At 42.3% G+C, this 230686-nt stretch carries 185 protein-coding genes, 5 tRNA genes, 3 rRNA genes, 1 pseudogene and 1 riboswitch (2 of these 195 cut by a window edge); of the genes and pseudogenes, 86 read left to right on the forward strand and 108 right to left on the reverse strand.

Features of this window, described 5'->3' with window-relative positions:
- The 3 genes from AHMF7616_RS17425 to AHMF7616_RS17430 form a co-directional block, all read left to right on the forward strand.
- On the forward strand, positions 1 to 412 hold the end of the coding sequence (locus tag AHMF7616_RS17425; RefSeq protein ID WP_115374042.1) for an oxidoreductase. 443 nt of this gene lie to the left of the window's left edge; only the last 412 of its 855 coding nucleotides appear in the window; the start codon falls outside the window, past its left edge; the stop codon is at positions 410 to 412.
- A 348-nt stretch (positions 413 to 760) separates the two neighbouring features.
- On the forward strand, positions 761 to 934 hold the full coding sequence (locus AHMF7616_RS26475) for a chryseobasin-related MNIO class RiPP peptide (protein WP_158546198.1): 174 nt from the start codon (positions 761 to 763) through the stop codon (positions 932 to 934).
- 35 nt (positions 935 to 969) lie between these two features.
- Positions 970 to 2097, forward strand: coding sequence for a multinuclear nonheme iron-dependent oxidase (locus AHMF7616_RS17430; protein WP_199474262.1), 1128 nt, complete (start codon positions 970 to 972; stop codon positions 2095 to 2097).
- Positions 2098 to 2223: 126 nt separating this feature from the next.
- On the opposite strand, the gene AHMF7616_RS17435 is transcribed toward AHMF7616_RS17430, so the two are convergent.
- On the reverse strand, positions 2224 to 2826 hold the full coding sequence (locus AHMF7616_RS17435) for a DNA-3-methyladenine glycosylase (RefSeq protein ID WP_115374044.1): 603 nt from the start codon (positions 2824 to 2826) through the stop codon (positions 2224 to 2226).
- A 132-nt stretch (positions 2827 to 2958) separates the two neighbouring features.
- Here AHMF7616_RS17435 and AHMF7616_RS17440 point away from each other — a divergent pair, with 132 nt between their 5' ends.
- The 3 genes from AHMF7616_RS17440 (at position 2959) to AHMF7616_RS17455 (ending at position 7582) form a co-directional block, all read left to right on the forward strand.
- Positions 2959 to 3492 (forward strand): DUF4136 domain-containing protein, encoded by a 534-nt coding sequence (locus tag AHMF7616_RS17440; RefSeq protein WP_158546199.1) that lies wholly within the window; start codon positions 2959 to 2961, stop codon positions 3490 to 3492.
- Positions 3493 to 4190: 698 nt separating this feature from the next.
- A riboswitch (cobalamin riboswitch) is annotated at positions 4191 to 4393 on the forward strand.
- A 54-nt stretch (positions 4394 to 4447) separates the two neighbouring features.
- Positions 4448 to 6412 (forward strand): TonB-dependent receptor plug domain-containing protein, encoded by a 1965-nt coding sequence (locus AHMF7616_RS17450; RefSeq protein ID WP_115374047.1) that lies wholly within the window; start codon positions 4448 to 4450, stop codon positions 6410 to 6412.
- An 81-nt stretch (positions 6413 to 6493) separates the two neighbouring features.
- The gene (locus AHMF7616_RS17455) at positions 6494 to 7582 is read left to right on the forward strand and encodes a YncE family protein (protein WP_115374048.1); all 1089 of its coding nucleotides are present in this window, start codon (positions 6494 to 6496) and stop codon (positions 7580 to 7582) included.
- 89 nt (positions 7583 to 7671) lie between these two features.
- Here the strand turns inward: AHMF7616_RS17455 and AHMF7616_RS17460 are convergent, their stop codons facing one another.
- Positions 7672 to 7950, reverse strand: coding sequence for a hypothetical protein (locus tag AHMF7616_RS17460; RefSeq protein WP_115374049.1), 279 nt, complete (start codon positions 7948 to 7950; stop codon positions 7672 to 7674).
- A 208-nt stretch (positions 7951 to 8158) separates the two neighbouring features.
- Here AHMF7616_RS17460 and AHMF7616_RS17465 point away from each other — a divergent pair, with 208 nt between their 5' ends.
- The 4 genes from AHMF7616_RS17465 (at position 8159) to AHMF7616_RS17480 (ending at position 12703) form a co-directional block, all read left to right on the forward strand.
- Complete coding sequence (locus AHMF7616_RS17465) at positions 8159 to 8434, forward strand: DUF2798 domain-containing protein (RefSeq protein ID WP_115374050.1); 276 nt, start codon at positions 8159 to 8161, stop codon at positions 8432 to 8434.
- Between the two features lie 107 nt (positions 8435 to 8541).
- The gene (locus tag AHMF7616_RS17470; RefSeq protein WP_199474264.1) at positions 8542 to 9051 is read left to right on the forward strand and encodes an AraC family transcriptional regulator; all 510 of its coding nucleotides are present in this window, start codon (positions 8542 to 8544) and stop codon (positions 9049 to 9051) included.
- 970 nt (positions 9052 to 10021) lie between these two features.
- On the forward strand, positions 10022 to 11560 hold the full coding sequence (locus AHMF7616_RS17475) for a hypothetical protein (protein ID WP_115374051.1): 1539 nt from the start codon (positions 10022 to 10024) through the stop codon (positions 11558 to 11560).
- A gap of 222 nt (positions 11561 to 11782) precedes the next feature.
- Entirely contained in the window at positions 11783 to 12703 is a 921-nt protein-coding gene (locus AHMF7616_RS17480) for a cation diffusion facilitator family transporter (protein WP_115374052.1), read from the forward strand.
- Between the two features lie 347 nt (positions 12704 to 13050).
- Here the strand turns inward: AHMF7616_RS17480 and AHMF7616_RS17485 are convergent, their stop codons facing one another.
- Entirely contained in the window at positions 13051 to 13773 is a 723-nt protein-coding gene (locus tag AHMF7616_RS17485; protein ID WP_115374053.1) for a class I SAM-dependent methyltransferase, read from the reverse strand.
- A 127-nt stretch (positions 13774 to 13900) separates the two neighbouring features.
- Between AHMF7616_RS17485 and AHMF7616_RS17490 the strand changes: the two genes are divergently transcribed.
- From AHMF7616_RS17490 to AHMF7616_RS26200, 3 genes are all read left to right on the forward strand, one after another.
- Positions 13901 to 14812, forward strand: a complete 912-nt coding sequence (locus AHMF7616_RS17490; RefSeq protein WP_115374054.1) for a LysR family transcriptional regulator — start codon at positions 13901 to 13903, stop codon at positions 14810 to 14812.
- An 87-nt stretch (positions 14813 to 14899) separates the two neighbouring features.
- Positions 14900 to 17137 (forward strand): B12-binding domain-containing radical SAM protein, encoded by a 2238-nt coding sequence (locus AHMF7616_RS17495; RefSeq protein WP_115374055.1) that lies wholly within the window; start codon positions 14900 to 14902, stop codon positions 17135 to 17137.
- Between the two features lie 84 nt (positions 17138 to 17221).
- Positions 17222 to 17506: a hypothetical protein gene (locus AHMF7616_RS26200; RefSeq protein WP_147275717.1), complete on the forward strand. Its 285-nt coding sequence runs from the start codon at positions 17222 to 17224 to the stop codon at positions 17504 to 17506.
- A 317-nt stretch (positions 17507 to 17823) separates the two neighbouring features.
- Here the strand turns inward: AHMF7616_RS26200 and AHMF7616_RS17500 are convergent, their stop codons facing one another.
- The 22 genes from AHMF7616_RS17500 to AHMF7616_RS17595 form a co-directional block, all read right to left on the reverse strand.
- Entirely contained in the window at positions 17824 to 18345 is a 522-nt protein-coding gene (locus tag AHMF7616_RS17500; protein ID WP_115374056.1) for a GNAT family N-acetyltransferase, read from the reverse strand.
- A 25-nt stretch (positions 18346 to 18370) separates the two neighbouring features.
- A complete protein-coding gene (locus tag AHMF7616_RS17505) occupies positions 18371 to 18745 on the reverse strand; it encodes a magnesium citrate secondary transporter (RefSeq protein WP_115374057.1) in 375 nt (124 codons plus the stop codon).
- The gene (locus AHMF7616_RS17510) at positions 18745 to 19050 is read right to left on the reverse strand and encodes a hypothetical protein (protein WP_115374058.1); all 306 of its coding nucleotides are present in this window, start codon (positions 19048 to 19050) and stop codon (positions 18745 to 18747) included. Before AHMF7616_RS17510 ends, AHMF7616_RS17505 begins: the two co-directional genes overlap by 1 nt.
- A gap of 123 nt (positions 19051 to 19173) precedes the next feature.
- Positions 19174 to 19743, reverse strand: a complete 570-nt coding sequence (locus AHMF7616_RS17515) for an NADPH-dependent FMN reductase (protein ID WP_115374059.1) — start codon at positions 19741 to 19743, stop codon at positions 19174 to 19176.
- A gap of 23 nt (positions 19744 to 19766) precedes the next feature.
- Positions 19767 to 20189, reverse strand: a complete 423-nt coding sequence (locus AHMF7616_RS17520; RefSeq protein ID WP_115374060.1) for a GNAT family N-acetyltransferase — start codon at positions 20187 to 20189, stop codon at positions 19767 to 19769.
- Between the two features lie 88 nt (positions 20190 to 20277).
- Positions 20278 to 22302: an excinuclease ABC subunit UvrB gene (uvrB, locus tag AHMF7616_RS17525; RefSeq protein ID WP_115374061.1), complete on the reverse strand. Its 2025-nt coding sequence runs from the start codon at positions 22300 to 22302 to the stop codon at positions 20278 to 20280.
- A 301-nt stretch (positions 22303 to 22603) separates the two neighbouring features.
- Complete coding sequence (locus AHMF7616_RS27560) at positions 22604 to 22729, reverse strand: hypothetical protein (RefSeq protein WP_262511728.1); 126 nt, start codon at positions 22727 to 22729, stop codon at positions 22604 to 22606.
- A 66-nt stretch (positions 22730 to 22795) separates the two neighbouring features.
- Complete coding sequence (locus AHMF7616_RS26755; RefSeq protein ID WP_199474266.1) at positions 22796 to 22996, reverse strand: hypothetical protein; 201 nt, start codon at positions 22994 to 22996, stop codon at positions 22796 to 22798.
- Positions 22997 to 23046: 50 nt separating this feature from the next.
- Positions 23047 to 23682, reverse strand: coding sequence for a hypothetical protein (locus AHMF7616_RS26760; RefSeq protein WP_199474268.1), 636 nt, complete (start codon positions 23680 to 23682; stop codon positions 23047 to 23049).
- A gap of 340 nt (positions 23683 to 24022) precedes the next feature.
- Positions 24023 to 24382, reverse strand: coding sequence for a hypothetical protein (locus AHMF7616_RS17535; protein ID WP_115374062.1), 360 nt, complete (start codon positions 24380 to 24382; stop codon positions 24023 to 24025).
- Positions 24379 to 24882 carry a hypothetical protein gene (locus AHMF7616_RS17540; protein ID WP_115374063.1) on the reverse strand — a complete coding sequence of 168 codons (504 nt, stop codon included), beginning with the start codon at positions 24880 to 24882 and terminating at the stop codon, positions 24379 to 24381. The genes AHMF7616_RS17535 and AHMF7616_RS17540 overlap by 4 nt, the downstream gene beginning before the upstream one ends.
- A 262-nt stretch (positions 24883 to 25144) precedes the next feature.
- Positions 25145 to 26176, reverse strand: coding sequence for a hypothetical protein (locus tag AHMF7616_RS17545; protein ID WP_115374064.1), 1032 nt, complete (start codon positions 26174 to 26176; stop codon positions 25145 to 25147).
- Positions 26177 to 26373: 197 nt separating this feature from the next.
- Positions 26374 to 26802: a hypothetical protein gene (locus AHMF7616_RS17550; RefSeq protein ID WP_115374065.1), complete on the reverse strand. Its 429-nt coding sequence runs from the start codon at positions 26800 to 26802 to the stop codon at positions 26374 to 26376.
- Positions 26783 to 27358 (reverse strand): RNA polymerase sigma factor, encoded by a 576-nt coding sequence (locus AHMF7616_RS17555; protein WP_115374066.1) that lies wholly within the window; start codon positions 27356 to 27358, stop codon positions 26783 to 26785. The genes AHMF7616_RS17550 and AHMF7616_RS17555 overlap by 20 nt, the downstream gene beginning before the upstream one ends.
- 253 nt (positions 27359 to 27611) lie before the next feature.
- Complete coding sequence (locus AHMF7616_RS17560) at positions 27612 to 28346, reverse strand: shikimate dehydrogenase family protein (RefSeq protein WP_115374067.1); 735 nt, start codon at positions 28344 to 28346, stop codon at positions 27612 to 27614.
- Positions 28347 to 28508: 162 nt separating this feature from the next.
- Entirely contained in the window at positions 28509 to 29186 is a 678-nt protein-coding gene (locus AHMF7616_RS17565; RefSeq protein WP_115374068.1) for a DedA family protein, read from the reverse strand.
- A 96-nt stretch (positions 29187 to 29282) separates the two neighbouring features.
- Entirely contained in the window at positions 29283 to 30059 is a 777-nt protein-coding gene (locus AHMF7616_RS17570) for a phosphosulfolactate synthase (protein ID WP_115374069.1), read from the reverse strand.
- A 188-nt stretch (positions 30060 to 30247) separates the two neighbouring features.
- Complete coding sequence (locus tag AHMF7616_RS17575) at positions 30248 to 31645, reverse strand: tetratricopeptide repeat protein (RefSeq protein WP_115374070.1); 1398 nt, start codon at positions 31643 to 31645, stop codon at positions 30248 to 30250.
- Positions 31646 to 31727: 82 nt separating this feature from the next.
- Positions 31728 to 32708 (reverse strand): NAD-dependent epimerase/dehydratase family protein, encoded by a 981-nt coding sequence (locus tag AHMF7616_RS17580; protein WP_115374071.1) that lies wholly within the window; start codon positions 32706 to 32708, stop codon positions 31728 to 31730.
- 27 nt (positions 32709 to 32735) lie between these two features.
- Complete coding sequence (locus AHMF7616_RS17585) at positions 32736 to 33491, reverse strand: tyrosine-protein phosphatase (protein WP_115374072.1); 756 nt, start codon at positions 33489 to 33491, stop codon at positions 32736 to 32738.
- A 3-nt stretch (positions 33492 to 33494) separates the two neighbouring features.
- The gene (locus AHMF7616_RS17590; RefSeq protein ID WP_115374073.1) at positions 33495 to 35930 is read right to left on the reverse strand and encodes a polysaccharide biosynthesis tyrosine autokinase; all 2436 of its coding nucleotides are present in this window, start codon (positions 35928 to 35930) and stop codon (positions 33495 to 33497) included.
- 38 nt (positions 35931 to 35968) lie between these two features.
- Entirely contained in the window at positions 35969 to 36736 is a 768-nt protein-coding gene (locus tag AHMF7616_RS17595) for a polysaccharide biosynthesis/export family protein (protein ID WP_233507629.1), read from the reverse strand.
- Positions 36737 to 37098: 362 nt separating this feature from the next.
- Here AHMF7616_RS17595 and AHMF7616_RS17600 point away from each other — a divergent pair, with 362 nt between their 5' ends.
- The 4 genes from AHMF7616_RS17600 to hpf all read left to right on the forward strand — a co-directional run bounded on the left by AHMF7616_RS17600 (position 37099) and on the right by hpf (position 40039).
- The gene (locus AHMF7616_RS17600) at positions 37099 to 38238 is read left to right on the forward strand and encodes an acyl-CoA dehydrogenase family protein (protein ID WP_115374075.1); all 1140 of its coding nucleotides are present in this window, start codon (positions 37099 to 37101) and stop codon (positions 38236 to 38238) included.
- Between the two features lie 333 nt (positions 38239 to 38571).
- Positions 38572 to 38766, forward strand: coding sequence for a 30S ribosomal protein S21 (gene rpsU, locus AHMF7616_RS17605; protein ID WP_115374076.1), 195 nt, complete (start codon positions 38572 to 38574; stop codon positions 38764 to 38766).
- A gap of 70 nt (positions 38767 to 38836) precedes the next feature.
- Positions 38837 to 39715: a tyrosine-type recombinase/integrase gene (locus AHMF7616_RS17610; RefSeq protein ID WP_115374077.1), complete on the forward strand. Its 879-nt coding sequence runs from the start codon at positions 38837 to 38839 to the stop codon at positions 39713 to 39715.
- A gap of 24 nt (positions 39716 to 39739) precedes the next feature.
- On the forward strand, positions 39740 to 40039 hold the full coding sequence (gene hpf / locus AHMF7616_RS17615) for a ribosome hibernation-promoting factor, HPF/YfiA family (protein WP_115374078.1): 300 nt from the start codon (positions 39740 to 39742) through the stop codon (positions 40037 to 40039).
- Positions 40040 to 40157: 118 nt separating this feature from the next.
- On the opposite strand, the gene metK is transcribed toward hpf, so the two are convergent.
- Both metK and AHMF7616_RS17625 read right to left on the reverse strand, forming a co-directional pair.
- Positions 40158 to 41426 carry a methionine adenosyltransferase gene (gene metK / locus AHMF7616_RS17620; protein WP_115374079.1) on the reverse strand — a complete coding sequence of 423 codons (1269 nt, stop codon included), beginning with the start codon at positions 41424 to 41426 and terminating at the stop codon, positions 40158 to 40160.
- 97 nt (positions 41427 to 41523) lie between these two features.
- Positions 41524 to 42216, reverse strand: coding sequence for a hypothetical protein (locus AHMF7616_RS17625; protein WP_115374080.1), 693 nt, complete (start codon positions 42214 to 42216; stop codon positions 41524 to 41526).
- A 180-nt stretch (positions 42217 to 42396) separates the two neighbouring features.
- Between AHMF7616_RS17625 and AHMF7616_RS17630 the strand changes: the two genes are divergently transcribed.
- On the forward strand, positions 42397 to 43206 hold the full coding sequence (locus AHMF7616_RS17630; protein ID WP_115374081.1) for a phosphatase PAP2 family protein: 810 nt from the start codon (positions 42397 to 42399) through the stop codon (positions 43204 to 43206).
- A 19-nt stretch (positions 43207 to 43225) separates the two neighbouring features.
- Here AHMF7616_RS17630 and AHMF7616_RS17635 read toward each other — a convergent pair whose 3' ends face one another.
- From AHMF7616_RS17635 to AHMF7616_RS17655, 5 genes are all read right to left on the reverse strand, one after another.
- Positions 43226 to 43678 (reverse strand): GNAT family N-acetyltransferase, encoded by a 453-nt coding sequence (locus AHMF7616_RS17635; RefSeq protein WP_115374082.1) that lies wholly within the window; start codon positions 43676 to 43678, stop codon positions 43226 to 43228.
- Positions 43679 to 43787: 109 nt separating this feature from the next.
- A complete protein-coding gene (locus AHMF7616_RS17640; protein WP_233507630.1) occupies positions 43788 to 46169 on the reverse strand; it encodes a prolyl oligopeptidase family serine peptidase in 2382 nt (793 codons plus the stop codon).
- Positions 46170 to 46236: 67 nt separating this feature from the next.
- Entirely contained in the window at positions 46237 to 46566 is a 330-nt protein-coding gene (locus tag AHMF7616_RS17645; RefSeq protein ID WP_115374083.1) for a hypothetical protein, read from the reverse strand.
- Positions 46567 to 46702: 136 nt separating this feature from the next.
- Positions 46703 to 49138, reverse strand: a complete 2436-nt coding sequence (locus tag AHMF7616_RS17650) for a penicillin acylase family protein (RefSeq protein WP_115375675.1) — start codon at positions 49136 to 49138, stop codon at positions 46703 to 46705.
- Between the two features lie 200 nt (positions 49139 to 49338).
- Complete coding sequence (locus tag AHMF7616_RS17655; RefSeq protein WP_158546200.1) at positions 49339 to 50490, reverse strand: DUF2652 domain-containing protein; 1152 nt, start codon at positions 50488 to 50490, stop codon at positions 49339 to 49341.
- A 277-nt stretch (positions 50491 to 50767) separates the two neighbouring features.
- Between AHMF7616_RS17655 and AHMF7616_RS17660 the strand changes: the two genes are divergently transcribed.
- Together AHMF7616_RS17660 and AHMF7616_RS17665 are read left to right on the forward strand one after the other, a co-directional pair.
- Positions 50768 to 50842: transfer RNA gene (locus AHMF7616_RS17660), tRNA-Arg, on the forward strand.
- Between the two features lie 682 nt (positions 50843 to 51524).
- The gene (locus AHMF7616_RS17665) at positions 51525 to 51776 is read left to right on the forward strand and encodes a hypothetical protein (RefSeq protein ID WP_115374085.1); all 252 of its coding nucleotides are present in this window, start codon (positions 51525 to 51527) and stop codon (positions 51774 to 51776) included.
- A 393-nt stretch (positions 51777 to 52169) separates the two neighbouring features.
- Here AHMF7616_RS17665 and AHMF7616_RS17670 read toward each other — a convergent pair whose 3' ends face one another.
- The 4 genes from AHMF7616_RS17670 to AHMF7616_RS17685 all read right to left on the reverse strand — a co-directional run bounded on the left by AHMF7616_RS17670 (position 52170) and on the right by AHMF7616_RS17685 (position 57354).
- Positions 52170 to 52532, reverse strand: a complete 363-nt coding sequence (locus tag AHMF7616_RS17670) for a response regulator (RefSeq protein WP_115374086.1) — start codon at positions 52530 to 52532, stop codon at positions 52170 to 52172.
- Positions 52533 to 53126: 594 nt separating this feature from the next.
- The gene (locus AHMF7616_RS17675; RefSeq protein WP_115374087.1) at positions 53127 to 54716 is read right to left on the reverse strand and encodes a serine hydrolase domain-containing protein; all 1590 of its coding nucleotides are present in this window, start codon (positions 54714 to 54716) and stop codon (positions 53127 to 53129) included.
- Between the two features lie 27 nt (positions 54717 to 54743).
- On the reverse strand, positions 54744 to 56294 hold the full coding sequence (locus AHMF7616_RS17680; RefSeq protein ID WP_115374088.1) for a carboxylesterase/lipase family protein: 1551 nt from the start codon (positions 56292 to 56294) through the stop codon (positions 54744 to 54746).
- A 337-nt stretch (positions 56295 to 56631) separates the two neighbouring features.
- Complete coding sequence (locus AHMF7616_RS17685) at positions 56632 to 57354, reverse strand: NUDIX hydrolase (protein WP_115374089.1); 723 nt, start codon at positions 57352 to 57354, stop codon at positions 56632 to 56634.
- Between the two features lie 196 nt (positions 57355 to 57550).
- Between AHMF7616_RS17685 and AHMF7616_RS17690 the strand changes: the two genes are divergently transcribed.
- The 6 genes from AHMF7616_RS17690 (at position 57551) to AHMF7616_RS17720 (ending at position 63778) form a co-directional block, all read left to right on the forward strand.
- The gene (locus AHMF7616_RS17690; RefSeq protein WP_115374090.1) at positions 57551 to 59197 is read left to right on the forward strand and encodes a carboxylesterase/lipase family protein; all 1647 of its coding nucleotides are present in this window, start codon (positions 57551 to 57553) and stop codon (positions 59195 to 59197) included.
- 145 nt (positions 59198 to 59342) lie between these two features.
- On the forward strand, positions 59343 to 60224 hold the full coding sequence (locus tag AHMF7616_RS17695) for an alpha/beta hydrolase (protein ID WP_115374091.1): 882 nt from the start codon (positions 59343 to 59345) through the stop codon (positions 60222 to 60224).
- A 220-nt stretch (positions 60225 to 60444) separates the two neighbouring features.
- Positions 60445 to 61311: a CE1 family esterase gene (locus AHMF7616_RS17700; protein WP_115374092.1), complete on the forward strand. Its 867-nt coding sequence runs from the start codon at positions 60445 to 60447 to the stop codon at positions 61309 to 61311.
- A 395-nt stretch (positions 61312 to 61706) separates the two neighbouring features.
- Positions 61707 to 62120 (forward strand): hypothetical protein, encoded by a 414-nt coding sequence (locus tag AHMF7616_RS17710; protein WP_115374094.1) that lies wholly within the window; start codon positions 61707 to 61709, stop codon positions 62118 to 62120.
- Positions 62121 to 62324: 204 nt separating this feature from the next.
- Complete coding sequence (locus tag AHMF7616_RS17715) at positions 62325 to 63128, forward strand: alpha/beta fold hydrolase (protein WP_115374095.1); 804 nt, start codon at positions 62325 to 62327, stop codon at positions 63126 to 63128.
- An 8-nt stretch (positions 63129 to 63136) separates the two neighbouring features.
- Positions 63137 to 63778 carry a PAS domain-containing protein gene (locus AHMF7616_RS17720; protein ID WP_115374096.1) on the forward strand — a complete coding sequence of 214 codons (642 nt, stop codon included), beginning with the start codon at positions 63137 to 63139 and terminating at the stop codon, positions 63776 to 63778.
- Between the two features lie 151 nt (positions 63779 to 63929).
- On the opposite strand, the gene AHMF7616_RS26765 is transcribed toward AHMF7616_RS17720, so the two are convergent.
- Positions 63930 to 64286, reverse strand: coding sequence for a GAF domain-containing protein (locus AHMF7616_RS26765; RefSeq protein ID WP_199474269.1), 357 nt, complete (start codon positions 64284 to 64286; stop codon positions 63930 to 63932).
- 47 nt (positions 64287 to 64333) lie between these two features.
- Entirely contained in the window at positions 64334 to 64489 is a 156-nt protein-coding gene (locus AHMF7616_RS26770) for a hypothetical protein (RefSeq protein WP_199474270.1), read from the reverse strand.
- 414 nt (positions 64490 to 64903) lie between these two features.
- On the opposite strand from AHMF7616_RS26770, the gene AHMF7616_RS17730 reads away from it, so the two are divergent.
- A complete protein-coding gene (locus AHMF7616_RS17730; RefSeq protein WP_115374097.1) occupies positions 64904 to 66028 on the forward strand; it encodes an alpha/beta hydrolase in 1125 nt (374 codons plus the stop codon).
- Positions 66029 to 66107: 79 nt separating this feature from the next.
- Here the strand turns inward: AHMF7616_RS17730 and AHMF7616_RS17735 are convergent, their stop codons facing one another.
- From AHMF7616_RS17735 to AHMF7616_RS17745, 3 genes are read right to left on the reverse strand one after another with little or no spacing between them, the layout of a single operon-like run.
- A complete protein-coding gene (locus tag AHMF7616_RS17735; RefSeq protein WP_115374098.1) occupies positions 66108 to 66467 on the reverse strand; it encodes a response regulator in 360 nt (119 codons plus the stop codon).
- 7 nt (positions 66468 to 66474) lie between these two features.
- Positions 66475 to 67311 carry a hypothetical protein gene (locus AHMF7616_RS17740; protein ID WP_147275718.1) on the reverse strand — a complete coding sequence of 279 codons (837 nt, stop codon included), beginning with the start codon at positions 67309 to 67311 and terminating at the stop codon, positions 66475 to 66477.
- Positions 67312 to 67339: 28 nt separating this feature from the next.
- Positions 67340 to 67930: a carboxymuconolactone decarboxylase family protein gene (locus AHMF7616_RS17745; RefSeq protein WP_115374100.1), complete on the reverse strand. Its 591-nt coding sequence runs from the start codon at positions 67928 to 67930 to the stop codon at positions 67340 to 67342.
- A 192-nt stretch (positions 67931 to 68122) separates the two neighbouring features.
- On the opposite strand from AHMF7616_RS17745, the gene AHMF7616_RS17750 reads away from it, so the two are divergent.
- Complete coding sequence (locus AHMF7616_RS17750) at positions 68123 to 68686, forward strand: rolling circle replication-associated protein (protein WP_115374101.1); 564 nt, start codon at positions 68123 to 68125, stop codon at positions 68684 to 68686.
- A gap of 708 nt (positions 68687 to 69394) precedes the next feature.
- Here the strand turns inward: AHMF7616_RS17750 and AHMF7616_RS17755 are convergent.
- The 4 genes from AHMF7616_RS17755 to AHMF7616_RS17770 form a co-directional block, all read right to left on the reverse strand.
- Positions 69395 to 70177, reverse strand: a complete 783-nt coding sequence (locus AHMF7616_RS17755) for a hypothetical protein (protein ID WP_115374102.1) — start codon at positions 70175 to 70177, stop codon at positions 69395 to 69397.
- A complete protein-coding gene (locus AHMF7616_RS17760; RefSeq protein WP_115374103.1) occupies positions 70170 to 71231 on the reverse strand; it encodes an AAA family ATPase in 1062 nt (353 codons plus the stop codon). Before AHMF7616_RS17760 ends, AHMF7616_RS17755 begins: the two co-directional genes overlap by 8 nt.
- A 585-nt stretch (positions 71232 to 71816) precedes the next feature.
- The gene (locus AHMF7616_RS17765; protein ID WP_115374104.1) at positions 71817 to 72644 is read right to left on the reverse strand and encodes a restriction endonuclease; all 828 of its coding nucleotides are present in this window, start codon (positions 72642 to 72644) and stop codon (positions 71817 to 71819) included.
- A 22-nt stretch (positions 72645 to 72666) separates the two neighbouring features.
- A complete protein-coding gene (locus AHMF7616_RS17770) occupies positions 72667 to 73026 on the reverse strand; it encodes a hypothetical protein (RefSeq protein WP_115374105.1) in 360 nt (119 codons plus the stop codon).
- 254 nt (positions 73027 to 73280) lie between these two features.
- On the opposite strand from AHMF7616_RS17770, the gene AHMF7616_RS17775 reads away from it, so the two are divergent.
- Genes AHMF7616_RS17775 through AHMF7616_RS17785 form a run of 3 tightly spaced genes read left to right on the forward strand, consistent with a single transcriptional unit; the run spans position 73281 to position 76133 of the window.
- Complete coding sequence (locus AHMF7616_RS17775; RefSeq protein ID WP_147275719.1) at positions 73281 to 73556, forward strand: hypothetical protein; 276 nt, start codon at positions 73281 to 73283, stop codon at positions 73554 to 73556.
- A gap of 1 nt (position 73557) precedes the next feature.
- Positions 73558 to 73803, forward strand: a complete 246-nt coding sequence (locus AHMF7616_RS17780; protein ID WP_115374107.1) for a hypothetical protein — start codon at positions 73558 to 73560, stop codon at positions 73801 to 73803.
- Positions 73804 to 73853: 50 nt separating this feature from the next.
- On the forward strand, positions 73854 to 76133 hold the full coding sequence (locus tag AHMF7616_RS17785) for a DUF5906 domain-containing protein (RefSeq protein ID WP_115374108.1): 2280 nt from the start codon (positions 73854 to 73856) through the stop codon (positions 76131 to 76133).
- 569 nt (positions 76134 to 76702) lie between these two features.
- Here the strand turns inward: AHMF7616_RS17785 and AHMF7616_RS26205 are convergent.
- The 11 genes from AHMF7616_RS26205 to AHMF7616_RS17835 form a co-directional block, all read right to left on the reverse strand.
- The gene (locus AHMF7616_RS26205) at positions 76703 to 76906 is read right to left on the reverse strand and encodes a hypothetical protein (protein WP_147275720.1); all 204 of its coding nucleotides are present in this window, start codon (positions 76904 to 76906) and stop codon (positions 76703 to 76705) included.
- A 30-nt stretch (positions 76907 to 76936) separates the two neighbouring features.
- The gene (locus AHMF7616_RS17790) at positions 76937 to 79195 is read right to left on the reverse strand and encodes a molybdopterin cofactor-binding domain-containing protein (RefSeq protein WP_115374109.1); all 2259 of its coding nucleotides are present in this window, start codon (positions 79193 to 79195) and stop codon (positions 76937 to 76939) included.
- A 10-nt stretch (positions 79196 to 79205) separates the two neighbouring features.
- Positions 79206 to 79673 (reverse strand): (2Fe-2S)-binding protein, encoded by a 468-nt coding sequence (locus AHMF7616_RS17795; protein WP_115374110.1) that lies wholly within the window; start codon positions 79671 to 79673, stop codon positions 79206 to 79208.
- 66 nt (positions 79674 to 79739) lie between these two features.
- Positions 79740 to 80237 (reverse strand): cupin domain-containing protein, encoded by a 498-nt coding sequence (locus tag AHMF7616_RS17800; protein WP_115374111.1) that lies wholly within the window; start codon positions 80235 to 80237, stop codon positions 79740 to 79742.
- 11 nt (positions 80238 to 80248) lie between these two features.
- Positions 80249 to 80968 (reverse strand): carboxymuconolactone decarboxylase family protein, encoded by a 720-nt coding sequence (locus AHMF7616_RS17805; protein ID WP_233507631.1) that lies wholly within the window; start codon positions 80966 to 80968, stop codon positions 80249 to 80251.
- A 191-nt stretch (positions 80969 to 81159) separates the two neighbouring features.
- Complete coding sequence (locus tag AHMF7616_RS17810; protein ID WP_317047612.1) at positions 81160 to 81786, reverse strand: flavodoxin family protein; 627 nt, start codon at positions 81784 to 81786, stop codon at positions 81160 to 81162.
- Positions 81787 to 81863: 77 nt separating this feature from the next.
- Positions 81864 to 82367 (reverse strand): nuclear transport factor 2 family protein, encoded by a 504-nt coding sequence (locus tag AHMF7616_RS17815; RefSeq protein ID WP_233507632.1) that lies wholly within the window; start codon positions 82365 to 82367, stop codon positions 81864 to 81866.
- Positions 82368 to 82506: 139 nt separating this feature from the next.
- The gene (locus tag AHMF7616_RS17820; RefSeq protein WP_115374114.1) at positions 82507 to 82959 is read right to left on the reverse strand and encodes a nuclear transport factor 2 family protein; all 453 of its coding nucleotides are present in this window, start codon (positions 82957 to 82959) and stop codon (positions 82507 to 82509) included.
- A gap of 181 nt (positions 82960 to 83140) precedes the next feature.
- Positions 83141 to 84304 (reverse strand): aldo/keto reductase, encoded by a 1164-nt coding sequence (locus AHMF7616_RS17825; protein ID WP_115374115.1) that lies wholly within the window; start codon positions 84302 to 84304, stop codon positions 83141 to 83143.
- Positions 84305 to 84369: 65 nt separating this feature from the next.
- Positions 84370 to 85353 carry an aldo/keto reductase gene (locus AHMF7616_RS17830; protein ID WP_115374116.1) on the reverse strand — a complete coding sequence of 328 codons (984 nt, stop codon included), beginning with the start codon at positions 85351 to 85353 and terminating at the stop codon, positions 84370 to 84372.
- A 19-nt stretch (positions 85354 to 85372) separates the two neighbouring features.
- Entirely contained in the window at positions 85373 to 86224 is an 852-nt protein-coding gene (locus AHMF7616_RS17835; RefSeq protein ID WP_115374117.1) for an aldo/keto reductase, read from the reverse strand.
- Positions 86225 to 86381: 157 nt separating this feature from the next.
- On the opposite strand from AHMF7616_RS17835, the gene AHMF7616_RS17840 reads away from it, so the two are divergent.
- On the forward strand, positions 86382 to 87278 hold the full coding sequence (locus AHMF7616_RS17840) for a helix-turn-helix domain-containing protein (RefSeq protein WP_115374118.1): 897 nt from the start codon (positions 86382 to 86384) through the stop codon (positions 87276 to 87278).
- Between the two features lie 908 nt (positions 87279 to 88186).
- Positions 88187 to 90502 (forward strand): hypothetical protein, encoded by a 2316-nt coding sequence (locus tag AHMF7616_RS17850; protein ID WP_115374120.1) that lies wholly within the window; start codon positions 88187 to 88189, stop codon positions 90500 to 90502.
- A gap of 461 nt (positions 90503 to 90963) precedes the next feature.
- Here AHMF7616_RS17850 and AHMF7616_RS17855 read toward each other — a convergent pair whose 3' ends face one another.
- The 3 genes from AHMF7616_RS17855 to AHMF7616_RS17865 form a co-directional block, all read right to left on the reverse strand.
- Positions 90964 to 91662: a hypothetical protein gene (locus tag AHMF7616_RS17855; protein WP_115374121.1), complete on the reverse strand. Its 699-nt coding sequence runs from the start codon at positions 91660 to 91662 to the stop codon at positions 90964 to 90966.
- A gap of 205 nt (positions 91663 to 91867) precedes the next feature.
- Complete coding sequence (locus tag AHMF7616_RS17860) at positions 91868 to 92647, reverse strand: hypothetical protein (RefSeq protein WP_147275721.1); 780 nt, start codon at positions 92645 to 92647, stop codon at positions 91868 to 91870.
- Positions 92648 to 92822: 175 nt separating this feature from the next.
- Entirely contained in the window at positions 92823 to 93068 is a 246-nt protein-coding gene (locus tag AHMF7616_RS17865) for a helix-turn-helix domain-containing protein (RefSeq protein WP_115374123.1), read from the reverse strand.
- A 500-nt stretch (positions 93069 to 93568) separates the two neighbouring features.
- On the opposite strand from AHMF7616_RS17865, the gene AHMF7616_RS17870 reads away from it, so the two are divergent.
- From AHMF7616_RS17870 to AHMF7616_RS17975, 22 genes are all read left to right on the forward strand, one after another.
- Positions 93569 to 94033 (forward strand): hypothetical protein, encoded by a 465-nt coding sequence (locus AHMF7616_RS17870; RefSeq protein WP_115374124.1) that lies wholly within the window; start codon positions 93569 to 93571, stop codon positions 94031 to 94033.
- Positions 94034 to 94225 (forward strand): hypothetical protein, encoded by a 192-nt coding sequence (locus AHMF7616_RS17875; protein ID WP_115374125.1) that lies wholly within the window; start codon positions 94034 to 94036, stop codon positions 94223 to 94225.
- Positions 94218 to 94850, forward strand: coding sequence for a transglycosylase SLT domain-containing protein (locus AHMF7616_RS17880; RefSeq protein WP_158546202.1), 633 nt, complete (start codon positions 94218 to 94220; stop codon positions 94848 to 94850). Before AHMF7616_RS17875 ends, AHMF7616_RS17880 begins: the two co-directional genes overlap by 8 nt.
- Positions 94851 to 94861: 11 nt before the next feature.
- Entirely contained in the window at positions 94862 to 96688 is a 1827-nt protein-coding gene (locus tag AHMF7616_RS17885) for a hypothetical protein (protein WP_115374127.1), read from the forward strand.
- 13 nt (positions 96689 to 96701) lie between these two features.
- Positions 96702 to 97013 (forward strand): hypothetical protein, encoded by a 312-nt coding sequence (locus tag AHMF7616_RS17890; protein WP_115374128.1) that lies wholly within the window; start codon positions 96702 to 96704, stop codon positions 97011 to 97013.
- Between the two features lie 59 nt (positions 97014 to 97072).
- Positions 97073 to 97531 carry a hypothetical protein gene (locus tag AHMF7616_RS17895; protein WP_115374129.1) on the forward strand — a complete coding sequence of 153 codons (459 nt, stop codon included), beginning with the start codon at positions 97073 to 97075 and terminating at the stop codon, positions 97529 to 97531.
- A gap of 71 nt (positions 97532 to 97602) precedes the next feature.
- Positions 97603 to 98199: a hypothetical protein gene (locus AHMF7616_RS17900; RefSeq protein ID WP_115374130.1), complete on the forward strand. Its 597-nt coding sequence runs from the start codon at positions 97603 to 97605 to the stop codon at positions 98197 to 98199.
- A gap of 135 nt (positions 98200 to 98334) precedes the next feature.
- Complete coding sequence (locus AHMF7616_RS17905) at positions 98335 to 98709, forward strand: hypothetical protein (RefSeq protein ID WP_115374131.1); 375 nt, start codon at positions 98335 to 98337, stop codon at positions 98707 to 98709.
- Positions 98693 to 98989 carry a hypothetical protein gene (locus tag AHMF7616_RS17910; RefSeq protein ID WP_115374132.1) on the forward strand — a complete coding sequence of 99 codons (297 nt, stop codon included), beginning with the start codon at positions 98693 to 98695 and terminating at the stop codon, positions 98987 to 98989. Before AHMF7616_RS17905 ends, AHMF7616_RS17910 begins: the two co-directional genes overlap by 17 nt.
- A gap of 1 nt (position 98990) precedes the next feature.
- Positions 98991 to 99860, forward strand: coding sequence for a hypothetical protein (locus tag AHMF7616_RS17915; RefSeq protein WP_115374133.1), 870 nt, complete (start codon positions 98991 to 98993; stop codon positions 99858 to 99860).
- 8 nt (positions 99861 to 99868) lie between these two features.
- Positions 99869 to 101884, forward strand: a complete 2016-nt coding sequence (locus AHMF7616_RS17920; protein ID WP_115374134.1) for a hypothetical protein — start codon at positions 99869 to 99871, stop codon at positions 101882 to 101884.
- A 6-nt stretch (positions 101885 to 101890) separates the two neighbouring features.
- Positions 101891 to 102202, forward strand: coding sequence for a hypothetical protein (locus tag AHMF7616_RS17925; protein WP_115374135.1), 312 nt, complete (start codon positions 101891 to 101893; stop codon positions 102200 to 102202).
- Positions 102203 to 102569: 367 nt separating this feature from the next.
- Positions 102570 to 103511, forward strand: coding sequence for a hypothetical protein (locus AHMF7616_RS17930; RefSeq protein ID WP_115374136.1), 942 nt, complete (start codon positions 102570 to 102572; stop codon positions 103509 to 103511).
- A gap of 3 nt (positions 103512 to 103514) precedes the next feature.
- Entirely contained in the window at positions 103515 to 103700 is a 186-nt protein-coding gene (locus AHMF7616_RS17935) for a hypothetical protein (RefSeq protein WP_115374137.1), read from the forward strand.
- 28 nt (positions 103701 to 103728) lie between these two features.
- Positions 103729 to 104448 (forward strand): hypothetical protein, encoded by a 720-nt coding sequence (locus AHMF7616_RS17940; protein WP_115374138.1) that lies wholly within the window; start codon positions 103729 to 103731, stop codon positions 104446 to 104448.
- Between the two features lie 117 nt (positions 104449 to 104565).
- Positions 104566 to 105210 (forward strand): hypothetical protein, encoded by a 645-nt coding sequence (locus AHMF7616_RS17945; protein WP_115374139.1) that lies wholly within the window; start codon positions 104566 to 104568, stop codon positions 105208 to 105210.
- Between the two features lie 8 nt (positions 105211 to 105218).
- Entirely contained in the window at positions 105219 to 105797 is a 579-nt protein-coding gene (locus tag AHMF7616_RS17950) for a glycosyl hydrolase 108 family protein (RefSeq protein WP_115374140.1), read from the forward strand.
- Positions 105798 to 105872: 75 nt separating this feature from the next.
- Complete coding sequence (locus AHMF7616_RS17955; RefSeq protein ID WP_115374141.1) at positions 105873 to 106556, forward strand: hypothetical protein; 684 nt, start codon at positions 105873 to 105875, stop codon at positions 106554 to 106556.
- Positions 106557 to 106658: 102 nt separating this feature from the next.
- Positions 106659 to 111389, forward strand: coding sequence for a strawberry notch-like NTP hydrolase domain-containing protein (locus tag AHMF7616_RS17960; RefSeq protein WP_115374142.1), 4731 nt, complete (start codon positions 106659 to 106661; stop codon positions 111387 to 111389).
- A gap of 103 nt (positions 111390 to 111492) precedes the next feature.
- Positions 111493 to 112482, forward strand: a complete 990-nt coding sequence (locus AHMF7616_RS17965; protein ID WP_115374143.1) for a hypothetical protein — start codon at positions 111493 to 111495, stop codon at positions 112480 to 112482.
- Complete coding sequence (locus AHMF7616_RS17970; protein WP_115374144.1) at positions 112434 to 113204, forward strand: hypothetical protein; 771 nt, start codon at positions 112434 to 112436, stop codon at positions 113202 to 113204. The genes AHMF7616_RS17965 and AHMF7616_RS17970 overlap by 49 nt, the downstream gene beginning before the upstream one ends.
- Before the next feature lie 9 nt (positions 113205 to 113213).
- Positions 113214 to 113555, forward strand: coding sequence for a hypothetical protein (locus AHMF7616_RS17975; RefSeq protein ID WP_115374145.1), 342 nt, complete (start codon positions 113214 to 113216; stop codon positions 113553 to 113555).
- 391 nt (positions 113556 to 113946) lie between these two features.
- Here AHMF7616_RS17975 and AHMF7616_RS17980 read toward each other — a convergent pair whose 3' ends face one another.
- The 5 genes from AHMF7616_RS17980 to AHMF7616_RS17995 all read right to left on the reverse strand — a co-directional run bounded on the left by AHMF7616_RS17980 (position 113947) and on the right by AHMF7616_RS17995 (position 116421).
- A complete protein-coding gene (locus AHMF7616_RS17980) occupies positions 113947 to 114525 on the reverse strand; it encodes a Fic/DOC family protein (protein WP_115374146.1) in 579 nt (192 codons plus the stop codon).
- Between the two features lie 236 nt (positions 114526 to 114761).
- Positions 114762 to 115010: a hypothetical protein gene (locus AHMF7616_RS26775; protein WP_199474271.1), complete on the reverse strand. Its 249-nt coding sequence runs from the start codon at positions 115008 to 115010 to the stop codon at positions 114762 to 114764.
- 92 nt (positions 115011 to 115102) lie between these two features.
- Entirely contained in the window at positions 115103 to 115576 is a 474-nt protein-coding gene (locus tag AHMF7616_RS26780; RefSeq protein ID WP_199474272.1) for a TIR domain-containing protein, read from the reverse strand.
- An 87-nt stretch (positions 115577 to 115663) separates the two neighbouring features.
- A complete protein-coding gene (locus AHMF7616_RS17990) occupies positions 115664 to 116161 on the reverse strand; it encodes a PIN domain-containing protein (RefSeq protein ID WP_115374147.1) in 498 nt (165 codons plus the stop codon).
- Positions 116158 to 116421, reverse strand: coding sequence for a hypothetical protein (locus AHMF7616_RS17995; protein ID WP_115374148.1), 264 nt, complete (start codon positions 116419 to 116421; stop codon positions 116158 to 116160). The genes AHMF7616_RS17990 and AHMF7616_RS17995 overlap by 4 nt, the downstream gene beginning before the upstream one ends.
- Before the next feature lie 484 nt (positions 116422 to 116905).
- On the opposite strand from AHMF7616_RS17995, the gene AHMF7616_RS18000 reads away from it, so the two are divergent.
- Positions 116906 to 117178, forward strand: a complete 273-nt coding sequence (locus AHMF7616_RS18000; RefSeq protein ID WP_115374149.1) for a hypothetical protein — start codon at positions 116906 to 116908, stop codon at positions 117176 to 117178.
- 27 nt (positions 117179 to 117205) lie between these two features.
- Here AHMF7616_RS18000 and AHMF7616_RS18005 read toward each other — a convergent pair whose 3' ends face one another.
- Entirely contained in the window at positions 117206 to 118423 is a 1218-nt protein-coding gene (locus tag AHMF7616_RS18005; protein WP_115374150.1) for a site-specific integrase, read from the reverse strand.
- A gap of 115 nt (positions 118424 to 118538) precedes the next feature.
- Positions 118539 to 118625 (reverse strand) — tRNA-Leu (locus AHMF7616_RS18010).
- A gap of 273 nt (positions 118626 to 118898) precedes the next feature.
- Between AHMF7616_RS18010 and AHMF7616_RS18015 the strand changes: the two genes are divergently transcribed.
- Positions 118899 to 119891 (forward strand): radical SAM protein, encoded by a 993-nt coding sequence (locus tag AHMF7616_RS18015; protein WP_115374151.1) that lies wholly within the window; start codon positions 118899 to 118901, stop codon positions 119889 to 119891.
- A gap of 124 nt (positions 119892 to 120015) precedes the next feature.
- Positions 120016 to 120480, forward strand: a complete 465-nt coding sequence (locus AHMF7616_RS18020) for a hypothetical protein (RefSeq protein WP_115374152.1) — start codon at positions 120016 to 120018, stop codon at positions 120478 to 120480.
- 55 nt (positions 120481 to 120535) lie between these two features.
- Here the strand turns inward: AHMF7616_RS18020 and AHMF7616_RS18025 are convergent, their stop codons facing one another.
- The gene (locus AHMF7616_RS18025) at positions 120536 to 122263 is read right to left on the reverse strand and encodes a RagB/SusD family nutrient uptake outer membrane protein (protein ID WP_115374153.1); all 1728 of its coding nucleotides are present in this window, start codon (positions 122261 to 122263) and stop codon (positions 120536 to 120538) included.
- A 45-nt stretch (positions 122264 to 122308) separates the two neighbouring features.
- Positions 122309 to 125644 carry a SusC/RagA family TonB-linked outer membrane protein gene (locus AHMF7616_RS18030; protein ID WP_115374154.1) on the reverse strand — a complete coding sequence of 1112 codons (3336 nt, stop codon included), beginning with the start codon at positions 125642 to 125644 and terminating at the stop codon, positions 122309 to 122311.
- A gap of 327 nt (positions 125645 to 125971) precedes the next feature.
- Here AHMF7616_RS18030 and AHMF7616_RS18035 point away from each other — a divergent pair, with 327 nt between their 5' ends.
- Positions 125972 to 126496, forward strand: a complete 525-nt coding sequence (locus AHMF7616_RS18035) for a gamma carbonic anhydrase family protein (RefSeq protein ID WP_115374155.1) — start codon at positions 125972 to 125974, stop codon at positions 126494 to 126496.
- 77 nt (positions 126497 to 126573) lie between these two features.
- On the opposite strand, the gene AHMF7616_RS18040 is transcribed toward AHMF7616_RS18035, so the two are convergent.
- Entirely contained in the window at positions 126574 to 131121 is a 4548-nt protein-coding gene (locus AHMF7616_RS18040; RefSeq protein WP_115374156.1) for a T9SS type A sorting domain-containing protein, read from the reverse strand.
- Positions 131122 to 131470: 349 nt separating this feature from the next.
- On the opposite strand from AHMF7616_RS18040, the gene AHMF7616_RS18045 reads away from it, so the two are divergent.
- The 4 genes from AHMF7616_RS18045 (at position 131471) to AHMF7616_RS18060 (ending at position 136412) form a co-directional block, all read left to right on the forward strand.
- Positions 131471 to 131902: a DUF2721 domain-containing protein gene (locus AHMF7616_RS18045; protein WP_115374157.1), complete on the forward strand. Its 432-nt coding sequence runs from the start codon at positions 131471 to 131473 to the stop codon at positions 131900 to 131902.
- A gap of 224 nt (positions 131903 to 132126) precedes the next feature.
- Positions 132127 to 133461: a peptidoglycan DD-metalloendopeptidase family protein gene (locus AHMF7616_RS18050; RefSeq protein ID WP_158546204.1), complete on the forward strand. Its 1335-nt coding sequence runs from the start codon at positions 132127 to 132129 to the stop codon at positions 133459 to 133461.
- A 79-nt stretch (positions 133462 to 133540) separates the two neighbouring features.
- Positions 133541 to 134752 (forward strand): S-adenosylmethionine:tRNA ribosyltransferase-isomerase, encoded by a 1212-nt coding sequence (locus AHMF7616_RS18055; protein ID WP_115374159.1) that lies wholly within the window; start codon positions 133541 to 133543, stop codon positions 134750 to 134752.
- 457 nt (positions 134753 to 135209) lie between these two features.
- The gene (locus AHMF7616_RS18060) at positions 135210 to 136412 is read left to right on the forward strand and encodes a YaiO family outer membrane beta-barrel protein (protein ID WP_158546205.1); all 1203 of its coding nucleotides are present in this window, start codon (positions 135210 to 135212) and stop codon (positions 136410 to 136412) included.
- A 599-nt stretch (positions 136413 to 137011) separates the two neighbouring features.
- Here the strand turns inward: AHMF7616_RS18060 and AHMF7616_RS18065 are convergent.
- The 6 genes from AHMF7616_RS18065 to AHMF7616_RS18090 form a co-directional block, all read right to left on the reverse strand.
- A complete protein-coding gene (locus AHMF7616_RS18065) occupies positions 137012 to 137434 on the reverse strand; it encodes a hypothetical protein (protein ID WP_147275722.1) in 423 nt (140 codons plus the stop codon).
- Positions 137435 to 137499: 65 nt separating this feature from the next.
- Positions 137500 to 140511: a sulfatase-like hydrolase/transferase gene (locus AHMF7616_RS18070; protein WP_115374162.1), complete on the reverse strand. Its 3012-nt coding sequence runs from the start codon at positions 140509 to 140511 to the stop codon at positions 137500 to 137502.
- A gap of 44 nt (positions 140512 to 140555) precedes the next feature.
- Entirely contained in the window at positions 140556 to 141581 is a 1026-nt protein-coding gene (locus tag AHMF7616_RS18075; protein ID WP_115374163.1) for a HEAT repeat domain-containing protein, read from the reverse strand.
- A 50-nt stretch (positions 141582 to 141631) separates the two neighbouring features.
- Positions 141632 to 141994 carry a response regulator transcription factor gene (locus AHMF7616_RS18080; RefSeq protein WP_115374164.1) on the reverse strand — a complete coding sequence of 121 codons (363 nt, stop codon included), beginning with the start codon at positions 141992 to 141994 and terminating at the stop codon, positions 141632 to 141634.
- 9 nt (positions 141995 to 142003) lie between these two features.
- Positions 142004 to 146665 (reverse strand): PAS domain S-box protein, encoded by a 4662-nt coding sequence (locus tag AHMF7616_RS18085; RefSeq protein ID WP_115374165.1) that lies wholly within the window; start codon positions 146663 to 146665, stop codon positions 142004 to 142006.
- Positions 146666 to 147359: 694 nt separating this feature from the next.
- Entirely contained in the window at positions 147360 to 147983 is a 624-nt protein-coding gene (locus AHMF7616_RS18090; RefSeq protein ID WP_115374166.1) for a hypothetical protein, read from the reverse strand.
- 709 nt (positions 147984 to 148692) lie between these two features.
- Here AHMF7616_RS18090 and AHMF7616_RS18095 point away from each other — a divergent pair.
- Genes AHMF7616_RS18095 through AHMF7616_RS18105 form a run of 3 tightly spaced genes read left to right on the forward strand, consistent with a single transcriptional unit; the run spans position 148693 to position 151819 of the window.
- Positions 148693 to 149529, forward strand: a complete 837-nt coding sequence (locus tag AHMF7616_RS18095) for a prephenate dehydratase (protein WP_115374167.1) — start codon at positions 148693 to 148695, stop codon at positions 149527 to 149529.
- Positions 149526 to 150701, forward strand: coding sequence for a pyridoxal phosphate-dependent aminotransferase (locus AHMF7616_RS18100; protein WP_199474273.1), 1176 nt, complete (start codon positions 149526 to 149528; stop codon positions 150699 to 150701). The genes AHMF7616_RS18095 and AHMF7616_RS18100 overlap by 4 nt, the downstream gene beginning before the upstream one ends.
- Positions 150698 to 151819 carry a chorismate mutase gene (locus AHMF7616_RS18105; protein ID WP_115374168.1) on the forward strand — a complete coding sequence of 374 codons (1122 nt, stop codon included), beginning with the start codon at positions 150698 to 150700 and terminating at the stop codon, positions 151817 to 151819. The genes AHMF7616_RS18100 and AHMF7616_RS18105 overlap by 4 nt, the downstream gene beginning before the upstream one ends.
- A gap of 92 nt (positions 151820 to 151911) precedes the next feature.
- On the opposite strand, the gene AHMF7616_RS18110 is transcribed toward AHMF7616_RS18105, so the two are convergent.
- Entirely contained in the window at positions 151912 to 153294 is a 1383-nt protein-coding gene (locus AHMF7616_RS18110; RefSeq protein WP_115374169.1) for a M20/M25/M40 family metallo-hydrolase, read from the reverse strand.
- 257 nt (positions 153295 to 153551) lie between these two features.
- On the opposite strand from AHMF7616_RS18110, the gene AHMF7616_RS18115 reads away from it, so the two are divergent.
- The 3 genes from AHMF7616_RS18115 (at position 153552) to AHMF7616_RS18125 (ending at position 158043) form a co-directional block, all read left to right on the forward strand.
- Complete coding sequence (locus AHMF7616_RS18115; RefSeq protein ID WP_115374170.1) at positions 153552 to 153929, forward strand: BlaI/MecI/CopY family transcriptional regulator; 378 nt, start codon at positions 153552 to 153554, stop codon at positions 153927 to 153929.
- Positions 153922 to 155646 carry a M56 family metallopeptidase gene (locus tag AHMF7616_RS18120; RefSeq protein WP_115374171.1) on the forward strand — a complete coding sequence of 575 codons (1725 nt, stop codon included), beginning with the start codon at positions 153922 to 153924 and terminating at the stop codon, positions 155644 to 155646. Before AHMF7616_RS18115 ends, AHMF7616_RS18120 begins: the two co-directional genes overlap by 8 nt.
- 78 nt (positions 155647 to 155724) lie before the next feature.
- Positions 155725 to 158043: a M56 family metallopeptidase gene (locus tag AHMF7616_RS18125; RefSeq protein WP_115374172.1), complete on the forward strand. Its 2319-nt coding sequence runs from the start codon at positions 155725 to 155727 to the stop codon at positions 158041 to 158043.
- An 81-nt stretch (positions 158044 to 158124) separates the two neighbouring features.
- Here AHMF7616_RS18125 and surE read toward each other — a convergent pair whose 3' ends face one another.
- A complete protein-coding gene (surE, locus tag AHMF7616_RS18130; RefSeq protein WP_115374173.1) occupies positions 158125 to 158937 on the reverse strand; it encodes a 5'/3'-nucleotidase SurE in 813 nt (270 codons plus the stop codon).
- A gap of 204 nt (positions 158938 to 159141) precedes the next feature.
- Between surE and AHMF7616_RS18135 the strand changes: the two genes are divergently transcribed.
- Complete coding sequence (locus tag AHMF7616_RS18135; RefSeq protein WP_115374174.1) at positions 159142 to 159831, forward strand: hypothetical protein; 690 nt, start codon at positions 159142 to 159144, stop codon at positions 159829 to 159831.
- A gap of 62 nt (positions 159832 to 159893) precedes the next feature.
- Here AHMF7616_RS18135 and AHMF7616_RS18140 read toward each other — a convergent pair whose 3' ends face one another.
- Both AHMF7616_RS18140 and AHMF7616_RS18145 read right to left on the reverse strand, forming a co-directional pair.
- A complete protein-coding gene (locus AHMF7616_RS18140; protein ID WP_115374175.1) occupies positions 159894 to 161831 on the reverse strand; it encodes a hypothetical protein in 1938 nt (645 codons plus the stop codon).
- Between the two features lie 278 nt (positions 161832 to 162109).
- On the reverse strand, positions 162110 to 164323 hold the full coding sequence (locus AHMF7616_RS18145; RefSeq protein WP_115374176.1) for a protein-disulfide reductase DsbD family protein: 2214 nt from the start codon (positions 164321 to 164323) through the stop codon (positions 162110 to 162112).
- A 465-nt stretch (positions 164324 to 164788) separates the two neighbouring features.
- On the opposite strand from AHMF7616_RS18145, the gene AHMF7616_RS18150 reads away from it, so the two are divergent.
- Positions 164789 to 165439 carry a DUF2238 domain-containing protein gene (locus AHMF7616_RS18150; RefSeq protein WP_115374177.1) on the forward strand — a complete coding sequence of 217 codons (651 nt, stop codon included), beginning with the start codon at positions 164789 to 164791 and terminating at the stop codon, positions 165437 to 165439.
- 450 nt (positions 165440 to 165889) lie between these two features.
- On the opposite strand, the gene AHMF7616_RS18155 is transcribed toward AHMF7616_RS18150, so the two are convergent.
- From AHMF7616_RS18155 to AHMF7616_RS18165, 3 genes and pseudogenes are all read right to left on the reverse strand, one after another.
- Positions 165890 to 166636 (reverse strand): YiaD family glycine zipper/OmpA-like lipoprotein, encoded by a 747-nt coding sequence (locus tag AHMF7616_RS18155; RefSeq protein WP_115374178.1) that lies wholly within the window; start codon positions 166634 to 166636, stop codon positions 165890 to 165892.
- Positions 166637 to 166845: 209 nt separating this feature from the next.
- A pseudogene (gene accD / locus AHMF7616_RS18160) lies at positions 166846 to 167762 on the reverse strand (acetyl-CoA carboxylase, carboxyltransferase subunit beta).
- Positions 167741 to 168037 carry a hypothetical protein gene (locus tag AHMF7616_RS18165; RefSeq protein WP_115374179.1) on the reverse strand — a complete coding sequence of 99 codons (297 nt, stop codon included), beginning with the start codon at positions 168035 to 168037 and terminating at the stop codon, positions 167741 to 167743. Before AHMF7616_RS18165 ends, accD begins: the two are co-directional and overlap by 22 nt.
- Positions 168038 to 168185: 148 nt before the next feature.
- Between AHMF7616_RS18165 and AHMF7616_RS18170 the strand changes: the two genes are divergently transcribed.
- Entirely contained in the window at positions 168186 to 169181 is a 996-nt protein-coding gene (locus tag AHMF7616_RS18170; protein ID WP_115374180.1) for an OmpA family protein, read from the forward strand.
- A 133-nt stretch (positions 169182 to 169314) separates the two neighbouring features.
- Here AHMF7616_RS18170 and AHMF7616_RS18175 read toward each other — a convergent pair whose 3' ends face one another.
- Entirely contained in the window at positions 169315 to 170454 is a 1140-nt protein-coding gene (locus AHMF7616_RS18175; protein ID WP_115375678.1) for a trans-sulfuration enzyme family protein, read from the reverse strand.
- A 406-nt stretch (positions 170455 to 170860) separates the two neighbouring features.
- On the opposite strand from AHMF7616_RS18175, the gene AHMF7616_RS18180 reads away from it, so the two are divergent.
- On the forward strand, positions 170861 to 171394 hold the full coding sequence (locus AHMF7616_RS18180; RefSeq protein WP_233507777.1) for a TVP38/TMEM64 family protein: 534 nt from the start codon (positions 170861 to 170863) through the stop codon (positions 171392 to 171394).
- Positions 171395 to 171462: 68 nt separating this feature from the next.
- A tRNA-Arg gene (locus AHMF7616_RS18185) sits at positions 171463 to 171536 on the forward strand.
- A gap of 1116 nt (positions 171537 to 172652) precedes the next feature.
- On the opposite strand, the gene rrf is transcribed toward AHMF7616_RS18185, so the two are convergent.
- The 5 genes from rrf to AHMF7616_RS18210 all read right to left on the reverse strand — a co-directional run bounded on the left by rrf (position 172653) and on the right by AHMF7616_RS18210 (position 177919).
- Positions 172653 to 172764, reverse strand: a 5S ribosomal RNA gene (gene rrf, locus AHMF7616_RS18190).
- Positions 172765 to 172921: 157 nt separating this feature from the next.
- Positions 172922 to 175812 (reverse strand): 23S ribosomal RNA (locus AHMF7616_RS18195).
- Positions 175813 to 176027: 215 nt separating this feature from the next.
- Positions 176028 to 176101: transfer RNA gene (locus AHMF7616_RS18200), tRNA-Ala, on the reverse strand.
- Positions 176102 to 176114: 13 nt separating this feature from the next.
- Positions 176115 to 176188, reverse strand: a tRNA-Ile gene (locus tag AHMF7616_RS18205).
- Between the two features lie 210 nt (positions 176189 to 176398).
- A 16S ribosomal RNA gene (locus AHMF7616_RS18210) occupies positions 176399 to 177919 on the reverse strand.
- The 16S, 23S and 5S rRNA genes sit together here with 2 tRNA genes alongside, the layout of an rRNA operon.
- A 1504-nt stretch (positions 177920 to 179423) precedes the next feature.
- Between AHMF7616_RS18210 and AHMF7616_RS18220 the strand changes: the two genes are divergently transcribed.
- The 4 genes from AHMF7616_RS18220 (at position 179424) to AHMF7616_RS18235 (ending at position 186232) form a co-directional block, all read left to right on the forward strand.
- Positions 179424 to 179753, forward strand: coding sequence for a hypothetical protein (locus AHMF7616_RS18220; RefSeq protein WP_115374183.1), 330 nt, complete (start codon positions 179424 to 179426; stop codon positions 179751 to 179753).
- 75 nt (positions 179754 to 179828) lie between these two features.
- Positions 179829 to 182576 (forward strand): TonB-dependent receptor, encoded by a 2748-nt coding sequence (locus AHMF7616_RS18225; protein ID WP_233507633.1) that lies wholly within the window; start codon positions 179829 to 179831, stop codon positions 182574 to 182576.
- Positions 182577 to 183755 carry a DUF4249 domain-containing protein gene (locus AHMF7616_RS18230; RefSeq protein ID WP_115374185.1) on the forward strand — a complete coding sequence of 393 codons (1179 nt, stop codon included), beginning with the start codon at positions 182577 to 182579 and terminating at the stop codon, positions 183753 to 183755.
- 35 nt (positions 183756 to 183790) lie between these two features.
- On the forward strand, positions 183791 to 186232 hold the full coding sequence (locus AHMF7616_RS18235) for an MG2 domain-containing protein (RefSeq protein ID WP_115374186.1): 2442 nt from the start codon (positions 183791 to 183793) through the stop codon (positions 186230 to 186232).
- A gap of 63 nt (positions 186233 to 186295) precedes the next feature.
- Here the strand turns inward: AHMF7616_RS18235 and AHMF7616_RS18240 are convergent, their stop codons facing one another.
- The gene (locus AHMF7616_RS18240; protein ID WP_115374187.1) at positions 186296 to 187645 is read right to left on the reverse strand and encodes a PQQ-dependent sugar dehydrogenase; all 1350 of its coding nucleotides are present in this window, start codon (positions 187643 to 187645) and stop codon (positions 186296 to 186298) included.
- Between the two features lie 435 nt (positions 187646 to 188080).
- Here AHMF7616_RS18240 and AHMF7616_RS18245 point away from each other — a divergent pair, with 435 nt between their 5' ends.
- Positions 188081 to 189640 carry a glycerol-3-phosphate dehydrogenase/oxidase gene (locus AHMF7616_RS18245; RefSeq protein ID WP_115374188.1) on the forward strand — a complete coding sequence of 520 codons (1560 nt, stop codon included), beginning with the start codon at positions 188081 to 188083 and terminating at the stop codon, positions 189638 to 189640.
- A 226-nt stretch (positions 189641 to 189866) separates the two neighbouring features.
- Here AHMF7616_RS18245 and AHMF7616_RS18250 read toward each other — a convergent pair whose 3' ends face one another.
- The 3 genes from AHMF7616_RS18250 to AHMF7616_RS18260 form a co-directional block, all read right to left on the reverse strand.
- Positions 189867 to 191435, reverse strand: a complete 1569-nt coding sequence (locus AHMF7616_RS18250) for a T9SS type A sorting domain-containing protein (RefSeq protein ID WP_147275723.1) — start codon at positions 191433 to 191435, stop codon at positions 189867 to 189869.
- Positions 191363 to 192745: a hypothetical protein gene (locus AHMF7616_RS18255; protein WP_147275724.1), complete on the reverse strand. Its 1383-nt coding sequence runs from the start codon at positions 192743 to 192745 to the stop codon at positions 191363 to 191365. The genes AHMF7616_RS18250 and AHMF7616_RS18255 overlap by 73 nt, the downstream gene beginning before the upstream one ends.
- A 520-nt stretch (positions 192746 to 193265) precedes the next feature.
- Positions 193266 to 194534: a dicarboxylate/amino acid:cation symporter gene (locus tag AHMF7616_RS18260; RefSeq protein ID WP_115374191.1), complete on the reverse strand. Its 1269-nt coding sequence runs from the start codon at positions 194532 to 194534 to the stop codon at positions 193266 to 193268.
- A gap of 614 nt (positions 194535 to 195148) precedes the next feature.
- On the opposite strand from AHMF7616_RS18260, the gene AHMF7616_RS18265 reads away from it, so the two are divergent.
- Positions 195149 to 195937, forward strand: a complete 789-nt coding sequence (locus AHMF7616_RS18265) for an IS5 family transposase (RefSeq protein WP_115373737.1) — start codon at positions 195149 to 195151, stop codon at positions 195935 to 195937.
- A 57-nt stretch (positions 195938 to 195994) separates the two neighbouring features.
- On the opposite strand, the gene AHMF7616_RS18270 is transcribed toward AHMF7616_RS18265, so the two are convergent.
- From AHMF7616_RS18270 to AHMF7616_RS18290, 5 genes are all read right to left on the reverse strand, one after another.
- The gene (locus AHMF7616_RS18270) at positions 195995 to 197353 is read right to left on the reverse strand and encodes a vanadium-dependent haloperoxidase (protein ID WP_115374192.1); all 1359 of its coding nucleotides are present in this window, start codon (positions 197351 to 197353) and stop codon (positions 195995 to 195997) included.
- A 182-nt stretch (positions 197354 to 197535) separates the two neighbouring features.
- Positions 197536 to 200985 (reverse strand): VCBS repeat-containing protein, encoded by a 3450-nt coding sequence (locus tag AHMF7616_RS18275; protein WP_115374193.1) that lies wholly within the window; start codon positions 200983 to 200985, stop codon positions 197536 to 197538.
- Positions 200954 to 204286 carry a VCBS repeat-containing protein gene (locus AHMF7616_RS18280; protein WP_115375679.1) on the reverse strand — a complete coding sequence of 1111 codons (3333 nt, stop codon included), beginning with the start codon at positions 204284 to 204286 and terminating at the stop codon, positions 200954 to 200956. Before AHMF7616_RS18280 ends, AHMF7616_RS18275 begins: the two co-directional genes overlap by 32 nt.
- 175 nt (positions 204287 to 204461) lie before the next feature.
- Entirely contained in the window at positions 204462 to 205946 is a 1485-nt protein-coding gene (locus AHMF7616_RS18285; RefSeq protein WP_115374194.1) for a RagB/SusD family nutrient uptake outer membrane protein, read from the reverse strand.
- A 79-nt stretch (positions 205947 to 206025) separates the two neighbouring features.
- Positions 206026 to 209109: a SusC/RagA family TonB-linked outer membrane protein gene (locus tag AHMF7616_RS18290; protein ID WP_115374195.1), complete on the reverse strand. Its 3084-nt coding sequence runs from the start codon at positions 209107 to 209109 to the stop codon at positions 206026 to 206028.
- A gap of 603 nt (positions 209110 to 209712) precedes the next feature.
- Between AHMF7616_RS18290 and AHMF7616_RS18295 the strand changes: the two genes are divergently transcribed.
- From AHMF7616_RS18295 to AHMF7616_RS18305, 3 genes are all read left to right on the forward strand, one after another.
- Positions 209713 to 212016, forward strand: coding sequence for a TonB-dependent receptor (locus AHMF7616_RS18295; RefSeq protein ID WP_115375680.1), 2304 nt, complete (start codon positions 209713 to 209715; stop codon positions 212014 to 212016).
- 4 nt (positions 212017 to 212020) lie between these two features.
- Positions 212021 to 213046: a DUF4249 domain-containing protein gene (locus tag AHMF7616_RS18300; protein WP_115374196.1), complete on the forward strand. Its 1026-nt coding sequence runs from the start codon at positions 212021 to 212023 to the stop codon at positions 213044 to 213046.
- Positions 213047 to 213119: 73 nt separating this feature from the next.
- The gene (locus AHMF7616_RS18305; protein ID WP_115374197.1) at positions 213120 to 214424 is read left to right on the forward strand and encodes a Kelch repeat-containing protein; all 1305 of its coding nucleotides are present in this window, start codon (positions 213120 to 213122) and stop codon (positions 214422 to 214424) included.
- An 80-nt stretch (positions 214425 to 214504) separates the two neighbouring features.
- Here AHMF7616_RS18305 and AHMF7616_RS18310 read toward each other — a convergent pair whose 3' ends face one another.
- From AHMF7616_RS18310 to AHMF7616_RS18335, 6 genes are all read right to left on the reverse strand, one after another.
- A complete protein-coding gene (locus tag AHMF7616_RS18310) occupies positions 214505 to 215821 on the reverse strand; it encodes an MFS transporter (RefSeq protein ID WP_115374198.1) in 1317 nt (438 codons plus the stop codon).
- A 35-nt stretch (positions 215822 to 215856) separates the two neighbouring features.
- The gene (locus AHMF7616_RS18315; RefSeq protein ID WP_115374199.1) at positions 215857 to 216525 is read right to left on the reverse strand and encodes a bifunctional 4-hydroxy-2-oxoglutarate aldolase/2-dehydro-3-deoxy-phosphogluconate aldolase; all 669 of its coding nucleotides are present in this window, start codon (positions 216523 to 216525) and stop codon (positions 215857 to 215859) included.
- A gap of 170 nt (positions 216526 to 216695) precedes the next feature.
- Positions 216696 to 217727, reverse strand: coding sequence for a sugar kinase (locus AHMF7616_RS18320; RefSeq protein WP_262511729.1), 1032 nt, complete (start codon positions 217725 to 217727; stop codon positions 216696 to 216698).
- Between the two features lie 231 nt (positions 217728 to 217958).
- Positions 217959 to 218720, reverse strand: a complete 762-nt coding sequence (locus AHMF7616_RS18325; RefSeq protein WP_115374200.1) for an SDR family NAD(P)-dependent oxidoreductase — start codon at positions 218718 to 218720, stop codon at positions 217959 to 217961.
- Between the two features lie 245 nt (positions 218721 to 218965).
- Positions 218966 to 219391, reverse strand: a complete 426-nt coding sequence (locus tag AHMF7616_RS18330; RefSeq protein ID WP_115374201.1) for a hypothetical protein — start codon at positions 219389 to 219391, stop codon at positions 218966 to 218968.
- A gap of 252 nt (positions 219392 to 219643) precedes the next feature.
- Positions 219644 to 220363 (reverse strand): SIMPL domain-containing protein, encoded by a 720-nt coding sequence (locus AHMF7616_RS18335; protein ID WP_115374202.1) that lies wholly within the window; start codon positions 220361 to 220363, stop codon positions 219644 to 219646.
- Positions 220364 to 220627: 264 nt separating this feature from the next.
- Between AHMF7616_RS18335 and AHMF7616_RS18340 the strand changes: the two genes are divergently transcribed.
- A complete protein-coding gene (locus AHMF7616_RS18340; protein WP_115374203.1) occupies positions 220628 to 221614 on the forward strand; it encodes a hypothetical protein in 987 nt (328 codons plus the stop codon).
- 33 nt (positions 221615 to 221647) lie between these two features.
- On the opposite strand, the gene AHMF7616_RS18345 is transcribed toward AHMF7616_RS18340, so the two are convergent.
- Complete coding sequence (locus tag AHMF7616_RS18345) at positions 221648 to 222022, reverse strand: hypothetical protein (protein ID WP_115374204.1); 375 nt, start codon at positions 222020 to 222022, stop codon at positions 221648 to 221650.
- Positions 222023 to 222263: 241 nt separating this feature from the next.
- Here AHMF7616_RS18345 and AHMF7616_RS18350 point away from each other — a divergent pair, with 241 nt between their 5' ends.
- Positions 222264 to 222524, forward strand: coding sequence for a hypothetical protein (locus AHMF7616_RS18350; RefSeq protein ID WP_115374205.1), 261 nt, complete (start codon positions 222264 to 222266; stop codon positions 222522 to 222524).
- A 170-nt stretch (positions 222525 to 222694) separates the two neighbouring features.
- On the opposite strand, the gene AHMF7616_RS18355 is transcribed toward AHMF7616_RS18350, so the two are convergent.
- The 3 genes from AHMF7616_RS18355 to AHMF7616_RS18365 form a co-directional block, all read right to left on the reverse strand.
- On the reverse strand, positions 222695 to 222955 hold the full coding sequence (locus tag AHMF7616_RS18355) for a hypothetical protein (RefSeq protein ID WP_115374206.1): 261 nt from the start codon (positions 222953 to 222955) through the stop codon (positions 222695 to 222697).
- Between the two features lie 125 nt (positions 222956 to 223080).
- Positions 223081 to 226674 (reverse strand): BamA/TamA family outer membrane protein, encoded by a 3594-nt coding sequence (locus tag AHMF7616_RS18360; RefSeq protein ID WP_115374207.1) that lies wholly within the window; start codon positions 226672 to 226674, stop codon positions 223081 to 223083.
- Between the two features lie 637 nt (positions 226675 to 227311).
- Positions 227312 to 227587, reverse strand: a complete 276-nt coding sequence (locus AHMF7616_RS18365; RefSeq protein WP_115374208.1) for a hypothetical protein — start codon at positions 227585 to 227587, stop codon at positions 227312 to 227314.
- Positions 227588 to 227801: 214 nt separating this feature from the next.
- On the opposite strand from AHMF7616_RS18365, the gene AHMF7616_RS18370 reads away from it, so the two are divergent.
- Entirely contained in the window at positions 227802 to 229004 is a 1203-nt protein-coding gene (locus AHMF7616_RS18370) for a hypothetical protein (RefSeq protein WP_115374209.1), read from the forward strand.
- Positions 229005 to 229098: 94 nt separating this feature from the next.
- Here AHMF7616_RS18370 and AHMF7616_RS18375 read toward each other — a convergent pair whose 3' ends face one another.
- Positions 229099 to 230686, reverse strand: partial view of a S41 family peptidase gene (locus tag AHMF7616_RS18375; RefSeq protein WP_115374210.1) — the 3' portion only. The gene runs 98 nt beyond the window's last position; 1588 of the gene's 1686 nt are visible here — the last part of the coding sequence; its start codon lies beyond the right edge, outside the window; the stop codon is at positions 229099 to 229101.

The raw sequence follows: 230686 nt of genomic DNA on the forward strand, positions 1-230686 counted from the left end.
GTTTGGCGTTTACTGCGCTACCAAGTTTGCCGTGGTTGGTTTCACCGAATCGCTGGCCATGGAGGTAAAAGATTTTAACATAAAAGTTACCGCCGTAATGCCGGGTTATATCCGGACTAACTTTTTAACGGCCGGTTCGGTAGTAACCGCCAAAAACCAATTAGCCGAATACCAGAGTACCCGCGAGTCGCAAGCTTTGCACCAGGAACAAATTAACGGCAACCAGCCCGGCGACCCCGAGAAAGCTGTTGCGGCTATTATCCAAGCCGCGCAGGAAGAAAATCCGCCGTTGCATTTGCTGCTGGGCAGCGACGCCCTGCAACTAGCCACCGATAAGTTAAACGCTTTGCAAACCGAATTCGCGCAATGGGCCACCGTGAGCCAATCCGTAGATTTCGCCGTAGAAGCTTAATTTAACGATTACCTATCCGATTTTAAGTTTTGCTGCGGTTGTAGTTAATGGCAAATTCTTTTATATCCCCGATGGAGGCTCGAAGCAAAAGATTGGAGCCTTCATTTTTCTACGTCATTCTAGGAGGAACCTATTTAACTACGTAGCGAAATAGGTTCCTCCTGAATGACGCTCACAACTTATTCTCTTGCTGAGAATCACTACTTCCATTCTGGCCAACAAAATTTCATATAGCTTGCAACCAGAACACACCATTCTGGGTCAATTATTTACAAGGCGAGCAGGCCTAAAATATTGGTCTTGCAATCTTCATTGAAACCGGAAGTAGAAATTTTAAAAATTTAAAAAATGAATCTGCCAAAAGCTTTACTCAGCGCAATTTTATTAGGCATTACCGTGCACACCACTACGAGTTGCACCGACAAAAACGAACTACCCGGACCCAAAACGGAAAAAGAAAAAACTAGTAAAACTCCCGAAAAAAACGATCCCGGCAATTGCCCGGGTTGCGGTATGGGTTAAGGATTAATTTTATCTAAATTAAAGAACCCATAACGGTGCCGGAAAAAGTTTTAGCCGCGGTAGCTTGTAACTTAGATGTAGACATTCTGGCGGCGGCCTTGCCCTTGTTTGCGGCCGGCCAGGTCGAAGCCATTGAATGGTCGTTTGATACGCTTTTCCGCACGCCCCAGATGCCCGACTGGTTTGCGGAGTTATTACAAACATATAGTCAGCAAAACCGGCTAATTGGCCACGGCGTGTATTTTTCGCTTTTTTCGGGGCAATGGAGTGTGAACCAGCAAAACTGGCTGCAACACCTGCGCGAGCTTTCCAAACTATATACTTTCGACCATATTACCGAACATTTTGGCTTTATGACCGGCCAGAATTTTCACCATGGCGCTCCCCTGCCCATTCCGTATTCCGAAACTACTTTGGCTATTGGCCAGGACCGGTTGGCCCGCATTCAGGATGCCTGCCAATGCCCGGTGGGTCTGGAGAACCTGGCTTTTTCTTATTCCCTCGACGAAGTAAAACAACACGGTCAGTTTCTGGAACAGCTCATTACGCCGGTTAACGGCTTTCTTATCCTGGATCTACACAATCTGTATTGCCAGCTGCACAACTTTCAGGCTTCTTACAACGAGATTATTAATCTGTATCCGCTGGATAGAGTTCGGGAAATTCATGTTTCGGGCGGCAGTTGGGAAAGCTCAGCCGTAGAACCCGACCGCAAAATCAGAAGAGACACCCACGACGAAGCTGTACCCGAAGAAGTTTTGGAGTTGCTGGCCCAAATTATAGAAAAATGCCCGAACTTAAAATACGTGGTGCTGGAACAATTAGGCAACGCCCTGAAAAGCGAAAAAAGCAAGCAGTTGTTTTATGCCGACTTTTTAAAAATGGAAGCTATTCTCCGGCAAAAAAACCAAAAATCCCGAACAAACGCGGGTAAAACTTTTCTCCCGGCTCCTTTTAAATTACCCGAGCAGCCCATAGAAGATCAAACTTTAGCCGCGCAACAAATCTATTTATCCGAGATATTAGAAAATGCCGCATCGGCTGAAGAAGCCATTCATCTGCTGCAAACCTCTCCTCTGGCCCACTCCGACTGGCAGATTGAGACCTGGGAACCTTATATGATCGAAACGGCGCACAACATTGCCCGCAAATGGAAGAAGTAATCTTTTTTTAAATTTCTTTATTCCAATCTTCTTCCGGGATTGAAATTATCACCTAATAAGTGAATACCGATAGCGATTTCATTTCCAGCAGTAGAAATTTTAAAAAATTCAACGTCATTCAGGATTTTACTTGGCTTTACTGGTCCAGCGGCTGTTTTTCAGCCGGAAACGCCAGGGCAGCAAAGCATCTTCGCCGGCATAATCCACCCCTACCCGCGGACTGGAGATAATTTGGTTTTCCGGTATTAATTCGCCCAGGTCTTCCAGCCAGATCAAGTCGCCGGTTAAATCGGTGCCGTAGTGTTTTTTAGAAATTCCGAGCGCCAGGGTAACCAGGCCGGGACCGGCAGTGAGTTTGGGCGTAACCTGGGTGTGGTTGCGGCGCAATAGCATTTCCGGAATACCTTCCGTGGGTTCAATGGCTCGGATTAACACCGCATCGGCTTTTTCGGCCACGTTGGTAATAATGTTAAATAGGCAATAAATGCCGTAAATTAAATACACGTACGCCATCCCGCCTTCCTGAAACATAATTTCGGTACGCGTAGTCCGGCGACCGCTGTGCGAGTGGCAGGCTAAATCATTTTCGCCGCAATACGCCTCAGTTTCTACAATTCGGCCGCCGGTTAATACGCCATCCATCCGGGTAAAAATATACTTCCCGATTAACTCGCGGCTAATTTGCACCACATCCGGGCGCGTGTAAAACGGTTTTGCTAGTTTGGTCATGGGGTAATTGGGTGAGCTTTCAGCTTTTTTAAATTTTTCCGTTTTGGATTCTGTATTTATTCCGCAAACTCCTTTTCGCAATTTCGTATGAAAACCAGATACGAACAGTTTCTTATTCTGAATTATAAAACGATGAAAAATATATTTTTAATTTTCTTTAGCCTGATAGGTTTGTTTGGTTGCAGCGCGGCCCGGGTCACGAACGTGGATGCGGCCGACAACTTTGCTTTAACTAATTACAAAACGTTTAACTTCTACGAAATTACCAACAACGGCGAACCCGTAGATGCGCAGTACAACAACCGTATTGCAATTTTAAAAAACGCCATTCAGCAACAATTAACGGCTAAAGGCTTAACCTTAACTTCCACTAACCCGGATTTACTTGTGAACCTAGGCATTGTTACCACCGAGAAAGTCCAAACCCGCCAAACCGATTTCCGGACGGATGCGCCCAAGTACATCGGGCAGCGCCGTTATTCCTGGAAAAGTCAGCAAGTAGAAGTAGGCCGTTACCGCCAGGGCACCGCCTCCGTGCACCTCGTGGACCCCACCAAAGACGAACTGGTTTGGCAAGGGGCCATTGAAGGCGTTATTCCAAAAAAAGATGCGGCTTTGGAAAAAGAAGTAAATGCTGGGGTAAGCAAGTTATTTAGTAAATTGTAGTTGGTAGTAAGATGAAAGCTTAAACTTTCGTCTTACTATTTGCATAAAGGTTCTATAGGGTTAATCCGCAATGATGCTTTGTTCTTAAATTCTAATTCTTAATTTTTGTTCGCATAGCTTTTGCTTTATTTCCTTGTTGATTTTCGTTCGCATAGCTGGCTGAGTAGCTTTGGTTTCTGATTAAAGTTGTTTCATTGCTCGCTTCTTGTTCTTTTTGTCTTGATACAAAAAGAACCAAAAAAATCAAGACGCTAAAAACTCGCTGAACGCTCGAACAGTTTAGCGTCATCTCTTGCACATGGTTAAGGCTAATTGTTGCATAGTTAACTGGCAAAATTTTAGAAAAATTTAAAATCTCAATCTTGATTTTACCCTCTCAGGTTATGCGGCGAGTTCGCGTAAGCGGTCTCTCCGCATTTTTGGACAGCCAATCTCTGATTGGCGTAACGCTAAATGCTGGTAAATGCCAATCAGCGATTGGCTGTCCGGGAGTGCTTAGAGCGCTGCGCTAACTCTATGCACAACAATTGGAAATCTGAACAAGTTGTCATTCAGGAGGAACCTATTTGGCTACGCAGCAACAATGCAATAGAGTAGTAATCGCTTATTTCGGTTTTCAATTTCAAACACCAAATTCATTTTGCCCGTTAAGCCAGTTGAAGCATTACGCGCCGCAGTAGTTAATCTTAAACTTTTGCCTATCTTTGTGCCGGATTGGTGGCCTGCCTGCAACCGCAAGCAAGCCTTAAAAGGGAATCAGGTGTAATACCTGGGCTGTTCCCGCAACTGTAATCTTCTTTAAAAAGGTTGTTTACTCCTTTTGCCACTGTTCTGTAAGCAGAATGGGAAGGCCAAACAACTTGAAGAAAGCCAGGAGACCTGCCAATCGGAAATATTGTTACATGCTTTCGGGTAAAAAGCTAAGGACCAGACAAATGAATAATTATTCTACTTTATGGCTGCGCCTTTCTCCCCCGACGGATTTTATTCGGAGGGATTACAGATGCGCGTAGTACTTTTTTTAAATTTTTTCTTAGCCAGCTTGTTTATACCGGCGGTGCAGGCGCAGGTTGCTCCGGATACGTTAACCGGCGAAGATCTGGCCGAAGTGCAGATTATTGGACAGCACCATCCGCGCTATACTTTGGGCTCCCGCGAAACCCACCTGGATTCGGCGTATTTACAGATAAACAACGCCAACTCGCTGGCCGAGGTGTTGCAAAGCCGCACGCCGGTTTACTTAAAAACTTACGGCAACGGCATGCTGTCTACTATTTCGTTTCGGGGTACCTCGGCCAGCCAAACGGCGGTTTTGTGGAACGGCTTTAACATTAACTTACCCACCCTGGGGCAAACCGATTTCTCGCTGATTCCGCTAACGGCCGTGCAAGGCGTACAATTGCAGCACGGATCGGGCGGAGCTAATTTTGGCACCAGCGCCATTGGCGGCGCCGTTATTTTATCATCCCGTACTAATTGGCAACCTGGCTGGCAACTACAAGCCCAACAAGATGCAGGAAGCTTTGACTCGTACTTTAGCCAGTTGGCCGGCAAGTACAGCACTAAAAAAGTAAGCCTAGAAACCAGCTTTTTCCGCCGCGAGGCCCAGAATAACTTTAAATTTAAAAATACTACCCAATTTGGCGCGCCGGTTCAACGCCAGGAAAATGCCGCGCTGCACCAATCCGGTTTTACCACCAATCTGAGCTGGCGGATAAATGCCCGCAATACCTTGGCTATCCGGAACTGGTACACTGATAACGATAATCAATCGCAGTCCAACATGGTGGCCGCTAATACGCACGCCCAACTGGCCAACCGCAACTGGCGGCTTATGAGCGAATGGAACCACCACAGTAATGTAGGTTTAACGGCTATCCGGGCGGCTTACTTTGCCGATTACATGCTTTACCGCGACGATAATACCAACTCCGAAACCCAGGTAAATACCTACCAAATTCAAGGCGAGCAAAACTTTATTCTGGCGAAAAAAATAAACGTAGATGCGGGGGGCGAATTACAATATTTTACCGCCGACGTAGATGGCTACGGTAAAAAAGTAAACGAAACCCGTGCTTCCGGTTTTCTATTGTTTCGCTACGATCCTTTAAATTTTCTGCACCTGAATTTAAATCTGCGGCAGGCTTTTGTGACCGGATTTAATCCGCCGCTGGCGCCAACTACCGGTTTTACCCTAGATGTATTTTCCCGCAATCATTATACCTTGGGCTGGAAAGGATCGGTTTCGCGGGGCTACCGGGTGCCGACTTTAAACGACCGGTACTGGCCCACCGGCAATGCCGCTTTAAAACCCGAAAACAGCTACAACTACGAAACCGGCCTCACCTACAAATATACCCGAGGCATATTCACCGCCGAATCCGAAGTAACTGCTTACCGCATGCCAGTCGAAAACTGGATTCAGTGGTTACCTTCGGCCAGTACGGGAGTGTGGTCGCCGCAAAATTTAAAAAAAGTACTGGCTACCGGGGCCGAGGTATCGGGCAAAGCTTCGTGGCTGCTCTCCACGGGCAAAATAAGTACGGGCTTTAACTACAGTTACACGTCATCCAAGCAACAGGAATCGTACACGAGTTCAACGGAACCTACCGGCAAGCAGCTGATTTACGTGCCTTACCATACGGCCACCGCTTACGCCGATTTAACTTACAAATTGTGGTTGCTGACGGCTAATTACCAGCTTACCGGCCAGCGGTTTACTACCGCCGAAAACACCCGCACGTTGCCGGCTTACGGCTTATTTACGCTTTACGGCGGTAAAACCATCCGGTACCACAAAGCCCGGTTCCAAATTATGGGCCGCGTCAATAACCTGACAAATAAAGTGTATCAGAATTTAGAATACTACGCCATGCCGGGCCGCCATTATAACCTGAGCCTGCGGTTCTTTTTGCATTAAAGCTAACCCCCATTAAAATTTAAATTTTACGCTTACACCAATCAAATTACACCTTACTAATTTTATTTAACCCAATTAACTATGAACAAAAATTTAGTAAACCGGTCGTTTCTTCTGGGTATTTACCTAACGGGCAGTATTTTCTTGAGCAGTTGCCAGGACGATGACTCGGGCAGCACGGTTACGCCTCTTAAAGGTGCCTACGAATCGGGCGTTTTGGTAGTAAACGAAGGCAATTTTCAAAAAGGAAACGGCGAAATCAGCTTTATCAATAAGCAAAGTAAAACCGTAGTAGACGATGTGTTTCTGACTGAAAATAACCGGCCTTTGGGCGATGTGGTACAATCCATAACGGTAAACAACGACAAGGCTTACGTGGTGGTAAACAACAGCAACAAAATAGAAATTGCTGATGCCAATACGTTTAAATCGCTGGGCGTAATTAATAATCTGCAATTACCCCGCTACATGGTAGTGGCTAACAACAAAGGTTACGTAACCGAGTGGGTTAGCTTTAGCGGCAACGGCCGGGTTGCGGTGATTGATTTAGCTACCAATGCTGTTACCAAAACCATAGCGGTAGGCGTTTTACCGGAAAAGCTACTAGCCTTAAATAACAAAGTTTACGTGGTTAACTCCGGCGAAAACACCGTTTCGGTAATCAACCCTACTTCGGATGCCGTGGAAACCACCATAACCGTAGATGGATCGCCGAACAGCCTGGTGGCGGATGCGAACAAAAAGTTGTGGGTATTGTGCGGCGGCGAAAAAAATTACAACTCGGATTATACCATCGACGAAAACACCAGCACTCCCGGCAGTTTCGTGCGGCTTAACCCGGCTACCAACACCAAAGAAGCTACCTTAACTTTTACTTCCAAAACTTTATCGCCGGGCGATTTAGTAGCCAATGGCGCGGGAAACAAATTATATTACCAATACGGTGGCAAAGTTTACCAACAAGATATTACCGCTACTGCATTATTAACTACTCCTTTCATAAACCGCAACTTTTACGGCATTGGCGTAGACCCCACCGATAATTTAATCTACGGCGGCGATGCCGGCGGTTTTGCCGCGGCGGGCAAAGTAGTACGCTTTAACCCTACTGGAGCAGCGGTAGATTCTTTTACCGTAAGTATTGGCCCGAGCGAGTTCTTATTTAAGTAAAAATTTAAAAAAAGTAAAAAAGAAACCCGGCTGATTATGTACCAGCCGGGTTTCTTTTTTACTTTTTTGGTAAAATCAAGAATACTTTCCTACTGATCTACCTTACCGTCGTTATCCGCATCGCGCGCTCCACTGTCTGGGTCAACTTTCTGGTAGGTTTTATTTTTGTCCATATCCAGGCTATCTGGTCTGCCCGATACCTCTGTTTCCGTGTTATTCATATTTTCCGGATCTTTATCTTTGGCCCCGCTATCTTCTACATTGGTGTCTCCGTCTTTGGTGCCGGTGCTACAGGCCGAAAAACTAAGCGCAGTTCCTAGTATCAGTACCAAACCGAATTGTTTTAGGGTTTGCCGTATTTTTTTCATGGTCTTTTTTTAGTTAAGCTGAACGTTAAATCTGGTGCGAAGCCCGGTTTACAGGCACACCGGGTTTATTCGGTTATGTACGGCAGCCCGGTTGAATAGTTGAAGCGGTATTTTCCCAGGCAAGTTATAAACCCGGACAAGCGCAATCTGAGCGGAATCTGTTAATTTTGGGAACGGTCTTTTTGTGGCAACCGTAAAATTTAACTCGATGAAGAAGCAAAACGTACCCAAAGTTGCAGCCAAAAAACCAGCGCGTAAAAGCCGGCCGCTTATAGATAAAGCTAACTTGCGGCGGCAAGTGCTTATTATTTTCATCATTAGCTTCTTTATTGCCACCGCTTTAATTTTGTACGTTTTCGGTTTTCCGCCCGGATTTTTTAAACGTTTATTCAGCGCTACTTTTGTCTTTTTTCTGTTGATTAGCATTACCGTTCTGGGAATTATTCCGCTGGTAAACTATGTTTTTAATCGCTGGCTGCGCTAACCGGTATAAACAATTACTTGAATTTCGGGTTTTAATAGTTGTTAAGAATGGCATTTAACCTGGTTGCCTCTTAATATCGTATATTATTAGAGCATAGCTCTTAAACCTTGGAAACAACTACTCTATATATTAAAAACATGGTTTGTCCGCGCTGCATCAGCACGGTAACCCGTGTTTTACAGGAACAAGGCTTACAGGTAAATGAGGTACAATTAGGTTACGCTGAAGTGGCGGGTCACCCGGATTTAGCCCAAATTGATGCCGCCTTACAGCCCGAAGGTTTTACTTTATTACAAGACCGGGACCGGCAATTAGTCGAAAAAATTAAAAATACCTTAATCGATTATTTACAGCATTTCGAAACAGCCTACCAACCCGTTACTACCTCGGTGTATTTAGCCGAAAAACTCGATACTGATTATTCTTACTTGAGCAAAGTGTTCTCGCGCCTGGAACCTTTTACCATCGAGAAGTATTTTATTTTATTGAAAATTGAGCGGGTAAAAGAGTTGTTGTCTTATGGCCAATTAACTTTAAGCGAAATTGCGCACCAATTGCAATACAGCAGCGTGCAGCACTTATCCAATCAGTTTAAAAAATTACCGGCCACTCGGTAAGTGAGTATAAAAACGCCATTCAACCAATGCGTACCCCTTTGGATGCTATTGGTTAGATTAGCGATTCAGAAAAAAACCTTTTCTAGCTTTTGGTTAGTGTTATTTAGTAGCAAACGGGAAACTAGTAGCAAACGGGAAACAAGCTACCATCGTCTTACTGGTAATTAAATCTCCTCTGGCTGATTTTTGGAGCCTTTGCAAGTCTCCAAGCACTGGTGCTACCTAGGTTGATCAGTAACCCGTTTGCCTCGTAGCCGGCGGGCCCCGTTTGGCTCTTCCGCACTCGCTAGCCTCTCTTTCCTCGACTCCGTCTGCGGAATTTTGCTGCGCAAAACCGAAACCCTAGCAGGTGCTCCACAGCCAAACTGATGTCAGTTGCTCTTAGCTACCGTAATTACCTTTTTTAGAGTATTAAAACCTGAGTGTTCTAACCAATTTTTTAAAAATTTCTTAGGAAAAGGAACCAGGAGATTCAATTTTAACGCTTCTGCTATTAGATTACATAGTAAATATTATTTCTACATTCTCCTGTTTAAACTATTTAAGTCAGAATAGCCGGAGCTCAGAGAAGATGACATCAGTTTGGCTCAGGAGGGCCTTCTAAGGTTGTGGTGCGCAGCATTGTGAGGCACGAACAAAACAAGCTTAGACCCGCCCGGAAGAGCCAAACGGGGCCCGCCGGCCAGGAGGCAAACTCAGCCTGTGCCAACACGATGGAACCTGTGAATGGGGACGGGAACCGGCTCCAAAGAACTGCGCCTAATTAATGAAAGCTAACTAGCACCTGAGCCTGGAGACTTGAAAAGGCTTCAAAGAACAACCGTAAATGATAAAGCTCCATTCTATTCGCTCACATACTACATTCTTAAAAATGTAGTTGAACCCGGATTTTATACATTGTTGCCTGAATTGTGTTAAACTCTTAAGGCCTGGTAGCGTTAATTTTACAACAGAATTAATGCTTAATCTTATGCTTCAGAATACCCTAATAACTGCTCTTATTTTGTTGACTCTGAGTAGCTTTTCGGTGCAGGCCCAGCACGAACATCACCAGCACCAACCTGCCACGAACCAAACTAAACCAGCTGAAACCACGAAGCCCACGGCACCGGCCGAGAAGAAAACGGCTCCAGAAGCTACTCCGGCCAACCACGAGCATTACCAGGCCCAGCCAGCTGCTCCGGTCACGGATACCACGCACCAACACCATCAGGGTACGATGCCCAACCATCAGGCTGGCACCGATACCACCAAAGTAGACCATAGCCACCACAGCAGCATGATGCCGGGCGGCAAGCACGATATGCCCGCCATGACCCACGCGTTCTCGCGCAGCTTGCCCATGAACCGGAACGGCTCCGGTACTGCCTGGAACCCCGACGAAACGCCCATGTATATGTACATGAAACACGCCGGCAACTGGAACATGATGTTTCACGGAAGTTTGTATTTGCGCTACACCAGCCAGGACCTGTTTAACACGGGCAACCGGGGCAGTAGTAAACTGGATGCGCCTAACTGGTTTATGGCCATGATTCAGCGGCCGGTAGGCAAACGTGGGTTGTTTAATTTCAACGCCATGCTTTCCCTGGACCCCATTACCGAAGGCAAACAAGGCTACCCTCTGTTATTTCAGTCCGGCGAAACGTATAAAGGCCAGCGGCTCGTGGACCGGCAGCACCCCCACGATCTTTTCTCGGAATTATCCGTTGCTTACACCCACCAAATTAATCCGGATGTAGATGTTACCGCTTACTTTGGTTTACCCGGCGAACCGGCTTTGGGTCCGGTGGCGTTTATGCACCGTATTTCCAGCTTTAACAACCCCGACGCGGTATTGGGCCACCACTGGCAGGATGCCACCCACATTACTTTTGGCGTAGCTACCTTGGGGGTACGATACAAAAACTGGAAACTGGAAGGCTCCAGCTTTACCGGCCGCGAACCCAACGAAAACCGTTACGGCATTGATAAACCGTTGTTTGATTCGCATTCGTACCGTTTAAGTTACAACCCCACCCGCAGTTTAGCGTTGCAAGTATCTAGGGGTTTTATTCATTCGCCGGAAGCTTTGGAACCCGAAACCAACGTAGACCGTACCACGGCATCGGTGCTGCACAGCAAAATGCTGGGCGATAACAAGCACATCACGTCGGCGCTGGTTTGGGGCTTAAACGATGCCGGCCACGACCACCGGGAACATTCTGTTCTGGCTGAGAGCAACTTGCAACTGAACAAAACCGGCATTTACGGCCGCTACGAATGGATTCAGAAAACACCCGAAGAACTAAGTTTACCGCAGTTTGAACACGACGAAATTTTTAACGTGCACGCCTTCACCTTAGGCGTAAGCCGCATAGTAGCCCAGCAATGGAACACCGATCTAAGCCTGGGTTTGCAAGGCAGCGTGTACGCGCCGGGTGCTGAGTTAAAGCCTATTTACGGCAAGGTACCCGTATCCGGCGAAGTTTACCTGCGGATAAATCCTTCGCTGATGCGCATGCATTAGAAAACCAGCGGGCGGGTATACGCAGTTTTTTAGATCATAAGTTTACCTGCCCTACGCAGATTTTTTTTAAATTTTACCGTAATTTAACCCTTATTATCCGCCTTTTGCGTTATTAAATTAAAGCTTAAAAGGCTTCGCGAAAGTTAGTTTAACTTATCATTTACTTTAATTAGTAATTTACATAGCTAACAACGAACAACTAATAACCAACAACTACTTAACATGCACTCCCACGATCATTCTCACGGCGCCCATCACCACCACGAGGTGCCTACCAATTTAACGCGGGCTTTTGTTATTGGTATTGCTTTAAACGTAGTATTTGTTATGTTGGAAGCAGTTACCGGTTTCTGGTTGCACTCGTTGGCTTTGCTCACCGATGCCGGCCATAATTTAAGCGATGTGGCCAGTCTGGTTTTAGCTTTACTGGCTACCCGGTTAGCCACCAAAAAAGCCACCGACGATTATACCTACGGTTTTAAAAAATCAACTACACTAGTATCGCTGTTTAATGCGGTGTTGTTGCTGGTAGCCGTGGGCGCCATTGGCTGGGAAGCTTTTCAACGTTTGGGGCAACCGCAGGAAGTAGGCGGTCAGTACATTGCGTACGTGTCGGGAATTGGCATTTTGGTGAACGCCGGTACGGCTTTACTTTTCTTGCGCGATAAAGACAAAGATTTAAACGTCAAAGGCGCGTACCTGCACATGGCCGCCGACGCGCTGGTATCGTTGGGGGTAGTAATTGCGGGTATTGCCATTTACTTTACCAACTGGTTCTGGATAGATTCCGTGATTAGTCTGGTTATTATTGCGGTAATATTGTGGAGTACCTGGAGCTTACTCACCGAATCTTTAAAACTTTCCCTGGATGGTGTACCCAGTGGCGTAAACTTACCGGCGATCCGGCAATTGCTAATTAATTTTCCGGGCGTAAAAAATGTGCACGATTTACACATCTGGGCCATGAGTACTACCGAAAATGCGCTCACGGCTCACCTGGTAGTACAGGAAAACACCTCCGATACTTTACTGGCGCACATCCGCGAAGAGCTGGCCCATCATCACCAGATTAACCACGCCACCATCCAGATCGAAAAAGTAAACCAACCCGTTTGCGAACAAACCTGCGAACACGCTCATTAGAGTAATTTTTTAAATTTTTATGAATTAGCCGAAGCTTCCAGGCGCTTTAACGGGAATCTATATTCTTCAGAAACTATCGTACCCGCAAGTTTCACAATAATTAAAAAATGGAGATTCGAGATAGGCAATGCTTGATACAAACAGCCAATAAGAGTACTTGCTAGCAGGATGATTTTAAATGGTTTTTTATCATTTAATGTCGGCATTCAGAAGTAACCTATTTCGCTACGTAGCCAAATAGGTTACTTCTGAATGACGAAAAAGAGGCAGAATAGCACTGTTTTTAATTTTATTATCTCGAAAGCCCATTAAACATAAGGTAAAGTTCGACTCTCGGTTAATTTTATTTACTTAATACCTCCAAAAGCAGCGAAACAGTTGTTTTTATGAAGCACCTCGGTATGTCTAAAACCTACTTTTTTTAATAATTCAAGCTGATAGGTTAAAGAACGGGGTGAATCTTCTTTCTCGATATAGGCCAAAACTTTTTCCTTATAGGCCGCACCGCCTAATTGTTCCAGGTAATCGGCGTATTTATCCCACATCAGTTTGTTTATGGGCGTGGCATCGTGCGTAATCAAATCCGAAATCCAGAAGGTACCGCCCGGTTTTAAAGTACGGTATAATTTCGTAAAAACTGCTTCCCATTCTTCGTCGGTGCGTAGGTGGTGCAGCACGGCCCCGGCCAAAATGGTGCAGTAATAGTTTTCCGGTAAATCTAATTCGCGTACATCGGCTTGCTTTATTTCTACGGTACCGGTAGTAGCATCTGTAACTCTTTCCCGGGCTTTCTGGAGCATGGGTTGGCTTAAATCCACCAGGGTGCAGTGCATATCCGGTATTTTGGTTAACAACTTTAAGGTATAATTGCCGGCACCGCAGCCAATATCCAGTAACCGCGAGGCTTTAGGCGTGGCGTACTTTACGGCATCGGTAATTAATTCTAAACTAATTGGGGCATCCACGGTTGATTGCTGACCCGTGTCCAGGTTAGAAAACCGGTCTACGTCCTGATCAAACCGTTGTCTTATTTCCGCCACGCTCGATTTACCATTTGTATTTTGTTCCATTGTTCCTCAGGTTATTGGTTATTTATACGGCATCCACTATCCCTTTTTTGGCAAATCTAAAGCAACCAACGATATTTGTAAAGGATCAATTTTATCAATAATCCATACTTTATAAGTATCGAGCAGCATGGAGTTACGCCATTTACTTTATTTTAAAACGGTAGCCGAAGAATTACATTTCCGGAAAGCCGCCAACAAATTGTTTATCTCGCAGCCACCGCTGAGCCGCCAAATAAAAGAACTGGAAGATGAATTAGGGGCGATTTTATTTACGCGCAGCAACAAACAGGTTAGCTTAACTCCGGCCGGTAAGTTTTTTAAAAAAGAAATAGACACGCTCTTCTCGCACCTCGCAGAAAGCAAAAATGTGGTAAAGCAAATGCACGGGGCTATTCCTACACCGCTCCGGATCGGTTATATTAGCTCTACTTACCAACAACATCTGGTACCTATTTTAAAAGAGTTGCCGGCTTTTTTTCCTTTCGCCAAAACCCGCTTGTACGAAGTACCTACGGTAAAGCAAGTTCGGGCGCTGGAAGAAGGCAAGCTGGATGTAGGCATCATGCGGGCACCCGTACAATCTGAAAAATTAAAAATTATAACTTTGTTTCCGGATCCTTTTGTGGTAGTACTGCCGGCGCAGGAACAAAATTTTTCCGGGACGGAATCTTTAGCTGAATTTTTAAAAAATCAGCCGTTTATCTTCTTTAACCAGAATTACGCGCCCGATTACTACCGGAAGTTAGTAGAAATTTGCCAGCGGTTGGGTTTTGTGCCGGAGGTAGCACACGAACCTAATAACATCCATTCTATTCTGCGGTTGGTGGAAAGCGGGATGGGCGTTTCGATTGTGCCGGCATCGGTGCAGGAACAATACCCTTACTTAAAGCTTTCGTATTACGGGTTGCCGGGAATACCCATAACCACGGAAGTAGTTTTGGCTTACAAGCCTTCGGCTTCTAATGCGGTGGTAGACTGGTTTATTCAAAAATTTACGGCAAAGTTTAACACTGAGAATCCAGTTGGGCAGCCCAATTAATTTTTAGATAAGAACCCGCTCTTTTCCGTTATAAATTGCCCATGAAAGCAGTAATTTTGCCTCAGGTAAACTTCTGCGGGTTCGCGAATGTTCTTAACCTGCACTAAGCCCGAAACCTTGTTACCTGCACCTAAAATCTTACTTATTACGCCGCCGCTCACGCAATTAAATACGCCTTACCCGGCCACCGCGTACATAAAAGGTTTTTTGCAACAATACCACTACCCCGTAGCGCAAGCCGATTTTGGCATTGAACTGGTTTTAAAACTTTTTTCCCGGGCCGGACTTACGCGGGTGTTTCACGCCATTGAGCAGCAGAATCTGCCGCTTTCGGATAACTGCAAACGGATGCTGCGCTTAAAGCGGTTTTATCTGGCTACCATTGAGCCTACCATTCGCTTTCTACAGAATACCGATACCACGCTGGCCCAGCAAATCTGTTACAACGGCTTTTTACCCGAAGCGTCGCGGTTTGACCAAATCGGTGATTTAGAATTTGCTTTTGGCGCCATGGGCATTAACGATAAAGCCCGCCACCTGGCCACCCTGTACCTCGAAGATCTCGGCGATTTAATAAAAGAAACTATTTGCCCGTATTTTGGCTTCAGCCGCTACGCCGAAAAACTAGCTTTATCGGCTACTTCTTTTGATCCGTTGCAAACGGCCTTGGACGAAAAACCAAACCTGGTAGATGAGCTGTTACTGGAGATTTTAGCCGAACGTCTGGCGCAGGTAAAACCCGATATTGTTGGCTTTTCGGTGCCTTTTCCGGGTAATTTATACGGCGCGTTGCGTTGCGCCCAGTTCATCAAACAACACTTCCCGGCGGTAAAAACCATAATGGGTGGCGGTTACCCCAACACGGAGTTGCGCAGTTTAAAAGAACCTCGTTTTTTTAATTTTATTGATTTTGTAACCCTCGACGATGGCGAAGGTCCGTGGTTAAAGCTGCTGGAATACTTACAGAATAATCGGCCTAAAGAATTATTGCAACGCACTTTTCTACGGGAAGCGGGTGAGGTGAAATACCTAAACGGCTGTCAGGATGCCAACATCCCGCATACCGAAGTAGGCACCCCGGATTACGCGGGTTTGCCCCTGGATAAATACTTGTCGGTAATTGAGGTAATGAACCCCATGCACCGGCTGTGGAGCGATGGCCGTTGGAATAAATTAACGGTGGCGCACGGCTGCTACTGGAAGCGTTGCTCGTTCTGCGACGTTACCCTGGATTACATTGCCCGCTACGAAACCGCCCCGGCCACTTTGTTAGTGGATCGCATCGAAGCCATTGTGGCACAAACCGGCCAAACGGGTTTTCATTTTGTAGACGAAGCCGCTCCTCCTTTGGCCCTCCGGGATTTAGCCATTGAGCTAATCCGGCGCGGCGTAAAAATAACCTGGTGGGGAAACATCCGCTTCGAGAAAACTTTCACGCCTGATATTTGCCGTTTACTCGCCGCTTCGGGTTGCATTGCGGTTTCGGGTGGTTTGGAAGTAGCTTCAGATCGGTTGCTGGCGAAGATGGAGAAGGGCGTAACCATTGCGCAGGTAGCCCGGGTTACTGATGGCTTTACCCAGGCTGGCATTATGGTGCACGCTTACCTCATGTACGGCTTCCCGACGCAAACCGCTCAGGAAACCATTGACTCCTTAGAGGTAGTACGGCAATTATTTTTAAATAATGTGATTCAATCGGGTTTCTGGCACCGCTTTTCCATGACGGCGCACAGCCCGGTGGGTAAAAACCCCGAAAAGTACGGGGTACGTCAGATTGGTCCGCCGGCCGGTAACTTTGCCCACAACGATTTGTGGCACGACGACCCGCAAGGCTGCGACCACGAGTTATTTGGCACCGGCTTAGCCAAAGCCATTTACAATTACATGCACGGCATTGGCCTGGAGGAACCGCTTTCTTTCTGGTTCGATTTTAAAGTACCCCGGCCCACTATTAGCCCGGTTTTGATCGAACAAGCGATTGTGGCCCCTATTAAGCCCGACAGTGAAAAACAAAACTTGCGCGTGCTTTGGCTGGGTAATATGCCGGAGCTAGAAGTAATTACTTTCGTTAAAAAAGGAAAGAACACGGAAAAAGCAGTACTCACTTTTTACGAGAAAGCCGAAGATTTTCAGATCAAGACTACTCCAGTTATTGGGCAATGGTTAGTGGAAATGCTTACGCAGGTAAGTTGCGATGCGGCGCAAACTACCCGGTTAAAAGATTTGGCGCAACAGTTTCCTAGCCAAGCTGGTTTTACTTTTTCTGAATTCTTGATATCGCCTACGTGGTTGTTGCTTCGGGAGAAAGGCTTATTGCTGGTTTAAAGCACTAGCTAATAGGACGCAGAACATTCAAATACTTTCTCATTCATCTGGCGCCAGTGTTTAGCTTAGCGTCACTGGGGACTTTTGGACAAGAGCCAGTCTCCGGACTGGCGCATTTGCTTTTGTAATTCCTTCTTTGGAGCCGGTTCCCGTCGCCAGGCGTTGGTGCTATCAAGTTTGATACAGCTGAGTTTGCCTCGTGGCCGACGGGCCTCGTTTGGCTCTTTCGGGCGGTCTAAGCTCTCTTTCCTCGACTCCGTCTGCGGAATTTTGCTGCGCAAAACCGAAACCTTAGAAGGCCCTCAACAGCCAAACTGGTGTCAGTTGCGCTTAGCTACTGATGATCTAGCCTTACCCGTTATCAATTGAATCGGTTTGTTTCAATCTTCTTAGTAAAACTATGGCGCGGATTTACTTGCGTGACTTTCCTCATTTTGCTCAAGCCTAGAGCAATGGATTTTTTTAATTTTTGCTGATTTTACGATCAGATAATCAGAAAAAATTAATATTAGAAGATGCTGAACGGGATTTGCAATGCCGTTTGTCGGAGCGCTCGGATTGGTAATAGGACAAAATTAACATTTCATTTAAAGCCATACCAATTCTGAATTTAGAATTAGTACCTCAGACGATTTTCTCCTTAGTAGATTTCAACTACAATCAGCTAAGCTTTACAATACCTTTTCTTATAATGATTTTACCATTATATAATCCAGTTGTACATCATCGCCTACGGCAAAATCGTCGGTACCAGCCTGGTAAAAGCCCCATTTTTCGTAAAAAGAGATTGCTCTGGGGTTATGTTCCCAAACGGTGAGCCATATGGCATCGCAACCTAATAATTTCGCTTTTTCGACGCTGAAATGCATAAGTTGGTCGCCGAGCCCCAAACCTAAATACTGGCGCAACAAATAAAGCCGGTTAATTTTTAACGGATTTGCAAAAGGCAGTTGGGCATCCGGAGCGGGGAATTCTAATTTCAAATAACCCACTGGTTCGTCGGCCAGTTCGGCAATATAAAATTCAAAATCGGGCTCCACTAATTCAGCCGCAATTGCCTCCGGGGTAAAATGCTTGTTTAGAAAAGCCGCCATGTTTTCGGGAGTGTTGTCTGCCCCAAATGCTTCTTCAAAAGATTGCCAGCTTAGCCGGGCCAGTAATTCGGCGTCTTGGCTGGTAACGCGACGGAGGGTTACTGTTTTTTTCAAAAAAATACTATAGTTTAACCGGTGTTTATTGCGGCAAAGATAAGGAAGCCGGCCGATTTACAAAACGGTAGAAAAACCAGGCGCCTAATACATAAGCCAGAATATCCCAGAAATCGCGGGTATATTTTCCGGAAAAAGTGGGCAGAACGCCTTCAAACCACACGCTTACGTAAACCACCGCAAAAATTACCTGTATTTTAGAAAGTACGTACTGCGGATTGCGGTAAACCCATTGCCGCTGCACAGCTACCGCTAACGTTAAAATTACGGGCATCGCCAGCAAATCGTCGAGGTAATGATGCACGAAAGGCAGGGTGAAAATTTTAAAAAATTCCAGGATATAAGTTACCCAAAACAGGCTCGCCGAGAACAAAAAAAATGGATTACGTAAGATGCGCATCAGCCAGCGAGCATGGTTAAAAACCACAGAATAAACGACAAGATGGCAATAAAAGAAATTTGCACAGCTTGCACCCCGCGTTTACCCATTTTCACCAAAAAAGAATCGGTTGGATAAATCTTAATCAACTCCATGTTGATCTGGTAGGGCTTTTTCTCGTTGGCTTCGGCTTCGGATTTAGCCTGCGCCAGAAAAGCTTTTTCATCGAGCAAATGCCCGCAAAACTCACAGGTGTCATTAACTTGCTGATTCCAATGCGACCACTTTCCGCAATTTTTGCATTTTTTAGTCGACTGTAACGCCATTCTTGTGAGAGATATATTTTTTACTTGTTAAAATAAAGTTAATTATTAAAACAGAGCTAATTTTTAAAATTTAATTATTTCTACCGACTTTTAAAGGTAAAATCTACCTGAGTTGGTGGTTCATCAAACCTGGTATTTGGTAGGAACCTCGTCAGTTGCGCGCATGGTACGCAAGAATGATTCCATAAGGACTTCGATTTGACTGATGGTGGCTTGATCCTGAATAGTGCCAGTAGCGCTAACTTTTCCTTTCACGCCTTTTATCAAAAGCCTGGATTCTTCGGGTAGCCGGGCTTCGATTGTAGTCATGATTAATGCCAGCGATTCCAAGGCTTTTTCGCCGGAAGCTGCGGCCACAATAATAGCGGTTGGTTTGTTCGAGAAATTCGTGGTGGACACATTCCACTCCAAAGCGTTTTTTAAACTACCGGGCAAGCTAAACACGTACTCCGGCGTACAGATTAGTATCCCATCGGCTTTTTGAATTTTTTCTCTGAAATTTACTACAACCACGGGCGGCTCCTCCTGATCTAGCTCCGGATTGAAATGCGGCAAGGTATCAATGCCGTCGAATAGCTCTACATTAATCTCGTTTTTAAAATAATCGGCGATAAACCGGATAATGGCTTCGTTCGAAGATTTTTTTTTAGTACTACCGGAAATAGCCAGTATATGCTTTTTGCTCTCGGCCATAAGTTTAAATTATTTACGGATGGTTAATGTAAAGCGGCATCTCCGTCTAACATCCACGCCTGCGGACGGTGGGTAAAGCCAAGGTGCGGGTAATATTGTTCGGCCGCGGGAGCCGCCAGTAAAACAACTTTGGCGTGTGGTCCCCCGGCTAATTGCGTTTGCCGGATTAACTCTTTGCCAATGCCTTGCTTCTGAAAATCGCGGTGCACCGCTAAGTCCGATAAATACGTAACAAAAGCAAAATCAGAAAACGCCCGCGAAATACCAACTAGCTGCGTATGGGCCCAAGCTGTAATCACCAGATTAGCGTGCTGCAACATCGCCTGCATCCGGGTCTGGTCTTGAATAGGCCGGCGCTCCCCGAGCGTAGACGCTTCGTATAAAGCAGTTACTTCATTTAAATCAAGATCGTTTCCGGTTCTATAGACAATTAGCGGCCTGGGCATGACGCAAAAAATTAAAAAATTTAAAAAAACGATGAGACAACAGCTAAAAGAAGAAAGCAGCCTTCTGGTTTTCAGAAGGCTGTGTCCTTTAATCGCGTTTACTCTTTAGTAATTTGCGCAGCTCAGCCAGTTCGTCGCGGAATTTGGCGGCTTGCAAAAAGTCGAGTTCCTTGGCGGCGCCTTCCATTTGCTTTTCTGTTTTCTTGATCAGCTTTTCGAGTTCCTCGCGCTTCATGTACTGTATAACCGGTTCCGCCGCGATCGATACTTCCGTTGGTCCGGCGTACACTTTTGGCATAGCCCGCGAATCGGCAACCGTGGTTTGTTCAAATATTTCTTCTTTGGATTTCCGTACCGTAGTTGGGGTAATACCGTGCGCCTCGTTATAAGCCATCTGCACGGCTCGCCGACGGTTGGTTTCGTCGATGGTACGCTGCATGGAACCCGTCATCCGATCGGCGTACATTATTACTTTGCCTTTGCTGTTCCGGGCCGCCCGGCCGGTGGTTTGTATCAGGGAGCGTTGATCGCGCAGGAAACCTTCTTTATCGGCATCCAGCACCGCTACCAACGATACTTCCGGTAAATCCAAACCTTCGCGCAGCAGATTAACGCCAATTAACACGTCGATGTGGCCCAGGCGCAGTTCCCGTAAAATCTCCACCCGGTCCAGGGATTTAATTTCCGAGTGAATGTACTTTACTTTGATGTTGAGTTTCTCCATGTACTTGGAAAGCTCTTCGGCCATGCGTTTGGTAAGCGTAGTCACGAGTATCCGGTCGCCCATTTTAATGCGCTCGTCAATTTCGTCGAGTAAATCATCTACCTGGTTCAGGCTAGGCCGTATTTCAATTTCCGGATCTAATAAACCGGTTGGCCGGATAATTTGCTCCACCACTACCCCACCCGATTTTTGCAATTCGTAATCGCCGGGCGTGGCGCTCACAAATATGGTTTGGCGCATCATCGACTCAAACTCGTTAAAAGTCAGCGGCCGGTTATCCATGGCAGATGGCAACCGGAAACCCCATTCTACCAGGGCCGTTTTCCGGGAACGGTCGCCGCCCCACATGGCCCGTACCTGCGGCGTAGTGGCGTGGCTTTCGTCAATCACCATCAAATAATCTTCCGGAAAATAATCCAGCAAACAGAAAGGCCGGGCGCCGGGAGTGCGCCGGTCGAAATAACGCGAATAGTTCTCAATGCCGGAGCAATAGCCCAGTTCCCGAATCATTTCCAGGTCGAATTCGGTGCGTTCTTTTATGCGTTTGGCTTCTTCGTCGCGGCTGTCTTTTAAAAAATACTCGTGTTGCGCCACTAAATCAAACTGGATTTCGCGGATAGCTTGCTGCATCACATCCTGGCCAGTCACGAATAAGTTAGCCGGATACAAAGCGACTTGTTCTTCTTCGGCTATTTTTTTACCCGAAGCCGGGTCAATGCGCTGAATCGACTCAATCTCGTCGCCGAAAAAGTAGATGCGGTAAGCAAAGTCAGCATAGGCCGGGAAGATATCTACCGTATCGCCTTTCACCCGGAACGTGCCGCGGGTAAATTCTACCTCGGTACGGCTATACAAAATTTGCACAAACTGGTACAACAGCTGGTTGCGGCTAAATTTACGCCCCGGTTGCAGGTAAATCACGTTTTTCCCAAATTCTTCGGGGTTACCAATACCGTAAATACACGACACCGAAGCCACCACAATAATATCGCGCCGGCCGGATAATAACGAAGAGGTGCAATGCAAACGTAGCTTTTCAATTTCTTCGTTAATCGCTAAGTCTTTCTCTATAAAGGTGTTGGAAGAAGCAATGTACGCTTCGGGCTGGTAATAATCGTAGTACGAGATAAAATACTCGACAGCATTCTGCGGAAAAAACTGCTTGAACTCTCCGTAAAGCTGGGCCGCCAGCGTTTTGTTATGGCACAATACCAAAGCGGGCCGTTGCACCTGTTGGATAACGTTGGCTACGGTAAAGGTTTTACCGGTACCCGTAGCTCCCAAAAGCACTTGCGCGGGCTCGCCGTTTTGCACACCCTCTACTAACTGGGCAATGGCTTTGGGCTGGTCGCCGGTAGGTTTAAATTCTGAAGTTAATTTAAAATCCATGCAGATTTTTTAAAATTCGTTAATAGATTATAACAATTTACAACCTCGCAGAGTTGCCAAGCTTCCAGAATATTTTAGGAGAAAAGACGCATTTGGCCGTGCTAAAATAACTGTTTTAGATAACGAATTTATTCTTCTGTTCTGATCTTTTTGGTTTGCTCATAAACCAGATTATGTGGTTCTGTTCTCCTTATTTGGTACGTTATCATTAAAAGATGCCCGGGTAAAAGTAAACGAAGTAAAAAAGCCATTCGGGTAGAATGGCTTTATATTTTTAAATCCTTTAAAATTTAAGATTTGTTTACAGCCTTACCGAAAAGCCAACGTTTACGGTATAATCCGAGAAAGCCGCATCGCCTTGCACGAAGGTTTGCCGGATCACGGAATTTTCTTTGTCGGTTACGCTTTGCGTACGATTACGCACCAAAGCCACGGGTACTGTCGCAAATAAATTTACTTTTTTAAATTGATACGTTAAACCCGGTTCCGCGGACTAAATATAACCGGGTCGCCGGAAATCGCCACTGCCGCCAATCAGGTCGTACACTGGTATACCTTCTAAGCGCATTCCTGCCGATACAACCAGGCTGCGGCGCGAATAATTGATCCCGGCCCGGCCCATGTACTGGTCGGGCACACTCATAATTGCTTCGTTGGCTAAGGTAGCGCTTACTAACTCACGGTAGGTGCGCACGCCGTTTTGTTCCCGGGGGTTAGCCAGATAGTAAAAGTTACCATAAACCCCTAAACCGGGAGTAACCGAATAAAAGCATTTAACTCAGCCGAAATACCGGTGCCGCCATCGCCTAATTGAATAGACTGATCGACGGTGCGCAACTCTTTAGTACCATTGGGCCCTACGTTCTGCCAGTAATCTTTGTAATCGTAATCGCCGGTAGGCAGTTTTAAACCCAACCCTACCTGAATGTTACCTTTGTGGTGTTTGGCCGGGTTAAATAGCCAACGGTAAGCCGCCACCCGTACATCGCCAATACCCGACGAATGCATCATGCCGCGTTCGGCCCGGCCGTGTTCGTACAACGAAGACCGGGAATTATACAGCAACGGCACATCAACCATAAACGACCAGTACTGATTTAAGTGGCGGGTTAAGGAAATGTCCAGGGCGAATTGATGATTAATTACTTCGGTGCCTAACTGCAAACGTTCTTTTTGCTCTTCCCGGCCCCGAAAATGGCGGAAAGATTTAAAATAGCGGCTATTGGTAGCCAGTACCCAACTTCCCGGAACAGCCGCGCTATCGGGGTGGGCCGTCATGGTGCACAAGCCCCCGGTACTCCGGATAGCTACGCAGCCTTGGGCCTTTACTTGCAAATAGGAAAATACAACCAAACAGGTTAAGAGTAAAGTTTTTTTCATAAACAGGTTATTTCGTGAAGCTCAAATATAACAGGGTTCTGGCAATCAAATAACTGGTAATAAACTTATTAGCTCATATTTCGAAAAACAGAATCCATACACCTTATTTTTTATAAAATATTCAGGAAAGAAGGAGCTTTCTTAAAAATAAAAAACCCACTCCCGAATAAGAGTAGGCTTAGTAGATATATAGTATAGTGTAAGAGATATATAGTATAGTGTAAGATATTTTTATTTACCTGATTTTAGGCCGAAGCAGTTAAGGGTTAGTTGCCCAAAGAAGGCTGTACCAGGTAAATGTTATTTCGTGTTTTAACGGTAAATTTTAAAAATTACTGCTTTAGTAAGTAATTTCTATCTCGCGTATGGCTCTGGGGTACGATGATTGGCAACTCACTTCGGTATCTTTGTAATTTTTAAATGTGATGGTTTTACCTTCCTGTTGGTCGCTGGTTTTTAAATTATTTATTAAAAGCACATTGTTAAATTGTCCCCGGTTAACACCATCAGCGTCGAATACTGCTTGCGTGGTTCCTTTAGGTTCTTCGCTGTTAATAGCCACGTAGTAGGCATTCGGCCAACATCCGCCCCGGCAGATAACCTGACCACTAAATAGGGCGGGAGATTCCTTTTCGGTGCAATTGGTAAGCAGGCTAACCAACCCAATTACTAGCGTTATTTTTGTTAATGCTCTGCTCATTTTTCTAACTTACCTTGGTTTTGCAGCGCCGCGAGTAAGGTAGCGTTATTACGCGAATCAGTAGTAGGTTGGCTGGTATTGGCGTAATCGTACCGCACCCTAATTATATTGTTGTAAGCAAGCGGATCAATTACGATTATATCTAAACAAGCCAGGCTTAAATAACCAGGCATTAAAAAACCGGCATAAACTACTGCATTGTCCACTTTCAGGTAAAAAGGAGTTTGATTCTTTATATTTTTTAGCCGGTTAACCGCCGCGGCCGTTAAAACAAAGTAATGTTCGGCCGCGTGGTACGACAGAATTTCGTCGTTCGCAATAATTACTTCTTTCTCTTGGGCCGTAGCTACGTCCAGTTCACAACCGGTACCAAGAGTATTTTGATTTTTTAAGGTGTAAAAAGCAACGTGCGGAGTATCGGCTTTTTTACCTGTTTCGGTATCGCAGGAAAAGGCAACACCAAGCCCAATCATCAGCCAAAATAAATACACCTGCTTCATACCAAGCACCTAAAAATTTTAAAAATCTAACTACATAACACCGCAAAAATGAGTAGGAAACTAATAATCAGCCAACCCAAGGCAGGCAGGTAAAAATCAAACCATTCGGAATAAAACCTATTTTGTTTAGATGGCAGTTGCATAACATAATTATATATGAGGTCCGGATTGTTAGGCTTGATTTCAGCTAGTTACAATAAAAGTTATTACCGTTCAGAATCAGGAATATTAAATAAAGAACTGTTTCATTAATGCCTGGCACTCATTTTTTACCAATCACATAGCTCGAGCTAATGCCAAACCCTACATAATAAGGTTTCTGCTGGTTTAAGCCAGGAATCTGATCAGTACTTAAAGTTAATGTCGAGAAGCTCCGGGCCACATCCAGGCTGCCTTGTACTTGCCATACTTCCGATATTTTTAATCCGCGACCCACAGAGCCTAATGCCGTTCCATACCATTTCCGGAAAGGCGAAGACCGCCCAAGCGGATATTCCACCGCGGGTACTTTAGGCGAATCAGATAAAATACTGGTTTGCAAGAGCACATTTAAAGCACCGCCCGCCTGTACAAAATTAAACCACTTGCCCCGCCCCTGTTGGTAGCGCAACCGCACAGGCACTCCTATTTGCCGGTACCGATAGTACATATTAAATGGCGTTACCTGCTCTACAGTTACCTGGGCATTATTCAGGTCCGTATCGGTTAATTTGGCCAAAAAGATGGTAACCGGAATAGTTACGTTGGTAGTTATGCCGTTGGAGGTATTATCCAGAAAAGCATTTTCTGCTTTAATATTAGCAATGGCATTTAATGCCGCCGGCCGCTTGTAAATAATGTAAGAAGTAGTAGTCTGGGCCTTATTTTCGGCAAAAGTTAACCCGGCCTCAATACTCCATTTATCATTAATGCGGTAATTTGCGCCCACCGCAGCCCGGTACGAAAAAGACGATCGCGTATTTTCGTTAAACTCTTTGCTAGCGGCTTCTATACTATTACTGCCGGTGTTCTTACTAACCGCCGAAAGAGCATAATTGGTCGAAGGATTACCAAAGAAATTAGTACCAGCACTCGCAAATTTAATATTCTGATCAAAATACTGGGAACCCGTACCGCCACCTATAGCCCAACGTGAGCCCACTGTTTTCTTTTTAGTTTCTTCGGGAAACAGAGCTGCGGCAATAACGGCGGCACTGTCTTTTTTAAATTCCGGTTGATTCTTAGCCATCATTACCCCGGACGAATCGGTTGCTAAACTAGATTCAGGAATTAACTGGGCTGGCGCAAGTGCCATAGTATTACTTTTAATATCGGGCGCCTTTTCTTGGCCAATGGTAACACTTTCAGCTGGCTTATCCGCTATAGCCAGCTTTTCGTTCGCCGATTTTAAAGATTTATTGGATGTTTGCGGTTGCTTAAAAGCTAATTGCGTTGCGTTTGTTTTTACGGATGCCGCCGCCTTATTCTTACGACTTTTACTGAAGGAAAGTATTAATGGATCTGCCTCCTGTTTTGCAGCAATAAGAGGTTCGTTGGTTTGTTCTTTTTTAAATTTTCGGTTATCGGAGATTGCTCCCGGATATCTTTATCATCGGTTTTAACAATTGCCGGGGTGGTGGCGTTATTTTTACGCTGCACAAGCTCACCGGAAGATGCACCGCGCAGATTTAACCGGTGCCCCGTCTGCGTATCGTACCAAAAATAACCAAGGGCTACCAGCAATAAAGTAATACTGGCCGCTGCCACGCTCCGGTACCAAACCAAGCGTTTCTTGTAATAACCGGCTTGTTTTACTTCCAGTTCCTGTTCAATGTGGTGCCAGTTACTAGCCCGGGGGCGAACCTCGGCTGGCTCAAAACCATCCCGGAAAACCTCTTCCAGCTTACGGGGCCGGTTCGTGTTATCTGATGATTTTTTCATTATACTTTCTTTCTTTGGATTCAATCATTTCTTTTAAAATTGCCCGAGCGCGCGAATACTGCGATTTGGAAGTACCTTCCGAAATATCTAATTGCGCGGCAATTTCTTTGTGCGTATAGCCTTCAATGGCATACAGGTTAAATACTAACTGGTACCGGGGCGCCAGTTGCTGTATCATGGCCAAAAGTTCTTCAAAGCCATAGTTTGAAAAAATAAATTCTTCTTCCGGATGCTTCTCTACCTGTTCTACTTCTGCCACCGAGCTTACATGCATTTTTTGCCGGTGGTGTTTTAAAGCGGTATTCACCATTATTTTCCGGATCCAGAATTCTATGGGGCAGTCGCGCTTAAAATTCTGTATGTTATTAAATACTTTCACAAATCCTTCCTGCAACACATCTTCTGCCTCAAAGCTGGTTTTAGAATAGCGCAGGCATACGGCCATCATCCGAGCGGCATACTTATCGTATAACCGCCGCTGCATGTCTCGTTTGCCAGCAATACACCCGGCAATCAATTCATCGTCTTCGGATAATTGGCGCGTAAAAATTTTCAATCGAGAAGGATCCTTAAAGCTGCAACACCCACATGACCCGGCCCGGCGGCCTTTGGTTGCAAGCGTCGAAAATATTTTTAACTAATTGAGTTAAGTTAGACAAAAATTAACGGAAACAAATATATAAAAACCGGCATCAAAGATTTTAGCTTGATCCCGTGAACGAAAATTTTAAAATTCAGAAAAGTTTACTTGGGCTTGGCCAATAGCGCTAAGCTATTTTTTAATTTTTTGACGCTTATAATTAAAGCGATTAACTGTTCCAGATTTGCCAGGCTACTTCGGCCTGTAAAACCAGCATTTCGTAGCCATTTTTAATTTTGGCGCCCGCGGCTTTGCCGTTTTTTAAAAAAATAGTTTCTGCCGGATTATAAACTAAATCGTACAGGTAATGCTGGTCCGTTAATGCTTCGTAAAGAATGGGGGGAGCGGTATCGATCTGCGGATAGGTACCCAAAGGAGTGGTATTAATAATAAGCAAATATTGCTGCAACTCCTCTGCTGTGAGCTGCTCATAACTTAATTGCCCGACGGTCGGGTTTCTGGAAACTTGTTTGTAATTTATGTTTAAATGCTGTAGCGCAGCGGTCACTGCTTTGGCGGCTCCCCCGGTACCTAATACCAAGGCTTGCGATTGGGTTGTAGAAGGAAAGAAATTCTGCAAAGACTGCATAAAGCCTTGGTAATCGGAGTTAAAGCCTTTGAGTTTACCGTTAGCCAACTTAATAACGTTTACTGCTCCAATACCAGCTGCTACCGTTTCTAAATCGTCTAAAAAAGGAATTATTGCTTGTTTGTACGGAATGGTTACGTTAATGCCCTGCAATAATGGCCGACTACGAATAAGCTCCGGAAACAGATTAATGTTACTCAATTCAAACAGCTCGTACCGGCAATCAGTTATAGCATTTGCCCGAAACTTTTCGGTAAAATATTTCTGCGAAAAAGAATGGCTTAATGGGAAGCCGATAAGTCCGTATTCTTTCATTTACATGTTACCTGCTAATCTTTACCGCAGAATTGTTTTGATATAATAATTCGTGTTCCTGATAGCTTGGGGTTATTCCTACTTACAGGGTAAATCAATGTTAAAAAAAAGATTGCCCCTCCCACGTAGTCCCTGAAATTTAAAAAACTGGCACCTCTACCGTTAAGCGGCCTTTTTAGAAGTAAATCGTTGTTTTATAAATTCGTACAATGGCGGCAAAATAGAAACAGCAATTATAGCAAAAACTACCAACGTAAAATTCTTTTTAACGGCCGGTATGTTGCCAAATAAATAACCAGCCAGTAAAAAACCAGTAACCCACAGAAATCCGCCCACAATGTTATAGGCCATAAACCGGCTGTACTTCATGGTACCTACTCCGGCTATAAAAGGAGCAAACGTGCGAATTATGGGAATAAAACGGGCTATGATTATGGTTTTAGCCCCGTGCTTTTCGTAAAAATTCTGCGTTTTAAGCAAATGTTCGCGTTTTAATAATTTATAATCGCGCCGAAATACTTTCGGGCCAAAATAATCGCCGATATGGAAGTTTAACGTATCTCCGAGAAAGGCCGCAATAAACAGCAAAATGGTTAGGTAAAAAATATTAAATGGACCTTCTATTGTTTGACCGTTATTCAGCAACTGGGGAGCGGCAAAAGCGCCCGCCGCAAACAACAACGAATCGCCGGGCAAGAAAGGCATTACCACCAGGCCGGTTTCTACAAAAATAATCAGAAAGAGAATTAAGTATGCCCAAACTCCGTAGTCCCGGATAATCTCCGACAAATGAACATCCAGGTGCAAAAAGAAGTCGATAAAGTTGTGCAACAGCTCCATAAGTACAAAGTAAGGCTACTTTAATTTAAGAGAATCTATTTTTAGATAAACTGATATAAAAAAGAGTCGCCGGTGGGGCAACTCTCTGGTACGCAATTATTTTTTAATTTTTTCCAGATTTAAGAAATCCATAAAAGTATCGCCCCGGATTCCCAGGCGAATGGTTTCTAAAGGAATAACTTCGTTCGGAGCAATATTACCTAAATTTACGTTAGCGCCGAGCAATTTAATAAACCAAACCTGTTGCTCTTTTTGCGGAGCTTCCCAGATAATTTTTTCGAAAGGAATTTTTGTGAGAATTTCTTCTACTAAACCACTGCGTACCTCCCCCGTAGACCGGAACAGACCCACTGTACCTCCTTCACGGGCTTCCCCGATTACTTTCCAGGAACCAGCATCTAATTCGGCCTGCATCAAACTAATCCACTTATAAGGCGGGATAATCTTTTGGTCATCTTTTGAGCCTACCTCCGATAAAACGGTAACCTGGGTGGCTAATTGGCGGATATATTCACATTTCTGGTCGTGGTTCAGTTCAATTGAGCCATCCGAAACCTCCGCAATATTCATCCCAAAATCATCCAGTAAGCGGCGGTACTCATCAAATTGATTACGGATGATGAAAGCTTCAAAAAGCGTACCTCCAAAGTAAACCGGCAAACCAGCAGCCCGGTAAACCTCGAGCTTACGTTTTAAATTAGGAACTACGTAGGAAGTAGCCCAGCCTAATTTTACCAAATCAACGTATTCGCCGGCTACTTCAATAAAATCTTCTACTTCCCGGATGCTTAAGCCTTTATCCATGGCCATGGTACATCCTTTTTCGCGGGGTTTAGCATCCCTCTCGGGTAAATCACTAAGATGATAGTTCATTAAAATTGAATTGTTGGATGGTTGAATGGCTAAATTGCTGAATGGTTACATGGTTGAATTGTTTTCTGTCATAGCAGTTTTTAGTTAAACAAAGATGTATTTGCAAAACTGCTGTTTCCTCTTTCTTGTAAAAAACGCCTCTACCCATTCAACAATCTAGCAATTATTCACGTCAACAATCTAGCAATTTACTTGCGGTACTGATCAATTAACCTGGCCAGTGCCCGTTGGGACTCCAGCTCCGGAAAGTATTCAAACAACAAGTAATGCTTATCGAAGTCCAAAATTAATGCATTTTCTAAATAATTATACGCTTCTTTATATTTTCCTGCGGAAAGCAGGTAGGCACATAAGCGATAATGGAGTTCGGCCGCATCGGGTTGTAGTTCCAGAGCATTGTGGATCAAGTCAATAGCTCCTTCAAAGTTACCCTGGTCGTATAAAATAATCGACCAGTTTAACCAAATATCTTTGTTGGTAGGCGCCAAAATGCTGGCTTTCTCGTAACTCTCCAGGCTAGACACAATATTTCCTACATTAAATTCCGCTGCGGCTAAAGCTATCCAGTAGTCGGCGCTATCGGGATAAATAGTGGCGGCTTTCCTAAAAAAATGCAAGGCCTCAAACCACTTTTCCTGGGCATTTAAAATAATACCAATCCCAAACCAGGCTTCATCCATTTCGGGGTTTAAGTCAATAGCTTTCTGATAATACCGCCGGGATAAGTCCCACTGGCGCAACTTCTCGTAACACTCCCCGATGTTGCACACAATTTCCGAAGATTGCGGATCCAAAACTGCCGCTGCCGAAAAAGCTTCAATGGCTTTGGTAAATTCTCCTAAACTCACATAGGTATTACCCAAATGATTAAAAGCGTCGGTAAAATCTGGTTTAATAATGGTGGCGTATTCAAAAGCAGCTAAAGCTTTATCGTAATCGGCTAATTTGTATTGCAATAAGCCCATGTTAAACCAGGCCGTATGCGAATACGGGTCACGGTCGATAAACTCTTGCAGAAATGGCAGGCAACCTTCCAGACTACCGGTAATATCCAGGCAGTATAAAATTTCCTGAATAGCCATTTCGTTCTCCGGATTTACTTCCAAACATTTCTTGTAATACTTGGCAGCAGACTTAAATTTCCCCCAGGTCTGGTAAGTTAAACCAATATTAAAAAATACGTCATCCCGATCGGGATGCGCTTCCACTACTTGCTTAAAATAGTCAATAGCCGCCTGGTATTCTCCTTTTTGGGTATGAATAACGCCCCGGGTTACCAGCACATCGGCATTATCCGGGTCCAGCAGCGCCACCTGGTCGATCATATCAATAGCTTCGGCAAAATTACCCGCCATAGCCAGCAACTGGGATTTATCAATTAACAACTCCGTAGAAAACGGATATTGGTTTAAGGCTGCTTCGCAAGCTTGCAAAGCCTTTTTATAATTATAGCTTGAGGTATAATGATCAATAATAAATTCAAAATCAGATAAATCAAAAAACACAGTTTCGTTTCGGGAAACCATGGCTTCAAATTTCTTTATTATACCCAACTCTTCGTTTCTTTCTTCCGGATTTTCGTTCATTTAATAGTATAGGTTTACCTGCATTTAAATGCAGCTTATACGACAATTTGCAGCACTAAATAGTTTACGTTTAATTCACATATTATACGGGCAACTGATATTTTTGCCGTAGTTCCCGGCAGCACCAATTTAAGGTTTCTTCGAGGGTTTTAAAGGTAAAAGGCAGTTGTTTTTTTATTTTATCACTGGTATACAGGTAATTTCTTTTGGTTATGCGAGCCGTGTCTTTGGTAATTAGCGGACGCTTGCCCGTAAAAAAAGACCGGAAACTTTCTAGCCGCCAGATTATTTCGGTTAAAACCCCTGGCACCTGGATGCCCGGTGGCTTCCTATTCAAAAACTGAGCTACTTTTTTAAAAAAATCTTGATACAACACCTGGCCCGCGTTCAAAATAAAACGTTCGCCGCGTACCTCCGAAAAAGTTAAAGCCAGCATGCTGGCTACCACATCCCGTACATCTACAAAATTAATATATCCGTCGGTATAAAAGGCATTTTGGTTAAATACGTATTTAAATAATTGCGTGCTGCTACGCGTCCAATCAGCTGGTCCTAGAACCACGGAGGGGTTAACTATAACTGCCGCCAGGCCTTCGGCAATGCCGCGCCATACTTCTAATTCTGCAAAGTATTTAGAATTGGCATACACGGATACCGCGGTGCTGGCATCCCATTTAGCCGTTTCGTCTAAGATGCGGGCACCTTTCTGCTGGCCAATGGCAGCAATAGAACTTACATGACATAATTTTACGCCTTGCCGGGTTAAACAGGTATTTACCACGTTAGCCGTACCTTCTACGTTTATTTGCTTGAGTAAATCGGCATCTTGCGGAGCATACGACACTAAGCCAGCGCAATGAAATACATAATCGTTATCCTGAATAGCTTGTTGTAAAACGCTTACATCCAAAATATCCCCGATGATGTATTGCAGGTTTAAAGGCAGTAGCTGATCAGGAGGCGGCTGGGAACGTACCAAAGCTTTTACCTGGTAGCCTTGTTCTAGTAATTGTTGCAACAGGTAAGAACCAATTAAACCGCTGCTACCCGTAACAAACACCATAGAATAAAGCTAATTAAACCAGAAAAATCATAAAGAATAATTACGCAAAGGTAACTCCTGCAGCTTTTTGAACACCGAAGACAAAGGCAATTTTTGCAGAAATCGAAGCTGTTTTTCGCTGTGCGCATCTGTTCCTACAAAATCGATCAATTTATGGTCCAATAATTTTTTCGCGATTCGTTTGGCTTCTGGTCCATAATAGCCGGTTAAAGAATTTAAATTTATTTGAAATAAAACCTCTTTTTCGTGCCACTCTACCAAATGCTCCCAACGATTATACAAGTAAGAATAGCGTTCCGGATGTGCCAGCACGGGCTTATAGCCATTGCTTTTGATTTGAAAAATAATATCCTGAAACCGCATGGGCTCGTTGATGTACGAAGTTTCGATTAGCACATAATTGGCTCCAAAGCAAAGCAACGGTTGTTTTGCTTCCAACTTTTCCACAAACCACTCGTCCAGGTAATATTCAGCGGCACATTCGAGTGTTATGGCTATTTGTTCTTGCTGCACGGCAATTTGCAATTCTGCCAGTTTGGCTTTAATATCCGTATCGGTGTTTTTGTAAAAATCGCCCATTACGTGGGGCGTTAAAATAAGCTTGTGATAACCCAACTGCTGCATTTTCCGAATCATTGCCATCGCCTGTTCTAAAGACTCGGCTCCGTCGTCTAAACCCGGAAGTACGTGGGCATGCATGTCAGAACCGATAAATTTTAAAAAATTTACAGGTTCTGCGGCAGGAGTATTACCTGGAAATAACCTCTTAAAAAAAGAAGCCATCGTTTAGGTAAATCTTTTCTTGAAGCGGGTAACAAAGCTTTCCGGTTGGTCTTCTTCGTAGTACGAGTTAGAGTAGCCATAGCCATACCCGTAACTATACCCATACCCATATCCGTAAGCCACCATACTATCCGCGTCATTTAAGATGGTGCACATTTTATTAAAATTATTAATGCGCATAATCTTGTTCATGTTTTTCAAGAAGGTTTTTTTCGAAAATCCGGCCCGCACAATATAAATCGGAATATCGGCTTTCCGCATTACCAAAATCCCATCCGTTACTAAGCCCACTGGCGGCGTATCCACAATAATTACGTCGTAGGAATGATACAACTCTTCCACCATATCATCAAAACTGGAATTTAAAATCAGCTCAGCCGGATTAGGAGGAGTTGGTCCCGCGGATATAAAATCCAGATTGGGCATACTGGTGCGCCGGATACATTCGGCTACACTGTGCCGATCAATCAGAATAGTACTGATCCCTTTCGTATTTTCGGCATCAAAAGCCTGGTGAATCTTAGGCTTTCGTAAGTCTAAATCCAGGATAATTACCCGCTGATTCGATTGCGAAATAATGGCGCCCAAGTTAACCGCCACAAACGTTTTACCCTCGCCGCTCACGGTAGAAGTAATTGAAATCAAGCGTTTGTTTTTGGAAGAAGAAATAAATTCTAAATTGGTGCGCACCGACCGGATGGACTCGCTGATCGCCGATTTAGGGTTTTTGTCGACGATTAATTTAGAAATAGGCAGTTTTTCTTTTTTATACCGCGGAATAACGCCTAAAACTGCCGCGAAAGAACTTCGTTCCAGTTCTGGCAAACTGGTAATAGTATTATGCAACAAGTAACGGCCCGCTATTAAACCTAAACCTAAAAACAAACCACCGGCCAAGCCAATGCCGTATACTAATAATCTATTCGGATAAATAGGAGCAGCTGGCCGGGAAGCTGGTGCCAGAATTTGAAAATCGGGTACAGTGCCCGCTCGCGCAATACCAAATTCTACCTTCTTATCCATTAACATCAGGTAAAACTTTTCGTGCAAGTCAAAAAGCCGTTGTAACCGGGCGCGTTGCGTTTCCTTACCGGGCATTTGCAGCAATTCCTGCTGAATATTCCGGATGTTTGTATCAATTAAATTTACTTCCTTTTGCAAAAGCAGCTTGTTTTGCGCTAACAGCTTCCGCACGGCTTTTTCCGAAAAATCAATTTCTTCTTCGAGCAACTGGTAAGCTTTGGTAGTAGTTTTATAAGACTGCATCATTAAGCTACGGTCCAGTTGCAGGTTACTTAGCTGAGAAATCCGGTTAGAAAGCTGTTCGTCATCTAATTCTTTCAGCGAAGGAATCATCTGGTCCAAAGAAGTATTCCGGCCTATTAACTGGTCAATTTCGTTTAGCAAAGATAATTCCATGCGCAGATCAACGCGTTGCTTATTCAGATCTTCCAGCTTCGTCATCTGTTTGTTTACATCGGCCCGAACATCATAGGTTTTATTTTGCTTCACAAAATTCTCCATCTGAATCTCGGAGTTCCCCAGATTTTCGTTGGTTTCTTTTAACTGCTCATCCAAGAAAGAAAGGGTTTGGCGGGTGGCCATATCTTTTAAAGCAATTTTCTGCTCCAGGTACACCGAATCAATAGAATTTACAATTTCATGCGCTTTAAATGGATTATGGTCGGTGAAAGAAATATCAACAGTGCTGGCATCTAAATTAACGATATTAACCGCCACATTAGAGGTAAGGTATTGCCGGATAGCCCCGGTGCTGTTGATGGTGAAGTAATACTTTTGCGCCAGAATGTCGGAATTTAAAGGCGCCGTTAATTTTAAAGTAAAAGTAAAACCCGGCTTTTGTACGGGCTCACCAATAGTATGCTCTTCGGTTACTTCCTGATCACCTTGTACATATGATAGGTTATAACGAGTAGCGTCTAATATAGAAACTCCAAACTTAATATTATAGTAAGCCTCATTGGACATTTCGTAGCTGATATGAAACGGAGAAGATCGGTATAATTCTTCGTTCAAAATATTACCTATCGCGTAGTAGCTAATATCTAAAGGTAATTTTTGCTGGAGGCGCTCGTACGTTAAATTTGATTTGATAATTTCGATCTCACCAGACAGGTTCGACAGGTTTTGCTGATTTTCAATGGTACCATCTAAACCTAAACGACCAGCTTCGGATTGTTCATCAATTTTTAAAGTAGAGGAAGATTTGTATAAAGGTTTGGTATAACGGAGAAACAAAAAAGACCCGATTAAACCCAGAACAATTAACAGTGCTACCCAAATCAAGCTTTTCCGCACCAAGCTGAGCAGCATGATAAAATCAATATCACTGCCACGGCTTTCCTCTTCTACTTCAATGGTAGAAGCATAATTACTGTTATCCAGTTCCTCCAGCACAATGCTTTCTTTATTCGCCATTCAACTTTGTGTTATTATTAAGTTAAACACAACTTAATTTATAAGTTTTTAATTAACAAATAGGTAGAGACAACTCCTACAAACGTATTGATAACGGGAGTTACATCGCGTAATAATTCAAAGAAAAGCCGCTGATTAGGCTCAATGTAAACAACATCATTAGGCTCTACGTATAAGCTGGCCCTTTTCATCCCATCGATGGTACTTAAATCCACTAATTGCACAATTGGATCATGGTCCAGATAGTCCCGGATAATCCGAATATTGTGCGCTTTTCCTTCCCGAGTTACCCCACCGGACTGAGCCAGCACTTCAAATAAATTCATATTATCATTCGACATTTGAATAACGTTCCCCCCGTTTGCCCCCAAAACAAAAATCCGGTTATTCGTAACATGCGTAGATACAAATGGTTCTACGTAATAAGTAGCGTACAACGTTTGCAGCAAGGAGTCGGTTTGCAGTAAGGTAAGACCAGATACTTTTACATAATCTACCATGGGCAACTTTACCAGACCATTGTGTTGCACTAGAAACTCCGTATTATTATAATACCCTTGGCCACCTTGTGCCGAGCCTCCCCGCTGCGTACGCGAAGAACCCCGATTAGCCCCGCCACCTTGATTACCTATACCACCGGGAGCGCCAAAAGGTAATTCTCCATTCGGATCAAAAATACGCTCTCCTTTATTGGTGTACACCCGTACATCTATATAATCGTTCGGTTGAATGATATAGTTCCGTTCCACCGTAGCTAAAGATTGCTTCAGCTTGTCTACGTTTATGTCGCCGGTAGTTTTAAACATAATATTTTGGTTATAACTGCTGCGGCAGGAAAAAAAAGAGAAAGCAAGAATAAAACTGAAAAACAGATTTAAACGAAGCCGGGAGAGAATATGCATTTATTAATTTATTGATAATGAAAGCAATGCTTTTTCGTTATTTCTAACGGCTAAGCGGTTTTTTTATTTAAAGTAAAGCACAAAGAAAGTTAAATTCTACGTGCTTTCAAAAGATAAAGTACGTGGCTAGGTCTTACGATCATTTCCTGCTAAAAGCAACAGGATCACGTTTGATTTCCCAATTAGCTTTTTAACTAAATAAGTAATCCGCTATTATCGCTCCAGTGCGTTTAATACAAACCTAATTTTGAAGCAATAACAATACGATGCAAACAACATTAACAGAAAACCAACAATTTATTACCGAGATGATCCGGGAATTCGGCACCAAAAACATAAAGCCTTTTATGATGGAATGGGACGAAAAGCAGGAGTTTCCCATAGAAATATTTAAAAAATTAGGAGATCTAGGGTTGATGGGCGTGTTGGTTCCGGAACAATACGGGGGCGCTGGTTTTGGTTACAAAGAGTACGTAACCGCTATCGTGGAGCTTTCAAAAATAGACGGTTCAATCGGGTTATCTATGGCCGCACACAATTCTTTATGTACCGGCCATATCTTACAATTTGGGAGCGAAGAACAAAAACAAAAATGGTTACCTAAACTGGCTAGCGCTGAATATATTGGAGCCTGGGGCTTAACCGAACCAAACACCGGTTCGGACGCGGGCAATATGCGAACTGTTGCCGAACCGGACGGAGATTATTATGTACTCAACGGAGCTAAAAATTTTATTACTCATGGTAAATCCAGTAACATAGCCGTAGTTATTGCCCGCACGGGTGCAGTAGGTGATTCGCATGGCATGACCGCTTTTGTAATTGAAAAACCGCACCAAGGTTTTACCCATGGCCGCAAAGAAAACAAGCTAGGCATGCGGGCCTCCGAAACTACCGAGCTTATTTTAACGGATTGCCGCGTACACCGCGACAATATTCTGGGCGAAGTAGGCGATGGTTTTGTGCAATCGATGAAAATACTCGATGGTGGCCGTATTTCTATTGCCGCCCTTAGTTTAGGAATGGCGCAAGGAGCCTACGAGGTTGCATTTAATTATGCGCAGGAACGGCAGCAATTCAATCAATCCTTAATCAACTTCCAGGCTATCGCTTTTAAATTAGCCGATATAGCTACCGAAATTGCGGCGGCTTCTTTGCTCACTTACCGGGCCGCCGATTTAAAAGACCAGGGTGAAAACGTAACGAAAGAATCGGCCATGGCCAAGTATTACGCCTCAGAAGTATGCGTGCGGGCCGCCAACGAAGCGGTGCAAATATTAGGAGGCTACGGCTTTACCAAAGATTATCCGGCCGAAAAATATTACCGCGATGCTAAATTATGCACCATTGGCGAAGGCACTTCCGAGATTCAAAAGCTAGTTATTTCGCGGGAAGTTTTGCGGTAAGGATTCAGGAATTCAATTTCTAATTATATCGAAATTCGTCGGTTCCGGAATTTAGAAATGCTAAATCTGTCATCCTTACTTTTATAATAGTATTTCTAACTTTTTAGTTTTAACTGATTAATTAACTATAAAAAAAGTAACTATAAAAGAAGAAAACATATCTTAATCAATACTTTGAAGAAGAGGCATTTGCTTGTTTTGGTTGATTTTTTAAATTTTATTACGGTTTAGAGTAATCAAGTAAAACCTTTTACTTAAAAATAAAACCTTTTACTTGATTTTAAGTAATGTTGTATCTAAATTTGCAATCCCTAAAAATCAGTAAAACAGAACATGATCATTGTAAACGTAAAAGATAACGAATCAGTAGACAGAGCTCTTAAAAGATTTAAGAAAAAATTCGAAAAAACCGGTGTGTTAAAAGAATTACGCGCCCGGACTTATTTTGAAAAACCTTCGGTTAGCAAGAAGAAACAAAAAGAAAGAGCCGTATACAAGCAACAGCTTTTTGTAAACGAAAACTACTAATTATTCGTATCCGATATATTTATTCCATAAATTAGTACTACTCTTAGCCTGGCTAATCTAGTACTGATTTATGGAATTATTTTTTAAATATTTACAGTACGAGAAGCGGTATAGCCCCCATACCATGCTTTCGTATAAAACCGATTTAGGCCAGTTCGCCGAATACCTGCAAACCACCTACCAGATTACCGACGCCGCTGAGGCCGACTTTCATATTATCCGCTCCTGGCTGGTAAGCCTCGTCCAAAAAGATCTGGATTCCCGCACCATTAACCGCAAAATTGCTTGTCTGCGATCTTATTATAAATTTTTGCTCCGCGAAGAGCGCATTACTAAAAATCCCACTTTACGGATTAAGCCGCCTAAAGCATCCAAAAAGTTACCGGCTTTTGTCGCCGAAAATGCTTTTAATGCATTGCTGGATTCTTTTGAATTTGAGGATTCGTTTGCCGGCTACCGCGATAAATTAATTTTAGAATTTTTGTATGGCACTGGTATGCGCCTCTCCGAATTAATTGGCGTTTCCCACGCCGATGTAAATTTGCCCGGCGGTACGGTGAAGGTACTGGGCAAAGGCAATAAAGAACGTTTAATTCCTCTAAACGACTCCTTGGTTAGTTGCTTGAATACCTACCTGGAAAAGAAAAAAAGTGAGTTCCCGGATAACCCTACCAATCGGCTGCTCGTTACTAATAAACTGGTGCCGCTTTATCCAAAATTTGTGTATAGAACCGTAAAAAAGCATATTGGCATGATTACCACTTCCGGCCATACCAATCCGCACGTGCTGCGCCATTCGTTTGCCACCCATTTGTTAAACAAGGGAGCTGATTTGAATGCCATTAAAGATTTACTGGGTCATGCTAGTTTGGCGGCTACACAGGTGTATACACATAATTCGATCGAAAAACTAAAATCAATTTTCGATAAAGCGCATCCGAAAGCATAAGTTTCACTTTAACTATTATCGACTATGAAATTACAAATTAATGCTGTTAATTTTGATGCTAGAACCGAACTACAAGACTTTGTTCAACAGAAAATCAATAAATTGGACACGTTTTACGACCGCATCGTGGAAGGCGAGGTTTTTTTAAAATTAGATAATAATAACCAGATAACGAATAAGATTGTAGAGATAAAATTGTTTGTTCCGGGCAGTACTTTATTTACTAAAGAAGAAGCTGACTCTTTTGAAACAGCTACCGATAAAGCACTTGATTCGATGACTCGGCAATTGAAGAAGTATAAAGATAAGATTACAGCGCATTAATTAAAGTTTTATATAAAACAAAGCAGGCCGGTAGATTTACCGGCCTGCTTTGTTTATGGGTATTACTAGTTAAAAAATTAAAAATTTAAAAAAATCTTTTTACTAAGTATTTAATTTTCTACAAACCGAAAGCAGCTTTAATCTGGTCTACGTGGTCGAGTTTTTCCCAGGTAAAAGTTTCGAACTCCCGGATTTCTTTTTGGCCATTTACCTGCACTTCTACTGTTTTAGTGCCCGAAGGCCGGCCCATGTGTCCGTAAGCCGCGGTTTCAGCAAAGATCGGATTTTGTAAACCAAACCGTTTTACAATGCCATAAGGCCGCATATCAAATACCTGGCTTACTTTTTCCGAGATTTCCCCATCGCTCATTACGTTACCTTGGCCGTCTTTTACTTTGGTAGAACCATAGGTGGTAACGTACAAGCCAACCGGCTCAGCTACCCCAATCGCATAAGCTACCTGCACCAGCACCTGATCGGCCACGCCGGCAGCTACCAGGTTCTTAGCAATATGGCGGGTAGCGTAAGCCGCCGAGCGGTCTACTTTAGAAGAATCTTTACCTGAGAAAGCTCCCCCACCGTGCGCGCCTTTGCCGCCGTAGGTATCCACAATAATTTTACGACCCGTTAAGCCGGTATCGCCGTGCGGACCTCCAATCACAAATTTGCCGGTGGGGTTAATGTGGTAGGTAATGTCTTCCCCGAACAAATCGGCAGTGCGGGTCGGTAGTAACGTTTTTACGCGGGGTATTAAAATATTTAAAACATCGGCTTTAATCGTGTCCAGCATTTCCGCTTCCTCGGCAAAGTCATCGTGCTGCGTAGAAATTACAATGGTATCGATTTTTTCCGGTACGTGATTATCACTGTACTTAATGGTTACCTGCGATTTAGCATCGGGTCGCAAATACGTCATTTCGTTGCCTTCTTTCCGGATGGCCGCTAATTCTTTCAGGAGTAAATGCGATAACTCCAGCGCTAAGGGCATGTAAGTGTCGGTTTCGTTGGTAGCATAACCAAACATCATTCCCTGGTCACCGGCACCCTGGTCTTCGGGGTTGGCCCGCTCCACGCCTTGGTTGATATCGCCGGATTGCTCGTGAATGGCCGATATTACCCCGCAAGCCTCTGAATCAAATTTATATTCGGATTTGGTATAGCCAATTTTCTTAATAACATCGCGGGCCACTTTTTGTACATCTACGTACGCCTGGGTTTTTACCTCGCCGCTTAATACTACTAAGCCAGTTGTTACCAGCGTTTCGCAAGCTACCTTCGATTGCGGATCCTGTTTCAAGAATTCGTCGAGGAGCGCATCGGAGATCTGATCGGCTACCTTATCCGGATGTCCTTCCGATACTGATTCCGAAGTAAATAAATAAGCCATACTTATTACAGTTAATTTTCTTGGTTAAAACAAGTTTTACCGTTTGGCAAAACCGGTGCAAAGCTAAATAAATTTAGTGGAATGGAAAATATTATTGCTACTGTGAGTCCGGACTGTTTCTTCCATCGTAAATGTTTTTGTTTTTCGGGTATTGCACAATCAGGAAAAACAAGCAACAGCCGCCGAACTCCAGCAATTCGGCCCGTTTACCCAGTGGGCAAAGGGAGATTAACACGAAAACGAGTAAAAAAGCAATTACCTGGTAACTACGCGGTATGGGAACCCCGGCTTGGTTGATAAAAGTATAAACGAACGCAGAGCGCTGATAAACATAAGGTAAAACCAGTAAATAGAGTGCCGCAACCAAAATCAGTAGCCGGGAAAAAACCAGCAGGTTAATACTGTGGCCCCCAACTATTAAATTATGGAAATTGGTTTCGCGTTGCGCATTGTTTTTTTTAAAAAAATCAGAGCTTTCCAGCCCGAGGAGGCGTTGCCCCCAGCTTAACTCTTCGCCAGCGGCAAAAAAAGAAAAAGCCGCTATTCCCAACAAGGTTACCCCAAATAACCACTTGCGCTTATTATATAAATTAAAAAATCTTTTCACAGAAATAACCATAGCAGCTAATAAAGGCAATACGGTCATCCATTCAATAAAGCCATCTTCTACGGCGTAAGTAAATTCAAACCAATAAGGATCGGTACGGGAGAGCACAATGCCAAAAAGAATAAGGCCTAATACCAGGTACAAAACAAAAATTTCTACTTTGGTTAGTGCAGTATCGTTCATTTAAAAGGTTTTGTTGGCGCAAAGATACTTACCCGGCCTAGTTTTTCATGCTATCTTTTGAATTGTTTTAAAGCCAAATTCTTCTAGACTTAAAAATGGCAAATAGATAACTAAATAAATTTAGATTGCGTTAAGCGATTGAAAAGGCCTTTACAGCCTGTGACGGAAGGATATTTCAGCATGAAAAATCAGTTTTTACTAATAATAGCATTTTTTCAAATTTCATTTACCAGTTTTGGCCAAACCGAATCGCCTTATAAAACCAAGTTTAAAGTAGATGGCCCCATTACGTTGGGCGGGGTAGCGGCTAGCGGTCTGGGTTTATATTTAATCAGTAATAAAAGCGGCTTGAGCCCGGAAGAAGTAAGTGGCTTAGGTAAAAACAGTGTAAACAAATTCGACCGTTTTTCGGCGGGCAATTACGATGAAGACGCCAAAAAGCTAAGTAATATTCCTTTGTATAGTTCTTTTGTATTACCACTTGCCTTACTCCTGGATAAAAAAGTAGTTGGCTCTGCGCCTCAGGTATTTTTACTTTACGGCGAAACTATGGCGATTACAGGTACTTTATATGCTATGACCGCGGGAATAGTTTACCGGAAAAGGCCGCTGGTTTACGGCGATAAAGCCCCCTTTGCTAAAAGAACCACCAAAAACGCGAACAATTCCTTCTTTGCCGGTCATACGGCGGCTACAGCTAGTGCTACCTTTTTTGCCGCTAAGGTATTTAACGATTTTAATCCGGATTCGCCCTGGCGGCCAGTAGTTTGGGGAGCCGCTGCCGCTATTCCGGCTTCGGTAGGCTATTTACGTTTGAAAGCCGGCAAGCATTTTTTAAGCGACAACCTGATTGGTTATGCCGTTGGTTCTACCGTCGGAATACTGGTACCGCACTTGCATAAAAAAAGCAACACTTCCGGATTCTCGGTAGTACCGAACTATGACCAGATCGAAGGCAATGGCTTTGCCGTAACTTATTCGTTTAAATAATTTTAAAAAATCTTATTTATTACGGCGCCGCGTTGCCGTACGGATGGGTATTTTTAATTTCCATGGCCCGGGTAGGGTCGGCAATTTGGCTAAAACCGAAGGGAGCGTACAGCGTATGGGCATCTTTAGTATACAAAGCAAACCGGCGTAAACCTTGCAGTTCCGGATGCGCCACAATAACGCTAATCAGCCATCTCGATAAACCTTGACCCCGGTAAGCAGCCAATATAAATACATCGCAGAGCAAAGCAAAGGTAGCATAATCGGTTACTACTCGGGCAAAACCAACTTGTTCGTGCTGGTGATACAAGCCAAAATTAAAAGAATGCCGGATAGATTTTTCGACGAGTGCTCGCGAAATTTGTTGTGCCCAGTAGGATTCCTGAGTTAAATACCGGTGAATTACTTCTATATCCAGCTTTCCGGGATCAGTAGAAATAGTAAAGTTACTCAGCAGGTATTCGTCGTACATGTGTTGTTGAACGTAGATGGATTAATAAAGCAAGTAGATGCGGGGATTAACTGGTTGTTTTTTAAAATTTTTAATTTTTGGGCGGCCCAAAAGTAAAAGGAGAGCATCTTTATTTCAAGTTGGCTTCAAATAATTTAAAAATACGCTTGTATTCGTCGGTCCAGCTGCTGGGCTCGGTAAAGGCATGATTTTCTACGGGGTAAACGGCTAGTTCCCAGTTTTCTTTTTTGAGTTCGATGAGCCGTTGCGTTAACCGGATAATATCCTGAAAATGCACGTTAGTATCTACTAAACCGTGGCACATTAATAAGGCGCCTTTTAAACCGGCGGCATGGTAAATAGGCGAACTTTTAACATAAGCCGTGGAATCGGTAAAAGGTTCGTTTAAAATAGCCGATGTGTACTCGTGATTGTAATGGGCCCAATCAGTAACGGAGCGCAAAGCCGCTCCGGCCGCAAAAACATCGGGTTGCGTAAATAAAGCCATTAACGTAATAAAGCCCCCGTAGGAACCGCCGTAAATACCGATCTTTCTGGGGTTAACCTGGTAATGCTGCACTAAATAAGCGGCTCCATCTACCTGATCGGTAAGGTCTTTGCCGCCCATAAACTGATAAATGCCCGTGCGCACATCACGGCCATAACCGGCGCTGCCCCGGTAATCCAGGTCCATTACGGTATATCCCTGATCGACCAGAAAATTGTGAAACATGTATTCGCGGTAGTAGTAGCTCCACCATTTATGCGCATTTTGTAAATAGCCGGCCCCGTGCACAAAAACAACCGCCGGGCCGTTCGCGATAGCATTGGTAGGGCGATAAATCCGGGCAAATACCTCGGCGCCATCGCGGGCCTTAAAACTAATTACTTCCGGATCGCGCCATTGATACGCTTTAAATTCGTTGGTGAGCGAGTTCGTAACCTGCCGGGGCTTCGCACCAGTCCGGTTAGGCATCACAAATAATTCCCAAGGTTTATTGGTGTAAGAATAGCGAATAGCCAAGGTTTTTTCGTCCGGCGAAAGCGTTACTTCGTGGTTACCAGCACCAGTAGTAAGTTGTTCGGGTTCGCCGCTGCGCACCGCTAAGCGGTAAAAATGCATTTCCCCCGGATGAACTTTATTTGCCTGGAAATACCAATTTTTTTTGTCGCGGGTGAGCCGCACCGCTGAAACTTCGTACTTGCCCTTGGTTATTTGCTTTTTTTGGTTGGTGCGGGTATTTACCGTATACACATGCGAATATCCCGTTTCTTCTGACTGAAACCAAAGTGTTTCGTTATCTCCTAGCCATCCTAAATCGCCGGCTTCGTAGTCAATGCCCGGGCCGTTTAGCCAGGCTTCGTCGTGCTGGCGGTCTAATACTTTCAACGCGCGGGTACCGGGATTAAACTGCACCAGCCACCGGTCTTTGTTGTCAAAAGAACGTAGTACAAGCACAGCATTTTTCCCGTTATCCGACCAAAACGGTCCGAAAAAAGCAACTGGGCGCGGCGTAGTTATTTTCTTTTTGTCTTTTAAAAATGCGGGCTGGTCGGTAATGCCTTTAATATCTTTAAAAGAGATCTGGTAAGTAGTATCTTTTCCGATGTCGTACAAACCCATTTCGGAAGCGGCTAAAGGAGCACCTACCTTGGTGCGGGAAGAAATGTCTTCGGTAAAACCGGAAGCGGTAACGTAATCCGGTACAATGGTTTTTTTAACATTTGCCGGGCGCGTAACCAAGCTGTAGCTTACAAATTTTCCATCCGGGCTCAGAATTGCATTTTCTACGGTTTTTTCGCCGGTATAAATTGCTTTAGCCTGCTTTTTTTTAAATTTTTTATTTTCCGACTGCTCTATTTTCTCTTCTTCGGTGCGTTTTTTAATAATATCAAACAAAGCTAACTGTTGTTGCTGCAGCCACTTTTCCTGATCGTTTTTAGTTTCTGTTTTCTTAGCGCCCGGTAAAAAATTGGTTAGTTGCGTTAACTGGCCCGAACTCAAGTGCAGCGAAAACAAATTAGAATTTTGAGTAAAAACTACCTGCTGTTCATCGCCGCTAAAAACCGGATTTGCTTCGGGCTCCAAAGTTTTGGTTAACTGACGGCTGGTATTAGTTTTATTATCGTATAAATAAATATCGCCTTCTTTCTCGTACACTTTTAACGTGTAAGTCCGGTTGTAGCGGCCATTCGGTGTAGGTAAAAAATCGGCTTCCGGGCGATTTACTTTGGTTGTATTTTCACCAGTCGCCGTTACTTTGTAAAGCGAGTCAGCCCGCGCTTTTTCGGGATTCCACTTAAAATAAATAAAACGGCTATCTTCGGACCACGCAATTTCGCTGGGCGAGGTACCGGTAAACCCGGTGCCCTGCATTATTTTTTCGATGGTTAAACTAGACTTTACCTTTTGGGCCAAACTAGTCCCGGGCACCATTTCAATTACCAGAACGAATAAAAAAGCAGCCTTATTTTTAAAAAAATTTATGAAAGAAGAGGCAGAACAAAGCATAGATCAGAATTAAATAAACAGCAACCACCTAAAAGTTATTTTACCAGCCACTGCCAGGAAAAAGTAATTAAAATAACCGGCGGCAACAATATCCGGCCCAAGCCGAAAAGCCCCCTACTACTCCACCAATTAATGCTGTAATAAGTAGCAACAACGTTGGGTTTGGCAAACTAAATAGTTGCCCTACTTTGTTCGTTAAAATACCTGCGGTCCGGAAATGAATAAAAGCACTTAACAATAACCAACCTAAGCCAATCCCCAGGAATCCGGTTCCGAATGCCGCCCAACCGTTACGACCTCTCCAGGCAGCTAACCCAAAACTAACGGGTGCCACAATCCACCAGGGCAAAAAGAATTGTAAAGCAAAAGCAATGATTAGAGTGAGGAGTAATAACATTTTTTAAATTTTTTATTTGAGAACTGCTTTACTTGGAACTGGTTCCGGTCTCCGGGATAGAGTGCTTCCGGATTGGCTACTTTCAAGTTTACCTCGGGACCAACAAGTTCCGGTGGGCTTTAAGCTTACAAAAACTTTATTTTTTAACTAATTGCATTACCAGCATCTTTTCAGCCGCTGGCTCCGTAGCATTTTTCAGAAACTTTAATTTAAATAATTTTCCCTGCCGCCAGGTTTCAATCAGGTTGTCGTAGTAAAAACTACCCGGATTCCCTGATTGTCCTCCCGGATAAACACCATAACCTTGTACTTCGGGACCCAAAGCAACCACCATGCGCCACGAAGGCCCGTGATGAGCGCCTGTAGCGTTAACAATACCGGCACCGCCGCCAACCAGTATATCATTCCTGCCGAAACCGGGTAGCTTAGCTAAGTGCTGAATATCCGTGCTTTTTACCTGGGCCCACTGCCATTTATTTCCAACCGGACCATAGCGTTGTTGCAAAGAATCTACTGCGGCCTGAAAAGTAATTGTTGCCAGTTGATTTAGTGTTTCTTTCGCCGGTGTAGTACGATTATCAAACCAGTAGGCTTGTGGCTCCTTTAAAATCAGTTCCATGGTACGGTCGCGACTGGGATAACGTAATTGCACCGTCGGGCTGTTGCCAAAATCATCTTCCCAGATGGCCCGGTCCAGAGTTGGCCACCATTCCTGAAAAATACTGGGCGCTGTTTCGGTAGCGTTGTTAAAAAAATGCCAATCAGATAATATTTGAAAAGCCTGCTGCTGCGCTTTATTTAATTTTTCTGGTTGTACCGCCGCCAACAGCGCCGGCAAAATAGTTTGTGCGTGCAGGTTTAGGTTATCGTTTTGCAATAGGCGCATGCTGTCTACGGTTATTTTTTGCATGTGGGCGAGGCGCTGGTTAATCCGGATGCCCCGTTGCGCCGGAGCAAACTGCCAGTTAAGGTAATAAGGATACTCCTTAGGATCAGCGGAGAATTGGTTGGCCGAACTCACAAAACCCCGGGGTGGATTTACAACGTGGGGATTATGTGCCCGCGGAATCCAACCTTGCCAGTCATAGGCCGGATCAGTGCCATCCAGAATAAATTTACCTTGGTCAGGCCATTTCAGCGGGAATTTACCATTAGGCCATATCGCAATGGTATTGGTTATATCGGCGTAAATAAAATTTTGCGCGGGTGCCGTGTAATGGGTTAATGCTTGTTGGTAATCGGTGTAGTTTTTGGCGCGGTTTAGCAAATAAAACGTAAGAATTTCGTTCGATGGCTCATGGGCTACCCAGCGCATGGCATGTTTTACTGGGGTTTGTTTGTTAAAAACCTGTTCTGCTTGGTCGTATACAATCGGCCCGTGGTGGGTATACAATACGGTATCGAACACCGAAGCCGCCCCTTTTATTTTAATTTCTTCGCTTACTTTCCGGATGGGCTTCCATTGGTTCGCGTGCCAATATTGCTGCTGCAACTTATTTTTAAATTTTAGCTCGTACCAGTCCATTACGTCGGCATCAACGTTAGTTACGCCCCAGCTTACTTGTTCGTTAAAGCCAATTATTACATTGGGCGCTCCTGGCAGCGAAACTCCGTATACATTCATCTCGGGAGTTACCAATTGTATTTGGTACCAGATAGAAGGTAAACTTAAATTAAGATGGGGATCGTTGGCGAGCAGCGGATAACCCGTAGCTGATTTTGATGCGGCAACCGCCCAGTTATTACTACCTAGCTCCGGGTTAGGTTCCCGTTGTACCTGATTTTCTGCTTGGCTGGCCATAAAGAGCGTTGGTTTGGGTGGAATAGGCAGAGGTTTAAAATCCAACGGCGTTCCGGGAGGTACAATAGGATCTTCGCGGAAAGGGTAATCCGGAAATAAATTCTTAGTTACGCTTGGCCCATATTTACGCAAAATATTAGTCAGGCGCAGATCGTCGCTCCCACCCGCCAGATCGTACGCCATTATTTTCAGCAGCAACGCGCATTTTAAGGGAGTCCAAGGTTCGGGCGCATAATTGAGCAACTTATATTCTAACGGAAAATTTTTCGGTTTTAACTGCTGAATGTAAGCATTTATACCCGCGGTAAAAGCTTCCAGCATCTGGCGCGACCGCGGATCAGCGAGCATGGCTTTTAACGCTTGTTGCGCCCCGTACACCATTCCCATCCGCCGCTGAAACCGGTCCATTTCCAGAGTTCTGGCACCAATAATTTCAGACAGCCGTCCAGCCGCCGCGTGGGTCTGAAATTCCATTTGCCACAGCCGGTCTTTAGCCGTTACATATCCTTGGGCAAAGTACACATCGTAATTGTTCTGCGCAAAAATATGAGGCACGCGGTTATCGTCGTACAAAACTTTTACGTCGGCTTGCACCCTTGTAACCGGAACCTTTGTAATCAGAGGTCCTTCCTTAGCTTCGGCGTTTTGCCAAAATCCCGTAAACGGACTCAGAAATTTACCAATGGGTGGCACCATACCAAACGAGGTATTTAAGGCAATAACCAAAGCCAGGCTTACTCCTACACTTACAAGGGCCAAAAATATTTTCATGGCAAACAGTTGCATTTAAAATATAGCCGGAAGATAAGCGGATTCTGAAAAATTCAAAAAATTGTTTACAGAAGTAATCTAGAAACTAGTTTTTCAATTAAAATCAGCAACTTTTAGCAAAAGAATACTGCCTGCCTGGTAGGCGTTTGGCTATTGGCAAACAACATTTTTTTAAATTTTAAGCGTGCTTACCGCCTTAATTAATGCGGATTTTGGGCGTACATTTTTTCGCACAAATTTTTCAGGTTAAGGAGCGATTTACCTAAAAACAATATCATACGCCGGCGCATGTAAAAGTAAAAAAATCGGTTTTTTAGTACCCGGCTGTAATGAAATTTAATCGACAGATAGGTATGTTGCGCATCTACCACCGTTAAATAAAAAAACAACAACGCATTGGGAAACACCCGAAAGTTGTAGATCTTCTCGACGTACTCAATATAGTCTTCGCCAATAAAGCTTTGCACCGTCTGAATATCAATTTGTCCCCGGTTTAAGTTACATTTATAGGCCATGCCCATGCGGTTCGCTTTGGTGGTATCGTAATACACGTTCGTCATGCCCTCTACCCAACTAGGCTTTAACCGGAAATTACTGATAATCCGCAGGACAAAACGTGCCGGCGCTTTTATGGTAACGCTGTGCGCGTAAATATTCGGGTATTTTTTCCGGTCGTCTAAACTGCGGTGGTTTGTAACTAAAAGCCGCAAAGGAGTAAGATAAGCGTATTTGTACCGAATTTCGCCAAGGTGCTCGTACTGCGTAGATCCACTGCGTAACTGGGTCCAGTTACTAAAACTTTGTTTGATGGCTTCTTCGGTTTGCGTTTTTAAAAAACCTTCGGAAAGCAATACGTATTCATCACTTTCAATATTGTTTTTTAATAACCGATGCGCAATAATTACGTCTTTGCCCATGAGTTTTACATGTTCGCGAATTAAAGTAACGCTTAGCTGCCCGTAGTGCACCACTACTTTTAGCGTTAAGTTACTACTCGACAACGATGCTCCCAACGCAGAACCCCGGTCGCGCTCTACAATGCGCAGGTAATTTTGAAAATCCAGGAATATCTGCTTGCATTGGTTAATTACTTCCTGAATGCTGGGGGGCGGTCCGGGGCGATAAAACAAAACAGCATCGCCTTGAATTTCGCTCAACTTCATGTCCAGGATATTCGCCTCAATAATAATCTCAAGTAAATCAGCAATTAAAGTGCGGCTCTGCTGGATGCCTGCTTCGTTCACAAATTTAGTAAAACCACTAATATCCGGAATAAAAATCAGGGCAGGTTGGGTGTCATCATCGGCATAAACCTCCGACACAGAGGCCGTCGTGCTTCTTTTATCTAACAAACCCATTTCGTATAGTATCCTATCAGCTATTTATAATTTGATTATTTGCCGGGTTTGCCGTAAGCGTGCTGGCAAGAGAGCTAAAACAAAGCTTTTATCAATTTAAAAGTGGCAGCATTCGGTTTGCCCATCTTAGAATAAAATGACTTTCTTTTTACTTTCGTCTATTACACGGAGGCAAGGTCGTAAGGGTTTCTTTAGAGTAGCACTTTATGCCTTTATTTCGAGTTGGTATAAAGCCAGATTTAAACTAAATTTGCCAAAAGCTCTTACTACTGGTCTCATAGTTCAACGGATAGAATAGAAGTTTCCTAAACTTTTGATGTGGGTTCGATTCCCGCTGAGACCACCAAACAACGGTTAACATTTTTTAAATTAAAATTTTAAGATAAATTTAAAATTTCCAGCGTTTTCCTGAGTATAATTTTTTTCTTGTTTAAAGTAGAGACACCTTAGTTTTGGGTGCCTCTACTTTTATTATTACTTATTTACTTCAATTGTTAGCCGTAGCTTATATTTCACTTTTCTTAGATTTTTGCTAAGCGTAATTACTCACCGCTTTTTAAGTTTGTTGAATAAATAATTTTTAGTCCGGCTTTCATTCTTATACTCGGCGCACGGATTAAAATAAAATTCATCGGGATGAGCTTGGTCTGCCAAAATACGTAACCTTTTATACTATTATAGGTTAATTTCAATCCATAGCCATATAAGTTTATATATAAAGTGCTACTTACCAAGATTAGACGCTAAAAAGTCTAAATTTTAACTACTTTTCAGCTTCACTAGATCGTGATTCTAAAGCCTATTTTGCTAAAATTTTTGATAAATATACGTTAATGTAATCACTCATTTTTCTGGCATAATATTTATAATTATATATATAAACGTAAAAACAGAAAAATATAAATTATGCTCCTTCATTTATTTCCCGTAGCCATTATTCTGGTGTTTCTGGCAGGCAATCAAAAGAAACAAGAACAAGAATCTCTTTTTATTTAATTAAATTATCTTACCTAACTACAAGTATTCTCATGAATTTATATCATTTTTTACATCAGAACCACAAGCAACGTGCAGCTTATACTCGCGCCAAAGGAGAACTTTTAATTGTTCGGGAGAGCGGTGCTTACAACATTTGTTTGTACTCCGTAGAGAATTTTTTCGCCGAAGTATGGCACCGGATTGCAGATAACGAAATAGAATTGGTAAGAGGCTTTCGCAGCACCCATTTATTGGCGCCTTACCTAGAAATGATAGACTTAGACGAGTTGGTTAGTATTTAATGTAATCTGGTGGCCGCGGCCCATCATTACATTAGATTTATTGAGCTTAAGAATAAGGCTTCGATTTTTACAGTGCCATTACCTGTCACATTTCATGGGCAGATGCACCAGGCAAAGCTCTGATTTTGATCAGAATCAGAGGAATAGATCAACCCCAGGTTTAACAGATTTGCCGTCAAGTAGATTATTTAACCTAAATAGGGTTACAAGAACCCATTCTCCGCAAATTTTATCATTTTCCAAGAAGGCGATTTTCTGACATTTAAAACTTTACGAATACTGGATTTTTACTCTAAAATCCAGTTAATCATCTTTTTACCAGGTTCGGACAGTCAGGCAGTTTACCATAATTGCAAACAATGGATAGTAGTAAACAGAATTCTAAACTGTTTTTTAACTGGCAGCTTTTAAGATAGCCGCTACTTTTTCTTGAGCTAAGGGTTTATTTAAAAAACTTACCACATTAGTGTAAGCACTGGATCGCTGCCGGTCGAGTTCACTCGTGGAAGAAGTTAGAATGTACACTTTATTCGACATGTTGCGCTCCATCATGCCTTCCAGAAATTGCCAACCATCTAAATTTGGCATATTCAAATCCAGAAAAATAAGGGTGGGATTAATCTCGCTCAGTGTTCCTAAAGCCTTTTGGGAGTCAATGTAATCACATACTTGTAAACTCTCATCCAGATTACTTATTACTTTCTTCATGATAAAATTGGCAATCATACTATCATCCACCAGCATTACTGTTTTCATTCTTATTATACGTTTTAAGCGCAATTGTAATTTTAATCGTTTCCTGCTGCCTAATAAAATCCGAAAATTTAAAATTCTATTATCAACACAAACAATTTCAGAGCATACTTGCAGCTATTCTTTAAATCATGCCTAAATTTGGCGAAAGCTTTTTTAAAATTCACAGCATCCTCTTACTAATAAATAGATTGTGCTTATTAGTACTATTCCATTATCAGATAAATTCAAATTCATTAAAGCAAAGCTTTTAAAAATTATAATTTCTTTTACCTGGAGCGGTTTGTAAAAAGGTCCTCAACTTACTAATTTATTGCAATATGAACAGAGTGGCACACTCTAAAAAAAAAGCTCTATCTAATTTAAAGTAAGCACTACGATATCGGTTCATACTTCTTCACATTTTACTACTTGTTGCTGTATTTACTCAAGCTACAGTAAAGACCGACCCAACTTAAATTGGCTATTTTTAAGATAGACTATTTAGAAGAATAATACTATTTAAGCAAAAAGGAAGAAAATTGTAAAAATAAAGCAATAACTGAATATTGTTAAAATAAAAACCAGCGGTAATTACCGCTGGTTAAGGATGGTTTGCTAGGCTAAACGCCCTTCTAGGGTGGGTCTGGGTTTGGCCCGTTCCGGTGCTTTAGCCGCTACACTATCTTTATACTCCAGCCGAACGGTCCCATTTTCAAAAAAACAAGTAACGGTTTCGGAATGAGGAGTTTCGTTAAAAACCCAGGTCATTTCAAAAGTATCCGGATTTTTCCAGGTACCAAAAGCCGCAATTTTCTCTTTTGGTTTTGGCTCTTTCGCTTCCATCCGCACAAAGCGAGGTGGCTCACCCGGCATCCGCGACTCGCCAAAAACCCACGTATTTAAACCGCAGGTTATCTGGTGCGTTTCCTGGGCATCCTGTAATTTAAAAGTGCAGGCATTGTTAGTAAATGAAAAAGAAACACTTTGGGCTTTTAAATCATTATCTGCCAATTTAAATGTTTTGCCGGAGATGCTCTTGGCTACAGGTGAGGTGCTGTTTACTTGAGCTGGTAAAAGCGTCAGGGATGCCAGTTTTTGCTTTAAAGCTTTTTGAGAAGCAGCGTTAGCGGACAAGGCAGCTGGTTTCATGGCCGGGAGTATATGCTCCCAAACCTGATTCAGAATAGCCTGCATGTTGCTGGTTTCACTGGTAATAGCAATAACGGCATCTTGCTCCGGTAAAACCAAGCAGTACTGCCCCATCGCTCCATCGCCGCGGTACGATTGATGGCGGCTTCGCCAGAATTGGTAGCCGTAGCCCTGGTTCCATTCGTGGGCTGGAGTAGTAGCAGTGGCATTAGGTACCTGGTAGGCAGTAGCTTCTGCTACCCAAGTGGCCGGTAAAATTTGCTTGCCATTATACATGCCTTTCTGCAAATACAATTGTCCGAATTTAGCAATATCTTCCGTTCTGATACGCAGGCCAAAACCGCCGGTAGCAATTCCTTGCGGATCCGTTTCCCAATCCGCACCAATAATTCCTAAAGGTTGCAGCAAACGGGGCGTAAGATAATCCAGCAGGTTTTGTCCGGTTACTTTTTGCACAATAGCTGATAGCATGTAAGTAGCACCGGTATTATACAGAAAATGCGTTCCTGGCTCGTGCTCTACGGGCAAAGCTAAAAAAGTACGTACCCAACTACCCGCTTTCTCCTGAATCAATGGACCGATAGTGTCTTTATCGTGCCCCGAGGTCATGGTGAGTAAATCTTTAATGCGCATAGCCGCCAGATTGGTACTAACGATAGGTGGTAATTCCTGCGGGAAAAATGAAATTACTTTATCGGTTATTTTTAATTTTCCTTCGGCTACGGCCAAACCAATGCCTGTAGAAGTAAAGCTTTTACTTAAAGAAAACAGCGTATGCTTCAGATCGGGGGCATAGGGCGCCCACCAACCTTCGGCAGCTACTTTGCCGTGCCTCACTACCATTAAGCTATGCAGCCCTAATTTGTCTTTTTCTACGGCTTCTATAAAAGCAAGCAAGTTTTGGGAAGCAATACCTTGCCGTTCAGGAGAGCTGCGAGGCAAACCTCCACTCGCCAGCGGTTCGGCCCAAAGCGGTTTGGGTGATATTGAAAACAAGCTTATGCCGGCCAAGCTAACTCCGGTTGATTTTAAAAAATTTCTGCGGTTGATCGTCATTTCAGAATAGTAAATTATTAAAGCCAGCTATTTACTAGCGGTTTGCTGATACAAGAAATCCAGGGCCGCGGCATCGGGCATTGTTTTCGCCGTTGGCTTCAAGTCCAAGATCATAATTTTTTTATCAGAAACCTGGTAAGCGGGCCAAACTGGAAGTTCTGGTCCATTTGGGTTACCAGTGCGCGCAAAGTTTGCCCAATAATCCGACATGATTTTGGCTAGTTCGTAATCGGCAGATGTCCAAGGTCGGTCTACAAATTTTAAATTATTGTAGGCATAAGGCACTTCGCCGGTGTGAAAAGCACCGTATTTTAAGTATTCGCCGGTTGCCGGCACTTTGCGGGTAAACCGGTACACGTATATTTTTTGCTTATTAGCTTGGCTTTGCACATTTGCCCAGGTATAATTTTGAACACCAAATATCATGTCCCGCGCAAGCTTTAACTGGGACATTTCAGCTTCGGCATCGTTAGTAGCGGGGTAAAATTTTAAAAAAGTACTTGCTTGGGGCCCATATTGCTCTTCTACTGTTTTCAGGAAATCAGTTGCTTTTTTAATTGGGCCTATGGTTAATCCTTCTTCTTCGTTCCAGCCGGTAAGCAAAGCTACCGGATTAGCTTTACCGGCCGCAAAAATATGAGCCACACTTTCGGGTAATACATAACCATCCACAATCGGCCGCACTCCTTTTACTTTTTCTAATAAAGTGGTAGCAGGTAATTTTCTTAAATCCGCCAGCGAGGTTGCGCTTAAATTCTGAGCTATTTGTATTCCATCGGCTTCGGCTTGCTGCAAGGTAACGCTGCCGCGCGTAAAATTAGCACCGCTTTGCGCAATAGCTTTATTAAAAAGGTTTTTTGCTAAAGGGGAAGCTACCAGATAATTTACGCTCATGGAACCCGCCGATTGACCAGCAATGGTAACTTTGTTAGGGTCGCCGCCAAAAGCCGCAATGTTTTGTTTTACCCATTGCAGAGCCGCAATCTGATCCATTAAGCCATAATTGCCGGAAGCGTTTTTGCCTGACTCTTTGGTTAACTCTGGATGCGCTAAAAAGCCGAAAGGCCCTACTCGGTAATTGATGCTCACAAACACCACTCCTTTATGCGCCATGGCTTCGCCATCGTAAATGGGCACACCACTGCCCCCACTGTTAAAACCACCGCCGTAAATCCAAACCAGCACGGGCTTTTTTTCAGTGGCGGTTTTAACTCCGGTCCACACATTCAGGTATAAACAATCTTCACTGATCGGCTCTTCGGGTATTAAAAATTCGGTACTCCACATGCTAAACGGAGCCGGGGCGGCTTGCATGGGACTTGGGCCAAAATTAATGCATTTACGTACTCCCGACCATGATTTTACTGGCTGCGGCGCTTTCCATCTTAAATTGCCCACGGGCGGGGCGGCAAACGGAATGCCCTTGTAAATAGCTACCTGACCGTCGTTGCTTGTAGTACCCGAAATCTGGCCCGATTGAATTTTAATAACGTCTAAACTGGCGGGTACCGAATAAAAAGAAAATAACCCAATCGCCAGCACTAAAAAGAGCAGACAGATTTTTGCAACTTTTATCATGGTTGGAATTTAGAAAAATATGTGGATATATGGTGACCAGCATTTTAAATTTTTCTTTTTAACAGTAACCTGTGTGGCTTTTGACCAAGCCGATGGGTGCTTTGCTTTATGTATTATTCTTAGTAGTTAACCAAACTTCTCGTAAAATAAACGGGGCACTTTTTATTTAACTTTCCGCTTTGCTATTGCAATCGGCTTTATTTGCTGTAAAGAATGTAAACTCATGATACTGCTTTACAAGTAGGTTGCTAAAATTTGAAAAATTTAAAAAAATAAATTTTAGCACTGGTTAAAACCCTATTTAGTGGAGCACTCGCCTGCGTAAAGTATTTTACGATTAGTTTTGTTTAAACCGATAGAGATAAGGCGCTTTATGCGCGCCGCCGGTATATTTTTTTTCGATACGTTCCAGAATTTGCAGGCTCAATATCTTACGTTGAAAACTGGATCGATTCAGCTTTTCGCCCAGAATGGTTTCGTAAAGCAGTTGTAAATCGCCAATCGTAAAAGTGTCCGGCAAAAGATTAAATCCAATTAGTTTCCGATCTAAATTCACCCGGAGCGTTTCCAGCGCCTTCTGTATAATTTCGTGGTGGTCCAGCATCAAGGGGGGCAGATTGGTTAAATCATACCAATTGCAGCGGTCCGCCAGCGGATCTGGTTTAGGCACGACTTGTGTAAAATCCACGAGCGCGTAATAGCCAATAGATACAAAACGGCCCAAGAGCCAGTGGTCTTTTTTAAATTTTAAATTTCTGCCTTTTAAGATGGCTTTGAGCGGTGTTGGGTTATGCCGCTTGTGATTTCCAAAAACGTAAAACTGCTCCAGGTAGATGTTTTTTAAACCGGTTCTTTGTTCCAGGGAGCGGCGGGCGGCCCGGTTCACATCTTCTTCTTTTTTAATAAAACCAGCTGGCAAAGCAAATAAATCCGTGTTTTCGTACTCGAGCAATAAAACTTTTAGCTGGTTATCGTGAAACCCAAATATAACCATATCAATCGCCAATCCCGGCAGGTATTTCGTTCCGTCCAATTGGTTTTCAAGAGTTTTCTTGCGCATGCGCTTTCGGCTTTATCAATCTTATTTGTAAATGAAATAAAGGTAATAAAATTTTTAATGTCGCAAACTGTAACAATATTTTATCTTTATTATTTTGAAAATAAATTTATTATTGTTTTATATTGCAACAATAGAATACAAATTTAGGAATTACACTTGTACGCGGCATTTTACCCTTCATTTTTAAAAAATTAACATGAAAACATTATTTACTTTTTTGCTCTCCGCTGTTTTATTTCTGCCAGTTGTTTCTGCGCAGTCTATTAAAAAATCTATAAACAATACCAACCAGGTTACTACGGCTAACGGTGTTGTGGAAGGAGTTACCGAAAAGTCGGGTATTCGGGCTTTTAAAGGATTGCCGTTTGCGGCGCCACCTGTAGGTGATTTGCGCTGGCGCGAACCGCAGCCAGTAAAAAACTGGCAAGGGGTACAACCGGCCAAACAGTTCGGCCCGAGGGCCATGCAGTTGGCGGTGTTCGGTGATATGGGCTTCCGCTCTAGTGGCATGAACGAAGATTGCTTGTATCTAAACGTCTGGACCCCGGCAAAAAGCAATAAAGAAAAGTTACCGGTACTGGTTTATTTTTACGGCGGCGGCTTTGTGGCCGGTGATGGTTCAGAGGCCCGCTACGACGGTGAAAGCATGGCCAAACTGGGCATGGTAGCCATAACGGTTAATTACCGGTTAGGTGTTTTCGGGTTTTTGTCCCACCCCGAGCTATCCAAGGAATCGCCGCACAAAGCCTCGGGCAATTACGGCTACCAGGACCAAGCCGCGGCTTTGCGTTGGGTAAAACAAAATATTGCGGCTTTTGGCGGCGATCCTTCTAAAGTTACCATTGCCGGAGAATCGGCGGGTTCTATTTCGGTGAGCGCGCAAATGGCTTCGCCGGTATCTAAAAATTTGTTTGCGCAGGCTATCGGCGAAAGCGGCGCTTTAGTAAATTCCAGTTTAGATCCTGTACCTTTAACTGAAGCAGAACAAATAGGGGTAAACTTTGCTACCGAAGTGGGTGCTAAATCCTTGTCCGATTTACGGCAAATGCCCGCCCAAAAGTTATTAGATGCTGCCGGTAAACGGGGCATCCCGGGTTTCCCGGCCACGCTGGATCATTACTTTTTCCCGAAATCACCGGCCGCTATTTTTGCTGCCGGCGAACAAGCCAAAGTACCATTGCTGGCCGGCTGGAACTCCGAAGAAATGACGTATATGTTCTTGCTGGGTAAAGAGCAACCAACCTTAGAAAATTACAAGAAAGCCGTACAGAAAACCTTTGGCGAGCAAGCCGAAGCTGTTTTGCAAGTGTATAAACCTACTGCCGAAGCAGAAGTAGTGCCGGTAGCCACTGCTTTAGCCAGCGATCGCTTTATTGCATACAGTACCTGGAAATGGCTGGATTTGCACCGCCAAACCAGCGGACAGCCCGTGTACCAGTATTTGTTTTCCCGTCCGCGGCCGCCCATGGTAGCCGCTATGGGCAACGCTTCGGCGGGCTTAGCCGGCGGCGTAGTAAAAGAAAACAACCCAAATGCGGTTAAAATGCCGCAAACCCGTGGAGCGGTACACGCCGCCGAAATTGAATACGCCCTGGGCAACTTGCCTTATAACGAAGTTTACGCCTGGACACCCGAAGATTACAAAGTTTCGGAAACGATGCAGCGTTATTTTGCCAATTTTATTAAAACCGGTAACCCTAACGCTACTGGTTTGCCCAACTGGCCCGCCACTACTAAAACTAATCCGGTACAAGTAATGCACCTGGATGTAACTACCGTTGCTAAACCCGAACAGCACCAGGAGCGCTACCAACTCCTGGACCAACTGCAATCTAAAAAATAAGCTTAGATCAAGAGCCAAAATTTAAAATCTTAGTTCTTTCCCATTACATAACCTTTTCAGTGCCCTATTAAACATTAAGCCGGCAAACTCATTACGTTTGCCGGTTTTACTTTATCTGTCATTATTTTTAAATTTTTCATATTCCATGAGATTAATTTTTAAATTTCTGTCGCTTACGCTACTAGTTTGGTTACCAGCTACCTTATCGTTCGCGGCCAAAGTAGATTCGCTGGACATACCCAGTGCGGCCATGCACAAAACCTATAAAGCAGGAGTGGTGTTACCCCAAACCTACGCTAAAAGCAAAGCAGCCTACCCGGTTTTATATTTGTTACACGGGGGCAGTGGCCATTACAGCGATTGGCTTCAGAAAACGCCTGACAAGCAGTTGCTGCACAAACTCGCCGACCAATATAACCTAATTATTGTTACCCCGGAAGGAGAGACGCTGGGCGGCTACCTCGATAGCCCTGTGCAACCCGATAATAAATTTGAAACGTACATTACCCAAGAGGTAATTACCAAAATTGATAACACGTACCGCACCACCCGCGACCGGAAAGGCCGGGTAATAACCGGATTAAGCATGGGTGGACACGGAGCCCTTTATCTGGCTACGCGCCACCCGGATTTATATTACGCAGCCGGCAGCATGAGTGGAGCCTTAGATTTAAACTTTAACAACTGGAAAATAGCCCCGGAGTTTGCCAAAGAAATAACCCCGCGTTTTGCCCGGATATTAGGCCCAATAGGAACCACGCCTGATTTGTACGCCGCCAATTCGGTGGTATACATGGCCGATAAAATGAAGACCAACGAGGTAAAGCTTATCTTTGATTGCGGCGTAGATGATTTTTTAATTGAACCCAACCGCGAGTTACACCGCCGCCTGGTGTACAACAAAGTTCCGCACAATTATACCGAGTACCCCGGCGGGCATACCTGGGATTACTGGGAAAATTCTTTGCCTTACCACCTGCTGTTTTTTCATAAAATTTTAAAAGCAAACGGCGTTACCGTGATGTAAAACCCAGGTAATCAGAAGAACTTCGGTTACCCTACCGCTTCTGTACTAGCAATTTAGGCTTGCCCAAGGTTGCAGGTACTATCTTTTTAATTAAAATCTGGTTTATAGAAAGCAGCAATCAAATCGCTTGCGCCTAATAAGGCGCAATAAAATTTAAAAAATTGCTTCGGCAGTATGTTTTATTCTTGCTATTTTGGGCCAATAAGTCTCATACTAGAAAATGAAAAATTACATCTGCTTTGTTTTGTTATTTGTTAGTTTCTTAGAAGTTAAAAGCCAGGTTATTACTGATTCTATTATAGTAGAGAATCATTACCGCGTTTTTCATTTTAATAAACCAAAACAAGCCCTTAAAAACTATGACCTGGTATTTGTGCTACACGGCTCCGGCGGCAATGGTAAAGACATGATGCAACCGGCCAGGAGCCTGGAGAAATTAGCCGACAAAGAACATTTTTTATTGGTTTACCCCGATGGTTATAAAAAATACTGGAACGAATGCCGAAAACAGGCCACGAGTGCAGCCAACCAGGAAGACGTAAATGAACAAGCTTTTTTTCAGGGAATGCTCGATTACTTCGGCCAGAAATACCAGGTAAACAACCAACAATTTTTTGCCATGGGTTTATCCGGAGGCGGGCACATGGCGTATAAATTGGCCTTAACCATGCCCAAAAAATGCAAAGCCATTAGTGCCGTAGTAGCTAATTTGCCCGACTTACCTAACCTGGATTGTGTAGAAGCTAAGATTCCGGTTGCCGTAATGATTATAAATGGTACTAACGATGCTACCAACCCCTACGGTGGGGGCAAAATGGTGGTAAATGGCAATTCATTCGGTACGGTACGGTCTACGGATGACTCTTTCCGGTACTGGTCGCAATTAGCTGGCTACAACGGCAAACCCACCGAAGAAGCTTTACCGGACCCCGATAAAAATAACCAGCAAACCATTACCCGCTATACGTTTAAACAACCCGGCAAACCCGAAGTAACGCTCTTAAAAGTAACTGGCGGCGAACACGCCTTCCCGAAAGATACCGATGGATTTATAGAAGCCTGGAGCTTTTTTAAGCGGCAGAAATAAATAACAAGCTATAGCTGTGGAAAAAACTTCGGGTTGTACTTGGGTTATAAACTGCTTTGCCTTTTTGTAGTCCGCACTGCTTCTTTAAACCCTCACAGGTCAGTCATTTTTTAAATTTTTATCCTGGTCATTATTCTATTAGCCATATACAGTTTATAACTTCTTAGTAATCAATAATTAACATCTACTTTTCTAAACTTACCTGTTCGGGCTTCCGGGATATCAGTATAGCTAACTGGCTGTTGCCTGGCTGATTGCATGCTGTTAAAATCTTAATAAAATTTGTGTAACCTCGTTTCAATTTGGGAGTAAACCAACCTAAATCAAAGAGCAGGCTTTTGTGAGATTCCTTGATTTTTATCAAACCAGGATCTATCATCATTTTAAGTGGCGGAATGGCGGATAAAACAGAACTAAAAAAAGCTAATGGCGATGTATTTTTAATAGCAGAACGAATGCCGGACAATTCCTATGTTCTGGCTCAGTGGATTGGTTTACAAAACATAGAAACTGTTATGCAGGGCGGCAACTATTACATAGAGCTGCTGCAAAAGCAACCGTGCCCAAAACTCCTGAACAGCCATGCCGAACTAATTGGCCCCTGGAATGTGGCCAACGACTGGATTGTACAGGCCTGGACGCCCCGCGTGCGGGCTTTGGGTTTACGCTACATGGCGCAAGTGCTGGCGCCAGGGGTTTACGGACAAATGTCGTTTCACCAGTTGCACCAGCGTATTAGTAATGTTTGGGAAATTAAAATGTTCGACGATGAACCGTCTGCCCAGGATTGGTTGCTTTCTGTGCCTTAAGTTATTTACGCGATTGTCAGGAAAAATCCTTCAGTAAGAAATATGAATTTTTAAATTTTTTCAGTTTTATGGCCCATCTTTTTCCTGCAACAAGTTAAATCTTACTTTTACTTTGATTACTCCGGCTTTCTATTTTGTAAATTACCCAGAATAGCCAACGAATAAGTAGCACAGGCCGTAAATTGTCTTTAACTTAATGTTAGAATGATAGACGTAAGCAAACGAAACAACGTTCGCGTAATTGGCGAGGGAAATCAATCTATAATATTGGCGCATGGGTTTGGTTGCAGTCAAAATGTATGGCGCCATTTTGTAACTGCCTATAAAGATAAGTTTAAGCTTATTCTTTTTGATTTTGTAGGTGCCGGCCAATCCGATCTGAGCGCGTATGACTCTAAACGATACAGTACTTTAGATGGGTACGCCAAAGATGTTCTGGAAATTATAGAAGCCTTACACCTTAAAAACACAATTTTTATCGGACACTCGGTAAGTTGCATGGTTGGCGTAAAAGCGGCTATTCTGCAACCTACTTATTTTAGTAAACTAATTTTTGTCTCTCCATCACCTTACTACATTAATGATCAAGATTATAAAGGCGGGTTAGAAAAAGAAGATTTAATTAACCTGTTAGCCTTAATGGATAGCAATTATCTAGGCTGGTCGAGTTTTATAGCGCCACAGGTGATGGGTAACCCCAACCAGCCAGAACTCGGAGAAGAACTAACCGCTAACTTTTGCGCTACCGATCCGGATATTGCCAAAGAATTTGCCCGGGTAACTTTTTTGTCGGATAACCGGGCCGACCTGGAAAAACTACCAATCCAGAGCCTTACCCTGCAATGCCAAGACGATATTCTGGCTCCTTTAGAAGTAGGTTATTTCATAGAACAAAAAGCAAAAGATAATACCTTAAAAATTTTAAAAGCTACCGGTCATTGTCCGCATTTAAGTGCCCCCGAAGAAACCATTGCGGTTATTAATGCTTATTTACACCTCCCAGAATAAGAATATCTATGGATCAAGAAATTACCGGATATTTTATAAATTTTGAACATTTCTACAATACGGCGCCCTGCGGCTTATTAGCTTTTGAAATAAAAGGCCCTATTATTTACGGCAACCAAACTTTATTAAATTGGCTGGGCCTTACCGCCGAAGAAATTGTAAACAAAAAGTTTGCGGATCTTTTAGACAGAGCGGGGGTAATGTATTACGAACTTTTCGTGCAGCCTATCCTGAAAATGCACCGGGAAGCTAAAGAAATTAAGTTAACTATTAAAACTGCCACTGGTGCTTTTGCCTGTTTTTTTAACGGAGTAGTTACCACAGACAATACAGCCGGCCGGGAAATTATTAATGCCTTAATTTTTAAATTAGAAGACCGCCAGAAGTATGAAACCGAGCTACTGCTAAAAAGAACGCAGGCCGAAGAAGAAAAACAATCAAAATCAAAAGCATTGCAGGAGTTATCCTTTCACCAGGCGCATTTAACCCGGGCTCCTTTAGCCAACATTATGGGGCTGCTTACTATTTTGGAACAGATAGATCATAGCAACGAGGAAGTAAAGCAGATTGTAGCCATGCTGCAAGAAAGTGCTTCGGAACTGGATCGGCAAGTAAGAACCATTGTGGATAAAGCCGATTTGAATATTTAACTACAACCTGCAAAACAACAGTATTACTCTTACAAAGGGCTGGAGTATCAGATATTTTTGAATTTTTGTGGTTACCTGTGTTCCGTAGCATGGATAAAGGAACAGGATCTGTGGCATATCTATTAGTTTGCTTACTCGTAGCCCTTGCCTGTTAATCAAACGAAATTTGGTTGCTGTATTTGGGTGTAATCTTAGGAGTTTTATGATTTTCTTTCCATAGCTCCAGCTCTTTCATCACTAACTCGGCCAAGTGAGTCAGCATATCGGCATCAACAGCATTAAAATTTCGGGGCGCTTTATCTACCAGGCACACCGAACCCAGATTGTAGCCATCCGGAGTAGTTAAAGGAGCCGCCGCATAAAATCGAAGTCCAAAATCACCAGCCACTAAAGGATTAGCTAAAAGGCAAGGTTCTTTTGTAGCATCCGGAAATATCGTAAGATCATAGTTGAGGATCGACAGCGAACACAAACTCACCCCTCGCTCCACTTCGGTTACATCCGTCATGCCTTCATTGGCTTTAAACCAAATCCGTTCTGCATCTACAAAAGAAATTAAGCAATAGGCACTTTAAAAATATGAATTGCCAACGAAGTAATGTGCTTAAAAGAACCCTCAGAATGGGTATCTAAAATGCGGTATTCGTGGAGCTTTTTAACTCTTGCCTGCTCGTTAGCCGGAATAATCGGAATGCCAAAGGTGTTATTCATACGCTTCTACCAACAGGTTATTAATTTAAACTAAGTATAAAATGAAGATTATTCCGTATTTATACTGAATACCTCCTATTAGGTTAGAGAAAAATAGGAAAAATTAAAAAAACTTCTCCCAGGACAGCACCCCGGAACATTAATATAAGATTTCAAGATTTGGAAATATAGACGCAAGCCGTAAAGCCTTGTATTTAAGTTTTATTTTAGCTGATACCCCTACTCCTACTCCAGGCTTTCCCCGTAATTTTAAAAAATTAATTTTATCAAGCTTGGGGTTCCTGTTTCAATTAACCCTGCTTGCAGACTTGCTCCTTGATTAATACTACTAATCATAATTTATCTTTAATCTGTAACCGGAAAAGAGTACCTTCACTTACTGCACGCTAAACATTTTAACTCAGAAATAACAACATGAAACGAGCTCTCCTTAACCTATCGTCGCTGCTGGTTTTTCTCTTTTTTATTATTTTTCTCTCCCCTAGCTTTGCGCAAAATAATACGACAGCTTCCAATGTTCTAACGGTTGCGATTGCGGGTACCCAACAGCTAAAATTAACATCCAAGATAATTTTGGGGCAGGAATATAGTGTACAAGTAAATCTGCCCGGTCATTATAGCGATACCAGCAAAAAGTTTCCTGTTATTTATTTATTGGATAGCCAATGGGATTTCCCCTTGGTTAGTGGCATCTACGGGGGACAATATTATGATGGCTTTATGCCGGAGGCAATTATTGTGGGGATTACTTGGGGTGGAGAAAACCCGAATTATGGGCAGCTAAGAGCTCGCGACTTTACTCCTACTAACTTAGGCCAGGGAGCCCAGTTCGGTAATGCCGCCAATTTTCTAACCTTTATACAACAGGAACTTACTCCTTTTATCGAAGCTAATTACCGGGTTTCTAAAAATAACCGTACTTTAATGGGTAGTTCTTTAGGTGGGTTATTTACGTTGTATGCTCTTTTTAAAGCTCCTGATTTTTTCCAGAATTACGTTTTAACCAGCCCCGCCACTCCCTGGGATCAAGATGTGATTTACAAAATAGAACAAGAGTATTGGGATAAAAACAAGACCTTACCCGTGCGGCTTTATATGGCAACTGGAGATGCGGAAGATGTAGCCATTTTTAATAAATGGGTAAATACCGTAAAAGGAAGAAAGTATACGGGTTTAAATCTGCAAACCAAAGTTTTAGAAAATATTGGTCATTCTGGTACCAAGCCCATTGGGTACACCCAAGGCTTACAATGGGTTTTTAAAAAAACACCCGTTTCTTTAACGGCTACTCAGCTAAAGCCTTATGTAGGTACTTATCTTCTGGATAAAGAAGTCTTAAAAATAGTTATTGAAAACAATGCTTTGGTAGGTATAGATGCTCAGAACCATAAAACTGTTCTGGCTGCCGAGACGGAGAAAGATTTCTTTGTGCCAGGCCGGTTCTTATTTCTCCATTTTCAAAAAGATCAAGCCAACCAAGTAGCCGGCTTTCAATTAGAACAATTTGAAGGAGTAACTTTTGCCAAAAAGAAAGAGTGATATCTTTCCTAAAAGTTTGCTGTCTATCAGTTTTACTTCAATTACTGATAACCTTATTACTTGTCTGCCGCAGTTGGCGTTAGGCAACATGTAAAATAGCGGCTACTTCGGCTTCGGCTAGAGGTTTATTTAAAAAACGCACCACGTTCGGGTAGTTGGCAGATCGTTGCCGGTCTAACTCACTTGTGGAGGAGGTTAAGATATAAACCTTATAATTCATATTCTTTGCAACCATGCATTCCAGAAACTGCCATCCATCCAGCACCGGCATGTTTAAATCCAGAAAGATAACTGTTGGATTAACTTCCTCGAGGGTAAGTAAGGCTTGATGGGCATCTGTATAATCCAAAACGGGCAGATGCTCATCTACATTGCTGATTACCTTCTTCATAACAAAGTTGTTAATCAGATTATCATCTACCAACATCACTTTTTTCATATGGTTCTTATGCTTTTAGGTTAATTAAATCTTCGGTCGCTTTGGTTACTACCTCTTGCAAGGCATTATCTAAATCCATCGATGACCGTTTTAACATGGGTATAATTTCACTTTTGAGCTGTTCGGCCTCGTAGTAATCAAAAATAGAAATAAGACCTAACATTCTACTCAGGGGTTCCCGCACCTGGTGGGCATTAAGCACTGATATTTCCAGTAATTTTGCGTTCTTAGCGGCAATTTCCTGGGTCCGGAGTTGGATAATATCTTGCTGCTGCTCCATAATAGAGTTAATGGTCTTATTTCTATCCTGAATGATGTGAAAAGCATCTTCTAACTCTTGAAATAAACAAATTTCTAATAATTTTGTCTCAAGCGCTTCGGTCACCATTTTAAGGATAACTACTTCTTTGGGCGTAAAACTGCGGCTTTTGCCACTTAATACCGTAACGGTAATCTGCCGATCGGATGCATAATTAAACAACCAGCCCCATAGCTTCGGCTCTTCCGCTTCGGGCAAGGCGTAAGCAACTGGCAAACCAAATTCGCCAGGCTCTGTCCAATAAACAGGAAGCTTTTTTTCCAACAATACTTCTTCCACTAAGAAATACTCCGGGGCCGCCTGTATTTTAATATTTGTATTAATCCCCGATACCATCAAGTGAATGTATTGACTGTTGCGTTTAAAACTTACCCGAAAAAAATAACAATTAAATAAGTATTTCAGGTTAATCTTAAAACAAGTAGCTATTTCTTCAAAGGAGCGGCAGCGGATTAAACTATTCGAGAACTTAGAAAAAGCCTCGTAAGTTACCCGCATTACCTGGCTCTCTACTGCTATCGACAAGGGATTAAATTAAGATACGTAACGAGAATTAAAATTCGGCTTCCGTTAATTCATTATCAATCTTGATTCCCGAAATAGTAGCCAGCGTATTCAGCATATTTACCAAGTCGGCCTGGGCCATTAACTCCTGTACTTCTTCTTCGGTAAAACCTTCTTCCAAGAGTTTCTCAAAATCATAGTTCGTTAACTCCTCTGAATTTAAAGCAGCTTTCGTAACCAACTGTATAGCAGACTTATAGCTATTGGGCAGGGCGGGCGAATCCAAGTTCTCGGTTACTCTAAAATCTGGATCGTCACTTATCATTTTACTCATGCTATCGGCAAATAAGCCATGTGCATGCGCACAATACTCACAACCACGTTCCTTCGATACGTTGTAGATAATAAGCTGCTTTAACACGTTAGGTACCTGACCTTCGATGAGCGTGGCCCGCAATTTAGCCCAGTTGCCCCGCAGTAGGGTAGCATTACTGCCCTGGCATTTAAACCAGTTGAGCACAAAAGGTAACTGAAGAACCTGCATGGTTTCTTCGTAAATGGCCTTTACCTCCGAATCTGCTTCCTGGTAAGACACTAACTTAAATCGGGTACTGGGTAAGGCTGTAGTTGTAGTTGACATAGACTTGTTTTTTTTACTTTTCAAAGATAATTAAAGGTTTATGCTCCTAAATCAAAGTAAATACCAAGTCTTAAATTCTAAATAAATAATAGTTAAAGTACTATATGTTTATAAAATTTGTACTAAACCAGTATTCGCCCCGATAGAAACAGGAACAATTTTACCAAATAATATGCCCGCACGTTCATAGATGTGGCAACAGATGAGCTTGCGGTAAAGATACTTAGCAAGTTTTTCGATAATAATAAGAAGCGAAGCAAGAACTTTATCTACCTCTGGGTTGCCGAAAGGCAAGCCGAGCACAAGGTATTTCCGGAGAACATTCACTTTCACATGCTTACTAATAAGTACTGGGACATTAAAAAAAGTTGGGCTTACTGGTTAGAACTGCAAGCCAAACATGGCATTAAGCCAAGAGAAGAGAACTTTAAACCGTCTTCTGCTTTTGATGTGAAGCAGATAAACACTAAAAACCCGAAAAGTATTGGAGCTTACTTAACCAAGTACGTGACCAAGAACAAAGCGGAGTTCAGGTGCCAAGTTTGGAATTGCTCGAAGCATATTTCAATCCTCTATACTGATTTCTATACTGGTTATGAGTTTTTGGAGAAATTGCAACGACTTAAGAAGGAGGAAATAAAAGAAGTGCCTTTAGAATATTGTACCCTGTATCTAATACCTCTAGATAAGATTACTATGCGGTTTTACGACCGCTTGCAAGTTAAAAATAAACAAACCCTTGAAACCCTAAACTAGATAATATGCCACTTTCACGTAAACGTAAAAAAAGTAGAACTTCATTAGTAAAATTAAAAATTAAGCAAAGAAAAATTATAATATCAATAGTTGAACCTGATTTCATGAATGAAGAAAATTGTCGAACTTGCGGTACCTTAAGAGAAAAACTCACATTTCTAGAGTTACCTCTAGAACAGAAGCTACACTGGATACAAAATGATTATTTTAGCTTAATTCCATTCCATTTTTATTGCCCTAATTGCAAGGAAGCTTCCGCTTTAATTTAAAAAAGAGTGTAAACTCTTAATAGATATTGTTACAATAGATTTTAAGAGATTTTGTGAACTGCACCTTATTCTGCTGGATAAACCACTATGCGGTTTTATGAGCGTTTAGAAACAAAAAATAATCTAACGCTATAATAATAAATAATTACCAAAATATCTTTAATAAACATAATAAGCAATATAAATACTTTGTACTGCTAAAATGAAAGTTTTACTTTCTGTATCACTTCTGAATCCGATAATGCCAAAATGTAAAAAATCCAAGAGATTTTCATTCACTTCTTTTTACTAATTTTATCGGTTGGTAACACTGTAAAAATTCAACTAACATTGATCATTTTATTAATTATTATAAATGCATAGATATTACAACAGTGTTGATAAGAGAATAACCTGAGAATAAAAGAACCAGATAACATCAGTTTTAAATTAATAAAAATTACGAATTAAAATAGCTTTGAATGATATTCCTTCTCTTTATTAAAATAGAATCTTCACTATTCTCACTTATAACCATTCTATAAATTAGATCAAAAAGTTGGTCTACGCTATATTTAATTCCTTCCTTGCCTCTTTCCTGAAAAATTTTAATATAGGCTTGAAACAAAAATTTACCTCTCAATTTGACTTGATAATTAGTTAAAATATCTTGGAAAATTGCTTCATCAGGTTCTTGAAAGTTTATTTTATTTAAAAACTCAGCACTAAATTCAATGCTCTTTTTTGGTATTATAGCGGTATTAAGTAAAGAAACATTTGAAAAGCTACAATCATAGCTTTGTTCATTGATGGCTTTCTCAACTTCACGGGAATACCATAAGCAAACGTTTTTTATAATTAATGCTAATTTCAGCTTTTCATCATCAGTTAAAAGCTTTATTAAAATATGCTCACCATCTTGGTAAAGCTCATTCTCTATTGAATAACCTTCAGTAGTTATTAAATCCTCATCAGCAAAATCGGGTCTACCAAAAAATAGCCATAAATCTGAGTCGCAAATGAAGAGAAGTTTAGAACTGATTTCATTTTTTCTTTTATAAATTTCCAATAACTTAGTTCTACCACCACATGACAGAAAATCTAGGTCTATTATATCAAGTTCTTTTTCTATGTTTCTATAAATTTGTAAATCATCAATTCCCTCAATTAAAACAGTATTTAAGCCACTTCTTTTTAAAACTTCAATTAATATATCTGGGGTAAGTGGATTTATTCTAGGCATTTTCAGCTATTCTTTTATCATTAATAATGATTTCTTTATCAGGATATTTTGAATATATGAATGGAGAATGTGTAGCAATAATAAATTGATTCCCTTTATTTTGTTTTAATAAAGTTGGGAATAATAATCTTTGCCAATCAGTATGAAGGCTAAGTTCGGGCTCATCAATAAATATAATGGATTTATCATAAAAGAAGTTATAACATAAAAAGCTTAGCATTTGCTTTTCACCAGATGAAAGCTTTTCAGAATAAATAGCTTCTTTCGCATCTCCTAACTTAATATTCCCTGTTATAGAAATTGATTTATTTTTAAAAATCTTATCTACAAAGCTTGACAATACTGAAATAGGTTTTAATATATCATTCTTTTTAGAATCATTATTCCTAACAACAGCTTTTATTGATTCTAAGGATTCTTTTTCTTTATTGGTACTTTTGGAAACAATATCTAAAATTACTTTTGATTGCTCATCCTCAAGCTTTCTTACTTTTTCTGAAATTTCAGAATATTTACTTGTCAACAGAAAGTCAATGTCATGAGAAGAAATAGAAGTAATAAAATTATGCTTAGTTTTATTAAGTTCAGTAGAGATAACATCTAGTGCTTCTCTAAGATTGAAAGTACTAAACCTGGAACGTTTCCCTTCAGAATTAAGAATAGAATAACCACCTTCAATCCTTCTAAACGTTGGAAAATATAATGAACCCCACATTGGTACTAATCCATCTATTGATTCAAGTTGCTTTAATGAGATTTCATGGGGAAAAGGAGGAACTTCAGATTTAGTATTAATTTTTAAAAACTTTGTATTTTCTTTCTCAGTAAAAATTAGTTCTAAGAAATCTCCATCCATAAAATCAAGACGAGCATAATCAAAGTCCATTTCATCGAAAATGTATTTCCAGTTCCCACTCGTCATGTACCACATTAATTTCAATAAAGTTGTTTTCCCACTTCCATTTTTTCCCGAAATTATATTAAGATCTGAGTGAAACAAAAAATCTTGAGTGATCCTATTATTAAGTTTGATTACACTTAGTTTAGTTATCATATCTAAATTATTAGCTTAAATTATTTCTTAAATTTTATCTTTAATGTTGAGCTTATATTGAACCTGTTTGAGCTTTTTAAAAGTAATTAATTTGTGTATAAAATGGATAAGATATCCAATGTTCTGCAATCTTTATTTATTATTTTGCAATTAATAGATAGCTTTAAGCTAAAGATATTGTGTTTAATTTAAATTTTAAATTAAACATAAAGATTCTTAACTGGTTCATTTTAATCAATGGTTATAAAAAAATATATCCTTTCTAATTTAAAGGTCATTTTTGATGATTAATTAAATCCTCAAGGAGCCCTCTTGATTATATAACAACTTAAATATATTATTAATAAAATAATTGTTTTTACGTGCAGACCTCTGGTTGAGAATATGATGATTTTTTAATAGCAAAGTATTTATAGCCAATATTAATAAACCGTCCCCTATAATGTCCCCTTACAATGAAAAAGCCTTGTAAACAACTAATTTACAAGGCTTTATAATAATTAAAAGTACCCAGAGCCGGGTTCCTCAAGTCTATTATCCATCAAGTAGTTATGCTTTTTTTGGTAAACAATTGGTAAATAATTGCTAGATTAATCCTAATTTATATTGTTGCACCCAATCTAAGACATCAACACGGTCATTCAAGTGTAAAAGATAAGGATGCTTATTTTGTCTATTATGAACACCAGAAGTAAAATAGGAAGTTGTAACTATGATACCAGCATTAGCCTGCTCTTCCTTAATAACATCCATAAAGCTCCGCACGATGTCGATTTCTACTGGGTTCTTTGCAGCATAGCGTTTACATTCAACTAAAAATTTTATTGGGTACCCACCAATTTCTTGAATAGCTAAGATATCGTATCCACCATCCCTAGTTTGCTTAGTAAGTTCGACTTTGAAATTCCGCTTGTTTAAAAGTTCCGCAATAACTTCTTCAAAATGTCTAGGCTCAATCTTGTATAAAATGTCATTATTGTGGTAAATGTCGGAGATGATTGATTTAACTCTTTCTGATTCTTTAAATACTATCTGCTCAGATTCGTATTCTAAATCACCAACTAAATCAAACTCTAAAAATTTAAGTTTAGAATATTCAGGCGAGTTAAAGAACTTATTTAAGCCACCAATTCCTGGAATATTAATTTCGGGCGGTAATTTAAGTACTAACTTGCTAAATGGCTGATAGACTTGTGATATAGCAGCTGCCATGGTTCCAGCTTTAGAAATGGACTCAGTAAATTCCGCAGATTTTCTAAAGGCTTCTTTAATTTGATCGTTAAATATTTTGGTATCTTCCATTGCTTTCGTAAAAGCAGCCTGGCTGGCATGTAATTCAGACCATGGACTTTTTACTCCAAGCATTTGACTTTGGATAAGAGCAACCTTTTGAATCCAATCGTAGGGTTCCATTCTATATCTTCTAGTTTATACGTTACCCTTTAGCAAAATTCATAGTAGTTAAAAGCTCATTGTGCTTCTCCAACAAGGCAATGTATTTTTTCTGAAGATTTAAGAGAGCTTTAGTACATTCAGAAAGGCTTTGTAATTCGGTAACTGATTCTTCCGGCAATTCAGAAAGAGTTTCTTGAGAAGTTTTTAGTTCTGGTATATCTTGACTAAAATCATAGTGAATAATCTTGCCCACCCTTTTAATAAAATCAAGATCTAAGTTAGGTGTCTGAAACCTAACATATAGGGTATTACGAGTAATCGCCAAAGCTTCAGCAACTTTCACGATTTTCATATCGCTGTTTCTTACCTTTTGTTCAACTACTTCACCCCGATGTATCATAGCATTACAAAAATGCTAGATAAACTATCAAAAAAATTAACCAAAATTTTACATAATTCTTGCTTTATTGCGTACACTTTAACTTATTTGCTTAATTACTTAACATTTTTGTTAAATGTAATTAAATAATTCAGTCAATAAAAAGATTATTTGTTAAAAAAGTTAAAGAAAATCTGCGCAAAATGACACAATTAAGTAATAACTCTAATCTTGGTAAAAAGCCTACCAAAAAGCGTATTCGAAAAATTTATGTAATGCAGAAGCAAAACCAGCTTAAAAGCATACTAATGGAACTAGGTTTTGAAGATTATAAACCTACTGCTTCTCTTTTAAAAAAATTAGGAATAACCCGACTACGGTTCTTTCAAATTTTTGAAAATACGGGCAAAAATGAGATAACTGTTACGGAGAAGGAGAACATCGAAAATTGGTTAGCCGAGATTTTGAATAAACCAGTTAGTCAAATCAACTTTATGGTACCTGGTCCCCAAGAACTCCTAGACTTACAATTAACGTCTAAACGGTTTTAGCATGGAATTTACCGCAATTAGTTACCGTCTTAGCCGCATGGTTAAAGCTGTCGAGACTACTATTATAGCTCAGTTGGATATACTTCAGCAGGAGTTCGATAATAACACCATCGATCAATCCACTTATGACTTCTGCCGAATTTTATTAGAAGCTGATTTAAAAGAGCTTCAAGTCAAAGCCAACATAAGTATTAAAATAGGTCATAAAACCGATGTAGTTCCTCCTTTTAAATTCAACTCCAATTAGATTCTAAGAGCTAACGATAATGGTATACTTATTAAAAATAGGGCAATGATATGATAGCAGAACAAAAACCTTATTACCTCCAGCGAACCGAAGAATTAGGCATTACTGCTTCTGAAAATCAGCTTAGTGTTCACATACCTGGGGAAGAGAAACCACAAATGCTACAGTTGTTAAGCGGAGACGGCAAAGAAGATAATTTACTCATCTTATACCTGGATTTACAAATGAAAGAAGGTTCGTTTGTAGCCCTGACTCATGAGATTGAAGTAACTGGAAGCTTCTCTGATACACCGAAAAAGTTGATTGTTCCCTATCGGAATACCCGGTTAAAAAAGCCAATTGGAAGTAATAAGTACAGACTACCGGCAAATGCACCAGCATTTCCTTTTCTACCACCACCGCTTATTCAAGCTTATAGCTCCGGATTAAACATACCCTTACTTATTCTAGTGGAAGGATCCCTAAAAGCATTAAAAGGAAGTATGCACGGAGCTTATGCAGTAGGCATCAATGGCATTTGGGGACTCCGGGGAAAAGGATCCAGTGAGCTACACCCGATCATTAAGAAAATCATAGAAGTTTGTAAAGTTCAACATGTGTTGTACCTGCATGATGCGGACTTCCGAAGAGTTAATTATAGCTACCTTAAAGATTTAGGAGAACGACCGAAAAACTTTGCAGATACAGTGCTGGCCTACCAAAGGTCTATTCAAAAATATAAAAGCCAAACCGTTAATTTTTTTTACGGCCATCCCTTAGAAAATGGTCCCAAGGGATTGGATGATGTTTTTATTACTTACCCAGGTCGCGAAACGGAAATTTTAGGTGATTTACTACAGTTTCAGGAGGCCAAGCGTTTTTTTAAAATCCATAAGGTACCCGCCGATTTTAAGACTCACGCTGATATAAAGAAATATTTCTACATCGATAATCCGCAAAACTTCTACGATCACCACTCCGACCTTATCGGGGAGGATCCATATATTTTTTTAGGTGATTTCTACCAGTACAATCCAGAAGAAGATTCCGTGGAGATGACTTTACCGAAGGAAGTAAATGATTTTGTGCTAGTAGGTAATCGCTACTTCAAAAACATTTATGAACTAAATAGCAAAGGCCACCCAGAGCGGGTCAGGTCCATTAGGAACACGGAAATTATACTGGATGATTTCAGGCGAATGAATAAGGATGATAAACAAGCAAAAGCATTAATGTTGAAAATTCCTAAATACGATGGTTATGTGAATGAACCTGACTTTTTAAATTTTAAACAGGAAACCATCATCAAAGAAAGGTTTCGAATGCTTAATCTAGCTTACCGCCTGGAACATGATCCAGAACCAGGAGACTGGCCCCACATTAGACGATTTTTAAAACATATTTTCCATAATGGAGGTGATTGCAAATACGAAGTTGGATTGGATATGATCCAGATGTATTATACCAAGCCTTGTCAAATACAACGAATTCTAGCCCTAGTTTCTACCTCTAACGAAACAGGAAAAACTAAATTCCTAGAGCTAATGCGAGCCATCTTTGGTCAAAATATGAGCATTATTGGCTCTGCCGATTTTGAAAGTCAATTCAATCCTTACATTGTAAAATCACTAGTAGGCGTTGATGAAAGCAAGATTGATGATCCCCGGATTATTGAAATGATAAAATCGATGGTCACAAATCCCTATGCCAATCTAAATGACAAAGGAGTAGCAGCGGTTCAAGTAGTTAATCGAGTAAAACTGATTATGACTACCAACCACGTTGAAGATTTTGCAAGCATTCACCAGGCCGAGAACAAGTGGTTTATTCTGGATGTAGGTACGGTTCAAAATAAAGACAAAGAGTTAATGGAAAAAATGCAGGCGGAAATCCCTGCTTTTCTTCATTTTCTGTTAAATCGGGAACTGAAATATTATTCAAATGAAAGTCGATTTGCTATTCCCGATTATATTGTAGAGACAAAAGCATTACAACGCATTAAGGAAAACTCTAAGCCAGAAGTATTACTCCGAATTTTAGATTATTTAAAAGAGCGTTTTGCTGACTTTGACGAGGACGAAATTAGGATTGATGCCAAACGATTGCACGAATTAATTTTTGGAGAGAAGAACTTCCGGTACACCGCACATGATATAGGTAAAACTATTAAGCAGAACTTAAATTTGGATCCTATTTCTGTATCGAAGCATTTCCGATTTCCCAAACAAGAGATTAAGGGAGAAGAAGTTCTAGATGAAAATACTGGAGAGATAGTACCTCCAGAAATTGTTACAACTTGGGAATATAAAAATGGGCGTTATTATGTATTTCCACGTTCTCAATTTAGCTAATTATAAATTTTCACAGTGGTAAAGTGCAATTGTCTTGCACTTTTTTTTTCACCTAATTTTATTAATGAACTAAAAAGGAAAAAATAGGTGAGATTGTGAGAAGTAGTACATAAATATTATAAATGTCAGCATTTTACCTCCTCACTAAATTGTTTTTTTAGAGTGAGAAAAAGTGAGAAATGTGAGAAAAAACTTCACTCATTGTTCTAATGAAAGTAAACTTTCTCACACTCTCACTAATTAATTCTTTAAAAGAAACTTATAATTAACTTTATCTCCCTAAAAAACAAGACTTTAAGCAATTTCTAACTTTCTCACTCTCAAACTATAATTATTGTTCCAAAATCGGACAATATTGACCCTAATTGGAAGCACTTAAAACAATAAAGAAAATGCATTTATAATAAAAATATAAAAACAGGAGGTGCTTCTTTATCCTAAATACTTTAATGATAAAGAAGCACCTCCTAAGCATCAAATTGCTTTATAGTATTTCTACTTTAGTTTCATATACTAACCACAAATAAGATGACCTAACTTGAAAACTTAATTTACAATATATACATGTATCATTTCTGACTATTCAGACTATCACTTGCACTTGTGGAGGTGTCACTCATCATTACTCCAATGGGATTTGCAGTATCGGAAGTTACCGGAGGAGTAGTGCTATTTGCTTCAGTTGTGCTGTCGGAATTAGCAGAGCTTTCGGTTCCTTTTCCGCAGGCGTTGCAAAAACAAACAATACTAAGGGCTAATAATGCTTTTTTCATATTGATCTATCTTTTTAATAATAGTTTCCCTTATACAAGTTGCTTATTGCCTTGTAGAAAGGGTTGAGTATATTCCCGTTGTCCCGTTGCCTTGTACAAAGCATTTGCCAGTGCTGCAAAGATGGGTGGAAACAACGGTTCACCCAGGCCAGTTGGATCTGCTTCACTTTTTACAAAATGAACTTCAATGGCTTTTGGCGCTTCGCTGTGCCGGATCATGCGATATTTGTCAAAATTACTTTTCTGAGGCACTCCTTCTTGAAAGGTCATTTCGCCATACAATGCATTGCCAATGCCATCAATTATTCCTCCTTCACTCATGTTAGTAGCTGCATCCGGATTCACTACTACTCCGCAGTCAACGGCCGCATATACTTTTTCCACAACAGGTTTGTTTTCCTGCATGGTCAAATCAATCACTTGGGCTACATAGGTATTATGACAAAAGTAAGCCGAAATGCCCCGGTGAACATCTTTACTGGCTTGCTTCCAATTAGATTTATCCCGGACCAATTTTAATACTCCAGCATAACGTTCCGCATCATAATCGTTTTGCTTGCCTACGGGCTTTTTCTTAGCACGGTCCAAAAGTTCCAAGCGAAATTCAATTGGATCCTTTTCCGCTAACTCGGCAACCTCGTCTAAAAAAGACTGCTCTACGGCACCCAGGAAATTAGATCGGGGAGCCCGAAAGGCTCCAATTGTAATGTTGGAATCCAGCATCCACTCCTCGGCTAAATAATGATCCACGGCACCCGCCGGAAAGCGATTTTGGGCAAATCCTAAGGGACTTTCGGGAATCCCTCCCGCTTTTACTTGATAGGCAATCAGGTTGTTTTTATCATCTAACGCCGCTTTATACGTGGCTGTATACATAGGCCGATAAATCCCGTAGGTCATATCATCCTCACGGGTGTAAACCAGCTTCACAGGAGCCTGCAACTTTTGAGAAATAACCGCGGCTTCTACTAAATGGTGGCCATAAGCTCTTTGGCCAAAGCCACCACCCATACGAGCCAATTTTATGTGAATCTTTTCTTTAGGTAATCCCAGGCGGGCTGCAAGGGTTTGTGATATTAACTCGGGTGCTTGGATAGGAGCTACTATTTCAGCTTTATCTTTCGTAACGTGGGCGAAACAATTTACCGGTTCCATGGCATTGTGCGCCAGGAAAGGAGCCGTATACGTGCGTTCAATCACTTTTTTAGCCGTTTTAAAGACACCTGCCGGATCCCCATCTTTACGCAGCTCTTTACCCGGCTTTTTCATCATTTCCGCCATCTTCACTTGATGCTTTTCGGTACTCTCCAGACCGGCTGGAATTTTAACCATTTGTTTGTTACCGCCAAACCCAGCTATAGTTACGGTAGAGTCACTTATTTTTTCCCACTCTACTTTCAGAGCTTTCTTGGCATTCATTACTTCCCAAGTAGAATTTCCCACCACTACCACCAGCTCCGTAAAACTGGTCGTATCAAAACCGTTTCTTTCGTAATCATCGGCTAATGTTTTAATGACAAATACATCCTTAATCCCGGGCATAGATTTTACGGCTTTATCCTCCACCGATTTTACTTTTAATCCGAATGCTGGTGGATGGGCCATCATGGCAATCAGCATTCCTTCTTGTTTATAATCCAAAGTGAATAAAGGTTTGCCGGTTACAATATTCATTCCTTCAACGTTCCGCTTCGAATTACCAATGATTTTAAAATCACCGACTTTTTTTAAAGGCACTTCTTCGGGAACCTTTAGTTTAGCCGCTTGAGAAGCAAATTCTCCATAACCTCCTTCTTTGCCACTCCCCTTGTGGTGTAATACGCCATCCTTAGTGGTAATTTCACTAGCCGGTACTTTCCAGGTTTGAGCTGCGGCATTTATGAGCAGGTGTCGGGCAGTAGCTCCGGCGGTGCGCAAAGGCTTCCAGGCCATCTGCATGGCCAGACTCCCCCCAGTAAACTGGCGATCATAGCGTTCTGGGAAAAAATCGGCTTGCTCAACGGTTACGTTTTTCCAATCGACATCCAACTCTTCGGCCAGCATCATGGGCATGGATGTCTTCACATTGGATCCAAATTCCGGGTTAGGTGAAAATAAAGTAACCAGCCCGTTGTCGCCGATCTTTATGTAGCTATTTAGTTCAAACCAAGCTTTCGGTAGTTTTGACACCTCCTCCGTAGTAGGCTTGCAGCCGGCCAGCCAACTAAAACTGAGCATCATGCCGCCTCCGGCTAGAGCCGAAGCTTTTAAGAAATCCCGCCGGTTGATCGTTTTTTTTGCAGTTTCCATAGTTACAGTTTTAGGCAGTTTTGGTTGATTTAGCAGCCGTTTTGATAGCGGTCTTAATACGCAGATAAGTGGCACAACGGCAGATATTACCGTTCATCGTCGTTTCAATTTCTTCATCCGTAGGATTTGGATTGCTTTTCAACAACGCTGATGCATTCATTATTTGCCCAGCCTGACAATAGCCGCACTGTGCTACATCATGTTCCAACCAGGCTTGTTGTACCGGATGGTCTCCTTTTTCCGAAAGTCCCTCTATGGTGGTTATGGTTTGTTCGCCTACCGCTGATACCGGCAATTGACAGGAACGCATGGCTACCTCGCCGAGATGGATGGTGCAGGCCCCACATTGGGCAATGCCACAACCGTACTTGGTTCCGACTAGGTTTAGGTGATCCCGCAACACCCACAACATAGGCGTGGCTGGGTCAACGTTCACCTGCAGAACTTTTCCGTTAATTTTTAAGCTATATGTTGCCATAACTTTGTATGTTAAAGGTTACAATAATATACCTGGAAATAAATTACCATCCTATACTTTAGCCTTTTACGGCTTTACTATGCTATTATATTCAGCATCCGTAACTGGCTCTAACCATATCACGGCTCCATTTTGGGTGTTGGTTACGGCTATTTGAATAAACTCTTGATTGGGACTCGCCCCGTGCCAATGCTTTACATTTGGCGGGCATTTGACTACTTCTCCTTTCCGTAGAATCCTTTTCGGACTCCCTTTTTCTTGATAATACCCTACTCCACCGGTGGCTAGCAATATCTGTCCGCCCGGATGAGAATGCCACTTGGTCCGGGCCCCCGGTTCAAAAGTTACATTGCCTACCGATATCGGATTAAGACTGTCACTCGCCACCAAGGGCTGCAACCAAGCATTACCTTTAAAATTATCATTGGTAATCTTTTCTCCTGTGGGAAAAACCAGGTTCTGGTTAATAGACGAACTATTTTTCTTGTTCTGTGCCTTCACTGGCAAAGTGAATGAGCAAAAAAGCACCCACGAGAGAATAAACAAGTTGGCAAAGTATATCATGGTAATACCTTTTATTTCTTTCTTGAATTTATTACAATCGCCAGAACCTGTTTAGCTACTTCTGCCTCCTTTTTTCCACCATGGGCGTCAATCAGGGAAATGATTTGCATGAGCCCAGCTTCCGTGATACCAATGTTTAAGGCAATGCCCATATGGCTTTGCATCATCGGCTCGACTCCCCCCAAGTTGATAAGGGCCGATATAGTAGCAATTTCTCTATCGGCATAGCTAATAATATCCCGGGTAAAAAGGTCGGCAAACAAATGCTCCTTCAAAAATATCTCTATTTCTGGGCTGAAGGCTGCATAGCCGGTTTTGGGGCTTGTCTCTGGTCTACCAGTTAGGCTTTCTAATACTTTCTTTCCCCGCTCGTATTTGCTTCCACTATCCGATACAGGGGTAGCTCCTTTGCCTACCTTATCGATTATACCTTTCGTTTTTCTTGCATCTACTACTGCCATCAAGGTTTTTATTCCCTGAAGACTTCTGGGAAAGCCACAATAGGCATACAAGTGAACAAGTACTTCTTTTGCTTCATTAATAGTAAGGCCTGCATCCAGTGCTTTGTGCAAAGTCTGATTTAATTGGGGCAGATCTCCTTTAGCCGTAAAGGTTGCAATTGGTACGATATGTTGCTGCTTGGCATCCAGACCTTGGTTTCTACCTCCGTTAATTTGTGCTTGCATGGTGTTAGAAACAAGTAAAAAGGTAAGAAAGTAAATAATAAACATCAGGTGGTGAATTCGTGCACTTAACATAAAGTAAAATTAAAAGCCTAACTCAATAACTTACCCTCTCAGGCACATCATGTAGTATATGATCATCCGGAAGGATTTATGGACTTAACAAGAAGGTAAAGAACAAAGCCGTAGTAAAAAGCTTTTTTAAGATTCACAAGAATCAAAACTTCTTACTACAGTATTCATTTTTGGATTAATTGGAGTTTTTCTAACCACTTCTTTACTTCCTCTTGCACCTGTTTTTCTTTTTCTCCCTCCATCACGAACAAAACACCATCTCTTTCTATTCCGCCCTTAGTCGTAAAGCCTTCTAGTATTTTACTATTGGGAGCCATTGCTTTTACCGTTTCGAAAGTGCTGCCAATGCCGTAGCCAGCGTTGGAATTAAAAGGCACAATGGTTTTACCACTTAGATTATACTGGTTTAAAAAGCTTTTCATGGGTGGCGGTAACTGCATGCCCCAAGTCGGGAAGCCTAAAAACACCACATTATAATTTTCTATGCTGTCAATTTTTGTTTTCAAAGGCGGTAAAAAACCGGTTGCGTTTTCATTAGCCACCTGATCCACAATTTGTCTATAATTTTGAGGATAAGGATTATCTAACTCCAATGCCACCAAGGCTCCACCGATATTTTGGTGAATCATTTCCGCAATAGCCTTAGTATTATTGGTCCGGGATAAATACACAATTAAGACTTTATCTGGAGTTACAGAAGAGGCAGTTTGCACATTGATGCCAAAATCTTCCGTTTGGGAAGGAGAACAAGCAGAAAATAAAAAAAAGAACCCCAACAGTAATTGCATCATACAAGTCATTATTTTATTCTCTTTAATTGTTGCCACAATTTTTATATTAGCATTCAAATAGTTTGGGGAAAAGTGGTCTAATCACCCATTAATCGGGTAAAAGAAAGGGAGCCTAAGGACCATTTATTGCCTTCCTTTACATACACTTCCGTAACCATAAATGGGTTGGTAACTTCATTGCCACCAACTACGGCTAACAACCTGATTTTGCTTAACAGAATGGCCGTATTGCCAATAAACTTTACGGATGTATCTTGAATTTCGGCATGCTTGTAATGAATCCCTCCACTTCTAATTATGTTGACTTCCTGCTCCTTCCCCCAGCTTCCTCCCATATGGACAAACATAGCGTTCTCATGGAAGAGAGCGGCTAAAGTATCTGCTTTCTTATCAGCCATCCATTGCCATTTCTTCTTAGAAAGGCTAATAATTTCTTGTTCTGAATTCAGACTATTGGTTTTAGATGCACTTGCTTTTTTTTGTGCGAAGCCTTCTGAGGTACTCACTAACAGGAAACACAATCCAAGAATGGATACTTTCATCCAAGTATTTACCAATTTACTATGGAACATAACTTTCATTTTATTGAGGTTTGAAATTTTTGTTTTATATATTTTTTTTGCTATCACCCCAAACTTCCTTGTTGTATTGTCGCTACTGAGTTACTTCTTTCTGTGTAAGGGCCGTTAACTTCAGAACCAACCCAGCCTGGTTATACTACTAATGTTTAATTTGATGGGTGTCCCGAACACTGCTAAAGGTCAAGGCTAACAATTTCCAATCATTCCCTAGTTTTTTATAGACTTCGGTTACGGTAAATTCTGTAACGGCATCACTGCCCCGGACCACCGCCGTGAGCGTAATGCGGTTCCAAAGAATAGCCGTATCGTCAACAATTTCTACCGCCACATCATGGACATCGGCTTTCTTGTACCAAATGCTTCCGGATTTAATAATATCGAGTTCCTCCTGCTTTTTCCAGGTTCCACTCATATGCACAAATTTTGATTTATCGTGGAAGAGAGCGGCCAGCTTGTCCACGTTCTTGTCGGCCATCCATTGCCATTTCTCTTTAGATAGATCTTTAATTTTCTGTTCTGTGGCAGAATTTTGGGCAAAGGACCATTGCGCACTTAGGATGATTAAAAATAAGCTGATGATTGATTTTTTCATTTTTAAGATTATTTACTAGTAATATAATTTGTTTATTGTCAGATATTTAAAGACTCATTCCGGACACTGAGCTTATTTTTAGAACAAGAGCGGTGTAAACTGTAATAGATAGTTTCGCCAGTTGCTCCAAGTCTGCCCTCCATGGGATAGCAATTTGGGATCTTTCACCCCTCCTTACTAACTACTTGGCCGGAGCTTCCACCCCTGAAAACTGGAGCACCATCTGCGGCAGGCGCTCGCCTTTAAATTCAATCTGCGATAGCTCCGTATTAAATTGCTTTATTTCATCAGAGGTAAACCGTACCGCATCGGCACCATTATTCTCCAACATGTGGGCCATCTGGGTGGTACCTGGGATAGGCACAATCCATGGCTTTTGCGCTAGCAGCCAGGCCAATGCTATTTGCGCAGGAGTGGCTTCTTTCTGGGTTCCCCACTTTTTAATCAAATCTACCAACACCAGGTTGCTAGGTAAGTTCTCTGGTGAGAAGCGGGACTCTGCCCCGCGAATATCACCGGGAGCAAAACGGGTATTGGCGTCGATGGCTCCGGTTAAGAAACCTACTCCCAGCGGACTCCATGGCACGAAGCCAATGCCAAGTTCCTCACAAAGCGGAATAACTGCTTCTTCTGGTCCGCGCCAGATAAGGGAATATTCATTCTGAATAGCCGTAACCGGGTGAATGGCATGGGCGCGTCTTACGGTTTGCAGTCCGGGTTCAGAAAGCCCATAATGCAATACTTTTCCGGCAGTAATAAGGTCTTTAATAGCACCCACCACATCTTCAATCGGTACGGCCGGATCTACCCGGTGCTGATACAACAAATCAACCCGATCAGTGCGTAAACGTTTCAACATGCCCTCTACTACTACCTTGATGTGGTCGGGACGACTATTCAAACCCGGGAGGCGTTGCCCGGTATTTTGATCTATATTCCAGCCAAACTTGGTTTCAATAACAACTTTATTACGAATAGGTACTAACGCTTCACCCAAGATGCGTTCTACCTCAAAAGGACCATATGCCTCCGCCGCATCGAATAGGGTAACGCCATGATCGTAAGCAGTCCGAATGATGTGGTGCATTTCAGGTCGGGAAGGAACCTCAGTGGTATACTTACGGCTCATATTCTGCACCCCCAGGCCGATATTAGAAACTTCTAAATTACCCAGTTTTCGGCGGGTGGTTACTATTTCCTTCGATGAACTGTTAGCACTGGTTGCACTCGCAGCTGTTTTACAAGCGGTAGGTAACATGGCTCCACCGGCGAGAACTAACCCGGTTTTGAAAAAGTCTCGACGGTTAAAAATAGTACCTGTTTTTTTATTGGTTATAGTTTCCATAGTTGCTATTGTCTTACTAATTGACAAGGTACTTTGAAGGAGTTATTGCTTCTGTTTTGGCAAGATTACCGATTAACCATTTTCTGAGACTGCTCGGAATACCGACCTCCTTGCACGTTAATCTTGCCAACTGCCTCATTAATGTCTTGAAGATCCTCCGGAAGAAGCGTAATTTCCGCTGATCCTATATTTTCTTCCAATCGGTGTAATTTGGTAGTGCCCGGAATTGGCACAATCCACGGCTTTTGCGCTAGTAGCCAGGCCAACGCTATCTGGGCGGGAGTGGCATTTTTATCTTTGGCTAGGTTACCCAGTAAATCAACTAATGCTTGGTTGGCTTTCCGGTTCTCTTCCGAGAAGCGCGGAACCGTATTGCGGAAATCAGTCTTATCAAACGTGGTGTTCTCATCTATTTTACCGGTTAGAAAACCTTTGCCTAATGGGCTGAAAGGCACAAAACCAATTTCTAATTCTTCCAGGGTGGGTAGAATTTCTTCTTCCGGATCTCGCCACCAAAGGGAGTATTCACTTTGCAAGGCTGTTACCGGCTGCACCGCATGCGCCCGGCGAATGGCTCCGACACCAGCTTCCGAAAGACCAAAGTGCTTTACCTTGCCCTCCCAAATTAATTGCTTCACGGTTCCGGCCACCTCTTCCATGGGAACATTCGGGTCTACCCGATGCTGATAAAATAAGTCAATAACATCGGTTCGCAAACGCTTTAGTGATGCTTCCGCAACGGCCCGGATGGTTTCCGGACGGCTATCCAACCCCAAAGGTGGCTGCCCTTCTTTAAACCCAAACTTGGTGGCTATTACGACTTCTTTCCGGAACGGCTTTAATGCTTCACCCAGGAGCTCTTCGTTGGAATAAGGTCCGTAGGCTTCGGCAGTATCAAAGAAAGTAATGCCTTTCTCGTAAGCAGCCCGAAGGAGATGGATACCCTCTTGTTTATCAGTGGCCGGACCATAGCCAAAGCTAAGCCCCATGCAGCCTAATCCTAATGCGGAAACTTCCAGGCCGCTTTTGCCTAATATTCTTTTTTGCATAATCGTTTTTTGGTGTGATTTAGACTTCCAGTTTTCTTTCTCCGAGCCATTTTACCATGGCCGGATCCCGGTGGTCAAAGAAGCTACTCGTCTTGGAATCCAAGGCTTTAATGGCTTCCATATCTTCTTCACTTAGTTGAAAATCGAAAATGCTGAAGTTTTCTTCCATTCTTTCCTTGCGAACGGATTTAGGAATAGCCACTACCCCTCTTTGAGTGAGCCAGCGAAGAACTACCTGGGCAATAGATTTGTCGTACTTTTCGCCAATAGAAAGCAGCAGCTCATTGTGGAAGATGTTGTTTTTACCTTCGGCAAACGGTCCCCAAGACTCGATCTGTACATCGTTCTCTTGTAAGAAGTTTTGGGGTTCGATTTGCTGGTGAAAAGGATGGGTTTCGATCTGGTTGACGGCCGGAATAACTTCATTGTGAACAATCAAGTCTATTAGCCGATCCGGATGAAAGTTACTAACGCCAATCGCTCTCACTTTTCCTTCCTGGTACAAGTCCTGCATGGCCCGCCATTCGCCATATACATCGCCGAAGGGCTGATGGATTAAATACAAGTCCAGATAATCTAGTTGCAGCTTCTTGAGGGAAGATTCGAAGGCCTTTTTGGTATCCGCATAGCCATTAGATTGTATCCAGAGTTTAGTAGTAATAAATAAATCTTCTCGCGGTACACTGCTGCCCTTGATTGCTTTACCTACAGCCTCTTCATTCATATAGGAAGCGGCTGTATCTATCAAGCGATAACCTGTGCTAATAGCATCCAGTACGCTTCGCTCACATTCCGCCAAATCCGGTACTTGAAATACCCCAAACCCTAGAATGGGCATTTCTACTCCATTATTTAATTTAACCTTTTGCATTGTTTACTTTTTATTACAATGCAAAGGTCTAGGTAATTAGCTACCTAAATGTTATACAGATTACGGTTTTATCTACCAATATTACTGATTTAGTAAAGTGCTGTAAGGAAGCGTTAAATAAAGCATTACTTTTGAAATACAGACAAATATTGGTGCTATGGATACTCTAAGAAGATTTGAAACGATCAGTGATTACAATGTCTTCAACAATAATGAAACCCTTCACCCACTGGTGAGTGTGGTTGACTTGTCGAAAGCAAGCCCTCGATCAGGTTCTCGAATGTATTTTGGATTTTACACGATTTTCTTAAAAGAGGTAAAATGCGGTGATTTGGTTTACGGCAGGCATACTTATGACTATCAAGAAGGCACCTTAGTTTTCCTTGCCCCCGGCCAAGTGGCAGGCATGAATAGTAATGGAGAAATCTATCAGCCAAAAGGTTATGCGCTGGTCTTCCATCCGGATTTAATACCAGGCACTTCCCTTGGAAAGCATATTCAAGATTATAGCTTCTTCGGTTATCAATTCCATGAAGCTCTTCATTTATCTGAACGGGAAAGGAAAATTGTTCTAGATTGTTTTTCAAAAATTGAGTATGAACTAGAGCATGCCGTAGACAAACATAGTAAAAGATTGATTGTATCTAACATCGAACTTTTTCTTAATTATTGTATCCGTTTTTACGACCGTCAATTTATTACCCGGGATAATGTCCATAAAGGTGTACTGGAAAAATTCGAAGATTTATTAAAAGAGTATTTTCAATCAGATAAGCCGCAAAGTATTGGTTTACCTTCAGTCGCTTATTGTGCTAGTGAATTAAATCTATCCAATAATTATTTTGGCGATTTAGTAAAAAAAGAAACAGGTAAATCCGCACAAGAATACATTCAGAGCAAGATAATAGAGATAGCAAAAGAAAAGATTTTTGACCAAAGCAAATCTGTTAATTTAATTGCCCATGAATTAGGCTTCAAATATCCTCAACATTTTACCCGTTTGTTTAAACAGCGTGTTGGGCACTCTCCAAATGAGTACCGATCCCTTAATTAATAAGCATTAGTTTAAAGCTGATTTACTTTAATATCAGTATTTATACTCTACCTTAAATTTTTTAATTGCCATAAATTTATTCTTTGATTAGAATTCTTCATGGAGGATATTCTGACTTACTTGAATGAATTAGACCTAGACAGCTTGTCGCGGCAAGAACTAGAGGAATACTGCCAACTAATTGCTGGGCTAAGCCGGCACAATCCTACCCTTATAGAAAAATCAAGTTTGTTGCTGCTAAGAGTTCAGTTTGAAAGGAGAATTATAGAAATAGACAAATTTCAAGTTCAACTGCTGGAATCCTTTTGGTATATTCCCCGGTATAGATAAACTTAAAAGTTGTCGAATATTAATCCTGAAATACATTGACCACTTGTCTCAAAAAACGGTCGTTTTGTGAGACAAAACTAAGCCTCCAAAAAGAGGCTTTTTTGTGCTAAAAACCATCTCAAATGACCATCTCACTAATCAAAAGTAAAAACTTATTTTTGAGACGGCATTTTTGAGATTGTTAGAATTTTACTCTTGGGAATGGACGAAGGCTAGTTCATAAAGACCGGTTCATAATTAGATATACTCAATAATTTTAGACTGGCTTTTTGACCTTTTAAACCTTTGTTAAATTTATTATCATTAAATAACTAGTTACTTAGTAAACAACAGCCAGCGGATTAATGAAAAACTCAGTGATTTACAGCGCCGTCTAATATGTATTCTGGAGAAAACCATGCATCTGTGGCTAGATTCTTCCTCTGATTCAGTTAGATCAAGGATGGGAAATGTCATATTCTGCAATTTAAATCCAATTTTATGGTAATAAATACTGAAAAATCAGTATTGCATGTTGTACCGGAGCCAGATACCTTAGTTCCATTCTTCAATTGCCTGTATCTTTAATCCCCTTAAACATGGCATCTATTTTTTTACTTCCGCCAACAGTAACCGGCCCTGTTACAACATTAAGTTTAAATGTGTTAGTGGTAGGATGTGTGGCAGGAGCTACTGTTCAGCTTTACCGCAATGGTAATAAACTTGGAAATGATGAATTGGCCGATTATACGGGAAATGCCACTATTACGGTAAGTAGTTTAAATCTCAAAGCGGGAGAAAAAATAACGGCAAAACAGAGCCAGATAAATGGAGTAGGGGTTCTTGAAGAGAGTGATCCAAGTCCGGATATGTATGCCCAAATAGTAATGGCCATTCCTACCAATTTACCACCGCTTCTTTTTCTGAGCAATATTCACTCCTGTGTAGACTACATTATCGTTGGAGGAGCTATTCCAGGGGCAACTGTTTATATAAATGATGAAAATGGGAATATTGGATTTGAACTAGCGATTGGTACCGAGGTATCTGTTTCCATTCAGTCTAAAAATCCTCTAAAGATAGATGGCATCCTGAAAGCGTATCAGGAGGTAAGCAGCGGAAAGTCTCCGAAAACCCCGAGCTTACCCGTTGCTGCTATTCCTATTAAAGAAAGGGTTCTGGAGGCTCCTTTTGTGATGCCGCCTTTGTATGAATGTGACACCGCAGTTAGTGTTACAGGGATTATGGATGGAGCATCTGTTAATCTTAAATCTAATGTGTCGGGCGGGGGTCTATACCCATTTATAGGAAACGCGGCGCTGCTAGGTACTTTACCTTTAAAGTTTAATGAAAACCTTACGGCCATCCAGTTCTTTCGCCGGTGTGGTATTGAAAGTGGAGAATCTACCCAGGTGCCGGTCTTAAAACTTACTCACCTACCAACACCCCGCGCTCTGCATCCTTTATGCCACGGGGCGACTTCTTTTACCGCAACTGATTTAGTGGCTGGCGCTAAAATTTCTGTGTACATTGGTATCAACACAGGAGGGGGAAGTACAAGCAGTTCTCTGATTGGGCAGGCTACGGCGAATGGAACTACCCAAACCTTTCCATTGCCAACTACTACTTTTCCAACGGGTCAACCGGCAGATTTTATTCAGATTTCGCAGGAACGGTGCTCTGTAGGTTCGTTATTTCTTCATAATACTTTATTCAGTTCCATTCCGGGTCTAGCTCCTCCACCAATTTTAGCTGAAATGTTCGAATGTTCGCGCATGGTTGAAATTAGCAATCTTACACCAGGAACTACTCTTTTACTTACCTCAAACAATGCTGATTGGCCCACTCTGGCGGCACCCATGTATGTAACCAGCTCTAGGATGCAGGTAAAGCTGTATAGGACTTTAAAAGCATTTGAAGAAGTTACCGCCGAATTAAAGGGGTGCAATACCGGAGCAATCAGTAAAGTTACACGTACCGTGGAGGCACTAACTATACTCGCTGCGCCAGAGGTAATGGTTACCCGATTATGGCAAGATTTTGTTCGTGTAAAGTGCGTACCAGGGGCTCAAGTCCACGTGTACATTAATGAAAAATGGCGAGGCCGAGCCGAGGCGGTTACAAGTGTCGTAAAAGTTCCGGTTGGTAAACTGGGTAGAGAAGATAAAATAACGGCTTTACAAACAATCTGTACCCGAATATCTGACATGAGTTTCCCCCCCATGCAGGTTAGTTTAGGACAACTGGTAGCACAACACCAACCATCCGAAGTTATTAAAAACGCTAATCCCCAAAATGTATCAGTGCAGGTTTTTGATGCAGATTTTAAGTTTAACTTACCTGCAACCATTCAAATGCCAGGAGCTACTTTTCCAGCAAATACTGTTTTTCCTTGGTTATTCCCAATAGGACAAAGTAGCCCTGCAACTAGCGTGCACTTAACAGATTATGAAAGCGTCTCCCTCACCTGGAATTTAAAAGATCCTCCCCCTCCCCCTCCCCCGGATGCTCCTGCCAAACTTACCCTATCCGTAACTTCCGGGATTGGAGTTACCTTTAAAAAAGTGGATTGGACTCTATTTATCAGGCAGTCTCTGGGCGGAGCCTTAACCCCTTTTCCTGGTGGAACAGGAAACGGTACAAGTGCCGCTATTTCTCTACCTACCCCTTCTCCTCCCCCTATATTTTATTACGTTAGTTGCGAATGCAACTTTGAAATAGATAAAGTCGCTTATAAAGCTGACGTTATAATCCATCCATATTCTGATGATCCTGCCAAAGCAATTATCGAGTGGAGAGGTAATCCCTTACAAGCTAACTTTCAACTACAATCAGATTTTATTTATTCCAGTGATAATAATGGCAACATCACAGGTAAAATCTTTTATTATCTTCGATTAATCAATGTTGTTTAAACTTCTTAATTTTTAACCACATTATATTTAATACAAAACTATTTAGTAAAATTTTGCTTTGCTGATTTTACGAATAAATTGTACGGTAAAGGCTAAGAAGTGAAAAGCAAGCCAATGTTGGGCTTCGGTTTCAAAAGGAATGAGTAAAGCTCTAAAACTAACTAGCCGAGCATTAGTTTGTTCAATGACATTCCTTCTTTTGAAAAGCTCTTGATCAAAGTATATATACTAGAGGAAATTTGATGATTCTAGCTGCGATAAAGACTTCTTTGAAGATCGGGCAAAAACATGTAATAATAGTCTTAGACCACTAATTACTGGTAGGTTCAGAAAGCTATAGCTTTTTGAACCTAGAATTAGCTGAAAAACATTCTATAATAAATAAGCCTGCTCATAGATTTTAAATTCTATGAGCAGGCTTATTTAGATGGTTCTGTGAGTAAATTATAAAATTGTATTACTTATGAATTGTTATAAGTAATATGTGTGGATTTTCTATCCGCTAAATCGTGAAACTTTATTACTAAATCTGAAAGCCCATTGCCAATTTCTTGTAATCGACTATATACAGGGAATGAAATTACTTTAAACTTCATTTGAGCTATATTAGCAGCTTTTAAGTTTCCTTCATTAATGGCAGTTTCCATAGATGTGCAAACTTCATCAAGGCTTTCAAATACTTCTTTATGAACAAACTCAACTAATACCGCATCTGCCGCACTTAATTCCTCAAAGGCTAGGGCTGCCAACTCTAATTTATCTTCAGAAAATAATTCCTTTAATTTATTTCTTCCAATTCTTTCATTATAAATTCTTTCAATTTGTCGGCAATCAAATTTAAGTGTCTGATAGCCCTTCCCTGTTTTAAGTTCACGGTATTCTCCAACAAGATTTGAGAACTTGTTTTTATATTTAGAATCTGATAAATCAAAGTCCCTGAATTTATTTATCCACTTGACCACGTTTTTATTTGCTTCAAGAATTTTATTGCAAACTTCTTGTAAGTCATCAGCACAGCCTTTAAAATCTGGTATAATAACATCGAAAAGTTTGCACAAGAGTGATATTAAGGTTTCAGTTGCCTTCAAACCTGGTTCAATTTCTTTAAACATAGAATTATCCTCTTTGCTATTGTTGTTGGCTAAACTTGGTGAGTTCATCTGACTAGAGTTTATTACATTTTTATATGTAGCACGTATTTAAGCTAAATGTATAAAAAAACAAAGCTTAAATTACATTTTAATATAAAAATGTGATAAAAGGCTTCGAATATCTACTGGTAATTAAAAACACATAAAACCTTCCAACAAAGTTTACACTTAACTGTAAATTGACCAATAGCTTAACTTTAGGGTGTATACAATGTTATTTCAAGCTTTTTCTATATGTATTAAAGTCTTCAATTAAATCAAAAGGTAATGTGTAAACTTTAAAATTAATTACATTATCCGATTCAGCATAATCAGAAAAAACAGTTATATCATTTTCAGAAGTCTTGAATTCACCCGCAAAAGTTTCGATATTTGAAATTGCTTCCTCTAATTCCTCTTGTTGAATTTTGTATATAAATTTTTGTATATCAATAATTGAAATAGATAAGTCCTTAATTAATGGTCGTATATCTATATCCTCCTGAAGCTCCAAGAGTTCTTTATAAACACTACCAAAAAGATCCTTTTCATTCAACATCGTTTCGATATTTATTAATATAGCAAAATCGCCAATCATCTTCTCAGGATTTTTGTTATTGGGTTCAGCCTGGAAATGAAGTCCGTCTATTGGAAAACCTAAGTGAAGTGAATAATTTCTCAGTTTACTTAGAAAGCGGTAGGCGAAAGATGCGTCATAATGCTGTTTTGTCAAATCAATAAAGTCATTTACAATTTTTGAATTTTTTCCATATTTCCTCTTTAAAAAGGTTTGTGCATTATCTAAGAAAAATTTAAATGATGAAAGCAAATTAAGAACTATTCTATTAGCTTCCATAATCAGAACATTATCTGTGATTATTTTAATATCTATATTTGTAACCGGAACATTGGATAGCTCTCGTAAAAATTCTGAATATTCATTTATATTCAATTGTAAGTATTTAAATACTACAAACTGAGTATGGCTATCTTTAATTACTTTTCCATCTGCCATTAAAAGGTTGTAAATGTTCTGAGAAATGTCTTTAATTGTCTCAAATCTATTATCCTTAACACTCGATAGTCTAATCAAAATTTGAATATTATTAGAGTTTTTATTTATTTAAATTGGGCCAACTATTAGTTTAAATCACAAATAAGATCGTTTAACCCCAATAACCTATTTACTATTAGGCTAAGACTGGAATGCCAAAATTATCATAGATCAGGCGCAGATCCAATACAGTTAAAAGCGAATTATCTTTTTTGTTTATTTGGCAACGTTGCAACCATCTTTTTAAAGTGCAAGGATGCACGTTATACTCAGCGGCTACTTCTTTGCGAGTTTTAGGGCGGGAAAGGAGTTTTACTAAGGCCGTGGATTGAAATTCAAGCGGGGCAGGATAAGCTTGGTTGAAGGTAGAAGTGTAGTTCACTGGAAGTAGAAGTTTGTTATAAGGAGTGGTTTAATTTTGTAAAGTTAATAGCAAAAGAACTTCCAATCTTTTATAACATTTTCAAGGTTGTACTTTTTTTAAGCAATTATGTGTATTTATGCGCAAAGTGCAACATTTGGAAGCACTTTCGAGCAAATGTAAGCAACGTCCTTTTTGATGGTGGTAATATTGTATTGTCAACGATGAGCAATCCAAAATACCGCAACCAAAGAGTACATGTTACTAGAGTTCAATTCTACCGCACCAAGTAATCTACCTTCCTACCCTACTGCCTTAGTAGCATCCGTCTACACCCTCTGTACATTTCTCTTTGGTTCCGTTTTTTCTATTTACGAAGTTGGCTTGGAGCATTTAGGCTCTATCACAGTTTTCCATTCTATAGAAGTTACTTGGTACGCTGCTCTTGGCGGTACCGCTTCGGTTATCGCTAAACTTCTCGGTGAAACTGCCTTCAACTTTTTCAAATTAAAGTTTACAACATGGCTAAGAACGCAGGCCTAGTTTATGGCTCTCTGGCCGTATTAGGCTACATCCTTTATCAAGGCATCAACGATGCCAAACAAACAGTTAAGAATTTACGCTTCTACGTTAAAAAAATAGCCTTCCCGCGCATCACCAGTGGTTTAATAGTTTTCCCCTTAACCTTAAGCCTGGACAATCATTCTCCTTCTTCCGTACCCGTACAAAACCTGATGGTAACCATTCATAAATTAGAAGGAACTGGCGAAACCTTCATTTCTAGCTCACAACCTGATTTAAGCGCCATTAACATCCGAGCCCATGCGACGACAAATCTGGATATAGAAATGAAGGCCGAGCCTTTGGTAGCAGCTAAAGAAATTTACGCTCTGCTCACCAAAAAAGGTCAAAATACCTACCGGATACTAGTAGAAACGACGATTAGTGGCATCACCATTCCTTACTCCATAACGCAGCGCTTTTAAATGGCTAAGCATCGCAAAAAACATTTTAAGAGTAAAAAGGGACTGCCCTTATTACTGCTAGCGGCTGGAATTGGCTATATGGTTTACCGATCAGAAGATAAATTAACCTTAGCTGCCAAATTAACGCGCAACATTCAATTTGAAACGGTCTATGCCGGGAATTCTAACCACGATTATTCTACCTATGCTTAAGACCTCTTATTATACGCCTACGGCCAGTAGCGCGAATAAAGAGAAGCTGGATAGCATTGAAAGAGAGTTCGGCCAAACCATCCGGATGGTGGCCGATTTAACGAAAGTACCTTATGAGCTGATTCTAACAACTATTTTCTTAGAATCGGCCGGTAATAAAAATACTGTTTCAGGCGGTGGTGCCCTAGGACTGATGCAAATAACACTACCCACTGCCCTAGATGCCCTAGTGAGGGAAAATGTAAAGAAAAGATTAGGAGCTGGTGAAATAGAATTGCTACGTAACGTCCTGGGCACCCGCCTGAATAACATTCTCGCGGTAAAAGGCATTGGTGGTTTACCCGCTGGACCTGGTTTTATTAAATCAGATTTACTAAACCATGTCGAAGTAAACATTTTAATGGGTGCCATCTACCTCGGACAGCTTTTAGATGAGCAAAAAGAAGGCTCTACCTACCGCTTAGATAAAGTTATCGCCCGCTACAACATGGGTTATTATGCTTTTAATAAGGGCAAATCTTTAGTGGGAACGGCAGCTCAGTTGGTAGCTAAATTACCTAAAGAACCAAGTGCCTACATTCAGAAATTGGTTGGTGTGAATGGAGTATTACTACATTATGCTTAAGTACAGAACAAATGCAAGCCCAAAAACTACGCCCGCTCTTGTCAGGTTCCTCGTACAACAAGTACTTTCAGGTAGCGAAGCTCCAGAACACCAACCCCATTATTAACCAAAGCGGCGATGTTTTCGATACCATTCTGGAAATCGAAAACATCGTCCAATCTACCTTGGCAGACACGGCTGCTATTGCCCGTACTCTGGCTAAAACAAAATTAGAAGACACTTTAGAAAACGTCTGGAATTTTGTTTATCAGCACATTCAGTACAAACTCGATGAAACGGGAGTGGAACAATTAAGAAGGCCGCTAAGAACCTGGAAAGACCGTAAAAATGGGGTAGACTGCGATTGTTACTCTATTTTTATTTGCTCCATTCTTTCCAATCTCCGGATTAATCACACGCTTCGGATGGCCAAATACAACGGCAAAGATTATTTCCAACACATCTACGTGATCGTTCCCCAGCCTAACGGCGGCTATTATACCCTGGACTGTGTGGTAGATGCATTTGATTACGAAGTTCCCTTTTCTCAAAAACACGATAAAAAAATGATGCCCATTCAATATCTGAACGGACTGGATCCCGTAAATACCACGAGCCAGGTTAAACCGAAACTTCCCGCTAAGCCAGGGTTCGGCATGGAGTTTATCGGCATCGGTACGGTAGCTGGTTTAGGCACTTTAAGTACGCCCGAACTCGTCTATCATGACTTTTTAGCGAGCGTGAAGTTACACCTACAAAATACGCTGGCTTTAATTAAAAGCAACCCGGCTATGATGGGTGATAAGGGCTTATTTCAATCGCGGGTAGCGTACGTACTAGCGCGGTGGGATCAACCCGAGCTACGCGATAAAGCCTTAGACGAGCTGGCGCGACTGGAAGAAATGGGCCTGGCGGGTATTGGTTTAGGTGGTCTTTGGAGCTCTATTAAAAAAGGAGCGAGTGCCGTCGGAAATGCGGTCAAGAACACCGTACAGGCCGTAGGAACCGGCGTAAAAAATGCTGCCGAATGGACAGCCAATAAAGTTACCGATGCGGCTAAAGCTACGGCTACCGGGGTTAAGAATGCCACGGAATTTGTGGCTGACAAAACCGTAGATGCCGCCAAAGCTACTGCAACCGGGGTGAAAAATGCGGTTAACTGGACGGGGGTAACGATTGCTACCGGAGCCAGTGCCACTTGGACCGGCATCAAGAATGCAGCGGAATGGACGGCGGATAAAGCCGGTGATGCGGCCAAAGCGGTAGCGGAGGTAGCCAAAGATGTGGGGCAGGCCATTATAAGGTACAACCCGCTATCGATTGTTATTCGCAACGGCTTACTACTAGCCTTTAAAGTAAACCTGTTCCGGATGGCCGAAAGACTGGGATACGGGTACTGGACCGAAGAGCAAGCAAAAGCCAAAGGGTTGGATATGGGCGAATTTGCCCAGGTAAAAGATCGCTTAAAAAAAGTACAATCCATCTTTAATGGCCTGCAAGGGGAGGAAGATTCGCTGAAAAAGAACATTCTGCTGGGCTGGGAACACGGCACTAAAAAGCACGATTTACCGCAATTAGGTGAACCGGTAACGGCTACGGCCACCGCGGCCGCCATGCCGATCATCACAACCATTATCGCGTTTTTATCCAGCGTGAATTGGGATAAGTTGTTTGCCTTGCTGCAAAAGAAACCTAACTACAGTGCCGATGATCAGAACGCTGGCATCGATACCAACTATCCCACGGAAGCGGAAATTTTAGCCAATCCGGAAAAGTACGGATTACCGCCCAATTCTAATGCCAACAGCCTGTTACCTATTCTGGGTATAGGCTTAGTGGCTTACCTGATTTTCAAATAATTCCATAAACACGATGTCTTCCTGCACTACGGAAATGGACGCTGTCATGTGTTCCGCCGTTCAAAAAGCTTACTCGGCGGCCGAACAAGCGGCTACTTCTCCCGAACCCATTCCCGGCTACTCCAACATAGCTCCTACGGCAACTGCCACCAATAATCCCCCTCTGCCAACCGGTAAAAAAGATAACTTATTACTTTATGCGGCGGGTGGTTTAGCTCTTTTACTATTGTTAAAAGGTAATAGCAAAGAGAAAAAATCGCCTAGTTCTCTTTCGGGGGTTCCTAAGTCCGGCAAACGCCGCAAAATCGCTTCGCTTAAATTCTAATTTTCCTTTCCCCTTCATTTTCCAAACAACTCTTAATTCTTACAATTCTTTAACCTCCTATGAAGTTTAATCAAAAAAACGCGAAAAGCGGTGCCATGCGTACCCTCATCGCTTCTGGTGGTGCGGTGGCGGCCAACCTGGCTATCAAAACGATCCAAGAAAAAGCACCGGAATCCATTGCCAAATATGCCGCGCCGATTGTGGGCGCGTTATGCGTGGCGGCTCCTGCTTTGGGCTTAGTAAAATCCTCAGGTACCGTAGATGCCTTACTATTAGGCGCTGGGGTAACGAGTGCCATTCATTCCATCAATAAACTGACGAAAGACGAGTCCGGTGCAGCGGCTACCGTCGGTATCAAAGGCATGCTGGCCAAGTATGTACCCAACTTATCCGGGGTCGAAGATTACAACATGCCGGCTTACAGCGAACAGAGTTTATCGCGCTCTTTAATGGGTGGTGGGGAATACCTGGCCCTGCCGGCGGCTCCTATTACCGATGTTTCTAAACTTTTAATGTAGTTCGAAACAAACCCTCTATTACCTCATCTTAAAAAAATCAAAATAACCTCTCTTATTTTTTAATCATCATTATGTCCTCATTAACCCGTTCCCAAGCATTTTTAGTAGCCATGGCTGGCCTGTTGCCCTTCCAAACCAAATCCGACATTGAAGCCGGTAACGCCCAATTCACCGATGCAGATCAATATCTGCGTATCGCGGTAACCGGTGGTGCCGGTATTGTGGAGCTGATTGACAGCACTACCGAGAAAAAAGTTGGTACCACTAACTGGGATAAAAACAAATTACCGTCGGGAGTTAACATCGCCCTTGAGCGGATCCGGGCCGGTTGGGCTTCTTCCGATTTCAGCTATGGCGAAACAAACCCAGCTGCCGTGGTTTACACCAACAAAATAGGAAACATCCCGGCTGCTCTTTTAAACGCGGACTTAGTCATTACCCAAGAAGATAAGCCCGTCGTGGAATTACCGATGCAACGTTTGTTTTCGGCGGCTGATTCTAACAAACCCGTTGGTTTAGAAGATGCTTACGTACTGGAATCGCTGCGCTTAATCAAAGAAGATTCGGCGGTAGGTATCCAAATCAAGTTTCCGAAAGGCTTAACCTTGTCGGGTGCAAATTACTTCTTTGAATTGCACCTGATTGGTACCAAGACCGGCAAACGCTAGTTCTAAACGACCCCTTACTTAATACTTTTTTCATCTGGTAGAAAACCGGCTAGCCTTTTATAACCAGGTGTAAGCCGGTTTTCTCGCTTAATAGTCTCCTTAATTTTCTTCTCTCTTCTTCTCACCTTCTCCATCGTGAAAAAAAAATATCAAACCTTTACTTTTCTGCTTGCTCCCGGTACTACTCCCGGCATATACGAACAATCTATTGAGCTGGACCGCGCTTTTCACGCGGTTACAGGAGTAACCGTTTACGAAACTTCCAATGGCGGCGTAAGTGCTTATAAAATCGGTTTACAAGATGATGCCGGCCACGTTCTGCATACTCTGACCCATAAAAAAGACTGGCTGCCTGGGGAAAATGTATCGCTAAATGAACGCTACAAAGACCTGGAATATGCCATCCGGGGCAACAAATTAGAAGTGCAGCTGAGAACCGCTGCGGTTTTAACGTTGGCACTAGAACTGGATATTGTTTTTCGATTAGAAAAAAATGCCGATCAAGATTAAAGCAAGTACCTATGCGGGCTCTTTTGAAGCAGAAATAGGTACTGCTTGCTTGGCTTTCTCCGTCGAAAACCACGGGAACACCGAAGCCGAAATATGCTTTGACGGGGATAGCCCAGTAACCGTTCCCCTTCCTCCCAACACTACCCGGGAGTTCAACAACATCAACGGCGCCTTCTACCACGGTAAAATAGTCGGTGCTTTCTCGCCTTTACCGGCTGGCTCCAGCGAAGCCCCGATCAACAAAGTAGTTATTCTCAAATCAAATTATTTCTGTTCCTAATATGAGTGCCGGTGGTATCAAACAATTTAAGACGGGCAATTCGGCCGAGGTTCGGGTTCCTGCGGGTGATTTTCCGTTCGACGGCAATCGCACGATCTCGCGGCAAATTCCAGGCTTAGCAGGGGTTAATTTAGGCACGACGACGGTAAAAGCTTTTTTAGAAAAACTAGCCTTTATTTCGTTGCCTCCTACCATTAGTATAACTGGCTCTTACCGGATAAACGGGGGAACTAATTGGGTTAACTTTGGTACTTTAGAACGAGGTACTTTGGTCAACGAAGTGATGCTGCGGGTCGCCGGTACGGTTGCTCCAAACTCGCCCGCTATCCAAGATATTTTTGTAGGTGGTGGTGCTTACCCAGACAATTTTTACTTTACGGGTGGTCGTACGCCGGTAGGTGAATCGTATTTCAGCCCAGATATTCCGCTCACTACGGCGCGCGTATTTACCGCCCGAGCCGTGGATAAAGCGAATGTTGCTTCGAATCAGGCCGCTGCCTCGTGGAACTACGGGGTTCCTAACTATTATGGCCCAGGTTCCCCAGTCGGAGCACAGATTGATGAAACATTTATTAGAAGCTTAAACAGAACTCCCATAAATCAAAGCTTAGCGAGCGTAACCGCGACTCCCGGACCGGGTGAATACATCTACTATGCCGCTCCCGTGAGCTCGGGCATCAAGGTATTTGAATTTCTATCCGCTGACCAAACCAATCCGGAAGCGGCTCTACGAGTAAAAGTGCGCACGAACGCCGAAATCATGAATGGCACTCCTCTGGAGGAGGCTACCGAGCACTATGTGGTGCGCTCCCTCTCAACTGGTTTAGGTGGCGGCTCACCCTACACTTTTCAAATTGGTAATCCTGGTTAAACATGAGAATGGAATACAATATTACTGCCGGTACCGCCTTCCCAGCTCCTATCGGCAAACGAGCGGAACTAAAAACTTTAGGCGACATTTCGGACTTCACCGGGGCTCCGCAACGGGTAAAAACCTTAGCTGAACGGGATGCACTACCTTATGAGCTGCGCAAATGGAACATTACTACCTGTTTTGTAGAGGATAACTCAATTGCTGGTGATGGTAGTGGTGAAGGGGAATGGTTCCGCTTAACCAGAGTAATAGCTGGCGATATCATGCATCCGTTAAATTGGCGATCCGAAAGTGAATCGTCCGAGAGTATTCTTACCAGCTTGCCCTATTTTCAAGTGGATAGTACTGTTGAAGTAGATGCTGCTTACGTCAAAGGTCAAACGGTTAAACATGTCGTCGAAGAAGGTGGTCCCATTCGCTTGTTTGAAGCTCTTTTGGCTTTTCCCGGCACGAATAACCCGGCTCCCACGGGCTTAGAAACAAATACCAACTGGAAAGAAGTAAGCCCTTCGGCCTTAACAGGTACGGCACCTGTTACCATTCCTTACAATCAAGAAGGTGGTTCTGGTCCCTTTCGTCATAAGCAAGGCGATGTCATTCGCCAATGGGATGGTTCGGGTACTAATAACAGCCGGTTATACGTACGTACTGGCAAAGCTTACCCCCTAGGAGAAAAAATCAGTCCGGTTAAAGATTTCTACGAAGAGTATTGGGAAGCTTTGGGCGAATATGGCGTAACCCCCCAAAAAACGCTCTATTGGTTTACTGACGCGTCAAAAGCTGGCACTTTTTTGCCTCCTGGCTCCCCGGTTTACACTCCCGGCCAAGTCATGCCGATAGTAACCACGGCTCCGCAAGAATTTCCAGGCCGGGCAGTGCTCAACATCGAAAGATGCGATCATTCTAAACCCGCCCAAATGCCGTGTATTGGGTTGGTAGAAAGAGGCATTGATCCGGGCAAAGTGGGCCGTGTAATTAGCCAAGGCATCCTGACAACTGGCTTAGGATCCTGGCCGGTGGGCACTAAGCTTTACGTAGGTGTAAATGGTGGTTTAACCGATTTGAAGCCGGTTTCTCCAAACGTGGTACAACAAGTAGCCATTGTGCTCGGAAAGGCAGCTACTTCGTGCATGATTCTGGTAGACGTAAAAGCGCCGGAAATAGTAGCATCTGGGGCAGCAGCTCCGGTTGCTACACCGATTGAACCCTCGCCTTTTATAATTGATTATGGCTCGACCATTATTGCCGATATCAAACAAACGGGAACGGCGGCAATGCAAGCACTGGGTACTACGGCGCAGGCGCTCGGCACGGCTTCGCTCTTTACCAGCTATCAAGATTATTTTGGCCGCTATACCCGCTATGTATCGGCGGCTTCGGCTTGGTCGCTGGCCGGTAATGCATCGAACGGCGTTATCATTCCCAATTTTACGCGGGTAAAAGGAGCCATTAGCTTTGCTATGAGCGATCAACTCTCCGTTCTAGGGAGCCGCTTATTTGTGGGTATAACCAATGGCACCCATCCTATTTTGAACGGGGCTAATTATGCCAATGCGGTGATGGGCATTGCTTATGATAATTTCGGCAATGGCGATGGGGGCTTTATGATCTGGATGCAGTTTTATACCGGAGCGCTGGGCTCTGGAGTACCGGACTGGAAAGTTTACATTCCGCTGCTCGATCAGGATGGGGTTCATATAGTACCGGAACCGTATACCTCTTACGAAATGACGATTGATTACCACGGGGAAAAACCTGATGGCGAGCGGGCTTTAGAGCTCCATTTTACCGCTACCAAAAATTTATATCCTTATGCTAGTCCGGATTATGCCCAGTTCAGTATCCGGAAAGCGGTTTACAAAATTGATAATTACATCACCCGGTCCACTTACAGCGCCGGTAGGCATTTAGGGTATATTCAGGCTTACAACGCGACGGGGGCAGCCGTGGCCAAAGATATTCTGATTCGCCGATTAGTTAGTGCCCATTCCCATACGCACCGTAATCTTGCTAATTTATAACCCACCATGGAAGCAGTTATTCATTATCACTCCTCTAATTTTCGATTAACCGGCGCGAACAACGCCACGGAAGTAGAAACCGTGTTTTTGCAAGGTTTACCTTTAATTACCAAAGAATACCGCGAGGCGGCTAATCAGATTGTCCGAATGGATTATTTCCTAGATGAAGCTTTGACCGAGTTAGCGGTAAGGGAAGAACGTATTCTGTGTTTAGAAGAAGGCCGCGTTTGCTGTCGTAAAACCAAGTTTAGTTATTTCGATACTGCTGGCGCACTGGCTTGGGAAAAAAGTACGACGAAGCACTTCGAATACGTGTAATTAAAGCCAGGCGCAACAGGAACAATTTTGTTACACCGGGCTTTTTTTTGTTGCTCGCCTGTTGCCTTTTTGTTGCTTTTCTGTTGCTGCGAATTCAAAAATGTTGCTTTTCTGTTGCTACAATGCCTATTTTGTTGCTTTTCTGTTGCAACAAAACAAGTTTTCTATTGCAATATTAACCTAATGGTACTTTTTTTGATTAAAAGGGATCTAAACATATAAATACTTACCAACCCTTAAGTATTTTTGTGAATGATTGCCAGTTACGGTATTCTTTCCTGGAAAACCTACTAGCAAATTATTATTTCCGTTTGCCTATCTCTAAACCGGTGCTGCTTCTTTCTAGCATCAAATATTTCTCCTTGAAATGGATTCTTTAATTAAGTTTATCAAATCTCCTTTTCCGCACTTTGTAGATGTTGTTTTTACAAATCCTACTACTCAAAAAGTAACCAAAGTACTTAAAAAAGCCCCTCTTAATGATGATCTACTAGCAATAGTTGAAAAGCTGCAAACCCAGTATCCCCATCCCTTAGAATTATCCATTTACAAAGCCAACGGCACCTCTTTTAAACGCATTTCCGAGCCAGATTTCCATTCTGATTCTACCGATTCTGCCCAGCCTGATTTCTCTAATCCTACCATGAACCATTATTACCCAAACGACTCAGAAGAAGATTCTTTTCTAGGTACCATCTCCGGCGCTCATTTTGCCCAAAATCAACCCACTAGAAACCAACCACGACAACCACGGCAATCAGCTAATCCCGGTGCATCTACTTTGGCAAACTACATCATTACCGAAAAAAATGATCGTTTGCGCGAAAAAGACGAACTGATCAAAGATCAAAAAGACGAAATAAAAATCTTAAAAGCTGATTTACAAAAAGCCAAAGATGCCGCCTGGGAAAAGGAAAAAGAATTAAAATTTTTAAAGAAAGAGCACGAATTAGATAACTACAAATCGGAAATTGAGAGCTCAAAAGGCTTAAATGGCTTAGTAGACCGCGTAACAGAAAACCCCCAGCTCTTAATGGGTATGATGAATATGGTGGCCATGTTCTCGGGTAAACCCATGCCGCAATTAGGGATGGCCCTGCCGAACCAAGCTACTGCGGCGGAACCCCAACAAAATTACTTTACTGATTCCAACAACCTCTCCGCCAACCAGCAGCAAATTATTGCTGAAATCACGAAATACCTCGAATCTGCTCCGGAAGAAATAGCGGCCAAGTTCTTTGCCGTGTTCTTGAAATTGGCTAAAAACCCGCAAAACCTTGATTTAACCATTCAATTATTAAATAACTAAACCATGCCTGAATTTAAATTAAACGCCTTCTCGGTAACCGCTAAAAACGCAGCCGAAGCCAACAAGAAAATGAATGCCGTAACGACAATTCTCAAGCATCTGACGGTGGAAAGCCTAACGATCCTGGCTGCTAAAGCCGGTAAACCGAACGTAAATGCGCTAATTGCGCAATTTTCCCACCTAATCTAGTTTTCTCATTTCTCACATTCTCTAAAGCATGAGAAAACCGACGCAAACTGGCCTGGTTCGTACCCAGCAAGGCTTATCCGGTACGGGTACAGGCCTGATTATTGGTACCGGACTTTCTAAAGTTACCGGCTTTTTACCGACTCTTTTTAATGCGGGCTTCTTTGTGGCAGTCGCCGGGGCGGCTTACCTGTTACTAAAAAAATTCTTAGTAGGCGTTAAAAAGAACGCCGTCATTGCAGATATGGGGCAGTCTACCATACATGGTTTGGCGGCAGCCTACGCTACCCAATTTTTTAATGCCATGATTCGCTCTGCCGGCTGGATTTCGGACTGGTTTGGGGATGGTACCAATACCGATGTTATTTACGCCACAGCTAGTGAAATGCACCGCCATAAGGTGAGCTTTGCCGATGTTAATAAGGCCTACAAAGGTTTATACCAACGGGATTTATTGGAGCATTTACAATCTGAACTAGATTCAGAAGAAATGATCAAATTCAACACCTTACTTACCACGGGCCTAGGGGGCATTCCGGTAATTGACCACGTCATTATCAGCGCCAAGCCTACCATGGTGCTTAATGGGGAATTAAAGACCATACAGTCCGTTTCAGCTGGCGTAAAACTGGGTGCTCATCTGGAAACCATGATTTTACCGAACGGTACCCACTACCAGGGATTCCAGTATAACGGCCAAATTCGGTACGTAGACAGTCTGGCTACTCGCCTTTCTCCTATCAGAAGTTAATACCAAAAATCCTAACACCAATTCTGGCGTAGCCCTAGCTTTTCACTTTGCAGATCCACTAACGCCACATCTAGTGATGCTGCAGATTCACAAAACCCTTCTTTTTAAAATTTCCTGATGGCAAAAAAAACTACTGCTAAAAAAAGCTTTTCCAATAAGCAATTACTGATGGGTGCCTTAGGAGCAGGTACACTCCTGGCTTTCCTGACCAATTCAGCCGGGGCGGCTCCCAAACTTAAAAATGATACGGCTCCAGTGCCAACTCCCAATCCGGTACCAGCCCCTAATCCTACTCCGAAGCCAAATCCAACACCCGCTCCTAAACCAGATCCTTATACTGGCATTAGCCAAGTGGTAAAGCCCGGACAAACTACACCCGTTCCCAGTAATCCTTTAATTACCAAAAACACGGTATTCCCGGCTTCCCAATCCTTAGTGTATGCCTTTGTTGATTCCCTGAACGGCGAAAGTATTTACCGGGGCATCCAAGCGACCTATAATGTTTTTACCGGTAACGGGGTAAGTAAAATTCTGGGCTTAAGTAATGGCCAGTACGTGGGTATTCTGACCGGTAGAAACGGACAAGGAATGAGCGAAATATTCCATAGCATCGGCAATTTACAGGTTAATTTTTGGATAGCTACTTCGGAAATTAAAACCATGTACGGCACCCAGGCTCAAGCCTTATTAAAGTCCTCTCCAGCTATTCCGCTTAGTGCTGCCCAACAGGCTACTATTAAAGACTTCTTCCTTAAATCCTAACTCTTACCATGGCTAATTACCAAATATCCTACGCTTTAATGCGTAAAAAAGAAGGATACTATTCTAACGTAAGCTCCGACTTAGGCGGAGAAACGTACGCTGGTATCTCCCGCAAATGGAATCCTACTTTCGCTGGCTGGAAAATTATCGATGCCACCAAACCCCTGAAGCGCCATCAAAAAGTTAATAGTGCCGAACTGGAAGTATTAATTGCGAACTTCTATACCCGGTATTGGAAAAATATTGCAGGCTCAGAAATTAAAAGCCAAGCTATTGCGGACATCTTTTTCGATTTCAATGTACTATCCGGTTCAGCGGTGTTAGTGATGCAACGCACCTTAAATCAAAAGTTTGGCAAAAAGTTGTTAGAAGATAACCAAATCGGGCCGAACACCATTTTGGCGATTAACCAAGTATCACCTACGCTCTTACACCAAGCTTATAAACAAGGTCGGGAATTATTCCACCGCCAAAAAGTAGCAGAAAATCCGAGTCAAGCCGTCAACCTACCTGGTTGGCTGAACCGGATAAACGAGTTTCCCGATCTGATTCAAAAAAAAAAGAGTTCCTCTATCTCCTTGCGCTAGGTTCTACCGCGACTTACTTCCTTTCGAAAGCTTTAACCGCTCCCAAATCCGTCTAAAATCTCTTACCAACCCCACATGTTAAGTATCAAAAATTTCAAAAATGGCCTAATTACAACTTTGCTAGGTATTGTTTGTTGGGCTAGTGCCATCTGCTCCGTTTTCTGGCAAGACAATATTACCTGGACCGATGCCTTAGTGCCATTTATCTTGGGTATTGCTTTAATTCTAATGCCCGATAAAGTATCCGGCATCTTGCGCAAAATCCTAGGAAAATACACCGCTGTTATCCTGCTGGTGCTGCTGGGGGCCTGTAAAACCAGTAAACCTACTACTCCGGCACCACCCACTGCTATCAGCACCAAAGTAAGCGTTACCGCTACCGTGCCGAAAGATTCGGCCGTTTTGGTAATTCCCGTAGACCGGCTTAGAGTGGATTCTGTAACTACCTTTCAATCGGCCGGCCAGCAACGCGTTACCGGAACGGTTCAATTAAGAGCGGATAAAAGCTTAGAAATTAAATGTAAATGCGATTCGGCTCAAGCTACCAATCAAGCAACATTTACTCCCATTATACCCGAACCCATTACCCTACCCTGTGCCCGGGAACATGCGGGCGATCAAAATTGGATAACTAGAAACGTTCTACCGGCTTTTAAGCAAGCTATCCTAATCATACTCGCTACCCTGCTGCTTTTGTCGGGCTACAAGTACTGGCTTACCTGGTACAACCACCACGACAACGATAAATACAGCTTCTAAAAAAACACACTGTTCACCTAAAAAAGGCACGGCTTATATAAATCAAAAAGGGGCAACAGGCAGCATAAACCGCATTGTTGCCCTTTTTTATTCGGAATTATAATGAAGCATTTAGATTACGACCAAATGAAAAATGCTCCCCAAATGGTAAAATGGGTAGTAAATGAATTAGCGTTGAAACACAATCACCACAAAGTAAGCCTGGAAAAACAAGCGGCTACCTTCGGCATTACCGACCAAAATTTAGTGAAGGAATTAACGGAATTAGCCATCTGCACCCAAGCCAAAAAGCTGCTCCGGAACCACGGTTCGTATTGGGACAAGCTCGGCAAATTCAACAAGATGGTGGAGCTCTACGAGCTGCAGGCCAATTTATCGCATAGAACCAGCCAAAGCGTAATGCTGCAACAGTATTCTACACCGGTGCCCCTGGCTTATTTAGCCGGGGCTTTTTGTGGGATTGACAAACTCGGTTACGGAATTAAGTTACTGGAACCTTCCGCGGGTAACGGCTTGCTCACCATTGCCTCCGGGCATGACCAGGACACAACGGTGAATGAAATTGATGAAGTAAGAAGTGCCAATTTAGCCTATCAGAAATTTGGCCAACAACTCAAGCAAGATGCCAGCCAACCTTTTATAGATCTAGAAAAAAAATCGTTCGATGCTGTTATTACCAATCCTCCTTTTGGCCGCGCTGGTACGGTCCGTTGGGCGGATACGGATATTAAGCTTTTAGAACACCAAATGGTACTCAATGCCCTGGAATATCTAAAAGACCACGGCAAAGCGGCTTGCATCATTGGCGGCCATACCGAGTACGATGAGCACGGTAGAATCCAAGCCGGGATGAACCGCAGCTTTTTTAACTATTTATGCCACCGTTACCACGTGCTGGATGTCATCAATATCAACTCCAAAAAGCTTTACGCTAAGCAAGGAACCGGCTTTAACGTGCGGTTAATCTTGATCGATGGCCGCAAGAAAACACCGGAAGGGGTAGCTCCCCTGCGCCAGGACAAAGATGTGGTAGTGCATACCTGGGAGCAGCTTTACAGCCGAGTTGCGCAATATTTTGACCAAACCCAAGTAAAACAACCGGGCCGCATTTTACCGGATGCAGTAATCCATTCCACCCGCCAAAATTATGATTTTATGAAAAAGCAAAACCTAGAAGCCGAAGCCTTGCTTTTAGAATTAGAACTATTACAATTCGATGGTTTAGGGATGCCCTACATCCCGACCAGTAAAGGCACCGGTCTGAAAACCGAAGTACCCGACAGTATGGCCACCGAAACCTTCCACGCGCTGGCCCAGGTGAAAGAAGCCGTTGGGGGAGACTTGGACGTTTTTGTACAAGACCGCTTAGGCTACAAAACTCGCCAAGAGTTATACACCGCCCTAAGTGCCGAACAAATTGATGCCGTGGCCTTGGGTATCTACAACATCGAAGCCAAAGAGCAGGCGATCATTGTGGGCGATCAAACCGGTATCGGAAAAGGCCGGGTAGCGGCTTCTATTATTCGCTACGGGGTAGTACAAGGCTTAAAACCCGTTTTTATTACCGAAAAGCCAAACTTGTTTTCTGACCTGTATCGTGATTTAGTAGCCATTGGCGCCAGTAGTTTCAAACCTTTTATTGTCAATGGCAGGGAAGATAAAACCAGTATTAAAGATGCTGACGGTACCGTGATTCACGCGGCCTTACCGGAAGCCGAGCAAAAAGCCGTATTTAGAAGCCGGGAATTACCGGCGGCTTATGACTTTATTTGTACGACCTATAGTCAGTTAAACTCTGCCGAAAAGCGGCCGGATAAGCCGTACTTCATTAAAGCCATGGCGCAAGGCTCCATCGTGGTAATGGATGAATCGCACAACAGCTCGGGCGAATCCAATACCGGAATTTTCTTGCAAGAGGTCGTGGGCCAAGCCAAAGGTGTCGTTTTCTTAAGCGCTACGTTCGCCAAAAGACCGGATAATATGCCAGTTTACGCCCGTAAAACGGCGATGAGTGAAACCAATCTTACGAGTGAGAGTTTGGTAGAAGCCATAACCAGGGGTGGGGTGGCGTTACAGGAAGTTTTGGCTTCTCAACTAGTTGCCGAAGGGCAAATGATCCGGCGAGAGCGTTCTTACGAAGGGGTAGAAGTAAACTACATTACATTGCACGATAAAGAGCAAGAGCACAGAGCCATTGCCGATAACATCACGGCTATCGTACGAGATATTATTCGTTTCCAAACCGAGTTTGTTAGTCCCGAAATTGAATCCATGGATAAAGCCATGGCCAAGAGTGGCAAAGAAGCCGGTATGACCAAAGGTACCGAGCAAGGTGGGGTTAATAACTCGCCTTACTTTTCTAAAGTGTTCCAGGTAATCAATCAACTGCTCTTTAGTATTAAAGCCGTGGATGTGGCCGAACGGGCCATTGCTCGCCTCAAAGAAGGCAAGAAGCCCATTATTGCTTTTGCTTCCACGATGGGAAGTTTTGTGGAGCAAATGGAAGATGCGAGCGGCATGCCCGTAAGCAATGGCTCTAAAATCCAGGCGGACTTCTCGGAAGTGTTGCGGAGAGGTTTAGAAGGCGTCATGAAGTACACCGTTACCGAACCCAACGGGGAAAAGAAAAAGGAAAAATTTGCCGTAGCGGATTTAAGCCAGGATGCCCAGTACCGGTACCGCGAAATCATGGCTAAAATTGATGCGTGTGTCGCCGGTATTTCTATTTCTCCCATTGATATTATTGCTAACCGCCTGAAAAAAGCCGGGTACTCCGTAGCCGAAATTACCGGTCGTAAAATGGAAGTGCAGATCAATGAGCGCACCATGGAAGGAGTAGTCGTTACCCGTAAAAAAGAAAACGTCTCGGATGCTTTCCGGAAATTTAACGACAACGAGATTGATGTTCTCATGATCAATCAATCGGGTTCTACGGGAGCTAGTGCGCACGCCATACCGACCAAAAAAGTATCGAAAGACCAGGTGAAACAACGGGTAATGCTGATTTTACAAGCCGAATTGGACATTAATACCGAAGTTCAGAAACGCGGTAGAATTAACCGAACCGGGCAAATTTTGCACCCGATCTACGATTACGTTATCTCGGCTATCCCGGCCGAAAAAAGGTTAATGATGATGCTACAGAAAAAGCTCAAGAGCTTGGATGCTAATACCGCCAGTAACCAGAAACAAAGTGAAGCGGTGTTGAACGTAGCCGATGATTTTTTGAATAAGTACGGCGATAAAGTAGCTGAAGATTATTTAGTGGATAATCCGACTATTAACATGATGCTCAACAATCCGGAAGGGGGAGAAGGGTTAGCGCACATGGTTTCTGGCCGGGTAGCAGTACTTTCTACCAAAATGCAGCAGGATTTCTACGACGAAATTGGCCAGCGTTACCTGGACTTAGTAGAGTACCTGAAGCAAACCGGGGAGTATGATTTAGAAATGGAAGCCATGCCCCTGGATGCCGAAACGGTGGTTAGTCAAGTGGCTATTATGGGAAAAGGAGGTGACTCGGCGTTTGGGGAAGATACGATCCTAGAAAAATGCCTAGTAAACAGCTTGAAAAAACCTTTTACCCGCAATGAACTGGATAACCTGATTATGGAGCAATTAGGAGAGTTTAATTCGGCAGAAGCCTTGAAATCGAGCTTAGAAAAAGAATACCGGAGCTTTAAAGGGGCCCAGGTGCTAAAGGAAGAAACCGAAATAATGGAATCGGCACTAAAGCTTTCGGATAAAGTGGCGCAGGATAAACGCTGGAAAAAGCTCAAACAACAAAATGAAACAGAAGCCATCCAGGCTATTGCGGCCAAGCAAGAAGAAATCATGCAGGAGGCGCAAACGCGGATTTATAAAGTTCGGGAAAAGGCCAATAATGATCTGGATTACATTGTGGGTGCCCTGCGTTTCTTTTACGTGGGTCGGGGTCTGGAATTAGCCGGTAAAGGCTTCAGCAAAGAAACGCGCACGTTTGGGGTATGTCTTGGCTTCTCAATTGACCGAAAAAAAACCAATCCGTGGACCCGGAGCAACATTAAGTTGCGTATTGCCATTGCTTCCAGCATGAAATACATGGCAATTCCCTTGAGCATGAATACCGAGATTTTAGCGATCCGGGGTGCCAGCTACAATAAACTGGATTACTTATACCAGGAATGGAGCGACATATCCCGCGCGGCTTCGAGTGACCGGACGACGCGCTACATTGTGACCGGTAATATTTTACAAGGTATTGCTTCCTTTCCGGGCAAATTGGTGAATTATACCTTGAAAGGCGGGGGAACCAAAAAAGGGATTTTAATGCCCGATGGCTGGAGTAATTTAAAAGAAACCGCTCAGGTGCCAATTGGCTCCGTGTTAAAGCAGATTGTCAGCTTAACTAGTGGCAACATGTTGCACACCAATCTGGAGCTTTCCTTGCTAAAACAATGGGGTTCTTACCGGATAATAGTGCCGGCCAGTAAAGCGAAAGGCGGTATGTTCTACCTGGATCCGGATATGCTGGATTTAGTAGAAGAAAACGAGTTTAACAAAGTGGGTGATCGCATGCGCGCCAATGTAGCGGAAGAAAACATTGAAAAACTGGTTACCCTGCTCGATAAGAAATTTAAGGCCTCCGTAGAGATAAAAGCTTCTCAGACTAGTAAAATCGACCGCGCTATTCGATCAGAATCCAAGGTTTTAACGCCTTTAAAAGCCGAAACCAAAACGGCTAAAATCTTTGTGACCGATAATGGCAACGTTGCTGTTACCTCCGACTATAATTTAGCGGAAATAGAAGCCGAAGCCTTGATTCTGGAATTAGAATTGCTTGCGTTCAATTGATAATCCAGCCCAGCCGGTGCTCTTAAAATAAGATCAGCTGCTTCTCCTCATTTTTAAAACTTCCAACCATCCTATCTATTTAAAACTTCTTTTTTTACTTCCAATGTCTCATTATACTACTATTATTAATCCCGACAATTACAGAGAAAAAATTAAAGGCCTTGACCTAGCTACCATGCCGGACATTTTGCGCAAAAGTCATGATTTCGTAGAAAAAAATACCTTGCAGTTTACCCAATGGGGGGCCATGACTACGAGCGATACGATTAACCGTATGTTTTCAACCTACTTCGTTAAATTGAACGAGTGGTTAGAATCCGAAAAAGCCAAACAGACCCCTAAAACCAAAGTTAAAAAGGAAACGGCTCAAAAAGCTGTTAAGCCGAAAAAGGTAAAAGCAGAAAAGCCCAGTAAAGCAGATAAGAGCACGTTTACCGCCCATTTTCAGACGGCTGAACAACTTCTAAAAGCCTTTGTTAACCTGGATGGCAAAGCGGCTACTATCCGCAAAATACAGTTATTACATTCCCGGTTCCAAAAAGCAATCATTGAGAAAAAAGTAAAAAGCATCAATCCGAATGCCACTATTTTTAAGCAAGCGGCTTCTAAATTAGCCAAGCTGTACCAGAAAATGACGGAAGGTAACATTTCAACCATTGAAAAATTAGAGATTACCGGCATTGAAAAATTCAGCGACATTAAAGCGGAGTTCCAAAATTTGAAGATTGCGCCCGCCGTAACTTTATTAAAGCGTTTTGTGGGAATGGAAGGTACTAAACCTACGATTGCTAAAGTACAGAGCCTAATTAAAGGCATGGAATCGGCCCTTAAAGCCGGTAAAATTAAAAAGGAAGGGGTATACCATAGCCAAATCGATCAAGCTCTTGCCCATTTGAAAGAGTGGTTAGCGGCCAAGCAAGACAGCTACATTCAAATTGAAGAAGCGCAATTAGCCGGTTTAGCTGGTTTGGGTTGCACTTGCCAGAACAAACCTTTAGCTGGTACTCCGGCTATTAAAAAAAAAACGCTGCGCCCGAAAGTAGCTTGGAAACGCCGCAAAGCTTTATCCAAAAGGAAGTATTTAAAAATATAGAAGAGGAAATCGAATTTGAACTAATAGAATCTTTTTTACTGGGTACTCCCCAACCAACATTAGTAGAAGTTCCTGCGAGTAAGCCATTACCGAGCGAGCTACTAAATATTTTTACCCCCATTAACCAGCCGCCTAAAAGCGCAAACCAGAGCTTTATTTTACCGGGGGGTTTAGGTAAGTTTTTAGGCCGCATTGAAGACTTTGAGTATGCCGTGGTGCTTCGGGGTGATAAAGGAGCCGGTAAAACTTCCTTGCTTTACCAAATCAAAAATTTGTTTGCTACCGTGGGTAAATCCGTGGCCAGTTTCACGCTGGAAATAGGGAAAGAATCTAACGTCGTAGAGCGGTTAACTAATAAATATATTGCGCCTAAAAACCGCGATAAAATTTTAATTTCCTCCATTGCACCCGATGGCCTGGAAACGATCCGGAAAGCCGCCCAGCATTTTGATGTGATCGCCATTGATAGCTGGAGTAAGCTCAATGCCAAGCAAGAGGAATTTGATAAACTACGCAAAGAATGCCCGAAAACCATGTTTATTGTGATTTTCCAGAGTACCACGGGTGGAACGGCTCGCGGTGGCAGTATGGCAGAATACGATGCTGGAACCGTCATCCAGGTAGATGCCCCGGGCATTGCTAAATGCGAAAAAAACCGGTACGCCCTGGAGCAGTATCTGGATGCGACCTATGAAGTACACAAACAAAATTTAATAGCTTAAAAAAAAATTATGAAAGACAATAAATTATTGCTTATTGCCGGTGCTGCCGGCGCTTTTCTGATCTACCAGAACCAACAAAAGAAAAAACAAGCAGAAGCTGCTGCGCAGAGAGCTTACATTTTAGCGCAAACGGGCAGTAGGGGTACCACTCCAGGCCAGCCGAACGTAGTCGATAAAGTTACATCGGGTGCCACTACTATTATAGATACTATCAGCAAAGGCAAAGAGCTTTTTAGCAGTATATTTAAAAAACCTACGTTACCACCAGTTAGTAATCCAGCACCAAGTTGGAAAACAGAAGGTAAAGTAGATTACTCTGGATTATCTGGCATAACAAACAAATTGGTTTAAGCTTAATTTTCTTTGTAGCAATAGATTGGTTTTGCCTGCAGCATTCGAATTTCACAATTCAGATCTACAATTTAATGTATTAAAAATATAAAATAATGAAACAAATTGTGTGTATCTTATAGTATAGAAGACTATATTTGTATGTAAATTCATATATGTGCTGAACGAAAAACATTGATTATTATGTTTTTATAATAGCAAACATGTTTAAATAAGGTAATTGTCATAAGAATCGTGAAACTCAGAGAAAAATATCGCCAATTGCAAGATGAGCAATTTGTACGGTCAATGGTAACTAGGTCGGTATATGGCTCTATGCAATTAGAAAATCAAGGTGTACCCATGGATAAAATCCAACAAATGTACACTCAGGTAAATCAAGAAAGAAATGCTATTGCAGTAAGATAAGCTGCGATCTAATAATATCTTTTAAGGCAGATAAATCATGTTTATCTGCCTTTCTTATTGCTTCTAAGTAAAGCGATCTTGCCTCTCCTTTATTTCTTTGATACAACTCAATATTTTGGTATCCTTTGCTAAAAGCAATCAAGTCCGTTAATAAGCGGGAACTACGACCGTTTCCATTGGTAAACGGATGGATAAAAACTAAACGATGGTGCGCATAAGCTAGGCATTCCACCACATCTTCATCCGTTTTGGTATTATTATACTGGTAATTAAGTTGATCCATAAAATAATACATCAGATTGGGTATCTGGTTCGGAGGTGGGGGAAGATAATTACCTACTGTAGGAGTTGAAGTGCGCCATTTGCCCGCCCAGTCATACAAATGGCCGAAAGCAGTACGATGGATTTCCTGCAATAACTGAACAGAAAAATGTATAGGTGTTTCTAAATCTAAAATAAACTGCTCCGCTCGAATTACACCTATTGCTTCTTCTTCATTTATTAGTTGCTTATCAGTAATATTTAAAAAATTATCGTCAGGAGCATCGGTATACTCACCCATACAAAATTCAGTTGGCTCAAACACCTATTATATTTACAAGTAGCTCATTAATGGTAAACATGGCCTTCTTCTTTCGTCACAAGCATAACCATAGAATTTTCTAATACTTGCAGTATATTGACGTTTATGTAATTAACGAACATGAGTTACATTAGTCCAAAATATAGTATTACAAGGCGTTTATGGTATATTAATATGTAAAGCACAAGCTGTTGCGGTATAATCAAAGTACAAAATCAACCTCTAATCTCCTTGATTTTTTCTAATATAAAATCTTTCGTATAAGTATTTTCAAATTTTGCTACTATATCTTCTGGACTCATATTAATATCATTTATTGATGCCTTTAAACTGAATATTCGATGTGACGATTTTCTTGATCCATCTACTCTTTTAATCCGGCTTAAGGCCTCATCATCAATATATGTATAAACAGCCTTTGGAGGCTCACTAGAAATTTGTTGTTCTAATTCAATATGTCTCAATCTCTTATCAACGTTTCGAATAGAATTGAGAACTTCATAAAGTATATCCTTTTCTGGACGAGTTTCATTTACTGTTTCTTCTGGAGTCTCATCTAAAATTTTTTAAATTCCTCATCAAATTGTGGCAAATAAGTATTTAAAACATTTTTTAGTATTGTCTCTTTAAGCCTCTTTTCCTCTAAAGAATTATTAATAGAATAAATTAATTTATATAAGTTCTCTTTGGTAGGTAAAGTATGATTAAACTGTGCTAATGGATCCTTAATATCTTCGGGATTTAAATCAATTAAAAAAGTAAAAACCCTTGAAGATGATAGTCCTTTGGCCAGTGCTCCTGCCTCAAATAATATCCAAGGCTTTTCTTTATTACTTTTTGTAAGACAGATTATACCATGCGTTGTATTAGCAAGCTGATTAGATATTTCAGAAAACCATAAAGCCCCTCTATCTATGTCCTGGCTAGAAACCCAAGGGTCAACAGCTTGAATAACACATTGAATCCAAGTATCTAGCAATTCAGCAACTCGACGGCTTCTTTCGCCAGACCAACTTATAAAAACTTTCATTTATTAAATTTATATAATGTTAATCTAATTAATCTTAACTCTTTACTGCTGCATTGGTACCGAAATTAAAGTAGAAACTTTACATTTTTATTTTTTAAATATGTATTCCGTTCTGATATGATTAAAATTTATTACAGCATTGCCTCTTGAGGATAGATATCCAAATAGGGGAAAATCATCTGTAAGAATCAAATACCCTTCCGCTGCCAAGGAGTGAATTACACTATCTGTTAAACCAAACTTCATAAATACATTATCCATAACATTAACACTAGGTAAAAATATCTCATGTGATATTTGGACTAATTGAATTAAATTATAAAATAAAATTCCATCAGATTGTTTATCAAGAGTTTCAGTTAAATTTACAACTTCAGTTAATATATTTGGTGTTGTAATTATCTTAAAATTTTGCAAAAAAGTATTTAACTGCTTAAAATCTTCTTCTGTATATTTTTGAGTTCTTTTAAATTCACTAATCTTATTTTTATTATAACTACCAACTAAAAGTAATAACCATAAATTTGCATCAATAACAATCCCTTTATTTTTGTAAATAGAAATTAATGAATTTATAAAGCTCATTTTATATCCCTGATTTTCATCGCAAGCACTTCCCCAGATTCAGAGTCAATCTTGAATTGCTTATATTTTCTTAAAACTGTGGGAGTATTAAGCTGAAATACATTTCTTATAGCAGACTCTTCATTGTAGCTCAGAGTAATAAACCAATATAACTTATCGTCTGTGATTTCTACCTCTTCCAATTGAATAAAATCAGTATTTGGAAAAAAACCTTTCATATACTCTGCTGCAATGTTTGCAGCTTCATTTACACTAATCATATTTTAATAATCTTAACCGTTTCTAAATATAAGCATTTCTACAATTAAGCTAACTACCTTAATAAATAGCTTAAATAAATTTACTACATGAGTAAATTTATTTCCGGTTGCAATCGCAAACTTTTCAAAATAGCCATATCTTTGTAACGCGAACAAACACAGTGGATCAGATGCCACTTTAAAACTATCTGAAGTTTTTAGGGTGGTTTTTTTATTTATAGGAAAGTTATTTCTATAACTATAAATACGTTGCCCGTTATATGAGTGGAGTTCCCGAAAGGTCTCCAAATGAATCCACTGGGTTTGTTCGCAGCTCTACGTAACGGGCAATTGTGTTTAATAAAGATTACAGGTTTATGCGAACAAACCCAAAAACAACTACCAAAATCCTAGCACCGGTGTGCCATGGAATTATTAAGCCCGGCCAGAAGTTAATATCGGTCGATTTATTATTCATCACCTATAAAGAAAAGGAGGGCCGGTTATGTTAGCCAGTCGATTACCCAATGAACCCTTGCTGATATTAAGTCCCATCAGCCAGAATTACGTTAATATTTTACCATTTTTTAAGCTTCTGGATAAAGAGAATGTTCGTTCTCCGGTAGACTATGCGGAAAATGTAGAGGCGGTTATTCGCTTTGTTTCGCTTAATTACGATGCGCAAGCAGCTAGCTCCGTCGAACTTAAAAACGCCCTAAGCTTTTTGTTCGATATGAAAGATATGTTCATTAATAGCTGCGAAATAAAAAGCATTTAATTAAATATTTCCAATTACCAGCTATCCTTAGGTGATAGCTGGTAATTGTTCCTTTAAGCGGTTTTGGTAAACCAGGTTCACACCATCCAGTTTCATCTGTTCCGAAATTTTCACATATCGCATCGTGGTTTCTATTTTCTCGTGGTCCATCAGCTTTTGGAGTACTTCTACCCTACCCCCTAACCGGATAAACTCCGTAGCGTAAGTTTCCCGGCCTACGTGCCAATGCAGCTCAGTTTCTATTTCCAACAGCTCACCTATATCCTTTAAGGCTCGATTACCCACTTGGTCCGCATAAAAGAAAAATCCTTTAATATTGTTCTCCGCTTCGGAATCTTCTAAGTAATGCAATGCATATCGGGTTAGGGGTAAAATAAGCTCCCGTTCGTTTTTGTAGTAAGTCTTTTGTGGCTGAAATCGAATTGTATTATTTTTAATTTTTGCCTTTTTCAAATTACTTAAGTCTCCGAGCCGTAAGCTGGTATGACAACTAAAGAGAAATTTCTGTAATATTCTCCGGTGCTTGGTACCGGGAGAGCATTCTTTATAATATTCTTCCAATAAACGCAGTTCTTCCGGATGTAGTGGCATCCAGGTACCTGCTACTGATTTGTTCTGGTAATCTTCATACGGATCTTCGAAGTTAATCCGGTCTTTGCGGGCTAATGTAAGATAGGTGATTACGTCACGCTGGTGGCCCCAAATAGTATTGGTAGAAACTCGTTTCCCATTTCGAGGTTTTATCGTTTTCCGGAGAAACAATTCAAAATCAGTAGCAAATTCATAGGAAAAAGAAGTAAAAGAAATGGTCTTTCGAAATTCTTTTAGTTTGTTCAGGGTGTTATTGTGATTTTTTATTGTCCCTGGTTTAATTAATTTTTTCTTTTTCCGAGTAGCTAGCTTATTCTCAAAATATTTTATAAAATCTTCTTTCGAGAAATCACTGAAATATTCCAGCAGAAAACTTTCCATGGTAATATGTGCCTTCCGAAGTCGGTGCGACACTTCTACTTCGTTGACTTTGGCTAATCTTTGCTTGATGATTAGGTTATAATCTGCGGCCTTCTCGTCTCCTTTAAATCTCTCTTGGCACAAACCTTTTTTTGCATCGAAAAACTGGGGCGGCCAGCTGATGTCTAAGGGAATGGATTTCGGCTTTCGGTTAATAATTAACTGCAACCGAATCGGAGCTGTCCCATCTTTGTGTACCTCCTTTCTGATCTTAATCCTAGCGGAAAATCCCATCTAAAAATCTCTGGTAAACAATTGGTAAACATTTAAAGCAGAAATGCTCAAAATGACCCCTCTCCATTTACTGGAAAGGGCCATTTTGAGCATTTTGAGCGGGTTTTTCACCCTATGGTACCCAGAGCCGGGGTCGAACCGGCACAACCGTGAAGTTATTGGTGTTTGAGACCAACGCGTCTACCAATTCCGCCATCTGGGCAATTTGTAGGTCCTTTTCGCAAGAAACGCTAGGGCGTTGTTTTACGATGGGGTTGCAAACTTAGATAATCTTTCGGGAATGCGCAAGAGATATTTTTTCTTAAAAATAATAATTTTTCATCGTTCCCGGGTTCTCCTGCTCAAGCCAACTAGTTCCAAATTAAGGTACCTATCAGCAAACTTTCTAACCTGCTAACCTTACAACTTTCCAACTTTCCAACTTTTCAACCCAATTTAACCTGTAACTTGCAACCTGTAACCTGCAACCAACATCATGCGCCTTGTTCGACATCCGGTTTTGTGTAATTACTACGTAACGTACCGTTGCAATGCGCGGTGTTCGTTCTGTGATATCTGGGAAAAGCCGTCGCCGTACATTCAGCTACGTGATGTAGAAAAGAACTTGCGCGACTTGCGGGAACTGGGGGTACAGGTAATTGATTTTACGGGCGGCGAACCGTTGCTGCACCAGCAAATCGATCAATTTTTAAAATTGGCGCACGACATGGGTTTTATCACCACGCTTACCACCAACTGTTTGCTGTACCCAAAATGGGCCGAGCGCTTACGGGGCAAACTAGATATGCTGCATTTTTCGCTGGATGCCGCCGTGCAGGAACGCCACGACCAGGGCCGCGGTGTGGCTTGCTTCGATTTCGTGCTGGAGTCGATTAAAATTGCTAAAAGCCTGGGCGAGCGACCCGATATTTTGTTTACCGTTTTCAGCGAGAACCTGGACCAGGCAGAGGCTGTGTACCACCAAATTGCCTTACCGAATAATTTAATGCTCCTGCTTAACCCGGCTTTTACCTACAATGCTGTGGAAACCGGTCCGCCTTTAACCTTACCGGAACTAGAATACCTCTCCGCCTTTGGTAAACGGCGCAATGTGTACCTGAACGAAGGCTTTATGCAATTGCGCCGCGATGGCGGCAATCATGCGGCTGCTCCGGTTTGCAAAGCCGCCAGCACTACGTTGGTTATTTCGCCGGAAAACGAGTTGGTGTTACCGTGTTACCATTTAGGCGAAAAGAAGTTCCGGATAGAAGAAAATTTAAAAAAACTGTATCAGTCCGAAGAGGTGCGCCAATTAATTTCTTTGGAAGGCCGCTTACCTGCTTGCGAAGGCTGCACCATTAATTGTTACATGCAGCCTAGTTTTGCCGTGGAGCTAAATTCGTATTTCTGGAAAGCTTTGCCCAGCACGCTTAAATACAACTGGCAAAAAGGCACCTGGAAGCGATTATTGCGGCAAGCAATGGTCTGAATCGCGGATTTAACGGATTACACGGATTTCGTGGATTAGTCTTTGATAATTTTAAGATAACTAGATTTTATATTTCGATTTATTCCTGCATTATTGATCTACATAAAAACTTAATCAATCCGACATGTACTCCACTTTGTTAACTTTGCACTCCTGGGTGCGGTGGTTGGTTTTAGTTAGTTTGCTTTTAGCACTTTTTTACGCTTACCGGGGCTGGTTCACGAATAAGCCTTTTACTAAATCCGATAATACTATCCGGAACCTAGCTACTAGCTTTGCGCATATTCAAATACTACTGGGGCTTTGTTTGTATTATATTAGCCCCATCACTACTTATTTCCTACACAACTTTAAAGAGGCCGTACACCAACGGGAAATCCGGTTTTTCGGTATGGAGCATAGCTCCGTAATGTTTATAGCCTTGGTTGTTATTACCATTGGTTCCAGCAAAGCCAAACGCCATTCCCAGGACAAGCAAAAATTTAAAATTATGGCCCTTTGGTTTACTATTGGCTTACTCTTAATTCTTTCTTCTATTCCCTGGGCTTTTTCGCCGTTGGTAAGCCGTCCGTATTTTAGAGCGTTTTAATAAATAAAAAAGGCTCGTTGTAGTAACGAGCCTTTTGAATGAAATATTTAGAATTTTAATATCCCGGGTTTTGCGTTAAGGTATTCTGGCCGTTTACCTTGCTGTTAAATATTTCCTGCAACGGTATCGGGAAGTACTCGTGTTTGCCCGTCACAAACTGTACGCCAGCCAGGTAAGACCGTTTTTTAGATTCGGTGGCGTAGTAGTTGTTCAGGGTTTCGGCGGCAATGCCCCAGCGTACCAAATCAAAGCGGCGGTGGCCTTCCATGCCAAACTCTAAACGTTCTTCAAACTGTACCGCTTTGCGGGCAATCGCCGGGTCGGTCCAGGGGGTGGTGTACTCATTAATCACGTAATTAGCAGCCGGAGCACCGGCGGCCGTTTTCACGAAACCATCGGGGTTAGCGGCTCTTCTTCTGATCTGGTTCACGTAGCCGCGAGCTGCTTCTAAATTACCTAGTTCGGTTTCAATTTCGGCCAGCCAAAGCAGCACGTGCGAGTACCGGATCAGGCGGTAGTTGTTGGCATTTAAGCGGGGATTGCCGGCAAAAGTATTGGTACCCACATCAGAGCGGTACATCACGTGTTTTTTAGGCGAGTATGGTCCCCCGTATGCCTGGTCGCGGACGTAGGTTTTGCCCGGATGCACGCCCCAATCCAGGAACGGAATACCCCGGCGACCTACCGTCCAGTCGAGGCGGGGATCAACGCTGCCCGCGTAAGGTGTAAAGGGCTGCGTCGCTTCAATGCCCTGGTCGCTGGTTACGTCTTCCGCGTTAAAAGAATCGAACAGGGGCAAACCATCGGTCCCGGTTTTAAAAGCATTTACTAAGTTCTGGGAAGGCTGGAAGAAACCGCAGCAAGTTGTTACGCCACCACCCCCGTACGGATAATTTAAAGTAGAACCAATATTACCGTTTTCACCGCCTGAGGCACCATCGTTTACGGAATACTGAACTTCAAAAATAGACTCGGCGTTGTTGTTCGTTACGGCTTTAAAGTTATCGTGGTAGCGATCCACTAACCGATACTGGTTGCTGGCCACAATGGCTTCGAGTAAGGTTTTCGCTTCGGCGTATTTTTTCTGAAATAAATACGCTTTGGCCATAGTGGCCCCGGCGGCCCATTTAGTAGCCCGCCCCACCTGGGTTTGCTTCGGTGGTAAATTTTCGTACGCAAAGGTTAAATCCGCTAATATCTTCGGCCAAATGTCTTCGGTATTGGTTCTTTTGGTACTTTCCAGGTCGTTCGGGTTGTAAATTGTTTCGTCGATGTACGGCACCATGTTAAACATTTTTTTCAGTTCAAAATGGTAATGTCCCCGTAAAAACCGGGACTCGGCGGTAATTTGCACACGTTCGGCATCGGTTACATCGGTAACTTTGGCTAAGGTTTGCAACACGTCGTTGGTACGGGCAATGCCATCGTACATGCCCCGCCACTTACCCCGGAAGTAGATATTATCGGAAGAAATATTGCCTTGCTCAATTAAGGAAATGGGCGGTTGGTCGCCGGCAATGGTTCCTTTATAGGCATCATCCGAAGCCACACTGCCATACACCCAGTTATCGGCCCCTACCTGGTACGAGCGGTATGCTCCTTCGGGAGTGGCCCAGCCATCCAGCAAAGAATAAGCGCCCACCAGCAGGGAGTTTACTCCCCGGCTGGTTGTTAGCGCATCCACGGTTAAAGCCGCTTTTGGTTTTACGTCCAGAAAAGAATCGGAGCAGGAGCTTAATACACTGAGTAAAATGCTACTGCCTAAAATTATACTTTTTTTCATTTTTTAAAATTTTGGTGATTTATATAAATACAAAATCAGATCTTCTTAAAAACTTACATTTAAACCTACCAGGTATTGCTTCGCAATCGGATAGTTACCGCCGTCTACGCCAATCTGGCGGTCGTTACCGGAGGTATAAGTACGCAGGTTTACTTCGGGGTCCATGCCGGAATATTTGGTAGCAGTAAACACGTTTTGCCCTTGCACATACACCCGCACCGAACCTAAGCCAATTTTAGAAATAAGAAGAGCCGGCAGCGTATAGGTAAGCTGAATATTCTTCATCCGGAAGTAAGAACCATCTTCGAGGTAGTAAGTAGAGGGCAGAATACTTACCTGGTCGCTGGAGGTTAGTTGCGGCAAAATAGCATCCGTTTTACCGGGCCGCCAGGAGTCGTATAACATGCGTTTGCTGCGGTTGCCGCCAAAGGTGGGGAAATCGGTAAAGTATTTTACCATGTTAAATATTTCGTTGCCTTGCACGCCCTGACCAAAAATGCTTAAACCAAAGTTTTTATAGTTTACATTCAGGTTGATGCCGTAAGTAAAATCGGGATGCGGGCTGCCAATAATGGATAAATCTTTAGAATCAACTACGCCATCGCCGTTGACGTCGCGGTAATGGAAACGACCTGCTTTATTTTGATTTACACCCAAATTGTTTTTAGGAGCGGCAGCAGCTTCGTCATCGCTCTGGAAAATACCATCGATGGTATAGCCGAAGAAAGAAGAAATAGGGTGCCCTTGCTGGGTTACCACAATGTTTTGAATACGCTCGTCGTTCAGGCCGAAGTATTGCGTATTGGGGTCGCCGGTAGTGGTTATTACCTCGTTGCGGTAAGTGCTTAAGTTACCGCCAATGCTGTAGGTTAATTTACCATCGGCCGCCTGCCCATTATACGTTATGGCTGCATCTACGCCGCGATTGCGCATAGAACCGATATTCTGGAAAGGAGTAACCGCTACGCCAGAAGTAAGCGGAGCCTGCACCGGGAAGAGCATGTCGGAGGTGGTACGGGTATACCAATCAAAAGAAGCATCAATTTTATCGTTCAATAAAGAAAGGTCTAGGCCCACGTTAGTAGCGGTGGTAGTTTCCCATTTAGCATTGGCATTCCCAAATTGCGTTAACTCATAACCCGGAATGGCCGAGGTGCGGGTACCCCCTAAATCGTAGAAAGAAGTAATGGGGTTAGTGGAGTATTGCGTAATAGAATTGTAATTACCAATTTCCTGATTTCCGGTTTGCCCCCAGCCCACGCGCAGCTTGGCACGACTGAGCCAATTGCTCCAACTTTCGGCAAAGTTTTCTTCGGAAAACACCCAACCCGCGCTGGCGGCCGGAAAGTAAGCCGTCCGGAATTGCGGCGAAAAACGGGAAGAACGGTCGCGGCGAATAGTACCTTCGAGTAAGTATTTATCGGCGAAAGCGTAATTGGCTTTGGCAAACTCCGAAGCTAAAGCCCAGTTGTAGCCGCCCCCGTTATTGGTTTGCACCCCGGTACCACCGCTTAAATAACGGTTATCCAGATCATCGGAGGCAAAGTTGGTGCGCGACGCATCAAAAAATTCGTAATAATCTTTAATGGCTTCCGTACCAATTAAAAAATTTAACCGGTGATTATCACCCAGAGTAGCGTTATACGCCAAGGTATTAAACCAGGTCCAAGTCCACTCGTAATTGTTGGTAGTTTGTAAACTGTTGGACCCTCTGGCTTCCGCCGATTCGTAATCCCGGAAAGTATAGTTGCGGTAATTGTACAGGTTATAATCTATCCCAAAACTGGTCTTGGCGGTTAAATTTTTTAAAATATCTACCTCGGCGTAGGCATTGCCGAATAAACGGATTTCTCGTTGATTATTATCCTTATTGCGGTACAGCATACTTACCGGATTATTGGAGTTATCCAGGTCGGTACCGCGGGTTCCGGCAAAGTTACCGGCTACGTCGTAAACCGGAATGAGCGGCTGAATGCGATACGCAAAGGAAGTAGGGTTATTTTCGAAGCCGTTAGAACCCGGCTGAACCACCCGGTTACCAACGGCTACCTGAAAGTTCTCGCCTACCCGAATCCGTTTGTTCACGTTAAACTCGGTATTGGCCCGCAAAGAATAACGTTTGAAACCGGTATAAATCATGATTCCTTCCTGGTTAAAGTAATTGACCGACATGGCATAGCGGCCGCTTTCGTTGCCACCGGAAACACCTAACTGGTGGTTCTGGATGGGAGCCGGATCAAATATTTCGTCCATCCAATCGGTGCCGGTTTTATTGGCTTTGGTAATCAACCATTTGGTTCGGTTAAAATTAGGATCGTCGATGTTGTTGCTGTAGTTTACGTATTTGCCAGTGGCATCCTGGGCTACCCGCGGATCGCCTTCCATAGCACCCGCCGGAAAAATATAATCCGGAATTACCGGATCTACGCCGTTGCCGAATTGCGCGTGCGCCGGATTACCGTTGGCACCTACGGCACCCGCATTCCGGCGCGACTCCCAAACTAACCGGGCGTATTCCTGGGTATTGAGCAAATCCAGAAACTTGCCGGGGCGTTGGGTTCCCACGTAAGTATCGTAAGTAAACACCGGTTTGCCAGCCTTGCCTTTTTTAGTGGTTACAATCACTACCCCGTTACCCGCCCGCGAACCATAGATCGAAGCCGCCGAAGCGTCTTTCAGAATCTGCATCGATTCAATATCGTTCAGGTTTAGGGTATTTAAATTACCCTTGGTTGGCACCCCGTCGATGACATACAGCGGCGAGTTATCGTTGATGGTACCAAAACCGCGGATGCGCACCATAACGCCCCCACCCGGGCTGTTTTCGTTACCAACGGTTACCCCGGCTACTTTGCCTTGCATGGCTTGCCCCAGGTTAGTAGAGGGCGTGGCTAATAATTGCTTGGCATCGATAGTAGCTACCGCACCGGTAATGTCTTTTTTAGATTGGGCCGTGTAACCCGTAACTACTACTTCCTGCAAAGCTTTGGTATCGTCGGCTAAGGTAACGTTAACCGCACCCGGCCCGGAAAAAGATTTTTCCTGGGTAGCAAACCCAATAAACGAAAACACCAAAGTACCCGCACTTTCCGGCACCGTGAGCGAATAATTACCACTCGGGTCGGTGGTAGATCCGGTAGTGGTTCCTTTTAAAAGTACGGTAACCCCCGGTAAAGGCTCACCAGCCGCCGAAGAAACCCGGCCGGTAATGGTCCAGGTAACAAACCGGGAGGAAGTAGCAGCTTTGGTAGGTGCAAAACGAGGAGTTAAATTAAAGCTGGAAGCAGCACCCGCCAGGTTGCTGGTACTTCCAATAAAGGCACCAACCAGAAATAAACTACAAATCTGTCGTTGCCAATCAGGGGTAAAAGCTTTTTTCATAATGGATGATTAAGGTTAAGAAAGGTAGCTAAAGCTAATATTATTTTAAATACTAGTTGATTACCAGAAGATTAAATTTAAATAAATAGTAAAATGATTATAATACGTTGTCTTTTTTAGAATTTTTGTAGCGATTGAAGCAATTTTTTAAATATTTGTTTACTCTTCGGTTTTCTTTGGTGCAGCAAGTGCGTAAACTTGGTGAGGAATTTTAAATAAATGATTTTCAGAGCAAACCGGATTACTCGCTCCGAATTACTGTTAAACTAAAAACAACTTGTTATATTGGTTTTGCATTTACTTATACAGCTACTAAAAAAATAAGCCGTGCCGCTCTTACTGCCCGTTGAAGATAAATTTCCAGCTTTTGGCGAGAACTGTTTTATTGCCGAAAACGCCACTGTGGTAGGCGATGTAATACTGGGTAAGGATTGTACCATTTGGTTTAACGCCGTCATCCGGGGCGATGTGAACAGTATCCGGATTGGCGACAAAACTAATATTCAGGATGGGGCTATTATTCATTGTACTTACCAGCGGGCCGCTACGGTTATTGGCAGCAACGTATCGGTGGGACACAATGCTATCGTGCACGGCTGCACCATTCAGGATAATGTCTTGGTAGGAATGGGGGCAATTGTAATGGATAACGCCGTGGTACAGGAGCATTGCATTATTGCCGCCGGCGCCATTGTGCTGGAAAATACCGTTTGCGAAGCCGGATTTATTTACGCCGGCATTCCGGCCCGGAAAGTAAAACCAGTAAGCGACGAACAGAAAACTGGCATGGCTCGTACGGCTAACAATTATGTAATGTACGCGGGTTGGTTTCAGCCAAAGCCTAAAAATTAAAAATTTAAAAAAAGCCAGCTCCTGAATGATTTGAAGCTGGCTTTTTTAAATTTTTAATTTTGTATCATCAATAAAAACTACCGGGTCAGCAATACTCTCTGGTGGTTCACGTGTTCTTTCCCTTGCAGGCGTAAGATATAGATGCCCGCCGCCGATTTACTTGCCTGCCATTTACACGCATATTGTTGCGCGGCCTTTGCTTCTCCTTGGAACAAAGTGGTTATTTCGTGTCCCTGACCGTTGTATACTTTTAAACTGACCATTTGGGTTTGGGGTACGCTAAAGTTAATAGTAAGCTCCTGGACAAAAGGATTCGGGTAAGTGGCCAAGGCAAAGTGTCGGCTGGGCTTTGTTGCTTCTGTGTTCACAGCAGGCAGTACGGGTGCGAGTAACGGTGTCAGTGCTTCGGGAGCTACTTTCAGGAGCCAGTAATCATTTTCCCCCTGGCTGGTTTGGGTTTTATCGCCACTTATGCCCGAGTTAGATCGCCCACCTAGTAAATAACCGCCATCATCCGTTTGCCAAACGTTACGTAATTCTTCTGCATTGTTTCCGCCAAACCGTTTATCCCATAGCTTGGTACCCGTAGCATTGATTTTAACTAACCAATAATCGCTACTGCCCTGACTGGCCTGGCTTTTATCACCGCTTTGGCCGGAGAAAGAAGTTCCGCCCAGCAAGTAACCACCATCATTATCCTGAGTAAGGGCACGCAAAGTTTCTTCGCCAGAGCCTCCATAGGTTTTATCCCATTGCTTAGCCCCGCTTCCGTTTACTTGCACCAACCAGTAATCCTGACCGCCTTGGCTCAACTGGCTTTTTTCGCCAGTTTTACCCGAAGCACTGATCCCCGCCAGCAAAATAGTATCTTTATCTGGATTTAGTAAGGAAAATAATTGATCGGGGCCGCTACCACCGTAACGTTTGTCCCACAACTTTTGGCCTTCGCTGGTAGTTTTCACCAACCAGTAATCCGAACTGCCTTGGCTACCCTGGCTTTTATCGCCCCCAGCCGAAGAAAAAGAAGTGCCGCCCAAAAGTAAATCCCCGTTTTCCAATACGGCTACATCTTCCAGGTAATCGTGCGCGGCTCCCCCCAAGCGCTGGTCCCAGGATTTAAAACCATTGAAATGATTAATCTTTACCAACCAGTAATCTTGTCCGCCGCGGCTATGCTGCGTTTTACCATTACCCGCAGGTGAATTGCTGTAACCGGCTAACAGGTACCGGCCGTCGGGCAAAATTTTAATTTTTCGTAAATCTTCCGAACCACTGCCGCCGTAACTTTGGTCCCATTGTTTCTCACCGCTGCTACTTATCTTTATTACCCACATATCTTTACCGCCTTTATTAGCCGCTGTTTTGTCGCCGCCAATCCCCGAATCTGAGTTACCGCCTAACAAGAAACTGCCATCGGGAGTGGCTATTAGCGTGTTCAGGTAATCGCGCCCGGTGCCCCCGTAGCGTTTATCCCAGAGTTTGTTACCGGCTGCATCAGTTTTTACTACCCAATAATCGCTTTTGCCCTGGCTATTCTGACTTTTGTCGCCGGTCTGTTGCGAGTAAGAATATCCCCCTAATAAGTAGCCCCCATCGGCAGTTGGCAGCATAGCTGTAAAATTATCTGCATTATTGCCCCCAAAGCGCCGGTTCCAGGTTGCCAGGTTAGCAGGCGGAAAGGCAGTTATTTCGGTTTGTACCAGCCAGAAATCAGAATTGCCTTTACTAGGTTCGCTTTTTTCGTAACCAACCCCCGAGTTAGAGGAACCTCCCAACAAATATCCGCCGGCAGCGATTGGCACAATGGCCGCTAGTTCATCAGCGTTTTGGCCGCCAAATACTTTATCAGCGATTTTTGCTCCACTTTCATCTATTTCCAAAAGCCAATAATCAGAGCTACCGCGATTGGCTTCGCTCCGGCTGCCGCCACGATCTGAATAGCTATACCCGGCTAGTAAAAAATTACCCGTGGGGGTAGGTAAAATATCTACCAGAAAGGAACGGTTGGTTTCGCAGGCGGCACAAGGAAAGATAGAGCTTCCGCTGTAAACTTTCTCCCAGATTTTATCACCGGTTGCATTTATTTTTATTATCCAATACGCCAAGGTTTCGGAGCCGGAATAACCACCCACTAAATAGCTTCCGTCTGGGATACTGGTTATAGCGGTTAAGTGGTCTACCCAATCCCGGTCGTATGCTTTATCCCAGAGTATTTCGCCTTGAGGGTTTACCTTCACTATCCAGTAATCGGTTAAATGATATTCATCGGTGTCGCGGTACCCGCCTAACAAGTAATTGCCATCGGGAGTAGCCATTATAGTAGTTAACTTATCTTCGTAGGCGTTTCCTAAAGTTTTGTCCCAGATTTTTTTACCTTGGTTATTGATCTTTACCACCCAAAAATCAGCGTAATTAAATCTGGCATTAGGCGGCCCCTGGTTGCTGTCACTTTTATCGCCGCTTTTATTTGATTTAGAGGAACCGCCCAGTAAATACCCGCCATCGGGGGTAGCTACTATTACCGAAAGATTATCATCTAAATCACCACCAAATGTTTGGTCCCACATTTTTGTGCCGACCGCATTTATTTTAATAATCCAGTAATCTGCCTTTCCCCGGCTGCCTTCGCTTTTATCGTGTTCCTTCCCCGAAGTGGAAGAGCCACCCAACAAGTAACCACCATCGGGAGTTGCCAGTATTACCGATAGCGTTTCTTTACCTGTACCGCCAAAAGATTTATCCCAAATCTTATTTTTATCGGCCCCTACCTTCACCAGCCAGTAATCCGAAGAATCCCTAAGAGCCATACTTTTATCGCCGGACTTACCCGAATAAGAAGTACCCGCCAACAGGTAACCGCCATCCGGGAGAGTTACTATATCTGCCAGCCAGTCTGTGCTATCGCCGCCAATGGTTTTATCCGGCAATGTAACAAATCGGTGTACCCGAAAACTCGTGGTATTTTCTACGGGGCTGTAGGTAGCATTCCCGGCCTGGAAAGCCCGAACGACAACCGTACCATAGCCCGTAAAACGGAGTTGATTATTTTTAAGAATGGCCGGCCCCGCAAGAAGTTTAAAACTAACCGGCAAACTCGAACTAGCTTTGGCCGCAAGAGTATAGGGCCCCGTGCTTAATCCTTGGTCTGGCGGTGCAAAAGTAATCGTTTGTATTTTCTGGTTTGGAATCCGGAGCTTTACCACCCAGAAATCTTCGGCGCCTTTGCCTTCCTGACTTTTTTCCCAACCAATAGCTCCCGTAGCTGCGTAACCGGCCAGCAGGCAGTTTCCATCAGGAGTCAAGAGAATATCCTGCAAAGAGTTGTTGCCAAAACTGCTTACACTTTTATCCCACAGCTTGCTGCCTTTGCTATTTAGTTTTAATACCCAAAAGCTTAATACTTCCGGCCTAATCTCTGTTCTATCAGCGTTTCTGTCGGAATTAGTATTGCCGCCCACTAAAAATCCCCCGTCGGGGGTAGGCTGCAAAGACGTAAGCCGGTCCTGTTTATTTCCCCCAAAGGTTTGGTCCCAAACCTTATCGCCATTAGCCTTAATTTTAATAACCCAATAATCCCCTCTGGCTTCGTCTTCGGTAGCGTCGCGGCTTACCTGACTTTTATCGGAACTTACATCGGACTCTGAAGTACCACCCAGCAGGTAGCCGCCATCCGAAGTAAGCGTTAACGCCGAGAGCCAATCACTTTTATAACCATCGAAGGTTTTGTCCCATTGTTTTACACCTGCCGCAGAAATTTTTATGACCCAATAATCTGCGCAGGGTTCACTATCAAACCCCCAGGTACAATCGCTACGGCGGGGTTCGCTTTTATCGCCGCTTTTATCAGAAGAGGTAGAACCGCCTAGTAAATAGCCTCCATCCGGAGTAGCTACTAAAGCCGACAAATTATCGGAATGATTTCCGCCTAACGTTTTATCCCAAAGTATTTTGCCATTAGCATTTAATTTTACGACCCAAAAATCAAAGGTAGACGATTCTCCTTTATTTGCTTGCGATTTATCACCGCCAACCCCGGAATTAGAGTACCCACCCAAAATATAGCCGCCATCACTTGTTTGCTGTATTACCGTTAGCCAATCAATTTCCGCACCGCCAATGGTTTTATCCCAAGCTTTGCTACCATCCGCGTTTAATTTCACAATCCAGTAATCAATGCTTCCTTTTGTTTCCTGGGTTTTATCCCCGGATTTATTCGAAAAAGAATATCCCCCTAGGATATAACCGCCGTCTTGTGTTTGCTGGAGATCTTGTAAGCCATCAAAGTTTTCGCCGCCAAAAGTTTTGTCCCACGCTTTGGTGCCATTGGTATTTAACTTTATTACCCAATAATCCCCGTCAGTTCGGGTTCCCTGGGTTTTATCGCCTGAAATTAAAGAGTAAGAAGTACCCCCCAGAATAAAACCACCATCGGTTGTCTGCTTTGCTGCGGCTAAGTTTTCGTTACCGTTACCCCCATAAGTTTTGTCCCAGATTTTAATTTGGGCCAGCACGTCACCCGGAATTAAGCAGATACACAATAGCCACATGAAAGCAGCTAAAGGCCAATAACCGCTAATCCGAAGCGCATATTTGGCGGCACCCCAAAAAAGTCCACGTGTTTTCATCGTGATTTTTAAAAAAGTAAGTGATTGTAAAAAAAGAAAAGAAAGAGGAAAAGCAGGTCTTTAAACCAAAAGGTTAAAGCACTTCTGCACCGAGAGCACGAGACGAACTAACAACAGAAAATGAGAAGGCTGGCTATGTGGAATAAACCAATATAATGTAATTTTCACTTAAATGCTACTTTCCACCGGGTGCCCTTCTTTGGCTTTCGTAAACAGAACCCAGCAGATCAGGCAGTATTTATTTAATCGGGCTATTAATTGCGGGTAAAATAAGGGCGCAACAATACCCGGTAGTATCATATACATTAGCCCCTGATTTTGTTACCTTTAGCATTTATTTTATCAGGTTATGGAAATTACCCTCACTACTCCCGCCTTGTTATTTCCGGCTATATCCATGTTACTGCTGGCTTATACCAACCGGTTTATTGCTTTGGCCTCGCTCATCCGGAATTTAAAAGACCAATATACGCGCACCCAGAACAGCCTTTTAATGGGTCAGATCAGCAATTTACGCGAGCGCTTGTTTTTAATCCGGAACATGCAGGCCTTGGGCATTGCCAGTATGTTTTTGTGCGTATTGTGCATGTTTGTATTGTTTGCCGAAAATCAGACAACCGGTAAGTACTTGTTTGCCGTTAGCTTAGCATTGTTGCTGGCTTCGCTGGGGTTATCATTCCGCGAAATTCAAATCTCGGTAAATGCTTTAACTCTTGAACTAAGTGATTTGGAAAACTTAAAGGCTGAGCAACCTACATACCGCACTGCTAACCAGAAATAATATGAAGTACCCGCTAGTTGCTTTTTTTTAAATTTTTAAAATTCTCCGGCAAATAATCTGGGCCAAATGGGTTTACTATTGCCCTATAAGTCTGCTTTAGGAGTTGCTGAACCAGTAAACCTTTAAAATCCGGTATTTAGCCCCAATTTACCGTTACTTTTTTCGTTCTTTTCTGTTATAAGAAAAACACTTTTTAGTACCCGATGAAGAACGCAAACTTTAATTTGAAAATACTTAATATTCTCAGCTCTATTGTACTGGCTGTATTTATAATATCGTGCAGCGGCAAACCCACTATTAAAGCCTTACTCGGCAAGCAAACGCCTTACGAAAAATACGTACAATCGCTGCGTATGGCTAAATTACACCAATCGGGTTTAGGCCAGGATTGGTTATTGGCGGGCAATAAAGTTTTACAAGATTCGCTTTTGCTGCCTATTCCTTTTGAAGAAACCGGTTATTTCCAGGCCGAAAAACCAGCGGCCTTCAGTTACAATTTTAAAGCCCGCGAAGGTGAATCTATCCGGATTGCGGCCCATTCTAAAGCCCGGGAAGAAGTAAAGTTGTTTTTAGATTTGTTTGAGGTAGAAGATGGCCGGCCACGTAAAGTAAAACACCTGAAGTCGGCCGATACGATTGCTTTACAGATTAATTACCGGGTGAAAGAAGATTTAACTTACCTGGTACGCCTGCAACCGGAACTCTTGCGCAGCGGCAGTTATACCATCTCGATTGTTAGCCAGCCCTCGTTGGGATTTCCGGTGCAAGGTAAAGGAAACAGTGCTATTCAGAGCGTATGGGGCGATGTGCGCGATAATGGCGCACGCCGGCACGAAGGAATTGATATTTTTGCGCCCCGCGGCACCCCGGCTATAGCCGCTACTAAGGGCATGGTTACCCGAGTAGACGAAACGCCTATCGGGGGCAAAGTAGTCTGGCTGAATGATGATCTCACTAACCAACACTTGTATTACGCCCACCTGGATACGCAACTGGTACAATCGGGGCAACAGGTTGTTCCGGGGCAGGTATTGGGTTTAGTAGGCAACACCGGCAATGCCCGCACCACGGTACCCCATTTACATTTCGGTATTTACCGGTCCGGCCGCGGAGCCGTAGATCCGTACCCTTTTGTGTATACGCCGACACAAAAAATTTCACCTTTGCAGATTAGTGCCGCCCAGTTAGGGCAATGGGCCCGAATCAGCAAAAAAGATGTAAACGTACGCTTATCGCCGGATAAAAACGGTTCTCTTTTAACTTCCTTAAACAAACATACTGCTGTGCAAATTATCGGTGGTACCTCCACTTGGTACCGTGTGCTTTTACCCACCGGTCAGAGCGGCTACATTTTGGGTGCTAACGTCGAGTCGCTGCAAAAACCATTGAATAATTTAAAAATTACAGCTGCAACCGAAATCCTTACCGAACCCCTGCCGGATGGCACGCCCATAAACCAGGTAAAAGCCAGCAGTACGGTTACTGTTTTAGCGAATTACAACAATTATTTACTGGTAAAAACAGCAGATGGTACCTTAGGCTGGCTCTTAGCCGTTTAAATAAGTTTAATTTAGATTCCTGAAGCGGTTTGTTTAATTTTGCGCCGTAATCTTATGCGCCTTACCTGCTCTTTCTTAAATGCCACTACACCCGAAAAATATAACTATCCAGGATTTCCGGTACCAGTTACCGGAATCACTGGTTGCTCAGTTTCCGTTAGCTAACCGCGATGCCTCTAAGCTGCTGTTTTACCAACGGGGAAGTATTTCGGATCATGGTTTTCGGGAAATACCGGACTTACTATCACCCGAAGCCTTATTAATTTTTAACGATACCAAAGTAGTACAAGCCCGGCTTTTATTTACCAAACCAACCGGCGGTATCATTGAAATATTTTGCCTGGAGCCGGTTTTCCCGTACACCGAAATGCAACAAGCCATGCAGCAAACAACAACTTGTAGCTGGCAATGCCTGGTTGGAAATGCGAAACGCTGGAAGTCGGGTTTGTTGCAAATGCCGCTACCAACAGGTTTTTTACAAGCAGAACTGCAAGAACGCGCAGCCGATGGATTTATCATCAAGTTTAGCTGGCAACCAGCTGCTTTAACTTTTGCTGAAGTACTGGAAACAGCCGGGAAATTACCCTTACCGCCTTACCTAAACCGCGACGCCGAAGAAGCTGACAAAATCCGTTATCAAACTATATATGCTGCCACGGAAGGTGCCGTAGCAGCCCCTACCGCCGGATTACATTTCACCGAAAATATACTCACCAAACTAACGCAACGGAATATTAAGCAAGCAAAGGTTACCCTGCACGTGGGAGCAGGCACGTTTAAGCCAGTAAAAGCCTCAGCAATGGCAGACCACCAGATGCACGCCGAAGAAATTTATGTATCCTCTGCAACCATCCGAAGCTTGCAGGAACAATTTCCAAAATCTATTATTCCGGTAGGTACTACTTCGTTACGCACCCTGGAAACTTTGTATTGGCTGGGCATCTTAATTGCCCGGAATCCCGAATTAAAATCTTTACACGTTCCGCAATGGTTGCCCTACGAAGCAGATGCAGCCTTACCTAGACCTGCTGAAACCTTACAGGTTTTACTGGATTACTTACAGGCAAACCAACTAGATTATTTACGCGCCACAACGCAACTCTTAATTGCCCCTGGATATCCGTTTCGTATTTGTTCTGGTCTGGTAACAAACTTTCACCAGCCGGAAAGCACCCTGCTGTTATTAGTATCAGCGCTGATAGGTGAAGATTGGCGTAGAGTGTATGAGCATGCTCTGGAAAACCAATACCGTTTTCTAAGTTATGGCGATAGCTCCTTATTATTACCATAACGCAAGCCAATCATTTCTAATTAATGCTACAACCTCTACTTTCAAAAGCACACGCGTTTTGCTGCTTTGCCACTCATGTGCCTTAACTTTACTTAAATAATGGCAAGTATTATAAACAGCAAAGGCTAAGGGTCAAAACAGCACATGCAAGATCTTGTAAAAAGTAAAAAATTAAAAAAACCCTGTTCATCTTCATCTTCTTTCAAATTATAATTAATTTAATTTTTACATTACACTTTGTTAATACATATTTCCAAATTAATAGCTTTTATCTGAACAAAATACTTCTTAAAAGATTAACTATAAATTGTACAATTAAAAGTTAAGCTAATTTATTATCTTTGAAGGTCAGGAATATATTTCAGTAAAAATGCCTATTCTACCTTTTTCTGTTCATTCTTATTCTGCTCTTATTCTAGGGCGTAAGGCTATTCAGCTATTTTTTATAAGCTTACTTTTGCTGAAAGCTGCATCTACCCAAGCACAGTCTTTTACTTCAGACGAATATTTTCAAAAAGCGCGTCAAACAGCCTTTGAACAGAAAAAATACGCTGAGGCTATTCAGCTTTGTCAGCAAGCTTTAAAACAAAGCCCCGATTACCTCGATATTCGTATTTTTTTAGGCAGACTGTATTACTGGAACAACCAAAAGGATTCGTCTTTATCAGAGTTACAAGCCGCTTTTCAGAAAAAACCAGATTATGAAGATGCCGCACAAGCTTTGGCCGATATTACTTACTTTGAAGAAGATTATACCAAGGCTTTAAACTATAGCCAAATAGGTTTACAATACCATCCTTCTTCCTCCGGGTTAGCTATTCGTAAAGCAAAATGTTTGGCAGCACTACTTCGTCACCAAGAAGCGTATACTTATACAGATAGTTTATTACGAGCAGATCCTGACAATGATCAACTCCGGTCGCTAACCAGTCAGTTAAGAGAATACAGCAATCATAATAAAGTAGGCGTAGGTTACGACTATACGTATTTCGATAAGCAATTTACGAATCCCTGGCATTTGATTAACCTTGATTATAGCCGACAAACCAAAGCCGGATCTTTCGGGGGACGGGTAAATTACACCAACCGGTTTGCACAAAGCGGTTTACAATTTGAAGCAGAAGGTTATCCCCGTATTTCCAAAGTTTTTTATGCGTATGCCAATGTAGGTTATTCCGCCGATATGCCTTTATTCCCAAAATGGCGGGCTGGATTTTCTTTATACGCCAATTTACCCAAAGCCTTTGAAGCAGAAAGCGGATTTCGGTATCTTAACTTCGATAACAATACCTGGATTTACACCATTTCGTTAGGAAAATATTACAAGAACTTTTGGTTTAATGCGCGTACGTATTTATCGCCGGGCAATAACAGCATTTCTCAATCTTATACACTTACTACCCGCTATTACCTCAAAGGAGCCGACGATTATTTTTCCTTTTTTCTTGGTCGGGGTATCTCGCCTGACGATCGTCTCCAGGCTACCCGGTTGAACAGCAATTATCGCTTACAAACCGCTCGGATCGGTGGGGGCTATCGGTTCTCTTTAAACAAACAGCATATTTTCTACCTCACTGTTACCTACGAGAATGTGGAGTATTTGCCCGAAACCAAAGGAAATCAATTAAATTTTTCGGTGGGCTACCTCCTGCGGTTTTAATTTACTTATTCCACCGGGGTATTTTTAAAATTCTGTATAACACACCAAAAAATAGGTTTTACCCTATACACAGGCTAACTAGCATTTTTCATTGAAGAGTTAAGGTACAGCATAAATTAATCTTTACCTCTTACCTAAAATAACAAGCGCTGAGTAAGCTTTGGTAATATCAATAGCCAGTAGAAATACTTGGTAAAAGAATAAACGTTTCCAGCTTTTTCTCCGCAATTTCCTTCTTCAACGGGGAACGTTGGCGCTACTTAGCTAAATAGTTTCTTGCTGAAGGTTGTAGTGGAGGTGCCATCTTTATCGCTCGTTATTATAGCAACTACTTGCCTTCCCAAACGGCTATGGATTATTCACAATTCACTAGGTCAACACAAGTTTTACTTACCTTATTTTAAATTGTAACATCAACAAGCCCATTTCCATTTTAATCTACTTTCTATTGGCACATCTGAACAGCACATAGGCTGAACATTTTTCTAAGCCATTTAGCTCAAGTGTTTGGATCAGCTTTAAAAAATTATTGGCTAATCAAATGGAATAATTGTCTCTTTGATTAGCCAATATAGCTCATTATTTAAAAAAATCAGCAATCACTGTTGCGGGGAATAGTGCATAAATAGGGAATCCGGAATAAGCTTTCCTTTACTTGAAATTAAATTATTCTTTTGTTTGAACCGGGCAAATTTAGCTTGTAATTGGCTTTTCACAACCGGATCTGTTATGCGTTCTTCGCTTAAATCCGGAGCAATTTTAAAAATATCTTGTCCGTTTAAATGATATTCCCCGCTTACGTAATCTAACAAGTCCGTTTTAGTTTGCTTTAAGGCAGTTGAATGAATATTTCGAAAAGTTCTAACGGTATCAATACCTGTTCCTAACCAGCTTACCTGCGATGGTACTCTAAAATTATACTGCGCTTTTAAGTACGCCAGCAAACTAGGCGTTACATCACTATGGGAGGAAATGGACTTAAAGCGAGCACTTTTCTTTAATAAAGGAGAATAGATGATCAACGGAACGTGATAACGATCTATTTTGGTTGCTAACGGTATTTCGGGTACCCGATGATCGCCGGTAATTAAAAGATAGTGTTTTCAAAACCTGGCAAAGAACTACTATTCTTTATAAATGAACGTAAGGCATCATCAGCATACATAATAGAAGCAAACTGAGGCGCATAAGCTTGTCTTTCCTGCTTTTGCGTTTCAGATAAACCAAGGCTTTGCAACCGTTTTTTAAATAATTGTAAATAATGCGCCTGATTATTTACCTGAAATGGACTATGAGAAGCTACTGTTAATAATACCTGTAAGGTTGGTTTACCAGCTTGGTTTAGAAAACGGTTATTAGTTACATTATATTGATATAATTCTTTATCACCGTACCCCCAGGTAAAGCCATTTTCAGATGGTAACTTAGGATAATTTTTGGGGAATGATTTAATATCATATAGATTATCAACTTTTTGAGCCTTTAAAAATCCGGACATATTGTCAAAATCAGCGTTGCCTCCGTAATAAAACGAAGTATTATATCCATTTGCCTTTAATATGCTGAATAAAGAAAGGTGTTCCGGCATAGGTTGCATCTCGTTAAATCCGCCTTTCCCAAATGGCAGCGATCCCAATAAAGAGGGTAGTACCGCAAAAGTGCGACCACCATTACTTAAAAAATTTTCCCAGTATAGGCTATGGTGAGATAAAGAATCCAGGAATGGCGTAAAACTACCTAAATAAGCATTTTCCTGGGTAAAAGCCCGGCCCAGACCTTCTACCATAATTATTACAACATGGGGAGGAGTAGTAGTTGATTTAAAAAATGGAGATAATACATCTGGGGTTCCGTTAACACGCAAAAACGGGTATTGCTTTTCCTGAACGTACTTTATTTCATTATCCGGATTACTAGCAGTTTCCGAGCTTTCAGTTGCAGCCGGAAAAAGATAATCGTAGTTAGTAGTTACAAAATAAGCCAGTTTATTTTGAGAAAGGTTTTGGGCATACTCTTGGTTAATCCACGGCTTATTGCTAAATACCAGACCTGCCCCTAACCAACAAATGATAATTAACATTACGGCTAAATAAATCCACCGGGCTGTGTGCCGTAGCACCGGGCTGAACCAATAAAAAGTAGCAAAAAAAGCAAAGCCAATTCCAATTAAGGCTATACCATTTTTTATATTTACTTCTCCAGACGCTCCCACCGTTTGTTGCAAATCCTGCCAGGAGTAGCTTTGAATATCGGCTCCCAAAGGCACCAAAGCTGTCTGAAAATAATGCATTAACCCAAATGAAATCAAAGTAGTTAAAGCCATTATGGCGATGGTAGTAATGCGGGCTAATCGGGTACTTATCAGGGCAGATAAACAATAGATGGGCGCCAACAGCAGACTAAATACCAGAAAAAAAGACAAATCATTTAAAATCGCTACACTAAAAACAACTGCCGGACTCTCTGGAAAGGAATGAATTAAGCCAGTTTGAAGAAAATCTAAACCTCTTAACCCTAACCAAAATAAAAGCAAACAGGCAGATAGGGAAATATAATCCGTCAGGATAGTCCAGCCGTTATAAGTTGTACGAGGTTGCACTTCAGCATTTGCCGCTGCTCCTTGAAATCCTTGCCGCGTCATTTCCCCCCAGCTCGTATCTTTACGCACTAAATCCATAATTCCCCGGATAGATGACCAGACCACAAAAGGATGGAAAAGAAACGGCTCCAGCAAAGCGGTAAAAATTAGTTTACCTACTTCTCCTCTTTTCTTATATTGATTAAAGGTAGCCACCTCCATCAGAATGGCAAAAACAGAAAACAGCCAACCAAAAATGAGAATAAAGGCTGTTAAGGCTAAAAAGTAAGGCCAGTTAATCAATCCCATTATTGCTAAAGCAATAAAAAAAACCATGCCTCCAAATTCAATTACCGGAGCTAATAATTCAAAAAAGAACCAATACGGATAACTTAAAAGACCTAAGATGCCGTAACGGGGATTTAAAAAAAGTTTTTGATGTATTCTTAAAGTTTCAATAGTCCCCCGCATCCAACGGTTGCGCTGGCGACCTAATATCTTATAAGAAGCTGGGGCCTCTGTCCAGCATAAAGGATCCGGAACAAAGGCTACTTTATAGGGTATTTGCCGATCAGCCATATAACGGCGCATCCGGACTACCAACTCCATATCTTCCCCAACTGTTTTAGGATTATAACCTCCGGCTTCAATCGCTATTTTGCGGTCGAAAGCGCCAAAAGCACCGGAAATCAGCAACAAACCGTTAAGGCGACTCCAGGCCATCCGTCCCAGCAAAAAGGCGCGAATGTATTCCAAAGCCTGGAATCGAGGTAATAATTGTTTAGGTAAGTTTACCTCTACTAACTTACCATTCTCAAATACACAAGAATTGGCAATACGTACTACTCCGCCAGCAGCAATCACCTTTTTATCGGATTCTTCCATAAAAGGCTTTAAAAGCTTTAACAAAGCATCTTGCTCCAGAATACAATCTACATCAATACAAACCAAATATTGGTGGCTCGCCAGATTGATACCTGCATTCAGTGCATCAGCTTTACCCCCGTTTTCCTTATCAATAACTACTAATTTGCCATATACGGGATTAGTACTTTTATAAACGGCCCTTACGCGCTTGGTTGGTAGTTGCTCGTTATATACTACTAAGTTGTTGTGCGTACTATTAGTGCTTTTATAAATAGCATTTACTTGCTTACTCGGCAGTTGTTCGTTATAAGAAACAGTAGCTTGTTCCAGTTGATAAGCGGCAATAAGCTTTTGCATGGAATCATCTTTACTACCATCGTTAATAATAATTAACTCTAATTGATTGTAATAAATATTTAGAAGAGAACGAACATTTTCAACAATGTTAGCACCTTCGTTGTAAGCAGGAGCTAGTATACTTACCGAGGGAGCATAAGGCGATGAAGCCAGCAGGGTATAATCGGTTAATCGGCTTTTTCGAAAATAAGTAAGAGCCTCCGCAATAGCAAATATGCCTAAAGCAATGTAGCAACAAAGTAAAGCTATAGCATATACCAAAATCCCATACTCAAACAAATTGTACAAAAGCGCCATTTATCTTGATCTATTTTTAAATTTTTGCCCCAAAAATGCTCAAGCTAATTCAACAATTGTAAAAGGGCCTTATTGGCTAATAGCCGGATGTCTGGATCTGTAGTCTCTTGTAATTGTTGAAAAAAGGTTAACTCATTATCTGTTCCAGTTTTTACGATTTCGGATAGAATTGCCATTTGCAAATTTTTGTTAGTTTCTTGAGCAAAAAGCTGCAGCAAAGTAGTTGCAGCCAAGGTTGATGGTATTTCGCCCAAGCAGGCAATGGCTTGCCGGCGAATTATTTCTTCCGGCCGGCTCAAACATGCAATTACTTCGTTTAAAAAATTACCAGCATGTTGTGCCCCTATCAGCTTCAAGGCAAATTGTACCACACTCGCGTTAGGTGATTGCAACCAACGGCAAACATCTTCTTCTGAATGGATAGGGTGGTTTGCTAATAACTCTAATAATTTGATTTGGTGCCACTCCGTTAATGGATAAAGCAGATTTTCAAAGAAACTGAGCCCTTGATATTGGTGCAGGAACACCAAAGCAATCTGGGCCTCCATGCGTACTATCGGATGCTGGTGATTAATGAAAGAAAAAATTTCCTGCTCCGTATCTAATTGATTCATAATAGCTAGGTCCTGAATACCTTTCGCTATTGTGTTCCATTGACGATTGCGTAAGCGAGCTACAGAAATCTTATTTAAACCTAATTGACGGTATAACATCTCTATATTTTTCTCAGGCTGACCGCTGACCCCTTTCTTCAGCAGCTTTAACTCATGCAATAATTCTTCCTTTGCCAGATCTTGCTTTAGTAATATTTGAATACTTTCTGGAACCAGAAAACTCTGATGAGTCTCATCTGGTTCTTCGAGAATAATACCAACAAGCCAGTCCTTCATTTGAGCTTGGATATTTTTCCGCCGGATAGCTATTCTATTTTTTTGAATCAAAATGCCCACCATACAAATAATAAGAATTAAGATAACACCGGTAAATATGCCAACAGCCACATAAAATATGGTTGGACTAATAAGAGTTACGGAATTAAGAAGCAACAGGGTAAAGGTTGATAATGCCACCTGGAAAGTTTTAAACTTTAGTAAAAGTAATGTACCTGTTCTTTAAAGAATTAAATAGTTGATAATGCAAAACGACGGACCCGCAAGGCTAATTCATTTGGACTAAATGGTTTAGTGATGTAATCATCAGCGCCTAAGGTAAAAGCCTCTACTACCACATTTTCCTGACCCATTGCCGACAAAACAATTACCGGAACAGGCTTTTCCTGTTTTTTAACAAAACTTAAAACCTCCAACCCCGAGGCAAAAGGCATCATAATATCAGTGATAACTAGATCAGGGCTATGTTTTTGTAACAAAGTCAAGGCTTCTTGGCCATTATTAGCAATAAGAACTTCATGACCGTCTTTCTTAAGCCGGAACTGCATGGTAGCTAATGTGATTGATTCGTCTTCTGCGACTAAAATTTTCATAAGATTAATTTATATATTGGCTAAAATGGTAATAAGTTGTTTTTCTACTTCTTGCTGAATCGCTGGTAATAATTTAGGGTAAAGGGAAAGGCACCTATCCAGTAAAGGCTCTATCCCATCCATATTTTGTTGCCCATGAACCTTCTTCTCCATCTCAACAATTAACTCGTACATTTCCTCCATGTAAACGGAGGCTAGACTGCCTTTAGCCTTATGTGCTTTTTCTAAGAAATCCTTACAATTTCCAGAAGGCAATATGCTTTTAAGTTCTTGCAAATAAGAAGGCATCTTCTCAACGAAGAGATCAAAAACCATTCTGATGTATTCCGGATCTTCCAGTTCTAATAAGCGGCTGATATCAAATCCTGAAACCATTACTGTAGCAGTACTGGGCGAGATTACGGTAGTAGAGCTAACTGCAATTGCCGGACCATTCGTTTCTACCTGATAATGCTTTGGTGTTTGCTGCTGCGAAATTGACAAGAATTGCTCTAACGCTCGAGCCAGATCCACCATATCAAAAGGTTTGGCCATATAGTCGGAGGCTCCGATCTCTAAGCATCGTTCCTTTTCATTGCGCAACACACTAGCTGTTAGCACCACAATCGGTATTTCTAATTGGAGCTTCTGCCGAATATAAGTAATAGCCTCAAACCCATTCATAACGGGCATGCGCAAATCCATAAAGATGATATCAAACTGCTCTCCGGATTCTAAAATCTGGATGGCCTCTCCGCCGTGCTGGGCAATAAGTAAATCTATGTGAAACTGCTTTAGGCTAGAAGCTAATACGGCCTGATTAATATCATTATCTTCTACTATTAAGGCGCGTTTGCCATTATAGCTCTTTTTAAGCGGGCTCGGCTCATTGCGGCGATAGAGGTTTACTACTGCATCCGAATCTTTGGCAATAGCATAAGGAAGGCAGAAGGAAAAACTGGTCCCTTTGCCTTTTGTACTCTCTACTGAAATGGTTCCGCCTTGCATTTCAATGAGCCTTCTGGTAATAGCTAATCCCAGTCCAGTACCGCCGTATTTACTAGCAATGTCAGTGGAACCTTGGGCAAAGTTGTCAAAAATATAATGCAGACTGTTAGCATCAATACCTACTCCGGAATCAGTAACTACAAACTCAATTACTACCTGATCTGGTGTTTTACTTTGGAGCGAAGCTTCCAGTCGTACAAAACCTTTCTCCGTAAACTTGATAGCATTGCTTAGCAAATTACTAAGAATCTGATTCAGACGGTGGGGATCTCCAACTAGCAGTTCCGGAATAAAATGATCAGCAGAAGCCACTAACCGTAGCCCTTTTTCCTGGGCTCTTTCTTTAAAAAACGGGATTGTACCAGCAATGGACTCGTTAAAATCAAAGGCTAACTCTTCCAAAGTGAGAATACCAGCCTTTAATTTAGATAGGTCTAGAATATTATTAATTAAGCTAAGCAGCGTATTAGAAGATTGTTTAATAATTTGCAGGCGGCCTTTTTGGTCGGGTTGCAGCGAAGAGGATACCAACAATAAATTTGCCATCCCGATGATACCGTTCATAGGGGTACGTAACTCATGGCTCATGTTAGCCAAGAATTGCTCTTGTAAGCGCTCAGCATGTTCCGCGTTTTCCCGGGCTTGAATTAATTGCTGCTGGTGTTTTACCTGTTCGGTAATATCTTTAGCAAGGGTGCAAATACCAAATAAGCGTTTATGCCGATCATATAACGGAAATTTAACAATCTCCATTTCCAGAACTTGGCCATCCGACAGCACTATTTGTTGGTTCCATTCCATAGATTTTATAGCCGGCGGACCCTCGTTTTCGTTTATTGAAAACTCCGCCAGAGCCGCCTGATCATCGGAAATAGCTTTTAATTGATTACCTCTTTCATTTTCTTGATCTAGATTGAACAGTGTTAAAAAAGCTTTATTGGCGAAAATGTATTTACCTTCAATATCTTTAATAAGAATAGATTGTGGAGAATAATCAAGAATAGCCTTAAAGCGATATTGAAATTCTTCTTTCTCCGCATTAGCAATATCCATTGCCTTTTCAATCTTTCTTCTTTCTGTAATATCTTTAGCTGAACAGCAAAGACCGGTAATATTTCCTTCATTATCCCTTACCGGAAAATAAGTTGAATGGTAAACATCTTCTTTTAAAGATAAAGACCGCTCATCCTCCCATTTTTCTCCGGCTAATACTTTTTGATATACGGAGAGCAGTTTATCTTGAAGCTCTGATTCAAACAAGGCCGGAAAATTATCCCCAATTTTACAGTCTACTCCATAGCCTTGCTTTATTACACTCCTGCATTGCTCATTCAGCAATACTAACCGGCAGTTTACATCCAACAGGTAAATAGCTTCCTGAGAACTTGTTAGAATAGACTTTATATTTTTCTCTGATTCTTGCAACCGCATCTCAGCGTGCTTTCTTTCCGTAATATCCTGAGAAGTACCGTACAACCGGATTATTAATCCATTCGCATCTGTTTGACTATTACCAAGTAAGTGTAAATTCCGGTGTTCTCCTTTAAGCGTAGTAATGCGACACTCCACATCAAAAGGTTCTCCGTTAGTTAATGCCTCTTTAATCGTCTGCTCAATAAGACCTCGGTCAGCTTCATCCACAAAATCAAGGAAAGAAGCAGATGGCGCCTGGAAATACGCTGCATCTATATCAAATATTCGATAGAGTTGCTCCGAACAGGATAACTTTCTAGTATCCACATCCAGGTTCCAAGAGCCGATTTTAGCTATTCGCTGCGCTTCTGTTAATGCGGCTTCACTCTGCCGGATCTGCTCCGAAGTTATTTTACTTTCGGTTATATCTATTAAAATATTAATACCTCCAGTTACCTGGCCAGTAACATCATGACTCAGAACAGTATGTGGCATAATGTGGCGTCGGCTACCATCAGGGCACTCCATAATAATCTCCAGATTGTCTGCGGCAACTTTATTGCTAAGGGCTAAAGCCATTGGACAGTTTTCACGAGCCAGAATTTGCCCGTTAGCATTGTACAAGTTATGGGAGCCGCACCAGAACTCCTGATCCACATCAGGCTCTCTGCCCCATAATTCTACTGCCGCTTTGTTAAAAAGCTTAATGCAGCCATTTACATCGCAGGTATAAACCGCTGCAGGTAAATCCTGAATTAGTTGGCGAAAATTCCATTCACTTTCTTCTATTCTTTTCCTTGTCAATACCTGCTCACTTACATCTACACCAAAAAAGTAGATCTCTTCTACAATGCCATCGCTGTTACAATACGGTTGAAAAAGCATGTCCAGGTAAATAGTATTAAGCTGGCCATTACTATCGCGGCCTAGTTGTAAAACTTGCTCTGTTTCACGATAGCTTTCACCAGTTTTATAGACTAGATCTAACTTTTCCTGAAAGGCTTGGTGAGCTAAATCCGGGAATGCTTCTGCTACGGTCTTGCCAAGCACTTGCCGCCCACCAATCAGACGATCGAATAACAGATTAGTTAATACATACCGATGGTCAGCACCTTTGAAAACGCAAATACTAACCGGAGCCTGCATAAACAAATTATTAAACCGCCGTTGCTCGTTCGAGATAGCCTTCTCCAATAAACTATTTGCTTTTTGCACTGCCAGAGCATCCTTTACTCGCTCAGTTACATCCCCGAAATGAGAAACAATGGCTCGGATACTTGGCTGTTGAAGCAAATTAGTGGTATTACTTTCTACCCAAACCAAATGACCACTTTTATGCTGAAGTTGGATTAACTTCTGAATTGGTTGGCCAGGAGAGCTTAACACTTCCTGATTATATTGAGTTACCTGTTCTAAGCCTTTCGCCGGATAGCTTAAAAGAGTAAACCCTGGTTGTGCTGCCTCTTCCTTAGTAAAGCCAAAAATTCTTTCAGCCGTTGAACTCCAGTAAACAATATTCAAATGTTCATCCCGTAATACAATCGCTTCACTGCTATTTTCAATTAAAGCCATAAAGCGATCCTGGCTCTGCTGCAGTTGTTCGCGGGCAATTTTCTTGTCAGCAAGGTTGGTCCAGCCTCTTTTAAGGACATAGATTAATAATAAAACAAAAAGAGCAAGACCTAACAGAAGAATTAGATTAATCTGAAAAGCAATTTCTTCACTTTCTTTCTTTTGTTTTTTCAGAACAGAAAGCTCATGTGCGTGCATAGCATTCACTATTTCCCGGATTTTATCCATTTGGATTTTACCCTTATTAGTGGCAACCAAGCGCAAAGCGGCATCTAAACCTTTTTCCTGTCGAACTTTTATAGTTAAACGAGATAAGGCGATTTTTTTGTTAAGATGTTGCAATAAAAGCTTTCGATAATTTTCCTGAACAGAATCAAATCGAACCAGCTCTTTCAAGTGAGAAAAAACTTTTTCTAAACTATCCTCAGCCATTTTAAAAGGCTCTTTGTAAGCGGCATTGTTTGTAATTACAAATCCACGGGCGCCCGTTTCATAATCTTTTGCCAAAGAAACAACTCTTTCTATCTGGTATATTCTTTCCTGAGAATGTATCACTCTCTGAGCATGTTCATTTTTCCAGCCCAGATTATAATAAATACTATAAACCAGTATAGAAAACACTAGCAAGATTATAGAGAATACAATAAGTAGCCTTTTAAATTCTTGGCTACTTTTGATAACGTGGTAAAAATTAATCATGCTGTATTATTAAAACACAATTCACGTAAAAATTTAAAAAATTATTATTTATCATTAAGTTTTTCACGACTTCATCAAAACTAACTAAAAGCAACTTCTTGCCGCACAAAATATAATTTATAATTATTCGGTATTTAAAAGTAAACAGTTAAATTCTAAAAACAATACCCTTATTAGAAAAATTATATTTATTGTTAAATTTTAAACAACATTTTTGCATTTAATAACAATAAAAGCAACATATACTTATACATAATTCAATTACTATTGAAAAAAAATGGTAATCTTAAATTTAGCACAATATAACTTTATTAATTTTAAATTTTCGTTTATAGCCTTAACCATTATAGCTGATTGAAATTATAAGATTGCCTACTTAATTTGAGCATAAACAAATAACTACTATTTTAATCAGGAATTTTACTGGATTAGTTACAAACTACTAAGCTCTCTTAGGTATATTCAACTATTGTGCTTTTCCAACTTAAATAAAGTACCAGATTACAGTTGAGTAAAAATCAACCTCTAAAAGAGCGAGTACTTAAGCAATTATTAAAATCCAGGCCTTATATACAGTTAATAGAATCATCTATTGCTCCAGTATAACAGAGTTAGTGCTTATATCAATTAACAAACAAGCAGTTGATAGTACATTATCAACTGCTTGTTTGTTAACTATTTATATATTATTTTTTCATCTTTTACTACGTTGCTCCCATTTTCCAGCCGTAGCAGCCAAGTAATTATTAAGGTTAAAATCGATTTGAAGTTCCAGTTTTCCGTTATTTTCTACGAGATAGCTAAAAGTAGAATGATCACTGCTAAATGCTAAAGTCCAAACGCATGGAGTAGACAAGTTCATTAAATTTTTTGTATAAGTGTCAGCAGGGAAGAACTGCATGTAAGCTGTTCCATTACCTTTAGTATGGCCACCGTACAAATTTATCCTGTTGGCTTGACCGTCTTCTTGTTTGTTTTCGTGTTTTAGAAAAAAACCGGCAGGAGTCCGCTCCAGAATTAAAGTGCGATATACTTTTTCACCAATGTAAATCGGAATTCGCATCTCGCTCTTTGTACAATTAATAACTTCTAAAGACACTAGCTGTCCAGCAAAAAGCGTGGACTTTGTTTCGGGGTATAAGGGTTGGCCTATTACTCTTGCGCCTTGCAGGCTTTCCAACGCTTGGTAAAAGGTGTCGTTTGCCGGATTATAATTCTTTGTTGCTACTGGTGTACGTATACAACTCGTTGCAGCAAAAAGCATCAACGCTAACAATATTATCCCCTTCAATAATTTATAATCAAGCTTCTGAAACATTACCCAGTAATATTAAAGGAACAAACGATTAAATGTTGCAGTAAAGGAAAGATGCATAAGTAGAAAACGTAAATTTTTCATCATGTTATTTCGATTTTAAAACCTAAAATTTTACTAATTAATCTAGCTGTGCTTGTTGTTTTAAAATATAAATGCGTTCCACGCAAGAATGCTTTAACAATCTTTAAACAAATATATCACCAGATCGCTCTACTACAAAATAGCAATTTTATTAGATCGCTTAATAATTCTGTTTTATATATTGCAAACAAAATAATACAATAATAACCTTTGTTAAACAACAATTTATCTAGATAATCTTGGTACATCGTTCTTGAAGCTAAAAGGCTAAAACTAGAAGCTAAAAGGCTAAAATGTATTTGTAAAAAGAGAACTAGAATAAAGAGAATTGAAACAAGATGTTTAATGAATAGCTAATACTTGCTTAAGATTATTTGATGAGCACTTAAACACCAGAATGAGTTTTATGGAATAAAATATTAATAATTTTTTAAAAAATTTTGCTTCTTAAAAATTCGTTCTTTAATATTGGGGCACCAAGTTGATGATAATGAAACGAATAACAAACGCTTTCTTTTTTTACTATTACTTTTTTAGTACCTCTCCGGGGTCTTAAGAGAATAGTATTGCGTTTGAAATAACAAGATATAAAACTCCAAAGCCCCGAAGATCGGGGCTTTTTTTTTACATGATGAATAACACTATTAAAATAGCCATTCAGGGTGGCCCAGCTTCTTTTCACGATGTAGTGGCCCAGCAGTACTTTGCCGGGCAATCCATTGAGATTGTACCTTGCATGACTTTTCAGCGGGTTTGCGCCGCGGTAAAAAACCGCGAATCCGATTACGGAGTAATGGCCATAGAAAATGCCTTAGCGGGCAGTATTTTAAATAATTACTCGCTCTTGCAAGACTATCCGGTTTCCATTATCGGCGAAGCGTATCTTCCTATTGAGCAAAATTTATTAGCCTTACCGGGTCAATCTTTAGCAGATATAAAACTGGTGCGTTCGCACCCGATGGCCTTATTGCAGTGCACTAATTTCCTGGAAGAAAATCCGCACATTCAAGCGTTAGAATCGGCGGATACGGCGGAAAGCGCCCGGGAGATCCGGGAAAATAATTTGGTTGGGGTTGGTGCTATTGCCAGCCGCATGGCCGCGCAGCGCTACGAACTGGAAATTGTAGAAGAACGCGTTGAGAATTACAAAGAAAATTACACCCGTTTTATGATAATATCGCGGAAGCCGCTTGCCGACAAAAGCCAGGCAAACAAGGCTTCCGTTATTTTCACGCTGCACCACCGCGCCGGCGAATTAGCTAAAATATTAGATGTTTTCCGGGATGTAGCCATTAATTTATCTTTGATTCAGTCCATTCCTATCCTGAGCCGGCCAACAGAATTTGCTATTTTACTGGATCTGGAATGGGAAGATTATAGTACTTTTGAAGAAGCCATAGGTTTAGTTACGCCTTTGATTGTGGAAATGAAAATATTAGGCATTTACCAAAGAGGAAAAAGATGATCATTGCCAAAGCAGACCGGCTGAACCAAGTTCAGGAATATTACTTCGCTCGCAAGCTGGCCGAAGTACGAGCTTTAATGGCGCAAGGCAAAAAAATAATTAATCTGGGCATTGGTGATCCGGACTTACCCGCGTCGAAAAATACCGTGCAAGCGCTTAATGCTTCCGCAGAACTGCCAACGAGTCACGGGTACCAACCTTACCGGTCTATACCAGCATTACGGGTGGCCATGGCCGATTGGTATGCACAAACTTACGACGTAACGTTAAACCCGGAAACGGAAGTGCTACCTTTATTAGGCTCTAAAGAAGGGGTATTCCATATTTCGTTAGCTTTTTTAAATCCGGGCGACAAAGTGTTAGTCCCGAATCCGGGTTACCCGGCTTATGCCGCAGTAACAAAGTTAGTAGGTGCCGAACCCGTTTATTTTGATTTAACCGCCGAAAATAACTGGTTACCCAATTTAGATGTTTTAAGCCAACAAGATTTGAGCGGGGTAAAGCTGATGTGGCTAAACTACCCGAACATGCCTACCGGCGCTTTAGCCAGCGAAGCTGATTTTTTAAAAATTACTGATTTTGCCCGGACCCACAACATCTTAATTGTGCACGATAATCCTTATAGTTTGGTGCTTAATACCAAACCGCCGGTAAGTATATTGCATGTGCCGGGCGCCCTGGATTGTTGCCTGGAACTTAACTCCTTAAGCAAATCGTTTAATATGGCCGGTTGGCGGGTTGGCATGGTACTGGGGCAGAAGGATTATATTGATGCCATTATCGCGGTAAAAAGTAATTTAGACTCCGGCATGTTTTTACCAGTACAACAAGCGGCCATTGCGGCTTTAAAAAATCCGGAAAGCTGGCACGCCGAACGAAACGCGGTTTATCGCCGCCGCCGGGAGTTAATTTACCAGTTACTGGATTTACTCGGTTGTAAATACGCTACCGAAGCGACGGGCATGTTTGTCTGGGCGCGGGTACCCGACGACATAGCCGATGTGGAAGATTTTTTAAATTCGATTCTCTACGAAGCCTATGTGTTTCTAACACCCGGTAAAATATTTGGATCTAACGGCGAACGGTACGTACGCGTATCAGTTTGCGCTACTGAAGAAAATATAAATCAAGCAATTCAAAATATTCATCAATTTTTAACTGTTACAAAATGAGCCCAAAACCTCAAATCGATGTCCTGACCGAATCTGCTTTAATTAATGCAGACGGCTCTCCCCTTATTATTGCCGGCCCATGCAGCGCCGAGTCGGAAGAACAAGTTATGGCAACTGCCCACGGCATTAAAGCAATTCCGGGCGTAAATATCTACCGGGCTGGTATCTGGAAGCCCCGTACCCGGCCAAATTCTTTTGAAGGTGTAGGTGTACCCGGCTTGAAATGGTTAAAAAAAGTAAAAGCGGAAACCGGTCTGCGGGTAGCTACTGAAGTGGCTAACGCCATGCACGTGTACGAATCGTTAAAAGCGGGTATTGATGTCATGTGGATTGGTGCCCGGACTACGGTAAACCCTTTCACGGTACAGGAAATTGCCGATGCGTTGCGCGGCACCGATATTCCGGTATTAGTAAAAAACCCGGTTAATCCGGATTTACAATTATGGATTGGGGCGATTGAGCGGTTAAACCAGGCTGGTTTACGCCAGATTGGAGCTATTCACCGGGGTTTCTCTACTTTCGATAATGCGCCTTACCGTAATTTACCAAAATGGAACAGCGCTATTGAATTCAAACGTTTGTTACCCGAAATTCCGTTAATCTGCGACCCGAGTCACATTGCCGGTAACCGTGAATTATTACTGCCAGTTGCGCAAAAAGCCATGGACTTAGCTATGGACGGTTTAATGATTGAAACGCATATCGATCCATCGGTAGCTTTGAGCGATGCCGCCCAGCAAGTAACTCCGGAAAATCTAGGTAAAATGTTAGCCAGCATTCGTTTCCGGAAGCCAGAAGGCGAAGAACTAGCCGAAGAAGATCACCATTTACTTGATGAGATGCGGAAGCAAATTGATGAACTGGACGATGAAATGGTAGAGGTATTTGCCCGCCGGGCCCGTTTATCGCGCAAAATTGGCGAGTACAAAAAAGCCCACAACATGACCATTTACCAGGTAAAACGTTGGGACCAGATTATCGCGGATCGTTTAGAGCACGCCCGTAAAAATGGTTTAGATGAAACATTCATGAAATCGGTTCTGCAAAGCATTCACCAGTATTCTATTAACATCCAAAACGATGTTTTGAATAAACAAGAACAAGCAGCTAAAGCATAACTTTTTTAAATTTTTAATTAAAACGGCAGCCTGATAAAGCTGCCGTTTTTGTTTTTTAAATTTTTGCTAATTGAGAGCTCGTTCATTTACAGCTATAAGCCATACTTATCTAGCAAATAAATCAGAGCGGCCATAGAAGCTCCGCCCAATTCCAGCTCCCGTTTGTTTACTTTATCAAAAGTATCGTTAGAAGCATGGTGGTATTGAAAATAACGCTGCGAATCGGGAGTAAAGCCAATGAGGGCCGCGTTTTTGTCTACCTCTGCTAAAGGCTCAATATCGGTGCCGGCGTGGCCCAGGCCAATATCGTGCAGGCCATAAGGGGATAATAATGGCTTCCATTTCGAAATGGCATTAATTTTAGACGGCTCGGCCACAATGCCGAAACCACGGGGCGTAAACCCACCGGCATCTGACTCTATGGCGGCTACATGCTTTTCCTGGTTGGCTTTGGCTAACTCCGCGTATTTCCGTCCGCCCCGTACGCCGTTTTCTTCATTCATAAACATAACAGCTCTAATGGTCCGTTTTGGCCGGTAGTTTAGGTTTTTGAATATTCGCAATACTTCAATGGACTGCGTACAGCCGGTACCATCGTCGTGGGCACCATCGGCTAAATCCCAGGAATCTAAATGGCCACCTACCGCGATTATTTCATTGGGCTTTTCGCTACCCCGTAACTCCCCTATTACATTGTAAGATTTTACTTCGGGTAACGTTTCGCAGTGCATTTCATACGAAAAATTTAAATTTGGATCGGCTTGCAGCATTTGGCTGAGCTTATCGGCACCGTTCGTACTAATCGCCGCTGCCGGAATTTTCGGCACCGTTTCATCGTAGCGCAGCGAACCGGTATGTGGCAAATCATCCTGAAATAAGTTTAAAGACCGGACTACTACGCCAACGGCTCCCAGTTTAGCTGCTTCCGAAGGTCCTTGCCGGCGTTGGTCTCCGGCGCCACTGTAAGCCTCAAAGGTGGAAACCCGACGAGGATCCATGGGTCGGTTAAAGAACACAATTTTCCCTTGCACTTTACTGCGGCCCAGTGCTTTTAATTCATCCAAAGTTTTTACTTCTATTATAGGAGCAGTTAAAGCCGTTTTGCCGGTTCCAACCGATCCGCCTAAAGCGCAAATAGGCACCTCTACTTTTGATTTACTACTTTGAATGCTGGCTTTTTCTTTGGCACCACGTACCCAGTGGGGCACCATTACCTCTTGCAGATAAACTTTATCAAACTTGTAGCTTTCCATTAATTGTTTCGACCATTGCACGGCCTTTTCCGCTTCGGGGGACCCGCTCAGCCGACCGCCGATTTTATTGCTCAGGTAATCCAGATTTTTATAACTCTGTCCGTTGGTTAAAGCTTCGTCGAATATTTGGCGGATATACAAGGAATCGGGAGAAGTTTGGGCAAAACATTTTCTGGAGATTATAAAAGCACTAAAAATTAAAAAAGTACGCAGGAGCAGCATAATATATGGGGATTCGTTAGTCTAAGGCTCAAATAACAAGATTTAACTTAATTTTTAAACCTTCCGACCAGAATATTATTTTATGCTGGCCTGGCTCTGGCTTAACTCCTATCAATGAAACCCACTTCTAAAATAAATTGAAAAAAAATAAATTAAACTATTAATTTAGTTGTATAACTAAAAATTTAGTTATACGTTTAGGTAAGTAAACGACTACTAGTAAAAATACTCTTTAACCAACCCGCAACTACTAACGCATGAAAGAATTAACAAAAGCCGAAGAACAGGTGATGCAGATTATCTGGGACTCCAAAAAAGGATTTGTAAAAGATTTCCTGGAAAAGTTACCGGAGCCTAAGCCGGCTTATAACACCGTTTCTACCATTGTGCGCCTGCTGGAGAAAAAAGGCTTTGTAGGCTATACTGCTTACGGAAAAACGCATGAGTACTACCCTTTGGTGTCGAAAGAGCAGTACAGCAGCTATAATTTAAAAAATCTGGTGAGTGGCTACTTTGGCGGCTCCTTCGAAAAATTAGTTTCGTTTTTCGCTAAAGAAAAAAATATGGATATCCGGGAATTAGAAGAAATGCTGAAACACGTACGCCAAGATCTAAACGACCCGCAAGATGAATAAGATACTGCTATATCTGGTAGAGTCAGGCGCTTGCCTGCTCGTGTTTTACTTGTTGTATAGCCTGGTTTTAAAACGGGAAAATAGTTTTCAATACAACCGGTTTTATTTGCTTCTCACGCCTCTGCTATCGTTTATTATTCCGCTGTTGGAGTTACCTTTTTTACAACAGCCCGAACCACTCACCATTTTTGTAACGCAACAACTGGCACCTATTACTATTTCGGTTAATCCGGAAGCTACTGCCGAAGTCAACTTATTTAACTGGCGAACCGGTTTGCTCTTTTTGTACAGCGCAGGAGCGGCTTTCTTTCTCTTCCGGCTTTTACGGCAACTTTACCAATTACATTTATTTTACCGGAAAACGCGAGCCAACCATTTTTATTGGCAAAACATACGCGTTCATAAAACCGATGGTGCCCAACCAACTTTTTCTTTCTGGAACTGCATTTACCTGGATAATAGCCAAGCTTTAAGTGAAGCTGAAACAGAACGGGTTTTGTTGCACGAAGCCGTCCACATTCAACAAAAACACAGCCTGGATATTCTTTACCTGGAGAGCATCCGAGTAATCTTTTGGTTTAACCTGCTACTTTATTTATACCAGCAAGCTATAACCAGTAACCACGAGTTTATTGCGGATGCAGCGGTTTTGCGCACCACTACTCCAGAAACATACGCCCGCTTACTAGCCCGGCAAATGCTGCACCGGCTGAAATTTTCTTTTGGTAATTATTTTAATAAATCACTCACCTTAAAACGAATGAAAATGTTACAGCAAACCGACCGTCGTCCTAATAATTTAAAAAAGTTAGCCGTGCTTCCTATTCTTGGAGTTCTAATCTTTGCGCTTTCTTGTGCTGATACCGAAACTCCCCTAAAAAAACCGACCGAAAACTTAAATCAAAGCCAAGCTGAGTCTCAAATTAATCGTGACGATGAAGTATTCACTTTTGTAGAACAAAATCCAGTATTCCCGGGTGGATTAGAAAAAATGTACGCCTTTATTGGTAACACCATGAAGTACCCAGAAGCTGCCAAAAAAGCTAATTTGGAAGGAAATGTGATTGCCCAATTTGTGATTACGAAAGAAGGAAAGATTACGGATGTGCAAATTGTAAAAAGCTTAAGTCCAGAAACAGATGCGGAAACTAAACGGGTAATTGCACTTATGCCTAATTGGCAACCTGGCAAGCAAGATGGCAAACCGTTAAACGTAAAATATACCTTACCTATCCGGTTTGCTTTAAACCCTTCAAACTCTACTGGAGCATCCAATCAGCTTACACCGCAAAACAACCCGAACGAACCAATCTTTACTCAGGTAGAACAAAATCCCCAGTTTTCTGGTGGATTAGAAAAAATGTACCAGTTTCTGGGCACCAACATTAAATACCCGAAAGCAGCGGTGCAAGCTAATTTGGAAGGCATGGTTGTAGCTAAGTTTCAGGTAACTAAAGCAGGCAAAATTAAAGATATTAAAATTGAGAAAAGTTTAAGCCCGGAGACAGATGCCGAAGCCAAAAGAGTTATTTCAATGATGCCGACCTGGGAACCCGGCAAGCAAAATGGTAAACCGGTGAATGTAGAATATACCTTGCCCATCAAGTTTTCTTTAGACGCAGCGAAACCCCAAAAAGCAGCTCAACCCCTAAAAACCGGCTTTTTCTGGAATAATAATCGAATTTATTGGAAAACCTCTTTGCAAGGTAACTGCTAGTGAATTTGTTAAAATTTGAAATATCATTAATAAAGATTGCGAATAAAAGAGCGAGTAAAATCTTAAACATTTAAAAAAATGGGTCAGCTGTTGCACTACCTTCTGGAATCAGGCGCTTGTTTGCTGGTGTTTTACCTGCTGTATGTTTTGGTATTAAGGCGCGAAAAGTGTTTTACCTATAATAGATTTTACTTGCTCTTTACTCCGCTAATTGCCTTCTTCATTCCGCTTCTGGAATTACCTTTTCTGCGCCAACCCGAACCACTTACTAGTTTTATAGCCGAACAGGTAACTCCCGTTACAGCACCAATAACGCCAGTGCCGGTACAACCAAAACCATTTATTGTTACTCCAGATGCGGCTTACCCGGTGGGAGAAGAGTCAAAGTTTGATTATACTATTGTGCTGCTGTTGCTGTACGGAGCGGGAGTAGCTGTTTTTGCCAATCGGTTAGTTAGGCAATTGTACTTTTTACACCGGTTTAATCGCGAAACCCAAGCAGAACGGTTCTATTGGCAACAGATTGCCGTTCATAAAACGTACGGCAGGCAACCTACTTTCTCTTTCGGCAATTGTATTTACTGGGATAATAGCCAGCCGTTAAGTGAACGGGACACTGAAAGCGTTTTTGAACACGAAGCCGTACATGTACGCCAAAAACACAGCCTGGATATTCTGTATCTGGAATTTTTTAAAATTTTCTTCTGGTTTAACCCCCTGCTTTACTTTTTTCAAAAATCCCTGGCCCACACGCATGAGTTTATCGCCGATGCCGCCGTACTGCGTACCACCAACCCGGAAACTTACTCGCAATTGCTGGTAAACCAAGTGTTGCACCGCTTAGAATTTTCTTTTGGCAAATATTTCAACAAATCACTAATAGCAACTCGCCTGAAAATGTTAGAGCAAAACCGCCGCTCTAATTGGTGGAGGCAATTACTGGCTCTCCCGGTTGTAAGCACGCTCTTATTCTTTCTGTCGGCTAGTAGTTTACCGATGCCCGAAGCAATCAATAATCCAGCAGGCCTAGCCGGCTCGTTTCCTGCTATAGCCCAGGAACATTTTTCAAAAAAGAAATTTTCGGAACCGCTTTTCCCAGGTGGCAAAGAAGCGATGTACCATTTTTTTGTCCAAAATTTAAAATACCCGGCCGAAAGTCTCGAAGGCGTTTCAAGTGCCCATGGTTTATTCGTGGCAGTTAACGTGAATGCCGATGGCACAGTTGACATTCCCAAATACAAATATAATCCGGAAAATGCGTATGCATTCCCTTCAAGTTTGCCCAATGCTTTCGATAAAGAGATTCAGCGCGTATTATTATTGATGCCAAAAAAATGGAAACCAGCCATGATAAATGGAAAAACCGTTGCCTCCAGATATTTTTTTGATTTTAATTTTTATTGTTCCAACCCGGCAGAAAGACTTCCGAACATAACCGAAAAAGAACAATATGAATGGGATATAAGTAATACACCCGTAGTAACTAGCCGACCTATACACGTTGTATTATACGATAAAAATGTACCTTTACAATATACAAGTACTAGCCCGCTTATAACATTTAATAATCCCATAACTACTATCCAAACTGCTTCTACATCTGGTTCGGTACAAGCTGTATCTTCGCTGGCTTACGATAATAAAATTCAGCTTCCATTGTTCCCCGGCGGAAGACGGCTCATGTACCGGTACCTGCGTAAAAATATCCGATTTGATAAATACATCCATTTTTTAGGTAATAACACAGCAGGCGCTTTTACCATGACCGAAATAAAGATTGACGAAAAAGGTCAAGTAGCACCTGTAACTTCGGCCACCGACGATGCTTTTGCCCGCGAAATTAATGAAGCAATTCGCCAAATGCCGGCCTGGCAACCGGCTAAAGTAGATGGCCAGCCTACGGCTGCTACTTACAATTTAACTTTATTTTTTCAAAAAGACGTGAATGGCTACGAGGAAGGCCGCTTAACGGAAAATCTAGAAAAATATACCGGTAGGGAATTACTTATTAATGCCGTTTTATTTGGCAATAAAGCTTACGTGGTAGAAAATAATCCGGATGAGCCGGTGTTAACCGTCGTCGAAAAGAAGCCCGAGTTTCCGGGCGGTCTGGACAGAATGTACGAATTTATCAACCAGAATCTGCAATATCCCCAAGCTGCCCGCGATGCCAAATTAGAAGGCATGGTATCCGTAAAATTTATTGTAACAAAAGATGGCCGAATTCTGGAATCCCGAGTAGAAGGACATCTAAGCCCCGAAACCGACGCGGAAATCCTGCGGGTAATTCAAAAAATGCCCAGGTGGGTGCCAGGTAAACAAAATGGTAAAGCTGTAAATGCAGAATATACTTTACCATTTAAATTCCGGTTAAATCCTGACCTGCCTAAATCTTAGATAAAACCGGAATTCCTATTGGGTCTACATCAATAAAACATAATTTTTAAAAAACGACTAAATACCAACTGAAAAGGCTCCTTAATCCGGAGCCTTTTCAGTTGGTATAGGCTCCCCTTCCAGTTGCCACTCGTTATTTATCTGGGCTATTGTGTGGTAAGCCGTTAAATCGTATTGGCAGGGAACTACCGAAATATAATTATGTGCCAGCGCCCATTCGTCGGTATCTTCGCCTTTGTCGGGGTTTACGAAATTACCCGTCATCCAAAAATACCGGCGATTGTTCGGGTCCATTCGCTCATCGAATTCCTCTTGCCAACGGGCATGGGCCTGCCGGCATACCTTAATGCCGGCAATGGGCTTGGTGGAGTTTTTAGGAATATTTACGTTTAAGGCGGTATTTACGGGTACGCCGTGGGCTAAAGCCTGTCGTACAATTTGCTCCACATACGGCTCCGTGTGCGAAAAATCAGCTTCGTGACCGTAATCGCACAACGAAAAACCAATAGCAGGTAAGCCCTCAATAGCGGCCTCAATAGCCGCCGACATGGTACCGGAATACAACACGCTAATACTGGAATTAGAGCCGTGGTTAATGCCGCTTACTACCAAATCTGGTTGGCGATCTTTGAGTACGTGGTGTTTGGCCAGCTTTACGCAATCGGCAGGCGTGCCGGAACATTCGTAAGCTTCTACATCGGTAAAAGCCGTTGATTTATCTAAACGCAAGGTATTGCCTACGGTAATGGCGTGCCCCATTCCCGATTGTGGCCCGTTAGGTGCTACTACCACTACTTCCCCAATCCGTTTCATTACTTTTACCAAAGTGCGAATGCCCGGAGCCGTAATGCCATCGTCGTTAGATATTAAAATTAAAGGTTTTTTAGAAGCCATAAACAAAAAGTAAATCTGTTATCAAAAGTACGGCAAAACCGGTAGTACTGTATGTACAAATTTTTAAATAAACGCGCCATACCTAAGTTGCCCGTTAGAGTTGTCCTTGGTTTATGTACTTCCTGCCGGGCAAATTGTTAAAACCTTACCCCAACCGAATTAGTTTAAAAGGCAGAATACCCGGCACGTAAACGATTTATCCTGATGAAAAAATACTTATTTCTGGCATTAGTCCAGCTAGTTCTGCTAAGTTGTCAACCGAAAAAAACTGAAACTAACAATTCGCAACCTTCTACCTCAACGGCTGATTCTGCTCGGCCGGAAACAATACCAGCGGATAGAACAGTAACCCGTTTAGATTCGGTAGGGGACGCTGCTTCGTCGCCGGCTCCCACACCAGCACCTAATAAAGGCGAAAACCCGGGCACAAGCTGGCAAATTTCAAAAAGCCAGATTGGTCCTATTCAAATCGGAATGGCTGTAAACGCTATGCGGAAAAGAGTACCGGCTGAATTTATAAAAGAAATACCCATTACCCGCGAAGGCCGCGGCAACCGAGCCTACGAAATCCGGCAATCGCCTGGGGAGCAAAAAGCCGGATTACTGATAGAAGAAACCTGCGAGCCAACTTGCCAGGTTTGGCGGGTACATGTGCAAAACCCAGCGTATAAAACCAAAGAAGGTTTAGGAGTTGGGTCTACTTTAGGAGAAGTAAAAAAGCACTATAAAATCAGTTACTTGGGTGCCGGCGAAACCGAAATTGTAGCTGTCTCGGATGATGCCAAGCTAACCTTTATGCTGGATGTAAGTAAAGTACCGGCGAAACAGGTTCCCCGGTTAAATTTAAAAAATACCCCCGATAGCACCCCGATTATTGGCATGTTGATCTTATAGCTAGTCTTTACTATCCTGCGTAGAAGCAGAACGCTGACACATCACAAGCCAAAGCGCTTTTACTAGCTACCTTCGCACGGACATAAACCTTTTTCGGCGGTGCAAATGGTAGAATAGCCTTCATCGAGTTTTATCAAAAACTGGTTCAGTTGGGTATTATAATCCAGGAGCGCATCTAATTTTTTTTCGTCGGGTTTTTGTTTTAGCAGTTGATTTAGTTGCTCTACTTGCTTTATTAATTCGTTGTTACGTTCGGTTAATTGCACAATGTGCGGCGGCAAATTACCTTCGGCGGTGTATTTACTTTTAATATTTGTTTCAATGCAGTATTTCTTTTTTAAATATTCCAGCGATTTTTTATTAGCTGTAGCCTGCAAAACGTTGTTGTGCTCTAAAGCTTGCTTTAACCGATAGCTTTCGTAGCGGGTGTCGTAATTGGTTATGGCCGTTTTTACATAATCGCGGCACAAATAACACTTGGTGGCACTAGCTTTTTCGGTTAAGTTAGTGCGCAGGTTTAAAGTTTCTTCGGAAGCTTCGGCTTCAGTCAGGCGATTGGTTTCTTTTTCAAATACTTCGCGGTACTGCTGGTTTTCTAATTCGGCAATAATACGGGTGATGGATTCTCCCTCAATGGTAGCCGACAGAAAATCTCTACCCGGTAAGTCTACGGAATGCAGTTTGGTTAAATACGCTTCGCGCTTGGGAACATTCGCCACATTTTTACCATCATTTTCGAGTTCCAGTAAGGTTAGCACCAAATCTTTGCTATTTTTTAAATTATGATCGGCGTCTAAATAAAGCTCGGCACTATTAACAATACTAGCGTATTCAGGCCGGAAAATATTCTGGTAAGTAGTATTTTTTGTAAACTCGCGTTCCCGCACTCGCTGTACAGTTTTAAGTGCCCGGTAGTTCTGAATAACCGAAAATAAACTCTTGGAATTAACTTCCGAGATATTGTTTTTATAATTTAGTTTGTAATCGTTTAAACTTTGTTTTAAGTCGGCGAAAGTGCGCAAAAATTCAATAAAATACATTTCCTGCTTAAAGGTTTCGTCGTTTACTAACCCGGCATCGTGGGCGTTGTTTATTTTCTGCTTGCGCTTTTCAATTAACTCGGTGTTTATCTCGTTACCGCTCAGCACATCCGTTTTGTACAACGATTTATAATTAGCTACCACTAAATATGGATAGTCTTTGTAATCAAAAACGGTTTCCAGTTTGCGGCGGTCTAAACCATTGGAGCTGTTGGCCAAAAGCTCGTTGGCTTTGGCCGATTTAATAACTACGTTCTTTACATCGGGCGGCACTAAAGCGTACACCCGTACCGAGTGCAGCCGTGTATCAAAATTATGCCCTTCGTACAACCGAATGGTAGAACTAAATTTATATTCGGTTTTCCGGGAACTCGAGCCCAGTAATTTGCCAAACTCACCTACTAAAGACATAAGAGCTCCGGATGGAGAAGCCGTAAGATTAGCGATATTTTGGAGTTGTAGCGCCACCATATTAAAAACCTGTTCGCTGGCATTATCGGCAATGGCTTTGGCTTCTATGGTAGCATCAATGCTTTTGCCCGTACTCGAAAGCGGCATTTTATCAATAATCCGGATAACATCAATGTTATCGCTCACCTGGGCAGTGAGCTCTTTATTGTCGTTTTTAACGTAAAAGTTATACAGCGGATAAACAATGCTTTCGTTACCGAATAATTTTAAATTTTTGAGTTGCGCCGTAATCAGAAGATACTCTAATTCCTGCTTGTAATTTTTCTTGTCTCGGCCTGCCCCGGTGCGTAGCTCGTTGATGACCCGGGTAAACTTGTTGCCGTTAAACAGGTAAATATCCGTAGACAGGTATTGCCACTCATCAGTAAACGCGTACTTATCGTTGTACGAATAACCCAATCGGGTTTCGATGCCGTTTTGCGCATTCGCCGAAAAACCATAATTAATAAACAACCAAGTAAGGAGAAGAGAGTAAGTTACTTTTTTCATAGAGAAACCAGAGTAAAAACAGTCCTAAGACAATTTTTTAGATAGCTACGTTCTCAAAGAAAAGGCCAATTTTCAGGTTCTGATAATATCCCTATTTTTTACAGGTGAGGTACCAAGAAAGCAACCTTTAAGAAGTTATTATGGCCTTAGTTTATAGGTTTACCAGTTTAATACGGCAGCTAAGCTTTAAATAGCTTCTTGAAGGAGTTCTAATTTTAAAAAATCAGCAAACAAAGCAGGTTTTTCTTTTTATAAGATAATCAGCGTACCTAAACAGGTTAATTGATGTTTGCAGTTTTTTTGTAAGCGGCAAGGCCTGCATCTAAAAAATTCACAAAATGGGTAACATCTAAATCGTAAGCAATGGGTTTAACTAAGGGCTTACCATCCGACCCCATTAATATATAAAACGGCTGCGCATTATTCTGGAAAGTTGTGATTTGAAAATCGGCGTATTTTTTACCGATCGTGGTTTTTTGTTTCTGGTCGTAAGTGGAGGTATACCATTCTGCTTTGGGTAAAGTAGTTTTATCATCTACGTACAAAGCTACTACTACAAAGTCATTCTTCAGGCGTCGCAGCACTTCCGGATCCGACCATACATTGGCCTCCATCTCGCGGCAATTCACGCAACCATGGCCGGTAAAATCGATAAAAACAGGTTTATTTTGTTCTAATGCACAACGCTTAGCCTGATCCAGATCAAAATACCCCTGGATGCCGTGCGGCAAATGCAGGAACTCGGCGTATTTGGGCTTTTCGCACAAGGTACTAATTGCCGGATTACTCCCCCCTCCGGAAGTAAGCAAACGCGATAAATCAAAATCATGGGTACTTTGGGGTGGCAAGTAGCCCGCCAGTGCTTTTAACGGCGCCCCCAATAAGCCCGGAATTAAATACACCACAAAGCTAAAGGTTATAATAGCCAGCGATAAACGAGGCACACTGAGATAAGGCAAATCACTATCGTGCGCAAATTTGAGTTTGCCCAGCAGATAGAAACCCAGCAAGGCAAAAAGGACAATCCAGATAGCCAGATAAATTTCCCGGTCCAGAATACCCCAATGATACGCCTGATCGGCCACGCTCAAAAATTTTAAGGCTAGAGCTAGTTCTATAAAGCCTAAACAAACTTTTACCGAGTTCAGCCAACCACCCGATTTAGGTAAATTACGCAACCACGACGGAAAAGCCGCAAACAACGTAAAGGGTAACGCAAAAGCCAACGAATACGCGAACATGCCCGCAATAGGTTTTAATGTTTCGCCACCCGCCGACGCAACCAATATACTCCCTACAATAGGCCCTGTGCAGGAAAAAGATACCAACACCAAGGTAAACGCCATAAAGAAGATGCCGTACCAGCCGCCTTTATCGCTTTGGCTATCGGCTTTATTTACCAGGCTGCTGGGTAAGGTGATTTCAAATAAACCCAAAAAAGACAAACCAAAAAGTAAAAAAATTAAAAAAAAGATGCTATTCGGCAACCAATGAGTACTAATAAAATTAGCGGCATCAGGACCCGCTAATTTTGAAAAAACAACCCCGATTAAAGAGTAAATAACAATAATGGATACGCCGTACCCCAAAGCTTTCAGAATAGATTCACTCCTTCCCTGGCTGTTACCGGTAAAAAATGTTACGGTCATGGGCACCATGGGAAAAACACATGGCGTAAGTAATGCCACTAAACCGGAGCCAAAAGCCAGCAATACAAATTTCCACAAGCTAGAACCGGTTTGGGATGTTTCTAAAGCGTTAGAACTTGCTGTAATGGAAGCAACAGGAATGCTGTTGTTGGGTGTTGCTGCCACCTGCGTGTTTTTTCTCGCTGAATCGGCCAAAGCAGAATCCACGCGGGTAATAACGTTTTGAAAATCCGGATTGTCTACCAGCAAGGTTTCGGGTTTTTCGGTGGGTTTACTGGTTTTAACGGCAGTTGGAGATACTGGATTAGTTTCTGGTTTGGGTACTGGAGATGTAGTTGAATTATTTAAAGATATGGGTTCACCCGTGACCGGGATTGGCTCCAATGTAAACGATTCATCAAACGGAATACACTTGCCATCTACCTCGGTACAAACCTGGTACTCTACGGAGCCACTCAGGCGCAAATCTTTTTGCAAGACTTTAATACGCTGCCGGAACTGGGCAGTTTTCGTAAAATAAGTAACATCGCCGCCAAAAATTTTGTCGAACTTTTTCTTTGGGTTAACCGGAATAATTTTTCCGACTAATTGATAAGATGAATGCGGTGTAAACGTGAAGGTAGTTACTGTTGGCCCTACGTTCGGATCAAAATCGCTGGAATACAAATACCAGTCAGCATCTATTTTCACATTAATTACCACTTCCATTTCGTCCCCGGTTTTTGCTTCTTTTTTCGACCAGGAATATGCCCAGGTAGCTGGTTTTAAAACCTGACCAAAAGCACTCGGCAATATTAAAATTAAAATAAAGAACAAAAATATAGCGCGTTTCAGGAATAGCATGAAGTATTACTTTGTGTAAAAGGTATGGCAAAATAACGTAATTACCGGCATATAATATAACCTGGTTATTTTTAACCTTATTGTGTGATTATTAGGAGTAAAATTAAGTTAATCTGCTTGTAACAAACTAAATTTGAAACAGATTAAAGAAGATAACAGTTGAAAGAGGCACACGGTTTCCGGATAGCGTAGAAAAAACTTTTCAGGGGATTAACCTTAAATTTTAAAAATTTTACAGTAACCTAGTTTATGCCATTACGCAAGGCGGACAGCAGCAGTATTTTTAAATTTTATGTTGGTTTGCTTGTTTTGCTGATAGTACCGTTAAACTTTTTGGTATAAAGCCAGTCCGTAGCCACAAACCAGGTAAACGCAAGTCTTGTTCAGTAACCAGAGCTTAATTCTTTCGTTTTAAAACATCCGGGGAATGTTACTAGTTAAAAAACAAAAATATCCGCTGTTTCTATGTCGTTTGTTAAAGTTCGTGCTGCTCATAAATATTTGCTGCTTTTCCGAAATCCGGTTTTAACCGGCTGCGTGTTAGTTTTTACCTTATTTTGGTTGTACAGCGGTTTTGCTACTACTAACTTTTTTAATTGGTTACTCGAAAATTTGTTAACCTTTCCGGGGCTTATTGCTTTTGGATTTTTCTACTCCCGCTATTCGCTATCTGATAAAAGCATTGTTTTTGTTTTTTTGTTTTTACTGCTGCATTTATACGGTAGTCAGTATACTTACCAAAGCAATCCGGTGGGTCATTGGTTACAAGAAGCATTTGCCCTGCCCCGTAATCATTACGACCGGTTAGTGCATTTTAGTTTTGGTTTACTCATGGCCTTACCTATGTACGAAATTTGCCGGTATCATTTAAAACACGCGCGCTGGCTGCCTTATTTAATTCCTTTAGAGCTTACCTTATCGATGAGTGTATTGTTTGAACTGGTAGAATGGATTTTTTCTACCTTGTTTGTGCAGGAAAAAGCATCGGTGTACTTAGGGATGCAGGGCGATATTTGGGATGCGCAAAAGGATGTAGCCTTAGCCTTTTTAGGAGCAGCTATTGCTGTTTTCTTTATCTGGTTTAATATCAAAGGAGTAAACAAGAGTAAAATTTAAAAAAACGTCCTAAATCTAATACCCTTCTGAATGACCAGGATAGCAAATTTTAAGATTTTCTCTCCCGCATTTGACCAGCTACTTTTAAAAATTTTCTTAAAAGGTTAGAAAAAAATTTAAATCTGAAGGATGTATCTGTGATGGTGGTTCTCAGTACAATTATTCATAAAAAAAACGGCTGCTCAAAGAACAGCCGTTTAAAATTGTGTGTAGGAACAGGTCTTTACAGAGGCAACTCTCTTGCCAACTTTTGCCTGAAATCTCAATTATTGTTTTATTAATATATATACAAATTAATATAGTTAGTAATATTGTAATAATTAAATTTATTCTTGGCAAGTAACTTGAATAAGTTAATAATCTTTGGGAGTACCTTTAAGGTAACAAGCCAATAAATAAAAAAAGCCATCCCCAATAGGAATGGCTTTCGTTTATTAGTATTTACGTTGCTTACTTAATATCACCGCGCTCAGCTGCTTTTTTCAATTTTTCGTTGGCGAAAATAGCTACTTCTACCCGACGGTTTGCTTGCTTACCTGCTGCTGTAGTATTTTCGGCAACTGGTTGGCTTGAACCAAAACCTTGCGCCGTTAAACGGCTAGCCTCTACCCCTAAAGAAGTAATATAATCCGAAACAGCTTGTGCCCGGCGTTCTGACAAAGGCTGGTTAATAGCATCAGAACCAGTATTATCCGTATGACCTTGAACAATTACGTTCGTATCACCATATTTTTTAAGAGTTGCAGCTAAGCTTTCGATGTCGGTTTTAGAAGTTGGCTGTAACTCCGCAGAGTTCGTGGCAAACAAAATTCCAGAATTAAAAGTAATTTTGATACCTTCTCCAACCCGCTCGATTTTAGCATTTTCCATATCGCGGCGCAACTCTTCTGCTTGCTTATCCATGCGCCGACCAATAACGGCACCAGTAGAACCACCTACGGCCGCCCCAATAATAGCTCCGGCTGCGGTATTTCCGGTTATTCTACCAATAACGCCACCCACTACAGCACCAGCACCGGCACCAATAATACCCCCTTTGGCTGTTTTATTCATTTTTCTGTTCGGTTGACCTGAAGTCCGGCTGGTACCACCACCATCCGGCGCACCTGTATCCCGACTAGTTTGTGCGGTTTTACACGCAGAAAAAAGCACTAAGAAGGATAAGAAAACAGATAAAAATAACTTTGAGATTTTCATAGAATTAAGTTTTTGAATTTGCACTTTTTAATACGACACTATGCCTATAGTACTCGTTTTGCAGAAAATGGTTTAAATAATATATAATTTTTTGTATATTATTATAGTTACAAAAGTCAGGCCAATTCTAGTGCTCAAAAGCTAAAAAGCAAGCAATTTTAAGTAGTCGGAATAAAAGTATCAGATTATCAGCAACAATAAAGATTAGTTTAAATTGGCGTGGTGGCCTGTAAAGCTTTACCATTAGCAGATACTGAAATTTCATCAGAGAGAGGAGCTTTATCCGGACGAAGCATCAACAACAAATCCGTTAATTTTTGTTTAAGCTCTTTCCGATGCACAATAAAATCCAGAAAACCGTGATCCAATACAAACTCCGCACTTTGGAAATCCTTGGGTAAATCTTTACCAATGGTTTCCTTAATAACCCGCGGGCCGGCAAAACCAATAAGTGCACCTGGCTCCGAAATGTTAAAATCACCGAGCATAGCAAAGGAAGCTGTAACTCCTCCAGTAGTAGGATCGGTTAACAGAGAGATATATGGTATTTTCTCTTCGGAAAGTAAAGCCAGTTTAGCCGAAGTCTTAGCCATTTGCATTAAAGAATAACCCGCCTCCATCATACGGGCCCCACCCGATTTAGAAATCATTAGAAAAGGAATGCGCTGCTGCCGGGCGTAATCTATGGCCCGCGCAATTTTTTCGCCGACCACTGACCCCATAGAGCCCCCAATGAAATTGAAGTCCATACAGGCTACCACTAATTCCAGATTATTCATCATACCGCGCGCCGTACGAACAGCGTCTTTCAGATGTGTTTTCCGTTGCGAGGCAGCTATCCGGTTTGGATAGGCTTGGGTATCTACAAATTCCAGCGGATCCGAAGAAGTTAAATTTGCATCTAACTCCCGGAAATCAGGCGTATCAAACAAAATTTCAAAATATTCTGCTGAATTAATCCGTTCGTGGTATCCACAATTTACACACGTGTATAAATTTGCTTTATGTTCCGTGGTGTTAGTTACCCGCTTGCACTCCGGGCATTTATACCAAAGGCCATCCGGAGTTTCTTTTTTTCTTCCGTAGGAGTTACAATTCCTTTTTCTACTCTTCTAAACCAAGCCATTTTATTTGATTATCTCCTTTCTGCGCGTTGCGCTTTTTAATAAACGTATGCACCTTTTTTAAGTCTGTATCAGGCTGGCAAATTATCACGTCTGTATTCCATGTTGCTTTTTTTGCTCGCGAGAGGTCAGAAAATAGTGTGCAAATATAGTAGTAAATTTTACCGGTAAAAAACTTTCCTACTTTGTTATAAAACGCTGGTTCTACCTGAGACTTTATATAATACATAACGTTTAAAAACAAAACGTTCAAGACCCTTTTTTGTTCTAAAAACATGCTTTAATCCTGTATTATTGCTGACCGATAATTTTTAAAAAATTTCAAAAATCAGCAAACTGAAGCAATTATAATCAATATCATTGAAACACTATTATTAGTTTTTGTAACTTGCTGCCACTTCGTACTCTTGTCAGAAATTGTTCCTATGCTCATTTCTAGCTTTTCAAATTGTAGTTTTATAGTTTCTATTCTTATTTTACTTTTTACTTCGTCGTGCGTAACTAAAAAGAAATACGACGATCTGAATAGCCAGCTATTGCAGGTAAACACCGATGCTGCTAATACGAAACGTTCTCTAAAATTGGCACAAACCCAACAAGCGAAACTAGAGGAAGAACTAAGTGAACTAACCAAAGCTAATCATAAACTAATCAGCGACTCCACCAGTACCGGTTTGGCACTACGTAAAACCAAACGTTTGCAGACTGATTTAACCAATACCTACGACAACTTACTTAAAAATCATGAGAAATTAATGTCAAACAGTGCCACTGAATCGTCGCGGCTTTCTTCCGATTTAACTCGCCGCGAAAGTGAGTTAAAAGCACTAGATGAAAATTTAAAGGCCAGTAAACTGCAGATAGATAAACTTAGCGTTGATTTAAAATCCCGGGAGGAGCGCCTGAACGAATTAGAGCGCGTGCTCGCCGAAAAAGATAAAGCTGTGGATGCACTACGCAGCAAAGTAAGCAATGCTTTACTGGGTTTTAAAGATAAAGACTTAACGGTAAATGTTAAAAACGGTAAAGTATACGTGTCGTTGGCCGAACAATTATTATTTAAATCCGGCAGTACCAAAGTAGACCCTAAGGGTCAGGAGGCTTTGCAAAAGCTAGCCAAAGCTTTACAAGGACAAAGCGACGTAAATGTTTTAGTAGAAGGCCACACCGACGATGTACCCGTAACCAAAATTACCGGCATACAGGATAACTGGGATTTAAGCGTGCTCCGCGCCACCGAAATAACCCGGATTTTAACGAAGGCTGGTTTAGATGCAGCCAAAGTTACTCCTTCGGGTCGGGGACAAACGGCTCCGGTGGAAACTGGCAGAACAGCTGAAGCTCGTCAGAAAAACCGGCGCACCGAAATCATTCTGACCCCTAAATTAGACGAACTTTTTCAAATTCTGGAGACAAATTAGATGCTAGATACTTGAAGCTAGACTTTATAATACTAAAAATGCCAGCTTATAGCTGGCATTTCTCATATCGGGGTTTAATTTTTAAAAAATTTTAAATCAGAAGGTCTCGAATCTACAATCTAGTGTCTGTCGTTTAATTTAACGCTTGCTCTAAATCGGCAAGTAGATCTTCAATATCCTCAATACCTACACTCAAACGAATCAAAGAATCACTAAGCCCACCTTTTAAACGTTCTTCGCGCGGGATACTAGCATGGGTCATGCTGGCCGGATGTCCGCAAAGCGACTCTACACCACCCAACGACTCCGCCAACGAAAAGTAGTGAAACTTCTCCAGGGTACGTATCGCATCCTGCATATTATCTCCTTTTAATACAAACGAGATCATGCCTCCAAAATCGCACATCTGCTTTCGAGCCACCTCATGGTTGTTGTGGTCAGAAAAACCGGGCCAAAATACCTTTTCTACTTTCGGGTGATTTTTTAAAAATTCCGCCACAGCCCGACCATTCTCACAATGGCGCTGCATGCGTACGTGTAAAGTTTTTAAACCGCGGAGTAACAAAAAACAATCCTGCGGACCGGGTGTTGCTCCGGAAGCATTCTGAATAAAAGATAAGCGTTGGGCCAGATCATCGTTGTTTACAATCAAAGCTCCCATTACCACATCCGAGTGACCACCCATGTACTTGGTAAGCGAATGCATCACTAAGTCTGCTCCTAAGTCCAGTGGTGTTTGCAAGTACGGAGTGGCAAAAGTATTATCCACTCCCAATAAAATATTGTGTTTCTTAGCTATTTCTACCGCAGCCGCAATGTCAATAATATTCAGTAAAGGGTTAGTGGGAGTTTCTACCCAAATAAGCTTTGTGTTTTGGTTTATAAATTTTTCAATATTAGCGGCTTCACTCATGGATATAAAATGAAACTTTAACCCATAATTTTGGAATATTTTGGTAAATATCCGGTAACTGCCGCCGTATAGATCGTTCGAAGCAATAACTTCATCGCCAGGGTTTAATAACTTAATCATCGCATCAATAGCTGCCATACCAGAAGCAAAACATAACCCATGTTTACCGTTTTCTAAAGCTGCTAAGGCATTTTGCAGTTGAGTACGCGTTGGATTATGTGTCCGCGAATATTCATAACCTTTATGATCGCCAGGCGATCTTTGAACGTATGTAGAAGTTTGAAAAATGGGCGTCATAATGGCGCCGGTACTTGGATCGGGATAAACCCCCGCGTGTATGGTTTTAGTGCCGAATTTCATAGCATAATTACAAGTTACAGGTTGCAAGTTACAGGTTTTGTGCGTTAAAAGTTACAAATTGCTGCGGGCATGTTTATTCATATTATTTTAAATTTTTCTTTTCCAGTACCTGTAAGTGTATAAGCATATTCTTTTCCATCATTTTGCTTGAGACCTATTATTAAAACTATAAACCTGCTATTATTTGTGAGCAACTTGTAACTTGCAACCTATACCTTACAATTAGTTGATGCTTAAACAACTTTTACAAAAAAACGCAGGAACTTTTATTTCTATGGTTTTACTGGCCGTTGGGCCCGTACTTATTAGTTCTACGCTTGCCGTTGTTCTCTATCAATACCAGTATATTCTACAGCATTTATCCTGGGGACAAATGGTAGTTTATTTTATGGTAGTTTCCGTTACGATGGCTTTTGCTATAACTCCTACTACTTTCGTAGCTATAATAACCGGTTTTTACTTAGGCTGGAGTGGGTTTCCGGGTGTAGTTATATCCTACGGATTAGCTTCTTTAATCGGCTACGGCCTAGCTCAAATAATAGATCACGGTAAACTGATACGCTTTATAAGTCACTTCGAAAAAGCAGCTGCGATTATGAGCGAGTTAAAAAATCAAAGCTGGAGTTTAATTATTTTAACCCGGATTTCACCAGTTTTACCTTTTGCCCTAATGACATTTGTATTAGCTATGATGAAGGTGGAAAAGCGTAAATTTTTTCTGGCTAGTATAGTGGGTATGCTGCCGCGTACTTTATTTTTTTTCTGGTTGGGTACTCAGGCACAAGATGTTATTGCTTTATTACAAAACCCGGATACTGGCAAGAGTGGTCAAATCTTATTATTATTGCTAATTATAGTTTCATTGTTGGGTTTATACTTTCTATTTAATCGGGCATTAAAAAAAGCTTTAGAAAAGAAAGTAGCAGGAAAAAATTTATAAATATTTAACAGATAGCTTGCGAAAGAACAGATGGTTTATGTATCTTTGCACACTCAAAACGAGAAAATGGTCACGTAGCTCAACTGGATAGAGCATCTGACTACGAATCAGAAGGTTTGGGGTTCGACTCCCTACGCGACCACTTGAAATTAAGCACTTACACGAATAACTTCGGTAAGTGCTTTTTTATTTACACATAAATGTCAGCTTCCTGTTTTTAGAACTGGCTATAAGTATAAAATTTGGGATAAGTCGAAAAGTTGTGGGGCGAAAAATCTAGTTACTTTGCAGTAGCAAGAACATCACTTAGATATTGTCAGACGCTTACTAGACGCTCAGTTAGACTGTGCTCACCAATGGAGTAATCATTACCCAAAACTGAAATTTAGTTCAAAAAAGCGTGATAATGACCATTGTGTTTGCGCTTTTTAAAGGGTATATTTGAATAACTACCTATCAGCAGCCACCAGTAGGGGCATTTCTTCCAAGTAGACGGCAAGCAGGTTCAGCAACAATATAAAGACCACATTCTTCGACTTTCATCATAGTCTCAAATAGCCAAAGCTGTGGACTATATGCTTTTCCTTGAAAATACTATCGCTTATCTACGCATCGACTTGGCAGCCTTATCCAATGGCGAGCTTTATACCATTGTCACCAATAAAACGGCTAAATAGCGCGAGAGCAGGGTAGTAGCTATTATAAGGCACACAAGCCTAGAATATGATTACTACAAATATTATTGCTACTTTAAACCAGTTGCCTGAACGCCTTAGCTATAAGGTCAAGTAGATGACTATGAATGAATATAGCAGCAAACATACAGATGGCCATCAAACGGTCTTTTCCTTAAGAGGGTCAACGATTGCTTTTATATCCTTAAACTTTCTTTTGACACCTTGCAGGAAGTCCATTTTAAATACAAATGCCATGCCTTGGAATAGGAAAACAGGCTACTGCCCCAGCACAAAGAAAATAGAAGGCTTATCAGACGAATGTATTCCTTAATGTCACTTTCATCGGGTTATTTGTAGTTTTATAATGTTTTTGCAAACTTTATTACCTGATTTTCTTTTGGCAGCGCCAAACTCCTGAACAATTTTCTAAAAAGAAGGGGGTAAAAGAGTAGACTCTGTGGCAGAACAAGCAAGGAGATCTTAAAATACTAAAGAGAAGAGCGGGATGGCTTGCCATTCGAAGGGTTGTAAGGCAAAACGCCCCGGCCTGATTCAAGGCTGGGGCGGAAGGGAAAAAAGGGGGTTGGCGGTTACCTACTCTCCCGCATGTGATTGCAGTACCATTGGCGCTACGGGGCTTAACTGCTCTGTTCGGAAAGGGAAGAGGTGAACACCCGCGCTATAACCACCATTACTATACGTTCCTGTTACCAGGAAAGAAGCGGACTCACGCCGCTTTGATGTTTGAAAGTTCTTAGGCTAGTACATAGTAGCTAGCATATTGTTTAACATAAATAGGTAAGAGAAGCAGAGCTCGAGTAAATCCGAGTGAAAAGGAAACGAAGGGCTTTTAAGAAAGCTTACGGGTAATTAGTACGGCTCAGCTGTGCTATTTCTAGCTTTACACCTACCGCCTATCAACGTGATCATCTTTCACGACCCTTCAAAGAAATCTCATCTTGAGGTGAGTTTCGCACTTAGATGCTTTCAGCGCTTATCTCATCCGAGCGTAGCTACCCGGCGCTGCAGCTGGCGCCACAACCGGTGCACTAGCGGCTCGTCCAACCCGGTCCTCTCGTACTAAGGTCAGGTCCTCGCAAATTTCTTACGCCCACAACAGATAGGGACCGAACTGTCTCACGACGTTCTGAACCCAGCTCGCGTGCCACTTTAATCGGCGAACAGCCGAACCCTTGGGACCTTCTCCAGCCCCAGGACGTGACGAGCCGACATCGAGGTGCCAAACCTCCCCGTCGATATGAGCTCTTGGGGGAGATCAGCCTGTTATCCCCGGCGTACCTTTTATCCTTTGAGCGATGGCCCTTCCATGCGGAACCACCGGATCACTATATCCTACTTTCGTACCTGCTCGGCTTGTTGGCCTCACAGTCAAGCACCCTTCTGCTATTGCACTCTACGCACGGTTACCAAGCGTGCTGAGGGTACCTTTGAAAGCCTCCGTTACTCTTTTGGAGGCGACCACCCCAGTCAAACTACCCACCAAACACTGTTTCCGTTGCCAGATTAGGCTCCAAATAACTCAAGGGTGGTATTTCAACGTTGACTCCACGACGCCTGGCGACGCCGCTTCCTAGTCTCCCACCTATCCTACACATGAGTTATCCAGAGTCAATGTTAAGCTATAGTAAAGGTGCACGGGGTCTTTCCGTCCCGTTGCGGGTACTCGGCATCTTCACCGAGACTACAATTTCACCGAGCTCACGGCTGAGACAGCGCCCAGATCGTTACACCATTCGTGCAGGTCGGAACTTACCCGACAAGGAATTTCGCTACCTTAGGACCGTTATAGTTACGGCCGCCGTTTACTGGGGCTTCGATTCAGAGCTTCGCCTTGCGGCTAACCCCCCCTCTTAACCTTCCAGCACCGGGCAGGTGTCAGGCCTTATACTTCATCTTTCGATTTCGCAAAGCCATGTGTTTTTGTTAAACAGTCGCCTGGGCCTTTTCACTGCGGCTTCTGGTATTACTACCAGGAAGCGCCCCTTCTCCCGAAGTTACAGGGCCATTTTGCCGAGTTCCTTGGCCGTGATTCACTCGAGCGCCTGAGGATACTCTCCTCGACTACCTGTGTCGGTTTACGGTACGGGTAGCTTATTAGTAAACGCTTAGCGGGTTTTCTTGGAAGTCGGCTTAGGGTCATATCACCGCCCCCGAAGGGTTGGTGTACTATCAGCTTTCATCATCTCCGGCGGATTTGCCTACCAGAAATATAACTACGGCCTTCAACGTACTATTCCGTCAGTACGCAGACCTTTCACTCCTCCGTCACCACATCACTCTAATAAGCTAGTACGGGAATATTAACCCGTTGTCCATCGACTTAACCTGTCGGTATTGCCTTAGGACCCGACTAACCCTGAACCGATTAGCGTTGTTCAGGAAACCTTAGTCTTGCGGCGGGCAGGTTTCTCACCTGCCTTATCGTTACTTATGCCTACATTTGCTTTTCTCAACGCTCCAGCACCCATGACCAGGTACCTTCTACGCGGTTGAGAATGCTCCCCTACCACAGGTATTGCTACCTATCCATCGCTTCGGTATTATACTTGATGCCCGATTATTATCGATGCCCTGTCGCTCGACCAGTGAGCTGTTACGCACTCTTTAAATGAATGGCTGCTTCCAAGCCAACATCCTGGCTGTCAAAGCAACTGGACCTCCTTTGTTCAACTTAGTATAAATTTAGGGACCTTAGCGGATGGTCTGGGTTGTTTCCCTCTCGGCCTGGGACCTTAGCACCCCAAGCCTCACTGCCGTGTATATTTACTAGCATTCGGAGTTCGTCTGGATTCGGTAGGATGTGACTCCCCCTAGTCCAATCGGTAGCTCTACCTCTAGCAAACTCTTACCACGACGCTGTTCCTAAAAACATTTCGGGGAGTACGAGCTATTTCTCAGTTTGATTGGCCTTTCACCCCTACCCTCAACTCATCCAAATCCTTTTCAACGGAAACTGGTTCGGTCCTCCATGTGGTGTTACCCACACTTCAACCTGGTCAAGGGTAGATCACAAAGTTTCGCGTCTACCCCCCCTGACTATGCGCCCTATTCAGACTCGCTTTCGCTGCGGCTCCGATTATCGATAATCTTAACCTTGCCAGAGAGGCGTAACTCGTAGGCTCATTATGCAAAAGGCACGCCGTCAGTCCACGAAAGACCTCCGACCGCTTGTAAGCGTATGGTTTCAGGTTCTATTTCACTCCTTTATTCAAGGTTCTTTTCACCTTTCCCTCACGGTACTGGTTCACTATCGGTCTCTCAAAAGTATTTAGCCTTACCGGATGGTACCGGCAGATTCAGACGGGATTTCACTGGTCCCGCCCTACTCAGGATCCCACTAAGGCTGAAAAACTTACGCTGACAGGGCTTTCACCTTCTCTGGCTTACCTTTCCAGGTAATTTAGCTTCCTTTTTCAGTCCCATCTCGTGGTCCTACAACCCCGTAGTTGCCGTAACAACTATGGTTTGGGCTCTTCCGCGTTCGCTCGCCACTACTTACGGAATCATTCTTATTTTCTCTTCCTCCGGGTACTTAGATGTTTCAGTTCTCCGGGTTTGCCCCCCTTGCGGGGTGACTAGTCTTCAACTAGCCGGGTTGCCCCATTCAGAAATCTCGGGATCACTTCGTATGTGCCAATCCCCGAGCTTATCGCAGCTTATCACGTCTTTCTTCGCCTTTGAGAGCCTAGGCATCCCCCATACGCCCTTAGTAACTTTCTTAAAAAATCGTTTACTCTTTACTCGTATTTTTGTCTACTCTAGTTTCTTCTCTTACCATTATGTCAAAGAACTTTAGCTTAAGTGGCAGGTTCTAAGTTGCAAGTTACAAGTTATCAATCACTGAATACTCGCTGCTTGCTCCTTTTAAACTGTTCCTTAAATCTAGTAGTAAAGACCCGCTGTCTTTACTGATGTATAATCTTTTAAATTAAGTGTGGAGAATAACGGAGTCGAACCGTTGACCTCCTGCGTGCAAAGCAGGCGCTCTAGCCAGCTGAGCTAATCCCCCTAGTTTTATAGAGTGGGCCTGCCTGGACTCGAACCAGGGACCTCTACATTATCAGTGTAGCGCTCTAACCACCTGAGCTACAAGCCCTCATCTTTTCGTTGAGTTGCCAGCGCCGGCTTCTAAGCTGTTAAGTCCTTTTCTGTTCCGTTCTGCCCGGCTTTTAGCTCTTTTGCTTACACGCAGCTGTGCTACCACTTCTTTTTGTTTGACTAACCACCTGCTGTGGCTAATCTATTATTGTTTGAATAAGGGAAAGAGAATAGTAATCCAATCAAGAGTAGTAACAATCAGCTCCAGAAAGGAGGTGATCCAGCCGCACCTTCCGGTACGGCTACCTTGTTACGACTTAGCCCCAGTTACCAGTTTTACCCTAAACGGCTCCTTAACGGTTACCGTCTTCAGGTCTCCCTGACTTCCATGGCTTGACGGGCGGTGTGTACAAGGCCCGGGAACGTATTCACCGCGTCATTGCTGATACGCGATTACTAGCGATTCCAGCTTCATGAGGTCGAGTTGCAGACCTCAATCCGAACTGAGAACGGTTTTTTGAGATTGGCATCTTATTACTAAGTAGCGACCCTCTGTACCGCCCATTGTAGCACGTGTGTAGCCCTAGGCGTAAGGGCCATGATGACTTGACGTCGTCCCCACCTTCCTCACTGCTTGCGCAGGCAGTCTCTCTAGAGTCCCCACCATCACGTGCTGGCAACTAAAGATAGGGGTTGCGCTCGTTGCGGGACTTAACCCAACACCTCACGGCACGAGCTGACGACAGCCATGCAGCACCTTGCTTTGTGCCCCGAAGGGAAGCCTCATCTCTGAGGCGGTCACGCGCATTCTAGCCTAGGTAAGGTTCCTCGCGTATCATCGAATTAAACCACATGCTCCACCGCTTGTGCGGGCCCCCGTCAATTCCTTTGAGTTTCACCCTTGCGGGCGTACTCCCCAGGTGGATAACTTAACGCTTTCGCTAAGACGCTGACCGTGTATCGCCAACATCGAGTTATCATCGTTTACAGCGTGGACTACCAGGGTATCTAATCCTGTTCGCTCCCCACGCTTTCGTGCCTCAGCGTCAGTTACAGCCTAGTAAGCTGCCTTCGCAATCGGAGTTCTGGATCGTATCTATGCATTTCACCGCTACACGATCCATTCCGCCTACCTCGTCTGTACTCAAGCCTAACAGTATCCATGGCAGTTCAACAGTTGAGCTGTTGGCTTTCACCACGGACTTATTACGCCGCCTACGCACCCTTTAAACCCAATAAATCCGGACAACGCTTGCACCCTCCGTATTACCGCGGCTGCTGGCACGGAGTTAGCCGGTGCTTATTCACCAGGTACCGTCAGTTCCCTTCGCAAAGGTATTTTCTTCCCTGGTAAAAGCCGTTTACAACCCAGAAGGCCTTCATCCGGCACGCGGCATGGCTGGGTCAGCCTTTCGGCCATTGCCCAATATTCCCTACTGCTGCCTCCCGTAGGAGTCTGGTCCGTATCTCAGTACCAGTGTGGGGGATCATCCTCTCAGAACCCCTAGTCATCGTCGCCTTGGTGAGCCGTTACCTCTACCAACTAGCTAATGACACGCATGCCCATCTTTTATCGCCTCAGCTTTAACTGTCTTCAGATGCCCTCAAACAGTATTATGCGGTATTAATCCGAATTTCTTCGGGCTATCCCCCAATAAAAGGTAGGTTGCATACGCGTTACGCACCCGTGCGCCACTAACTGGAGTATTGCTACCCCAGCCCGTTCGACTTGCATGTATTAGGCCTGCCGCTAGCGTTCATCCTGAGCCAGGATCAAACTCTCCATTGTATGATATAATTACGAGTATTCCTACTCTTATTTGTCTCGCTGGATTGTTACCCTTGCTCTCTTTTTTAACATAAGACCCTCTAACCCCGTAAGGTTAAATCTAGCACTTATGCGGTTTACTATTCTCTTCTTCCACTCATTCAAAGAACTTCTACCAACCCCTGCCGGATTGATCTTGTACTACTGCTAATTAGTAGCTCTCTCGTCATCGTTTCCTATCTCTCTCGTTAGAGAAATCCCTTCTTTTTGTTTGGGAGTGCAAAGATCTACATCTTTTTCCACTTCTCCAAATCTTAAAAGAAAATATTTTGTCTTTTTCTACCCTTTAAGCTTGCAACCACTCCTTATCTGCTTCCCGGCTTCCGCTAAACCCTACTCTTTTTATAACCTCAGCCTGCTGCTGTTTTGGGAGGACAAAGGTCTCCTTTCTTTCCGAAAATTCCAAATTTTTAAAGAATATATTTTTAAATGGCTTCCTACTCGCTCTCCCTCAAAGCTAAGCCAGCGGCCGACTACCCCCTTTTCTTCCTTTCGGTTCGCAAAGATAATACGTCCGCCTTCCCTCCTCCTAATCTTTTACTAAACTTTTTTATCTTTTATCACCTAAACAGCTGATAACGATATTAAAAAATTATAGATACATCTAAATTTACTCCCTATTGCTACTTCACACGCACCCTATCCTTACACTTACTGCCATATCATTAACATAAGTTTTAGATTATTTACTTAGCGTAGCAAAGTATATCATTCATGTCAAATATTTGATTACATTTAGCTTGCTTTTTAATACGTTTAAGTAGACGATTGCAGTAAGAAGGCAATAAAAAATAAAAACAAGAAATATTAAAGTTCATGTGCAAAATGTATGCTGGACTTAATTTGTGAAGCATTAGCAATTTATAGGCTACAAAGTACTTCTTCGAATCTACAGAACATCACTGTTTAAGTTGTTCCAGAAGGTTTTGAAGGCTATTTAATCTTGAAAGCAGTCTCATTTTTCACTAGAGCCATTTTAATATTTTTTTCATCATACATTTTATACCACAATCAAAATTTTATATTAAGAAATGAAAGTAATAGCATACTCCTTTTACTTAATTTTATTAGTATTTATAAATAGCCATAATGCTACTTGCCAGATCAATAATTCAGATAGTATCTTTTTACTTTCTGCGACAAACAAATTGAGTCAAAAATATACAACGGCCATAGATAATGATGCCCACATATATAATGGAAAAGAGTACTTAAATTATGACAAGTATTATATGAAAGGACATCAATTTTTAAATCCAGTGAAGAAGAGGAAGGCATTGTATTTTATGAAGGTTACTTATTTACAAAAGTACCTTTAATTTATGATGCTGTTCTGGACCAAATTGTTATTTCTGAACCAAATGGCTCGTTACAATTTAAGCTAGAAAACCACAAGGTTAGTTATTTTAGGGTATATGAACATTTATTTATTTATTTAAATACGAATTCAGTATCAAACTCTTCTATGCGACCCGGATTTTATGATTTATTAGTAAATGGCAAAACCCAGGTACTTGCCAAAAGAACTAAAAGAATGTTTGAAGATGCTACTCCTAGAGGAATGGAAGGAGAATTTATAATAGAAGACAGATTTTTTATTAGAATGAACAACCAGTATTATCCGGTAAGCAATAAGAAGACGATCTTAAAAGTATTTAACACTACTAAGAAGGAGCTTCAGAAATATAGCCGGGCTCAACATTTAAATTTTAAAAAACAAAACCGTGAATCTTCTTTAATTAAACTAGTACAGTATTACGACACTTTATCCGCACAAATACCTGAAGCAAATTAAACTCATTAATAAACCTACCCTCTACCTGCATCCTATTTTAATTTTATGATTTCTTACTCGCGTATCACGTTAATCATGCTATTCATTAGTGCAAGCCTGCTCAGCTTTGGGCAAAATAAAAAAACTGATTTAATTAATGGTAATTACAAGAATATAACCTTCACGGAATTTGCTAAAGAGGTCGAAGCACAAACCACTTATCATTTCTTTTACGATTTTGCAATAGTAGATAGTTTACTTGTTACGATTCAAGTTAAAGAAACTCCGTTACCCAAAGTTCTTCCTATAATTTTTAAAGGTACAAATTTACGCTACTCTATTGATGCTGAAAACCGGATTTATATCACAGCAGACATAGCCTTAGATCTGAGTTTACCAAATAACTACTTTAAACCCGAAGACATAAATACAGTAAATCAAAGCACTCCGGTAAATACTACCGTGGCTCCGGCACCTAGTACTACGCGTTCACTAAGTCTTGCGGAGCGTAAGTTATACGAGATCGGCCAACCAGGTAAATCTATGGGTGGACAAGTAACCCTGGCGGGTCACCTACGTGACGTAAAATCCGGCGAACCAGTAATTGGGGCAGCTGTTTACATCCAGTCGCCTGCCATTGGTACCACTACTGATCAGTTTGGCTATTATTCGCTTACTTTACCAATTGGCCGCCACGATTTATTAATAAGAGGATCGGGTATAAAAAATACAAAACGCCAAATTCTACTACAAGGCAATGGTCAGTTAGAAATTGAACTAGAAGAAGATATAACGCCGTTGAAAGAAGTAGTAATTGAAGCGGAGAAAGACAAGAATGTGGCTGGCATGCAAATGGGCTTAGAAAAACTAGACATTAAGACCATGCGCCAAGTACCAACCGCTTTTGGGGAAACCGATATTTTACGCGTGGTGCTTACTTTGCCTGGTGTAAAGTCGGTGGGGGAAGGTAACACCGGTATGAACGTACGAGGTGGTGCCACGGACCAGAACTTAATACTTTTTAATGACGCTACTATTTACAATCCCGCGCACTTATTTGGTTTTTTTTCCGCTTTTAACCCGGATATTTTAAAAACGGTAGAACTATACAAAAGTGCTATTCCGGCGAAATACGGCGGGCGTTTATCATCGGTACTGGATATTACAACACGCGATGGTAATAAAAAAGAATTAGCTGGTTCAGGTGGAATTGGCCTTCTGACAAGCCGCCTTACTTTAGAAGGTCCATTGATTAAAGATAAAACCGCTTTTATCATTGGGGGCCGCAGCACTTACTCTGACTGGCTTCTGCGGGAACTGCCCAATAGTACCTTCAAGCAAAGTTCGGCTGGATTTTATGATGTAAATGCCCATATTAGCCACGAAATAAACAGTAAGAATTCTATTTACGCCACGGGTTACATGAGCCGCGATAAATTTAAATTAGCTGCGGATACGCTGTATAAGTACCTCAATCAAAATGCTAGTTTAAAATGGAAGCATATTTTTAATAATAAATTATATGGCGTTTTAACAAGTGCTTATAGCCATTATCGCTACAATATAACCAGCAATATTAATCCGGTAAATGCGTCCGAATTAACGTACAGCATTAATCAATCAAATATTCAGGCTGATTTTAATTATTTTCATAATGCCAAACATACTTTTGATTTTGGTTTTAGTTCTATTCTTTATCATATATCTCCGGGTAGCTTAAAACCTTTAGGTACCGAATCGTTAATGGAAACTGATATTCTGGAGCGAGAACAAGGCCTGGAAAGTGCGCTTTATGCTTCTGACCGGATTGATTTAACCCCACGATTCTCTGTTATGCTGGGGCTACGTTATTCCATGTACCATGCGCTCGGACCAAAACAGGTAAACCAATACGTGCCTAACACTCCAAAATCAGAAAGTACTATTACGGATACGGTAGCCTACAAAGCCGGCGATGTATTGGCTAAATACCAGGGTCCGGAGTATCGCCTCTCGGCTAAATACGCACTAACCGATAACTCGTCGGTTAAAGTAAGTTTTAATCGCATGCGCCAGTACATACACATGCTTTCAAATACGGCTTCTATGTCGCCGACGGATATCTGGAAACTGAGTGACGCGCATATCCGGCCACAAATTGGCGACCAGATAGCTTTGGGTTATTATCGAAATTTTAAATCCAATACCATTGAAACATCGATAGAAACCTATTTTAAAAAAATGCACGATTTTGTAGATTATAAAAGCGGCGCCACCCTGTTGTTAAATCACCATATCGAAACCGATGTAATTAATGCCGAAGGCAAGGCTTATGGGTTAGAAGTAATGGTTAAAAAATTAACCGGTAAAATTAACGGTTGGGTAAGCTATACTTATTCCCGGTCGCTGGTGAAAGTGAATACCGGCTCTACTACCGATATGATTAACAAAGGCATTTACTATCCCAGCAACTTTGATAAACCGCATGACTTTACTTTAATCGGCAACTACCGGTTTAGCCGCCGCTTTAGTACTTCTTTAAACTTTACTTACAATACGGGCCGGCCCATTACTTTGCCTTTAGCTAAATATTATACCGGAAATTCTACTAGGGTATATTACTCCGAAAGAAATGCTTACCGGGTGCCCGATTATTACCGCGCCGATTTTGCCATGAACATCGAAGGCAATCATAAAGTTAAAAAACTAGCCCATAGCTCCTGGACTTTAGCCATCTACAACCTTACCGGACGTAAAAATCCTTATTCTATTTATTTTAAATCAGAGGGCACCAGAATCAATGGTTATCAGCTTTCGATATTTGGCCGGCCTATCCCCACCATCACCTATAATTTTAGATTTTAAATGTTATCAAGAAAACGCCTCTGGGTAGCGTTGTACGCTTTAACTTTTATTCTCCTATTAAATAGTTGCGTTGATCCTTTTGACCCGCAGGTAAAAAATACACCCGAAAGCTTTTTGGTGGTAGATGGTTTTATTAACAGCCAAGGAATTACAACCATTAAATTATCGCGAACCGTAAACTTAAGTGCCGATTCCATTGCTCCTCCCGAAACTCAAGCAACAGTTTACATTGAAGCCGAAGCAGGTTCCTCGTACAACTTAGCCGAACAAGATGCTGGTACTTATACTTCCGGAAGTTTAAGCTTAGACTTAGCAAAAAAGTATAGGTTACATATTCAATTAATTTCGGGAAAAGAGTACATTTCTGATTATACTTCCATTAAAATTACGCCGCCCATTGATAATATTAACTGGGAAGCTAAAAATAATGGTTTGCAAATTTATGTAAACAGCCACGATGCCACCAATAGCACACAATACTACCGGTGGCAATACGAAGAAACCTGGGAATTTAATGCTGCTTTTTACTCGGGTTTGGAGTATAGCAACAATACCATTATCTCGCGCACAGAAGATATTTACTTATGTTGGAAAACCGAGCTTTCTAGTGCTATTAGAATTGCGAGCACAGTTCGATTAAACCAGGATGTAGTTTCAAACTACCCTTTAGTTAATCTTCCTACAACTTCGGCTAAACTAGCCCGGCGGTACAGTATTCTGGTAAAACAGTACGCGCTTTCCCCAGAAGAGCATTTATACTACGAAACACTCCAAAAAAATACCGAAAACATTGGTTCTTTGTTTGATCCGCTTCCTACTCAGCTAACCGGCAATATTCATGCAGTAGCTAACGCTTCGGAGCCGGTGATTGGCTTTGTTGGAGCGTATTCCGAAACTCAGAAAAGAATATTTGTTGGCCGGGAAGAATTACCCAAGGACTGGGGACGCACTATTACCGGATACGAGAGCTGTCCGGTTCCCGATTCTATAGTAATCGATGGTTTGCAGTACAGAAACTTAAAAGAAGTTGAAGATTACTTTAGATCGACTTTATACCTGCCACTAAGTCCTATTTACTCGAAAGGCATGCCTGTACTTATTGGATACACGGCTTCATCAGCCTCTTGTGCGGATTGCCGGTTAAGGGGCACTAATGTAAAACCTGATTTTTGGGAATAAATTTTATTCACACTTTTTTTATTTAAATAAACCAGATGAAGTTTTTAAAGTCAATTACCAGCTTGTTTTGCACCTGCAATCGGCATCGTACTTTTCTGAAGTTCTTTATTCTGCTGGGATTTTTAAAAAATGCATCTGTTTACGGGCAGTCGGATAGCTTAAAAAGTATTAACCGGCCCTTTAACCAATATCAAGAGCAAAATTTAACTGAAAAGTTATTTCTGCATGTAGATCGACCTGTGTATCTGGCCGGCGAAACCATGTGGTTTAAAGTATACGCAGTAGATGGTACTTTTCAAAAACCGCTTGCTTTAAGTAAAATTGCCTACATCGAAATACTGGATAAAGAACAAAAGCCGGTGCTGCAAGGCAAAGTTGCTCTCACAGAAGCAATGGGCCAAGGTTCGTTTGTACTGCCTGCTACTTTAGCTTCCGGCAACTACTTGGTACGCGCCTATACGAACTGGATGCAAAACTTTAATCCGGAATATTTCTTTCAGAGCTCGATAACTATTGTCAACACGTTTACCAACCTGGGTATAAAACCCGGCAAAGATTCGATTGCTTACGACATCCAGTTTTTTCCGGAAGGGGGTAACCTGGTAAAAGGCATTGCCAGTAAAGTCGCTTTTAAAATAACCGATCGGTTTGGGCAGGGACAAGCGGCAGAAGGTTCAATACAAGACAAACAAGGGAATTCCGTAGCTACTTTTAAAACTCAAAAATTTGGAATGGGCCAGTTTACATTTATTCCTTCTGAAGCTATCGATTACCAAGCTACCATTAAGCTAGCGCATACAACCGTTACGCAAAACCTACCAAAAGTGTATGAGCAGGGCTACACCATGCACTTAGATCAAAGCAACCCGGAACAACTAAAAATTTCCGTACAAACAAATTACCCGGATCAAGCATACACTGATGTTTTTTTGTTTGGACACGCGCGGCAAAAAGCTTTATTCGAAGTAAATAAGCGTTTAAATAATGGTCAGGCAGAATTTTTAATTAACAAAAATGATTTAGCCGAAGGAATCAATCACTTTACAATTTTTAACGACCGAAAACAACCACTCTGCGAACGTTTATTTTTTCAGCAACCCCGGCAAAAATTAATTATCACCACCACCACCGATGAGAAAAATTACACCACCCGCGATAAAGTAACCGTAGAGCTAACTACAGCTAATCCCTCGCAGGCAGCTACACCAGCTGATGTATCGATGGCCGTTTACCGCTTAGATTCACTCCCCGCCAGCGCGTTACCAGATATTAACAGCTATTTATGGTTAACCTCGGACTTAAGAGGAAATATTGAAAACCCCGCCTATTATTTCAATTCAACTGATCCGGAAGCAACACTAGCAACTGACAATTTAATGCTGACGCAAGGCTGGCGGCGGTTCAAGTGGGAATCTGTTTTTTTAAAAAAATCCGATTCGCTGCAGTTTATACCGGAACTAAATGGCCATTTTATCCGCGGTAGCCTTACCGATCGACAAACCGGCCGACCAATTCCGAACATGTCTACCTTCCTGGGCTCACCCAGCCGTTTAGTGCGGCTGTATCATAATAGAACTAAAGAAAATGGAGCCTTTCAGTTTGAAGTAAAGGATTTTTATGGTCCTCGGGAAATAGTCTTGCAAACCAGCCTGCAACAAGATAGTTTGTATCGTTTTGAAGTAGAAAATCCTTTTACTAGTAAAAAAACAGCTTGGCAAGTGCCTGCTTTTACTTTGTCCGAAAAATTTAAATCCGACATAGAACAACGGCACGTGCAAATGCAAGTACAGAATACGTTTTTTAAAAAATATACCAACCGGTATAAACCCACTCTAACCGATAGTCTGGCTTTTTACGGCCGTCCCGACGAAAAATACATGCTGGATGATTTTACGCGCTTTAAAGTAATGGAAGAAGTAATGCGCGAATATGTACCCGGCGTACAGGTGCGCATCCGGAAAGATGGATTTCACTTTATGGTGTTTGACAATGTAAACCGGAGCATCTTTCCGGAAAACCCGATGGTACTTCTGGACGGGGTACCCGTTTTTAATATTAACAAGATCATGGCTATGGATCCGTTAAAAATTCAAAAATTGGAAGTGATTACCAGTCGTTATTTTCAGGGCACCACCTCGTACAATGGTTTGGTAAGTTTTTCGACGTATAAAGGAGATTTAGACGGCTATGAAATAAGCCCGCACGCGTTTGTGCTGGAATACGAAGGACTGCAATACCAACGGGAATTTTACGCGCCTCGTTACGAAACCGCTGCCGAAAAACAAAGCCGTTTACCCGATCTACGGAATTTACTTTACTGGAATCCGCAAATTAAAACCACTAAGGCTGGTAATCAAAAATTAGAATTTTATACCTCGGATAAAGCGGGCAAATATCTAATACAAATTCAAGGCCTTTCCGGAACCGGGTTAGCGGGTAGTACTAATTTTACTTTTGAGGTGAAACAAGCTTTATAAAAACTGTTTGCTGTAAATTAAAAAAGCCTCCTGTACAGGAAGCTTTTTTAATTTTTTTAAATTTTACTTGGCTTGCACGTGCCAAAGCGTATTGGCCGCATCGTCGGCAACTAATAAAGCCCCGCTGGGCAGTACGGCTAAGCCTACCGGACGGCCATACACTTCACTTTTACCAGCATCGGCAATAAACCCAGTTAAAAAGCTTTCGGGTTTACCGGTCGGTTTTCCCTCTTTAAAGGGCACAAATACCACCTGATAGCCGGCAAACTTGGAGCGGTTCCAAGAGCCGTGTTGCCCCACAAAAGCCCCGTTGCGGTACTTCTCCGGAAACTTATTCCCATCGTAAAAAGCTAAACCCAAACTTGCCGTGTGCGACCCTAAAGCTACATCCGGCACTAAGGTTTTCTTTACCATGTCGGGTTGCTGTTCTTTTTCCATTCGCGGGTCCGGATGAGGTCCCCAGTAAGCAAAGGGCCAGCCGTAAAATCCGCCATCTTTTACACTCGTTAAATAATCAGGCACTAAATCATCGCCTAAATTATCACGCTCATTTACTACGGTGTACAAGGTTTTAGTACCGGGTGCCCAATCCATCCCTACCGGGTTACGCAGACCAGCACCGTAAACGCGTTCACCGGAGCCATCCGGATTTATTTCCAGAATATTAGCCCGGCGTTTTTCATTATCTAATCCGTTTTCCGCCACATTGCTGCCCGAGCCTACCGAAACGTAGATTTTAGAGCCATCGCTGTTGGCGATAATATTACGGGTCCAGTGATTGTTATAGCCACCGGCAGGCAAATCCAGAATTTTTTCGCCTTTACCAGTTATTTTTTCCTGACCCGTTTTATACGGATATTTCCAGAGTCCATCGGTATTAGCTACGTAAAAAGCATCCTTCAGTACCAACATGCCCAAAGGTTGATTTAAATCCTCCAGAAAAGTTTGGTGCACCTCGGGTTTACCATCCTGGTTTGTATCCCGAAATAAAGTAATGCGGTTAGCACTGCCCCCGGTATTTACTTTTTGGCTTTTACCGGTACCTACATTTTGCACTTTTTTAAAAATACTTTCTTCGGTACTGGATTCAGCAATCAAAATATCGCCGTTGGGCGCTACGTAAATCCAACGCGGGTTGCGTAATTTGTCGGCAAATTTGGTAACCGTAAAGCCAGTTGGGGCGGTGGGCATTTTACTGGTGGGCCAACCAATTACCTTGCTATTTTTAGCGGTAGGCGGAGTAGCAAACGGTTTAGGTAACGTGTCATTAGCGGTGTTAGTAGTCGAAGCAGCGGTGGAGTCGGCAGTTTCGGCCGCGGTGGCTGCCGTATTTTCGGTTTGCTGTTTGGAATTACATGCCGTAAAAGCTACGGTCAGTAAGAAACTACATCTTAGCAAAAAGCTCTTGTTCATGATACAGATTAAAGGTTTAGTATTTGTAATGAGTTATAAATACGTAATAGATAAAATACGTATCACTTTTATTAAAAAAGTAAACAGATTTCTGTTGCGGATGTTATTAATAAAATGATTAAGTAGGTTTAGGCTATTAAAATACCCGGTTGAATAAGCCGCACGAAAGAATTTTCGCTTTTTATAACTCCCTGCTCGCAGCATGTAATAAATTTAAAAATTTACTTCCCGATCTTTCTTTTTATCTTCAACAGCTTAATTATTATTAGTTAAAGGCTTTTAAATTTTAAATTATCCGCTTATCTGCGGCATTCAGAATAACTGCTTTTTCTTTTTGATCCTTATTCTTAAATATGTAAACTGTTTCGGAATTCAGTTTCTGTTTGCCCCGGTGAATTCTAAATAACTTGTGGCAAAAGCGGGACAAGAAAAAAAATGGATAGAAATTCTGTTTTACAAATCATCAAAAGCAACATTACTTGGGATTTAGTGATTATTGGCGGCGGAGCTACCGGTATTGGGGCTGTTCTGGAAGCTGCTTCGCGCGGTTACAAAGCATTGTTACTGGAACAATCAGACTTTACCAAGTCGACTTCCAGCAAAAGCACGAAGCTGTTACACGGCGGCGTACGTTACCTGGCCCAAGGCGACATTAAGCTGGTGCGCGAAGCCAGTATAGAACGGGGATTATTGTACCGGAATGCCCCGCATTTAGTAAAAAACCAAGCTTTTATTATTCCGAGTTATAGCTGGTGGGGCAAGCCTTGGTATACCGTAGGTTTAAAATTATACGATGTATTAGCCGGTAAGCTTAGTTTGGGAGCATCGGTAGCTATTTCTAGAAATAAAACCATTGCCAACCTACCTACCGTAAAAACGGAAAACCTGCGGGGCGGAGTGCTTTACCACGATGGCCAGTTTGATGATTCGCGCTTAGCTATAAATGTATTGCAAACGGCTTTTGAGCAAGGCGGCTTTGCCATTAATTATATGGCGGTAACTAATTTAACAAAAGATGCTACTGGCAAGATAAATAGTTTACAAGCCTATGATTCCGAAAATAAGCAGTCGTATACCATTAAAAGCAAATTGGTATTAAATGCTACCGGCGTTTTTACCGATCATATTTTAAAAATGGACAATCCGGGTAATGCCCCTACTATCCGGCCCAGTCAGGGAGTGCACGTAGTGCTGGATAAAGCTTTTTTACCGGGCAATTACGCCTTAATGGTGCCTAAAACGGAAGATGGCCGCGTTTTATTTCTGGTACCCTGGTACGGAAAAGTTATTGTGGGCACCACCGATACGCCTATCCAAGAAGCATCGTTGGAGCCGCAAGCCTTGGAAAGCGAAATTGAGTTTATTTTAAAAACGGCTGGTGAATACTTAACCCGGGCACCGCAACGATCGGATGTGCTAAGTGTATTTGCCGGCTTGCGGCCCTTAGCCGCGGTAAACAAAAATTCGCAACGCACCAAAGAAGTGTCGCGCAGCCATAAAATTATGGTGGCTCCGTCGGGGTTAGTTTCTATTTTGGGTGGCAAATGGACTACTTTCCGTAGAATGGCCGAAGAAGCAATTGATCAGGTAGAAATTACGGCTAACTGGCCGCACCGAGCATCCATAACCAGCCGCCTAAAAATACATGCGGCTAGTGAACCCAACGGGCAAAGCAATTTAAGTAATTACGGTACAGATGCAGCGCTTATTCAAAAATTAATAACCGAGCAACCCGAATTAGGAGCAGCTTTAAGTGCTTCCTTAGGAATTGTAAAAGCCCAGGTTATCTGGGCCGTCAGAAATGAAATGACGCGTTCCGTAGAAGATTTTCTGGCCCGGCGGGTTAGAGCCTTATTGTTAGATGCCCGCGAAAGTATCCGGATGGCTCCGGAAACCGCTCGCCTGATGGCTCAGGAACTTAACTTGCCGGAAGCCTGGCAACAGCAGCAAGTTCAGGAGTTTACGAGTTTAGCGGAAAATTATTTGTTAAAGTAAGTAGTTGGTCGTTTTTAGTTGTTCGTTGTTAGATCGTTAATAAATTAATAATCAAGTACTTAAACTCAGGTTTTTATCAACTTAATTTTGTCCTGTTACTTAACTGCTTTGCGCAACGGCAGCAACTTTCATTTTTTTAAATTTTTTCATTTTTCTGAGTCCTCTTTTAAATAAAAAAGTTGGTTTAGCTACTTGAAGCCTATATCTAACTTTAACAAACTATGGCTTACCGGATTAACAGTAATTTTTGCTGTAGGCGTTTAGCCGGAGTTCGCAGTTGTACGCTATACATTCCAGCAGCTTTACTATCGGCTTGCCATTCCAGTTGGTAAGTTTGATGAGCTTGAGCCTTACCCTGAAACAAAGTAGCTACTTCCCGGCCTTGGCTATCATACACTTGCACGGTACTGGTTTGCGTTTCGGGTAAAGTAAAACGAATGGTAAGTTTATCATGGAATGGATTCGGATAAACATGTAAGTTTACTAGCTCTGCTGGTGTCTCTGACGCTTCTGTTTTGATTGTTTCTCTAGCTGCGGCCATAGGCTTTGTTTCTGCAGGTACTTTCACGAGCCAGTAATCCATTCCACCCTGGTTAGGTTGGGTTCGATCACCACTTACTCCAGAGTCGGACTTACCTCCTAAGAGTAAACCACCATCAGGAGTTTGCGTTACCGCCCGGAGTTCTTCGGCACCATTGCCACCATAGTGTTTATCCCACTGGTACATGCCGTTTTGGTCTGTTTTTACAATCCAAAAATCACTACTTCCCCGGCTTTCTTGCGTTTTGTTACCACTTTTGCCCGAGAATGATTTACCAGCGAGAATGTAGCCTCCGTCCTGTGTCTGAATGCTAGCCCGGAGTTCGTCGTCTTGACTGCCACCAAAGCGTTTGTCCCAAACCTTTCCTCCCGAACTATTTAATTTTAAAAACCAAAAGTCTAGGCCACCTTGTGTACCTGTTGTTTTATCGCCGTCAGCCGGAGAATCGCTTTGCCCCGCGATAAAGAATTCGTTGCCATGCCGCCCTAGAGAATAAGCTTCGTCTTGGCCACTGCCGCCATAGGTTTTATCCCAAAGTTTCTGGCCATTCTTATCTACTCGTATTAACCAGAAATCACTGCGGCCCCGACTTACCTGGCTTTTATCGCCGCTCTTACCCGATACGGAGCTACCCCCCAGCAAAAACCCGCCATCTGTTGTTTCTACCATGCCCGTTAAAGTTTCGTTTAAGTTGCCGCCGTAGCGTTTATCCCATATTTTAGTACCCGCACTGTTAATTTTTACTAACCAAAAGTCGTTGCCGCCCTGGCTGTGCTGGCTTTTATCGCCACCCGCCGGGGAGTTGCTGTAACCGGCTAAGATAAAATCACCGGTGGCAAGCTGGATTACTTTTTTGAGTTCATCGTACCCCGAACCGCCGTAGCGTTTGTCCCATTGCTTTTCGCCGGTGTTAGTTATTTTTACAATCCAGTAATCGCGATCGCCGCGGCTTGCTTGCGTTTTATCGCCGCCAATGTCCGAGCGGGAAGAACCCGCTAAAAGATACCCGCCATCGTTGGTGGCTATTATCCGGTTCAAATAATCATCGTGGGTGCCACCATAGCGGTAGTCCCAGAGTTTTATACCGTTTTTATTACTCTTTATTACCCAGTAATCGTTCTTGCCTTGGCTAGTTTGGCTCTTGTCGCCACTTATATCCGAACTGGAATAACCACCGGCTATCAAACCTCCATCAACCGTTTTAATAACCGTGGTAAAACCTTCGTTACCGCCCCCCCGTAACGCAGATCCCACTCCGCAGTAAGCGGCTTATTTTCTTTTACTTTTACCAACCAAAAATCATTGGTGCCTTGCCGGTCTACGGTTTTATCACCGCTTATTTCCGAAAGAGAGAAACCGGCTAGTAGGTAGCCTCCATCAGCGGCCACAAACAAAGCTGTCAGATTCTCAACACCGTCTCCCCCAAGGGTTTTATCCCAAACTCGAATGCCGCGGCTATTTACCTTAATAATCCAATAATCTTCTAAGCCTCTACTGTTTTCACTCTTATCGCCCCACTCCGATCCATTATCGGAAGAATTACCGCCGATCAGGTAACCACCATCCGGGGTGTTCAGTAAAGTTGTTAATTCTTCATCAAAGCCAAAAACAAAGCCGTAGGAATTTGTCCAGACGATTTCTCCGGTACTACTAATCTTTCTAACGGCGTAATAAGACCCAAATTCGGACTGGCCGTAATCAAAATATTCGGTTCCGCCTAGTAATAAGCCTTTGTCCGGGGTCAGGATCATGGTGGTAAAAGCCGGTGCATAGCTGCCAGTATTATAGGCTTTATCCCAGAGTTTACGCCCATCTTTATCTATTTTAAGAATCCATTGATCCCAGCCAGACCAGGTAGGATATTCTTCGGTGTTCTGGCTGTCGGCTGTGTTATCGTTTCCGGCAAAAGAGTTGGTAGAACCGCCTAATAAATAACCACCATCCGGATCAGCTACTATTTTTTTAAAATAAGAATTACCGGTAGTTATGGTATCGGCCACTGGTTCGCCATCCGGATTATAAGTATAGCTAAGAGCTTCCCGGATCACTCCCCCATAAGCATTATCCCAAAGTTTCTGACCGTTCTGATCAATTTTTATGATCCAGTAATCGGAATAACCTTTTAATGGCTGCGTTTTATCACCGCTTTTACCGGAGTAAGAAGTACCGCCTAGTACAAAACTGCCATCTTTATTTGCCACCACGGAGGCAAGCGTTTCGGTACTATCGCCACCAAAATTTTTCTCCCAAACTTTCGTCCAGTTTTTATCAATTTTCATGACCCAGTAGTTATTGTTCCGGTTACCACCTATCAGGTAGCCATTGTCAGGGGTGGCAAGTAGAGTTTCCATAGAACCACTACTACTCACCGACTTTTGCCATACGGGTTTACCATTTTTATCGATTTTATTAAACCGGATGGCGGAAACGTCAGGGCTTGCTACTAAATACCCGCCGTCGGGTGTGGCAATAATGGGCTGTGGCCCCGCGTACTTGGCTTCTAGGCTATTCTGCCATTCAATGGATTGCGCGGCTGTTTTATAGCAAATACTTATTAGCGCCAAAAATAGCAAGCAAATTTTTTTTTTATAAAATAAGGCGAAAATGTTATTCAGGGGGAAGGCTACCTGAAGTGAGGTTGGTACCATATAAAACTATTTAGAAGTAAAAAAGGGCGATGATGCAGGTGGCTTTACAGTGAGCCGTCTTTTAAAAAGAAGAGAATGGGTAAAACCCGACGCGGGTGACAGTGGCAAATGATTCGTAATAAACCCCGTTAGATTTAATTACGAATGCCTCTACCCTCAAAAGAGACCGTATTCAGTAAACGTATTTCTGTAAAATTTTAAATTACGTAAACGTTGGAGGTAATTTTATAAACTGATAATCAGCAAATTGAAAGATAAATAATTAACCTATTTGAAACAATACCTAACTTAGGTATTTTATCGCTTCTACTGGTTTATTTTTTAAAATTTATAAACTGATCTACCGCTACAAAGCGCTACTAAAATACACGTTAAAAAAATTAGTTTAACCGTTAAAGTTATTCGCGTAACCCAATCTGATTGCTTTGATTGCTATTTAAACGAGCACCTCCTCTTCGGTTATTATTCCGGAAAATGCTAGTTGCTGCTTGGCGGCATTAAATTCGTTTTCGCTTTTGGCAATAACAATAGTAGCCACTCCGTTGCCGATAATGTTGGTAATGGCACGGGCTTCAGACATAAACCGATCTACGCCGAGCAGCAAAGCCAGCCCTTCGACGGGAATAATTTTGGTGGCGGTAATAGTAGAGGCCAGCACAATAAAACCACTCCCGGTAATGCCAGCGGCCCCTTTGGAAGTAAGCATCAGAATGGCAATAATAGTGGCCTCCTGGGCGAAAGTAAGGTTAATGTTAAAAACCTGGGCCAGAAAAATAACGGCAATGCTCAAATAAATACTGGTGCCATCGAGGTTAAAAGAATAGCCTGTAGGTACTACTAAACCCACTACCGGTTTGGAACAGCCCATTCGTTCCAATTTGCGCATGAGTTGCGGTAGTGCCGACTCGGAGGAAGAGGTGCCCAGTACCAGCAGCAGTTCTTCTTTAATAAATTTTAAATATTGCCATAAACTTACTTTGAAATAAGCCATAATAAGATTTAAAACCACAAAAATGAACAAGAACATGGTAACGTAAACGGTAAGCATCAGTTTGCCCAAAGGCAGCAAGGTAGCTACGCCGTATTTACCAATGGTAAAAGCCATGCCTCCGAACGCCCCGAGGGGAGCCAGTTTCATGATAATGGCCAGAATTCGAAAGAAAATAGCCGCTAGTTTTTCAAAAACTGCAATAATAGCAGGCCCCGCTTCGCCCACTTTGGTTAAGGCCACCCCAAACAACACCGAAAAAAAGAGTACTTGCAGAATATCGCCTTTGGCAAAAGCATCGACCACGCTAGACGGAATAATATGCATGAAATATTCTACCCAGTTAATTTCAGCAGCTTGTTTGGTGTAGGTGCTGATATCGCCTTTTGCCAGAGCCGCCAGGTTAATACTAGCTCCCGGTTGCAAGAAATTAGCCGCCACTACCCCAATAATTAAAGCGAACGTAGTTACCACTTCAAAATACAGCAGCGCTTTACCACCTACCCGGCCCACTTTTTTTAAATTTCCCATGTTGCCAATACCCAAAACAATGGTTAAAAAGATAATGGGCGCAATAACCATTTTAATTAGATTAATGAACAGCTCGCTGATGGGCCGGAGTTGGGCCGCCGTTTCCGGGAAAAATATGCCGGTAAGAATTCCTAAACCAATGGCAAGTAAAACCTGAAACGTGAGATTCCGGAAAAGCTGCGGCATAATAGATGTACGGTTTTCGCTTGGAAGATAAGCAGAATTACGGGAAACTTACCGAAAGATTCTGACCAGAATACCAAAGAAATTACTACGGGCTAAATGTTTCCTGTAAGTGGTAGCTTGCATATAGTGGAAAGGCAGTTTACGACCATCTTCCGTTGGTCTTTGGAGCCTTTTCAAGTCTCCAGGTATTGGTGCTATCTAACTCGTCAGCTTCAAGTTTGCCGGCACCAATGGGCCTCGTTAACCCCTCCCCCTCCGGGACTTCCCCTAAAAACAGGGGATGCGGGTATTCTTATTTCCTCCTTTCCTCGTTCCGTTGCAGAATGTGGCTCAGCGCCACACCAGAACCTGAGAAGGCTCTTCATAGCCAAACTGATGTTAGTTACTCTTAGCTACCTGATTCTAGCTAGATGACTAAAAAATAAGTTAACGCTAGATAATCTTTTCGTTAGATAAAAGAGAATTTTCAGGAATTAATAAGGCAGTCTTAGCTACCCAAAAGCGCAGGCTTCATTTAGAATATGTTTAAAAATTAGGGAAGGGGAATTTAACAGAATTATAAAATCAAAAAAGGCAGTAGTCGAGTAACAAAGGGTGTCTAAATCCGAGTTACGATGCCGAAGAAGAAACTAAAGTTTACCCGTCAGCACTTCTGTGCGTTGACTACTGCCCAAAGGCAAGTTATAAAAGAAATTATTGACAATGGCCGGAAACGTAAACATAATTTGTTGGAGGTAGTGCAAGCCATTCTACGGATTACCCGTACTGGCCTGCAATGGCGGAACTTGGAAGGAGCTTATCCGCCCTGGCCAGTAGTGTATTACTACTTTCGCAAGTGGCAAGCCGATGGTACTTGGGCCCAAGTGTTAACCGCCTTGGTGAGAAAGGAGCGCCAAAGGCAAAAACGAGAGGAGCAAGCCTCGGCCGTGGCCGTGGATAGTCAGAGCGTGAAGAAAGCCAGTTTTATTTCCCTGGAAACAGGGATAGATGGCGGTAAAAACGTGAATGGGCGCAAACGGCATCTAGCCGTGGACACGTTGGGCTTACCGCTGGCCCTACATGTTTCTTCGGCCCAAGAGCACGATGGGCAAGCAGGGGTGGAACTGCTCTGGCAGCTGGAGCAAGCTTCTAATCGGCTCACCTTGATTCGAGCTGACCAAGCTTATAGCGGCTACTTTAAAGACTGTGCCCAGCTTTATGAGTGGTCAGTAGAGATCACGCAAAAGCCGGAAAGTCAAAGGGGATTTGTGCCCCAGAAAGGCAGATGGCAGGTAGAAAGAAGTTTCGCTTGGTTAAACTTCTTTCGCCGTTTGAGCAAGGATTATGAGAAAACTACCGCTTCTTCCCTCTGCTTTCTGCAGCTGGCTTTTATTGATATGCTTTTGGCAAGAGTACCTAACTAAATTTTTAAACATACTCTTAGATAACAATCAAATCTTAAAATTTCAAATTACTTTCTCTTATTTTACCTGCGCTACTTGAGCCGGCTTTTTAGCAGATTTCCGGGTTTTAATTTTGCTTATTACAAAGTCACCTACCTGCTGGCCTTCGGTTTGTCCATTGGTAATAGCTGGCATGTAATGGATGCCGCCGTATAAACGGCTAATAGCCGCTTCTTCCGCAGCTTGGTTAAAAGAAGTAAACTGACGGGGCGCTAAGCCAAAAGCTACTTCCGTAGAATCGCTATAAGCAAATTTATCGCCGTACAAAGAAGTAAGAGTAACGGCCGCCGCGGTAGAAATAACACTATGTCCGCTGGGATACTCCGGGAAAGGCGGCGTTTGTAGCAAAGGCGCCCAATCTTTATCGATGTGGTTATTAATTACCGTTTCGGGCCGGATGCGGGCACTCCGGTATTTTTCATCCCAGCAGGAAATAAAACCATCCGCCAGCGCAATAGAAACCAAGGCATACGTTTCTACGGATTTCATAAAATCGGCTTTTGCTTTTTTAGAAGCAACCGCCGCAATGTTTATCCAATGCCCCCCCGGACTGATTTTTTTGGTAGCGTACATTACGTGCCCGGTATTGTGCATCACAAATGGGTTGCAATCCCAAAAAGAAGCAATAACTTTTTGTTCGGTGGTTAAAGCATTGCCGGTTTCGTACACCTGCATTACTTCTTTGTAAAAATCACTTTCTTTTCTTACATCAAATGTACTGGGTACCGCGGGTTTAAACTGGCTGCATGAATCCAAGACAAACGGCCGGATCTTAAACCAAAACGGTTCGATGGCATCCATGTAGGCCGGTGGGGTAGGTTGCCATTTACCGGGGTTATTTACCACAGTGTAGCGGCGACCACGGGTCTCGCGGTATCCATCCTGATCAGCCCATTCCATAATTTTTTTACCAATCGAATCGCCGAAAGCCATCGACCGGTTGTATACTTCTTCGTCCAGGCCGGCATCTTTGTACTTTTGGTATACCTGCGGTTCAAATTCATCTACCAGGTCGCCGGAGAAAGTAAGTGTACGACCTACGGTTAAAAAAGCGCGTAAACTCGCTAAGGGGTAACAATATGCCTGACCTGGATCAGGTTTTGGCAAATTTTTTAAATTTTTCAACTGCCCGGCTAACGATTGGTAGTTGGGATAACCGGGTACTAAGGCTTCGTAAGCCGCAATATTGGCGTAAGCGTACACCCTACTGGCTACCGGTGGCGAAAAAACATCGTGCACCATTACATCCGTCAGTTTGCGGACGGAGGTATGCATGACATCCGGATTAGCCAGCGTAGCTGCATCCGTTTTCTTCTGACAGCCCCCAACAGCCAGTAAAAGAATAAAAACAAAAAGAGAAGTAAACGTACTCTTCATAACAAATGCAACGCAGTATTACAGAAAATAAATTCAATCCGTAAAACCACCTTGGTGTATTTTATTTAAAGATAGAAATTAAAAAGCAAAGACTAAAAAAGGCAAATATTTAAAAAAACCTTACTTACCTCCTTAACAACATCTCTTCGGAAAACATTTTATGCTTAGCATTATCCATGCGATTATCTGATAAAAGTTTTCTTATTAGCCAAAGCGGTGGCCCTAGATTTTTTAGGCCGAAACACCTGTAAGGATGCATTATTGCGGGCCACCAGGTAAACCAAACCTGAGACAGTTTGCAGCGGTTTAATATCCCGGACTTCCCCTTCTAGCAGGAAACCACTGGCAGTGGGTAGCAGAGGTTTAAAGGCGCCTTTGCCGTTACCTTGCAATACTAAACCGTAGCTGGCATCATAACGGCCCTGGTACATGCTTACGCCGTAGAAATTCCCCCCCAGTACAACATCCAAATTACCATCCTGATTCACATCGGCGGTATGAAAAGCAAATATGCGCGATACTTGGGCTTCGGTTGGGAGCACTTTTACCTTAAATTGCTTTTTACCGTTATTTTCTAAATACACCGATTCAAAGCGGTTTACTTCCAACACTTTCGCATCTTTTAGCTCGTCTTTGCTAAAAATTTCTTCGATGGTTTTACCCGGAAATTCTTTGTAGTTGGTAAATTTTTTATTGATGAGGGGCAACTGCTTGCCTAGCTCGTCTTTAGTGGCTACGGGGTACCACTTATCACCTAAACTGTAAGCCAAAATATGATCGAGGGTTTGGTTACCGTCAATATCTTTCACGTACAATTTTAATTTAGAATCTGGTTGCTTCCGCAATTTGGTATTGGTACCCAGGTTGCCCACTACAAAATCCAGATCACCGTCTTTGTCAAAATCTGCCGCTTGCATGGATTGCCATAAACCTTCGGATTGCGCTAAACCATTGGGTTCCTCTACTTCTACTAACTGGTTTTTTTGATTTTCAAATATCCGGATGGGCATCCAATCACCTACTACCAGTAAATCTAAATCGCCATCCCGGTCATAGTCAGCCCAGGAAGCATCAGTAACCATACCGGCCTTCTGGAGAGTTGGCGCTAGTTTGGCAGTCTGGTCGGAGTATTTCCCCTGACCGTTGTTGATGAGTAAGTACGAATGAGGTGCATTGCCGTATTGATATCCTACCACCCGACCACCAACAAAAAGATCTAAATCCCCGTCACGGTCGTAATCGGCTACTTTTACGCAGCTTTTGTTATCGTACATGGGCGGCAGGTTGCTGCTTTTGGTAAAGGTACCCTGCCCATTGTTCAGGTATAAGCGGTCGAATTGTTCGGGCATTTTACCGTAGAACTCGTTTCCCCCACTTACCACGTATAAATCCAGGTCACCGTCTTTGTCGGCGTCAAACAAGGCGGCATCCACGTCTTCGTAAGTAGAATCAGCTTGGAAAAGAGCTTGATTAGAGGGCTGGAATTTCCCATTTTTCTGTTGCACAAATAATTTGCCGGCCTGCCACTTAGCGCCCCCTACGTAAAAATCATCTAACCCATCGTTATTTACATCACCAACGGCCAGTTTGGGGCCTTCAGTTGAAACCTGGAACGGCATCAAGCTCTCGCGGTAAAAATCGAGGTAATTGTTTTCCTGATGTTTAAAATCGACATGAACAGTTTTAGATACTTCTTCAAAAAGCGGCGGCGCTGGCGGGAATAAAGCGGCGTAATACGGTTTAGCCTCTTCCTGGGCATCGGCTTGTTTTAAGAGCAACGTAGTATTAGCGGCAACCTTGGTTTTAACCTGAACTTTCTGGTCTGGCCAGATTACGATTAAAGTATCGGCCTGAACTGCTTTACCTAAGCCAAAATTTAAAATTGGTTCTACCGACGAGAGAAATCCCCGAGTAGGCATCAATTGTTGATATTGCAACTGGTCTTTCTGTTTCACAAACACCTTGGCTCCTACTCCGTAGGTGTTCAACTGCTCTCCTTGCAGTTTAATTTTTAAAAAATGGTGCTTGGTTAGTTTATTGTTTTGATTTTGATAGATGCTGGCTGGCGCGTTTATGTTATTGGTAATTAAGTCTAAATCACCGTCGTTATCTAAATCGGCGTAAGCAGCACCGTTGGAAATGGTTGGTTCAGCAAATCCCCAAGCAGTAGATTCATCCTGAAAACGCAAGCTACTGGTACCCCGGTACAGGTAATTATGCACCTTGCCTTCCGGCATCATACTAATCGCTTTCTGGTCGAGGTGGTTCGATGTTTCCATAGCGTACCGCAGGGAATCATCGGAAGCGAATTTAATATAATCCAGGTTATTCGGGCGACGTACAATACCATTGGTAATAAAAATATCTTTGCGGCCATCGTTGTCGTAATCGGCCAGTAAAGTACTCCAGCTCCAATCAGTAGCCGCCACCCCAGCCATCAGGCCAATATCCGAAAATTTCTGTCCACCAACATTTAACTGCAAACAGTTACGGCTGTACTGGTTATGGTAACCATATTGAAGTTTATATTGATAAATATCGTAAGAATCTTCTCCTAACGATGATTTTTCAATTTTCTCGTCTTCCGGGTACATATCCAGCGTCATCATATCCGGGTAACCATCATTATTAATGTCGGCGGCATCGCAGCCCATCGAGAACCGGCTTAAATGCTGAAAGTGATTTTTAACGCTCTCGGTAAAAGTACCATTCCCGTTGTTCAGGTAATAATAATCATCTTCGTGAAAATCATTGGATACGTAGATATCATCCCAGCCATCGTGGTTAAAATCAGCTACCACTATGCCCAAACCATAACCCATAGCAGCGCCGTAAATGCCCGCTCGCTCACTTACATTTTTAAACTTAACGACCGTTCCTTTATCAGCTGTTTTCTTAGATGTAATTAACTGATTTTCGAAAAGGTAATCGCCGGCTTCGTTATTACGAAGGTGGCGCGTAGAAACCCGGTCGTAGCTGCGGGAGGTGTGCACCGCGTGGTTAAGCAAATAAACATCTAAATCACCGTCTTTATCATAATCAAAAAAAGTTGCTTGAGTAGCAAACCCGGTAAAATCCAAACCATAATCAGCGGCTTTTTCGGTAAAAGTTACGCTACCATCCGGTTCAGGGCCATTGTTTATGTACAATTCATTAGAACCTTCCAAACCTTTGTAATTACCCACGGCGCACACGTAAATATCCAACCAGCCATCACCGTTTACATCGGCCATGGTAACACCGGTTTTCCAATCGGCGAATCCCTGAACACCGGCCTTTTCAGAAATATTTTGAAATTGGAAGCTGCCTTTATTTAAATAAAGTTGGTTTTTACCTTGATTCGCAACGAAGAATAAATCCGTACGGCCATCGTTATTAACATCTCCGGCAGCAACTCCAGCCCCATTATAAAAATACAGGTAATCCAGAATATTCAGTTCCTCGGTATTTTTTAAGGTATTGGTAAAAGTAATTTTGGTTTTTTTAGAATCTATTACCTGAAAAAGAGGCTTTTCGGCTACACTATTTTTTTTAGTGTTAGTACAAGCGACTAAAAGGCAAAATAAACTTATACCAAGGTGGTAAAAACCAATCTTACAGCTATTGGTAACGGTATACTTGTAATTTGTCATTATTTTTTGCTAGTATAAGAAATGTCTGACCGTTGGCGCCTTTAATTATTTCGGAACGGCGTACTTGGCCTTTCACTAACAAGCCCGATTGGCCAGAGGGAATGGCTGCAAAAGCTCCTTGTCCTTTGCCTTGTAACAGTAAACCATAGTTAGCATCGTAGCGACCAATTTCGGGTAACACATCGTAAAAGTTTCCGGTCAGTAAAATATCCAGAATTCCATCTTGGTTGTAATCCAGGGTTTCTATACCGAAAACCGGAGAAAACTGGGCTTCTATGGGCAAGGCCCTCATCGAAAATTTAAAATTTCCTTCGTTAATTAAAAAACAAGTGCTCGCATTAGTAGCTTTTTTAATTACTGCTTCCTGTAAATCTTCTTTTGAGAAAATATCGGTTACTTTCTTATTGGCGTAATTAGCGTATTTAATAAATTTTTTTTTAATGCCGGGCACTTGCTTTTGTAAATCGTGTTTGAGTACCATGGGATAGCTTTTGCCATCTTCGGTATAACACGAAATAATTTGCTCGATGGTACCATTTTTATCGAAATCACCGACATACAATTCCGCTGGTTCCCGGTCAGTAGCTTTTATACGACTGTTTATTCCTTGATTACCCAGAATAAAATCAATATCTCCGTCTCCATCTATATCAGCGGGTTTTATAGTATTCCACCAACCGCTTAAGTTAGCATTATTACTTAAAGCTATGGGTGTAAAAGTACGTCCCTGGTTGTTTTTAAAAAGCGTAATTGCCATCCAATCACCGGTTACGATTAGTTCGGGATACTTATCGCCATTTAAGTCCGTCCAGGTGGCATCGGTAATCATACCAAGTTCGCTTTTAGGCAAATACCGTTTTGTGTAATTTTTAAAATTACCGGAACCATCATTGATATATAAATAACTCGGTGGATCATAACCGTATTTACCCGAAATCATGCGGCTGCCAATAAACAAATCCAGGTCGCCGTCTAAATCATAATCCGCCGGAGCTACGCAGGAACCATTTTCGGCAATATTGGGCAAACGCTGATCTTTGGTAAAATTACCTTTTCCGTCGTTCAGGTAAAACCGGTCCAGGAGTTCGGGCGCATTTACTTCAAATTCATTACTGCCAGTAACTACATACAAATCTAAATCCCCATCGTTATCCGCATCAAACAAAGCGGCGTCTACGTCTTCAAATACACTGTCTGCTTTAAAAGCCAGCGGCGATTTATCTACAAAGGTGCCGTTTTTTTGCTGCATGAACAGTTTCTTAGCCATTCCGGCAGCACCTCCCAGAAATACATCTTCCAGGCCATCGTTGTTTACATCGCCGGCAGCCAGAGCCGGGCCCTGCGTAGATAACATTTGCTTGAGCAAACCATCGCGGTTATAATCTACAAAATTGCTTTCTACATGCCGGTAGTTGAGTTTTACCTGACCGGTAACCTCCGTAAAAGTTTGGGAGATAGATTCCTTTTTAAATTTAAACGTTTGATTGGCCTGCTGATAATCTAGTTTTAAGTCTTGATTTGGTTTTACCTGGTGCAAAACCTGCATTTTATCATCGGGCCAAATAACCCTTACCGAATCAATTTGCGAAGTTTTACCTAATCCAAAAACTAAGGTAAAGTCTACCGAAGATTCAAAGCCGCGGTTAGGTATCTGTTGTTGAAATAGTTGTTTATCGGGTTGATGTACATACACTTTAGCTCCTACAGCATTCGGATTTTTACCATAACCTTTTAAGGTAAACCGCAAGAAGTGATTTTTTAATTTTTCGGTCGATTTGTTGCGGTAAACCGAAACCGGCATGTTTACATTGTTTACCACTAAATCTAAATCCCCATCGTTATCTAAATCGCCGTAAGCCGAGCCGTTCGAAAAATTAGGATTACCTAACCCCCAGTCAAAGGCTTTATTTTTAAATTGCAGATTGCCGTAGTTTTTAAAAGCATAATTGGGAATAGGTTTGGAAGGAATTTTATCTAAAAATTCTTTAAAATCAAACTTTTTGCCAGCCGCCATCTGGCGCATATTGTTTTCGTCCGCCAGAAAGTTAACAAAGTCCTGATCGGTAAGGTTTTTAGCAATACCATTGGCCACAAAAATATCTTTCAGGCCATCATTATCCATATCAAACAGCAATGCGCCCCAACTCCAGTCTGTAGCGTGCACCCCGGAAAGCCGGGCTATTTCGCTAAAGGTGCCGTTGCCATTATTTAAATGCAGCATGTTTTGCATGTATTGGTAATGAAAATCGCGGGCTAGTTTTAGCTGAAACAAATCGTAACTCTCGAATACCGAAGTAGTTTTTAAGCGTTGGTCATCGCCGGGCAGCATATCGGTTACAAAAATATCCAGGTTACCATCGTTATTAATGTCGGCAATATCGGCTCCCATCGAAGAGAGACTCTGGTGCTGCATATAATTTTTGGAATCCTCAATGAATGAGCCGTTTTTATTGTTGATGTATAGATAATCGTGTTCGTAAAAGTCGTTCGAAATATAAATATCTAACCAGTTATCGTTGTTTACATCGCCAATGGTAATACCCAAACCAAAGCCAATAATACTCCCGTAAATACCGGCTTTTTCGCTGATATCGGTAAATTTAGTACCATCGTTCCGGAAAAACTTATGGCCTCCCAGCGAATCGCGTTGATCCCGCAGGTTGCTGTATTGTAACCGACCAACCGGAATAAAGCTATTGTTCAGGAGAAACATATCTAAATCGTTATCCCGGTCGTAATCAAAAAAGGCAGCGTGCGTCGAGAAACCTTTATCGTTCAATCCATATTCGGCCGCTTTCTCCATGTAAGTAGGGATGCCATTTTTATCTAGGCCTTGACAAATGTACAGCTCATTGGCCCGATCATCGTTAGGCCGGTTGCCGGCATTACACACGTAAATATCCATCAGACCATCACCGTTTACATCGGCAAAAGTGACGCCCGTGCTCCAGGCCCGCTTACCGGCCACGCCCGCCGTTACGGTAATATCTTCGAAGGTAAACTTTCCTTTATTTAAATACAGCTTATTTTCCTGCATGTTCGATATCAGAAAAACATCGGCTAAGCCATCTTGGTTAACATCGCCAACAGCTACACCACCACCGTTATAAAAATTACGGTAATTAAAAATATTAAATTCTTTGTCGTCGATTACCTGATTGGTAAAATGGATATTGGTTTGGACAGGAGTTAAAGTTTCAAAAAGCGGATCTGATGGCGTACCCTTTTCCGATACTGAAGTGGAGTTTTTATTCCGGCAACCCCAAATAAACAAGAGTGCTAGAAAGAGATATTTTTGCATATAAAAGAATAAACGGCACTTAAAATCTACGAGTACTTGGTAAATTTTATCAGCTAACAATTTATTCGGCGTGTTTATTATAAATTTTAAATTTTTAAATAATACCTGCCGAACCAAGCATTAAAAAAACAGGCCCAAAAACGGGCCTGTTTTTTCACGATGAGCTGTACTAATTTTAATAACCAGGGTTTTGCTTCAGATTCGGATTTAAAGATAACTGGCTTTGCGGAATAGGGAACAAGATTCGCGTTTCCGGAGAAGCATCTTTAAACTTACGGGCAGAAGTGAACTTTCCAAAGCGGATAAGATCTTGCCGGCGATGACACTCCCAAGCCAGTTCGCGGCCCCGTTCTGCTAAGATCATGTCTTCGGTAAGGGTAGTAAAAGGATCCACGCCCCGCAGGGTTCTAATCGTATTAAAATCTTCTAGAGCTAAGGCAGTGTTCCCATTGCGGAAATGAGCTTCGCCGCGCATCAAAATTACATCGCCCAGCCGGAAGATAACAAAGTCATTATCTTGATCCGCACTAGAATTGTTACGCTGAATTTCGTACTTCTGGCTTCTGGCCCCCGCTGACCGGGCTACGATTCCCGCAGGCATTTCAAACTGCGGTATTTCGGGAGTAAATGTCAGATGTACCCCATCGTCCAGCAGCGGAGAACCATCCGCTTTAAACTGTGGCCCTACGATCCACATTTTTTTGCGTACATCTTTTTCCTCGAAGGAATTATAAAACTCGGCTAAAGTAGCAAAACCATTCCACGGAGCCTGGTTCAGATTGTAAGTAAGCTGGTTGGCATAGTGCAGGGTTTTCATTTCGATATTCATCCCACCCTTTTTGCTATTATCAAACGGGGTAGCCAGAATAATTTCCGGAGAGGTTTCGTTGGTGACGCTAAAAGTAGAGAGGAAGTTAGCCGGTAATGAAAACTTGCCCGAACTAATAATTAAATCGCATTGCTCAATTGCCTTCGCCCATTGCGGCGTACCCGTATAAACCTGCGCGTTTAAATACATTTTGGCTAAAATCATGTGTGCCACGTACTTATTCATCCGGCCATATTGGGCACCACCTACTGTCTCAGGTAAGTCGGGTAAATTAGCTAGCAGTTCTTTCTCTACGTAAGCGTACACTTCAGGCCTACTTTTTTGGGCTGGACTTTCGCCACCGAGTTGTTCGGCAATAATTACGTTACCAAAGTTATCCATGGCAATGTAATGATAGAAAGCCCTCAAGGTTTTTAATTGAGCCACGATCGTTTTATCAGTCGTTATAGCTGGATTAGCGAGTTGCTGATTAATACTGGTAACGTTATTGTAAACAAAAGTCCAAAGGCCATTAAATCGCCCATCATCGGTGGAGGGGCTCCAAGTATGCTGGTACAAGCGTTTCCAGGCATCACCATCTTTCCAGTCGCCGCCACGGGTAGGTACAATTTGTTCGTCGGTGGTAGTGTTCAGATCATGGTAATTACCAAAGTAACCAGCTAAACCACCGTAAAGCGGCCCCACCAAGGTTTCTAATTGTTCCGGATTTTTGCCATATAGCTCCTGTGGAATTTGGTCGCTCACTTCTTCGTCCAGATTCGTGCACGATTGAACTATAGATAACCCAATAGCAGAACCTATTAGTAAAAGATATCTATTATATGTATTCATTTTCTTAATCTTTATTAGTTTTAATTACATTAATCAGTTTTAGATCAGATGCATCTAATACAAAACAATGGATTCATCACTAGAATGTTACATTAACCCCTAGTTGATAAGATCTGGTTTTCGGATAAATACTTCGGTTATCCAGACCTACAGAGTTAAGCTGTTGGCTGCGGCCATTATCCCGTAAATCGCCTTTTACTTCTAGTTCTGGATCTACACCTTTGTATTTCGTTATAACAAACAAGTTATTACCGCCTGCATAAATACGGGCATTTTTAAATATTTTGCTATCCCCTATCGGCACGTTATAACCAATTTGCCAGTTATCTAAGCGTACAAAAGAGGCGTTTTCTAAAAATAAATCTGATAATTGGTTAGTGCTGTAATTAGCGGGGAACCCGGTAACATCGGTAAGCTGGTTGCTTTCCAAAACACTGCCCGGAATAGTTACATTAGAATAGGTATTATTTAAAATTTTGTTACCAAACACTCCCCGTAACTGAAAGTTTAAATCAAAATTGCCATATTGGAAAGTATTGATAAAAGCGGCCGTGAAACGAGGCTGAGCGGTACCGCTATATTTTAATTTAGCCTTGCCGTACTCGGTAACGGGTTCAGTACTGCCACCATTTTTTTCCGGATCGCCTTCTAATAACACTTCCCCTTTATCAGAGAATCCCACAAAATGAGGGATATAGAATTCACCCAAAGGACGACCTGCTTCTAATTGGGAAGCAAATACATTGGATAAACCCCGGCCACCGAAATCGTTATAACGCACAATACCCACATCAAACTGATCGTTTTTCAGGCTCTCAATTCTGTTTTTATAAGCCGAACCCACTAAACGGGTATTCCAGGTAAATTTACCACTCCGGATAATATCGGTATTTAAAGAAACCTCAATACCTTTATTGCTCATTTCGCCTACGTTAGCGGTAATTGTATTTACGAAGTATGTAACGCCATCTGCTGACACATTATAATTATATAACATATCTTTGGTACGCTTGTCGTAAATATCAATAGTACCGGTTACGCGGTCAAATAGAGTAAAGTCGAGACCAACGTTAGCTTGCTGAATAACTTCCCATTTCAGGTCAGGATTCCTGTTTTGGGTAGCGCCATAACCTGGCAAGAAGTCTCCGACTTTACCATCGTAGTAAGTACCCTGAGGACCATAAAGTAATAAGGATTGATAAGGCGCAATACCTTCGGAGTTACCAGTTTGCCCCCAGCCGGCGCGTAATTTTAAATTTGTAACAGCGGTAGTACCTTGTAAAAAGCTTTCGTTAGATATGTTCCAGCCAGCGGCAAAGGAAGGAAATAATGCTCGCTTATTGTTAGCTCCAAATTTAGAACTACCATCTTGGCGCAGAGTAGCGGTAATATTATAGCGATTAAGCAGGTTAAAGGTAGTACGGCCAAAGAAAGAAACTAAAGTTGTACGATTGCGGTACGAACCGGTATATCCGGAGCTAGGATTAATTAAAGTACCTCTGCCTTGCGATAAGTTGTTATAACCAAAAATATCGTACAAACCCTGTACAAAATCATTATTTCCAGCACCAAATCCATCGTTTACGTTATCCTGGTACGAATAGCCACCTAATATGTTAAAGTTACTGGTTTCGCCAAAGCCTTTGGTGTACGAAGCCGTTAACTCCAGTAACTTATTATTCGTTTGGTAAAGAGCCCGGGAAGCCCCCCCCTGACCGTATAAACCGGGAATATCGCCGTTGTACGCCTGACTATTAACGGCATTTTCGTTACGCAATGCTCCATTTACTCCTAATACTAAACCGTTTAGTACTTCGTATCTAACGTTTAAGCCCCCGATTAACACTCTTTTCAGTTCATCGTTCAGGTAATTGTTCTGCATTGCCACCGGGTTTAGTAAATCGAAACTTCCCGGAATAGCGTAGTAGGAGCCATCTGGATTGCGTATCGGCAGGGTTGGTAAATACAGAATGGCCCGGTTCAAAATATCATCACTCTTGTTTTCCTGATCGGTTTGGGTGTAAGATAAGCTATATTGCACATTTAACCGGCCATCCAGCGCTTTCTGATCCAGGTTAACCCGGCCGGTCATCCGGTCGAAGCCGGTTTTCTTAATAATACCTTCCCGCTTGATATAGTCTAAGGAGCCCCGATATGAAAAATTTTCGCCACCGCCGGTAATAGCTAAGTTGTGGTTATTAGTATAAGCTACGCGGGTAATTTCTTTAAACCAGTCGGTGCTGTAGCCATTACCACTTGCATCTTTGGGAAATTTTAAATTATCACTCAGCGAAGCTTCGCCTTTTACCCGGGTTACTTCGGCCCGGAACTGATCGCCATCTAATAAGTCTAAACGGTTGGAGATATGTTCAATCCCTACGTAGTTGTTAAAGGTTACCGAAGTAGTACCGGCTTTTCCACGTTTAGTAGTAATAATAATAACGCCGTTTGCCGCCCGCGAACCATAAATAGCCGTAGCCGAAGCATCTTTGAGCACGTCCATGGTTTCAATATCGTTCGGCGATATACTGTTAATGGGCACCCCAATAATTCCATCTACCACGTATAAAGGATCACTGCCGCCCGCTAGTGAAGTATACCCCCGTAAACGAATAGTAGGTGAGCCGTTTGGGTCGCCGGAAGGCTGCGTAATAACCAAACCCGCTACTTTACCTTGAATCGCCTGTAAAGGATTAGGATTAATACCCGAGTTAAAATCCTTAGCCGAAACCTGGGTAACAGCACCCGTTACATCCGCTTTTTTTTGCGTGCCATAACCTACTACCACTACTTCTTGAAGGGCTTTGGTATCTTCCGAAAGCGCAATATTAATGGTTCCCGGGCCGGTAAAAGGTTTTTCCTGAGAAGTATAACCAATGAAAGAAACAACCAGGGTACCTGATGCTTCTGGTACAGACAAGCTAAAAGTTCCATCAGCTCCAGTTGTTGCGCCTACAGAAGCCGAACCTTTTAAAACCACCGTAGCTCCGGGTACTGCTCCGCCGGCTGCATCGGTAACCTTGCCCGTAATTTGCCAATCAATGGTTTTCGTGTAAGAATAAGTTGGCTTTAGCAGTGGATTAGAATAGCTCGGGCTACCTAGTGCGGCCAACAGTAATAGCAGGCAACTATTCCGTTGCCAACGATGGGTAACTGTTTTCATAGACACAAGTTTGTTTTTGTTAAGAGGAGTAAAAAATTATTATAAATATAGTAAGATTGCTTTGTAGAAAACATTAATTTGCTTTAAAAATTTAATAATATATAATTTTATTAAATCTCATTGTGTTTTTTTTAAAAATTATAATAAAATATAAATTTTAATATATAATTTTTAAAAAAATAATTACAAATTTTATTCTAAACTCCCGTAATACACAAGCAAGGTTATATTCGGGAACGTTTTCGTAGTCCTATAAGTACCGGTTTTTGTTAAATATATACTAAATAGGCAAAATCAGTTATTGTACTTTATACATTTTATAGACCTTGCTTTAAAATTTAAAAAACCTTGTTCGATAAATAGCAACTACGACATTGTTAATAACTTAATGAGGAACTAATTAAATTATTTTTATTTATATTTATTGATCTTGCCTAGTGTGTATATCCAGGATCATAGCCCTATAATCAAGAACCAGCCATGGTGCTTAACAGATGCTTTTTGTTCAAAGAATCAACTTTTTGCCTTTCTAATTTTTTTACCGGTAATTACCGAAAAGGAATATCCTTAATCTGCTTACAGGCATTTCTGTGGCTCATTAGTATGCCGGCTATTGCTCAATTTAAGCTTAGCGGCGTTATTACCGATGCGTTAACTAGAAAACCAATTGAAGCAGTTAATATTCTTGTTAAAAATACCGGTAAAGGAACCGTAGCCGATGATAACGGAAATTTTACATTGTTCTTGGCAACCGGAAATTACCAAATTACTTTTTCTTCGGTGGGTTATCAACCGCAAACCCGCAACGTGGCTATCCGGCAAAATACCCGCATTACCATATCGTTGGTGCAGGAGAACAAGCAAATGGATGCTTTAACCATCACGGACAAAGCGCCCGACCAAAATATTAAAAGTGTGCAGATGAGCCGCGTGCAATTGGACTTGATTAATATTAGAAAAATACCGGTAGTAATGGGAGAAAGCGATATTATAAAAGTACTAACCCTGCAGCCCGGTGTTTCTACCGTGGGCGAAGGGGCAGGAGGCTTTAACGTGCGGGGTGGCCGGGTAGACCAGAACCTGGTTTTACTGGATGGTGCCCCGTTGTTTAACACCTCGCATTTACTAGGCTTTTTTGCCAGCGTTAGTCCAGATGCCATTCAGGATGTTTCGTTGTATAAAGGCGGCATACCGGCCCAGTTTGGCGGACGGCTTTCTTCGTTGCTTACCTTAAAAATGCGACCCGGCAATTACGAAAAGTTAAAATTTTCCGGTGGCATTAGCCCGATCAGTAGCCGCTTATTGCTGGAAGGCCCACTTTTAAAAAATAAACTTACTTTCTTGGTGGGTGGCCGGGTAGCTTATCCCAACTGGATTATCCGGGCATTTCCGGGTGATACTAAAAAGAATAAAGCTTTTTTTCATGACTTAAATGGCAAAATACAATATAAGCTAAACGAAAAGAATTTTACTTCGCTTACGCTTTACCGCAGCTACGATAGTTTTAAATTCCCGGAAGATACCGCTTATTCCTGGCAGTCGAATGCTGCTTCGTGGCAGTGGAACAGCCTGGTATCCGATAAAGTCTCTTTTTCGGTAAATGCCATCCACAGCGAATATGGTTTTGGTACCGAAGGCCTTAATCCGGCGTATGGTTTTAAGCTAAACTCTACTATCCAACACCAGGAAATAAAAGCTAATGTATCGTACACACCTACTCCCCGGCACAAAATAGAAGCAGGAGCCAGTACTATTCGTTACCGCATCAACCCCGGCGAGCTAAAACCAACTGATTCGGAATCAAACATCAATTCTGTGGTACTCGAAAAAGAACACGGTGTGGAGCAAGCCGCTTATGTCAGCGATGAGTGGTATTTAGGGCCGAAAGTTTCCTTACAAATCGGATTACGGTACTCCCGGTTTAACAACACCGGAGCGGGCAGGGTGTTTCGATACCAAACCGATGTACCTCGCAGTACCGAAACAGTTACCGATACGTTGCTTTACAACCAAGGGCAAACCATTAAAACGTACGGTGGTTGGGAACCCCGGGTAGCTTTGCGGGTAGAAATAGATAACAAAACGGCCGTTAAATTAAATTACAACCGTACGCGCCAGTACCTGCATTTGATATCCAATACTACCGCTATATCGCCGGTAGATTTCTGGAAGGTAAGCGATGCATTTGTGCCCCCGCAAATAGCCGACCAGGTGGGAGTAGGCATTTTCCGGAATTTTCAGAATAATAACTGGGAAACCTCTGTCGAAGCTTTTTACAAAAACATGCAAAGCCTGGTGGAATACAAGAACGGGGCCCGCTTGTTGCTAAACCCCAGCATTGAAACCGACTTGCTACCGGGTAAGGGCAAAGCTTATGGCGTAGAATTGAGCGTTCATAAAAATTCCGGTCGACTGACGGGGCAGGCAAGTTATACGTTTTCCCGGTCGCTGGTGGCGTTGCAATCTCCTTTTGCCATTGAACAAGTAAACCAAGGCGATTATTTTCCTTCTACCTTCGACCGGCCCCATAACCTGGCTTTGTCTAGTTTATACGACCTGGGTAAAGGCTGGACCTTTGCTACTAATTTTATTTACATCACCGGCCGGCCAGCTACTTACCCCGATGGGAAATACATTTTAAACGAAGTGCCGGTAGTAAACTACTCCCGCCGCAATGCCGACCGCATTCCGGATTATCACCGGCTGGATGTTTCTTTCACCAAAGATACCCGCAAAACAAAAGATCAGGAAAGATACCAATTATGGATAGTATCTTTTTATAATTTGTATGCCCGCAAGAACCCTTATTCCATTTATTTTACCAACGATAGCAGCTGGACCCGGTCTTACCGCTTAGCCGTTTTCGGCACCATTATACCATCACTCACCTGGAATTTCAATTTTTAAAAAAATGCGCTTCAAGTATACTGTTTTGTTAGTGCTACTGGGTTTAGGTATTCTTACCGCTTGCATCGACGAAGTAAATTTACCTATCCGGAATGAAGAGCAGAAGCTGGTAGTGGAAGGGTTAATTACCAATGAAAAAACCCCTTATACCGTTCGGCTAACCTACACCGGCACTTTTAAAGGCGGCAGCACGGCTCCGGCCTCGTTGGCCGTGAGTGGGGCATTGGTAACTATTTCGGATAATACGGGCGCTACGGTTACGCTAAAACCGATTATTCAGCAACCGGGCATTTACCGGACTACCGATACTACTTTTGTGGGGCAAGTGGGCCGATCGTATACTTTAAAAATTGTAACCCCGCAGGGCAAAACCTTTGTATCCACGCCCGAAATGCTGTCCCCCGTGCCTCCCATCGAAAATTTAACGGCCGTTTTTAAAGACGTAGCGGATCGGAGTAAACCCAGCGGCTACCAGGTAACCGCCGATACCAAAGATCCCGGAGAAACGGAAAATTACTATCGGTGGACCGCTTATGGGTATAGCCGGCGGGTGTCGGCAGGTAAACCCCTGCTGGGTGGCGGTATTTGCTGTGCCAATTGCTGGATTCCTGTTTTTGATAACACCATTAATATTTTTACGGACGAACGGATAAACGGCAACCAGATTAAAAACCGGGAAGTTTTTTTTGCGCCTTATTATGCCCAAGGAAAACTATACGTCGAAATAAGCCAATACTCCCTCTCGCGCGAAGCGTATCAATTCTGGCAACGGTTTCAGGAGCAACAAAGCCGGGTGGGCAGCATTTTCGATCCTTTACCCGCTCCCCTGGAAGGCAATATTGCGAACACCGAAAATCCGGCGGAATTAGCGCTGGGTTATTTTGGTGCTTCTGGCATTTCGCGCAAGCGCCTCACCATTAGTGGTGATACCTTGGTTTTGTTTCCGGATTATTATAAAGAATTTATCCAACCAGGCGATTGTCGGTTAGCCTACCCGAATGCTGGTTTTTTGCCACCGGAAAACTGGTAACCCACAAGAGCAGGACGTTCTCGTTTGCTTTACAGGTGATAAATGGCTCTTTCACATTTATATTTTTTAAAAAATGGCTCTACCCCGTTCCCGTTTCTGGCTTTTTCTACTCTTACTTCTTGGAACTTTTGCTTGTAAAAACGAACCAGAAGGTACCCCCGCGGCGCCTCGTGTTACCTTGCTGTCGGTATACTCCGTAGATCCTGCGCAAGCCGAAGCCAAAGTTGAACTAAGTAATATAGACCCTAAAGGAAAGTACGAATACGGGGTAGTCTGGTCAGAAAACCTAGCGCCAACGATATCCGACAACAAGAAAACGTTAATTACAATACCGGACTTTTCCATATCGACCTTACTACTTTCGGAATTAGCATTAGGAAAAACTTTTTATATAAGAGCCTACGTGCGGCTAGCCGAGGAGTATTATTACAGCAACGAGATAGTATTAAAACACCAATCTCCTTTTATCTGGCGTTCCTTAGCCAATATTAACTGGTCCGATAAATCGAACTTGGTAAGCAGTACAGCAATAGGCGGCGGCATTATTATCTTACGCCCTACCGATAATTTTAACACCGAGGTATGGTATTACATTACTTTCCGGGATACCTGGGAACGACAGAAAGACCTTATCTTTCGACCGAACCGGTTTGAGCCGCTCTTGTTTAAACTAAATAAATTTGGCGATGAAGCTACTTACTTTGGCGGCGGTTACCAGATTAAAGAAAGTATTCCCGGCAAGTACATTTACCAAAAAGATTTCTGGCAGTACGACTTTTTTTACGGAGGTACCACCGAAGAATACCCTGATTTTCCTTTTGGCTATTCTACCCTGACGCATTTTACTTTAGACACGAAGACCTATGTACTAGAAAACCGCCCGGAACGCAACGTATGGATGTTGTTGAATGGCATGAGCTGGCACAAACAGAATAATTTTCCGGGTCCTTATTTAGGCAATTTTGTAGGCTTCTCCATCGGTGGAAAAGGGTATGTCCTTATTGAAGACACTTCGGTATCCGGTATAACCAAAAGCTTGTATGAATACAACCCGGATACCGACACCTGGCTGCAAAAAGCAGATTTTCCGGGCGAAAACCGCATCAATGGTGTAGCCTTTTCGGTAAAAGACAAAGGGTATTATGGTTTAGGCCAAGCGAAAGAAACGCCCGGCGGCTTACGGGATATCTGGCAATACGATCCGGCAACTGATTCCTGGCAAAAGTATACCGATTATCCGGGTGTTGGTAACGTAAAAGTAACCGCCAATACCATCGACGATAAAGTTTACTTAGGATTGGGCTTACAAGTTAAACCTAGTTTAGCCGGCGTAGAAGAATATCTACCAGCTACCGACTTTTGGGAGTTAAAGCCTTAAATTTTAAAAAAATTGTTTTCTCAATTGTTTCAGCCGGATCCATAAATCCGGCTTACAGATAGTTATTAGTGAAGTTTACCCTACAAACTTACCTGTTTCATTTTGGGTGCCAACGCATGCATAACCAGCCAGGCCAGCAGATACGCACTGCCGCAAACCAAAAACATAATGTAATACCCAATCTCGATGGTACCTAAAGCTTTGTAGTGATCGAATAACTTGCCCGCTAATTTAGCGATCAGCATGCCGCCTAAACCGCCAAACATGCCGCCGATACCCGTAACGGAACCAATCGCTTTTTTAGGAAACATATCGGATACCGTAGTAAAAATATTGGCACTCCAGGCTTGGTGTGCCGATGCCGCAAAACCAATAATAAACACGGCCAGCCACATATTAAACGAACCCAGGTACTGCGAAAATAAAACCGGCAAAGCGCAAAAAGCATAAATCAGCATCGACGTTTTACGCGCTTTAAATACCGGCATACCGCCCCGTATAAATTTTAACGGTAGCCAGCCCCCGCCAATACTGCCAAAAGTAGATAAGGTATAAACCAAAGCCACCGGCAAAGCCATGGCCGTACCTTCTACACCGTACTCTGCTTTTAAAAAAGCGGGCAGCCAGAACAAATAAAACCACCACACCGGATCGGTTAAAAACTTACCCAAGGCAAAAGCCCAGGTTTGCCGGAAGCCCAGCAATTTTATCCAGGAAGCTGATTTATCGGCGTTTTGGGTATCCGTGGCCGTATCCACATCGCTGTGAATATAATCAAATTCGGTGCGGGAGAGTTTTGCGTGCTTAGCCGGTACTTCGTAAATAAAGAACCAGGCCACCAGCCAGATAAAGCCGATTAAACCGGTGAGAATAAAAGCCCATTGCCAGCCCCACTGCACCGCAATAAAAGGTACGGTTAACGGCGCAATGATCGCCCCGATGTTGGTGCCGGAATTAAAAATACCAGTGGCCAGAGCCCGTTCTTTTTTCGGGAACCACTCGGCTACCGTTTTGATAGCCGCCGGAAAATTGCCGGCTTCGGTAATGCCCAACGCCGAACGGGCAATGATAAAACCAAAAGTACTTTTTACTAAAGCATGCCCGATGGCCGCCACACTCCAGAGGGTAATCGATAAAGCATAACCTAACTTGGTGCCTAGTTTATCAATTAAACGGCCTACGCCCAGCATGCCCAAGGCGTACGACAACTGAAAAGCAATTACGATGTTAGAATAATCGGTTTCAGTCCACCGGAACTCCGTTTCCAGATTAGATTTTAATAAACTAATTACCGCCCGGTCGAGGTAATTAATGGTAGTGGCAAAGAATACGAGAAAACAAATAGTCCAGCGGTAAGAACCCACTCCGGTGGCAACAGTTTTTGTTAAGGTTTGCATAGACTATTTGTTTGAAGTACCCGTTTATTTATTCCTTATGATCTTACTTGCTTTACCAAATCCATGGTGGTTTTTATATGGTTTTCAATGCCCGCGTAATCCTGATTTTTTAATAAATCGGCCGGTACTAATTGCGAACCTAAGCCCACACAAGTAACGCCGGCCTGAAACCAGGCTTTCAGGTTATCGGCTTCGGGTTTTACGCCACCGGTTACCATTACCGTAGACCAGGGCATAGGCGCCAGCAAGCTTTTTACAAAAGCGGGTCCTACCACATCGCCCGGGAAAATCTTTACAACTTCGGCACCTAATTCTTCGGCCCGCGACACTTCGCCCATGGTGGCGCAACCCGGAATCCAGCCTACTTTGCGGCGGTTACAGGTAATAGCTACATCGTCTTTTAAAACGGGCGATACAATAAAGCACGCGCCTAATTGCATGTATAAAGCAGCAGTACCGGCTTCGAAAACAGTTCCAGCACCCAAAATCATGTTGGGACAATGCTGCGCGGCAAACTTGTTAAGCGCACCAAAAATTTCGTGGGCAAAATCGCCGCGGTTGGTAAATTCAAATACGCGCACACCGGCCCGGTACGAAGCCGCCAGCACCTGCTGACAAACCTCTAAATTAGCATGATAAAATACCGGCACCAAGCCGGTTTCCGCCATCTTGGCGTAGGTTTGCAATCGGGTAAAGCGGGCCATTTTTATTTAGTTGTTTGTTGTTAGTCCATGGTCAACGGACCATGGTCCACAGATAATTTTTTAAATATTTTTATTTTTTTTAATGTTGATTGAGCAGCTAGTTACTGTTACAGATCAATCAAAAATTAAAATTTACTTTCGTTTATTGACTATCGTCTGTAAACTAAAAATTACCGCTTCAACCTGCCGGAACTGTCGCCTTCCATTACCGGCTCTACTTCGGCTACGGTTACTAAGTTGGCATCGCCTTCTACGGTATGTTTGAGCGCCGAAGCCGCTACCGCAAAATCCAAGGCTTTCTGATCGTTTTGGTAAGTTAGCAGCCCGTAAATGAAACCCGCCATAAAAGCATCGCCGCCACCAATCCGGTCGATAATGTGCGTAATATCGTGGGTAATGGTTTGCAGCAATTCCTGGCCGTTCCAGAGCATACCGGCTAAAGTATTATGCGAAGCGCTCACCGAACCTCTTTTGGTATTTACAATTTTTTTAATTTTTGGGTACTGCTGCATGATTTGCCGGCACACCGAAGTAAAGGCATCGGCATCTTCTTTTATAGGCTTTATCTGCAAAATATCCGCGGCATCACCTACACTTGACACAATAATATCGCAGCCAGCTACTAATTCGGGCATGATCTCGTGCGCTTTTTTACCGTATTGCCACAAATTTTTGCGGTAATTAATATCGGCCGACACGGTTATACCTAACTTGTTAGCTACCCAGATCGCTTCCAAGCAACTTTGGGCAGCACCCGCCGAAATAGCCGGCGTAATGCCGGTCCAATGGAACCATTGGGCATCGGCCAGTATTTCTTCCCAGTTTAGCATGCCGGGTTCTAGTTGGGCGAAAGCCGAATTGGCGCGATCGTACACTACTTTACTGGGCCGGGCTATGGCTCCGGTTTCCAGGAAATACAAACCCAGCCGGTCGCCGCCGTATACAATGTGTTCGGTACCTACCCGGTGCTGACGCAATAGGGCAGTAGCTGCCTGACCCAAATCATTATCCGGGAAGCGGGTAACGTGCGCCGCCGGAATACCAAAATAAGCCAGCGACACGGCTACATTGGCTTCGCCGCCGCCGTAGGTAACATTAAAACTGGTAGCTTGCGAAAAGCGGGCAAACCCCGGCGTAGAAAGCCGCATCATAATTTCGCCAAAAGTAATAACCGGACGCACAGAAGTAGTTTTTAAGATCAACTTTATCGGGTAATTTAAATGAAATAATATAGCTTTTTTGGTTTCAGCGGTATTTTTTTTACGATAACCTTACCGGTAACGCTACCGTCAGCCCACCAGGAAAGCAAGCCTGCTTCTATTCTGCTTTTGAGCAGGTACCGTAAATCAAAAATTTAAAAATTGCTTTGTAACTGGGCAATGCTAGCGAACTAATCAGAATATTACTTAGCAAGACAGCTACGCTCGCACAAATTAAAAACCAATCGAATTACCCCCGTCTACGGGTAGGTTAATGCCAGTTATAAATCGGGCCGCATCGGAAGCCAGAAATACGGCAGCCAGGCCAATATCAGAAGGCTGTCCAAAACCACCCAAAGGCGTCCGCCCTAATACTTTTTGTTTGCGTTCCGGATCAGTTTCCAGGGCTTTCAGCAACATGGGCGATTGAATAAAACCTGGCGCAATGGCGTTTACCCGAATCCCTTGTGGTGATAAATCGCTGGCCAGCACCCGGGTCATGCCCAACACCGCCGATTTAGAAGCGGAATAAGCACTTACCAAAGGTAAACCGTACAAAGCAGCCATGGAAGTAATCATGATAATAGAGCCGGATTGGCGCTTGGCCATACTCTTAGAGACTTCGCGGGTTAAAGCAAATAAACCATTTAGGTTGGTTTGAATAATTGCTTGAAACTCGGCATCGGTCACCTCAAAGGTGTGTTTTTTTAAATTTATACCCGCATTGTTCACCAATATGTCTAACGGACCGTGTTTTTGTTCTACGGTTTGCACCATTCCCGGTATAGATTCTAAATCGGCCACGTCGTTTACCTGGCAGCTGGCCTCAGGGCCAAGCTGTTTACAAGCTTGCTGTAAAACTTCTTCGCGGCGGCCCGTAATTACCACCCGGGCGCCGGCCTGAATAAATGCCTCGGCGATACCCAAACCCAAACCGGTGCCGCCCCCGGTAATTAATGCCAATTTACCAGATAAGTCAAAAGGAGATAGTGCCATGTTGTTCTGCTATTAAGCTCCCAAATATGTGGAATTAAACTTAATACCAGAAATCTATTTTTTAAATTTCTGGTACAAAAGAGCTTATGAAATGCATCAACCAGGTATGTTGTATGTAATCTGGAGTAGCAGAGAACATGCTTAAAAATCAGAAATAGTATTTCGGGCGAAACAGATAGATTTTTTTTTAAATTTCATCTATTCAAAAACAGGTGTAACACAAGTTGCAGGTTAGTAAAAAACCATTATTCCATGTGGAGGTTTGCCCCGGTTAATGGTTTATTCTTTATCCAGTGGTAAGCCGCTGTTACCTGCGCAAAAAACTCAATTTCGAAGGAGAGAACACTTACATCTAATTTTTGTAAATAAGCACTGGCTAATTCTTCAAAAATACTGGGAGGCAGTACTAAAGCTATTTTTTGAATGGATAAGGTAAGCAGTTCCGGTAACCAGTTATCGAGTAACCAATTAATATCTTCCGGCGCCATTGCCATTAATTGTTGCACATTGGCAATGCCGAACTTTACATTTTTCTGTTGGGCCAGGTTTAAGACTAAACCCAAACTATCGCGGAATTTATCGTTACCCGGGTAATAATGCCATTCCAAATAAAGAAGATCGTACTCTTCATCCCAGTCGATATGTAAAAATTCCTCTGACAAACACCGCATGTTCGGAGCACTTAAATTTATTATTGCTGCTGATTTATATTATTTATAGCTAATATCTGATTGTTCTAGCACATTTTCAATTGTTACTTACTTAGTGGTAAGCATATACCGGCATAATACTTTGGTTAACTGCGTTATGCTACGAATTGTTTTATTCATTTTAAGATAGTTAACCTAAAACTGGAGGCAGCATCTCAAAAAAAGCCCGGACAGAGGTACCTGAACCGGGCTTTTTTTCAAATTTTAAATTTTCTACTCTATCAGGAAACTAACATCAATAGAAGCCGAAACTATAATTTGGCCCGCCGCAATAGTTGGTCCGCCAGTTGCATCAAACGCTGCTGATTCCATCATTTTATTGGCCCGTCCATAGGCAATTGGCCCTGGATAATTACTGCCGGCTTCGTTAATGGAGTATACCCGGCCCACCTTGGCGCCTAATTCGCCGGTTAAGGCAGTGGCCTTCTGGCGGGCAGCTTGCATGGCTAATTTACGGGCTTGTTCGCGGTACTTTTGTATATCCGAAGTTCTAAAATCAATTCCATCTACGCGGTTGGCACCGGCTTTATACATCCCCGCCATTAATTCATCAAAAGTATCTATTTTCTTAACCAAAACATTAATGGTTTTAGTAGCGGTATACACATCCGGCGTAGCCTGGCCAAAATTACCGGAGTAAATGGGTTGCACGCTCATGTAAGTAGTTTGTACGTTTTTAGCATCTACGCCACTCTTTTTAAGATAAGCCAAAATTGCCGCTACATTTTTATCATTTTGCCTTTTGGCTTCATCCAAAGATTTATCGCGGGTTTCTACGGCTACTTGCAAGCTTATTTCATCGGGTTGTACTTTTACTTCGGCATAGCCCGAAACATTTACTAATGGCGGTAAAACCGCCGAAGGCTGAGCTTGTGCTAAACTCCATTGGTGCAAAAATAAAAAGAAGGAGAAAAATAAAATCGCGTTTTTCATAAGTTTTAAAAGATTATAGATTGATTAAAAGAATACGGGTTATCAGACAAGTACCGTGCCTACTTCCGGGTGCGCCGAAGTACGATGATACTGGCTTGGTGCCCCTATTAAACGCCAAATATAAGCGAAAAGGCCTGTACTAATAGCCCAATAATGCTACTATTACCAGAAGCGTATTAATTGGTTAAGCTGGCACAAAGCCCCTAACGTTACATGTTCTTACCCTTTTGATTTTGTAACTTTGCCTACAACTTCTGCTTTACTATGACTAATCTCATCCTATATAATCCATTTCAACAGTTATCCTTTATTCATAAAAATTGTTTTTTATGCGGGCAACCCGTAAACCCCACGGAGGTAATTCCTATATTTCCGGATTGGTTAACGACCAGCTATAACCTGGCTCACCAAGAATTATTGCTGCTGGATAAAAGCATTTTGACTTACGCCGAACTAACCTTACCGTGCTGCACCAATTGCCGGGAACATCATCTTGGCCCGCTAGAGCAAAAAGTACAAGCGGCTGCTACCCAAGGTTTAGCCGGCTGGCAGCAGCTCGACCCGAAAATACTTTTTCAATGGTTGGGCAAAATTTTTTATGGCTTATTGGTACGTGAGATAAATGCCGAGCAAGACCCATTGATAAAACCCCCGTTTTTACTTACCGAAGATATTTACATGCTCGATAAAATGCAGTCGTTTTTCAAGGTGCTGCAGTCGATTCGAGTACCCATGCAGTTTGCAGACTTTATGCCATGCTCTGTTTTTATAGCGCCGCTTCAACCTGACGCAGACAGTCCGGCTTTTGAATTCCGCGACGATTTGCATACTATGATGATTAGCATAAAACAGGGCAATACCTTACTGGTGAGCTGTTTGCTGGACAATGGCATTCTAAAAGAAGCCCTGCACCGCTTGTGGCACCCCTTAACCGGAAAAGCCTTGTACCCCAAACAAGCAGCAGAATTTCAAGCGCAGGTATATTATGCGGCTTACTTATTAAATGTTATTCCGGAATACTTTGTGCGGCCAGTAAAACCCAGTGACGACATGCTGGTACTAGATACTTTAATCGATGATATTACCGCTTCGGTATTTAACCCGTGGCAGTTAAGCGGCTACACCCAGATGTTCGAAGAAATGCTCAAGCGCTGGGGTATTACAGCTACCGAAATTTTACAAGATCCACTCCATCCCCTTAGCTTTATATTTGATGCTGCTGGTAACTTTAAAGATAAAGAGCCAGCTTAATCTCTATTTGCAATACTAAAGGAACGGAAAGTTTTAGACATGCGGCAAAGAAGACCGGTGCCGAATAATACCAAGCATAGCCGCTATAAAAAACATAACTGCCGCCGCATAAATTGGATAAGGCAAATACTGTTTTCCTTCGTGGGCGTATAAATAGCCCAGCAAAAACAAAGCACCAGCTTCTATCAAATGGAATAAAGCAGTAATGTAGCGGAATCGTTTTTCGAGGGTATGATGAAAAAAAGTACCGCAGACAATAATACAGCCAGCCAGTAAAAAGGCAAGTACATAAAAGCGGTGTTCCGGATAGTAAGCCAATTTGGTTATTCCTTTTAACAAGAGCACTAAACCTGCTAAGTAGTGGGTTAGGTTTTGAAGCAATAAACGGGTAGGTAAAGTAGAGGCCATAAACTAATAACAGCAATTGATTAAATAACGAATTTTAGATGTTTAAGCCTGATTATTTATCAATTTCGTAAAACAAATTCTAATTACTCGCATATTTTTTAAAAAATCTAGGTTTAATTTTTGATTCTAAAAATAATTCTCTATATTTTGTTACTTAAGTAATAGTACCCAGACTGAATAACATGCACCCAGTACCTCAGACAGTCCGGAACATTTAGGCATATTTAATAGTTTTAGCTTTATGGTAAATTTAAACATTCCTCCCAAATACGTGGCCTTGTATGCCCACTGCATCGATGATTCTTTACCTAGCTTTGAACCGGATGAGTGGATTAAAGCAGGCCGGATTTATGCTGTTAAATGTTTTACGGAGCCTTTAAATGTTTCGGAAGGAGTTGCCGTTACCATCTTAAACCGGGAAGGCCAGGAAATACATCCTTCGGCTTCGCACTGGAGCTTTGCTTCTAATCGTTTTGAATTATTCTCTATTTATCTTAACTAGTATTTAGTCCACTGTTCATAGACGATAGTGCACCGCACTAATGAGTAGTTTTTTAAATTTACTAACGCATCAACTTACTATTGACTTACCACTAAAATCAGTACTTTATTATAAACTAAAAAAGCTGCCTGGGAGGCAGCTTTTTTAGTTTATAGGCTTAGCTTTTTAGCTTATTGATTATCATGTTCATCCAGTTCGGCTTCTACTTTCTTGGCTACAAAAATAACCCCTACTGCTAAAGCTGCCACGGCTAAAACTAACTGGGTAGTAGATAATTTCTTACTGGCTTTCATTAGCAAATTACCGGCATCCTGCAGTAAATCAGGTAAACGCTCGGTGTTCCCTTTTTGAAAAACGTGCATCACGTTTTCAAAAGTTTTAGATAAGTCTTCCGGCTGTATTTTCAAATGCTCTAATTGTTGATCTTTCATGAGTTTTATGCGTTAATGTTTGTATTTTAAATCACTGTTTTTACTCGCTTTTTCAGACCAAGGTCCGCCATTAGCAAACAGTATACGCAAACCCTTTTATTTGGTGTTCATAAAGAGCATACTTTCTAAAATAAAAATCCGGCGCTGATTAATGGCAGCTTGTTTTCGTCAGAAACCATATAGCCCGCGGTAATTACAATTAAATTTACCGGCGCAAACCAAAATCCGCCACCGTAGCCCCGGTGCCATTTGTTTGATTGCTCGTTGTCGTTCCAAACGCGGCCACTATCATGAAAAACCATGACCCCGGCCGCTCCCGGAAATAAATACGTTTGAAAATTAAACAACCGGATTCGGGCTTCCAGGTTATTGTAAAAACTCGAACGGCCGGAGTAGCGCGATCGCCGGTTACCCCGCACATTGTACAACCCATCCAGGGTATTTGCCTGGAAAAACTCAAAATTACCAATGGTAGTACCGCCACCCACACGAGCCGCCAGCACCACTTTAAAAGGCAAATGCACGGTCTGAAAAAAAGAAACCTGCGAGTTGATTCGGGAATAATTTGTTGATAATTTATTGGTACCCAAATAACCATTGGCTTCGGTTTGAAAGTAAACGCCGCGATTGGGTAAAGCTTTATTATCACGGCTATCCAGTTCGTAGGAAACCTGCACCCCTGCGTAACTTTTAGACGCATACGGATCATTCGGGCTCAGCTCGGCCGGACTAAATTGTTCCAGGTAACGGTTTTTGGGTTCCTGCACCTGCACAAACTGGTAAGCCGGGCCAAACAAGAAGCGCTGGTATTTGCCCCAACGGCGTCCCAATAAAATGTTAAAAGTATAACGCTCCGAGCGATACCGATAATAATCAATATCAAACTCTTGATTGTAAACTGACTCGTTAGATAAGCCAAAAAAGTTATCGGCAAAATTCCGGGTTTTTACATCCAGGTTTAAGCCTACATCAAAAACACCCAATGCTTGCGTAAAATAACCCGCATAATTAAATAAAAACGAATGCGTAGCCAGGGCATAATTGGCAATAAACCGGTGCGAAGAAGCAAACGGGTCTTTCCGGAAGCCTTGTTGGGTAGCCAAAAAGCCACCGCCCAGGTAAAACCCATCGTCTTTGTTGTATTCAATGGAAGCTAAAGGCCCGAAGTAATTATAACGGAATGATTTGCGGTCGTATTCGTTTACTTCCTCGTTGCGGTCCGAAGTTTTGTTTTTTGTTTCGGTAGCTAGCTGCAATTGGTTGCCCGTGGCCGTATCGTACACAACTGTTTTCCGGCGGCCTTTCTGCACGCGCGAACTATCCATTATTTTATCAGTACCTTCGCCCCCAATAATCCGGATTAGAATGCCTCTTTTTACCTTGCCGGTTACTGTAAAAGTATCATTGCCTCCTAAACCGTATAAACGTACTTCGCGGGTTTCCGAAAATTTAAAAATCCGGTTATAAAGCAACTGCTCTACTTCATTTTCCTTGCTAATTTTAAAAACTTCTACCTGTGTTGTCTCATCGTTCAGGCGGGTTACTTTAAACAGTTCCTGTTTATCAGAGCCTACTACATCTACTTCCCGCGCCAGAAATTTATAGTAATCGGTAGCATCTTGTATTAACCGGGCCCGGCGCGACTTAAGCGTATCCACGGTGGCAGTTCCCCGAATTTGGTAAATAGGAGCGGGTATTTCTTTTATGGCCTTACTAATCGTTTCGTCGGTTAGGTGCTGCTGCAATTCTGTGGCGGTTTTTAACCAATCGTCCAAAGAAAGCGCATTTAAAAAAGTACGGTCGAAATAACGCGCGTTGAAATTATAGGTGGTAATATCCCGAATGGCCTCATCAAAACCCTGGAATTTAGGCATAATCCATTTGCGGCTGGCAATTTTTGGTATCACGCCCTGATTTACAAAAAAGGTCATGTCGCGGTCGCGGGGAATAGGTTGATACGTTTTTACTTTGCTGTTTTCGTTATCAAAACTGGCCCAGCGCCATTGGTCTTCGTGCCGGTCCCAGTCGCCAATAATAAAATCAAATAACCGCGCGCGCACCACGGCCCGTTGATCTACCTGGTCGTCGTTGTCTTCGTAAATTTTTTCCAGCACTTTATCGGTGCTATACACTTTTTTAGAATTACCAAAATGCGGCGCTTTGGATTCGTCGTCATCAGGCCGCTCCTCAAACAAGCCAATGGTATTTGCCAAACCCGTTCTAAAGCTACCCAAACGGGGATCATCGGGGATAAAATAGTATTTAGGATTGGTATGGTACACGCCAGCTGCCTGGGCCAGGGAAGGTACTACCAACGGGGCGTACGGGTGCGATGCCGAAATCTGATCCTTCACAATGTCGGCGGCCACGGTGCGGCGCAAAGCGCGCGGAATGGCTTCGATGGGGTATTTCTCGACGGAACGTACTACAAATTCTTTGCCTTCGGTATCTACGAGGCGCAACGAACGGGTTTGAAAACCACCTCCGCGCTGCACTACTTTTAACCCACCTTTTATTTTACCTACATCAAAAACGGGCAATTGCACTGGTGTAACCCATTCCTGACGATAATTTTCGCCGAGCAGCCAACGCTTAAAAGCATTTACCTGGTACAAGTCGCTAGCCTTTACTGTTACAGTACTATCGGCATAATTTATAGTCCGGGTGGGTTTAATCTGGGCATTTAGTTGCTCCAAAGTGGCTTTTTTCATAAGCAAACGCCTATAAGCCATTTTCGCCACTGGTTGTGGGCCCAAGCTAGTAGTCCAGAACTCGAGCCAGGCTTCGCCGTTATTGTAAAATAAGATTTTGGCAAATCCAGGTCCAGCTTGCGTAAATACGGGAGTTGATTGTTGCTTTATTTTTCGATGCTGCGAATGCCAGCCCGTGCGGAGGTAATTAATGCTATCCTGCCACGCGTATTCCAGCGCCGGACTAGTATCTTCCACGTGAATCAGGCCCGGATGTTGGGAATAGATCTGGGCGTAAGCCTTTTGCATTACCCGGTAATAGTACGGTTTAATATCCTGTGCCACATGCGAAGCCACAATAATTTGTTTTTGGGCGTTACTTTTGAGGGCATCATCTACTTCGGCCATAACCGCGGCGGCACTGGTGGCGGCACAACCCGCCTCTTCGTCTACTTTCGGGCTGCGGGGCAAAAACCACTTGGTATCCAGCAGCAGCAGTAAAATATTATCGTTAATTTCAATTTGGGCCGGACCCGGGCAACTATTCTCCGGCATGAAAATATTCTCGTTTTGCAGGTACTCCCGGATAAATTGTTCCTGGTGCCGCGCTCGCCGGGAAGCACTATTTTTGTCCGATTTTAGTTCGTAATCGCCCGGAACAATATTGACCTGGCCTTTATAATCTTTTAAAATAACAAGCTGCGCTTTTAAAGTTTGTTCGGCAAGGGCTCTTTGCGGATCAGTAACGGGCGGCAACAAACGGGGGTAAAAAGTATTACCAATAAATACCAGATTACTGTTTTTGCCCGCCGTGCGCAGCTGTTCTCGTAGCAAACGAAGTTTGGCGCCGGCGCTGGTATCATTAGGCGCACCAGTATTGCCCACTAAAAATACGGTATGCATTACCTCGCTCGTACCGGGGGTTGCCGTTGCAGTTGGGATAGGAGTTTGGGCTACCCCACAAACCGGAAAAAGCAAAGCAGGAAAAACAGCAAAAATTAAAAAAAAGACAGAAGTTACAGGCATCATAATGGCACCAATTTGCGCATAGATATTGATTTATTAAATAGAACAGGAGAAAATCTAATCTTTCCGCAATTTGGCCGGGAAAGATCTACAGAAAATCTAACTATAAAATAAATCCGGTACGAGTTGTAGTAAAAATGAGTTTATGCTTGATTAATTACAGTAAAACTAAAACTTGGCAGGTAAGTTTTTTTAGTAGCTGGCGCTTTTTTATAAAACTTAGTTTGTTGGCGGAAAAGCACAGAGGCCTAACCACCGGTACGTTAATTTAATTAATCTTAAATTATTAGATTAAACAGTACCAGCAATATAAAAATTTAAAAAACCGGGTAATTACCCTTTTAAGTAACAGGACAAAATTAAGTTGCTAAAAACCTGAGTTTAAGTAATTGATTATTAATTCATTAACGATCGAACAACGAACAACTAAAAACGACCAACTACTTATTACGGGTAAGTAACAACTTTTTATTATTGTAGCAAAACACTTTATACTTTTTGTGAACCTAAAGCAGCAGCACTGTGGCGGCCAAATTTACCGTAAAGTGTATAAAACAAAACAGCCTTCTGTAAAACGAGAAGGCTGTTTAAATATAACAATACAAGCAAAAAGGGAAAACTTACAATTAACTTCTACTGACTAAGCTATTTTGGTACCGCCCGCTCCTTGCACTGCTTCCGAAATCATACCGAGAATTTTATCGGAGCTAAACATCATACTGGCCGGAAAACTGACATTTACGTCGTTAATATTTAAGGTTTGCGTGGTGGGGTCAAAAGCATACTGGGCCGAAACGCCTTTCTGAGATACTTTACCGGCATTGCCTTCTAAATCAATCCCGAAGCCCGATAATTTTTGTTTTAAGTTGTTGTAAACCGATTCGTTTATACCGGTATATTGAGCACTATTAGCCATAAGTGATAGTTTTTTAAATTTTTATAAATTTGGTAACAAATAAGTATACGGTTTTTTCAAAACTTTATCTCTATTGAGCCCTAGAAGTTTAAAATCGAAACCATCAGAATTTGTTATTAATTAACAAGCTCTTTCCGTAATTTACATCCATTGTCATGTACAAGGTAAACGCTACTCTTTGTTTCTGTTACATACGTTCCTAGTTTAAGCAAACATGACTAAGCAGATACGGCCCTTTTTGGTATTACTGGTATTCGTACTAGTAAGTTACTGGCTGCTATCTCAAAATTCGGCACCAACTTTTGCTCCGATTACTATTATAGCCCGCACGCTGGATGGTTTACCCGATAGTGTTCTGCTAAGCGCCGGCCCCGAATACCACCGCTCAGCTGTTAGTACCTGGTTTTTGGGCAAACATAACCGAAAAATCTGGACGACGCCCGTAAAAGCAAAAGTATTAGATTTAGATCAAACCTGGGGCGGTTTAAAAATTGTGGCACAAGGTGGGGGCATGCAAACTTTAAGTTTTACCCTGGTCGATTCCGTTGGGCACACGTATGCGCTGCGGTCAGTAGATAAAGATCCTATTTCGGTTTTGTCGCCTTTTTGGCAAAAAACCTGGCTAGGCAATTTTGTACGCGATCAAACCTCGGGAGCTAATCCGTACGGGGCGTTAATGGTGCCCGTATTAGCGCAAGCCGCTGGTATTTCTCATGCCACTCCTCAATTGTACTATGTGCGCCCACACGACCCTTTATTCAGGCCTTTCGCGACCCAGGCGGGAGGTAAGCTATTTTTGCTGGAAGAAAAACACCAGAACAACCCTCAATTTTATCCAGGATTAGAATCGGCCAGCGCTATTGTCAATACCGAAACTTTTTTAAAAAACAGGCTAAGTTCTTCGGCACATCAAGCCAATGTAAAGGAGTATATGAAATGCCGGTTGTTTGATTTTTTAGTTGGTGATTGGGACCGTCACGAAGGGCAATGGATGTGGGCTGTTTACCCACAGGGCTCCAAAACCTGGTACGTGCCTGTGCCGAAAGATCGTGATCAAGCTTTTTGCAACTACCGCGATGGCCTGTTGCCCTGGCTCACTACCCGGCGATGGGCGATGCCTAAATTCGGGCAGTTTTCCGATACATTAGATGATGTTTACGGTTTAATGGTAAACGCCGCCTACCTGGATTCTGTAATTTTAAGCAACGTACCCGTAAATAATTTTAAAAAAATAGCGCAACAACTGCAGCAATCCTTACCCGACACTACTATCAACCGGGCCGTAAAACAGTTACCAGCCGGCGTATACCCAATAGTGGGCGAAGAAATTAAGAAAAATTTAAAAAAACGACGCGATCAATTACCTCAGGCAGCCCAACAATTCTACCAGCTATTAAAGCACCCCAACTCTAATTAAGACCAGAGTTACCAATAATAAAAGCTTTAAGAATAAGCCTAAAAGCCTAGTCTTAAAGCTAGATAAATGCTGGTAAAAACAGCAGAAATTTAAACTATTTATTCTTCCGGACGGTAGTGGAGTTATTATCAGAAGGCCGCAAATACGCGTTGTATTTGGGCGTATCGCTTAGTAAAGTTATAGCCGTCATAATATCTTGGTCGTCGTCGAAAGTAGATTCGATCATGCCTTTCTGGAAGAAGTAACGCGAAGCAATCTCCTGTTCCAGCAACTCGCTGATTTCGGGTTTAAAGCGGGTTAAATCGTTGGCTTTGTTCGTCGAAATTTTCTTCTTAATAACGTCGATTTCTGATTTAATATCCTCAAAATGCTTATCGTCTTTAGATTTCTTCACCAGTTCATCCATCGCTTTTTCGACGCTGGTAGAATACGAAATATCTTTATTTGCTAAGTAAGAAACAAACTTCTGGTATTCGGCATCCGTCAAATGAAAATCTTTAGCGGTAGCAATAGTGGGGTGCTCCGCCCGGTACTTGGTAGCATAATCAAAGAAATAACCTTTATTAGCCAGGGTTTTGGCAATTTGCGAGTATTCTTTTTCGGTTAATTCTACATCCGGGCTTACGCCGCCGCCATCGTACACTACCCGACCGCTGGTGGTTTTAAAAGCTACCCGCAACGAATCCGGAATTTTACCTAAGCTGCCATCGTCTTTGCGGTGCGAGTAATCAATCGCTTGTATGCAACGGCCACTGGGGATATAATACTTGGCAGTAGTTACTTTCAACTGCGCGTTGTACGTTAACGGCCGCGTAGATTGCACTAAGCCTTTGCCGAAAGTACGCTCGCCTACCAATACGGCGCGGTCATAATCCTGCAAAACACCCGATACAATTTCGGAGGCCGAAGCACTGCGCGAACTGGTTAAAACGGCCAGCGGAATTTGGGTATCCAGGGGTTCGTCCAGGGCTTTGTACATTTTATTAAATTCTACCACTTTGCCTTTGGTGCTCACAATATCACGACCCCGCTCCACAAATAAGTTAGAAATATTTATGGCTTCGTTCAGCAATCCGCCGGGGTTATCGCGCAAATCAATAATTATTTTTTTGGCACCCTGCTCTTTCAACTTCACTACCGCATTGCGCACTTCCCGGCTGGCATCCATGGTAAAACCGGCCAGTTGCAAATAGCCAATATCGTTGCTCACCATGCCAAAATACGGCACATTATCAATTTGAATTTTAGCCCGGGTTATTTTTAAATTTATGGGCTTATCAACGCCAAAACGCTTTATTTCTAAATCCACAATAGAATTAGCCTGGCCTTTTAAAAGTTTGTTTACATCGGTAGAATTTTTCTTTTCGATGTTTACCCCGTCTATTTTTAAAATTTCGTCGCCGGCCAGTAAGCCTGCTTTTTGCGCCGGATAGCCTTCGTACGGTAGTTGCACAATGGTTTTACCTTCACGTTTGCCCACCGTGGCGCCAATACCCCCGTACTGGCCAGTGGTCATGGTCCGGAAATCTTCAATATCGTCTTCGGGAATGTAATTGGTGTAGGGGTCCAGCGACTTGAGCATGGCATCGATGCCCGTTTTCACCATTTTAGTGGGAGTTACCTCATCCACGTAATACGTATTTACCTCTTTAAAAAGGGTGGCAAAAATATCGAGGTTCTTG

The sequence above is a fragment of the Adhaeribacter pallidiroseus genome, from assembly GCF_003340495.1.
In the GTDB taxonomy this organism is placed as follows: Bacteria; Bacteroidota; Bacteroidia; order Cytophagales; family Hymenobacteraceae; genus Adhaeribacter; species Adhaeribacter pallidiroseus.

Coding starts and splice junctions, on each gene's coding strand:
- AHMF7616_RS18220 (WP_115374183.1), top strand. CDS start 179,424: ATGCGACCCGGATTTTATGATTTATTAGTAAATGGCAAAACCCAGGTA.
- AHMF7616_RS17710 (WP_115374094.1), top strand. CDS start 61,707: ATGGCGGATAAAACAGAACTAAAAAAAGCTAATGGCGATGTATTTTTA.
- AHMF7616_RS18330 (WP_115374201.1), bottom strand. CDS start 219,391: ATGCGGTGTTTGTCAGAGGAATTTTTACATATCGACTGGGATGAAGAG.
- AHMF7616_RS17790 (WP_115374109.1), bottom strand. CDS start 79,195: ATGGAAACTGCAAAAAAAACGATCAACCGGCGGGATTTCTTAAAAGCT.
- AHMF7616_RS18265 (WP_115373737.1), top strand. CDS start 195,149: ATGCCGAAGAAGAAACTAAAGTTTACCCGTCAGCACTTCTGTGCGTTG.
- AHMF7616_RS26760 (WP_199474268.1), bottom strand. CDS start 23,682: ATGAAAAAAACTTTACTCTTAACCTGTTTGGTTGTATTTTCCTATTTG.
- AHMF7616_RS17650 (WP_115375675.1), bottom strand. CDS start 49,138: ATGAAAATATTTTTGGCCCTTGTAAGTGTAGGAGTAAGCCTGGCTTTG.
- AHMF7616_RS17550 (WP_115374065.1), bottom strand. CDS start 26,802: ATGAAAAAATCATCAGATAACACGAACCGGCCCCGTAAGCTGGAAGAG.
- AHMF7616_RS17765 (WP_115374104.1), bottom strand. CDS start 72,644: ATGGAACCCTACGATTGGATTCAAAAGGTTGCTCTTATCCAAAGTCAA.
- AHMF7616_RS18100 (WP_199474273.1), top strand. CDS start 149,526: ATGATCATTGCCAAAGCAGACCGGCTGAACCAAGTTCAGGAATATTAC.
- AHMF7616_RS18345 (WP_115374204.1), bottom strand. CDS start 222,022: ATGGCCTCTACTTTACCTACCCGTTTATTGCTTCAAAACCTAACCCAC.
- AHMF7616_RS17435 (WP_115374044.1), bottom strand. CDS start 2,826: ATGACCAAACTAGCAAAACCGTTTTACACGCGCCCGGATGTGGTGCAA.
- AHMF7616_RS17670 (WP_115374086.1), bottom strand. CDS start 52,532: ATGAAAACAGTAATGCTGGTGGATGATAGTATGATTGCCAATTTTATC.
- AHMF7616_RS17640 (WP_233507630.1), bottom strand. CDS start 46,169: ATGCTTTGTTCTGCCTCTTCTTTCATAAATTTTTTTAAAAATAAGGCT.
- AHMF7616_RS17595 (WP_233507629.1), bottom strand. CDS start 36,736: ATGTTTAAAACTACCGGCGACATAAACGTAGACAAGCTGAAGCAATCT.
- AHMF7616_RS18355 (WP_115374206.1), bottom strand. CDS start 222,955: ATGAAAGATCAACAATTAGAGCATTTGAAAATACAGCCGGAAGACTTA.
- AHMF7616_RS18295 (WP_115375680.1), top strand. CDS start 209,713: ATGCCGGCTATTGCTCAATTTAAGCTTAGCGGCGTTATTACCGATGCG.
- AHMF7616_RS18170 (WP_115374180.1), top strand. CDS start 168,186: ATGCTCATTTCTAGCTTTTCAAATTGTAGTTTTATAGTTTCTATTCTT.
- AHMF7616_RS18120 (WP_115374171.1), top strand. CDS start 153,922: ATGAATAAGATACTGCTATATCTGGTAGAGTCAGGCGCTTGCCTGCTC.
- AHMF7616_RS18025 (WP_115374153.1), bottom strand. CDS start 122,263: ATGAAAAAAAGTATAATTTTAGGCAGTAGCATTTTACTCAGTGTATTA.
- AHMF7616_RS17455 (WP_115374048.1), top strand. CDS start 6,494: ATGAACAAAAATTTAGTAAACCGGTCGTTTCTTCTGGGTATTTACCTA.
- AHMF7616_RS26475 (WP_158546198.1), top strand. CDS start 761: ATGAATCTGCCAAAAGCTTTACTCAGCGCAATTTTATTAGGCATTACC.
- AHMF7616_RS17885 (WP_115374127.1), top strand. CDS start 94,862: ATGCAAGCCCAAAAACTACGCCCGCTCTTGTCAGGTTCCTCGTACAAC.
- AHMF7616_RS17730 (WP_115374097.1), top strand. CDS start 64,904: ATGAAACGAGCTCTCCTTAACCTATCGTCGCTGCTGGTTTTTCTCTTT.
- AHMF7616_RS17895 (WP_115374129.1), top strand. CDS start 97,073: ATGAAGTTTAATCAAAAAAACGCGAAAAGCGGTGCCATGCGTACCCTC.
- AHMF7616_RS17830 (WP_115374116.1), bottom strand. CDS start 85,353: ATGCAAAAAAGAATATTAGGCAAAAGCGGCCTGGAAGTTTCCGCATTA.
- AHMF7616_RS17990 (WP_115374147.1), bottom strand. CDS start 116,161: ATGAGCTTTATAAATTCATTAATTTCTATTTACAAAAATAAAGGGATT.
- AHMF7616_RS18005 (WP_115374150.1), bottom strand. CDS start 118,423: ATGGGATTTTCCGCTAGGATTAAGATCAGAAAGGAGGTACACAAAGAT.
- AHMF7616_RS17520 (WP_115374060.1), bottom strand. CDS start 20,189: ATGCCCAGGCCGCTAATTGTCTATAGAACCGGAAACGATCTTGATTTA.
- AHMF7616_RS17900 (WP_115374130.1), top strand. CDS start 97,603: ATGTCCTCATTAACCCGTTCCCAAGCATTTTTAGTAGCCATGGCTGGC.
- AHMF7616_RS17485 (WP_115374053.1), bottom strand. CDS start 13,773: ATGGAACAAAATACAAATGGTAAATCGAGCGTGGCGGAAATAAGACAA.
- AHMF7616_RS18225 (WP_233507633.1), top strand. CDS start 179,829: ATGCTATTCATTAGTGCAAGCCTGCTCAGCTTTGGGCAAAATAAAAAA.
- AHMF7616_RS17490 (WP_115374054.1), top strand. CDS start 13,901: ATGGAGTTACGCCATTTACTTTATTTTAAAACGGTAGCCGAAGAATTA.
- AHMF7616_RS17515 (WP_115374059.1), bottom strand. CDS start 19,743: ATGGCCGAGAGCAAAAAGCATATACTGGCTATTTCCGGTAGTACTAAA.
- AHMF7616_RS17715 (WP_115374095.1), top strand. CDS start 62,325: ATGATAGACGTAAGCAAACGAAACAACGTTCGCGTAATTGGCGAGGGA.
- AHMF7616_RS17775 (WP_147275719.1), top strand. CDS start 73,281: ATGCAGAAGCAAAACCAGCTTAAAAGCATACTAATGGAACTAGGTTTT.
- AHMF7616_RS17495 (WP_115374055.1), top strand. CDS start 14,900: ATGTTCTTAACCTGCACTAAGCCCGAAACCTTGTTACCTGCACCTAAA.
- AHMF7616_RS17720 (WP_115374096.1), top strand. CDS start 63,137: ATGGATCAAGAAATTACCGGATATTTTATAAATTTTGAACATTTCTAC.
- AHMF7616_RS17875 (WP_115374125.1), top strand. CDS start 94,034: ATGGCTAAGCATCGCAAAAAACATTTTAAGAGTAAAAAGGGACTGCCC.
- AHMF7616_RS18310 (WP_115374198.1), bottom strand. CDS start 215,821: ATGCAAACCTTAACAAAAACTGTTGCCACCGGAGTGGGTTCTTACCGC.
- AHMF7616_RS18365 (WP_115374208.1), bottom strand. CDS start 227,587: ATGGCTAATAGTGCTCAATATACCGGTATAAACGAATCGGTTTACAAC.
- AHMF7616_RS18175 (WP_115375678.1), bottom strand. CDS start 170,454: ATGAAATTCGGCACTAAAACCATACACGCGGGGGTTTATCCCGATCCA.
- AHMF7616_RS18125 (WP_115374172.1), top strand. CDS start 155,725: ATGGGTCAGCTGTTGCACTACCTTCTGGAATCAGGCGCTTGTTTGCTG.
- AHMF7616_RS17580 (WP_115374071.1), bottom strand. CDS start 32,708: ATGGTGTTTGTTACGGGTAGCAGCGGTTTAATTGGTTCTTACCTGTTG.
- AHMF7616_RS17930 (WP_115374136.1), top strand. CDS start 102,570: ATGGATTCTTTAATTAAGTTTATCAAATCTCCTTTTCCGCACTTTGTA.
- AHMF7616_RS17625 (WP_115374080.1), bottom strand. CDS start 42,216: ATGAACGATACTGCACTAACCAAAGTAGAAATTTTTGTTTTGTACCTG.
- AHMF7616_RS17965 (WP_115374143.1), top strand. CDS start 111,493: ATGTCTCATTATACTACTATTATTAATCCCGACAATTACAGAGAAAAA.
- AHMF7616_RS18070 (WP_115374162.1), bottom strand. CDS start 140,511: ATGGCGCTTTTGTACAATTTGTTTGAGTATGGGATTTTGGTATATGCT.
- AHMF7616_RS18335 (WP_115374202.1), bottom strand. CDS start 220,363: ATGAAAAACGCGATTTTATTTTTCTCCTTCTTTTTATTTTTGCACCAA.
- AHMF7616_RS17560 (WP_115374067.1), bottom strand. CDS start 28,346: ATGAAAGAATACGGACTTATCGGCTTCCCATTAAGCCATTCTTTTTCG.
- AHMF7616_RS26780 (WP_199474272.1), bottom strand. CDS start 115,576: ATGAAAGTTTTTATAAGTTGGTCTGGCGAAAGAAGCCGTCGAGTTGCT.
- AHMF7616_RS17460 (WP_115374049.1), bottom strand. CDS start 7,950: ATGAAAAAAATACGGCAAACCCTAAAACAATTCGGTTTGGTACTGATA.
- AHMF7616_RS18290 (WP_115374195.1), bottom strand. CDS start 209,109: ATGAAAACAGTTACCCATCGTTGGCAACGGAATAGTTGCCTGCTATTA.
- AHMF7616_RS18145 (WP_115374176.1), bottom strand. CDS start 164,323: ATGCTATTCCTGAAACGCGCTATATTTTTGTTCTTTATTTTAATTTTA.
- AHMF7616_RS17665 (WP_115374085.1), top strand. CDS start 51,525: ATGAATTTATATCATTTTTTACATCAGAACCACAAGCAACGTGCAGCT.
- AHMF7616_RS17945 (WP_115374139.1), top strand. CDS start 104,566: ATGGCAAAAAAAACTACTGCTAAAAAAAGCTTTTCCAATAAGCAATTA.
- AHMF7616_RS17465 (WP_115374050.1), top strand. CDS start 8,159: ATGAAGAAGCAAAACGTACCCAAAGTTGCAGCCAAAAAACCAGCGCGT.
- AHMF7616_RS18270 (WP_115374192.1), bottom strand. CDS start 197,353: ATGAAGAGTACGTTTACTTCTCTTTTTGTTTTTATTCTTTTACTGGCT.
- AHMF7616_RS18370 (WP_115374209.1), top strand. CDS start 227,802: ATGACTAAGCAGATACGGCCCTTTTTGGTATTACTGGTATTCGTACTA.
- AHMF7616_RS17950 (WP_115374140.1), top strand. CDS start 105,219: ATGGCTAATTACCAAATATCCTACGCTTTAATGCGTAAAAAAGAAGGA.
- AHMF7616_RS17610 (WP_115374077.1), top strand. CDS start 38,837: ATGGAATTATTTTTTAAATATTTACAGTACGAGAAGCGGTATAGCCCC.
- AHMF7616_RS18280 (WP_115375679.1), bottom strand. CDS start 204,286: ATGCAAAAATATCTCTTTCTAGCACTCTTGTTTATTTGGGGTTGCCGG.
- AHMF7616_RS18015 (WP_115374151.1), top strand. CDS start 118,899: ATGCGCCTTGTTCGACATCCGGTTTTGTGTAATTACTACGTAACGTAC.
- AHMF7616_RS18055 (WP_115374159.1), top strand. CDS start 133,541: ATGCCACTACACCCGAAAAATATAACTATCCAGGATTTCCGGTACCAG.
- AHMF7616_RS18080 (WP_115374164.1), bottom strand. CDS start 141,994: ATGAAAATTTTAGTCGCAGAAGACGAATCAATCACATTAGCTACCATG.
- AHMF7616_RS17575 (WP_115374070.1), bottom strand. CDS start 31,645: ATGAACGAAAATCCGGAAGAAAGAAACGAAGAGTTGGGTATAATAAAG.
- AHMF7616_RS17915 (WP_115374133.1), top strand. CDS start 98,991: ATGAGTGCCGGTGGTATCAAACAATTTAAGACGGGCAATTCGGCCGAG.
- AHMF7616_RS26770 (WP_199474270.1), bottom strand. CDS start 64,489: ATGAATAACACCTTTGGCATTCCGATTATTCCGGCTAACGAGCAGGCA.
- AHMF7616_RS17695 (WP_115374091.1), top strand. CDS start 59,343: ATGAGATTAATTTTTAAATTTCTGTCGCTTACGCTACTAGTTTGGTTA.
- AHMF7616_RS18350 (WP_115374205.1), top strand. CDS start 222,264: ATGGTAAATTTAAACATTCCTCCCAAATACGTGGCCTTGTATGCCCAC.
- AHMF7616_RS17795 (WP_115374110.1), bottom strand. CDS start 79,673: ATGGCAACATATAGCTTAAAAATTAACGGAAAAGTTCTGCAGGTGAAC.
- AHMF7616_RS18165 (WP_115374179.1), bottom strand. CDS start 168,037: ATGTTTTTAGAACAAAAAAGGGTCTTGAACGTTTTGTTTTTAAACGTT.
- surE (WP_115374173.1), bottom strand. CDS start 158,937: ATGGCTTCTAAAAAACCTTTAATTTTAATATCTAACGACGATGGCATT.
- AHMF7616_RS18095 (WP_115374167.1), top strand. CDS start 148,693: ATGATGAATAACACTATTAAAATAGCCATTCAGGGTGGCCCAGCTTCT.
- AHMF7616_RS17890 (WP_115374128.1), top strand. CDS start 96,702: ATGTCTTCCTGCACTACGGAAATGGACGCTGTCATGTGTTCCGCCGTT.
- AHMF7616_RS17810 (WP_317047612.1), bottom strand. CDS start 81,786: ATGATGCAATTACTGTTGGGGTTCTTTTTTTTATTTTCTGCTTGTTCT.
- AHMF7616_RS17690 (WP_115374090.1), top strand. CDS start 57,551: ATGAAAACATTATTTACTTTTTTGCTCTCCGCTGTTTTATTTCTGCCA.
- AHMF7616_RS18285 (WP_115374194.1), bottom strand. CDS start 205,946: ATGAATACATATAATAGATATCTTTTACTAATAGGTTCTGCTATTGGG.
- AHMF7616_RS17820 (WP_115374114.1), bottom strand. CDS start 82,959: ATGAAAAAATCAATCATCAGCTTATTTTTAATCATCCTAAGTGCGCAA.
- AHMF7616_RS18325 (WP_115374200.1), bottom strand. CDS start 218,720: ATGGCACTATCTCCTTTTGACTTATCTGGTAAATTGGCATTAATTACC.
- AHMF7616_RS17680 (WP_115374088.1), bottom strand. CDS start 56,294: ATGATAAAAGTTGCAAAAATCTGTCTGCTCTTTTTAGTGCTGGCGATT.
- AHMF7616_RS18315 (WP_115374199.1), bottom strand. CDS start 216,525: ATGGCCCGCTTTACCCGATTGCAAACCTACGCCAAGATGGCGGAAACC.
- AHMF7616_RS17480 (WP_115374052.1), top strand. CDS start 11,783: ATGCACTCCCACGATCATTCTCACGGCGCCCATCACCACCACGAGGTG.
- AHMF7616_RS26205 (WP_147275720.1), bottom strand. CDS start 76,906: ATGAAAAAAGCATTATTAGCCCTTAGTATTGTTTGTTTTTGCAACGCC.
- AHMF7616_RS17565 (WP_115374068.1), bottom strand. CDS start 29,186: ATGGAGCTGTTGCACAACTTTATCGACTTCTTTTTGCACCTGGATGTT.
- AHMF7616_RS17630 (WP_115374081.1), top strand. CDS start 42,397: ATGAAAAATCAGTTTTTACTAATAATAGCATTTTTTCAAATTTCATTT.
- AHMF7616_RS17785 (WP_115374108.1), top strand. CDS start 73,854: ATGATAGCAGAACAAAAACCTTATTACCTCCAGCGAACCGAAGAATTA.
- AHMF7616_RS17440 (WP_158546199.1), top strand. CDS start 2,959: ATGAAAAATATATTTTTAATTTTCTTTAGCCTGATAGGTTTGTTTGGT.
- AHMF7616_RS18110 (WP_115374169.1), bottom strand. CDS start 153,294: ATGCTGCTCCTGCGTACTTTTTTAATTTTTAGTGCTTTTATAATCTCC.
- AHMF7616_RS17475 (WP_115374051.1), top strand. CDS start 10,022: ATGCTTCAGAATACCCTAATAACTGCTCTTATTTTGTTGACTCTGAGT.
- AHMF7616_RS18260 (WP_115374191.1), bottom strand. CDS start 194,534: ATGCCGCAGCTTTTCCGGAATCTCACGTTTCAGGTTTTACTTGCCATT.
- AHMF7616_RS17635 (WP_115374082.1), bottom strand. CDS start 43,678: ATGTACGACGAATACCTGCTGAGTAACTTTACTATTTCTACTGATCCC.
- AHMF7616_RS17780 (WP_115374107.1), top strand. CDS start 73,558: ATGGAATTTACCGCAATTAGTTACCGTCTTAGCCGCATGGTTAAAGCT.
- AHMF7616_RS17840 (WP_115374118.1), top strand. CDS start 86,382: ATGGATACTCTAAGAAGATTTGAAACGATCAGTGATTACAATGTCTTC.
- AHMF7616_RS17935 (WP_115374137.1), top strand. CDS start 103,515: ATGCCTGAATTTAAATTAAACGCCTTCTCGGTAACCGCTAAAAACGCA.
- AHMF7616_RS17745 (WP_115374100.1), bottom strand. CDS start 67,930: ATGTCAACTACAACTACAGCCTTACCCAGTACCCGATTTAAGTTAGTG.
- AHMF7616_RS17535 (WP_115374062.1), bottom strand. CDS start 24,382: ATGAGCAGAGCATTAACAAAAATAACGCTAGTAATTGGGTTGGTTAGC.
- AHMF7616_RS17860 (WP_147275721.1), bottom strand. CDS start 92,647: ATGGCAGATGGAAAAGTAATTAAAGATAGCCATACTCAGTTTGTAGTA.
- AHMF7616_RS18090 (WP_115374166.1), bottom strand. CDS start 147,983: ATGTTTCAGAAGCTTGATTATAAATTATTGAAGGGGATAATATTGTTA.
- AHMF7616_RS17700 (WP_115374092.1), top strand. CDS start 60,445: ATGAAAAATTACATCTGCTTTGTTTTGTTATTTGTTAGTTTCTTAGAA.
- AHMF7616_RS18150 (WP_115374177.1), top strand. CDS start 164,789: ATGTCGTTTGTTAAAGTTCGTGCTGCTCATAAATATTTGCTGCTTTTC.
- AHMF7616_RS17760 (WP_115374103.1), bottom strand. CDS start 71,231: ATGATAACTAAACTAAGTGTAATCAAACTTAATAATAGGATCACTCAA.
- AHMF7616_RS18180 (WP_233507777.1), top strand. CDS start 170,861: ATGGCTTTTGCTATAACTCCTACTACTTTCGTAGCTATAATAACCGGT.
- AHMF7616_RS18245 (WP_115374188.1), top strand. CDS start 188,081: ATGGATAGAAATTCTGTTTTACAAATCATCAAAAGCAACATTACTTGG.
- AHMF7616_RS17505 (WP_115374057.1), bottom strand. CDS start 18,745: ATGCGCATCTTACGTAATCCATTTTTTTTGTTCTCGGCGAGCCTGTTT.
- AHMF7616_RS17590 (WP_115374073.1), bottom strand. CDS start 35,930: ATGGCGAATAAAGAAAGCATTGTGCTGGAGGAACTGGATAACAGTAAT.
- AHMF7616_RS26765 (WP_199474269.1), bottom strand. CDS start 64,286: ATGACGGATGTAACCGAAGTGGAGCGAGGGGTGAGTTTGTGTTCGCTG.
- AHMF7616_RS17755 (WP_115374102.1), bottom strand. CDS start 70,177: ATGCCTAGAATAAATCCACTTACCCCAGATATATTAATTGAAGTTTTA.
- AHMF7616_RS17450 (WP_115374047.1), top strand. CDS start 4,448: ATGGCTGCGCCTTTCTCCCCCGACGGATTTTATTCGGAGGGATTACAG.
- AHMF7616_RS18030 (WP_115374154.1), bottom strand. CDS start 125,644: ATGAAAAAAGCTTTTACCCCTGATTGGCAACGACAGATTTGTAGTTTA.
- AHMF7616_RS17995 (WP_115374148.1), bottom strand. CDS start 116,421: ATGATTAGTGTAAATGAAGCTGCAAACATTGCAGCAGAGTATATGAAA.
- hpf (WP_115374078.1), top strand. CDS start 39,740: ATGAAATTACAAATTAATGCTGTTAATTTTGATGCTAGAACCGAACTA.
- AHMF7616_RS18340 (WP_115374203.1), top strand. CDS start 220,628: ATGACTAATCTCATCCTATATAATCCATTTCAACAGTTATCCTTTATT.
- AHMF7616_RS17645 (WP_115374083.1), bottom strand. CDS start 46,566: ATGTTATTACTCCTCACTCTAATCATTGCTTTTGCTTTACAATTCTTT.
- AHMF7616_RS17675 (WP_115374087.1), bottom strand. CDS start 54,716: ATGACGATCAACCGCAGAAATTTTTTAAAATCAACCGGAGTTAGCTTG.
- AHMF7616_RS17805 (WP_233507631.1), bottom strand. CDS start 80,968: ATGTTTATTATTTACTTTCTTACCTTTTTACTTGTTTCTAACACCATG.
- AHMF7616_RS18115 (WP_115374170.1), top strand. CDS start 153,552: ATGAAAGAATTAACAAAAGCCGAAGAACAGGTGATGCAGATTATCTGG.
- AHMF7616_RS17955 (WP_115374141.1), top strand. CDS start 105,873: ATGTTAAGTATCAAAAATTTCAAAAATGGCCTAATTACAACTTTGCTA.
- AHMF7616_RS17980 (WP_115374146.1), bottom strand. CDS start 114,525: ATGGGTGAGTATACCGATGCTCCTGACGATAATTTTTTAAATATTACT.
- AHMF7616_RS17735 (WP_115374098.1), bottom strand. CDS start 66,467: ATGAAAAAAGTGATGTTGGTAGATGATAATCTGATTAACAACTTTGTT.
- AHMF7616_RS17870 (WP_115374124.1), top strand. CDS start 93,569: ATGGCTAAGAACGCAGGCCTAGTTTATGGCTCTCTGGCCGTATTAGGC.
- AHMF7616_RS18235 (WP_115374186.1), top strand. CDS start 183,791: ATGAAGTTTTTAAAGTCAATTACCAGCTTGTTTTGCACCTGCAATCGG.
- AHMF7616_RS17850 (WP_115374120.1), top strand. CDS start 88,187: ATGGCATCTATTTTTTTACTTCCGCCAACAGTAACCGGCCCTGTTACA.
- uvrB (WP_115374061.1), bottom strand. CDS start 22,302: ATGGATTTTAAATTAACTTCAGAATTTAAACCTACCGGCGACCAGCCC.
- AHMF7616_RS18000 (WP_115374149.1), top strand. CDS start 116,906: ATGTTAGCCAGTCGATTACCCAATGAACCCTTGCTGATATTAAGTCCC.
- AHMF7616_RS17825 (WP_115374115.1), bottom strand. CDS start 84,304: ATGGAAACTATAACCAATAAAAAAACAGGTACTATTTTTAACCGTCGA.
- AHMF7616_RS18240 (WP_115374187.1), bottom strand. CDS start 187,645: ATGAACAAGAGCTTTTTGCTAAGATGTAGTTTCTTACTGACCGTAGCT.
- AHMF7616_RS17570 (WP_115374069.1), bottom strand. CDS start 30,059: ATGAACTATCATCTTAGTGATTTACCCGAGAGGGATGCTAAACCCCGC.
- AHMF7616_RS17585 (WP_115374072.1), bottom strand. CDS start 33,491: ATGGCTTCTTTTTTTAAGAGGTTATTTCCAGGTAATACTCCTGCCGCA.
- AHMF7616_RS17545 (WP_115374064.1), bottom strand. CDS start 26,176: ATGGCACTTGCGCCAGCCCAGTTAATTCCTGAATCTAGTTTAGCAACC.
- AHMF7616_RS18300 (WP_115374196.1), top strand. CDS start 212,021: ATGCGCTTCAAGTATACTGTTTTGTTAGTGCTACTGGGTTTAGGTATT.
- AHMF7616_RS17600 (WP_115374075.1), top strand. CDS start 37,099: ATGCAAACAACATTAACAGAAAACCAACAATTTATTACCGAGATGATC.
- AHMF7616_RS18305 (WP_115374197.1), top strand. CDS start 213,120: ATGGCTCTACCCCGTTCCCGTTTCTGGCTTTTTCTACTCTTACTTCTT.
- AHMF7616_RS18045 (WP_115374157.1), top strand. CDS start 131,471: ATGGAAATTACCCTCACTACTCCCGCCTTGTTATTTCCGGCTATATCC.
- AHMF7616_RS17925 (WP_115374135.1), top strand. CDS start 101,891: ATGGAAGCAGTTATTCATTATCACTCCTCTAATTTTCGATTAACCGGC.
- AHMF7616_RS17800 (WP_115374111.1), bottom strand. CDS start 80,237: ATGATATACTTTGCCAACTTGTTTATTCTCTCGTGGGTGCTTTTTTGC.
- AHMF7616_RS18135 (WP_115374174.1), top strand. CDS start 159,142: ATGAAAAAATACTTATTTCTGGCATTAGTCCAGCTAGTTCTGCTAAGT.
- AHMF7616_RS18140 (WP_115374175.1), bottom strand. CDS start 161,831: ATGAAAAAAGTAACTTACTCTCTTCTCCTTACTTGGTTGTTTATTAAT.
- AHMF7616_RS18230 (WP_115374185.1), top strand. CDS start 182,577: ATGTTATCAAGAAAACGCCTCTGGGTAGCGTTGTACGCTTTAACTTTT.
- AHMF7616_RS18040 (WP_115374156.1), bottom strand. CDS start 131,121: ATGAAAACACGTGGACTTTTTTGGGGTGCCGCCAAATATGCGCTTCGG.
- AHMF7616_RS17815 (WP_233507632.1), bottom strand. CDS start 82,367: ATGAAAGTTATGTTCCATAGTAAATTGGTAAATACTTGGATGAAAGTA.
- AHMF7616_RS17940 (WP_115374138.1), top strand. CDS start 103,729: ATGAGAAAACCGACGCAAACTGGCCTGGTTCGTACCCAGCAAGGCTTA.
- AHMF7616_RS17880 (WP_158546202.1), top strand. CDS start 94,218: ATGCTTAAGACCTCTTATTATACGCCTACGGCCAGTAGCGCGAATAAA.
- metK (WP_115374079.1), bottom strand. CDS start 41,426: ATGGCTTATTTATTTACTTCGGAATCAGTATCGGAAGGACATCCGGAT.
- AHMF7616_RS17835 (WP_115374117.1), bottom strand. CDS start 86,224: ATGCAAAAGGTTAAATTAAATAATGGAGTAGAAATGCCCATTCTAGGG.
- AHMF7616_RS17540 (WP_115374063.1), bottom strand. CDS start 24,882: ATGAAGCAGGTGTATTTATTTTGGCTGATGATTGGGCTTGGTGTTGCC.
- AHMF7616_RS17685 (WP_115374089.1), bottom strand. CDS start 57,354: ATGCGCAAGAAAACTCTTGAAAACCAATTGGACGGAACGAAATACCTG.
- AHMF7616_RS17920 (WP_115374134.1), top strand. CDS start 99,869: ATGGAATACAATATTACTGCCGGTACCGCCTTCCCAGCTCCTATCGGC.
- AHMF7616_RS18105 (WP_115374168.1), top strand. CDS start 150,698: ATGAGCCCAAAACCTCAAATCGATGTCCTGACCGAATCTGCTTTAATT.
- AHMF7616_RS17960 (WP_115374142.1), top strand. CDS start 106,659: ATGAAGCATTTAGATTACGACCAAATGAAAAATGCTCCCCAAATGGTA.
- AHMF7616_RS17975 (WP_115374145.1), top strand. CDS start 113,214: ATGAAAGACAATAAATTATTGCTTATTGCCGGTGCTGCCGGCGCTTTT.
- AHMF7616_RS18360 (WP_115374207.1), bottom strand. CDS start 226,674: ATGATGCCTGTAACTTCTGTCTTTTTTTTAATTTTTGCTGTTTTTCCT.
- AHMF7616_RS18020 (WP_115374152.1), top strand. CDS start 120,016: ATGTACTCCACTTTGTTAACTTTGCACTCCTGGGTGCGGTGGTTGGTT.
- AHMF7616_RS18155 (WP_115374178.1), bottom strand. CDS start 166,636: ATGAAAATCTCAAAGTTATTTTTATCTGTTTTCTTATCCTTCTTAGTG.
- AHMF7616_RS17855 (WP_115374121.1), bottom strand. CDS start 91,662: ATGAACTCACCAAGTTTAGCCAACAACAATAGCAAAGAGGATAATTCT.
- AHMF7616_RS18085 (WP_115374165.1), bottom strand. CDS start 146,665: ATGATTAATTTTTACCACGTTATCAAAAGTAGCCAAGAATTTAAAAGG.
- rpsU (WP_115374076.1), top strand. CDS start 38,572: ATGATCATTGTAAACGTAAAAGATAACGAATCAGTAGACAGAGCTCTT.
- AHMF7616_RS17770 (WP_115374105.1), bottom strand. CDS start 73,026: ATGATACATCGGGGTGAAGTAGTTGAACAAAAGGTAAGAAACAGCGAT.
- AHMF7616_RS17510 (WP_115374058.1), bottom strand. CDS start 19,050: ATGGCGTTACAGTCGACTAAAAAATGCAAAAATTGCGGAAAGTGGTCG.
- AHMF7616_RS18275 (WP_115374193.1), bottom strand. CDS start 200,985: ATGACAAATTACAAGTATACCGTTACCAATAGCTGTAAGATTGGTTTT.
- AHMF7616_RS17910 (WP_115374132.1), top strand. CDS start 98,693: ATGCCGATCAAGATTAAAGCAAGTACCTATGCGGGCTCTTTTGAAGCA.